The 229,589-nt window shown below is 60.1% G+C and carries 195 protein-coding genes, 3 tRNA genes, 3 rRNA genes and 2 pseudogenes (2 of these 203 cut by a window edge); 80 read left to right on the top strand and 123 right to left on the bottom strand.

What is annotated here, in order from left to right:
* From AC1Z24_RS22330 to AC1Z24_RS22320, 3 genes are all read right to left on the bottom strand, one after another.
* On the bottom strand, window positions 1-123 hold the 5' end (the start) of the coding sequence (locus AC1Z24_RS22330; RefSeq protein WP_483742742.1) for an N-acetylmuramoyl-L-alanine amidase. Its footprint begins 357 nt before the window's first position; the window shows 123 of its 480 coding nt (coding positions 1-123); the start codon lies at window positions 121-123; its stop codon lies beyond the left edge, outside the window.
* A gap of 305 nt (window positions 124-428) precedes the next feature.
* Window positions 429-2,120, bottom strand: a complete 1,692-nt coding sequence (locus AC1Z24_RS22325) for an acid phosphatase (RefSeq protein WP_483742741.1) — start codon at window positions 2,118-2,120, stop codon at window positions 429-431.
* A gap of 102 nt (window positions 2,121-2,222) precedes the next feature.
* A complete protein-coding gene (locus AC1Z24_RS22320) occupies window positions 2,223-2,987 on the bottom strand; it encodes a substrate-binding periplasmic protein (protein WP_483742740.1) in 765 nt (254 codons plus the stop codon).
* A gap of 164 nt (window positions 2,988-3,151) precedes the next feature.
* Between AC1Z24_RS22320 and dnaX the strand changes: the two genes are divergently transcribed.
* The 6 genes from dnaX to recR all read left to right on the top strand — a co-directional run bounded on the left by dnaX (window position 3,152) and on the right by recR (window position 13,677).
* Window positions 3,152-5,248: a DNA polymerase III subunit gamma/tau gene (dnaX, locus tag AC1Z24_RS22315; RefSeq protein WP_483742739.1), complete on the top strand. Its 2,097-nt coding sequence runs from the start codon at window positions 3,152-3,154 to the stop codon at window positions 5,246-5,248.
* A 69-nt stretch (window positions 5,249-5,317) separates the two neighbouring features.
* Window positions 5,318-5,644 carry a YbaB/EbfC family nucleoid-associated protein gene (locus AC1Z24_RS22310; protein WP_259101903.1) on the top strand — a complete coding sequence of 109 codons (327 nt, stop codon included), beginning with the start codon at window positions 5,318-5,320 and terminating at the stop codon, window positions 5,642-5,644.
* Window positions 5,645-6,101: 457 nt separating this feature from the next.
* Complete coding sequence (locus tag AC1Z24_RS22305; protein ID WP_483742738.1) at window positions 6,102-8,207, top strand: putative bifunctional diguanylate cyclase/phosphodiesterase; 2,106 nt, start codon at window positions 6,102-6,104, stop codon at window positions 8,205-8,207.
* Window positions 8,208-8,212: 5 nt separating this feature from the next.
* A complete protein-coding gene (locus tag AC1Z24_RS22300; RefSeq protein WP_483742737.1) occupies window positions 8,213-11,869 on the top strand; it encodes a CHASE domain-containing protein in 3,657 nt (1,218 codons plus the stop codon).
* A gap of 108 nt (window positions 11,870-11,977) precedes the next feature.
* Window positions 11,978-13,012, top strand: a complete 1,035-nt coding sequence (locus AC1Z24_RS22295; protein ID WP_483742736.1) for an NADP-dependent oxidoreductase — start codon at window positions 11,978-11,980, stop codon at window positions 13,010-13,012.
* A gap of 62 nt (window positions 13,013-13,074) precedes the next feature.
* Window positions 13,075-13,677, top strand: a complete 603-nt coding sequence (gene recR, locus AC1Z24_RS22290) for a recombination mediator RecR (protein WP_483742735.1) — start codon at window positions 13,075-13,077, stop codon at window positions 13,675-13,677.
* A 179-nt stretch (window positions 13,678-13,856) separates the two neighbouring features.
* Here recR and AC1Z24_RS22285 read toward each other — a convergent pair whose 3' ends face one another.
* Window positions 13,857-14,405, bottom strand: coding sequence for an adenine phosphoribosyltransferase (locus AC1Z24_RS22285; protein ID WP_259101890.1), 549 nt, complete (start codon window positions 14,403-14,405; stop codon window positions 13,857-13,859).
* 75 nt (window positions 14,406-14,480) lie between these two features.
* Complete coding sequence (gene fnr, locus AC1Z24_RS22280; RefSeq protein ID WP_483742734.1) at window positions 14,481-15,215, bottom strand: fumarate/nitrate reduction transcriptional regulator Fnr; 735 nt, start codon at window positions 15,213-15,215, stop codon at window positions 14,481-14,483.
* Window positions 15,216-15,371: 156 nt separating this feature from the next.
* On the opposite strand from fnr, the gene AC1Z24_RS22275 reads away from it, so the two are divergent.
* Entirely contained in the window at window positions 15,372-15,848 is a 477-nt protein-coding gene (locus AC1Z24_RS22275) for a chemotaxis protein (protein ID WP_483742733.1), read from the top strand.
* Window positions 15,849-15,941: 93 nt separating this feature from the next.
* On the opposite strand, the gene hemN is transcribed toward AC1Z24_RS22275, so the two are convergent.
* From hemN to ccoN (AC1Z24_RS22205), 14 genes are all read right to left on the bottom strand, one after another.
* Window positions 15,942-17,324: an oxygen-independent coproporphyrinogen III oxidase gene (hemN, locus tag AC1Z24_RS22270; RefSeq protein WP_483742732.1), complete on the bottom strand. Its 1,383-nt coding sequence runs from the start codon at window positions 17,322-17,324 to the stop codon at window positions 15,942-15,944.
* Between the two features lie 112 nt (window positions 17,325-17,436).
* Window positions 17,437-18,120, bottom strand: a complete 684-nt coding sequence (locus AC1Z24_RS22265) for a sulfite exporter TauE/SafE family protein (RefSeq protein ID WP_483742731.1) — start codon at window positions 18,118-18,120, stop codon at window positions 17,437-17,439.
* On the bottom strand, window positions 18,113-18,331 hold the full coding sequence (gene ccoS / locus AC1Z24_RS22260) for a cbb3-type cytochrome oxidase assembly protein CcoS (protein ID WP_259101878.1): 219 nt from the start codon (window positions 18,329-18,331) through the stop codon (window positions 18,113-18,115). Before ccoS ends, AC1Z24_RS22265 begins: the two co-directional genes overlap by 8 nt.
* Before the next feature lie 25 nt (window positions 18,332-18,356).
* Window positions 18,357-20,810, bottom strand: coding sequence for a heavy metal translocating P-type ATPase (locus AC1Z24_RS22255; RefSeq protein ID WP_483742730.1), 2,454 nt, complete (start codon window positions 20,808-20,810; stop codon window positions 18,357-18,359).
* 120 nt (window positions 20,811-20,930) lie between these two features.
* Entirely contained in the window at window positions 20,931-21,479 is a 549-nt protein-coding gene (locus AC1Z24_RS22250) for a FixH family protein (protein WP_483742729.1), read from the bottom strand.
* A 12-nt stretch (window positions 21,480-21,491) separates the two neighbouring features.
* Entirely contained in the window at window positions 21,492-22,907 is a 1,416-nt protein-coding gene (gene ccoG, locus AC1Z24_RS22245) for a cytochrome c oxidase accessory protein CcoG (protein WP_483742728.1), read from the bottom strand.
* Between the two features lie 394 nt (window positions 22,908-23,301).
* Complete coding sequence (gene ccoP / locus AC1Z24_RS22240) at window positions 23,302-24,279, bottom strand: cytochrome-c oxidase, cbb3-type subunit III (protein ID WP_483742727.1); 978 nt, start codon at window positions 24,277-24,279, stop codon at window positions 23,302-23,304.
* Window positions 24,276-24,467 (bottom strand): cbb3-type cytochrome oxidase subunit 3, encoded by a 192-nt coding sequence (locus AC1Z24_RS22235; protein WP_259102688.1) that lies wholly within the window; start codon window positions 24,465-24,467, stop codon window positions 24,276-24,278. The genes ccoP (AC1Z24_RS22240) and AC1Z24_RS22235 overlap by 4 nt, the downstream gene beginning before the upstream one ends.
* Window positions 24,468-24,472: 5 nt before the next feature.
* Window positions 24,473-25,081 carry a cytochrome-c oxidase, cbb3-type subunit II gene (ccoO, locus tag AC1Z24_RS22230; RefSeq protein ID WP_259101866.1) on the bottom strand — a complete coding sequence of 203 codons (609 nt, stop codon included), beginning with the start codon at window positions 25,079-25,081 and terminating at the stop codon, window positions 24,473-24,475.
* Entirely contained in the window at window positions 25,081-26,523 is a 1,443-nt protein-coding gene (gene ccoN, locus AC1Z24_RS22225; RefSeq protein WP_259101863.1) for a cytochrome-c oxidase, cbb3-type subunit I, read from the bottom strand. The genes ccoO (AC1Z24_RS22230) and ccoN (AC1Z24_RS22225) overlap by 1 nt, the downstream gene beginning before the upstream one ends.
* 466 nt (window positions 26,524-26,989) lie before the next feature.
* Window positions 26,990-27,943, bottom strand: a complete 954-nt coding sequence (ccoP, locus tag AC1Z24_RS22220; RefSeq protein ID WP_483742726.1) for a cytochrome-c oxidase, cbb3-type subunit III — start codon at window positions 27,941-27,943, stop codon at window positions 26,990-26,992.
* Window positions 27,940-28,143, bottom strand: a complete 204-nt coding sequence (locus AC1Z24_RS22215) for a cbb3-type cytochrome oxidase subunit 3 (protein WP_259101859.1) — start codon at window positions 28,141-28,143, stop codon at window positions 27,940-27,942. Before AC1Z24_RS22215 ends, ccoP (AC1Z24_RS22220) begins: the two co-directional genes overlap by 4 nt.
* Before the next feature lie 3 nt (window positions 28,144-28,146).
* Window positions 28,147-28,755 carry a cytochrome-c oxidase, cbb3-type subunit II gene (ccoO, locus tag AC1Z24_RS22210; protein WP_259101856.1) on the bottom strand — a complete coding sequence of 203 codons (609 nt, stop codon included), beginning with the start codon at window positions 28,753-28,755 and terminating at the stop codon, window positions 28,147-28,149.
* A gap of 10 nt (window positions 28,756-28,765) precedes the next feature.
* Window positions 28,766-30,190, bottom strand: a complete 1,425-nt coding sequence (ccoN, locus tag AC1Z24_RS22205) for a cytochrome-c oxidase, cbb3-type subunit I (RefSeq protein ID WP_259101854.1) — start codon at window positions 30,188-30,190, stop codon at window positions 28,766-28,768.
* 90 nt (window positions 30,191-30,280) lie between these two features.
* Between ccoN (AC1Z24_RS22205) and AC1Z24_RS22200 the strand changes: the two genes are divergently transcribed.
* Window positions 30,281-30,976 carry an alpha/beta family hydrolase gene (locus AC1Z24_RS22200; RefSeq protein WP_483742725.1) on the top strand — a complete coding sequence of 232 codons (696 nt, stop codon included), beginning with the start codon at window positions 30,281-30,283 and terminating at the stop codon, window positions 30,974-30,976.
* Here the strand turns inward: AC1Z24_RS22200 and AC1Z24_RS22195 are convergent.
* The 4 genes from AC1Z24_RS22195 to AC1Z24_RS22180 all read right to left on the bottom strand — a co-directional run bounded on the left by AC1Z24_RS22195 (window position 30,962) and on the right by AC1Z24_RS22180 (window position 35,971).
* On the bottom strand, window positions 30,962-31,408 hold the full coding sequence (locus AC1Z24_RS22195; RefSeq protein WP_483742724.1) for a hypothetical protein: 447 nt from the start codon (window positions 31,406-31,408) through the stop codon (window positions 30,962-30,964). The genes AC1Z24_RS22200 and AC1Z24_RS22195 overlap by 15 nt on opposite strands.
* Window positions 31,409-31,516: 108 nt before the next feature.
* A complete protein-coding gene (locus AC1Z24_RS22190) occupies window positions 31,517-33,127 on the bottom strand; it encodes an Ig-like domain-containing protein (protein ID WP_483742723.1) in 1,611 nt (536 codons plus the stop codon).
* A gap of 72 nt (window positions 33,128-33,199) precedes the next feature.
* Entirely contained in the window at window positions 33,200-35,077 is a 1,878-nt protein-coding gene (locus tag AC1Z24_RS22185) for a hypothetical protein (protein WP_483742722.1), read from the bottom strand.
* A gap of 30 nt (window positions 35,078-35,107) precedes the next feature.
* The gene (locus tag AC1Z24_RS22180; RefSeq protein ID WP_483742721.1) at window positions 35,108-35,971 is read right to left on the bottom strand and encodes a hypothetical protein; all 864 of its coding nucleotides are present in this window, start codon (window positions 35,969-35,971) and stop codon (window positions 35,108-35,110) included.
* Window positions 35,972-37,020: 1,049 nt separating this feature from the next.
* On the opposite strand from AC1Z24_RS22180, the gene AC1Z24_RS22175 reads away from it, so the two are divergent.
* The gene (locus AC1Z24_RS22175) at window positions 37,021-38,709 is read left to right on the top strand and encodes an autotransporter outer membrane beta-barrel domain-containing protein (RefSeq protein WP_483742720.1); all 1,689 of its coding nucleotides are present in this window, start codon (window positions 37,021-37,023) and stop codon (window positions 38,707-38,709) included.
* 86 nt (window positions 38,710-38,795) lie between these two features.
* Here the strand turns inward: AC1Z24_RS22175 and AC1Z24_RS22170 are convergent, their stop codons facing one another.
* The 5 genes from AC1Z24_RS22170 to acnA form a co-directional block, all read right to left on the bottom strand.
* Window positions 38,796-39,296 carry a hypothetical protein gene (locus AC1Z24_RS22170; protein ID WP_483742719.1) on the bottom strand — a complete coding sequence of 167 codons (501 nt, stop codon included), beginning with the start codon at window positions 39,294-39,296 and terminating at the stop codon, window positions 38,796-38,798.
* 32 nt (window positions 39,297-39,328) lie between these two features.
* On the bottom strand, window positions 39,329-39,832 hold the full coding sequence (locus AC1Z24_RS22165; protein ID WP_483742718.1) for a hypothetical protein: 504 nt from the start codon (window positions 39,830-39,832) through the stop codon (window positions 39,329-39,331).
* A gap of 608 nt (window positions 39,833-40,440) precedes the next feature.
* The gene (locus tag AC1Z24_RS22160) at window positions 40,441-42,006 is read right to left on the bottom strand and encodes a methyl-accepting chemotaxis protein (protein WP_483742717.1); all 1,566 of its coding nucleotides are present in this window, start codon (window positions 42,004-42,006) and stop codon (window positions 40,441-40,443) included.
* A gap of 110 nt (window positions 42,007-42,116) precedes the next feature.
* Complete coding sequence (locus AC1Z24_RS22155; protein WP_483742716.1) at window positions 42,117-42,905, bottom strand: lysostaphin resistance A-like protein; 789 nt, start codon at window positions 42,903-42,905, stop codon at window positions 42,117-42,119.
* Between the two features lie 193 nt (window positions 42,906-43,098).
* Window positions 43,099-45,852 carry an aconitate hydratase AcnA gene (acnA, locus tag AC1Z24_RS22150; protein WP_483742715.1) on the bottom strand — a complete coding sequence of 918 codons (2,754 nt, stop codon included), beginning with the start codon at window positions 45,850-45,852 and terminating at the stop codon, window positions 43,099-43,101.
* A gap of 184 nt (window positions 45,853-46,036) precedes the next feature.
* Here acnA and rlmM point away from each other — a divergent pair, with 184 nt between their 5' ends.
* The 3 genes from rlmM to pdxB all read left to right on the top strand — a co-directional run bounded on the left by rlmM (window position 46,037) and on the right by pdxB (window position 48,735).
* Window positions 46,037-47,101: a 23S rRNA (cytidine(2498)-2'-O)-methyltransferase RlmM gene (gene rlmM, locus AC1Z24_RS22145; protein ID WP_483742714.1), complete on the top strand. Its 1,065-nt coding sequence runs from the start codon at window positions 46,037-46,039 to the stop codon at window positions 47,099-47,101.
* Window positions 47,102-47,290: 189 nt separating this feature from the next.
* On the top strand, window positions 47,291-47,545 hold the full coding sequence (tusA, locus tag AC1Z24_RS22140; RefSeq protein WP_259101816.1) for a sulfurtransferase TusA: 255 nt from the start codon (window positions 47,291-47,293) through the stop codon (window positions 47,543-47,545).
* 50 nt (window positions 47,546-47,595) lie between these two features.
* Complete coding sequence (gene pdxB / locus AC1Z24_RS22135; RefSeq protein WP_483742713.1) at window positions 47,596-48,735, top strand: 4-phosphoerythronate dehydrogenase PdxB; 1,140 nt, start codon at window positions 47,596-47,598, stop codon at window positions 48,733-48,735.
* A 178-nt stretch (window positions 48,736-48,913) separates the two neighbouring features.
* Here pdxB and AC1Z24_RS22130 read toward each other — a convergent pair whose 3' ends face one another.
* Window positions 48,914-49,090, bottom strand: coding sequence for a PA1571 family protein (locus tag AC1Z24_RS22130; RefSeq protein ID WP_483742712.1), 177 nt, complete (start codon window positions 49,088-49,090; stop codon window positions 48,914-48,916).
* A gap of 274 nt (window positions 49,091-49,364) precedes the next feature.
* Here AC1Z24_RS22130 and AC1Z24_RS22125 point away from each other — a divergent pair, with 274 nt between their 5' ends.
* Window positions 49,365-51,140, top strand: coding sequence for an ABC transporter transmembrane domain-containing protein (locus AC1Z24_RS22125; RefSeq protein ID WP_483742711.1), 1,776 nt, complete (start codon window positions 49,365-49,367; stop codon window positions 51,138-51,140).
* 137 nt (window positions 51,141-51,277) lie between these two features.
* Here AC1Z24_RS22125 and ppnP read toward each other — a convergent pair whose 3' ends face one another.
* A complete protein-coding gene (gene ppnP, locus AC1Z24_RS22120; RefSeq protein ID WP_483742710.1) occupies window positions 51,278-51,559 on the bottom strand; it encodes a pyrimidine/purine nucleoside phosphorylase in 282 nt (93 codons plus the stop codon).
* A gap of 87 nt (window positions 51,560-51,646) precedes the next feature.
* Window positions 51,647-52,189 carry a 3'-5' exonuclease gene (locus AC1Z24_RS22115; protein ID WP_483742709.1) on the bottom strand — a complete coding sequence of 181 codons (543 nt, stop codon included), beginning with the start codon at window positions 52,187-52,189 and terminating at the stop codon, window positions 51,647-51,649.
* Between the two features lie 377 nt (window positions 52,190-52,566).
* Between AC1Z24_RS22115 and AC1Z24_RS22110 the strand changes: the two genes are divergently transcribed.
* A complete protein-coding gene (locus tag AC1Z24_RS22110) occupies window positions 52,567-53,394 on the top strand; it encodes a substrate-binding periplasmic protein (RefSeq protein ID WP_483746685.1) in 828 nt (275 codons plus the stop codon).
* Between the two features lie 118 nt (window positions 53,395-53,512).
* Here the strand turns inward: AC1Z24_RS22110 and AC1Z24_RS22105 are convergent, their stop codons facing one another.
* Together AC1Z24_RS22105 and eat are read right to left on the bottom strand one after the other, a co-directional pair.
* Entirely contained in the window at window positions 53,513-53,680 is a 168-nt protein-coding gene (locus AC1Z24_RS22105) for a DUF2897 family protein (RefSeq protein ID WP_259101801.1), read from the bottom strand.
* A gap of 88 nt (window positions 53,681-53,768) precedes the next feature.
* Window positions 53,769-55,133, bottom strand: coding sequence for an ethanolamine permease (gene eat / locus AC1Z24_RS22100; RefSeq protein ID WP_259101799.1), 1,365 nt, complete (start codon window positions 55,131-55,133; stop codon window positions 53,769-53,771).
* A gap of 407 nt (window positions 55,134-55,540) precedes the next feature.
* On the opposite strand from eat, the gene pyrF reads away from it, so the two are divergent.
* Window positions 55,541-56,242, top strand: a complete 702-nt coding sequence (gene pyrF / locus AC1Z24_RS22095) for an orotidine-5'-phosphate decarboxylase (protein ID WP_483742708.1) — start codon at window positions 55,541-55,543, stop codon at window positions 56,240-56,242.
* A gap of 136 nt (window positions 56,243-56,378) precedes the next feature.
* Here the strand turns inward: pyrF and AC1Z24_RS22090 are convergent, their stop codons facing one another.
* From AC1Z24_RS22090 to AC1Z24_RS22060, 7 genes are all read right to left on the bottom strand, one after another.
* The gene (locus AC1Z24_RS22090; protein WP_483742707.1) at window positions 56,379-56,756 is read right to left on the bottom strand and encodes a Na+/H+ antiporter subunit G; all 378 of its coding nucleotides are present in this window, start codon (window positions 56,754-56,756) and stop codon (window positions 56,379-56,381) included.
* Window positions 56,753-57,031, bottom strand: a complete 279-nt coding sequence (locus AC1Z24_RS22085; protein ID WP_483742706.1) for a K+/H+ antiporter subunit F — start codon at window positions 57,029-57,031, stop codon at window positions 56,753-56,755. Before AC1Z24_RS22085 ends, AC1Z24_RS22090 begins: the two co-directional genes overlap by 4 nt.
* The gene (locus AC1Z24_RS22080; protein ID WP_483742705.1) at window positions 57,028-57,516 is read right to left on the bottom strand and encodes a Na+/H+ antiporter subunit E; all 489 of its coding nucleotides are present in this window, start codon (window positions 57,514-57,516) and stop codon (window positions 57,028-57,030) included. Before AC1Z24_RS22080 ends, AC1Z24_RS22085 begins: the two co-directional genes overlap by 4 nt.
* Complete coding sequence (locus tag AC1Z24_RS22075; RefSeq protein WP_483742704.1) at window positions 57,513-59,189, bottom strand: monovalent cation/H+ antiporter subunit D; 1,677 nt, start codon at window positions 59,187-59,189, stop codon at window positions 57,513-57,515. The genes AC1Z24_RS22080 and AC1Z24_RS22075 overlap by 4 nt, the downstream gene beginning before the upstream one ends.
* Window positions 59,186-59,530, bottom strand: coding sequence for a Na+/H+ antiporter subunit C (locus AC1Z24_RS22070; protein WP_259101785.1), 345 nt, complete (start codon window positions 59,528-59,530; stop codon window positions 59,186-59,188). The genes AC1Z24_RS22075 and AC1Z24_RS22070 overlap by 4 nt, the downstream gene beginning before the upstream one ends.
* 90 nt (window positions 59,531-59,620) lie before the next feature.
* Window positions 59,621-62,584 carry a monovalent cation/H+ antiporter subunit A gene (locus tag AC1Z24_RS22065; RefSeq protein ID WP_483742703.1) on the bottom strand — a complete coding sequence of 988 codons (2,964 nt, stop codon included), beginning with the start codon at window positions 62,582-62,584 and terminating at the stop codon, window positions 59,621-59,623.
* Between the two features lie 141 nt (window positions 62,585-62,725).
* On the bottom strand, window positions 62,726-63,658 hold the full coding sequence (locus tag AC1Z24_RS22060) for a DMT family transporter (protein ID WP_483742702.1): 933 nt from the start codon (window positions 63,656-63,658) through the stop codon (window positions 62,726-62,728).
* Between the two features lie 97 nt (window positions 63,659-63,755).
* Between AC1Z24_RS22060 and AC1Z24_RS22055 the strand changes: the two genes are divergently transcribed.
* Complete coding sequence (locus AC1Z24_RS22055) at window positions 63,756-64,319, top strand: helix-turn-helix domain-containing protein (protein WP_483746684.1); 564 nt, start codon at window positions 63,756-63,758, stop codon at window positions 64,317-64,319.
* Between the two features lie 106 nt (window positions 64,320-64,425).
* Window positions 64,426-65,856, top strand: coding sequence for an FAD/NAD(P)-binding protein (locus AC1Z24_RS22050; RefSeq protein ID WP_483742701.1), 1,431 nt, complete (start codon window positions 64,426-64,428; stop codon window positions 65,854-65,856).
* Between the two features lie 65 nt (window positions 65,857-65,921).
* On the opposite strand, the gene AC1Z24_RS22045 is transcribed toward AC1Z24_RS22050, so the two are convergent.
* On the bottom strand, window positions 65,922-67,022 hold the full coding sequence (locus tag AC1Z24_RS22045; protein WP_483742700.1) for a sigma-54 interaction domain-containing protein: 1,101 nt from the start codon (window positions 67,020-67,022) through the stop codon (window positions 65,922-65,924).
* A gap of 21 nt (window positions 67,023-67,043) precedes the next feature.
* A complete protein-coding gene (ssuD, locus tag AC1Z24_RS22040) occupies window positions 67,044-68,180 on the bottom strand; it encodes an FMNH2-dependent alkanesulfonate monooxygenase (protein WP_483742699.1) in 1,137 nt (378 codons plus the stop codon).
* A 205-nt stretch (window positions 68,181-68,385) separates the two neighbouring features.
* On the opposite strand from ssuD, the gene ttdR reads away from it, so the two are divergent.
* Entirely contained in the window at window positions 68,386-69,300 is a 915-nt protein-coding gene (gene ttdR, locus AC1Z24_RS22035) for an L-tartrate utilization transcriptional activator TtdR (protein WP_483742698.1), read from the top strand.
* Between the two features lie 93 nt (window positions 69,301-69,393).
* Here ttdR and leuD read toward each other — a convergent pair whose 3' ends face one another.
* Entirely contained in the window at window positions 69,394-70,008 is a 615-nt protein-coding gene (gene leuD, locus AC1Z24_RS22030; protein WP_483742697.1) for a 3-isopropylmalate dehydratase small subunit, read from the bottom strand.
* The gene (gene leuC, locus AC1Z24_RS22025; protein ID WP_483742696.1) at window positions 70,005-71,432 is read right to left on the bottom strand and encodes a 3-isopropylmalate dehydratase large subunit; all 1,428 of its coding nucleotides are present in this window, start codon (window positions 71,430-71,432) and stop codon (window positions 70,005-70,007) included. Before leuC ends, leuD begins: the two co-directional genes overlap by 4 nt.
* A 701-nt stretch (window positions 71,433-72,133) precedes the next feature.
* On the opposite strand from leuC, the gene AC1Z24_RS22020 reads away from it, so the two are divergent.
* Complete coding sequence (locus tag AC1Z24_RS22020; RefSeq protein ID WP_483742695.1) at window positions 72,134-72,748, top strand: hypothetical protein; 615 nt, start codon at window positions 72,134-72,136, stop codon at window positions 72,746-72,748.
* 733 nt (window positions 72,749-73,481) lie between these two features.
* A complete protein-coding gene (locus AC1Z24_RS22015; RefSeq protein WP_483742694.1) occupies window positions 73,482-74,099 on the top strand; it encodes a hypothetical protein in 618 nt (205 codons plus the stop codon).
* A 325-nt stretch (window positions 74,100-74,424) separates the two neighbouring features.
* Here the strand turns inward: AC1Z24_RS22015 and AC1Z24_RS22010 are convergent, their stop codons facing one another.
* Window positions 74,425-75,375, bottom strand: a complete 951-nt coding sequence (locus AC1Z24_RS22010) for a DMT family transporter (protein WP_483742693.1) — start codon at window positions 75,373-75,375, stop codon at window positions 74,425-74,427.
* Window positions 75,376-75,518: 143 nt separating this feature from the next.
* Between AC1Z24_RS22010 and bkdR the strand changes: the two genes are divergently transcribed.
* On the top strand, window positions 75,519-76,007 hold the full coding sequence (gene bkdR, locus AC1Z24_RS22005) for a Bkd operon transcriptional regulator BkdR (protein ID WP_259101757.1): 489 nt from the start codon (window positions 75,519-75,521) through the stop codon (window positions 76,005-76,007).
* Between the two features lie 3 nt (window positions 76,008-76,010).
* On the opposite strand, the gene AC1Z24_RS22000 is transcribed toward bkdR, so the two are convergent.
* Entirely contained in the window at window positions 76,011-76,901 is an 891-nt protein-coding gene (locus tag AC1Z24_RS22000; protein WP_483742692.1) for a LysR family transcriptional regulator, read from the bottom strand.
* A gap of 103 nt (window positions 76,902-77,004) precedes the next feature.
* Here AC1Z24_RS22000 and AC1Z24_RS21995 point away from each other — a divergent pair, with 103 nt between their 5' ends.
* The 9 genes from AC1Z24_RS21995 to AC1Z24_RS21955 all read left to right on the top strand — a co-directional run bounded on the left by AC1Z24_RS21995 (window position 77,005) and on the right by AC1Z24_RS21955 (window position 88,590).
* A complete protein-coding gene (locus AC1Z24_RS21995; RefSeq protein ID WP_483742691.1) occupies window positions 77,005-77,397 on the top strand; it encodes a tautomerase family protein in 393 nt (130 codons plus the stop codon).
* Window positions 77,398-77,694: 297 nt separating this feature from the next.
* Entirely contained in the window at window positions 77,695-78,192 is a 498-nt protein-coding gene (locus tag AC1Z24_RS21990) for a sigma-70 family RNA polymerase sigma factor (protein ID WP_483742690.1), read from the top strand.
* Between the two features lie 31 nt (window positions 78,193-78,223).
* Entirely contained in the window at window positions 78,224-79,201 is a 978-nt protein-coding gene (locus AC1Z24_RS21985) for a FecR family protein (protein ID WP_483742689.1), read from the top strand.
* Window positions 79,202-79,308: 107 nt separating this feature from the next.
* Window positions 79,309-81,765 carry a TonB-dependent siderophore receptor gene (locus tag AC1Z24_RS21980; protein WP_483742688.1) on the top strand — a complete coding sequence of 819 codons (2,457 nt, stop codon included), beginning with the start codon at window positions 79,309-79,311 and terminating at the stop codon, window positions 81,763-81,765.
* 425 nt (window positions 81,766-82,190) lie between these two features.
* Window positions 82,191-83,840, top strand: coding sequence for a sensor domain-containing diguanylate cyclase (locus tag AC1Z24_RS21975; RefSeq protein ID WP_483742687.1), 1,650 nt, complete (start codon window positions 82,191-82,193; stop codon window positions 83,838-83,840).
* 44 nt (window positions 83,841-83,884) lie between these two features.
* Window positions 83,885-84,796, top strand: coding sequence for a LysR family transcriptional regulator (locus AC1Z24_RS21970; RefSeq protein ID WP_483742686.1), 912 nt, complete (start codon window positions 83,885-83,887; stop codon window positions 84,794-84,796).
* Between the two features lie 173 nt (window positions 84,797-84,969).
* Window positions 84,970-86,163, top strand: a complete 1,194-nt coding sequence (locus tag AC1Z24_RS21965; RefSeq protein WP_483742685.1) for a CaiB/BaiF CoA transferase family protein — start codon at window positions 84,970-84,972, stop codon at window positions 86,161-86,163.
* Window positions 86,160-87,104: a hydroxymethylglutaryl-CoA lyase gene (locus tag AC1Z24_RS21960; RefSeq protein ID WP_483742684.1), complete on the top strand. Its 945-nt coding sequence runs from the start codon at window positions 86,160-86,162 to the stop codon at window positions 87,102-87,104. The genes AC1Z24_RS21965 and AC1Z24_RS21960 overlap by 4 nt, the downstream gene beginning before the upstream one ends.
* 151 nt (window positions 87,105-87,255) lie before the next feature.
* On the top strand, window positions 87,256-88,590 hold the full coding sequence (locus AC1Z24_RS21955) for an MFS transporter (RefSeq protein ID WP_483742683.1): 1,335 nt from the start codon (window positions 87,256-87,258) through the stop codon (window positions 88,588-88,590).
* A gap of 149 nt (window positions 88,591-88,739) precedes the next feature.
* On the opposite strand, the gene AC1Z24_RS21950 is transcribed toward AC1Z24_RS21955, so the two are convergent.
* On the bottom strand, window positions 88,740-89,705 hold the full coding sequence (locus AC1Z24_RS21950) for an aliphatic sulfonate ABC transporter substrate-binding protein (protein WP_483742682.1): 966 nt from the start codon (window positions 89,703-89,705) through the stop codon (window positions 88,740-88,742).
* 168 nt (window positions 89,706-89,873) lie between these two features.
* Here AC1Z24_RS21950 and ku point away from each other — a divergent pair, with 168 nt between their 5' ends.
* Entirely contained in the window at window positions 89,874-90,761 is an 888-nt protein-coding gene (gene ku, locus AC1Z24_RS21945; RefSeq protein WP_483742681.1) for a non-homologous end joining protein Ku, read from the top strand.
* Window positions 90,762-90,779: 18 nt separating this feature from the next.
* On the top strand, window positions 90,780-93,335 hold the full coding sequence (gene ligD / locus AC1Z24_RS21940; RefSeq protein WP_483742680.1) for a DNA ligase D: 2,556 nt from the start codon (window positions 90,780-90,782) through the stop codon (window positions 93,333-93,335).
* A 106-nt stretch (window positions 93,336-93,441) separates the two neighbouring features.
* Here ligD and AC1Z24_RS21935 read toward each other — a convergent pair whose 3' ends face one another.
* A complete protein-coding gene (locus AC1Z24_RS21935; protein WP_483742679.1) occupies window positions 93,442-94,524 on the bottom strand; it encodes a GlxA family transcriptional regulator in 1,083 nt (360 codons plus the stop codon).
* 98 nt (window positions 94,525-94,622) lie between these two features.
* Between AC1Z24_RS21935 and AC1Z24_RS21930 the strand changes: the two genes are divergently transcribed.
* The 8 genes from AC1Z24_RS21930 (at window position 94,623) to AC1Z24_RS21895 (ending at window position 101,338) form a co-directional block, all read left to right on the top strand.
* Window positions 94,623-95,492: a substrate-binding periplasmic protein gene (locus AC1Z24_RS21930; protein WP_483742678.1), complete on the top strand. Its 870-nt coding sequence runs from the start codon at window positions 94,623-94,625 to the stop codon at window positions 95,490-95,492.
* 156 nt (window positions 95,493-95,648) lie between these two features.
* The gene (locus AC1Z24_RS21925; RefSeq protein ID WP_483742677.1) at window positions 95,649-96,437 is read left to right on the top strand and encodes an amino acid ABC transporter ATP-binding protein; all 789 of its coding nucleotides are present in this window, start codon (window positions 95,649-95,651) and stop codon (window positions 96,435-96,437) included.
* Complete coding sequence (locus AC1Z24_RS21920; protein ID WP_259111129.1) at window positions 96,437-97,093, top strand: amino acid ABC transporter permease; 657 nt, start codon at window positions 96,437-96,439, stop codon at window positions 97,091-97,093. Before AC1Z24_RS21925 ends, AC1Z24_RS21920 begins: the two co-directional genes overlap by 1 nt.
* Window positions 97,090-97,779: an amino acid ABC transporter permease gene (locus tag AC1Z24_RS21915; protein WP_483742676.1), complete on the top strand. Its 690-nt coding sequence runs from the start codon at window positions 97,090-97,092 to the stop codon at window positions 97,777-97,779. Before AC1Z24_RS21920 ends, AC1Z24_RS21915 begins: the two co-directional genes overlap by 4 nt.
* Complete coding sequence (locus AC1Z24_RS21910; RefSeq protein WP_483742675.1) at window positions 97,776-99,203, top strand: amidase; 1,428 nt, start codon at window positions 97,776-97,778, stop codon at window positions 99,201-99,203. Before AC1Z24_RS21915 ends, AC1Z24_RS21910 begins: the two co-directional genes overlap by 4 nt.
* Window positions 99,203-100,435: a D-amino acid dehydrogenase gene (locus AC1Z24_RS21905; protein WP_483742674.1), complete on the top strand. Its 1,233-nt coding sequence runs from the start codon at window positions 99,203-99,205 to the stop codon at window positions 100,433-100,435. The genes AC1Z24_RS21910 and AC1Z24_RS21905 overlap by 1 nt, the downstream gene beginning before the upstream one ends.
* A gap of 5 nt (window positions 100,436-100,440) precedes the next feature.
* The gene (locus AC1Z24_RS21900; protein ID WP_483742673.1) at window positions 100,441-100,797 is read left to right on the top strand and encodes a RidA family protein; all 357 of its coding nucleotides are present in this window, start codon (window positions 100,441-100,443) and stop codon (window positions 100,795-100,797) included.
* Window positions 100,798-100,996: 199 nt separating this feature from the next.
* Entirely contained in the window at window positions 100,997-101,338 is a 342-nt protein-coding gene (locus AC1Z24_RS21895; protein ID WP_483742672.1) for a carboxymuconolactone decarboxylase family protein, read from the top strand.
* A 15-nt stretch (window positions 101,339-101,353) separates the two neighbouring features.
* On the opposite strand, the gene AC1Z24_RS21890 is transcribed toward AC1Z24_RS21895, so the two are convergent.
* The 3 genes from AC1Z24_RS21890 to AC1Z24_RS21880 all read right to left on the bottom strand — a co-directional run bounded on the left by AC1Z24_RS21890 (window position 101,354) and on the right by AC1Z24_RS21880 (window position 103,544).
* Window positions 101,354-102,019, bottom strand: a complete 666-nt coding sequence (locus AC1Z24_RS21890) for an NAD(P)H-binding protein (RefSeq protein WP_483742671.1) — start codon at window positions 102,017-102,019, stop codon at window positions 101,354-101,356.
* Window positions 102,020-102,029: 10 nt separating this feature from the next.
* Window positions 102,030-102,893 carry an oxidoreductase gene (locus AC1Z24_RS21885; protein WP_483742670.1) on the bottom strand — a complete coding sequence of 288 codons (864 nt, stop codon included), beginning with the start codon at window positions 102,891-102,893 and terminating at the stop codon, window positions 102,030-102,032.
* A 78-nt stretch (window positions 102,894-102,971) separates the two neighbouring features.
* Complete coding sequence (locus AC1Z24_RS21880) at window positions 102,972-103,544, bottom strand: TetR/AcrR family transcriptional regulator (protein WP_483742669.1); 573 nt, start codon at window positions 103,542-103,544, stop codon at window positions 102,972-102,974.
* Window positions 103,545-103,751: 207 nt separating this feature from the next.
* Between AC1Z24_RS21880 and AC1Z24_RS21875 the strand changes: the two genes are divergently transcribed.
* On the top strand, window positions 103,752-105,146 hold the full coding sequence (locus AC1Z24_RS21875) for an MFS transporter (RefSeq protein ID WP_483742668.1): 1,395 nt from the start codon (window positions 103,752-103,754) through the stop codon (window positions 105,144-105,146).
* Here AC1Z24_RS21875 and AC1Z24_RS21870 read toward each other — a convergent pair.
* Complete coding sequence (locus AC1Z24_RS21870) at window positions 105,140-105,673, bottom strand: phospholipase D family nuclease (protein ID WP_483742667.1); 534 nt, start codon at window positions 105,671-105,673, stop codon at window positions 105,140-105,142. The genes AC1Z24_RS21875 and AC1Z24_RS21870 overlap by 7 nt on opposite strands.
* 249 nt (window positions 105,674-105,922) lie before the next feature.
* Between AC1Z24_RS21870 and AC1Z24_RS21865 the strand changes: the two genes are divergently transcribed.
* Window positions 105,923-110,005, top strand: coding sequence for a deaminase domain-containing protein (locus tag AC1Z24_RS21865; RefSeq protein ID WP_483742666.1), 4,083 nt, complete (start codon window positions 105,923-105,925; stop codon window positions 110,003-110,005).
* 39 nt (window positions 110,006-110,044) lie between these two features.
* On the opposite strand, the gene AC1Z24_RS21860 is transcribed toward AC1Z24_RS21865, so the two are convergent.
* From AC1Z24_RS21860 to AC1Z24_RS21840, 5 genes are all read right to left on the bottom strand, one after another.
* Window positions 110,045-111,124, bottom strand: coding sequence for a nucleoside hydrolase (locus AC1Z24_RS21860; protein ID WP_483742665.1), 1,080 nt, complete (start codon window positions 111,122-111,124; stop codon window positions 110,045-110,047).
* 156 nt (window positions 111,125-111,280) lie between these two features.
* Window positions 111,281-112,591 carry an MFS transporter gene (locus tag AC1Z24_RS21855; protein ID WP_483742664.1) on the bottom strand — a complete coding sequence of 437 codons (1,311 nt, stop codon included), beginning with the start codon at window positions 112,589-112,591 and terminating at the stop codon, window positions 111,281-111,283.
* A 293-nt stretch (window positions 112,592-112,884) separates the two neighbouring features.
* Window positions 112,885-113,520: an N-carbamoylsarcosine amidohydrolase gene (locus tag AC1Z24_RS21850; protein ID WP_483742663.1), complete on the bottom strand. Its 636-nt coding sequence runs from the start codon at window positions 113,518-113,520 to the stop codon at window positions 112,885-112,887.
* 52 nt (window positions 113,521-113,572) lie between these two features.
* A complete protein-coding gene (locus AC1Z24_RS21845; protein ID WP_483742662.1) occupies window positions 113,573-114,391 on the bottom strand; it encodes an alpha/beta fold hydrolase in 819 nt (272 codons plus the stop codon).
* Window positions 114,388-115,536: an FAD-dependent monooxygenase gene (locus AC1Z24_RS21840; protein WP_483742661.1), complete on the bottom strand. Its 1,149-nt coding sequence runs from the start codon at window positions 115,534-115,536 to the stop codon at window positions 114,388-114,390. Before AC1Z24_RS21840 ends, AC1Z24_RS21845 begins: the two co-directional genes overlap by 4 nt.
* Before the next feature lie 349 nt (window positions 115,537-115,885).
* Here AC1Z24_RS21840 and AC1Z24_RS21835 point away from each other — a divergent pair, with 349 nt between their 5' ends.
* The 4 genes from AC1Z24_RS21835 (at window position 115,886) to AC1Z24_RS21820 (ending at window position 121,802) form a co-directional block, all read left to right on the top strand.
* The gene (locus tag AC1Z24_RS21835) at window positions 115,886-116,929 is read left to right on the top strand and encodes a 2,5-dihydroxypyridine 5,6-dioxygenase (protein WP_483742660.1); all 1,044 of its coding nucleotides are present in this window, start codon (window positions 115,886-115,888) and stop codon (window positions 116,927-116,929) included.
* A gap of 149 nt (window positions 116,930-117,078) precedes the next feature.
* The gene (locus AC1Z24_RS21830; protein ID WP_483742659.1) at window positions 117,079-117,537 is read left to right on the top strand and encodes a MarR family winged helix-turn-helix transcriptional regulator; all 459 of its coding nucleotides are present in this window, start codon (window positions 117,079-117,081) and stop codon (window positions 117,535-117,537) included.
* Window positions 117,538-117,741: 204 nt separating this feature from the next.
* Window positions 117,742-118,248, top strand: a complete 507-nt coding sequence (locus AC1Z24_RS21825) for a (2Fe-2S)-binding protein (protein ID WP_259111168.1) — start codon at window positions 117,742-117,744, stop codon at window positions 118,246-118,248.
* Window positions 118,245-121,802, top strand: coding sequence for a molybdopterin cofactor-binding domain-containing protein (locus AC1Z24_RS21820; RefSeq protein ID WP_483742658.1), 3,558 nt, complete (start codon window positions 118,245-118,247; stop codon window positions 121,800-121,802). The genes AC1Z24_RS21825 and AC1Z24_RS21820 overlap by 4 nt, the downstream gene beginning before the upstream one ends.
* 209 nt (window positions 121,803-122,011) lie before the next feature.
* Here the strand turns inward: AC1Z24_RS21820 and AC1Z24_RS21815 are convergent, their stop codons facing one another.
* The 3 genes from AC1Z24_RS21815 to AC1Z24_RS21805 all read right to left on the bottom strand — a co-directional run bounded on the left by AC1Z24_RS21815 (window position 122,012) and on the right by AC1Z24_RS21805 (window position 125,394).
* Window positions 122,012-122,653 carry a TetR/AcrR family transcriptional regulator gene (locus AC1Z24_RS21815; RefSeq protein ID WP_483742657.1) on the bottom strand — a complete coding sequence of 214 codons (642 nt, stop codon included), beginning with the start codon at window positions 122,651-122,653 and terminating at the stop codon, window positions 122,012-122,014.
* Window positions 122,653-123,996, bottom strand: coding sequence for a CDP-diacylglycerol--serine O-phosphatidyltransferase (gene pssA, locus AC1Z24_RS21810; RefSeq protein WP_483742656.1), 1,344 nt, complete (start codon window positions 123,994-123,996; stop codon window positions 122,653-122,655). The genes AC1Z24_RS21815 and pssA overlap by 1 nt, the downstream gene beginning before the upstream one ends.
* A gap of 240 nt (window positions 123,997-124,236) precedes the next feature.
* Window positions 124,237-125,394, bottom strand: a complete 1,158-nt coding sequence (locus tag AC1Z24_RS21805; RefSeq protein WP_483742655.1) for a glycerophosphodiester phosphodiesterase — start codon at window positions 125,392-125,394, stop codon at window positions 124,237-124,239.
* Window positions 125,395-125,635: 241 nt separating this feature from the next.
* Between AC1Z24_RS21805 and AC1Z24_RS21800 the strand changes: the two genes are divergently transcribed.
* The 4 genes from AC1Z24_RS21800 to AC1Z24_RS21785 all read left to right on the top strand — a co-directional run bounded on the left by AC1Z24_RS21800 (window position 125,636) and on the right by AC1Z24_RS21785 (window position 129,968).
* The gene (locus AC1Z24_RS21800) at window positions 125,636-126,979 is read left to right on the top strand and encodes a sensor domain-containing protein (protein WP_483742654.1); all 1,344 of its coding nucleotides are present in this window, start codon (window positions 125,636-125,638) and stop codon (window positions 126,977-126,979) included.
* Between the two features lie 65 nt (window positions 126,980-127,044).
* Window positions 127,045-127,980, top strand: coding sequence for a 2-hydroxyacid dehydrogenase (locus AC1Z24_RS21795; protein ID WP_483742653.1), 936 nt, complete (start codon window positions 127,045-127,047; stop codon window positions 127,978-127,980).
* Between the two features lie 205 nt (window positions 127,981-128,185).
* On the top strand, window positions 128,186-128,881 hold the full coding sequence (locus AC1Z24_RS21790; RefSeq protein ID WP_483742652.1) for a fumarylacetoacetate hydrolase family protein: 696 nt from the start codon (window positions 128,186-128,188) through the stop codon (window positions 128,879-128,881).
* 172 nt (window positions 128,882-129,053) lie between these two features.
* Window positions 129,054-129,968, top strand: coding sequence for a helix-turn-helix transcriptional regulator (locus AC1Z24_RS21785; RefSeq protein WP_483742651.1), 915 nt, complete (start codon window positions 129,054-129,056; stop codon window positions 129,966-129,968).
* On the opposite strand, the gene AC1Z24_RS21780 is transcribed toward AC1Z24_RS21785, so the two are convergent.
* A complete protein-coding gene (locus tag AC1Z24_RS21780) occupies window positions 129,946-130,815 on the bottom strand; it encodes a LysR substrate-binding domain-containing protein (protein ID WP_483742650.1) in 870 nt (289 codons plus the stop codon). The two genes, AC1Z24_RS21785 and AC1Z24_RS21780, sit on opposite strands and share 23 nt — an antisense overlap.
* A gap of 98 nt (window positions 130,816-130,913) precedes the next feature.
* Between AC1Z24_RS21780 and AC1Z24_RS21775 the strand changes: the two genes are divergently transcribed.
* On the top strand, window positions 130,914-131,633 hold the full coding sequence (locus tag AC1Z24_RS21775) for a CTP synthase C-terminal region-related (seleno)protein (RefSeq protein ID WP_483742649.1): 720 nt from the start codon (window positions 130,914-130,916) through the stop codon (window positions 131,631-131,633).
* On the top strand, window positions 131,627-131,953 hold the full coding sequence (locus AC1Z24_RS21770; RefSeq protein ID WP_483742648.1) for an antibiotic biosynthesis monooxygenase family protein: 327 nt from the start codon (window positions 131,627-131,629) through the stop codon (window positions 131,951-131,953). The genes AC1Z24_RS21775 and AC1Z24_RS21770 overlap by 7 nt, the downstream gene beginning before the upstream one ends.
* Window positions 131,954-132,072: 119 nt before the next feature.
* On the opposite strand, the gene AC1Z24_RS21765 is transcribed toward AC1Z24_RS21770, so the two are convergent.
* The 3 genes from AC1Z24_RS21765 to AC1Z24_RS21755 form a co-directional block, all read right to left on the bottom strand.
* Window positions 132,073-133,491, bottom strand: a complete 1,419-nt coding sequence (locus tag AC1Z24_RS21765) for a short-chain fatty acid transporter (RefSeq protein ID WP_259111188.1) — start codon at window positions 133,489-133,491, stop codon at window positions 132,073-132,075.
* Between the two features lie 147 nt (window positions 133,492-133,638).
* A complete protein-coding gene (locus tag AC1Z24_RS21760) occupies window positions 133,639-134,295 on the bottom strand; it encodes a CoA transferase subunit B (protein WP_483742647.1) in 657 nt (218 codons plus the stop codon).
* A 33-nt stretch (window positions 134,296-134,328) separates the two neighbouring features.
* Window positions 134,329-135,030 carry a CoA transferase subunit A gene (locus tag AC1Z24_RS21755; RefSeq protein ID WP_259111192.1) on the bottom strand — a complete coding sequence of 234 codons (702 nt, stop codon included), beginning with the start codon at window positions 135,028-135,030 and terminating at the stop codon, window positions 134,329-134,331.
* Between the two features lie 127 nt (window positions 135,031-135,157).
* Between AC1Z24_RS21755 and AC1Z24_RS21750 the strand changes: the two genes are divergently transcribed.
* Window positions 135,158-136,057: a LysR family transcriptional regulator gene (locus AC1Z24_RS21750; RefSeq protein ID WP_483742646.1), complete on the top strand. Its 900-nt coding sequence runs from the start codon at window positions 135,158-135,160 to the stop codon at window positions 136,055-136,057.
* A 64-nt stretch (window positions 136,058-136,121) separates the two neighbouring features.
* A pseudogene (locus tag AC1Z24_RS21745) lies at window positions 136,122-137,421 on the top strand (GntT/GntP/DsdX family permease).
* Window positions 137,422-137,788: 367 nt separating this feature from the next.
* Here the strand turns inward: AC1Z24_RS21745 and AC1Z24_RS21740 are convergent.
* A complete protein-coding gene (locus tag AC1Z24_RS21740; protein WP_483742645.1) occupies window positions 137,789-138,997 on the bottom strand; it encodes a hypothetical protein in 1,209 nt (402 codons plus the stop codon).
* Between the two features lie 359 nt (window positions 138,998-139,356).
* Between AC1Z24_RS21740 and AC1Z24_RS21735 the strand changes: the two genes are divergently transcribed.
* Entirely contained in the window at window positions 139,357-139,632 is a 276-nt protein-coding gene (locus AC1Z24_RS21735) for a hypothetical protein (protein WP_483742644.1), read from the top strand.
* A gap of 127 nt (window positions 139,633-139,759) precedes the next feature.
* A complete protein-coding gene (locus tag AC1Z24_RS21730; protein WP_483742643.1) occupies window positions 139,760-140,368 on the top strand; it encodes a LysE family translocator in 609 nt (202 codons plus the stop codon).
* Between the two features lie 6 nt (window positions 140,369-140,374).
* On the opposite strand, the gene ssuE is transcribed toward AC1Z24_RS21730, so the two are convergent.
* The 17 genes from ssuE to AC1Z24_RS21645 all read right to left on the bottom strand — a co-directional run bounded on the left by ssuE (window position 140,375) and on the right by AC1Z24_RS21645 (window position 160,583).
* Window positions 140,375-140,956, bottom strand: a complete 582-nt coding sequence (gene ssuE, locus AC1Z24_RS21725) for an NADPH-dependent FMN reductase (RefSeq protein ID WP_259111200.1) — start codon at window positions 140,954-140,956, stop codon at window positions 140,375-140,377.
* A gap of 252 nt (window positions 140,957-141,208) precedes the next feature.
* Window positions 141,209-142,294, bottom strand: coding sequence for a polysaccharide biosynthesis/export family protein (locus AC1Z24_RS21720; protein ID WP_483742642.1), 1,086 nt, complete (start codon window positions 142,292-142,294; stop codon window positions 141,209-141,211).
* Window positions 142,295-142,439: 145 nt separating this feature from the next.
* The gene (locus AC1Z24_RS21715; RefSeq protein ID WP_483742641.1) at window positions 142,440-143,852 is read right to left on the bottom strand and encodes an undecaprenyl-phosphate glucose phosphotransferase; all 1,413 of its coding nucleotides are present in this window, start codon (window positions 143,850-143,852) and stop codon (window positions 142,440-142,442) included.
* A 13-nt stretch (window positions 143,853-143,865) separates the two neighbouring features.
* Complete coding sequence (locus tag AC1Z24_RS21710; protein WP_483742640.1) at window positions 143,866-145,083, bottom strand: glycosyltransferase family 4 protein; 1,218 nt, start codon at window positions 145,081-145,083, stop codon at window positions 143,866-143,868.
* Between the two features lie 30 nt (window positions 145,084-145,113).
* On the bottom strand, window positions 145,114-146,145 hold the full coding sequence (locus tag AC1Z24_RS21705) for an acyltransferase family protein (RefSeq protein WP_483742639.1): 1,032 nt from the start codon (window positions 146,143-146,145) through the stop codon (window positions 145,114-145,116).
* Complete coding sequence (locus tag AC1Z24_RS21700) at window positions 146,142-147,245, bottom strand: glycosyltransferase family 4 protein (protein ID WP_483742638.1); 1,104 nt, start codon at window positions 147,243-147,245, stop codon at window positions 146,142-146,144. The genes AC1Z24_RS21705 and AC1Z24_RS21700 overlap by 4 nt, the downstream gene beginning before the upstream one ends.
* A gap of 129 nt (window positions 147,246-147,374) precedes the next feature.
* Window positions 147,375-148,664, bottom strand: coding sequence for a glycoside hydrolase 5 family protein (locus AC1Z24_RS21695; RefSeq protein ID WP_483742637.1), 1,290 nt, complete (start codon window positions 148,662-148,664; stop codon window positions 147,375-147,377).
* An 8-nt stretch (window positions 148,665-148,672) separates the two neighbouring features.
* Window positions 148,673-149,899, bottom strand: coding sequence for a glycosyltransferase family 4 protein (locus AC1Z24_RS21690; protein WP_483742636.1), 1,227 nt, complete (start codon window positions 149,897-149,899; stop codon window positions 148,673-148,675).
* On the bottom strand, window positions 149,896-150,897 hold the full coding sequence (locus tag AC1Z24_RS21685; RefSeq protein ID WP_259111214.1) for a glycosyltransferase: 1,002 nt from the start codon (window positions 150,895-150,897) through the stop codon (window positions 149,896-149,898). Before AC1Z24_RS21685 ends, AC1Z24_RS21690 begins: the two co-directional genes overlap by 4 nt.
* A 144-nt stretch (window positions 150,898-151,041) precedes the next feature.
* Window positions 151,042-151,548, bottom strand: coding sequence for a transcription/translation regulatory transformer protein RfaH (gene rfaH, locus AC1Z24_RS21680; protein ID WP_483742635.1), 507 nt, complete (start codon window positions 151,546-151,548; stop codon window positions 151,042-151,044).
* Window positions 151,545-152,342, bottom strand: a complete 798-nt coding sequence (locus AC1Z24_RS21675) for a WbqC family protein (protein WP_483742634.1) — start codon at window positions 152,340-152,342, stop codon at window positions 151,545-151,547. Before AC1Z24_RS21675 ends, rfaH begins: the two co-directional genes overlap by 4 nt.
* A 44-nt stretch (window positions 152,343-152,386) precedes the next feature.
* The gene (locus AC1Z24_RS21670; protein WP_483742633.1) at window positions 152,387-154,600 is read right to left on the bottom strand and encodes a polysaccharide biosynthesis tyrosine autokinase; all 2,214 of its coding nucleotides are present in this window, start codon (window positions 154,598-154,600) and stop codon (window positions 152,387-152,389) included.
* On the bottom strand, window positions 154,601-155,053 hold the full coding sequence (locus AC1Z24_RS21665; protein ID WP_483742632.1) for a low molecular weight protein-tyrosine-phosphatase: 453 nt from the start codon (window positions 155,051-155,053) through the stop codon (window positions 154,601-154,603).
* Entirely contained in the window at window positions 155,043-155,978 is a 936-nt protein-coding gene (locus AC1Z24_RS21660; RefSeq protein ID WP_483742631.1) for a glycosyltransferase family 2 protein, read from the bottom strand. Before AC1Z24_RS21660 ends, AC1Z24_RS21665 begins: the two co-directional genes overlap by 11 nt.
* A 3-nt stretch (window positions 155,979-155,981) precedes the next feature.
* Window positions 155,982-157,502, bottom strand: a complete 1,521-nt coding sequence (locus tag AC1Z24_RS21655; protein ID WP_483742630.1) for a lipopolysaccharide biosynthesis protein — start codon at window positions 157,500-157,502, stop codon at window positions 155,982-155,984.
* Window positions 157,502-158,623: a DegT/DnrJ/EryC1/StrS family aminotransferase gene (locus tag AC1Z24_RS21650; RefSeq protein ID WP_483742629.1), complete on the bottom strand. Its 1,122-nt coding sequence runs from the start codon at window positions 158,621-158,623 to the stop codon at window positions 157,502-157,504. The genes AC1Z24_RS21655 and AC1Z24_RS21650 overlap by 1 nt, the downstream gene beginning before the upstream one ends.
* Before the next feature lie 862 nt (window positions 158,624-159,485).
* Complete coding sequence (locus AC1Z24_RS21645; protein ID WP_483742628.1) at window positions 159,486-160,583, bottom strand: type VI secretion system Vgr family protein; 1,098 nt, start codon at window positions 160,581-160,583, stop codon at window positions 159,486-159,488.
* 286 nt (window positions 160,584-160,869) lie between these two features.
* On the opposite strand from AC1Z24_RS21645, the gene AC1Z24_RS21640 reads away from it, so the two are divergent.
* Window positions 160,870-162,048: an aminotransferase class V-fold PLP-dependent enzyme gene (locus tag AC1Z24_RS21640; protein WP_483742627.1), complete on the top strand. Its 1,179-nt coding sequence runs from the start codon at window positions 160,870-160,872 to the stop codon at window positions 162,046-162,048.
* Between the two features lie 52 nt (window positions 162,049-162,100).
* Window positions 162,101-163,909, top strand: coding sequence for an aminopeptidase P family protein (locus AC1Z24_RS21635; protein ID WP_483742626.1), 1,809 nt, complete (start codon window positions 162,101-162,103; stop codon window positions 163,907-163,909).
* Between the two features lie 45 nt (window positions 163,910-163,954).
* Here AC1Z24_RS21635 and AC1Z24_RS21630 read toward each other — a convergent pair whose 3' ends face one another.
* Window positions 163,955-164,260 (bottom strand): hypothetical protein, encoded by a 306-nt coding sequence (locus AC1Z24_RS21630; RefSeq protein WP_259111229.1) that lies wholly within the window; start codon window positions 164,258-164,260, stop codon window positions 163,955-163,957.
* 175 nt (window positions 164,261-164,435) lie between these two features.
* Entirely contained in the window at window positions 164,436-165,323 is an 888-nt protein-coding gene (rhtA, locus tag AC1Z24_RS21625; RefSeq protein WP_483742625.1) for a threonine/homoserine exporter RhtA, read from the bottom strand.
* 686 nt (window positions 165,324-166,009) lie between these two features.
* Here rhtA and AC1Z24_RS21620 point away from each other — a divergent pair.
* The 5 genes from AC1Z24_RS21620 to rrf all read left to right on the top strand — a co-directional run bounded on the left by AC1Z24_RS21620 (window position 166,010) and on the right by rrf (window position 171,315).
* Window positions 166,010-167,546: ribosomal RNA gene (locus AC1Z24_RS21620) — 16S ribosomal RNA — on the top strand.
* A gap of 96 nt (window positions 167,547-167,642) precedes the next feature.
* A tRNA-Ile gene (locus AC1Z24_RS21615) sits at window positions 167,643-167,719 on the top strand.
* A 122-nt stretch (window positions 167,720-167,841) separates the two neighbouring features.
* Window positions 167,842-167,917, top strand: a tRNA-Ala gene (locus AC1Z24_RS21610).
* A gap of 245 nt (window positions 167,918-168,162) precedes the next feature.
* Window positions 168,163-171,056, top strand: a 23S ribosomal RNA gene (locus tag AC1Z24_RS21605).
* A 143-nt stretch (window positions 171,057-171,199) separates the two neighbouring features.
* Window positions 171,200-171,315: ribosomal RNA gene (gene rrf / locus AC1Z24_RS21600) — 5S ribosomal RNA — on the top strand.
* Together the 16S, 23S and 5S rRNA genes with 2 tRNA genes alongside form the textbook arrangement of a ribosomal RNA operon.
* Before the next feature lie 106 nt (window positions 171,316-171,421).
* Here the strand turns inward: rrf and AC1Z24_RS21595 are convergent.
* Window positions 171,422-172,279, bottom strand: coding sequence for a LysR family transcriptional regulator (locus AC1Z24_RS21595; protein WP_483742624.1), 858 nt, complete (start codon window positions 172,277-172,279; stop codon window positions 171,422-171,424).
* A 112-nt stretch (window positions 172,280-172,391) separates the two neighbouring features.
* On the opposite strand from AC1Z24_RS21595, the gene AC1Z24_RS21590 reads away from it, so the two are divergent.
* The gene (locus tag AC1Z24_RS21590; RefSeq protein WP_259106019.1) at window positions 172,392-173,000 is read left to right on the top strand and encodes a LysE family translocator; all 609 of its coding nucleotides are present in this window, start codon (window positions 172,392-172,394) and stop codon (window positions 172,998-173,000) included.
* Between the two features lie 56 nt (window positions 173,001-173,056).
* On the opposite strand, the gene queD is transcribed toward AC1Z24_RS21590, so the two are convergent.
* Both queD and AC1Z24_RS21580 read right to left on the bottom strand, forming a co-directional pair.
* Complete coding sequence (gene queD, locus AC1Z24_RS21585; RefSeq protein ID WP_483742623.1) at window positions 173,057-173,413, bottom strand: 6-carboxytetrahydropterin synthase QueD; 357 nt, start codon at window positions 173,411-173,413, stop codon at window positions 173,057-173,059.
* A 95-nt stretch (window positions 173,414-173,508) separates the two neighbouring features.
* The gene (locus AC1Z24_RS21580) at window positions 173,509-174,591 is read right to left on the bottom strand and encodes a patatin-like phospholipase family protein (protein WP_483742622.1); all 1,083 of its coding nucleotides are present in this window, start codon (window positions 174,589-174,591) and stop codon (window positions 173,509-173,511) included.
* A gap of 167 nt (window positions 174,592-174,758) precedes the next feature.
* Between AC1Z24_RS21580 and AC1Z24_RS21575 the strand changes: the two genes are divergently transcribed.
* From AC1Z24_RS21575 to AC1Z24_RS21545, 7 genes and pseudogenes are all read left to right on the top strand, one after another.
* On the top strand, window positions 174,759-175,067 hold the full coding sequence (locus AC1Z24_RS21575) for a PepSY domain-containing protein (protein ID WP_483742621.1): 309 nt from the start codon (window positions 174,759-174,761) through the stop codon (window positions 175,065-175,067).
* Entirely contained in the window at window positions 175,067-175,381 is a 315-nt protein-coding gene (locus AC1Z24_RS21570) for a PepSY domain-containing protein (protein ID WP_483742620.1), read from the top strand. The genes AC1Z24_RS21575 and AC1Z24_RS21570 overlap by 1 nt, the downstream gene beginning before the upstream one ends.
* Window positions 175,381-176,049, top strand: coding sequence for a response regulator transcription factor (locus AC1Z24_RS21565; protein WP_483742619.1), 669 nt, complete (start codon window positions 175,381-175,383; stop codon window positions 176,047-176,049). The genes AC1Z24_RS21570 and AC1Z24_RS21565 overlap by 1 nt, the downstream gene beginning before the upstream one ends.
* The gene (locus tag AC1Z24_RS21560; RefSeq protein WP_483742618.1) at window positions 176,046-177,371 is read left to right on the top strand and encodes a sensor histidine kinase; all 1,326 of its coding nucleotides are present in this window, start codon (window positions 176,046-176,048) and stop codon (window positions 177,369-177,371) included. The genes AC1Z24_RS21565 and AC1Z24_RS21560 overlap by 4 nt, the downstream gene beginning before the upstream one ends.
* 101 nt (window positions 177,372-177,472) lie before the next feature.
* Window positions 177,473-178,246 (top strand): annotated as a pseudogene (locus AC1Z24_RS21555) (cache domain-containing protein); the annotation flags it as partial.
* An 84-nt stretch (window positions 178,247-178,330) separates the two neighbouring features.
* Window positions 178,331-179,152: a methyl-accepting chemotaxis protein gene (locus tag AC1Z24_RS21550; RefSeq protein ID WP_413310619.1), complete on the top strand. Its 822-nt coding sequence runs from the start codon at window positions 178,331-178,333 to the stop codon at window positions 179,150-179,152.
* 224 nt (window positions 179,153-179,376) lie between these two features.
* Window positions 179,377-180,441, top strand: coding sequence for an AI-2E family transporter (locus tag AC1Z24_RS21545; RefSeq protein ID WP_483742617.1), 1,065 nt, complete (start codon window positions 179,377-179,379; stop codon window positions 180,439-180,441).
* Between the two features lie 59 nt (window positions 180,442-180,500).
* Here the strand turns inward: AC1Z24_RS21545 and nuoN are convergent, their stop codons facing one another.
* The 23 genes from nuoN to cspD all read right to left on the bottom strand — a co-directional run bounded on the left by nuoN (window position 180,501) and on the right by cspD (window position 207,256).
* The gene (gene nuoN / locus AC1Z24_RS21540; RefSeq protein WP_483742616.1) at window positions 180,501-181,958 is read right to left on the bottom strand and encodes an NADH-quinone oxidoreductase subunit NuoN; all 1,458 of its coding nucleotides are present in this window, start codon (window positions 181,956-181,958) and stop codon (window positions 180,501-180,503) included.
* 7 nt (window positions 181,959-181,965) lie between these two features.
* A complete protein-coding gene (gene nuoM / locus AC1Z24_RS21535) occupies window positions 181,966-183,498 on the bottom strand; it encodes an NADH-quinone oxidoreductase subunit M (RefSeq protein WP_259106029.1) in 1,533 nt (510 codons plus the stop codon).
* A gap of 39 nt (window positions 183,499-183,537) precedes the next feature.
* Entirely contained in the window at window positions 183,538-185,391 is a 1,854-nt protein-coding gene (nuoL, locus tag AC1Z24_RS21530; RefSeq protein ID WP_483742615.1) for an NADH-quinone oxidoreductase subunit L, read from the bottom strand.
* A complete protein-coding gene (gene nuoK, locus AC1Z24_RS21525; protein WP_259106031.1) occupies window positions 185,388-185,696 on the bottom strand; it encodes an NADH-quinone oxidoreductase subunit NuoK in 309 nt (102 codons plus the stop codon). Before nuoK ends, nuoL begins: the two co-directional genes overlap by 4 nt.
* A gap of 3 nt (window positions 185,697-185,699) precedes the next feature.
* A complete protein-coding gene (nuoJ, locus tag AC1Z24_RS21520; protein WP_259106032.1) occupies window positions 185,700-186,200 on the bottom strand; it encodes an NADH-quinone oxidoreductase subunit J in 501 nt (166 codons plus the stop codon).
* A 9-nt stretch (window positions 186,201-186,209) separates the two neighbouring features.
* Window positions 186,210-186,758, bottom strand: coding sequence for an NADH-quinone oxidoreductase subunit NuoI (gene nuoI / locus AC1Z24_RS21515; protein ID WP_483742614.1), 549 nt, complete (start codon window positions 186,756-186,758; stop codon window positions 186,210-186,212).
* A gap of 10 nt (window positions 186,759-186,768) precedes the next feature.
* Complete coding sequence (gene nuoH, locus AC1Z24_RS21510; RefSeq protein WP_259106034.1) at window positions 186,769-187,776, bottom strand: NADH-quinone oxidoreductase subunit NuoH; 1,008 nt, start codon at window positions 187,774-187,776, stop codon at window positions 186,769-186,771.
* Complete coding sequence (nuoG, locus tag AC1Z24_RS21505) at window positions 187,773-190,487, bottom strand: NADH-quinone oxidoreductase subunit NuoG (RefSeq protein WP_483742613.1); 2,715 nt, start codon at window positions 190,485-190,487, stop codon at window positions 187,773-187,775. Before nuoG ends, nuoH begins: the two co-directional genes overlap by 4 nt.
* Window positions 190,488-190,622: 135 nt before the next feature.
* Entirely contained in the window at window positions 190,623-191,981 is a 1,359-nt protein-coding gene (gene nuoF / locus AC1Z24_RS21500; RefSeq protein ID WP_483742612.1) for an NADH-quinone oxidoreductase subunit NuoF, read from the bottom strand.
* Window positions 191,978-192,475, bottom strand: a complete 498-nt coding sequence (gene nuoE / locus AC1Z24_RS21495) for an NADH-quinone oxidoreductase subunit NuoE (protein ID WP_259106037.1) — start codon at window positions 192,473-192,475, stop codon at window positions 191,978-191,980. The genes nuoF and nuoE overlap by 4 nt, the downstream gene beginning before the upstream one ends.
* A gap of 2 nt (window positions 192,476-192,477) precedes the next feature.
* Window positions 192,478-194,259 carry an NADH-quinone oxidoreductase subunit C/D gene (gene nuoC, locus AC1Z24_RS21490; protein WP_483742611.1) on the bottom strand — a complete coding sequence of 594 codons (1,782 nt, stop codon included), beginning with the start codon at window positions 194,257-194,259 and terminating at the stop codon, window positions 192,478-192,480.
* 75 nt (window positions 194,260-194,334) lie between these two features.
* Window positions 194,335-195,009, bottom strand: coding sequence for a NuoB/complex I 20 kDa subunit family protein (locus AC1Z24_RS21485; protein WP_259106039.1), 675 nt, complete (start codon window positions 195,007-195,009; stop codon window positions 194,335-194,337).
* 10 nt (window positions 195,010-195,019) lie between these two features.
* Window positions 195,020-195,433, bottom strand: a complete 414-nt coding sequence (locus AC1Z24_RS21480; protein ID WP_259106040.1) for an NADH-quinone oxidoreductase subunit A — start codon at window positions 195,431-195,433, stop codon at window positions 195,020-195,022.
* 448 nt (window positions 195,434-195,881) lie between these two features.
* Window positions 195,882-197,207 carry an isocitrate lyase gene (gene aceA / locus AC1Z24_RS21475; RefSeq protein WP_259106041.1) on the bottom strand — a complete coding sequence of 442 codons (1,326 nt, stop codon included), beginning with the start codon at window positions 197,205-197,207 and terminating at the stop codon, window positions 195,882-195,884.
* 533 nt (window positions 197,208-197,740) lie between these two features.
* Window positions 197,741-198,481: a secretin N-terminal domain-containing protein gene (locus AC1Z24_RS21470; protein ID WP_483742610.1), complete on the bottom strand. Its 741-nt coding sequence runs from the start codon at window positions 198,479-198,481 to the stop codon at window positions 197,741-197,743.
* Between the two features lie 175 nt (window positions 198,482-198,656).
* The gene (locus tag AC1Z24_RS21465) at window positions 198,657-199,082 is read right to left on the bottom strand and encodes a GNAT family N-acetyltransferase (protein ID WP_483742609.1); all 426 of its coding nucleotides are present in this window, start codon (window positions 199,080-199,082) and stop codon (window positions 198,657-198,659) included.
* Entirely contained in the window at window positions 199,075-200,244 is a 1,170-nt protein-coding gene (locus AC1Z24_RS21460) for a ribosomal protein uL16 3-hydroxylase (protein WP_483742608.1), read from the bottom strand. The genes AC1Z24_RS21465 and AC1Z24_RS21460 overlap by 8 nt, the downstream gene beginning before the upstream one ends.
* A gap of 84 nt (window positions 200,245-200,328) precedes the next feature.
* Window positions 200,329-201,699, bottom strand: coding sequence for an adenylosuccinate lyase (gene purB / locus AC1Z24_RS21455; RefSeq protein ID WP_483742607.1), 1,371 nt, complete (start codon window positions 201,697-201,699; stop codon window positions 200,329-200,331).
* 130 nt (window positions 201,700-201,829) lie between these two features.
* The gene (gene hflD / locus AC1Z24_RS21450; protein WP_483742606.1) at window positions 201,830-202,450 is read right to left on the bottom strand and encodes a high frequency lysogenization protein HflD; all 621 of its coding nucleotides are present in this window, start codon (window positions 202,448-202,450) and stop codon (window positions 201,830-201,832) included.
* Entirely contained in the window at window positions 202,450-203,583 is a 1,134-nt protein-coding gene (mnmA, locus tag AC1Z24_RS21445; RefSeq protein WP_259106047.1) for a tRNA 2-thiouridine(34) synthase MnmA, read from the bottom strand. Before mnmA ends, hflD begins: the two co-directional genes overlap by 1 nt.
* Before the next feature lie 60 nt (window positions 203,584-203,643).
* Window positions 203,644-204,090 (bottom strand): NUDIX hydrolase, encoded by a 447-nt coding sequence (locus tag AC1Z24_RS21440; protein ID WP_483742605.1) that lies wholly within the window; start codon window positions 204,088-204,090, stop codon window positions 203,644-203,646.
* Window positions 204,091-204,306: 216 nt separating this feature from the next.
* Complete coding sequence (locus AC1Z24_RS21435) at window positions 204,307-206,535, bottom strand: NADP-dependent isocitrate dehydrogenase (RefSeq protein ID WP_483742604.1); 2,229 nt, start codon at window positions 206,533-206,535, stop codon at window positions 204,307-204,309.
* Between the two features lie 466 nt (window positions 206,536-207,001).
* Window positions 207,002-207,256 carry a cold shock domain-containing protein CspD gene (gene cspD / locus AC1Z24_RS21430; protein WP_483746683.1) on the bottom strand — a complete coding sequence of 85 codons (255 nt, stop codon included), beginning with the start codon at window positions 207,254-207,256 and terminating at the stop codon, window positions 207,002-207,004.
* A 222-nt stretch (window positions 207,257-207,478) separates the two neighbouring features.
* Between cspD and clpS the strand changes: the two genes are divergently transcribed.
* Together clpS and clpA are read left to right on the top strand one after the other, a co-directional pair.
* Window positions 207,479-207,841, top strand: coding sequence for an ATP-dependent Clp protease adapter ClpS (clpS, locus tag AC1Z24_RS21425; RefSeq protein WP_483742603.1), 363 nt, complete (start codon window positions 207,479-207,481; stop codon window positions 207,839-207,841).
* Window positions 207,842-207,871: 30 nt separating this feature from the next.
* On the top strand, window positions 207,872-210,142 hold the full coding sequence (gene clpA / locus AC1Z24_RS21420) for an ATP-dependent Clp protease ATP-binding subunit ClpA (RefSeq protein WP_259106051.1): 2,271 nt from the start codon (window positions 207,872-207,874) through the stop codon (window positions 210,140-210,142).
* Window positions 210,143-210,283: 141 nt separating this feature from the next.
* Here clpA and infA read toward each other — a convergent pair whose 3' ends face one another.
* From infA to aat, 3 genes are all read right to left on the bottom strand, one after another.
* Window positions 210,284-210,502 carry a translation initiation factor IF-1 gene (gene infA, locus AC1Z24_RS21415; RefSeq protein WP_002553999.1) on the bottom strand — a complete coding sequence of 73 codons (219 nt, stop codon included), beginning with the start codon at window positions 210,500-210,502 and terminating at the stop codon, window positions 210,284-210,286.
* A 100-nt stretch (window positions 210,503-210,602) separates the two neighbouring features.
* Complete coding sequence (locus AC1Z24_RS21410; RefSeq protein WP_483742602.1) at window positions 210,603-211,310, bottom strand: arginyltransferase; 708 nt, start codon at window positions 211,308-211,310, stop codon at window positions 210,603-210,605.
* A 44-nt stretch (window positions 211,311-211,354) separates the two neighbouring features.
* Window positions 211,355-212,047: a leucyl/phenylalanyl-tRNA--protein transferase gene (gene aat / locus AC1Z24_RS21405; protein ID WP_483742601.1), complete on the bottom strand. Its 693-nt coding sequence runs from the start codon at window positions 212,045-212,047 to the stop codon at window positions 211,355-211,357.
* A gap of 301 nt (window positions 212,048-212,348) precedes the next feature.
* Between aat and ftsK the strand changes: the two genes are divergently transcribed.
* From ftsK to cysG, 6 genes are all read left to right on the top strand, one after another.
* Complete coding sequence (gene ftsK / locus AC1Z24_RS21400; RefSeq protein ID WP_483742600.1) at window positions 212,349-214,751, top strand: DNA translocase FtsK; 2,403 nt, start codon at window positions 212,349-212,351, stop codon at window positions 214,749-214,751.
* Window positions 214,752-214,826: 75 nt separating this feature from the next.
* Window positions 214,827-215,450 (top strand): outer membrane lipoprotein periplasmic chaperone LolA, encoded by a 624-nt coding sequence (gene lolA / locus AC1Z24_RS21395; protein WP_483742599.1) that lies wholly within the window; start codon window positions 214,827-214,829, stop codon window positions 215,448-215,450.
* Between the two features lie 19 nt (window positions 215,451-215,469).
* Complete coding sequence (locus AC1Z24_RS21390) at window positions 215,470-216,792, top strand: replication-associated recombination protein A (protein WP_483742598.1); 1,323 nt, start codon at window positions 215,470-215,472, stop codon at window positions 216,790-216,792.
* On the top strand, window positions 216,793-217,167 hold the full coding sequence (gene crcB, locus AC1Z24_RS21385; protein ID WP_259106057.1) for a fluoride efflux transporter CrcB: 375 nt from the start codon (window positions 216,793-216,795) through the stop codon (window positions 217,165-217,167).
* A 16-nt stretch (window positions 217,168-217,183) separates the two neighbouring features.
* The gene (serS, locus tag AC1Z24_RS21380; RefSeq protein ID WP_483742597.1) at window positions 217,184-218,464 is read left to right on the top strand and encodes a serine--tRNA ligase; all 1,281 of its coding nucleotides are present in this window, start codon (window positions 217,184-217,186) and stop codon (window positions 218,462-218,464) included.
* Window positions 218,465-219,859 (top strand): siroheme synthase CysG, encoded by a 1,395-nt coding sequence (cysG, locus tag AC1Z24_RS21375; RefSeq protein WP_483742596.1) that lies wholly within the window; start codon window positions 218,465-218,467, stop codon window positions 219,857-219,859.
* Between the two features lie 116 nt (window positions 219,860-219,975).
* On the opposite strand, the gene AC1Z24_RS21370 is transcribed toward cysG, so the two are convergent.
* From AC1Z24_RS21370 to AC1Z24_RS21340, 7 genes are all read right to left on the bottom strand, one after another.
* Window positions 219,976-220,971 carry a glutathione S-transferase family protein gene (locus AC1Z24_RS21370; protein ID WP_483742595.1) on the bottom strand — a complete coding sequence of 332 codons (996 nt, stop codon included), beginning with the start codon at window positions 220,969-220,971 and terminating at the stop codon, window positions 219,976-219,978.
* A gap of 94 nt (window positions 220,972-221,065) precedes the next feature.
* Complete coding sequence (locus AC1Z24_RS21365; protein ID WP_483742594.1) at window positions 221,066-222,067, bottom strand: glycosyl transferase family protein; 1,002 nt, start codon at window positions 222,065-222,067, stop codon at window positions 221,066-221,068.
* Complete coding sequence (locus AC1Z24_RS21360) at window positions 222,064-222,399, bottom strand: TusE/DsrC/DsvC family sulfur relay protein (RefSeq protein ID WP_483742593.1); 336 nt, start codon at window positions 222,397-222,399, stop codon at window positions 222,064-222,066. The genes AC1Z24_RS21365 and AC1Z24_RS21360 overlap by 4 nt, the downstream gene beginning before the upstream one ends.
* Complete coding sequence (gene tusB, locus AC1Z24_RS21355; protein ID WP_483742592.1) at window positions 222,396-222,695, bottom strand: sulfurtransferase complex subunit TusB; 300 nt, start codon at window positions 222,693-222,695, stop codon at window positions 222,396-222,398. Before tusB ends, AC1Z24_RS21360 begins: the two co-directional genes overlap by 4 nt.
* On the bottom strand, window positions 222,695-223,057 hold the full coding sequence (gene tusC, locus AC1Z24_RS21350) for a sulfurtransferase complex subunit TusC (RefSeq protein ID WP_483742591.1): 363 nt from the start codon (window positions 223,055-223,057) through the stop codon (window positions 222,695-222,697). The genes tusB and tusC overlap by 1 nt, the downstream gene beginning before the upstream one ends.
* Before the next feature lie 3 nt (window positions 223,058-223,060).
* Window positions 223,061-223,453: a sulfurtransferase complex subunit TusD gene (tusD, locus tag AC1Z24_RS21345; RefSeq protein ID WP_483742590.1), complete on the bottom strand. Its 393-nt coding sequence runs from the start codon at window positions 223,451-223,453 to the stop codon at window positions 223,061-223,063.
* Between the two features lie 102 nt (window positions 223,454-223,555).
* The gene (locus AC1Z24_RS21340) at window positions 223,556-224,227 is read right to left on the bottom strand and encodes a Bax inhibitor-1/YccA family protein (RefSeq protein WP_483742589.1); all 672 of its coding nucleotides are present in this window, start codon (window positions 224,225-224,227) and stop codon (window positions 223,556-223,558) included.
* 122 nt (window positions 224,228-224,349) lie between these two features.
* Between AC1Z24_RS21340 and AC1Z24_RS21335 the strand changes: the two genes are divergently transcribed.
* Window positions 224,350-224,437 (top strand) — tRNA-Ser (locus AC1Z24_RS21335).
* 237 nt (window positions 224,438-224,674) lie between these two features.
* On the opposite strand, the gene AC1Z24_RS21330 is transcribed toward AC1Z24_RS21335, so the two are convergent.
* From AC1Z24_RS21330 to AC1Z24_RS21320, 3 genes are all read right to left on the bottom strand, one after another.
* On the bottom strand, window positions 224,675-227,143 hold the full coding sequence (locus AC1Z24_RS21330; protein ID WP_483742588.1) for a hypothetical protein: 2,469 nt from the start codon (window positions 227,141-227,143) through the stop codon (window positions 224,675-224,677).
* Window positions 227,130-228,338, bottom strand: coding sequence for a DUF3142 domain-containing protein (locus tag AC1Z24_RS21325; protein WP_483742587.1), 1,209 nt, complete (start codon window positions 228,336-228,338; stop codon window positions 227,130-227,132). The genes AC1Z24_RS21330 and AC1Z24_RS21325 overlap by 14 nt, the downstream gene beginning before the upstream one ends.
* Before the next feature lie 94 nt (window positions 228,339-228,432).
* Window positions 228,433-229,589, bottom strand: the 3' portion of a protein-coding gene (locus tag AC1Z24_RS21320) for a DUF4132 domain-containing protein (protein WP_483742586.1). Its footprint extends 1,780 nt past the window's final position; only the last 1,157 of its 2,937 coding nucleotides appear in the window; the start codon falls outside the window, past its right edge; its stop codon occupies window positions 228,433-228,435.

Below are 229,589 nucleotides of genomic sequence, written 5' to 3'. Positions count from 1 at the left end.
CGTGAAGCCGCGCTGGACATGCCAGCGGGTAATGTCGCGTACGCCGACGTCGACGTGGGGACCTGAGGCGGAGCAGTGTACGACCAGCAGGTCGGTGCCTGGACGGGTTTTAAGGGAGGTCATGATTCGGAGTTTCCTTACAGGGTTAATCAGGCCCTGTAAGAAATACTCATGGGGTTTTCAGGACAAGTCGGCCTTGCCGTTATGGCTTGTACGATTTGTCGCTGGTTTATGCAGGAAGTGAAGCTTCTTGCTCCCGCGCAGCAAACAGACAACGTCTGTGGGACCGGCTTTAGCCGGGAAAGCATAGGCAGGATTAATACATTTTATCGCCTGCAATACCGTCTTCCCGGCTAAAGCCGGTCCCACAAAACCACATTAATTCAGCGGGTCAGGCTGTGTTTGATAAGCGCGAGCACGCCAATGATTCAGCCCGGGAAGTGCAGGGCGTTGGTCAGGTCGCCCATGGGCTGCTGCCCGCGGGCTTTCATGGCGTCGTCGCGTTGCTTGAGTCCGTCCAGGGTTTCCAGGCCATGGATCCGGGTGATCAGGCGCAGGATCGAGGCGGTGTCGTAGACGGTGTGGTCCACCGTGCCTTTGCGGGCGAACGGCGAGACAATAAGCGCCGGAACACGGGTGCCGGGGCCGAAACGGTCGCCCTTGGGCGGTGCGACGTGGTCCCACCAGCCGCCGTTTTCGTCGACGGTGATGACGATGACCATGTTGTTCCATTGCGGGCTATTGCGCAGGACCTTGATCACTCGGTCGATATGGCGGTCGCCCGAGGCGACGTCGGCATAACCGGCGTGCATGTTCAGGTTGCCCTGGGGTTTGTAGAAGGTCACTGCTGGCAGCTTGCCTGCTTGCGCGTCAGCGAGGAATTTGTTGCTGCTCGCCTCGTCGCCCAGGCCACCATCACGCAGGCGCTTGGCACGCTCAGCCGGGTTTTCCGGCCCTTGCTGCTTGAAGTAGTTGAAGGGCTGGTGGTGGTACTGGAAGTTGGGGATCTTGGGGATGCCGGTGGAATCCTTGTATTGATCCAGGGTGACTTGCCAGGCACCGGCGTACCAGGCCCAGTCGATGTTCTTCTTCGACAGTTTGTCGCCGATATGCTCGTGGTTCTGGGGCACCAGCACGTTGGCCAGGTCAGGCTTGGAGTAGTCGGGCTTTTCCGGATCGCGCAGCCAGGTCGGCCAGTACGGCGGGGCCATGGTGTTGACGGCAAAACCGTCTGGCGTCAGCAGGCTCGGGCCGAACTGCGGGGCACCGGTCATGGCGCTGGGTGGGGATTTTTCCAGCGGCTTGAGGCGGAAGTCGAGCGGGTCATCGCTTTCTACCGTGGCGATCTGCGCCTTGGCGACCGACGAAGCGGCATCCGGATAAAACGGCGCGCGGGCCGAGATCAGGTACTGGTGATTAAGGAACGAGCCACCGAAAGCGCCCTGGAAGAAGTTGTCACACAGCACGAATTCCTTGGCTACGTCCCACAGGCGCAGGGAGTACTGGCTTTGCGGGTAGTAGCCCATGGTCAGGCCACCGGAGTCGGCCCAGGCGACGAATTTGTCGTTCTTGCCGCCGTTGATTTGCATCTGGTTCTGGTAGAACACATGCCACAGGTCACGGGTGACCAGGCTCATGGGCAGGTCTTCGGCGTTCGGGCCTTTGAGTGCGAAGGGCGCGTTGGGCAGGTTTTCCTGGAATTGGGTGTTGACCGGATAGGTCACGCCATCGACGGTCTGCGGGCCGACCTGCAACACACCACCCCAGGCCGGGGGCAGGGTGTTGAGCAGGCTGCCATCACGGTCGCGTTGCTGATATTGCGCAGGCTTGACGGCGGAGAGTGGACTTTCAACGCCAGGGAAGTCGCCGAACAGGTTGTTGAAGCTGCGGTTCTCGGCGTAGATGACCACCACCGTCTTGACGTGTTCGTGCAGGGCTTTGTCCAGCGCCGGGCCGGCCAGGTGTTTCTCGGCCTTGGCGCCGCTTGGCTCGTGGGCCGAAGCGTGGCTGCTGAGGGCCGCGCCGGCACCCAGAACGGCGACGCCGCCGAGGAAGCGGCGGCGACTGGTGTCAGTGGGGGTGCCGGTTGTTTTGGAAGTGTCGTCCGGTTTGTCGCTCATGCGCTTCGCCCTGCCCGTTGGTCTGGTTGTTACCAAATATTTCAGCAAGGGTAGTGGCGCATTGTGACGATATTGCTACAGGTTGGCGGCAGGTTGAGCGGGTCAAGGCGCCATGATTGCGGGCGGAGCACTGGAGGTGCGATAGCGCTCGATGATGCGGTCGATTTCCCCGGACATTTTCATGCGCAGCAGGGCGCGCATGATGCCTTGCACCGGCAAGTCCAGATCGTTGCGGGCAATGCAGCCCACAGGCTCTTCATTAATGATGGCCACTGCCTGCATCGGGTCGCCTGCGCCGTCGTTCTGGTTGAACCAGTCCAGCGCCCACTGGCTGCTGACGGCATAGAAATAGCGGCGAGCCTTGAGCTTGAGCAGGACCTGGTCCTGGCCGCGGGCGTCTTCGCGAATCAGTTGCTGGCTGTCGAACAGCGGTTGCAGCTTGGGATAGAAGTAGCCCAGTACCGTGCCGATGGGTTGTCGATGCAATTGTGCAGCGGTGATGGGGAAAGCGTTGCGCGCGGTGGTCACCAGCAGGTCGCGCTGGATCAGCAGCGGCAGGCTCCAGGTGTAATCGCCGGACAGGCCGCCCAGCCAGTCAGGGGAGACGTAACAGCGTACGTCGATCTCGCCGCGCTCCATGGCGCCCTGAATGCGGTTACGCGGCAGCACATGGTAAATGGCGGTGCGGCCCATGTGCTCGCTCAGGCTTTGCATGATGTCGAACAGGATCCCCGCGTTGGGTTGACCATCGCGGACATTGACCAGCGGCATGGACCAGCTGTCGGCCAGGGAAAAGCGCAACGAAGGCTGATCGGCCAGGCTGGGGGTGGACGCCCACAATAGAATGCTGAAAATCAGTAGGCGCATAGACTCTCTAATGTCGGTGCAACGGCACGCTGACAGGTGCCGGGCCGAGTGGTGGGGCCTGCTATTTACAAGCTTAGTCATATTCCAACAGCACATCAGATGCAATTTTGCCCCTGCTCCGCTAGCATTGGCGGTCTTCCGCTTTTCAGTCGCGACGGTTTTCGATGAGTTATCAGGTTCTTGCACGTAAATGGCGTCCGCGCTCGTTTCGCGAAATGGTTGGCCAGACCCATGTGCTCAAGGCTCTGATCAACGCGCTCGACAGTCAGCGTCTGCACCATGCCTATCTGTTCACCGGCACCCGGGGCGTAGGCAAGACGACTATCGCGCGCATTATCGCCAAGTGCCTTAACTGCGAAACCGGCATCACTTCCACGCCATGCGGCACCTGCTCGGTCTGCCGGGAAATCGACGAAGGTCGCTTTGTCGACCTGATCGAGATCGACGCCGCGAGTCGCACCAAGGTCGAGGACACCCGCGAGCTGCTGGACAACGTGCAGTACGCGCCCAGCCGTGGACGCTTCAAGGTCTACCTGATCGACGAAGTGCACATGCTGTCCAGCCATTCGTTCAACGCCTTGCTCAAGACCCTTGAGGAACCGCCACCCTACGTCAAGTTCATCCTGGCGACGACCGATCCGCAGAAACTTCCGGCAACCATTCTGTCACGTTGCCTGCAATTTTCCCTGAAGAACATGACCCCAGAGCGTGTGGTTGAGCATTTGACCCACGTACTGGGGGTCGAGAACGTGCCGTTTGAGGACGATGCCCTGTGGTTGCTGGGGCGCGCGGCCGACGGTTCGATGCGCGATGCCATGAGCCTGACCGACCAGGCGATAGCCTTCGGCGAAGGCAAGGTGATGGCGGCGGACGTGCGGGCGATGCTCGGCACCCTTGATCATGGTCAGGTCTATGACGTGCTGCATGCGTTGCTTGACGGCGATGCCCGGGCGCTGCTGGAAGCCGTGCGCCATCTGGCCGAACAGGGGCCGGACTGGAATGGCGTGCTTTCGGAAATTCTCAACGTGTTGCACCGGGTGGCGATTGCCCAGGCATTGCCTGAGGGCGTCGATAACGGCCATGGCGACCGTGATCGGGTGCTGGCCCTGGCCCAGGCGCTGCCGGCTGAGGACGTGCAGTTCTACTACCAGATGGGCCTGATTGGTCGTCGCGACCTGCCGCTGGCGCCTGAGCCGCGGGGCGGGTTCGAAATGGTGCTGTTGCGGATGCTGGCCTTCCGCCCCGCTGACAGCGATGATGCACCCCGCCAGCCGCTAAAGACGGTGGGGCTCAACCCGGCCACGGTTGATTCCCCAAAAGCAGTGGCTAGCACGGCCCCTGCACCTGCTTCTGTATCTGTGGCAGCCCCGGTTGCGCCTCCTGCCGCTTTAGCAGCGCCTGAGCCTGTTGCACCTGCTCCGGTAGCGGTTGTACCTGTTGCGCCTGTCGAGCCGCCGGTGGTCGAGCCTGGCGTTGACCTGCCGTGGGACCCGCAGCCTGAACCGGTCGCCGAGGTCGTCCCTGAACCGGTCCTGGAGACCGTGGCCGAACAGCCTGCACTGACGCCGATGCCGACACCCGCTCCCGACACCCCGGTGCCCGAAGCGCCGCAGGTCGAGGAGCGTCAACCCGAGCCAGTGGCGACCGTTGCCATGCTTGAGCCGGTCGCCTCGGCAGCGGCCTATGTGCCTGCGCCCATGGAGCGCGACGACGAGCCGCCGCTGGACGATGATTATGTCGAGCCGGACATTGATATCGATCCGGCGTCCTACAGTTATCTGGACGACCTGGCCCACGACAGCGTGGGCGAAGCCGAGCCGGTCGAAGCTGAACCGGCCCCGGCGTTGATGCCTGCCACCGGCCTGGCCGCGGAATGGCTCGAGCTGTTCCTCAAACTGCCGATTTCCGGCATGACTGGCAGCATCGCCGCCAACTGCACGTTGATCGCCCGTGATGGCGACAATTGGCTGCTGCACCTGGACCCGGCCCACAGTGCGCTGTTCAACGCGACCCAGCAGCGGCGCCTCAATGATGCGCTGAACCAACAGCAGGGCCGTACGATCAACCTGAGTATCGAGCTGCTCAAGCCCGAGCAGGAAACCCCGGCCCAGGCCGCTTCCCGCCTGCGTGCCGAGCGCCAGCGCCAGGCTGAGGCGTCGATTCATGCCGATCCGTTCATCCAGCAGATGCTGCAACAGTTTGGCGCAGTGATCAGGGAGGATACGATCAAGCCTGTGGATGCTGCCCCGTTGGCGGGCTGACAAATTAACAGGTGAGGCGCCTTGCGTGGCACCGCACCCCGTAACCATCGATTTTCGAGGAGATACCCCATGATGAAAGGTGGCATGGCTGGCCTGATGAAGCAGGCCCAGCAAATGCAGGAAAAAATGGCCAAGATGCAGGAAGAGCTGGCCAACGCCGAAGTGACCGGCCAATCCGGTGCCGGCCTGGTCAGCGTCGTCATGACCGGTCGTCACGACGTCAAGCGCATCAGCCTGGACGACAGCCTGATGCAAGAGGACAAGGAAATCCTTGAAGACTTGATCGCCGCAGCTGTCAACGATGCCGTGCGCAAGATCGAGCAGAACAGCCAGGAAAAAATGTCCGGCGTAACTGCTGGCATGCAGCTGCCGCCGGGCATGAAACTGCCGTTCTGATTGGTTGTTGTCGCTGTATCCGATGCCAGGCCTTGTGCCTGGCATTTTTTTTGGCTGTATCCATCGAATAAACGCAAATATCCGGGTTGGAGCCGGGATTGCCCGCGAAGAGGCCAGCAAACGGCGCACATTTTTCGTCTGGAGTATCCTGTTCGCGGGCAAGCCACGCTCCAACAGAATCACGCCAGCCCTTGGGCCCGGGTTTGTCATGGCACTGCCCACCAGCCAGGACTTGCTTGAGTTTGTTGTTCTACAACACTTCGCTCCAGCCCGACTAAGCTCTGTAGGATGCATGTGCTTGTTACGTTGTGTTTCCGGCTTTCGTTGATATGCTCAAGTTAATGGCTAACTAATGGCGAGAGCGGTTTATTGGGTGAAGGGGCGGAGTGATATGCCCGTTTAACGACGGATTGGTCTCTGGATCAGGGGGCCGGATTAATCTGCACAGGGACGAAGCATGTTTGCTCAGACTGGTGTGGCGGATGCGGTCATTCTTATCGTGGATGATCAGGCGCACAACGTTCGGATTCTCAGGGAAGCGGTGCATGACCTGGGTGAAGTGTTCTTCGCGACCAGTGGTCAGGATGCCATTGCCATGGCTCATCAGTGTCGTCCGGATGTCGTGCTGCTGGATATCGAGCTTGGCGTCATGGATGGCTATGAAGTCTGCGCGCTGTTCAAGCGCGATCCTTTGCTGCGCGACGCCGCAATCATTTTTGTCACCTCTCATACCCAGCCCGAATTCGAGTTGCAGGCGCTTGAGCATGGCGCCCTGGATTTTCTGCAAAAACCCCTGAACGTTCCGGTTGCTCGTGCGCGCATCAAGACCCATGTGGCGCTGCGCAGTGAGAGCAAGAAATTGCTCGCTGCCCAGCGTGATCTTGAGGAACTGCTTGAGCATTTACCGGTGCTCGTTGCCAGTTGGAGTCAGGACCTGCGTTGCCTGTTCTGCAACGACGCCAACGGCAGCTGGTTTGCAAGGCCCGCGCGGGAGATGCCTGGCCTTGAACTGAGCGATATTCTCGATCCGGCTTATTTGCAGGCCTTGCAACCCTGTATCAAAAGCGTGCTTGAAGGCCAGGCGGTGGATTGCGAGATTGAGGTACAGCGGCTGAGCGACGACTGCCGTTACAGCCATGTCGTGTTGATTCCGCGACAGATCAATCAGGTACACAGTGGCTTTCTGATGCTGTTGACCGACATCACCGATCGCAAGATGGCCGAGGTCAAGCGCCTGGAGTTCATGACCTCTCATGATTCGCTGACCCATTTACCCAATCGCAGGATGCTGCAACAGCGTATTGCCCTGGCGTTGCGCGCCGTGCAACTGCGTGACCAGCAGGTCGGGATGCTGGTGGTGGACATCGATCAGTTCAAATCCGTCAACGATGCCACCGGGCATGCGGTGGGCGACAACCTGCTGCAAGTGCTCGCCAGGCGCATGCAACAGGTGTGCAGCGAAGGGCAGACAGTCAGTCGGCAAAGCGGTGATGAATACGTGCTGTTGGTGCCGGGGCTGGTCAACGTCCGCGACCTGGCCGACTTTGCCGAGCGCATTCAGGGGGCGATTCACGAGCCGATCTGGATCGAGGGCGTCAGCTATGAGCTGACGGCCAGTATTGGTATCAGCGTATACCCCGATGATGGCGATGATGGTGATTCGCTTTATAGCCATGCTGAGGCGGCGATGTATCAGGCCAAGCAGGACGGGCGCAATCGCTACCGTTTTTTCAGCTCCGATCTGGAAAGCAGCACGCGCTCGCGGTTATTGCTCATCCGGCAGATGCGCGAAGCCTTGGCCACGGGGGCTTTCGAGGTCCATTACCAGGCCAAGGTCGATGTGCTGCATGAGTGGATTGTCGGCGTTGAGGCGTTGGTGCGCTGGCCGGACGCGCCCGGCGGGCCGCTGTCGCCTGCGGTGTTTATCCCTCTGGCTGAAGAAACCCGGCTGATCATTCCCCTGGGCCACTTTGTCCTGCGCCAGGCTTGCCTGCAGGGCCGGGTCTGGCAGGATCGCGGGCATGGGGTGGTGGTAAGCGTCAACGTCTCGGCGGTGCAATTCCAGGACGGCAGTTTTCAGCAACAGGTGCGTGACATCCTCGCCGAAAGCGGCTTGCGCCCTGCAGCGCTGGAGCTGGAAATCACCGAAGGCGTACTGATCCAGGACGTGGGCAGCGGCCTGGCCACGCTCAACGCGCTCAAGGCCTTGGGCGTGCGAATTTCCATCGATGATTTCGGCACGGGGTATTCGAGCATGAGCTATCTCAAGCGCTTGCCCATCGATGTCTTGAAGATTGACCAGAGCTTTGTTCGCGACATGCTGTCCACTGCGGCGGACGCGGCCATCGTCGAAGCCATCATCAGTATCGGCAAGGCGCTGAATCTGGAGATGATCGCCGAAGGCGTGGAAACCCCGGAACAGGCCAGGGCGCTGCTGGTCAGGGGCTGTCCGATCATGCAGGGTTATCTCTACAGTCGACCGGTCCCGGCCATGCATATGAGTGCATTGCTGGAGCAGGGCGCCGAGACCCTGCTGACCTCCACGCTGGGGGCCCGGCCTTGAGCTCCATGGCCAAGGTGGCTTTTCTGATCGGCGTGCTGCTCAGTGGGCTCGCAGCCTGGCAGGTACAGCGCAATAACGACGAGCAGGTACGCCAGGCCTTGCAGGTGGAATTGCAGGAGACGACCCAGGCTGTGTTCGCCCGGATCAGTCTCTACAGTTACGGCCTTTACGGGCTGCGCGGCGCCTTACAGACGGTCGGCATCAATGCGTTCAACGAAACCATGTTTCAGCGCTATAGCCAGACGCGCAGCTTGCAGCGCGAGTTTCCCGGCGCCCGCGCCTACGGGGTGATTCGTCGCGTGACCGAGCAACAGGCGCCTGCTCTGGTCCAGCAGATGCGTGAAGCCGGTCGGCCGGGCTTCATGATCAGCCAGTTCACGCCCCGGGCCGGTGACCGCTTCGTTATCCAGTACATGGACCCGCTGCAGCCCAACGTGCGGGCGCTGGGCGTGGATATTGCCTCTGAGCCGTCACGGCGCAGGGCGGCGGAAGAAGCCATGCGCAGCGGCGAGCCGATGCTGACGGCACCCATTGCGCTGGTTCAGGACGGTGGTGAACAGCAGTCATTCCTCATGCTGCTGCCCGTTTATGACAGTGTGACCCTGCCTGCGACCGCCGCCGAGCGCGAGCGGCGCCTGCAGGGCTGGACCTTTGCACCGCTGAACATGGGCGAGGTGTTGGAGAACCTGGGCATTCATACCGCTGGTTTGGGCCTGCGCATCTATGATCACCAGGCCAATGGTGAAGACATACCTTTTTTTCGCGACCGCCGGGCGTCGGTATCGGCGGGCGAACTGCGGGTCATGGAGCAAGAGAGCCTTGATATCTTTGGACGGCAATGGCGCATCGAGGTGGATGGCTATCAGCTGTTTATCGACAACCTGAATCTGTTTTCTCCGTATATCGCCCTGCTGATCGGCGTGTTGCTGACAACGCTGCTCTGTGCCCTGATCTCGATGCTGCAGATCACCAATCGGCGGCGACAGGAGATCGCTTCCGAACAGGCCAAACTGGCGGCGATTGTCGAAAGCTCGTCGGACGGCATCATCGGCAAGGACCTGACCGGGGTCGTGACCAGTTGGAACAGGGGCGCCGAGCATATCTTCGGGCATACCGCCGAACAGGCGGTGGGGCATCGTCTGGCCACGCTGATCGTGCCCTCGACCATGCAGGATCAGGAGTTCGATATTCTGCGTCGGGTCGGGCGCGGCGAGCGGGTTGCGCATTTCGAGACCCAGCGCCTGCACCGCGACGGGCATATTGTCGATGTCTCGGTAGCGGTTTCGCCGATCCATGATGCCGATGGCCGGGTCATCGGCGCTTCGAAGACCGTGCGCGATATTTCCGCACAACGAGCTGCCCAGGCCAGCATTCAGGCGCTGTATGCCGATCTGGAGCGGCAAGTGGAGCAACGTACTGCCGAGCTGACCCAGGCCAAACAGCTGGCAGACACCGCCAATGCCGCCAAATCATCGTTCCTGGCCAATATGAGCCATGAAATTCGCACGCCGCTGAACGCGATCCTCGGCATGTTGCAGTTGATCCGCCAGACCCCGCTGAATTTCCGTCAGAACGACTACGCCAGCAAGGCGCAGTCGGCTGCCCGTTCGTTGCTGGCGCTGCTCAACGATATTCTCGATTTCTCCAAGATCGAGGCTGGCAAGCTGGTGCTGGAGCAGCATCCCTTCGAGCTGGAAAAGCTCATGCGCGAACTGGGCGATGTGTTGACCGGCAATCAGGGTGACAAGGTGATCGAGGTGATTTTCGACCTCGATCCTAACCTGCCCAGCGTGCTGTTCGGCGACAGCCTGCGCCTGCAACAGGTGCTGATCAATCTGGCTGGCAACGCGCTGAAGTTCACGTTGCAGGGGCATGTCATTGTCAGCGTCAAGGCCCTTGGCCGCGCAGAGAGTACGGTAACCCTGCGTATCAGCGTGACGGACACCGGCATCGGTATCAACGATGACCAGCTGGAGCGGATTTTTGAAGGCTTTGCCCAGGCCGAAGCCTCCACCACCCGGCGTTTCGGCGGCACAGGGCTGGGGCTGGTGATTTGCAAGCGCCTGGTGCAGTTGATGGGCAGCCAGTTGCAGGTGGCCAGCGAGGTCGGCAGCGGCAGTCGCTTCTGGTTCGATATCGAGCTCGGCGTACGTCGGCATTCGCCCCTCAAGGCTTCCTGTCCGGCGGTGGGGCGGGATCTGCGTGTGCTGGTTGCCGACGACAATGCGGTCGCCGGTGAACTGTTGGGCAGTACCATCGTGTCATTGGGCTGGCGGGTTGATTGGGTCAGCAATGGCCGTCAGGCGGTGGACCGGGTCTTTCAGTCGAGCAGGGACGGGCAGCCCTATGACGTGGTGCTGATGGACTGGCGCATGCCGGAGCTGGATGGCCTAGCGGCGGCCGGAGTGATTCACGAGTCGGTAGAGTTGGCCAATCAACCGGTGATCATCATGGTCACGGCGTTTGGCCGGGAAATGCTCGATGACGACAAGTCCCGTCGTGACCCGCGGCAGGTGAATTTTCTGACCAAGCCGCTGACTCCACAGCAGTTGGCCAACGCGGTGCAACGGGCGCTGGAGGGCAAGTCCGATATCGCCGTAGTGCCTTCCATCCATGCCCCGGCCCGGCGCCGTCTGGCGGGCCTGCATCTATTGGTCGTGGAGGACAACGAGCTGAACCGCCAGGTCGCTGCCGAGCTATTGGGCCTTGAAGGTGCCAGCGTGGTTCTGGCCGAAGGCGGTTTGCAGGGGGTTGAACAGACCCTGAGCGCGTCGCCGCCCTTCGATGTGGTGATCATGGATGTGCAAATGCCGGACATCGATGGGCTGGAGGCGACCCGCAGGATTCGCGCCCATGCCGGTTTTTCCAGTCTGCCAATCCTGGCCATGACCGCCAATGCCTCGCCGAGCGATCGTGCGCTGTGCCTGGAAGCGGGGATGAATGAACATGTGGGCAAGCCCATCGATATCAATCAAGTGGTGGACATGCTGCTCAGGCTGACCGCGCACTATCGCCTGGAACACCCTGCCGCTGGCGAGGATGAGGTGATTGCCCAGGAGCTGAGTGCGGTTGAGGCGCCGGATTCTATCCGCAACCGCTTCGGCGGCAACCTGCATCTGTTTCAACGCCTGCTGAAAACCTTCCGGGTCGATGCGCTGCGGCATCTGAGCGAACTGGAACGGCTGCTGGAACACCCCGATGCGGCGGCGACTCTGGTGGTATTGCATACCCTCAAGGGCAGTGCCGGCAGCATGGGCGCCAGGGCGCTTTACCTGAGGGTGCGGGAGCTGGAAGCGCAGGTGCGCGATCCGGATCACCCGCAGATGTTCGAGGCGGCTCAGCTGGACGAACTCAAGGCGCTGACTGATCAGTGCAGCGATCAGCTCAGTGCGTGGGTCGAAGACTGTCTTGACGAGAAACCGCCTCCCGGCCTTGCTGCCTGGGCCATGACGCCCCGGCAATGGCACGATGAGCTGGAGCGCATCCTGCCATTGCTGGAAAGCCGCAATATGCGCGCAGTGGAATGGTCGGACGAATTGCTGGGCGATGTCGGCTCATGCTGGGACCGGCGCTTCCTGTCCCTGGTCGAGCAGATTCAAACCCTGGAGTTCGAGAAGGCGGCGGATACGGTGCGGCAGTTGCTCGCCGAAGCGGATCAGTAACAGAGCATCATGCTATCGTTGAGCTTTTAGAACGACACTTTTTAGAACGCGCGTGTGACGCTGCGGTCTGCACTCTATCGCTTAGAAGGTCTTCTCAGGAGCTGCCCGATGCCGCAAGAACTTATCCTCAACCAACGTATTGTCCTGGCCTCCCGTCCCCACGGTGCACCGACTCCGGAAAACTTCCGCATGGAGCGCGAGGCGTTGCCGGATCTGGAAGAGGGCCAAGTGCAGTTGCGCACCCTGTACCTGTCCCTGGACCCCTATATGCGCGGGCGGATGAGTGATGCGCCGTCCTACGCCGACCCGGTGGCCATCGATGCGGTGATGGAAGGTGGCGCCGTCAGTGTCGTCGAGCAATCGCGCAACCCGGCGTTCAAGGTCGGTGATCATGTAGTCGGTCAGACCGGCTGGCAGAGCCACAGCCTGTCCGACGGCAAGAACCTGATGCGCCTGCCCGAAGGCATCCCCAGCCCTTCCATGGCGGTAGGCGTGCTCGGCATGCCAGGGATCACCGGTTATATGGGACTGATGGATATCGGCCAGCCCAAGGCCGGTGAGACCCTGGTGGTGGCGGCTGCGACCGGCGCGGTGGGTACCGTGGTCGGCCAGGTCGCCAAGCTCAAGGGCCTGCGCGTCGTAGGTGTGGCCGGTGGTGCTGACAAATGCCGATATGCGGTGGAGGAGCTGGGCTTCGATGCCTGTATCGACCACAAGGCCGCAGATTTCGCTGAGCAATTGGCCAACGCCTGTCCGGCGGGCATCGACATCTACTTCGAGCTGGTCGGCGGCAAGGTCCTCGAAGCCGTGGTGCCGTTGCTCAATACCCATGCGCGGATTCCGCTGTGCGGGATCATCGCCCAGTACAACGCCACCAGCCTGCCCGAGGGGCCGGACAAACTGCCGTTGCTGATGCGTACCCTGCTGACCAAGCGCGCGCGGATCCAGGGGTTTATCGTCTACGAGCAGTATTACCATCGCCTCGACGAGTTCATGCAGGCCATGGTGCCGCTGGTGCGCGAGGGCAAGGTGCGTCTGCGTGAAGATGTGGTCGAAGGCCTGGAACATGCGCCCGATGCCTTTATCGGCCTGCTGCAGGGGCATAACTTCGGCAAACTGGTGGTCAAGGTCTCCGAGGCCTGAATTGACGCTTACCCAAGGCGCGGGTATAAACCGCGTCTCGTGTTTTTGTCGGACTTTTCGCCATGAGCTTCAGCCCCCTGATTCGCCAACTGATCGATGCCCTGCGCATCCTGCCAGGCGTGGGGCAGAAAACCGCCCAGCGCATGGCTCTGCAACTGTTGGAACGTGATCGCAGCGGCGGTTCGCGCCTGGCCCTGGCCCTGAGCCAGGCCATGGAAGGGGTCGGCCACTGCCGCCTGTGCCGGACTCTGACCGAAGACGATCTGTGCCCGCAGTGCTCCGATACGCGCCGCGACGACACGCTGTTGTGTGTGGTCGAGGGGCCGATGGATGTCTACGCGGTGGAGCAGACTGGCTATCGCGGTCGTTATTTCGTGCTCAAGGGGCACCTGTCCCCCCTCGATGGCCTCGGCCCTGAGGCCATCGGTATCCCCCAGTTAATGGCGCGTATCGAGGAGCAGGGCAGCTTCACCGAAGTGATCCTGGCCACCAACCCGACAGTGGAGGGCGAGGCCACGGCCCACTACATCGCGCAACTGCTTGCCAACAAGGGCTTGATTGCCTCGCGCATCGCCCATGGGGTGCCGCTGGGTGGCGAGTTGGAACTGGTCGACGGCGGCACCCTGGCCCATTCGTTTGCCGGGCGTAAGCCGATAGCCCTGTAAATGCGCGTGCCTTATCTCTGACACCCCCGCTCATGCGCAATGAATGCACTTTGTGGGAGCGTGGTTTGCCCGCGAATACGGATTTTCAGGCGCAGAGATTGGCAGGATGTGCCGACCTCTTCGCGGGCAAGCCACGCTCCCACAAAACCCCACTCCAATTTAGCGGGGGTGTGCGGCCGTTACTGCTCGGACAGACCAAACTGCGTCAGGCAGAACGTCGGCACCAGCATGGCTTGCAGGCGCTTGGAACCGCCCAGTTCCGGCAAGTCGATGATCGCCGCGGCTTCATGGATGTGTGCGCCCATGCGCCGGACCAGATTGGCTGCGGCGATCAGGGTGCCGCCAGTGGCGATGAGGTCATCGAACATCACCACCGAGTCGCCATCGCAAAGACTGTCAGCATGCACTTCCAGCAGGGCTTCGCCGTATTCGGTCTGATAGGCCTCGGACAGCACGTCGGCCGGCAGTTTGCCTTGCTTGCGGAACAGGATCAGCGGTTTGTTCAGCTCGTAGGCCACCACCGAACCGATCAGGAAACCACGGGCGTCCATCGCCCCGACATGGCTGAAGTCGGCGTCGATATAGCGCTGCACGAAACTGTCCATCACCTGGCGCATGGCCTTGGGTGACTGGAACAGAGGGGTAATGTCGCGAAAGATCACGCCCGGCTTGGGGAAATCCACAACCGGGCGGATCAGGGACTTGAAATGCGGTTCGTCAAAAATCATCGAAGAGTGATCCAGAGCAATGAGGGCTGGCAGTGGTTCGCTAGTCTAATCCCCTCAGGCTCTAAATCACACGTTTCAGCTCTCTATGGCGCCACCGGCCAGCGCACAGAGTTGAATCGGATCGAGAATATGGATTTCCTTGCCCTCGGCGGCGATCAGTTCGTTCTGCTGGAAGCGCGTGAAGACCCGGGACACGGTTTCCACCGCCAGGCCCAGGTGATTGCCGATTTCATTGCGCGACATGCTCAGGCGGAACTGGTTGGCCGAGAAGCCACGGGCGCGGAAGCGTGCCGAGAGGTTGACCAGGAAGGTGGCGATGCGTTCGTCGGCGGTTTTCTTCGACAGCAGCAGCATCATTTGCTGGTCGTCGCGAATCTCGCGGCTCATGACCCGCATCAACTGCCGGCGCAGCTGCGGCAGCTGGACGGAAAGCTCGTCGAGGCGTTCGAAAGGGATTTCGCAGACTGAAGTGGTTTCCAGAGCCTGTGCCGATACCGGATAGGCCTCCGAGTCCATGCCCGACATGCCGACCAGTTCGCTCGGCAAGTGGAAGCCGGTCAATTGCTCTTCGCCGCCATCGCTGATGCTGAACGTTTTCAGCGCGCCGGAGCGTACCGCGTAGACCGAAACAAAGGTGTCGCCCTGGCGAAACAGAAACTCGCCTTTCTTCAGGGGGCGACCGCGTTTGACGATCTCGTCCAGCGCATCCATGTCTTCCAGATTCAGGGACAGGGGCAGACACAACGGGGCCAGACTGCAATCCTTGCAATGAGCCTGGTTATGGGTACGCACTTTGACGGGCTCGGACATCACTTCATTCCTTGTAGGAAATCACTCATAAGTTGTAAGGGTAACTCACTGGGAGCGGTTCCGGCCAGTGCCCGAAAGTTCACCAACGGTACTCAAACTTATGGTTCGGGCGCCGATAGCAAGAGAGTCATGTGCTTTTCAAGCCGGAGCGTTCTCATGCAATCCATAGGTCCAAGCATTCTCGCCACCCTGGGAATTCGCCCGGCCAGCAAAGATGGCAAGTCGACCACGACCCCGTCGGCGACGGCTGATCAGCCGGCCAAAGCGGGTATCCAGGTGGACCTCTCGGCACTGGGCAAAGCCCAGGCGGCAAAGGCCCTGGCGGGGCATTCCGAGTATGCCGACATCGCCCAGAGCGGGTTGCCGGAGTCGGTGCAGAAGACCCTGCGGGCGGTGCGTGATACCCAGACCAGGATCGAGCAATTCAACCAGCAGTTGCAGACTGCGCTCAAGGATCAGAGCCTGACGCCGGACATGCGTCAGGCCCGCACCGCAGGTCTGCAAACCATGCTCGGCGCATTGCAGCGACAGGTGGCCAACTCCACCAGCGACCTTTCGTCGCAGATGAGCAGCCTGCAATTGAGCCAGAGCGACAAGGTCAAGGCAGGCATGCTAGTGCTGGCGAAGATGTGAGGGTGTCACTGCGGGAGCGAATTCGCTCCCACAATATGTGCTCCCACACCCTGCCAAGAGTTTGCCGCGCGCCAGTGCGTTGCCGGTTAGGCCTCAAATCACCCGGGAAAACCGCTGCCGGTTCTGTTGGGTCAGGTAGGCGTCGAACACCATGCACACCGAACGCACCAACAGCCGACCGGCGGGCTGCACTTCGATGCCGACATCGTCGATGGTTATCAGACCATCGGTAGTCATTTCTTCCAGTAGCGGCCATACCTCGCTGAAGTAGTCACGGAAGTTGATGGCGAATTCATTCTCGATAGTGGCGAATTCCAGGGTGAAATGGCAGATCAACTGCTGGATCACTGCCCGGCGGATCCGGTCGTCGGCATTGCATTGCAACCCGCGCTTGGTTGCCAGTTGATCGCTGGCCAGCAGAGCCTGGTAGTCGCTCAGGTCGCTGCTGTTCTGCGTATACAGATCGCCGATCTGGCTGATGGCCGACACGCCCAGGCCTATCAGGTCGCAGTGGCCATGGGTGGTGTAGCCCTGGAAGTTGCGTCGCAGGGTCAGTTCTTCCTGGGCCACGGCCAACTCGTCGTCGGGCAGGGCGAAGTGGTCCATGCCGATATAGCGATAACCGGCCTTGGTCAACTGATCGATGGTGCGCTCGAGCATCAACAGCTTTTGCTCAGGCGACGGCAGGTCATTGCTGTCGATACGCCGCTGGGGCATGAAGCGCTCCGGCAGGTGCGCATAGTTGAATACCGATAGCCGGTCCGGTTGCAGGGTGATGACTTCTTCCACCGTGCGGGCGAAGGCCTCCGGCGTCTGCCTGGGCAGGCCGTAGATCAGGTCGATGTTCACCGAGCGAAATTGCAGGGTGTGCGCGGCGTCGACGATGGCGCGGGTTTCCTCCAGGCTTTGCAGGCGATTGACTGCCCGCTGCACGTCCGGATCAAGGTCCTGCACACCGAGGCTGACCCGGTTGAAGCCCAGCTCACGCAACAGACCCATGGTCGACCAGTCGGCCTCCCGCGGGTCGATCTCGATACCGTAGTCGCCGGAATCGTCGTCCAGCAGATTGAAGTGCTTGCGCAGGTGGGCCATCAGTTGACGCAATTCGTCGTGGCTGAGAAAGGTCGGGGTGCCGCCACCGAAGTGCAATTGCTCGACTACCTGGCCGGGATCGAGGTGGCAGGCCAGCATCTGGATTTCCTGTTCCAGCCTTTGCAGATAGGGTTGGGCGCGGCCGCGGTCCTTGGTGATGACTTTGTTGCAGGCGCAGTAGTAACAGATGTTGGCGCAGAACGGGATGTGCACATACAGCGACAGCGGGCGCACGGCCTTGCGGCTGTCGCGCAGCGCGTGGAGCAGGTCAAATGCGCCTACTTGTGTGTGAAATTGCACTGCGGTCGGGTAGGACGTGTAGCGCGGTCCCGCGGAGTCGTAGCGGCGGATCAAATCAGAGTCCCAACGAATGGCGTCGAGCATGCGGGTATTCCCCCGGATAGGCTTGCAGTACGTGTCAGTCTAGGGAATGTGCTTTCGGGGAGTCTTGATTTGGGTCAAGGCGCTTTTTAGCGTCATCTTTGTATGACGATTGTTAATGTCCCATCAGCCAGTGTTGATGAGGCCCCGGCATTGTCCACAGGCCGAACAGAATCACCAGCAGGCCGCTGGCCATGCGTACGCCGCGCTTGCGTAGCAGGGCGGTGGTGCCTTCGGCGGCCAGGCCTGTGGCCAGGAGGATCGGCCAGGTGCCGATGCCAAAGGCCAGCATCAGCAGGGCGCTATCGACAGCATTGCCCTGGCTGGCCGCCCATAGCAAGGTGCTGTAGACCAGCCCGCACGGCAGCCAGCCCCACAGCGCGCCCAGCAGCATGGCGCGGGGCAGGCTCGACACCGGCAGCAACCGACGGGCAACTGGCTGGATATATCGCCACAGGCCGCGACCGAGGCCTTCGAGGCGGGTCAGGCCGCTCCACCAACCGGCCAGATACAGGCCCATGGCAATCAACAGCAGCGCGGCGATGACTCGCATCAGGGTGGCGGCCGGGCTATTGGCCACTGCCCAACCGGCGAGGCCGGTCAGCAGCCCGGCAGCGGCATAGCTCAGCACTCGCCCCAGGTTATAGGCGAGCAGCAGGCGAAAACGCCGGTTGCGTTGCTCTTTGGGGATCGCCAGGGTCAGTGCGCCCATCAGGCCACCGCACATGCCCAGGCAATGACCACCGCCCAACAGACCCAGAATCAATGCCGACAGCAGCAGCGGAACCAGCTCAAGCATGGGGTCGCGGCTCGTCTTTGCTCGGCTTGCCGGTGCTGGCAGGGTGGCTGATTGCGGCCTGATGGTTGGGGTCCAGATCATCGAACAGGATGCTGTGGGCCGGGCTTTCCAGGTCGTCGTACTGGCCGCTGTCCACGGCCCAGAAGAAAATGCGCACGGCGATGGCGACGATCAGCAGTGCCGCAGGAATCATGATGTAGAGCGCAGGCATGGAGCCTCCCAGCAGGTCCGGCGAGTCAAGTCGCCAGTACCGGATTGACAGAATTGACAGCGATGCTGCTGCGGGCCTGGGGCAGGCGGGTCAGGCGCAAGGCATTGAGGACCACGGTCAGGGAGCTGATGGACATGCCGATGGCGGCCCACACCGGGGTGATCCAGCCCAGTGCGGCAAAGGGCAGCATAAGGCCATTGTAGAGCCCGGCCCATAGCAGGTTTTCGATAATCACCCGGCGCGTACGTCTGGCCAGACGGAAGGCTTCGACCAGAGCCTGCAGGCGATTGCCCAGCAGCACGGCATCGGCACTGGTTTTCGCCAGATCCGTGGCCGAGCCCATGGCCACACTGATATCGGCGGCAGCCAGCACCGGTACGTCGTTGACCCCGTCGCCGAGCATCAGCACCTTGCGCCCCTGTTGGTGCAGTTGATGCAGCACGGCGAGTTTGTCGTCCGGGCGCAGGCCGCCGCGGGCTTCGTCGATGCCCAGTTCATGGGCGACGCTGGCGACCATCGGTGAACTGTCGCCGGACAGCAGCAGGGTTTTCCAGCCTCGGGCCTGACAGGCTTGCAGCAGTTCGAGGGCGTCGTCGCGCAGGCGGTCATCGAGGATGAACCAGGCCAGCGGCCCCTGGCTGTCGCCCAGCAACAGGCATTGGCCACTGACCTCCGGCATCGCGGGCAGGTCGCTGGCGCTCAGGGCGCAGACAAACCCCGGCTGGCCGATGCGCAGGCGCCGTTCACCCACCGTACCTTCCAGGCCTTCACCCGGTCGGCTGTGAACATGCTCGGCGGCTACCGGCGCGCGGCCAAAGGCGCGGGCGATCAGATGTTCCGAGCGGTTTTCCAGGGCGGAGGCGAGATCCAGGCAGGTATTGGCGTCCAGCTCTGTCAGGGGCTTGATGCTGCGCAGGGTCAGGCGGCCCTCGGTGAGGGTTCCGGTCTTGTCGAAGATGACCGTGTCGATCTGATTCAGGCCTTCAAGCACATGGCCACGGGTCAGCAGCAGGCCGAGTTTGTGCAGGGTGCCGGTGGCGGCGGTCAGCGCGGTCGGGGTGGCCAGGGACAGTGCGCAGGGGCAGGTGGCGACCAGCATCGACAGGACGATCCAGAACGCCCGGCCCGGGTCCAGATACCACCAGAGCAGGCCGATGAACACCACGGCCAGCAACGAAAACAACAGAAACCATTGCGATGCACGGTCGGCGATCTCGGCCAGGCGCGGCTTCTCGCCCTGGGCGCGATCGAGCAGGCGGACGATGGCCGACAGCCGGGTATCTTTGCCCAAAGCGAGCACTTCCACGGTCAGGGCGCCTTCGACATTCAGCGTCCCGGCGGTGACCGCATCGCCAGCATGGCGTGGCTGCGGCAGGTATTCGCCAGTCAACAGCGATTCATCGACACTGGATTGCCCCTGCAAAATCCGCCCGTCAGCAGGAATGACCGCGCCGGGGTGGATCAGCACCTGATCACTGATGCGCAATTCGCTGAGCAGGATGCGCTCGCTCTGGCCATCGGCGCTCAGGCGCAGGCAGGAGGCGGGCAGCAGGTTTACCAGTTGCGCCGTCGCCGCCGCCGTGCGCTCCCGGGCACGGCGCTCCAGATAGCGACCGGTGAGCAGGAACAGGGCAAACATGCCCACGGCATCGAAATACAGCTCGCCGCTGCCGGTGATCGCCGTCCATATCCCCGCCAGATAGGTGCTGCCAATGGCCAGGGACACCGACACATCCATGGTCAGGTGGCGGGTGCGCAGATCGCGCAGGGCGCCATGGAAAAACGGTGCGCAGCTGTAGAACACGATGGGGGTGGTCAGGAACAGCGCGACCCAGCGCAGAATGGTATGCATCTCCGGGCTGAGGTCGATGTTGAATTCCGGCCAGGTCGCCATAGTGGCCATCATCGCCTGGAACCACAGCAGACCCGCCACCCCCAGTTGGCGCAAGGCCCGACGGTTTTCCTCGGCCAGTTGCTCGGCGGCACGGTCGGCCTGCCACGGATGGGCGGCGTAGCCGATGCTGCGCAATTCGGTAAGGAGTTGGCTGAGGGGCAACTGGCTGTCGACCCAGCGCACATGCAAACGATGGTTGGACAGGTTCAGCCGCGCTTCGGCCACGGCCGGCAGGCGTGACAGATGACGCTCGATCAGCCAGCCACAGGCGGCGCAACTGATGCCTTCCATCATCAGGGTGGTTTCGCTCAGCTCGCCTTCGTGATGGACAAAAGGTGCCTGAACGTCGGCGCGGTCGTACAACGCAAGCTCGTCCACAAGCTGCACCGGCAGCGCCTCAGGGTTGGACGACGCCTCGCTGCGATGGCTGTAATAGCTTTCCAGGCCACTGGCCACAATGGCCTCGGCCACAGCCTGGCAACCGGGGCAGCACATCTCCCGGTTAGCCCCGAGGATCACCGTGATAAAGCGGCTGCCGGGGGGGGCGGGCAGGGCGCAGTGATAGCAGGGCGTGGGTTGGGTCATGAGTTCTTATGTCTGTTGGAGCGAGGCTTGCCCGCGAAGAACGATAACGCGGTAGGTCTGATTCACCGCGGCGATTGATTCGCGGGCAAGCCTCGCTGCCACAAAGGGCTGTCGTCCCTGTTAATTATCGATATCTTCCGCCCCCTGGATCGGTTCGTCGCCCAGGGTCAGGTCCTTGAGGTGGCTGACCTGTTCTTCTTCGAACAGGCGCCAGGTCTGGCCGTTTTCAACGCCCATCAGCTCGACGAAGCGGCGGCCCTCGATCTTGTCTGGCAACTGGCCAATATAGCGACCGGCTTCACTCGGGCTGCGGTTGAGGACGATCTTGCGATCCTTCTCCGGTTGGGTCGGTGACATCAGGTTCAGTTGCAGGCTGTCAGGCTGGCTGTTGCCGCTCAGGCGCAGTTCCAGCTCGCCGGTCACTTCGTCCAGGTGCACGCTGGCGCGCAGCTTGAGCGACTGGGCCAGGCGCTCGCGGTCCAGGGAACGATTGATGCCCTTGCCCGCTTCGTAATAGTTGTCGTTGACCAGGTTGTCGGGGTTCTTCACGGCAATCACCACCATGGACAGGGTCAGGGTGACCGAGCAGGTAAGGATGCCGATCAGGATCCAGGGCCAGAGTTGCTTGTACCAGGGGCTGGGTGCAGGTGCTGAAGTCGGTGCGTACATGACAATGTTCTCTTAACGAATCTGTGGGCCGATAAACCGGCTCTTGGCTTCAACGTGGCTGCTGCTGTCGTCCGCGTCCTTGAGGCTGAAAATCACTTCATTGGTACTTGATGGCAGTTGTTCCGGGGCACTGGACAGCTCTACCGGCATGCTGAAGATTTCGCCGGCCGGGACGCGGAATTCACGCCGTCCTTGCAGCTTCAGGTCTGGCAGGCCGGAGGCATCGAGCACATAGGTGTGATCGACCTGATCCTTGTTCATGATTTTCAGGGTATAGACGTTTTCGATCCGCCCTTCGGCGTTTTCCCGGTACAGCACGCGGTCCTTACTGATATCGAAACCCACCAGCGAGCGCATGTAGAAGGCCCCGGCCAGCAGGCCGATCATCACCAGCAGCACCACGGCGTAACCGATCAGGCGCGGGCGCAACTTGTGAGTGACCTGACCTGACAGGTTGTGTTCGGTGGTGTAGCTGATCAGGCCGCGCGGGTAGTGCATCTTGTCCATGATGGTGTCGCAGGCGTCGATGCAGGCGGCGCAGCCGATGCACTCGATCTGCAGACCGTCGCGAATGTCGATGCCGGTGGGGCAGACCTGGACACACATGGTGCAGTCGATACAGTCGCCTAGACCCTGGGCCTTGTAGTCCACGTCCTTTTTACGGGTGCCGCGTTTCTCACCACGGCGTGGGTCGTAGGAGACGATCAGGGTGTCCTTGTCGAACATCACGCTCTGGAACCGCGCATACGGGCACATGTAGATGCACACCTGCTCACGCAGCCAGCCAGCGTTGCCGTAGGTAGCGAGTGTGAAGAAACCGACCCAGAAGTAGGACCAGCCATCGGCCTGGCCGGTGAAGAAGTCGATGACCAGCTCACGAATCGGCGCGAAGTAGCCGACGAACGTCAGCCCGGTAACGAAACCAATGATCAGCCACAGGCTGTGCTTGCCCAGCTTGCGCACGAACTTGTTGGCGCTCATGGGCGCCTTGTCGAGCTTGATGCGCTGGTTGCGGTCGCCTTCGGTGACTTTCTCGCACCACATGAAGATCCAGGTCCAGACGCTTTGCGGGCAGGTATAGCCGCACCAGACACGCCCGGCGAACACGGTGATGAAGAACAGGCCAAAGGCGGCGACGATCAAGAGGCCCGACAGCAGGATGAAGTCCTGGGGCCAGATGGTAGCGCCGAAGATGTAGAACTTGCGCTCCGGCAGGTTCCACCAGACCGCCTGATGGCCGCCCCAGTCGAGCCAGACGGTGCCGAAATAAAGGAGAAACAACAGGGCGCCACCGGCCATGCGCAAGTTGCGGAAAATACCGGTAAAGGCACGGGTGTAGATCTTCTCGCGTGACGCATAAAGATCGACAGTGGTCGTGTCTTTTTTGGGTGGTGGAGTGATGTTTTGGACCGGAATCTGGTTACTCATCGGAGCGTCCCACGGCAGTGGAAAAATGCCTCAGCCAGTACGTGCCGACTGTGGTCAGAAGGTGCTGCTTTTGTGCCGTCAATGATACGCCTGTCACTCTACCGCAAGGCTGCGGCCTGTGGTCGCGTTGGGCTCCAGCGAGTGATGGTGTAAGTGATCCAGGTCAATTGACGTGTTAATTATGGTTGGTTTTTCGAGGATTAAAGAGCAATGCGATGAATTAGCCGTCGCCTCAGTACCCTGTTCGACACTGCGCATCGCAGGACGAATGTGGGACCGGCTTTAGCCGGGAAGACGTCGGCAGGACCACTATATTTCTATCGGTTGTTACATCGTCTTCCCGGCTAAAGCCGGTCCCACAAACCTCATTTCAATTCAGAGGGGTGCGTTGCTTCTACTTGGCCTCGGTCGGTTTCTCCCCATGGGACAGGCTATACACATACGCCGCCAGCAAATGAACCTTGTCATTACCCTGCAGCAACTCCTGGGCCGGCATCTGGCCCTGGCGGCCGTAGCGGATGGTCTGTTGCAACTGGGCGAAGCTTGAACCGTAAATGAATGCTGCCGGATGGGTCAGGTCGGGGGCGCCCATGGCGGCGGTGCCCTTGCCTTCGGGGCCGTGGCAGGCGGCGCAGTTGGCAGCGAACAGCTTCTGCCCGGCGGCCGGATCGGCCTTGGCGTCGTCGGGCAGTTTGCGCCCGTCCAGTTGGCTGACGACAAACGCGGCGACATCGCGCACGCCTTGCTCGCCGATGACTTCACCCCAGGCCGGCATCACCGCCTGACGGCCACCCATAATGGTGGTCTTGATGGTCTGGGCATCGCCGCCCCAGCGCCAGTCGGCGTCGGTCAGGTTGGGGAAACCGTAGGCACCCTTGGCGTCGGAGCCGTGACATACCGAGCAGTTGGAGGCGAACAACCGCGCGCCCATTTTCAGCGCTTGCGGGTCCTTGGCCACTTCCTCGATGGGCATGGCGGCGAAACGGGCGAAGATCGGCCCGAAGCGGGCTTCCGAGCGGGCCATTTCCTTCTCCCACTCATGCACGCCGGTCCAGCCCTGCTGGCCATTGGAGAAGGTCACCTGCTTGTCGTTATCGACGTAGTTGTAACCAGGCAGCAGGCCTTTCCAGTTACCCAGGCCGGGGTACAGCACCAGGTAGCCGAGGGCGAAGATGATGGTGCCGACGAACAGCATGAACCACCAGCGCGGCAGCGGGTTGTCGTATTCCTCGATGCCGTCGAAGGAGTGGCCGACGGTCTGGTCGGTTTCCCCGCTGCGCTGGCCCTTGCGGGTTGCCAGCAGCAGCCAGCTCAGGCCGAAGATGGTGCCCAGGGTCAAAACCGTGACATACAGACTCCAGAACGTACTCATGCCTTGTCTCTCCCGGCGGCCTTGGCTTGCTCGACCTTGCGGATGGCCTCGGGGTCATCGGCAAACGGCAGCAGGGTTGCATCTTCGAATTCAGATTTGCGCTTGGGGCTGAACACCCACAGCGCCAGACCAATGAAAGCCACCATCACGACGAGGGTGCCCAGGCCACGAATCATGCCGATATCCATCATGCTCACCGTTTGCTCTTGATAAGGGTGCCCAGGCCTTGCAGGTAGGCCACCAGTGCATCCATTTCGGTCTTGCCCTTGACTGCATCCCGGGCACCGGCGATGTCGGCATCGGTGTAGGGCACGCCAAGGGCACGCAGCACTTCGAGTTTCTTCGCGGTGTCCTTGCCATCCAGCTTGTGTTCGACGAGGAACGGATAGGCCGGCATGATCGATTCCGGCACCACGTTGCGCGGGTTGTACAGGTGCGCCCGATGCCAGTCATCGGAGTAGCGCCCGCCGACCCGGGCCAGGTCCGGGCCGGTGCGTTTGGAACCCCACAGGAACGGGTGGTCCCAGACGCTTTCCCCGGCCACCGAGTAGTGGCCGTAGCGTTCGGTTTCGGCGCGGAACGGGCGGATCATCTGCGAGTGGCAGCCGACGCAACCGTTGGCGATGAACACGTCGCGGCCTTCCACTTCCAGCGCCGGGCGCGGCTTCATGCCTTCGATGGGCTTGTTGGTGACGTCCTGGAAAAACAGCGGGACGATCTGGGTCAGGCCGCCGATGCTGACGGCGATGACCATGAAAAAGGCCAGCAGGCCAATGTTCTTTTCAACGACTTCGTGTTTCATCAGTGCGCCCCCACGACAGCGATTTGCGCAGCGGCTTCGGCTTCTTCAGGAGTCGACGCACGTACGGTGCGCCAGACGTTGTAGGCCATCAGCAACATGCCACTGGCAAAGAAGGCGCCGCCCAGCGCGCGGACGATATAGCCCGGATGGCTGGCTTGCAGGGCTTCGACGAAGGAGTAGGTGAGGGTGCCATCATCGTTGATGGCCCGCCACATCAGGCCCTGGGTGATGCCGTTGACCCACATCGAGGCGATATAGAGCACGGTGCCGATGGTAGCCAGCCAGAAGTGTGCGTTGATCAGGCCGATGCTGTGCATCTGCGGGCGGCCGAAGATTTTCGGGATCATGTGGTAGATCGCGCCGATGGAAATCATCGCCACCCAGCCCAGGGCCCCGGCGTGGACGTGGCCGATGGTCCAGTCGGTGTAGTGGGAGAGGGCGTTGACGGTCTTGATCGCCATCATCGGCCCCTCGAACGTCGACATGCCGTAGAAAGCCAGGGACACCACCAGGAAACGCAGGATCGGGTCGACGCGCAATTTATGCCAGGCGCCGGAGAGGGTCATCATGCCGTTGATCATGCCGCCCCAGCTCGGGGCCAGAAGGATGATCGACATCACCATACCCAACGACTGCGCCCAGTCCGGCAGGGCGGTGTAGTGCAGATGGTGGGGGCCGGCCCAGATATACAGGGTGATCAGCGCCCAGAAATGCACGATGGACAGGCGATAGGAATAGATCGGCCGTTCGGCCTGTTTGGGCACGAAGTAATACATCATCCCGAGGAAACCCGTGGTCAGGAAAAAACCCACGGCGTTGTGCCCGTACCACCACTGGATCATCGCGTCGGTGGCCCCGGCGTAGGCCGAGTAGGACTTGAAGAAACTCACCGGCAAGGAGATATGGTTGACGATATGCAGCATCGCCGTGACCAGGATAAAGGCGCCGTAGAACCAGTTGCCGACGTAGATGTGCCTGGTCTTGCGCTTGACGATGGTGCCGAAGAACACCGCTGCATAAGTGATCCAGACCACCGCGAGCAAAATGGCCAGGGGCCATTCCAGTTCGGCGTATTCCTTGGTGGTGGTGTAGCCCATGGGCAGGGTAATCAGGGCGCCGACGATCACCGCCTGCCAGCCCCAGAAGTGAAACGCCGCCATGCTGTCGGAAATCAGCCGCACCTGACAGGTACGTTGCACCACGTAATAAGAGGTAGAGAACAGCGCGCAGCCGCCAAAGGCGAAGATCACCAGGTTAGTGTGCAGCGGTCGCAGGCGGCCGAAAGTGGTCCATTCCAGACCGAAGTTCAGGTCCGGCCAGACCAGTTGCGAGGCGATGAACACGCCCAGGCCCATGCCAAGAATCCCCCAGACCACCGTCATGATGGCGAACTGGCGGACGACCTTGTAGTTATAAGCCGTCGGACTTATTGCTGTGCTCATTCTAAGGTTCCACGGTTTGGCTATTTATTAGAGTGCAAACCGGGCGCAGTCGAATCGCAAGCGAATGCTTGATGCCCGGTCTGACGGGTCCCTGCAGGCGCACGCAAGCGGGACACGTATTAGCAGACCGAGGAAGACGGGGCAGGTCGAGTGGCGTGTGAGTCCTGAGTCAGGAACTTCCCTTCACTTGGCCTGTGGCCAGCAAATGCCGGTCCACTATGGGGGCAAGCTTAGTCGTGATCGGCAGGAACGGGAAGTCGATGGCAAGGCAACTGCGACACTTAGCCGCGCCATGCATACAAATGAAAACTGCCGCGCTCCATTGCGGAGGGCGGCAGTTGGGGATTCAAAACCTGTGGGAGCGAGGCTTGCCCGCGAAGTCGATCTTTCAGCTTGAAAGACTGTGGCGGATGTATCGGCCTCTTCGCGGGCAAGCCGCGCTCCCACAGAACAGCTTTCATCGATCTTACGGTTGCTTCTGCGCCGCCTTGCCCGCCGGTTGATCAGGACCATTGGACAGGCTGTACACATAAGCGGCCAGCAATTGCACTTTGTCGTTACCCAACAATTCAGACTGGGCGGGCATATGACCCTGGCGACCCAGACGAATGGTCTGCTGCAACTGTGCCAGGCTGCTGCCGTAGATGAAACCGCCCGGTTGCGTGAGGTTTGGGGCGCCCATGGCTTCGGTACCTTGGCCGTTAGCACCGTGACAAGCTACACAGGTGGTGCTGAACACTTGCTGTCCGGCAGCCAGGTTGGCGCTGTCGTCGGCGGCCAGAGGCAGGCCCGCCAGGGATTTACGCACATAGGCCGCTACGTTCTTCACGCCTTCCTCACCGATGACCGGGCCCCAGGCCGGCATCATCGCCATGCGCCCGCCCATGATGGTGGTCTTGATGGTGTCCGGGTTGCCGCCCCAGCGCCAGAGAGTGTCGCTCAGGTTCGGGAAACCGTAGGCACCCTTGGCGTCGGAACCGTGGCACACGGAACAGTTGGAGGCGAACAGCCGACCGCCCATTTTCAGTGCCTGCGGGTCCTTGGCCACTTCGGCCACCGGCATGGCGGCGAACTTGGCGAAAATCGGGCCGAACCTGGCGTCAGCCTTGTCCATTTCCTTTTCCCACTCGTGAACGCCAGTCCAGCCGTTGTCGTAGCCTGGCAGAACGCCTTTCCAGTTGCCCAGGCCCGGATAGAGGATCAGGTAGCCGACGGCGAATACCAGGGTGCCGGCGAACAGCATGAACCACCATTGCGGCAGTGGGTTGTCGTACTCCTCAATGCCATCGAAGCTGTGCCCCATGGTCTGGTCGACACTGCCCTTGGTCTCGCTCTTGCGTGTGCCGATCAACAGCCAGGTCAGGCCGATCAGGCTGCCAAGGGTCAGCACGCAGATGTATGTGCTCCAAAAGGTGGTCATGGCTGCTTGCTCCGCACGACGGGTTGTTCTGCTTCGTTTGTTGAATCCGCGGATGGCGGCAGGGGCTCATCCGCGAAGGGTGCCATGCGCGCCTCGGCGAAAGCCGGATTGCGTTTGCCACTGAACACCCAGAGGGCCAGGCCGATAAATGCGATCGCGACTACCAGTGTGCCGAGGCCGCGCAAGTCTCCGATATCCATGGCTTACCTCTTGCTCTTGATCGAAGTGCCGAGCACTTGCAGGTAGGAAACCAGGGCATCCAGTTCGGTCTTGCCCTTCACCGAAGCAGCTGCGCCAGCGATGTCATCGTCGGTGTACGGCACGCCCAGGGAGCGCATGGCCTTGACCTTGGCTTCGGTATGGCTGTTGTCGAGCGGGGATGCACCCAACCATGGGTAGGCCGGCATTTTCGACTCAGGCACGACGTTGCGCGGGTTGTACAAGTGCGCGCGGTGCCAGTCGTCGGAGTAGCGGGCGCCGACCCGGGCCAGGTCCGGACCGGTACGCTTGGAACCCCACAGGAACGGGTGGTCCCAGACGCTTTCTCCGGCAACCGAGTAGTGGCCATAGCGTTCGGTTTCGGCGCGGAACGGACGGATCATCTGCGAGTGGCAGCCGACGCAGCCTTCGCGGATATAGATGTCGCGCCCTTCCAGTTGCAGCGCGGTGTAGGGCTTCATGCCCTCAACCGGCTTGTTGGTGACGTCCTGAAAGAACAGCGGGACGATCTGGGTCAGGCCGCCGATGCTGACGGCCAGGACCATCAGGATCATCAGCAGGCCGACGTTTTTCTCGATGACTTCATGTTTCATGACTAGCTCCTCAGGCCATCTGCGCGGCGGCGGCTGCTTCGGCAGGATTGGATTCCCGCACGGTGCGCCAGGTGTTGTAGGCCATCAGCAGCATGCCGCTGAGGAAGATCACGCCGCCGACCAGGCGCACGATGTAGCCCGGATGGCTGGCCACCAGTGTTTCGACGAAGGAGTAGGTCAGGGTGCCGTCCTCGTTCACTGCACGCCACATCAGGCCTTGAGTGATGCCGTTGACCCACATCGACGCGATGTAGAGCACGGTGCCGATGGTGGCGAGCCAGAAGTGCGCGTTGATCAGGCCGACGCTGTGCATCTGCTGACGACCGAAGACTTTCGGGATCATGTGATAAAGGGCACCGATGGAGATCATCGCCACCCAGCCCAGAGCGCCGGCGTGTACGTGGCCGATGGTCCAGTCGGTGTAGTGGGACAGGGCGTTGACGGTCTTGATCGCCATCATCGGACCTTCGAAGGTCGACATGCCGTAGAACGCCAGGGACACCACGAGGAAGCGCAGAATCGGGTCGCTGCGCAACTTATGCCAGGCGCCCGACAGGGTCATCATGCCGTTGATCATGCCGCCCCAGCTCGGGGCCAGCAGCACCAGCGACATCACCATGCCCAGAGACTGTGCCCAGTCCGGCAGCGCGGTGTAGTGCAGGTGGTGCGGACCGGCCCAGATGTACAGGGTGATCAGTGCCCAGAAGTGCACGATGGACAAGCGATAGGAATACACCGGACGCTCGGACTGCTTGGGCACGAAGTAGTACATCATCCCCAGGAAGCCTGCGGTCAGGAAGAAGCCCACGGCGTTGTGACCGTACCACCATTGCACCATGGCATCGGTCGCACCGGCATACACCGAGTAGGACTTGGTCAGGCTGACCGGCAGTTCCAGGTTGTTGACGATATGCAGAATGGCCACGGTGATAATGAACGCACCGAAGAACCAGTTACCGACATAAATGTGCTTGGTGGTGCGCTTGGCCAGGGTGCCGAAGAACACGATGGCGTAGGCGACCCAGACGATGGTGATCAGGATATCGATCGGCCATTCCAGCTCTGCGTATTCCTTGGAACTGGTGTAGCCCAGTGGCAGCGAAATGGCCGCCAGCAGGATCACCAGTTGCCAGCCCCAGAACGTGAACGCGGCCAGGGCCGGCGAGAACAGCCGGGTCTGGCAGGTACGTTGTACGGAGTAGTAGCTGCTGGCAAACAGCGCACAGCCACCGAACGCGAAAATCACCGCGTTGGTGTGCAGGGGGCGTAATCGGCCGAAGCTTGTCCAGGGTAAGTCGAAGTTGAGTTCGGGCCATACCAGTTGGGCGGCGATAAAGACGCCGAGTCCCATCCCGACAATCCCCCAGACCACCGTCATAATGGCGAACTGGCGGACCACCTGATAGTTATAGGCGGTACTGTTAGTTGTGTTCATTTAGGTGTTTTTCCCATCCAGCTTGGTCGGGGCCATTACGCACGGTTATAGCTCCGGGTTATTGGCAGACTCATCAAAAGCGAGGCAAGCATGAGCACTGAGTCAAATACCGGTATTGACGGGGATCAATGCGCGCAACTGGCGCAGGACAACGGCTGGCTGTGGCATGCAGCCAGACAGGACGGAGCGGGCAGCGCGACGGCGACGCTGATCCTCGCCCATGGCGCGGGCGCGCCAATGGACAGCGATTTCATGAACGACATTGCTGCACGCCTTGCCCTGCAAGGGGTGAGCGTGATGCGCTTTGAGTTTCCTTACATGGCCCAACGGCGCACGGGAGGTGGCAAACGGCCACCTAACCCTCAGGGGCAGTTGCTCGACTATTGGCGCGAGGTTTATGGCCAAGTGCGACCCCATGTCACTGGGCCTCTGGCCATTGGCGGCAAGTCCATGGGCGGGCGCATGGCCAGCCTGCTCGCGGATGAGCTGAAGGTCGATGGGCTGGTGTGCCTGGGCTATCCGTTCTATGCCGTGGGCAAGCCGGAAAAACCACGGGTGGCGCATCTTGCGCAGCTGCGTGTGCCGACCCTGATCGTCCAGGGCGAGCGCGATGCCCTGGGCAGTCGCGAGGCGGTGGCCGGTTACGCGTTGTCCCCGGCCATTGAAGTGCTCTGGATACCGACTGCCAACCATGACCTCAAGCCCTTGAAGGCATCGGGCCTGAACCAGGCGCAATGCCTGGACACTACGGCTGCTGCGGTAGCGCAGTTTTTAGGTCGAGGCTGAGAGGCTGCAATAAAGGTCAAACGCACCTTCGGTGACTTCGAAATCCACCGCCGAAACGCTGAAGCTGAATTGCCCGGCCAGCTTGTGCCGGTCCAGATCGGCTTCGGTGAGAATCAGGCTGCCGGTCTGGAAGTGCGCCGAGTGATAAATGACATTGCTAGACGAATGGGGCGACTGGTTGTAGACGATCCTGATGCGCGGGTCATTGGCGATATCGTACTCACCGGGCGCGATATCGTGGTCGAGAAACAGCCCGAAACTGGCACGCCGGTTGGCAACCTTGCCATCGGCAATCACCTTCCAGATCCAGTGCCTGGGCACGCAGCCCAACTCGGGGCGCGGAGTCAGGCTGCCCAATAGCGAGGTGAGTCGCAGAGGGTGGTTGTTGACCATGGCCTGAAAGCAACCGGGATTCGATGCGGGGCGAGTCATGGATTTTACGGACCGTGCAGTAGCGCTCATGCGTGTGCTCTTGGAAAGGTGTTCGGGAGTACGAGGGCGCTACGCCAAGGTAACGCCCCCGTAAACGTCAATGACGTATCAGCGAATGCCGACGCCAAGGGCGGAGCTTAAATCCCAGATGCCGTAGGGTGGCACCGCACCTGTGACCAGATCTTTCACCTGCATCATTCTTTTCAGCAGCGCGTAATGACTGACGGTCGAGGTCCAGTAGTAGCCATGGCCCATCGGCCAGCGATTGCCATAGGCACTGTGGATTTTTCCCATTTCCTCGAGGGATGGCACACGGGCCTGCTGTCGCGCGGCCATTGCCTCGATCTCGGTATATTTGCCGCCACCCAGGCCCACGCAATGAATGACCCCGGTCACCGTCAGCGGATAACTCAAGCTCGCGCCCTGGCTATCGGTCACCGAAATGGTCGCCGTGCCCTTGCCGCGCACCGACGTCAAACCAGTGCCATCGACCACCGCCACCCGCTCATCGCTGGAGCGATAGGTATAAGGCGGCCGACCACCACTGGCCACGCGGTGCAACGTGGTGCCCGCCGGGAAGGTGGGCAGAACCTCGGGATTGCCCGGTAACAGATAGACCTTGCCGTCCAGGCTGGCAGGCGAGGTGTCGAACTCCAGGCCGACGCTGCCCACTACGCGCAATGACAGGCTGGCGGACTGCTGCACCACACCATTGGCGCGATGGACCACATAGGCAATCGCCACCGTCGTACCCTGATTGGCGCCGACCACGGCACTGGAAAACAGCACCGGCAACTCCAGGCCAGCCTCGGCGGCGGTAATGACCTTTTCCTTGCTGTCGCTGGCATTGACCCCCTGCCAGTTGACCACTACGCGATCGCCAACCCGCAAATTGGCACTGGCATCGACCAGCACCGTCGCGCCATTAGTCGCGTTGGCCGGATCCAGCACATCACCGACTGCCTCCCTGACCCGCGGCACCGGCAGCGGCGCAACCACCGCCAGTTGCAACTTCACCCGTACCGGCGCCGCACTCATCGACAGATTGCCCGCCAGATCGGTCACGGTGTAATGCACCGGCGCCTCGATATCGCCGATGGACTCCAGAAACGCCCGGGTGAAATCAACCATCACCCGCCTGAGCCCCATATCGTCCTCACCCACAACCGCCTCCGGCCCAGGCTGACCGTTCCAGAACGTGCGAATACGGTCGAGCTTGGCCATGCCGTTATAGCCAGCGATGGTGCCTTGCAGGACATTGCCCATGGCTTGCAGCTCATCGCTGGTCAGGCCGTCGAGGGCGGCGGCGGGGAAGATGATGGGGGCCAGCAAGGGGTTGCCGGGGGCGGTGCGGTCGACCTGGATGGGGGTTGAGGGGGATTCGGCAGTGGTGTTGTTTTCTGCCTCGATGAGCAGGTACGCAACCTGATGTTGGCCTTCGAGAAGCACAGTCACTGGTATTTCCAGGGTCAGAATATCGCCGGGCCTGTCCGTGGCTGTAATTAGTTTGATCGGCCCGACAGGTCGGGAATCCCAGAGCAACTGGTAACCGTCTCTTACCCTGGCGTCAGCCCAGACCGGGAAAGTGACTTGTACTGGCGTGCCCAATGCATTTACTGGAAGCAGGCCGTCTTCGTTTAGAACGCCCGTAACGGTCGGGGCCAGCAGGTTTTTGTCGGCCGTACGGGAGACGGCTGAGCTTTGATTATGTGCGAGCATGGTTAAATCCTTATAGATATATAAAGTCGGGACTCGTTATCGCCGAGGCGGCGATAACGAGTATTTTCAAGATCAGTCAGTTGATGCCGATTTCCAGTCACAGTTGTAGCCAGGTCGTCTCATGACGACGCGCACGCGTGTGGTTCTGGAAGTGGCCGCGCTGTGATTGCCGCCTGCTGCAGGAACTACCTTGAAGTAGGCCTCGGCAAAGCCGATGCAAATACGTTTCATGGTCGCCAAGGGGATGGTGAACACATAACCATTGATGACGTCATTGCTATCCAGAGTCCGGGTGCCGGAGAAGTCCGCTTCCGGAATTGGATTGTTGGTGTCGTCAAAGGCCTTAAAGGTGAATTCAAGAGTTTGCCCTTCACGAATGTTCAAGTACGGCGTAATGGTTACCGGTGCGCCGTTTTCGTTGCCGACAGGGCTGACAATACCGTTAGCATCAGTAACGAACGTCGGGCCGTCCAGCCCATCGATACCTCCCGGCATTTCGTCTCGGGATCGCACGACGACGTCTTGTGAAGGGGATGAGTTCGCGTTGGGATTGCCCAATCGGGTCAAGGAATAGAGCACAGGGATTTGCGCTCCGGTTCCTTGGGTTTTCATCGTTTCATTGGGAATCGGAAGGATCAAATCTCGCTGCGCACTGATATCGCTGGACTTGATCTGATACCACTGCGAGATGGTTTCATTACCCCACTGAAGATTCAGTTCGTCGCTGAGTGCAAAGCCGGTTTTCCATTTGATAATGGCCCGGCTATTGAGCTCATAGTCGTCCTCGTCAATAAAGTTATCTTCAATATTCGGGTTCGAAACGCTACTGCCCTGAATAACAGGAACATCCAATTGGCTAGGGCCAGGCAAGGAGACAAATACATCAATGCTGGCTTGCAGAGATGTGCCGAATAGTTGCCCGGCTTTCTTGACCTCATAGGTGACACGGGCCAGACCTTCGGGTTTTACCGCGATGGTCTGGTAAGGCACCGTAAACGAAAGGACTGTAGGTTGGGTTTCGTTGCCGTCGGGAACAAGTTGTGGTGCGGACGGAATGCCCTCCCAGTGCAGGCTAATCTGGTCAAACGCTGCGGCACCCGGATAGTTCGGGATGTCGACACTGATACCGGAGCGCGCTTCGGTGTAGTCAATGAGGGTTCCCACAGCCGGATCAATAATCGGCGCTGGAAAGTCGTTAGGGGCCTCATTCAGTAATAGCTGAACATGAGCGCCGATTGAGGGCGTAGACAGATTTCCGGCACGATCTGTTACGGTGTAAGTAACGAATCCGTCAAAATCTCCCAAATTTTCCAGAAAAGTTCGCGGGTAAGTAACCAGCACACGATCCAGGCCCATATCGGTTCTGGTGACTACCGCACCAGGCCCCTCGATATTACCCCAATAGGTTTTAATCGCGTCATGTTGGTACATGTCGGTATAGCTGCCGATTTCTGCAATCAGTACATCCCCCATCGCAGTCAGCTCATCTGAGGTCAGACCATCTTCGATGACTTCAGGGAACTTGATTGGCCCCAATTGTGGCCGCCCGGGGGGCGTCAAGTCGATTTGCACGCGGGCTGGCTCAGATGTCCCAGGAGTGCCGTTTTCCGCTTCAACAATGTGATAAGAGACCGTATGCACACCCTCCACTCGAAGATATGACGTTGCAACTTCGAGAAATAAGGGGTCTCCCGCTTCCTCTGAGGCGATAGTCTTGATTGATCCAATAAGAGCATCATTCCAACGGAGCTGATAAGTATCCCCGGCGCGCAAGTCAATCCATGCGGCGAATTCAATTCGCAAAGGCCGCGATAAAAAGTTGAGCGGTACCAAGCCTTGGTGATCTTCATCATAGATGGCACCTATAACTTGAGGTGCCGCCAGCGCACGAGGTTGTCCATTGTAGGTTCGAGTAATGTCGAGTGTAGGTGTTTGATTTGCGGTATTCATACAGTTTTCCATTCCATTGATTGGCTTGTATTACTTTGAACAAATGTCTTGTGAGCTTTGCAGGCGCAAAGTGATATCCACTACATTGTTCATGTGGTGAGTTGAATTAATGCTATTTGCAACGTCGAGGCTTTGTGTGCATTCAGGCTGATCATTCAGCAGTAGTTGAATATGGGTGCCCATTGACGGGGCGGAAATATTACCAGCACGATCTTGCACGGTATAAGTAACAGGGCCGTTGAAACTCCCCAGACTTAGTAAAAACTCCTTGGTATAGGTAACCATGATGCGATCAATACCGGACGCTGTCTTGCGGACCACGGTGCCTGGCCCTTCAATATCTCCCCAGAATGTCCTGATTTCATCCAGTTGGTAGACATTGGCATAACTACCGATTTCAGCGATCAACTGATCTCCCAGGTCGTCCAGTTCTAACGACGTTAAACCGCACTCGACAAACTCTGGGAATTTCATGGGCGCCAACTGTGGCAGGCCTGGCGGTGTTTGGACAATTTCCAGGCGGACTGCTGTTGAGTCCGCAGATACACCGTTATAAGTGTTGGTTGCGCGATAAGCGATGCGATACACACCTTCCACCAGCAAATCGGCAGGCACTTCAAGAAACAGCGGATCTCCGTGGTTTTCTGTGGTAATCGTTTTTATCTCCCCGATAAGTGTGTCATCCCACAGAAGTTGGCAGGTGTGGCCGGCTCGAATTGCTAACCATCCTGCAAACTCAACCCGAAGCGGCTTATTAAGCATAGCGATGGGTAGCAGACCCTCGTGGTCTTCGTCATAAATTGCCGCAGGAACAGTGGGTGTAACCAGACCTGGATTTTGATCTTGCTCTATATTTGTTCGTTCGGATGTTTTTGTGTTCGATAAACTATTCATGTGAAGCTCCATTTTTTTGTTGTTGCCATTCTCTACATTTGCGAGGAAACAGCAAATTCCTATTCTCGGTTTAATTTTTAGAGTGTGGTCAATAGTGTCCTATCCACAGTCTCTGTAAGACAGCATCCTGCTCCGTTGTCTCCATTTTTAACTAATCGGATTTTTTGTGGCGTGTCAATGGGGTGGTGTTGAATATTTATTTTTTATTGATTTTAAAATTCGTATAGAGATCTTCCGGCAAGGTAACGTAATCACAAAATCATCTCGGTTGGGTAGTAGTATGATAAAAAATATTTATGTAATACGGTTCTTTCTAGATGTTGGGAATATTCCTACATTTATTTCGGATTTATTAATTTAGGTTTGAGGTTTTATATCGCAATGTAGTCATTCGGATATGGCTTGATGGATAAGTAATGCAAATGATTAGGAAAGGATTTTCTGCTCCTGGTATTAAGGTGTTGTTGGTCGTGGTTGGTGCTTGGTCGGTATTTGCCGAAGCATCGGCGCAGAATGACGTGGTCAAAGACGCACCTACGATGCCTTCTCCGAAAAAAAGCTCCGAGCTGGGGCATCCGAATGGAAGAGTTCCGATTGTGATGGAAAATGGAGTAGTGATTCAGGCTACACCGGTGGATGGGGTTGTAATAGATATTGGCGGAGACGTAGCTCCTGATTCCTATCATGTGTTTAGAGGCGGGGTTTTAGGTATATCAGGCGGGGCCATCGTTGATACTGTCTCAGTTGCTGATTCTAAGGTGAGTATTGATGGTAGTACTGTTCGTGCCGGGTTAATTGTTCGCCATAATTCGGTTGCGGATATAAAAAATAGCGAAATTAGGAATGTCGGGACTTTTGGATTGAGTGTTGGCGGCGTGGTTGAGCCCTCAGTGGCTAATAGGGTTAATGTTAGCGGGAGTACAGTTTCCGGATTTGATGCCGCTATAATCGCTGGTTCTCTCAGCGTGGTGAATCTTAGTGCTACGGACGTCTTTGCCTTCACTAATGCTTCAGGTGTAGCCAACGGTATTCGTTTGAGCACGGGTACCATGGTGTTAGAGAATGGCAGTTATGTCGAAAGCGAAAAAATCGGTATCAGGATTCTAGACGGTGGCGCAGGTGTTCTTCTGCCAGGTGTCATTGGGCAAAACCGCCTCACCGTTGATAACTCAAAAATCAATGCCCTCAACGGCGCGGCCATTCTGGTCGATACCGGTACCGTCGACACCAATATCACCATCCAAAACAACTCAACCCTCCAATCCAGCACCAACACCCTCCTGGATGTCATCGGCACCGCGCCGGTCTCCTTCCGGGTCGATAACAGCACTCTTAACGGCAATCTTCAGGCCGACGAGGACAGCAACCTCAATATCACCCTGCAAAACCACGCGCAGCTCACCGGCCATATCGTCAATAGCAAAACCCTGGCGATCAATTCGGGGGCGCATTGGCAGATGGTCGGTGATGGCGCGGTGAATGCGCTAGCCATGGACGGCGGGCAGGTGAGTTTTGCCGAGCAGGGGTTTCATCAGTTGTCGCTCAAGGGTTTGTCCGGCAGCGGTGTGTTTGATATGCGGGTCAATCTCGATGAAGGGCAGGGCGACCTGATCAATGTCGAGGGGCGGGCCACGGGGGAGTTTGACCTGCGCGTGCAGAACACCGGGGTCGAGGGCGTATCGCCGGATATGCAGCCGGTGCGGGTGGTGCATACCGAAGGCGGTGATGCCCGCTTCAATCTGTTGGGTGGTCGGGTGGATCTGGGGGCTTATTCCTATCTGCTGGAGCAGCAGGGCCATGACTGGTTCATTGTCGGTGATGGCAAGACGGTCAGCCCGTCGGCGCGCTCGGCCCTGGCGTTGTTCAATGCGGCGCCGACCATCTGGATGAGCGAGCTGTCGACCTTGCGCAGTCGCATGGGCGAGGTGCGCGGTACTGAGCTGGGTGGCGGCTGGATTCGGGCCTATGGCAATCGCTTCAATGCCACCACCAGTGATGGCATCGATTACCGGCAGCAGCAGAGCGGTCTGTCGTTCGGTGCCGATGCGCCGGTGCCCGTTGCCAGTGGTCAATTGCTGTTGGGCCTGATGGGGGGGTACAGCAAGTCGGATCTGGACCTGAGTCGCGGCACTGCCGGCACGGTCAATAGCTACTACGTGGGCGCCTATGGCACCTGGCTGTCGGAGGACGGCTATTACCTGGATGGTGTGCTCAAGCTCAATCGGTTCCGTAATGAATCCGATGTGGCCATGAGCGATGCCAGCAAGAGCAAGGGGGATTACGACAACTCGGCTGTCGGTGGCTCGGTGGAATTCGGTCGGCATATCAAGCTGGGCGACGACTATTTCCTCGAGCCTTTTGCCCAGTTGGCGACGGTGGTGGTGCAGGGCGACAGCTATCGCATGGATAACGGCCTGCAGGCGAAGAACAACCGTACGCAGTCAACCCTCGGCAAGGTCGGCAGCACCCTCGGCAAGAGCGTGCAGCTCAAGGATGGCGGTTTGTTGCAGCCGTATGTGCGGGTGGCCCTGGCCCAGGAGTTCTCGCGGCGCAATGAGGTCAAAATCAATGGCACAAGCTTCGACAACAACCTGTTCGGCTCCCGTGCCGAAGTGGGGGCGGGTGTGGCGGTGTCGTTGTCCGAGCGCCTGCAGTTGCATGCCGACTTTGACTATATGAAAGGCAAGGATGTCGAGCAGCCATGGGGCGCGAACCTCGGGTTGCGCCTGGCGTTCTGATCTAGGCTGGCTAACCTCGCCCGATCTGCGGATCGGGTGATTTTCAGGGCTCCTGCGTTTTTGCGCAGGGGCCCTTTTTTCGTTGGTCAGGTCGCCATTGAGGAGCACTGGCTGTAGTAACGCATATCTATCAATGCGTCACAGGTCGCGGAGCGGCGCTCGTTTTTTTTACGGATGACCCGATAGTGGGCTTCGGCGCGGCCATAGCCGACGGCGTGCAAGTGCTCCCTGGGAATAAAAAAGTGCAGGCCCAGTTGCATGTGCTGGCGCATGACCAGTTGTGTCTGGGTGAAGTCGGCGCGGCTGATCGGCAGGCCACCGATTGCCCGGTCGAAGAACGTCACGCAGGCCATGACGGTATCGCCGACTTTCATCGCCGGATATGGCCGGACCTCGAGACAGGTGCCCATGGGGCTGAAGATCGGGCAGATCGAGTTGCTGCTGTTGGCCTGGGGAAAGAGCGGTGGGCAAAGCGGCTCTGTCGGCCGTTTGTGTTCGGGTTCTGGCGAAGGTGGTGTATCGGTTTCAGGTTCTGGCGCCGGCCATTCATCCTGATGGTCGGGGCTCGGGGATTTCAGTGTTTGCATATGCAGGTCCTCCTCTGCAACGAGTGTTGGGTTCAGCTCTCGGTGTCGCGCTGTTTTGCCGGGTCGCGCTGGACGATGACCCGTGTTGCCGGCGATGTGCCGATCTTCTTGCCGCGGCGATAGACCTCGAAATACACATCGACCAGGCCGTACTGGACATGGCTGACAAAGCTGTAGGCGATGCACAGCACGCGGACCGTGGCGGTCATGCCGACGGCGTGCATGATGCGGGTCGAAGAGCGGTTCAGGCCCCAGTGGAAGACGATGGTGTCGCCCTCGGCCATCCGCGGCGAACCGGGGATATGGATGCAGATACCGGCCCAGGCCTGGGCATGGCTGATGTTTTGCGGGTCGAGGTTGGGCAGGCGCGGGGCTTGCAGGGTGTTGGAGATGTCCTGTACCCAGGGTCGATGGGGTGTGGGTACGCTGTGGTCCTTTGCAGGGAGGATGGCCGGGTTTCCGGGGGTATCGTCGCGGGATATGTCGTGTTGTTCAACTGAGTGGCCTGAGGGGCTGTCTTGATCGTGTACGTTCATCATCGGCTCCTGTATTAACCATTGGGCAATAAATAGTTAACTACTAATGTTCACCGTTTTATTTGGCGACAAACATTACAGGTCGTAATTGGCAGGTGCGTCAAGTTTGAGGGGCTGTACCGGGATAGTGTTCAAAAAGGCAACAGTGGTTGTTGCAAGTTATTGCCTGGTAGATGCAGCTTTACGTTGTAAATGGTCTGTATCGCCCGTGTGGCAAGGGATTTGGCGATCAGCGGTGTGAGGGGATGTTGTCAGGAGGGGCCTCTTTTCTGTAGGAAGCCTGTAGGAGATTAGTCATAAATAAGTCGTTATTGGAGACATGAAGGCGTCCTAGGAAACTGCCTACTCAGATATCAGAAAATACACTCAGCATTAATATATAAGTCTGTCATTCAAATGTGTGGGGCTGATGGGAAGTCTTGACCATATGAATATAAGCAATGGCTTGGGCCGCTGTTTTTAGAATGAGCTCTGTCGGAGCCGGCTGGCTGCGATAGCGGTGGCGCAGCGAGCGTTTCGCACTCGTTCTCCACCAAGGCGGCTCCCACGACCGCCCGTTCAGCCAGTGAGATTGAAGCAGGCCCCTGCGCCTGTCAGGGGCCTCCAACTTATCGGTTAAAACGCTCCACCAGCGAGTACTGGGTGTTGGCCGTATCGGTAAGCTCACCGCTGAGTTTGGCCGAGCGTTGTGCTTCGTCTGCGGTCTGATCGGCCAGTTGCGAGATGGTGGCGATATTGCGGCTGATCTCGTCGGCCACGGCGCTTTGCTCCTCGGTGGCGGCAGCGATCTGGGTGGTCATGTCGGTGATGTTGGCCACCGCCTCGCTGATGCCGATCAGCGCCTGGTCAGCCTCCAGTACCCGGGCAACGCCTTCTTCGGCCTGACGATGGCCGGAGTTCATGGTTTGTACGGCGTTGTTGGCCGTGTGTTGCAGCTTGGCGATCAGGCCATGGATCTGCCCGGTGGATTCGGTGGTGCGCTGCGCCAGTTGGCGGACCTCATCGGCAACCACGGCAAAGCCACGGCCCATTTCCCCGGCCCGTGCCGCTTCGATGGCGGCGTTGAGGGCCAGCAGGTTGGTCTGGTCGGCAATGCCCTTGATCACATCGACCACGCCACCGATTTCGTCACTGTCCTTGGCCAGTTGGGTCACGGTCAGGCCGGTTTCGCCCACGGATGTCGACAGGCGTTGAATGGCTTCGCGGGTCTCGCTGGCAATGTCACGGCCGCGACGGGTCAGCTCATTGGCCTGTTGCGTGGCGTCAGCGGTGCGCTGGACGTGATTGGCGACTTCCTGAGTGGTCGCTGCCATCTGATTGATGGCCGTGGCGACCTGTTCGGTCTCAACGCGCTGACGCTCCAGGCCGCTGGAGCTGGCATTGGCCAGGGAGTTGGAGGTGCGGGCCTGGCCGTTGAGTTGCTCGGCAGTGTCCTGCAAGCGGGTCAGGCAGGTTTTCAGGCGGGCTTGCTGACTGAGGATAGACATTTCCAGGCGCGCCTGAGGGCCACGGCTGTCGGTGTACATCTGTGCAATCAGCGGGTCGGACGTGGTTTGTTCGGCCAGGCGCAGCAGACGCTTGATCCCGCGCTGTTGCCAGCTCAGCCCGAGCAGCCCGAGCGGCACGGAAACCGCTGCAGCCAACACAAAGCCCCAATGCGAGTTGAGCCACACGCCAATCAGGAAGCTGATCTGGCTGACCATGATGAAGGGCAGCCAGTCCTGCAGCACCGGCAGCCACTTGTCCCGGCCCGGGATAGCCGACTTGCCCTTGTTGATGCGCTCATACAGCGCTTCGGCACGCTTGATCTGTTCGGCGGTAGGCTTGACCCGCACCGACTCGAAACCGACGACCTGGCTGTTCTCGTACATCGGTGTGACGTAGGCGTTGACCCAGTAATGGTCGCCGTTTTTGCAACGGTTCTTGACGATGCCCATCCAGGGTTGCCCCTGTTTGAGGGTGGTCCACATGTGTTCGAACACAGCCGGCGGCACGTCGGGATGGCGCACGATGTTATGGGGCGCGTTGAGCAGCTCTTCACGGGTAAAACCGCTGATTTCGACGAATGCTTCGTTGCAGTAAGTGACCACCCCTTTGGCATTGGTGGTGGAGATCAAGCGCTGTTGCGCCGCAAAGGTGCGTTCGCGTTGAGTGACAGGCTGGTTATTGCGCATGAGCTGATTAGATCCGCATAGGCTTTCGAGAGTTATCGGCAGCGATGTCGATAAATTGAGACGAAGGGTGGGTGACGATCACTGCACACTCGTTTGAGTGCAAGGGCCGTTCACTCCAGCATCGGGTAGCTGAACAGGCCGAAATGCGCCAGATTCAAGCCGAAATGAGTGAGGACTGCCGCCGGGAGGCCGCCCCATCGATAAGCCACGCCGTAGCCGACACCGGCCAATGTCGCGAGGAACATCCATTGCCATCCACCTCCAATGTGGGCCAGCCCGAACAGTGCCGCAGCGCACCCCAGGGCCAGGGTGTCGCCCTGTGCGATCCCTTTGAATAAACGTTGCAAGCCGCCTTGAATATAGCCACGAAACAGCAGCTCTTCCGTCAGGCTTACCAAAAGCAGGTTATTTGCCAGCCATAGTGCCGCTGTATCCGGCCATTTTGGCGACCAGATAACGACCCCCAGAAACATCGCCAGCGTCATGCAGATCACCGTGGTGAGTAGCAGCATGAGCAATGTGATCTGCAGCGCGCGCCCAGCAGACTCGCCGGTTGCCACCCATGGGCAGGCCAGCAGCAGCCAGAAGCCGATCAACGGTTTGTCGAGGTTGAGGTTCATTGTGAAAGGCGCGGCCTCAGGGCTCAGACGCACCGCCGTTATCACTCTGGCGTTGGCAAAACCGGGCAGCCAGTGAGCCGCCAGGGCAATGGCCAGCACCACAAACAGGCCGTGACCGAGCCGGCGGACATGATTGGGTTGCGTGGGGCGGATGCAGATAACCGCCACGGCGAGCAAGGCAAAAGCGAGAACTGCCCAGGGTTGCAATTGACCGTAAGCCAGGGCAAGGCCGTAGCCCAGGGCGAGTAAAACAAAAGCGGTCCAGCGGATAACAGGCAAGACAAACTCCAGAGCGCCGTTCAGGGCGGAGCGCAGTTTAGCCCTGAATGGTGACTGGAGGGGTGCTACTTTGGGTGTAGGTGTTACGCCGAACCGTTGGAGCGAGGCTTACCCGCGAAGGAACCTCGCAGAGTATCAGGCAAGTGGCGCCATACCTTTCGCGGGCAAGCCTCGCTCCAACGGGATCCGCCATTCAGGCCGCAGCGTTACCAATCAACTGCCGCAACACATAATGCAGAATCCCTCCCGCCTTGAAGTACTCAACTTCATTGAGCGTGTCGATCCGGCACAGCACATCAAGGCTTTCCCGGCTGCCGTCCTCACGCACGATTTCCAAGGCCAGGCTCATCCCCGGTTGCAGGTCGGCGTTGCTCAGGCCGCTGATATTCAGGGTTTCCTTGCCGCTGAGCTTGAGGGTCTTGCGGCTCTGACCATTTTTGAATTGCAACGGCAGTACGCCCATGCCCACCAGATTGGAGCGGTGGATGCGTTCGAAGCTTTCGGCCAGTACCGCCTTGACCCCCAGCAGGTTGGTGCCCTTGGCGGCCCAGTCGCGGCTGGAGCCGGTGCCGTATTCTTGCCCTGCGATCACCACCAATGGCGTGCCTTCGCTCTGATAGCGCATGGCAGCATCGTAGATCGGCAGCTTTTCGTCGGTCGGCACATGCAGAGTAAAACCGCCTTCCTCCCCACCGAGCATCTCGTTGCGGATGCGGATATTGGCAAAGGTGCCGCGCATCATCACTTGATGATTGCCCCGGCGCGAGCCATAGGAGTTGAAGTCCCGGGGCTCCACGCCTTGCTGGCGCAGGTAGCGGCCTGCCGGGCTGTCGGCTTTGATATTGCCGGCCGGGGAAATATGGTCGGTGGTCACCGAGTCGCCGAGCAGGGCGAGAACCCGTGCGCCGCCGATGTCTGCGATGACCGGCGGCGGCCCGCCGATATCTTCGAAGAACGGCGGATGCTGGATATAAGTGGAGTCATCCTGCCAGACATAGGTCGCGGCCTGAGGCACTTCAATGGCTTGCCACTGGGCGTCGCCGGCGAACACTTCGGCGTATTCCTTGTGGAACATGCCGGTATTGACCTGCTCCACGGCGGCGGCGATTTCTTTCTGGGTCGGCCAGATATCGCGCAGATACACCGGCTGGCCGTCGGATCCGGTGCCCAGAGGTTCACTGCTCAAATCGATGCGCACACTGCCTGCCAGGGCGTAGGCCACGACCAGGGGTGGGGAGGCCAGCCAGTTGGTCTTGACCAGCGGGTGCACACGGCCTTCGAAGTTGCGGTTACCGGACAGCACCGAGGCCACGGTCAGGTCAGAGGTCTGAATGGCTTTCTCGATGGGCTCCGGCAGCGGCCCGGAGTTGCCAATGCAAGTGGTGCAGCCGTAGCCGACCAGATCGAAGCCCAGGGCGTCGAGGTATTGGGTCAGCCCGGCGGCGTTGTAGTAGTCGGTGACGACCTTGGAGCCTGGGGCCAGGGAGCTTTTCACCCAGGGCTTGCGTTGCAGACCTTTCTCCACGGCCTTCTTCGCCACCAGACCCGCCGCCATCATCACGCTGGGGTTGGACGTGTTGGTGCAGGAGGTGATCGCGGCGATGACCACGGCGCCGTTTTTCAGGCGATAGGTATGGCCTTCATATTCATAGTCGGCTTCGCCCGTGACCTGATCGGCATTACCGACCGCAACACCGCCGCCGCCTTCGCTTTCCAGGCGGCTTTCCGCATGTTTGGGCGGCGCCAGTTGCAGGCCGAGGAAGTCAGTGAAGGCCTGCGGCACGGCGGGCAGGGCGACGCGGTCCTGCGGGCGTTTCGGCCCGGCGAGACTGGCGACGACTTGGTCCATGTCCAGTTCCAGGCTGTCGCTGAACGCCGGTTCCGCCCCCGGCAGGCGCCACAGCCCCTGAGCCTTGCAGTAGGCTTCGACCAGCTTGACGGTTTCAGTCGGACGTCCGGACAGGCGCAGGTAGTCCAGGGTTACATCATCGACCGGGAAGAACCCGCAGGTCGCACCGTATTCCGGGGCCATATTGGCCAGGGTCGCGCGGTCGGCCAGGGGCAGATCAGCCAGGCCATCGCCATAAAATTCGACGAATTTGCCCACTACGCCTTTTTTGCGCAGCATTTGCGTGACGGTCAGCACCAGGTCGGTCGCGGTGATGCCCTCTTTGAGCTTGCCGGTCAGTTTGAAGCCGATCACTTCGGGGATCAGCATCGACACCGGCTGGCCGAGCATCGCCGCTTCCGCCTCGATGCCGCCCACGCCCCAGCCGAGTACGCCGAGGCCGTTGATCATGGTGGTGTGGGAGTCGGTGCCGACCAGGGTGTCGGGGAAGGCATAGGTGCGGCCGTCTTCGTCCTTGGTCCAGACCGTGCGACCGAGGTATTCCAGATTGACCTGATGGCAGATGCCGGTGCCCGGCGGCACCACGCTGAAGTTGTCGAAGGCGCTCTGGCCCCAGCGCAGGAAGGCGTAGCGCTCGCCGTTACGCTGCATTTCGATATCAACGTTCTCGCCAAAGGCCTCGGCATTGCCGAACTTGTCGACCATGACCGAGTGGTCGATGACCAGGTCCACTGGCGACAGCGGATTGATCCGCTGTGGGTCGCCGCCAGCCTTGGCCACGGCGGCGCGCATGGCGGCCAGGTCGACCACCGCCGGCACACCGGTAAAGTCCTGCATCAATACCCGCGCCGGACGGTATTGAATCTCCCGGTCCGAGCTGCGCGTGCCGAGCCAGGCGGCCAGGGCCTTGAGGTCGTCGCCGGTGACGGTCTTGCCGTCCTCCCAGCGCAGCAGATTTTCCAGCAGCACTTTCAGGGACATGGGCAGCTTGTCCAGATCGCCCAGGCTGCGGGCGGCGTCAGGCAAGCTGAAGTAGTGGTAGGTCTTGTTATCGACTTGCAGGGTCTTGAGGCTTTTCAGGCTATCGAGCGAAGACATGAAAATAACTCCCGAACGGTCCGCACGGTTACGGACTGGATGAGGGGCGCCAAATGACGGCGTTATCAGGCTGGTTCTATGCACTGGACCGCTTCGCAGCGCCAGTGGTTCCTGATTCGGCTATCATGCGCGCCTTTGAAGTCTGTGGGGTGACGCCCCGGCCACCTGGTTTTTGGAGTTGCCCATGAACACCCTGTTGATGCATTGCCGGCCCGGTTTCGAGGGGGAGGTCTGCTCGGAAATCGCTGAACACGCCGCCCGCCTGAATGTCGCCGGTTATGCCAAGGCCAAACCGAACAGCGCCTGTGCCGAATTCATCTGCACCGAGCCGGACGGTGCCGAGCGCCTGATGCAGGGCCAGCGTTTTGCCGAGCTGATCTTCCCCCGGCAATGGGCGCGCGGGGTGTTCGTCGACCTGCCGGAAACCGACCGCATCAGCGTGATTCTGGCGCAGATGGCCGATTTTCCGGTGTGCGGCAGCCTGTGGCTGGAAGTGGTGGACACCAACGATGGCAAGGAACTGTCGACCTTCTGCAAGAAGTTTGAGGCGCCGTTGCGCAAGGCCCTGACCCAGGCTGGCAAATTGCAGGACGACCCGCGCAAGCCGCGCCTGCTGTTGACCTTCAAGAGCGGTCGCGAGGTTTTCCTCGGTATGGCCGATGCCGGTAACTCAGCCATGTGGCCCATGGGCATCCCGCGCCTGAAGTTCCCTCGCGAGGCACCGAGCCGCTCGACCCTGAAGCTGGAAGAGGCCTGGCACCACTTCATTCCCCGTGACCAGTGGGACGAGCGCCTGTCCAGCGATATGACCGGCGTCGACCTCGGTGCCGCGCCGGGCGGTTGGACTTATCAACTGGTACGCCGGGGCATGTTGGTCACCGCGATCGACAATGGGCCGATGGCCGAAAGCCTGATGGACACCGGTATGGTCCAGCACCTGATGGCGGACGGCTTTACCTACAAGCCACGCCAACCGGTGGACTGGATGGTCTGCGATATCGTCGAGAAACCCGCGCGCAACGCCGCCTTGCTGGAAACCTGGCTGGGCGAAGGGCTGTGCCGCGAGGCGGTGGTCAACCTCAAACTGCCGATGAAACAGCGCTACGCCGAAGTGCGTCGCCTGCTCGAACGCATCGAAGACGGCTTTCGCGAGCGCGGGGTCAAGGTTTCCATTGGTTGCAAGCAGCTGTATCACGACCGCGAGGAAGTCACCTGTCATTTGCGGCGCCTGGATATCAAGCGCAAATAGAATTAACCAGGCTCGTTGGAGCGAGGCTTGCCCGCGAAGATGCCTGTAAATTCAATACATTTTCATCGTCTGAGATATTGCTTTCGCGGGCAAGCCTCGCTCCAACGGGAGTGGCGGGTCAGAACCGGCTGCCCGGTGGCTGCCTGGCCGTAATTGAGCGACAATGCCCGCCAGTTTTTGGAGTCCCTCATGCCTGAATCCATCGAAAGCCTTGCCGTGGACGCTGTCCTCGATGCCAGCGGCCTCAACTGCCCTGAGCCGGTGATGATGCTGCACCAGAAAGTCCGCGATCTGCCTGCGGGCGGCCTGCTCAAGGTCATTGCCACCGACCCCTCGACCCGCCGTGATATTCCCAAGTTCTGCGTATTCCTCGGCCATGAGCTGGTCGAGCAGCAGGCCCAGGAAGGCACGTTCCTGTACTGGATCCGCAAGAAGCAGGATTGATCCTGTTATCCGCCCTGCGCTATGCACCTGTCTCTGCCTGGAGTTCCACCATGCGAATCGTTGCTGACGAAAATATCCCGCTGCTCGATGCGTTCTTCGGTCATCTGGGCGATATCCATCGTCTGCCGGGCCGTTCCATCGACCGTGCGGCGGTGGCCGAGGCCGATATCCTGCTGGTGCGTTCGGTCACCCCGGTGACCCGGCAACTGCTCGAAGGCTGCCCGGTGCGTTTTGTCGGCACCTGCACCATCGGCACCGATCATCTGGATCTGGATTATTTCGCCGAGGCGGGCATCCAGTGGTCCAGCGCTCCGGGCTGCAACGCCCGTGGCGTGGTGGACTATGTGCTGGGCAGCCTGCTGACCCTGGCGGAGATCGAAGGCGCCGACCTGGCTACGCGCACCTATGGCGTGGTCGGAGCCGGTCAGGTCGGCGGGCGTCTGGTCAAGGTCCTGCAGGGTCTGGGTTGGAAGGTATTGGTGTGCGACCCGGTGCGTCAGACAGCCGAAGGTGGCGATTTCGTCAGCCTTGAGCAGATCATCGAGCAATGCGACGCCATCAGCCTGCACACGCCCCTGGACAAGGGCGGCGAACACCCGACCTGGCACTTGTTCGATGCGGCTCGCCTGCGCCAATTGCGCCAGGGTTGCTGGCTGATCAACGCCAGTCGCGGGCCGGTGGTGGACAACGCTGCGCTGCACGAAGTGCTGCTTGATCGCGAAGACCTGCAAGCGGTACTGGATGTCTGGGAGGGCGAGCCGGAGGTCAATACCAGGCTGGCCGACCTGTGTGTGATCGGCACTCCGCACATTGCCGGTTACAGCCTGGACGGCCGCCAGCGCGGCACTGCGCAGATCTATCAGGCGCTGTGTGCATTCCTTGGCCAGCCTGCAGCAATCAATCTTGCCGACCTGTTGCCGCAGCCGTGGCTCACCGAAGTCACCCTGGACAGTCGCACCGACCCGACCTGGGCCTTGAATATGCTGTGTCGCGGTGTCTACGACCCGCGCCGCGACGATGCGGATTTCCGCCGCAGCCTGGTCGGTGAAGTCAGCCAGCCACTGGCCTTTGACGCCCTGCGCAAGCATTACCCGCCGCGTCGCGAGATCGATGGGTTGACGGTGCGGATCAACGGGGAGGCTGCGCAGTTGGTGCAGTTGGTCACGGCCCTGGGTGCAACTCTGGTGTAACGACGGGCACCGTTGGAGCGAGGCTTGCCCGCGAAGGGCGTAACGCGGTGTGCCTGATACGCCGCATCGTCAGGTTCGCGGGCGAGCCTCGCTCCAACGAATCTGTGTTTATCATTCGGTCTTCGAGAAAAGAAAAACCCGACAACTGGGTCGGGTTTCAAGTGTTTTTCTTGTCGCATCAATCTTGTTTTTCCGGTTTGACCCAGTGCTTGTCGCATTCCTGGCAGGCGGCCTGAACCATCTCTTCGGTAATCAGGATTTCCCGCCCGTCCTTGTCGAGTACCGCCCCGCCTACATGGAGGTTAGGGTTGGCTCGAACGACCTGGACTTGATTACTGCAGTCTTGCAAGCTCATGGTCTTTCTCCTCATCGGCTCATCAGGTAGTGCTCAAGCTACTGTCGCTTGATGACCACGCCATGACATCGGCGTATGCCTCAAGTACATCTCCAGTCCACCAGAAACGGTAACTGGCTGCCAGTGTCGGCTTAGATCAATCCAATCTAAAACCCTGACTATTAACCTGACTCGTCTCGTCCCGCAGAGTTCATCCTTGCGGTTGCCGACGTGACCGGGGATTAGGTGTAGGCTCTGGCGCTCACGTGTTCAGCCACAGGCTGATGGAGGCTTCATGGTCGCAGTGTTTTCCGGGCGTCAGCGTCAGGCAATCCGTCTCGCGGCGCAGTTTCTCGCGCCTTATCGCTGGCGGGCATTCGGGGCTCTGGTGGCATTGATCGTCACTGCCGGCATCACCCTGTACATGGGCCAGGGCATCCGACTGATGGTCGATCACGGCTTCATGACCCGCTCGCCGCAAATGCTCAACGAATCCATCGGCCTGTTCATGTTGCTGGTCGTGGCCTTGGCCATCGGCACCTTCTCGCGGTTCTATCTGGTGTCGTGGATTGGCGAACGGGTAGTGGCGGACCTGCGCAAGAAGGTCTTCGACCATCTGATCGACCTGCATCCGGGCTTCTATGAGAACAACCGCAGCTCCGAGATCCAGTCGCGCCTGACTGCCGACACCACGCTCTTGCAGTCGGTAATCGGCTCGTCGCTGTCGATGTTCCTGCGCAACGTGCTGATGGTCATCGGCGGGATCATCCTGCTGTTCATCACCAATCCCAAGTTGACCAGTATTGTGGTGGTGGCGCTGCCCCTGGTAGTGGCGCCGATCCTGATTTTCGGTCGTCGCGTGCGCTCGCTGTCGCGCCAGAGCCAGGACCGTGTCGCTGATGTCGGCAGTTATGTCGCCGAGGCCCTGGGCCAGATCAAGACGGTGCAGGCCTACAACCACCAGCAGCAGGACAAGCAACGCTTCGCCGTGACTGCCGAGGAGGCCTTCGAGACCGCGCGCAAACGCATTTTGCAGCGTTCCTGGCTGATTACCCTGGTGATCGTATTGGTGCTGGGGGCGGTGGCGGTAATGCTCTGGGTCGGCGGCATGGACGTGATCGAGGGCACCATCTCCAGTGGCGAGCTGGCGGCATTCGTGTTCTACAGCCTGATCGTCGGCAGCTCCTTCGGCACCCTCAGTGAGGTCCTCGGCGAGCTGCAACGGGCAGCCGGTGCGGCTGAGCGCATTGGTGAGCTGTTGCAGGCGCGCAGTGAAATTCATGCGCCGGTCAGCGATCTGCTGAGCCTGCCGCAGCGGGTCAGTGGCAATCTGGAGTTGCAGGGCGTCAGCTTTGCCTACCCGTCACGGCCCGAGCGCAACGCCGTCGATGCCCTGAGCCTGATTATCAATGCCGGCGAGACCCTGGCCCTGGTCGGGCCTTCAGGCGCCGGCAAGTCGACCCTGTTTGATCTGTTGCTGCGTTTCTATGATCCGCAGCAGGGCCAGGTGCTTATCGAGGGCATGCCGATTCAGCGTCTTGATCCTCTCGACCTGCGTCGCTGTTTTGCCCTGGTCTCCCAGAGCCCGGCGCTGTTCTTCGGCAGCGTCGAGGACAACATCCGTTACGGCAACCCGGCGGCGACCTTCGAACAGGTCGAAGCGGCGGCGCGCATTGCCCATGCCCATGAGTTCATCATGGAACTGGCGGATGGCTACAAGACCCATCTGGGCGACGGCGGCCTGGGTCTGTCCGGCGGGCAGCGTCAACGGCTGGCGATTGCAAGGGCGCTGGTAGTGGATGCGCCGATCCTGCTGCTGGACGAAGCCACCAGCGCGCTGGATGCACAGAGTGAGTATCTGATTCAGGAGGCCTTGCCGAGCCTGATGCAGGGCCGCACGACCCTGGTCATCGCCCACCGCCTGGCCACCGTGCAGAATGCCGACCGCATTGCGGTGATCGATCAGGGGCGTCTGGTGGCGGTAGGCACGCATCAGCAACTGATCGCCAGTAACCCGCTGTATGCGCGGCTGGCGGCATTGCAATTCAATGCGCGGGATGGCGCATCCTAGGAGGGCGTGGCAGCTGTGGGACCGGCTTTAGCCGGGAAGACAATAGGGCAGGCGATAGAAATGTATCGGTCATACCTGCGCCTTCCCGGCTAAAGCCGGTCCCACATTGATCCTGTGTTATCCAGCCTGGTGCAGTCTTAGCGATATTCACACAGGTAAGCAGTATCCACAGCCACTTTAAGCTGGAACTTGCTGTTGGCCGGCACATTGAACTGGCTGCCGGACTTGAAGGTTTCCCAGTCGCTGCTGTCTGGAAGCTTGACGGTCAGTTCGCCCGAGATCACATGCATGATTTCGCGCTTGGCTGTGCCGAACTCGTATTCGCCGGCAGCCATCACACCAATGGTCGCTTCGCCTTCAGCCTGGGCGAAAGCGATGGATTTCACGGTGCCATCGAAGTATTCGTTGACTTTGAACATGGGTATTCCTCGGACAAGGGGCAAAAAGAGGCGGCCAGTATGCCCAAGGTACCCGTTACCGTCACCCCTCAAGCAAGTGAGTCTTATTCAGCGCGGCAGGATCAACGGCAGTAACCGCCCGGTGTTGCGTGCGTCGGCCAGGGCGCGGTGCTGCTGCCCGCTGAACTGCATTCCGGCCAGCTGCAACGCGGCATTCAGGCCTGGCGCGCGTTGCAGTTGGCGGGCCTGGGCGAAGCGCTGCTTGAGGTTGACGTAGGGCATGCCGGTCAGCACGCTGGTCAGCTCGTGCTGGCGCCATTGCTCTTCCAGTTGGTGCTTGTCGTATTCCCCCCAACTGGCCCAGCCCATCACTCTGGGTTGATGATGAGCCAGCCAGCGCTCGAACTGCGGCCATACCGTATCCAGTGGCGCAGCAGTGTCGATATTGTCCTGGGTAATGTGGGTCAGTTCGCGACAGAAGTGAGTCAGCAGAGGGCGCCGCTGCGGGCGGACAAAGCGTTCGAAGTGGTCCAGCTCGCGTCCGTCCTGATTGACCAGTGTGGCGCCGATCTCAATGATTTCCATTTCAGCCACGGGCCAGCCACCTTCTTCGGTGGTCGCCTCCAGATCAATAACCAGCCAGTGCGGCATATCAAGCTCCTCTTTCGCGTTTCAGTGCAGCGTAGACACTTAAAGTCCGCTCTGCCCGGTGCGCTGATGCAGTGCCGGGATTGTGCGCAATGCCATCTGGACAAGCATCAGGCCATCAAGTGCCCGTCTCGTCGTGTCTGTATGGACTGTGCACATATGTGCTTTTTTGGGATTATTTTTCAGAGGCGATTCGCCTGCGAGGTTTATAGCGCAGGCCTTCTCATCCCGGCCCTGCTGGGCGAAAAAGGCGTTATGCCAGCATCGAGGTCAAGAGGTGCTTCACAAAAGCCTCGCAGCGGGCTGATTTGCCAGTTGTTTAATCGTCAGAAACCTCCTAGCTTAGCCAGTATCCCTAATCCACGGAGGTTGCAGTCTTGATGTTTTCGCCGGTACGGACTGCCTTCAAGGGCGTGTTTTTGGCTGCCGTGGCAATGCTGGCGCTACCGGTCAGCGCCGAGCAGATTGTGCGGATCGGGGCCGCGCATTTTCCGCCTTATACGATTCGCCCGGAAAAGGGTGCCGACACCGGTCTGTTGCCGGAGCTGGTCGAGTCCCTGAATGCCGCTCAGAGCGATTACAAGTTTGTCCTGGTGCCAACCTCGATTCCTCGACGTTTCCGCGATTTCGAGCAGGGCCGCACCGACATGGCCATCTTCGAAAATCCCGAGTGGGGCTGGCAGGACATTCCCCACGTTGCTGTGGATATGGGCCTTGAAGACGCCGAGATCTTTGTTGCCAGCAAGGCACCGGGCCGCGACCAGAGCTACTTCAATGATCTGAAGGGCAAGCGCCTGGCGCTGTTTGCCGGGTATCACTACGCCTTTGCCCAGTTCAATCCGGACCCCAAGTACCTGGCCGATCACTTCAATGTCAGCCTGACGTATTCCCACGACAGCAATCTGCTGATGATTCTGCGCGGGCGGGCGGATATTGCTTTGGTGACGCGCTCCTACCTCAGTGATTTCATGGCGCGCAATCGTGACGAGGCCCGCCAGCTGATGCCATCTGAGCGCGTTGATCAGGTGTATCGCCATTACGCGCTGCTGAGTCCGAAAGCTGCCATTACCGGGCCGCAGTTTGCTGACTTGCTCAAGAAACTGCGCGACAACGGCCAGATGCTGAAGATATTCCAGCCGTTTCGCATAGCGGTGACGCCGTTGGCGTCCAATGGGGTGGTGGCGGGGGTGGGGGTCAGTAAGCTCTGATCGGCACTTCCTGTGGGACCGGCTTTAGCCGGGAAGGCAATGGCACAGACGAAGAAGATATATCGACGGTAGCGCGTTTTTCCCGGCTAAAGCCGGTCCCACAGAGTTTGTGTATGTGTTAACGATTACGCGCGTCCTGCGCGTCGGCTTCGGCGTTGCGCTCATGCACGCGCCTCAGCTGTTCTTCGGTGAGGGGCAGCTTCTTCGCCGAGTCCCTGAGCATCATCAGGCCACCGACGATCGAGCCGATCGCAACCAACAGTATTAACCAGGCATACCAGGGCATAGGGTTCTCCTTCTTGTGATACCCGTTTGAGCCTTTGCAGCGCCCAATGGTTCAAGTCTAGATCCGTATGCCCCTTCTTGTACGATCCTTACAGGCCAGTGAGCATCGCGTCGCTCGGCGCGGCAGCACGGGAGTGTGCGGTCAGGCTGAAGTAGATGAAGCCCGCCACCATGAATCCGAGGAAGATCAGGCCGATCAGCACGTTGAACCAGGCCATGGCGATCAGGCAGACCACCGCCAGGACCAGGGCAATGCCGGGCACGATCGGGTAGCCGGGGGCACGGAAGGTACGCTCCAGGTTGGGTTCGGTCTTGCGCAGCTTGAACAGGCTAAGCATGCTCATGATGTACATGACGATGGCGCCGAACACCGCCATGGTGATCATGGCCGCGGTCAGGGTCAGGCCGCCGAGGTTGATCAGGCCGTCGCTGTAGACCGCCGCGATGCCGATGATGCCGCCGGCGATAATGGCGCGGTGCGGGGTCTGGAAGCGTGAAAGTTTGGCCAGTGACGCCGGCAGGTAACCGGCGCGGGCGAGGGCGAAAAACTGTCGCGAGTAGCCGAGGATGATGCCGTGGAAGCTGGCGACCAGGCCGAACAGACCGATCCACACCAGCATGTGCAGCCAGCCGGAGCTTTCGCCTACGACGGTTTTCATGGCCTGGGGCAGCGGGTCGTTGATGTTCGACAGCGTACGCCAATCACCTACGCCACCGGCGAAGACCATCACACCCAGGGCCAGCAGGACCAAGGTGATGATGCCGCTGATATAGGCCTTGGGAATGGTGCGCTTGGGGTCCTTGGCTTCTTCGGCCGCCATGGCCGCGCCTTCGATGGCGAGGAAGAACCAGATGGCAAAGGGGATGGCCGCAAACATCCCGGCAATGGCCGGGGCGCTGAAGGTATCGGAACCGGCCCAGCCATTGAGGGCGAAGTTGCTGAAGCTGAACGCCGGGGCGACCACGCCCATGAATACCAGTAGCTCCAGTACTGCAAGGATGCACACCACCAGTTCAAAGGTGGCCGCCAGCTGCACGCCAAGGATATTCAGGGCCATGAACACGATATAGGCACCGACTGCCGCATGCCGTGGGTCCAGGGCCGGGAATTGCACGTTGAGATAGGCGCCGATGGCCAGGGCGATCGCTGGTGGCGCGAAAACGAACTCGATCAGCGTCGCCAGCCCGGCGATCAGCCCGCCTTTTTCGCCGAAGGCGCGACGGCTGTAGGCAAACGGACCGCCCGCATGGGGAATGGCGGTGGTCAGTTCGGTAAAGCTGAAGATGAAACAGGTGTACATCGCCGCGACCATCAGGGACGTCAGCAGAAAGCCGAGGGTCCCGGCCACGCCCCAGCCATAACTCCAGCCAAAGTATTCGCCGGAGATCACCAGTCCAACGGCAATCCCCCACAAATGCAGGGTGCCCAACGTGGGTTTCAGTTGTGTACTCATGATCTTGCTCCCTAGAGTTTGAGACATCAGGGGGCCGATTGCATCGGTCATGCCAGCGGCAAGTGGATGTGTCGCAATGTTTCAAAAGTCGTCGCAAGCAGAACGGTTCTCGTTAACGAGACGTCAGGGCGGCCGTCATTGGTGCGGGCCATGCCCGGCGCAGGTGCGTTTTTGTGGGTTAAAAGGAGCCACTGGGATCAGGTGGGACCGGCTTTAGCCGGGAAAACAATGGTACAAACCCCGAAGATAGGGTGAATGTACCTGCGCCTCCCGGCTAAAGCCGGTCCCACGGTTCAGTCCATAGGTTGGATGGATGCGAGAGCAGACCTGCCGTCCCGAACGCATACCGATCATCGCCAGCTTCAGCTACAATGCGCGCCGATTTCGACTTGCCTGAGACCCCGCCCATGTCCGTCTGCCAGACTCCTATCATCGTCGCCCTGGATTTCCCTACCCGTGACGCCGCGCTGCAGCTGGCCGATCAACTTGATCCGAAGCTGTGCCGGGTCAAAGTCGGCAAGGAGCTGTTTACCAGCAGTGCGTCGGGCATTGTCGAGACCCTGTGCGACAAGGGCTTCGAGGTGTTCCTGGACCTGAAATTCCACGATATCCCCAACACCACGGCAATGGCGGTGAAGGCCGCGGCGGAAATGGGCGTGTGGATGGTCAACGTGCATTGCTCCGGTGGCCTGCGCATGATGGCGGCCTGCCGTGATGTGCTGGATCAGCGCAGCGGTGCCAAGCCTCTGCTGATCGGCGTGACTGTGCTGACCAGCATGGAGCGTGAAGACCTGGCAGGTATTGGTCTGGATATCGAGCCCCAGGAGCAGGTCCTGCGCCTTGCCGCCCTGGCGGAAAAAGCCGGTATGGACGGACTGGTCTGCTCGGCCCTGGAAGCCCAGGCGCTCAAGGCGGCACACCCGTCGCTGCAACTGGTTACCCCCGGCATTCGCCCGGCGGGCAGTGCCCAGGACGACCAGCGCCGCATCCTGACCCCGCGTCAGGCGCTGGACGCCGGTTCCGATTATCTGGTAATCGGTCGTCCGATCAGCCAGGCGGCCGATCCGGCCAAGGCCCTGGCTGCTGTGGTTGCCGAGCTGGCGAGTTAATCAAGTTTTTGTGGGACCGGCTTTAGCCGGGAAAGGGACGGTACTGCCGATAGATTTTCTTCGCCTTTGCCACCGCCTTCCCGGCTAAAGCCGGTCCCACAAATTGGTCCTACGCCGGGTGTTTGCGCATCCCGAATCAACCCCCCGCAGAATCCCCGTTCCCCCCATGACTGCTGACCTCCGGCGGCACATCGTCCCCGGACATGCGCTTGCGGAACAGTGCCGTGCGCGCGAGCAGCAGGGTGGTTACTGGCAGAGTGATGGCCAGCAGGATCGGGATCAGCCAGGCATGCAGCACCGGCGCCGACTTGAGCTCCGAGAAGAACACAATCGAGGCCAGTGCCACGCACCAGGCGCCTATCGTCGACGCCAGGGCTGGTGGGTGCATGCGCTGGAAGAAGTCCGGCAGACGCAGCAGGCCTACCGCTCCGGTCAGGGCAAACACACTACTGGCCAATACCAGCGCCGCGGTGACGATCTGCACCCACAGCGGCAGGGTTTCCAGGGCCGTCATTCGATCACCTCGCCGCGCAGCAGGAATTTGGCCAGGGCGAACGAGCCGACAAAGCCGAACAGGGCGATCAGCAGCGCCGCCTCGAAATAGGTGTCACTGGCATAACGGATGCCCAGCACCAGCATCATCAGCATGGCGATGATATACAGGTAATCCAGGGCCAGGACCCGATCCTGTGCCGATGGCCCCTTGAACAGGCGGATCAGGGTCAGGACCATCGCCAAGGCAAAGATGAACAGGCTCAGCAGGATGGCGTTTTCGAGCAGGGCGGTCATTGAAAGATCTCCAGCAACGGTCGCTCATAGGTGGTCTTGAAGTGCGCGATGAAAGCCGCTTCGTCGTCCAGATCGAATACGTGCATCAGCAGCACGCTGCGATCCAGGGCCAGCTCCGCCCAGACCGTACCGGGCACCACGGTGCAGATCATCGACAAGGCGGCCAGGCCATTGGCGTCACGCAAGTCCAAAGGCACCTGTACGAACGCCGAGCGCGGCGGCTTGCGTCCGGCGGCCCACACCTGGCGGAACACCTTCAGGTTGGAGACCACGACGTCGCGCCCCACCTGCAGGAACAAACGCACAATGGTCATGGGTTTGCCAATGCGTACCGGCAACGGCCGCAAGGGCGCCATCAGCAACGGCGCGAGGACGCCGAACAGGATCGCCAGCAGCCAGTTGCCCAGGCTCATGGACAGGTTGAGCAGCAACCACAGCAAGATCAGCGCCACACTCAGCCACGGCGCGGGGAACAGACGCTTCATGGCTGTGGCTCCTGTGCCGTCGATGGATTGGGTACCGGGCGTGCAGCCATCACCGAGAAAATGTACTGCTGCGGGTCATGCAGTGCATTGGCGGTGTCACGGGTGTAGTGCAACAACGGTTCGGCCTTGAAGGTCAGGGCAATGCACAGGCCCAGCAGGATCACCACGGGCAGGCATTCGTAGGTGCGCAGGATCGGCGAGGGTCGTTCGCTCGGAGTCCAGAAACGCTGGATGCCGATGCGCGAGAAGGCCAGCAGCGACGCGAGGCCGGAGAAGATCAGCAGGCCGATCAACGCCCAACTGCTGCCGCGTACCGGCTCATCCTGAGCCACGTCCAGGCCCAGGGGATTGAGCAGGGCGCTGAGCAGGCTCAGCTTGCCGATGAATCCCGACAGCGGCGGCATGCCGATGATCAGCAGCGCACAGGCAATAAAGCTCAGGCCGAGGAACGCCATGGTGCGCGGGATGACCTTGCCGACCACGACTTTCTGCTCGTCATCGAGGTTGCTGCCCACCGGTGGATGCAGGGAGCCCAGGTTGCGCGGCAGCAGGTCGGCGTCGTCGTCGAGTGCAATCTCGTTGGCCGAGCGTGAGCGTTCGATCAGCTCGGCCAGGAGGAACATGGCACTCAAGGCCAGGGTCGAGCTGACCAGATAGAACAATGCCCCGGCGGTCAGGCTCGGCTGGGCGAAACCGATAGCCGCCACGAGGATCCCGGCCGAGACCAGAATACTCAGGCTGGCCATGCGTTCCAGGCGTTGTGCGGCGATGATCGACACGGCGGCAATAAACAGCGTGACCAGGCCCGCGTAGGTCAGCCAGTCACCGCCAAACAGCGCCGAGGCCCCGGCCTGGGCCGAGAACAGCAGGGTCCACAGGCGCAGCACGGTGTAGATGCCGACCTTGGTCATGATCGCGAACAGCGCTGCCACCGGCGCACTGGCCGCCGAATAGGCCGGGACCAGCCAGAAGTTCAGTGGCCAGATGCCGGCCTTGGCCAGAAACGCCACGGCGAGAATCGCCGCGCCGGCATGCAACAGGCCCAGGTCGGCTTCGGGCACATGGGGGATCTTCAGCGCCAGGTCGGCCAGGTTGAGGGTGCCGGTCACACCGTAGATCAGCGCGGCGCCGATCAGGAACAGCGACGAGGCCAGCAGGTTAATGGCGATGTAATGCAGGCCTGCCGATACGCGCGCGCGGCCGGAACCATGCAACATCAGGCCATAAGACGCCGCCAGCAGCACCTCGAAGAACACGAACAGGTTGAACAGGTCGGCGGTGAGGAAGGCGCCATACAGGCCCATCAGCTGAATCTGGAACAGCGCATGGAAGCTCGCCCCGGCACCGTGCCAGCGGGCCAGGGCAAACAGCAGGGCGCAGAAGGCGATGATCCCGGTCAGCACCAGCATCAGCGCCGACAGATGATCCACCACCAACACGATGCCGTAGGGCGCCTGCCAGTTGCCCGGCAGATAGATACCGAAGGAGCCGCTGCTGCCGGTCTGCTGCACCCAACTGAACAGCACCACGGCAATCACCAGACCGAGCAGGGTCGAAGCCAGATTCAACCAGCCCTTGAGGGTGCGGTGTTTCTCGCCGAGCCAGAGCATGATCGCCGCAGTCAGGGGCGGCAGCAGGATCGGCGCGATGATCAGTGAGTCGATACCCGTCATTGGCGCGGCTCCTTGCCGTCGACATGGTCGGTGCCGGTCAGCCCCCGTGACGCCAGCAGCAGGACCAGGAACAGCGCGGTCATGGCGAAGCTGATGACAATGGCGGTGAGCACCAGTGCCTGGGGCAGCGGGTCGGTGTAGTGCAACAGGTTCTGCGGCACGCCGTCCTTGATGATCGGCTCACGGCCGATAAACAGGCTGCCCATGCTGAAAATGAACAGGTTGACGCTGTAGGACAGCAGGCACAGGCCCATTACCACCTGAAAAGTCCGCGGGCGCAGGATCAGCCAGACCCCGGACGCGGCCAGGGCACCGATGGCTATTGCGATGACTTCTTCCATTAGAGATCCCTCACTTTCTGGCTGGGCCTGTGGGAGCGAGGCTTGCCCGCGAAATTGACGACGCGATCTTTCTGTTGCTCCGGGTAAGTTTCATTCGCGGGCAAACCTCGCTCCAACGGGAGATCCGGGCGTTCCGGGTTCATCCGGCTTGGCCGCAATGGGCTTGGGCAGCGCCGTCGGCCGATGGCTACGCACCGACTGGTGAGCGAGAGCGGTGAGGATCAACAGGGTCGAGCCCACCACTACGGCATACACACCGATATCGAAGAACAGCGCGCTCGCTACGTGAATCTCGCCCAGCAGCGGCAGGGTCAGGTGGGCGGTGTGGGTGGTCAGGAACGGGTAGCCCATCAGCATCGCGCCAAGGCCGGTAAACAGGGCGAACAGCAGCCCGGTGCCCATCCAGCGCAGCGGGCGCAGGCTCATTTTGGCTTCGACCCACTGGGTTCCGGCGACCATGTATTGCAGGATGAACGCCACCGACATTACCAGGCCAGCGACGAAACCACCGCCGGGCTGGTTATGGCCGCGCATGAACAGGTACATCGACACCACCAACGCAATCGGCAACAGCAGGCGGACCAATACGGCGGGTACCATCATGAAGCCCAGGGCGGTATCGCTGGCGCTGCGCGGGTTGACCAGGTCGGTGACCACGTCCTTGGCCAGCAGGCGTTGCTGGGCAGGCAGGGCGATGCTCTCCCGGGGCGGACGGAAGCGGCGCAGCAGGGCGAATACGGTCAGGGCCACGGCTGCCAGTACGGTGACTTCGCCGAAGGTATCGAAACCGCGGAAGTCCACCAGCATCACGTTGACCACGTTGCTGCCGCCGCCTTCGGGCAGGGCGCGGCTCAGGTAGAACGAAGAAATGATATTGGGCGTGGCCCGGGTCAGCATGGCGTAGGACAACAGGGCCATGCCGCCGCCGACCAGAGCCGACAGCGCCAGGTCGCGGACGCGGCGCGTGCGGGCATTGAGGCGGCTGCTGATCGTTGGCGCCACCTCTTCGTTGCGTCGCGGCAGCCAACGCAGGCCGAGCAGAATCAGCACCGTGGTAACCACTTCCACTACCAGTTGGGTCAGGGCCAGATCCGGCGCAGAGAACCAGACGAAAGTCACGCAGGTCATCAGGCCGCACACGCCGACCATGATCAGGGCAGCCAGGCGGTGATACTTACCTTGCCAGGCCGCACCCAGAGCGCAGGCAATCGCGATCAGCCACAGGCAGACGAACACCCCGGAGCCGGGGATCTTCGGCCGCTCGCCCCAGGTCAGGCCGCTGAAATACATGGGAATGAAACCGGCGACGAGCGCGGCAAATACCATCATGAACAGCTGCGGTTGCAGGCGGCGCGTAGTGACCTGACGTTCGAAGCCCCGGGCCACGCGCGTCATGATCACCAGACTGCGCTCGAACAGGCGCTTGCCATTAAGACGCGAAACCAGTGGCGGCCCGGCAAAGCGTTCTCGCTTCATGGGTCTGCGCAGCAGCAGGAATAGCAGGATGCCGCCGCCCATGGCGATCAGGCTCATGATCATCGGCGCGTTCCAGCCATGCCAGATGGCCAGGCTGTACTCGGGCAGGGTGCCGCCGACTACCGGTTGCGCAGCGGTGGCCAGCAGCGGGCCGACTGCCTGCGCCGGAAAGATGCCGACGATCAGGCAGACCAACACCAGCAGCTCGACCGGCGCTCGCATCCAGCGCGGTGGCTCATGGGGCGTGTGGGGCAGGTTGCTCGGCTTGAGGCCGAAGAACACGTCCACAGTAAAGCGCAGGGAGTAGGCGACGCTGAAGGTCCCGGCCACTGTCGCGATGATTGGCAGGGCTATTTCGACCCAGGCGGTGGCCGAGATGAACACGGTTTCGGCGAAGAACATCTCCTTGGACAGGAAGCCGTTGAGCAGTGGCACCCCGGCCATGGAGGCGCTGGCGACCATGGCCAGGGTCGCGGTGTAGGGCATCAGCCGGATCAGGCCGCTGAGACGGCGGATATCCCGGGTGCCGCTTTCATGGTCGATGATCCCGGCGGCCATGAACAGCGACGCCTTGAAGGTCGCATGGTTGAGGATATGAAACACCGCAGCGACGGCCGCCAGGGGGCTGTTGAGGCCCAGCAGCAGGGTGATCAGGCCCAGGTGGCTGATGGTGGAGTAGGCGAGCAGACCCTTGAGGTCGTTCTGGAAAATGGCCGAGTAGGCCCCGAGCAACAAGGTACAGGCCCCGGCGCCACCGACGATCCAGAACCATTGTTCACTGCCGGACAGCACCGGCCAGAAGCGCGCCAGCAGGAATACTCCGGCCTTGACCATGGTCGCCGAGTGCAAATAGGCCGAGACCGGTGTCGGCGCGGCCATGGCGTGGGGCAGCCAGAACTGGAAGGGGAATTGCGCGCTTTTGCTCAGCGCGCCGATCAGGATCAGGGTCAGCAGCAGGGGATACAGGGCGTGACTGCGAATCGCCTCGCCAGAGGCCAGCACCCGATCCAGATCATAGCTGCCGACCACATGGCCCAGCAGCATCACCCCGACCAGCAGCGCCAGGCCGCCTGCGCCGGTGACCATCAACGCCATGTAGGCGCCGCGGCGGGCATCGGAGCGGTGATGCCAATAACCGATCAGCAGGAAGGAGAAAACGCTGGTCAATTCCCAGAAAAATACGATCTGGATCAGGTTGCCGGACAGTACAAGGCCGAGCATGGCGCCCATGAAGGCGAGGAAAAAGGCAAAGAAGCGCGGCACCGGATCGTCCGGCGACATGTAGTAACGGGCGTACAGCGAGACCAGGGTGCCGATACCCAGCACCAGCATCGAGAACAGCCAGGCAAAGCCATCCAGGCGCAGGACGAAATTCAGGCCCAGGCTCGGCAGCCAGAAGAACTCTTCACGGAGCACGCCGCCATGGGCGACTTGCGGATACCACAAGGCCATCTGAATGGTGCCGACCAGGGCAATCACCCCGGCCAGGATGGATTCGGCATTACGCGCATTGTGTGGCAAAAAGGCTGCCAGACAGCTGCCAATGAATGGCAAAAGCAGTAGAACTATCAGGGACATAGGCTTCTAGTCTGCGGGGAAATGGCAAGAATCATACGTGCCATGGCGTAGATAGCCCAACGCCATGGCTCGGATATTTCCTACAAAAAGTGTCAGGGGCAGACTAGTACTCTACACAACAATGCCGAAGCGGCCGGTGTTTCAGTCCGCTTCACCGGTGGCTTTGAGCGGATCTTCCTCGGCTTCGACGACCTTGTTGCGTCCTTTCATCTCACTGACGATCACGCCTGCGACAATCAGTGCCGCGCCCAGCAGGGCGATGCCTGGCAGACGTTCACCGGCCAGGCGCCCGACAATCCCGGCCCAGACCGGTTCGCCCGCATAGATCACGGTGGCGCGGGTCGGCGAAACGGTTTTCTGCGCCCAGTTCATCGCCACCTGGATCACCGCGCTCATGGCGCCCAGGCCGATGGCGATAAACAGCAATTGCCCGGAAAAATCCGGCAATCGCTCGCCGGTCGGGCCGACCATGAGGAAGGCCAGCACCGACGCGGTGGCCAGTTGCACCACGGTGACCCGCCGCACATCGACCTTGCCCGCGTATGCACCGATCAGGATGATTTCCGCAGCGATGGCAACGGCGCTGACCACCGTGGCGATTTCCCCGGAACTGAACTGCAGGGACGCACCGTTGGGCCCGGACAACAGCATCAGCCCGGTAAACGCCAGGGCGATGCCGATACTGGGCATCAAGCCCGGACGCCGGCCCAGCACCAGCCATTGCAGCAGCGGCACAAAGGGTACATACAGGGCCGTGATAAACGCCGATTGGCTACTGGGGATGGTTTGCAGGCCCACGGTCTGCAAGCCATAGCCCAGCATGATGGCGGCGCCGATGGCGACTCCTGCCTTGAACTCGGCGAGCGTCAGGTCGCCCAGGGTCTTCATGGAAAACAGCCCGACAAAAATCGCCGCCGCCGCAAAGCGCAGGCCGACGAAGAACATCGGACCGCTGATGGTCATGGCATGCTGCACTATCAAAAAGGTGCCGCCCCAGAGCACTGTGATAAAGATCAGCACGGCTTCCGCTTTGCTGATCCGGGGCAAAAAGGCGTTGGTTTTCACGGTGTTCATCGGCTTGGGCCTTGCATGGGCAGTACGCGCGACGCAGAATGCGCCAAAAAGTGGGCAGTATACTGCGCAACCCATATTGATGAGCAATACAGTGATAGTGCACAAAGAAAATTCACAACGCGCTCCGGTCCTGCAGCATGTCAGCCTCAATGTGCGCCGCCTGCGCAATGCCGCTGACCTGAGCCAGACAGCCCTGGCGGAAAAGTCCGGGGTCAGCCGACGCATGCTGGTAGCCATTGAGGCCGGGGAAACCAACGTCAGCCTGGCGACCCTCGACCGCGTGGCCGAGGCGCTGGAAGTGGCTTTCAGTGATTTGATCCAGGCCCCGGAAGCCAGCGATCACAGCCGCATCAATGAAGTAGCCTGGGCAGGTGTGTCGCCGGGGAGCAAGGCGGTATTGCTGTCCAAGGCGGTGGCGCGTCGGGAAGTGGAGATGTGGGAGTTTTCCCTGGAACCGGGGGAGGCCTATAGCTCCGAAGCCGACCCCGAGGGCTGGAGCGAGCAGATTTACGTATTTACCGGTTGCCTGCATATCGAGCTGGCCGAGCAGATCCGCGAGGTCGGCGCGGGCGAGTTCTTCATGTTCCCCAGCAACCAGCCCCATGCCTTTCGCAACAACGGCCAGATCGTCGTGCGCTTTGTGCGCAATATCGTGCTGTAAGCCTCATGCCAAAAAGATAGGGGCTTAGTACTTTCAGAGAGTTGTTGAACTACATTAATCCCCTCAGCATTGCTGCCCTGTTCATCGCCTGGGAAAGGCCCTGTTAATGACTTTGAATGACGCTTCGTCCGCGCTTGTTGATGTCCTGATCGTTGGCGGAGGCCTGAGCGGCACTCTGCTGGCGGTGCAACTGCTGCGTCTGCCCGGTCGGCGGCGCATCGTCATTGTCGAATCGCGCAGCGAGCTGGGCCGGGGCGAGGCCTACAGCGCCACGGAACTGGGTCATACCCTCAATGGCAATGCCGCGCGCATGAGCGTCGATCCCGATAACGCCGATGACCTCACCCAATGGCTGGGCGAATTTATCGCCGCCGGTGGCTGGCCCGAGTCGGACGAGCAGCACCTGCCGGTGGCTGAGCTATTTCCGCCGCGGGGCATCTTTGGCCTGTATGTGCAACAGCGCCTGGCCGAAGCCCGGGCGGTCGGTGCGCAGCACGGTTCCACTGTCGAGCATGTGCGCGGTGAAGTGGTGGATCTTGAAACCCATACCGGTCATGTCGATCTGCGCCTGGCTGATGGCGCGGCGTTGCAAGGCCAGGTCGCGGTACTGGCCACCGGTATGTACGCCGCCGCGCGCACGCCGCAGCGTCAGTCCAGTGGGCTGAATGCCGCTTCTGTCGACCCCTGGGATGTCGCTGCCATGCGCCGTCTCGACCCCCAGGGGCGGGTGCTGATCATTGGCTCCGGGCTGACCATGGTCGATGCCGTGGTGTCCCTGCAACAGGCCGGGCATCGCGGGCCGATCAATGTCTATTCCCGTCATGGCCTGCTGCCCCATGTGCGTCGGCAGCCGCCGGCCTGGAGCGATTTCCTCGGCCAGGACCTGAGCATCCGCAGCACCCGACAACTGCTGCGCAAGGTTCGCGAACAGTGCGAGCTGGCTATCGAAAGCGGTATCGACTGGCAGGCACCCCTGGACACCGTGCGTGCCCATATCGGCCGCCTGTGGAGCCAGGCCACGGATGTGCAGCGCCGTCAGTTCGTGCGCCATGTGCGCCCCTGGTGGGAAAGCCATCATCACCGTTCGCCGCCGACCAGCGCGGTGGTCCTGGCCCGGCAGGTCGAGCAGGGCCGCCTGACCATCGAAGCGGCCTCATTGCAGGGCGTGGAAGCCCTGCCATCCGGGCAGTTGCAGATTCGCCTGCGTTATCGCGGCGAAACGCAGCCGAGCACGGTGATCGGTGATGCCTTGATCAATTCCAGCGGTATCGAATACGACTGGCGCCGGGTTGACCGGCCCTTGCCTCGGCAACTCTTGGCCCGGGGCTTGATTCAGCCCGGTCCGCTGGCGCTGGGGATTGCCGCTGATGCGGGTGGCGCGGTGCTCGATGCCCAGGGCCAGGCCGCAACCCGATTGTTTGCCATGGGCCCGCCTTTGCGCGGCATGTGGTGGGAGAGCACGGCGGTGACTGACGTTGCCAGCCAGGCCAAGGCCCTGGCGGCGCGGTTGGCCGGGGCGATGTGGGACCGGCTTTAGCCGGGAATACGCCTTCCCGGCTAAAGCCGGTCCCACAGAAGCAGCTTGAATTCAGTCGATGACGCTCAAACCGACAACTGCAATGCCCGATCACCCTGCAGATTTTCGCCCGGACGGCGCTTGTTCACCCTCAGTTCGCCGATCCTGATCAGGTGGCTGCGGATGATATTGCGGCTCAGGCCCAGCAGGTTGGCGGTATGCACCTGATTACCATGGCTGAAGCGGTAGGCGGCGCGCAGCAGGCTGTCCTCGACCTTTTCGTGGAGGGCGCCGGCCTGTTCTTCGAACAGTTGCTCAAAGGCTCGGGTCAACAGGGTTTCGGCGCTCTCATCGACGGCAGGCAAGGGGTCGCTGCGCTCGATGCGAAGTTGCGATAAATGCAGGTCGTCGGGGCGAATCAGTTTGTCCCGGCACACCAGCAGCGTGTGATGGATCACATTCTCCAGTTCGCGAATATTGCCCGGCCAGCCGTAGTCCTTGAGCCGTGCTTCGGCGTCGACGCTCAACGCGACGGCGCCGTAACCCAGGCGCTGGCTGTAGCGTTCGATGAAATGCCGGGCCAGGGGCAGGATATCGCCGGGCCGTTCGCGCAGCGGGGCCAGGGGCAGGTTGACCACGCTCAGGCGATAATACAGGTCCTCGCGAAAGTGCCCGGCATTGATCGCCTGTTCCAGCTGCACATTGGTCGCCGCCAGCACACGCACGTCGATGGCGATGCTCTTGCGCGAGCCCAGCCGCACCACTTCACGCTCCTGCAACACGCGCAGCAGCTTGACCTGGGTGGCCATGGGCAGGTCGCCGATCTCATCGAGAAACAGCGTGCCGCCATTAGCTGCCTCGAACCAGCCAGCCTTGGCCTGGGTGGCGCCGGTAAAGGCGCCTTTTTCGTGACCGAACAATTCGGCCTCGACCAGGGACTGGGCAAAGGCGCCGCAATTCACCGCCACGAACGGCTGGTCACGGCGCTCACTCAGGGCATGGATATGCCGGGCCATCAGTTCCTTGCCGGTGCCGGTCTCGCCGATGATCAACACACTGGCGTCGCTCGGCGCCACGCGCTGGACGTGGGCGAGCAAGGCCTGTGAGTGCGGGTCTTCGAAGACCTGGGCCGTGGCCCTGATCGACGTCGCCAGCGCAGGCGAGGGGGCGAGGGTCAATAGCGACATAAGCGTTTCCCTTTCAGCGGATCACTTCTGCGGCGGCAGATCGTTGGCGATCATTTCGCCGAACGGTCCGGTCAGGTTGGTGATGCCGCGCCCGGCCAGGCTAGCGTAGGGCTCAGGCAGCAAGGGGAAGACCAGTTCGGCGAAGCGGTAGGCCTCTTCCAGATGCGGGTAGCCGGAGAAGATAAAGCTCTCGATGCCCAGGTCCGCGTATTCCTTGATTCGCGCGGCGACTTCTTCAGGATTGCCCACCAGTGCCGTGCCCGCGCCACCGCGCACCAGCCCGACGCCGGCCCACAGGTTCGGGGCGATTTCCAGGTTGTCGCGGCGACCGTCGTGCAGTGCAGCCATGCGTCGCTGGCCTTCGGAATCGAAACGCGAAAAAGACTTCTGCGCCGCAGCAATGGTTTCGTCGCTGATTTGCTCGATCAGGGTGTTGGCGGCTTTCCAGGCTTCTTCGCTGGTTTCGCGCACGATCACATGCAGGCGGATGCCGAACTTCACCGTGCGGCCTTTGCGGGCAGCCCGTTCGCGCACATCGGCGAGCTTCTGCGCCACGGCGGCCGGAGGCTCGCCCCAGGTCAGGTAAACGTCTACCTGATCGGCGGCCAGGTCGTGAGCGGCCTCGGACGAACCACCGAAATACAGCGGCGGGTAGGGCTTCTGGATCGGCGGATAGAGCGCCTTGGCATTCTGCACTTGCAGGTGTTTACCTTCGAAATCGACGGCTTCGCCTTGCAGCACCCGACGCCAGATCTGCAGGAATTCATCGGTGACTTCGTAGCGCTGGCTATGGTCGAGGAAGATGCCGTCGCCGCGGTTCTCGTCGGGATCGCCGCCGGTCACCACGTTGATCAGCAGACGCCCGCCGGACAGGCGGTCCAGGGTCGCGGCCATGCGCGCCGAAACGGTCGGGGAAATAATGCCGGGACGGATCGCCACCAGATATTTCAGGCGTTCGGTCAGGGGCACCAGGGCCGAAGCGATGACCCAGGAGTCTTCGCAGGAACGACCGGTGGGAATCAGCACGCCGTAGTAGCCAAGGTCGTCAGCGGCCTGGGCCACTTGCTTGAGATAGTTCAGGGTAACCGGGCGCGCGCCTTTGCTGGTGCCGAGAAAGTGGCCGTCGCCGTGGGTGGGGAGAAACCAGAAAACGTTCATCGCAGATCCTTTGGGCTGTCCAAGTCGTGTTGCTGGAGCAACAGTTTTAAATCCTGGGACCCGTTATAAAGGCTTCGATTTATTCCGTAAAAGAACCTTAATCCATATTTTTAGATCGATAGCGAATATGCGCCAGGTAAAACCCGACTTGGCCAAATGCTATCCTGCGTCACCGGTTTAGCCCTCCCTACAAGAAAGACACTGCATGACCTCCAAGAAAGAAGCTGCGCCCTTGCCCGAGGATTTGCGGGTATTCCTGACCGTGATCCGCAAGGCGGGTTTCGCTGCGGCAGCGGACGAATTGGGCCTTTCGCCAGCCTACGTCAGCAAACGCATCCAGATTCTGGAAAGCACCTTGAGTACGCGGCTTTTGCACCGTACCAGTCGACGTGTGGCCCTCACCGAAGACGGCGAGCGGGTGCAGCGCTGGGCGGTGCGGATTCTTGAGGACTTCCAGTTGCTGCACGACGAACTTTCCGAAGCCCACGCCGCGCCCCGTGGCCGGCTGCACCTGTGCAGCTCGTTCGGTTTCGGCCGCAATCACGTCGCCCCTGCGGTGTCGAAACTGGCCGAGCTGTATCCGGATCTGGAAATACGTCTCGACCTGTTCGATCGTGTGGTGGATATCGTCAACGAGGGCTTCGACCTGGAAATTCGTGTCGGCGATGACATTCCCGGTCAGCACATAGGCCGCCAGTTGGTGAGCAATCGCCGGATTCTTTGTGCGGCCCCGGACTACCTGCAACGGCGCGGCACGCCTCAGGCCCTGAGGGAACTCGAGCAGCACGATTGCCTGGTGCTCAAGGAGCGCGACAACGCCTTCGGCATCTGGCAGATGGAGTGCGGTGATCAGCACGACAGCGTGCGGGTGCGTGGGCCGCTGTCATCCAACAGTGGCGAGATTGTCCTGCAATGGGCGCTGGACGGCCGCGGCGTGCTGCTGCGTTCGATGTGGGACGTCAAACCGCTGTTGGAACAAGGCCGACTGGTGCAGATCCTGCCGGACTACACCCAGAGCGCCAACGTCTGGGCGGTGTACCCGACGCGTCTGGCCAACTCCGGGAAGCTGCGGGTGTGTGTGGAGTTTTTGCAGGAGCATTTTCGGCGATTGTCGCTTTGAACGCGCAAATCATGTGGGACCGGCTTTAGCCGGGAAGACGCCTTCCCGGCTAAAGCCGGTCCCACAGTAGCTCATGGATCCGGAGGGCGACTCTCAGCTCAACCAGGGATTAGCCTGCAAGTGCCGCTGCTCGAACTCGCGAATCTGCGCACTGCGCTGCAAGGTGCTGCCAATGGCATCCAGGCCTTGCAACAGCGCGTCTTTGCGTAACGCATCGATCTGGAAAGGCACGGCACGGCCATCGTGCAGGCGAATTTCCTGGGCAGGCAGGTCGATTTCGATCTGTGCGCCTTCGGCCTCGCTTACGGTGCGCCCCAGTTCCTGTACCTGCTGCGCGTCCAGGGTGATCAGCAATACGCCGTTACGCTGGCAGTTATCGTAGAAAATCCCGGCGAAGCTGCTGCCGATCAGCGCGCGGATGCCCATCTGCTTGAGGCCCCACACCGCGTGCTCGCGGCTCGAGCCGCAGCCGAAGTTGGGCCCGACCACCATGAAACTCGCGCCCTGCCAGCCGGGCTGGTTAAGGATGAATTGCGGGTTGGGCTCGCCTGAGGGCAGGAAACGCAGGTCGAAAAACAGGCCCCGGTCCAGGCCGGCGCGGTCGATGCCCTTGAGGAACTGCTTGGGCATGATCACGTCAGTGTCGATATTGGCCGCCAGCATCGGCGCGGCCTTGCCGCTGACTTGGGTAAAAGGTTGCAGGCTCATGGCTGGATGCTCTCCTGGAAGTGACGGACATCGGTCAAGTGCCCTGTTATCGCGGCGGCGGCGACCATCGCCGGGCTCATCAGGTGCGTGCGCGCCCCGGCGCCCTGGCGGCCTTCGAAGTTGCGGTTGGTGCTGGAGGCGCAGCGGTCGCCGGGGGCGAGTACGTCGTCGTTCATCGCCAGGCACATGGAGCAGCCGGACTGGCGCCATTCAAAGCCGGCGTCGCGAAAGATCGTCGCCAGGCCCTCGGCCTCAGCCTGATCCCGCACCGCCGTGGAGCCGGGCACGATCATCGCCCGTACGCCATCTGCCACTTGCTTGCCGCTGACCACCCGTGCGGCATCGCGCAAATCTTCGATCCGGGCATTGGTGCAGGAGCCGATAAAGGCATGGCTGATACGGATTTCGCTCAGCGGCAGACCGGCCTGCAAGCCCATGTAGTCGAGGGCGCGGCGCATGTCCTGGCGCAGGATCGGGTCGTCGATGGTGGCCGGGTCCGGCACACGCTCGCCGATGGCTGAGGCCTGGTCCGGGCTGGTGCCCCAGGTGACCATCGGTTGCAGATCGCGGGTATCCAGATGCACTTCCTGATCGAACCGGGCGCCGGGGTCGCTGCGCAGCTCGCGCCAGACCGCCACGGCCTGCTCCCAGAGCTCGCCCTTTGGCGCGCGAGGCTTGTCCTTGAGGTAGGCGAAGACTTTGTCATCCGGGGCCATAAAGGCGCCACGGGCACCGGCTTCCACGGCCATGTTGCAGATGGTCATGCGCGCCTCGACGCTCAGGGCATCGATGGTCGAACCGGTGAATTCGATGGCATAACCCGTGGCTCCTGACGCGCCGATGCGACCGATCAGGGCCATGATCACGTCCTTGGACGTCAGGCCGTGGGCCAGGCTGCCTTCGACGGTCACGCGCATGCTTTTCAGGCGCTTGTAGACCAGGGTCTGGGAGGCCAAGAGATGTTCGATTTCCGAGGTGCCGATACCAAAGCCAAAGGCGCCCAAAGCGCCATAAGTGGTGGTGTGGCTATCGCCTGCAGCAATCACCATGCCCGGCAGGATAAAGCCCTGCTCAGGGGCGATTACGTGTTCGATACCTTGGCGCTTGTCGAGTACATCGAACAGCTCGATGCCGAATTTCTCGCAGTTCTGCCCCAGGTACGACACCTGCAACGCGCCCCCGGCATCGGCCATGGCCGCGACCCGTTGCGGCGTCGTCGGGTTGACATGATCGACCACCGCCAGCGCCGTCTCCGGCCGCCACACCTCGCGCCCGGCCTCGCGCAGTCCGCTGAAGGCCTGGGGGCTGGTGTATTCGTTGATGACCTGGCGGTCGATATACAGCAGCGCATGGCCCTGATCATCGAGCTGCGCCACGGTGTGCGAGTCGATGTGCTTGTCGTAGAGGGTTCTTGTTTTGGTCATGGCAACGCTCGCAGATAAATTCACAGGCTTGGTGAAGCATCTTAGGCGCGAGGCGCAAGCCATCAATGGCGGGACAGTGATGGCATGGGTCATGGATCGTGTTTTGATGGGGACAACGCCTGAATAAAAACGGGCATCAGGCGAAATCAATAGTGAGCTGGTTTGCTGACGATGATCGCATTAGGGCGTTGCCTGCCTAACCGTTCGGGTGTGTTTCTTATCGATTTGTATTTACAGGCGTAGTAATTATCTGAATGTCGGGTGCTTTTTTTAGCTTGGGTGTAGTGAGTTGTAGTGCTCGGTGTCAATATAATGTTTTGTGATAAAAAGAAACATATTGCTATATTCACATTTTCTAGCAAGTTCTCTAGCATGTCGATCCTCTTAAGGGAACGATAAAATGCCTGCTTGTTTACGCTGAAAAGCAATTTATTGAAAGACTTTGCTATATCCGTTGATGCGATCAGAGCGGTTTCTTATAAGATGAATGGTGTTGAGGTTGAGTCATTCTGTTCTATGGTATTAGAAGTGGGCTGTGTTTCGCCGAACGTACTTTGAAGCGACGAATAGCTTACTGCAGTGAGACCTGTTTGCTTACGCTGTTTCCAATTTTTACTTGTGCCCCAAGCGATAGTTAAATCTTTGGTTTTCGATTTGGCCTGGATGCACAGTCGTTAGAGAAATACTCGAGAGATATAAATATGAATAGTAAGCCTGGTTTTCATTTAGTCAAAGGTAAGGCAGCTGGACCTGATATCGCCGAGTCAGTTACGGAGGACTTTTCGTCCTTCGCGGTTGAAACCAGATTTGAGCCGGATGTCTACACCCCCACTCCGCACAACATGTACATTCGCGTCCATCATGGCGCGGGGCCGAATTATCTTCCAGATGCACATATCACCTCTATCGGAAGGCAGCATGCTATAGCTATGCAACTTGGAGCCCTTGTTGCCTCCGAGGGACCTGATTCTTCGCTGCAAACAAACTATATCGTGTTTGATTTCCCGTCTGGAGTGACGCGTCAAATCGATTACTTATGGATCACGCTTAACATTGCCTTTGAAGATGTGCTCTTAATCATGCAGTCGACATATTTTGATCCCGATAAACCGCTGCCGGAAATTCCTGGCGAAAGGCAAGATGCGTTTGAGACAAAGAAAGGAGATATGATCTATGGCCTCGCGCTGCAGGGGCTGCAAACATTGGTATCTCTAAAGATATCGGTGTATACCCGCCTTGAAGCTGAAGGGTACCCTACTGAGTTGCCAATCATAATTAAAGAGGTTTCTTGGCGCTTTGCTGATGGAAATAAGTGATACCAGCTGCGTTGATGGTTTGAGTGAGTATTTTACAATTACCCGTCGTTTATTCACAGGCTTGGTGAAGCATCTTAGGCGCGAGGCGCGGGCCATCAATGGCGGGACAGTGATGGCATGGGGCATGGATTGTGTTTGATGGGGCAATGCCTGAATAAAAACGGGCATCAGGCGAAATCAATAGGGAGCTGGTTTGCTGGCGATGATCGCATTGGGGCGTTGCCTGCCTAACCGTTCGGGTGTGTTTCTTATAGATTTGTATTTACAGGCGTAGTAATTATCTGAATGTCGGGTGCTCTTTTTCAGTTTCGTTATAGTGCGCTGTAGTGTTGGGTGTCAATATTATGTTTTGTGATAAAAAGAAACATATTGCTATATTCACATTGTCTAGTAAGGTCTCTAGCATGGCGATCCTCTTAAGTGGGCGATAAAATGCCTGCTTGTTTACGCTGGAAAGCAATTTATTGAAAGACTTTGCTATATCCGTTGATGCGGTCAGAGCGGTTTCTTATAAGATGAATGGTGTTGAGGTTGAGTCATTCTGTTCTATGGTATTAGAAGTGGGCTGTGTTTCGCTGAACGTACTTTAAAGCGGCGAATAGCTTACTGCAGTGAGACCTTTTGCTTACGCTGTTTCCAAATTTGACTTGTACCCCCAAGCGATAGTTAAAACTTTGGTTTTCGATTTGGCCTGGATGCACAGTCGTTAGAAAAATACTCGAGAGATATAGATATGAATAGTAATCCTGGTTTTCATTTAATCAAAGGTAAGGCAGCTGGACCTGATATCGCCGAGTTAATTACGGAGGACTTTTCGTCCTTCGCGGTTGAAACCAGATTTGAGCCAGATGTCTATACCCCCACTCCGCACAACATGTACATTCGCGTCCATAATGGCGCGGGGCCGGATTATCTTCCAGACGCACATATCACCTCTATCGGAGGGCAGCATCATGCTATAGCCATGCTACTTGGCGCCCTTATTATACCAGAGGGGGATGATTTATCGCTGAACACAAACTATATAGTGTTTGATTTCCCGTCTGGAGTGACGCGTCAAATCGATTACTCCAGGATTACTCTTAATGCTGGCTTTAAGGGTGCATGGTTATATATACAGTCGACTTTTTTTGATCCCGATAAACCACTGCCGGATATCCCTGGGATAAGGTATGATAGTGTTAAGACAGTGAAAGGGGACTCGACGTACGGTATCGAATTGCAAGGGCGCCAAACATTGGTGTCGCTAAGGATATTTCTGACTACCCGTAATGAAACTAACGGGTACCCTAACGAATTGCCAATCACCATTAAAGAAGTTGCGTGGCGTTTTGCTGATGGGGGAAAGTGATATTAGCCGCGTTGACGGCTTGAGTGCGTGTTTTACAAATACTCATCGCTGAAAATTTGAGCGCCCCCAAAAAACTCGGTGGGCGCTTTTGCTAGTGGAATTGCCAATATATGAAAATACTATCACCCCAGTCTTGTCGTCCCATATCAACTATGATCACCACAGAACGCTTCTGTTCGCACAAACTCAACACACCCCTGTTCGTCACCACAGGCATTTATTGGCCCGTCTGTACAACCTGAAACCCATCACCTGCACAGGTTCTAACGGTATCCCGAAAAGCCCCGGTTCGTATGAAACGCTTGAATCTAAGCTATATGGCTCATCAAGCTTCTGAGGCACGCCCCTTGATCGTCACAATCAAAATCCCCCCGACAATCGCCAGCACCCCCACCAGCAATGGCCTGGTCAAGGTCTCGCCAAGAAACATCACCGACATCACCAACCCGACTACCGGCACGCCGAGCATGGCCGAGGACATGCTGGTGGTGGACAGCCACATGCTGGCGGCATTCACCGCACAGAAGCAGAAAGCCGTGGCCACGGGGCCGACGAACAGGGCGACTTCCCAGAGGGTGCGGGAGTTATCGCCAGTGAAGGGGCCTTCGATGATCCACGCCATGATCGTCAGGGGCACGCTGGCCACAAGCATCTGCCACGGCGCCAACTGGTAGGCGCTGGAGCTGCCCTTGTAGTAACGCAGATGCAGGATGCACAAGGCCCAGCAGAATGAGGCGGCGAGGAGCATGAGGTTGGCTTTGATCAGGGTCCGGTTGTCCCAGTCCAGGGTCAGCGGGTTGAGTAACACGCCCACGCCGATCACTCCGAGCAAGGTGCCGATCAACAGGCGGGCGGACAGGCGCTCGCCAAAGAACAGCAAGGCCGCCGGGGTCACCCATAAGGGCGTGGTGTAGGCCAGTACGGCCGAGCGGCCGGCCGGGATCTGGGTCATGGCGATGGCGCCGAGCACGGTAAATGCCAGCATTTGCAACAGGCCGACACTGGCAATCAATGGCCAGTCGCGACGGGACGGTAACCTTAAGGTGCCGGTCACTCCTTGCAGGACGAACAGGCATACCGCGCCAAGGACGAAGCGGGTGGCGGAAAACCAGATCGGCGTGATGTGGGCCAGGCCGGTTTTCATCACCGGCCAGTTGGCGCCCCAGATGACGATGGCCGCCAGCAACAGCGCGATACCCTTGGCCTGGGGCGACAGCAGGCCGCCGCGTCGGGTCGGTGTATCGAGGGTGCTGCAATCGGGGCCGTAATCCGCCATGGCGATTCTCCGGGTACAAAGGCTTCAAGGTGGAAAAATGTTAACCCTGCGTCCGGAGATTTATTTTCTCTTGTTACTTGTTGTTGCGCTCGTTTGGAGATATTTATTCTCTTTAAAATAAATATATAAGAGTATTTATCTTTATGCGAAAGCTTGACCGAATCGATATCGGCATTCTCAATCGCTTGCAGGAGAATGCCCGCATTACCAACGCCGAGCTGGCCAAGAGCGTCAACCTGTCGCCTACGCCCTGTTTCAACCGGGTCAAGGCCATGGAAGAACTCGGCCTGATCCGCCAGCAAGTCACCCTGCTGGCGCCTGCGGTGTTGGGCCTGCACGTCAATGTGTTTATCCATGTCAGCCTGGAGAAGCAGGTCGAAGATGCGCTGCATCGCTTCGAGGAGGCGATCAGCGAGCGCCCGGAAGTCATGGAGTGCTACCTGATGACCGGCGATGCCGATTACCTGCTGCGGGTACTGGTGCCGAATATTCAGGCGCTGGAAGGATTCATCCTCAACCACCTGACGAAAATTCCCGGCGTAGCCAATATCCGTTCCAGCTTTGCCCTCAAACAGGTGCGCTACAAGACCGCGCTGCCGTTGCCGGCCAATGGCTTGACGATCGGGCTTTGAAGCTTATGGAAAGCCGTCTGACACCTGCTGGATCAACAGCTCATTGGCCTGGCGCAGATTGCCCGGCCTGAGGGAGTGAGCCACCCAGATATCGACTTGCAGGGCAAAATCCCTCACCTCGACAATGGCCAGTTGGTCCTGCAGCGGGCTTTCCTGTAACAGCTTCTTCGGCAACAAACCCAGGCCCAGCCCGGCGGCGATCATGCGCATCTGTATGGCCGCGCCGTGGGTGTCGATGCCCAGGCGCAGCTTCTGGCCGCGACCGCCCATGGCCGCTTCCAGTGCCGCGCGGTAACCGCAGCCCCTGGGGTTGAGAATCCATTCCCGGCACGACAGGCTGTTGATATCGCTCGCTGAGTCGACGATGGGATGTTGCCTGCTCTGCACCACGACAATCTCCAGTGTGGTGATCAGTTTTCCCGCCAACCCCTCGGGAAGCTGGCTCGGCGCAGGCAGCAGCAGGGTTGCGGCGTCGAGTTCGCCGCGGCTGATCATCAGCTCAAGCTCCGAGCTCCAGTGAGTCACCAGTTGCATTTCCAACTCAGCAAAGGCCTGACGAATCCGCGTGACGGCATCGAACACCACCACATCGGCCACCACTTGGGTAAACCCCACACGAAAGCGCCCGCTGGGCGTCGCTGACTCCTGAGGAATACTCAGCAGATGATTGGCGTCGCGCAGCAGGGTCACGGCGTGTTCGTAGATCCGATAGCCCATGGCCGTCGGCACGGGAGGGCGGCTGCTACGATCGAACAGGCTGGCATTCAGCGATTCCTCCAGATGCTGCAGGCGTCGGGACACGGCCGACTGGGTCAGGCACAGCTTCTCGGCCGCCTTGGTCAGGGACGCGCAATCGATGACTGCGACAAATGCCTTCAGGTCTTCAAATAGCATGCTAAATACTCATTTAGTTTCTGAAAATTATGCGTTTGATGAATTCTACGCCTAGGCCTAGGGTAGACCCAGCACCCAACCCATTATCAAAGAGGATCAGCACATGCCCTTAGCCCGAGTCGACGTCGCCGCTGGCACCAGCCCGCAAACCGTCGCCGCGATCAGCGAAGTGATCTACGACGCCATGGTCAACACCGCCAACGTTCCGGCTCACGACAAATTCCAGGTCATCAACCGCCATGCTGCGGACGAACTGGTCTATCCGGCCGAAGGCTATCTGGGCATCAACTACACGCCTGGCATCGTCTTCATTCAGATCACCTGGAATGCGGGGCGCACGGTCGAGGTGAAGAAGGCGTTCTATAAGGCTGTCGCCGAGGGGATCCATGCCCGCACCGGGCTGCGCAAGGAAGATGTCTGGATCAGCCTGATCGATGTGAAGCGTGAGGATTGGTCGTTTGGCAATGGCGAGATGCAGTACGCGCCGGTGGAGTGAGTTGTGCCTGATGTAAGGCAATAAAGGCGGTTTGTAGGAGCTGCCGAAGGCTGCGAAGACGGTGGGTCCGATCGATCCATTCGCAGCCTTGACTCGTAGGAGCGAGGCTTGCCCGCGAAGGCGGTGTATCCGGTTCAGGTAATGCCGCAGATGTCCCGGCCTCATCGCGGGCAAGCCCGGCGCCCACACAATCTTGTTCCAATTCGCTAAGGCGGATTGTGAGAACAATGAATAGTTTGCACGAGCTAATGGGAAGCATTACTATTCGCGCCCTTCGCCCCCGTCCAGCACACCGCCATGACTCTCAAGCTGCCAGGCAGTAAAGGCTTTCTTGATCATTATGAGGAGCTCATTGGCACATGGACCCGTCGTCTGAAGAATCGTCATCAGGCTGAAGACCTGACCCACGATGCCTTTGTCCGCGTGCTGGAGTCCGACTGCGAGGCCGAGCAGCCTCGCGCCTATCTGCATCAGACGGCGCGCAATATCGCGGTGGATACCTGGCGGCGTGAAGACCGGAGGGCCTTGCTGGAGCTGGAGGCCGATGAGTATTGCGTCCCGCAGGCGGGGGATCCGGAGGCGTTCATGCATGCCATCCAGCTGGCCGATTCCATCGAGCGCGCCCTGGCCGAGTTGCCCCTCAATTGCCGCAAGGTATTCATCTGGCAGAAGCTCGAAGGTCTGACCCAGCAGGAAATCGCCGAGCGCATGGGTCTGAGCAAGAACATGGTGGAAAAGTATATGATCCGCACCCTTCGACATTTGCGTGATCGACTGGACGTCGCCAAGCCATGACCGCCCACATCCTTTCAAGCCGGATTCAGCCATGACCACGGATCGTGATTGCGCCGACACCGTGCGCGATGAGGCGGCCGCCTGGTTTGCCCTGACCAGTGATCGGCCCCTTGATGCCGGGGAGCAGGCGCGCTTTGACGAATGGCTGGCCCGGAGTCCGCGGCACGTCGAGGAATACCGTGCGTTGCAACAGATCTGGGGCGCGGCTGATCAGCTGTCGAAAGAGCGCCTGCAGGCCCTGCTGCGCGAGGATGCTCCAACCTCCTTGCCGCGTAAAAGCGCCGTATTGCGCTACGCCGTGGCGGCCAGTGTGGCCGCGGTGGCTATCAGCGCGGCATTGTGGTTTGGCCTCAATACCGCCAACGACTACAGCGGCCAGTTCGCCACGGCCTTCGACGAGCGCAAGCAGGTGACGTTGCCGGACGGCTCAGTGGTGGAGCTCAACTCCCGCACGCGCATGGATGTGCATTTCGTCCGTGGGCAGCGCCAGGTCCTGCTCAGCGAAGGCGAAGCCATGTTCAGTGTGCAGCACGACCCGTCCCGGCCGTTCGTGGTCGAGGCGGGCAAGGGCAGGGTGACAGTGACGGGCACCCGTTTCGACGTGCGCCGCGACCCGGCCCAGACCCTGATCGCGGTGGAGTCGGGCACAGTCAAGGTCAATGGTACGGACAGCCAGGGCGAGAGCGTCGTACTCACCGCTGGCCTGGGGGCCCGTGTCGATGGCAGCGGTCGGGTGTCGCCTGCCAGTGCTGTGAATACGGCTGCGATCATTGCCTGGCGTACCGGCAAGCTGGTGTTCAACGATGCGCCTTTGAGCGAAGTGGTTGAGGAAGTCTCACGCTATCGCCAGCGACCGTTGTTGGTGGCCAGTGGCAAGACTGCCAGTCTGCGCCTGACCAGTGTCTTCAAGGCAGATGACACGGATGCTCTATTACGGGCCTTGCCGAGCATTCTGCCGGTGACGGTGCGGACCCTCGGGGATGGCAGCCAGGAAATAATTTCACGTTAGATTCAGGTTTTTTTTCAGTTCTTCGTCTTCTTGTCCAACTGCGACTGGTTTGCATTACAGCGCGCAGACAAAGCTCCGACTCTGGACCTCTCAGGACACTATCCGACGTGAATAACAACCAACCTGCCGCCCCTCATTCATTACCCACCGCGCCTTCGCGCTGGTTGCCGCTGTTACTGGCGATTGCCGTGGCCAGCGCTGCGGGCGTGGCCCAGGCTGCTGATGCGCCGATGGTCATTCATATTCAGTCTCAGCCTCTGGGCGCCGCCTTGAGCCAACTGGCGCAGCAGGCTTCACTGCAATTGTTCTTCAGCCCCGAGCTGGTGGCAGGCAAGCAGGCGCCCGCTGTGGACGGCAATCTGTCGGCGGAGCAGGCCCTGCGCGCGTTGCTCAAGGGCAGTGGCCTGGAGTACGAAATTTCCGCCGATACCGTGATCCTGCAACCCACAGGCAGCAGCGCCAGCACCACGCCGGGCAGCCTGGAAATCGCCGCCACTGACGTCAAGGTCGTGGGTGACTGGCTTGGCGATGCCGATCAGGCCGTGGTGCAGAATCATCCGGGTGCGCGCACCGTGGTGCGCCGGGAGAATATGGTCGAGCATGCGGCCACCACCGTTGGTGATGTGCTGCGTCGGGTCCCCGGCGTGCAGGTGCAGGAGAACAACGGCACCGGTGGCAGCGATATTTCACTCAACGTCGGCGTGCGCGGCCTGACCTCGCGCCTGTCGCCGCGCTCCACGGTGTTGATCGACGGCGTGCCGGCGGCCTTTGCGCCCTATGGCCAGCCGCAGCTGTCCATGGCGCCGATTGCCGTGGGTAACCTCGACAGCATCGACGTCGTCCGCGGCGCCGGTTCCGTGCGCTATGGGCCACAGAACGTCGGCGGGGTGATCAACTTCGTCACCCGGGCTATTCCCAAGGACCTGAGCGGCGAAGTCAGCACCACCCTGGAGTCAAGCCGCTACGGCGGCGTGAAAAATATGGAGACCGGCTTTATCGGCGGCACCCTGGACAACGGTCTGGGCGCGGCCTTGCTCTACTCGAAAGTGGGCGGCGACGGTTATCGCGAAAGCAACAATCACAACGACATCAACGACGTGCTGTTCAAGACCCATTGGGCGCTGACGGACGATGACGATCTGTCGGTCAATTTCCACTACTACGACGCCACTGCTGACATGCCCGGCGGCCTGACCCAGAAGCAGTTCGACGCCAATCCGTATCAGTCGGTGCGCGATTACGACAACTTCACCGGGCGGCGCAAGGATGTGTCGATCAAGTACAAACGGCAGATCGACGAGTCGACCCAGTTCGAAGTGCTGACCTACTACTCCGACAGTTTTCGCGGCAGCAACATTGCTGCGCGCAACCTGTTGACCGAGGGCTCGTTCCCGCGCAGCTATCACACCTTCGGCATCGAGCCGCGGGTGTCCCATGTATTCGACCTTGGCCCGACCACCCAGGAAGCCAGCCTCGGTGTGCGCTATCTCAAGGAAGCCATGCATGAGCAGGCCAGGCAGTTGGCTCTGGTCAATAACGTGCTGACCCCGACCAAGGCTTCCGATGGCCATGTCTACCAGGACCGTACCGGCGGCACCGAGGCCACGGCGGTATATCTGGACGACAAGATCGATATCGGCAAATGGACCATCACCCCGGGCATCCGCTTTGAAAGCATCGATACCCACTGGCACGAGCGCGCCGTCATGGGCCTGAACAACGTGCCGGTCACGGCCAAGGACCGCAGCGTCAATGAAAACGAGCCGCTGCCGGCCTTGAGCGTGATGTATCACCTGTCCGATAACTGGAAGCTGTTCGCCAACTACGAAACCTCCTTCGGCAGCCTGCAATACTTCCAGGTCGCCCAGGGCGGCAGCGGCAACAACACCGCCAACGGCCTGCAGCCGGAGAAGGCCAAGACCTACGAGATCGGCACCCGTTTCGACAATGGCATCTGGGGCGGCGAGCTGACGGCGTTCTACATCGACTTCGCCGACGAGCTGCAATACGTCAGTAACGACGTGGGCTGGACCAACCTCGGCGCAACCCGTCACGAAGGCATCGAGTCGTCGGTGCACTACGACCTCGGCAACCTCGACTCACGCTTGCATGGGCTGACCGCCAACGCCGGTTTCACCTACACCAGCGCCACCTCCCAGGGTGACATTCCCGGCTTCAAGGGGCGCGACCTGCCGTTCTACTCGCGCCAGGTGGGCACCGTGGGGCTGCGTTATGAAGTCAATCGCTGGACCTGGAACCTCGACGGCTACGCCCAGTCACAACAACGCGCACCCGGCACCGGCAGCAACGCCGATGGCAGCTTCAACGGCAACTACATCACCACTCCGACCGCCGACGGCCAGTACGGCAACATTCCCGGCTACATGACCTGGAACGTGCGCGGCGGCTATGACTTCGGCAAGCAGCTGTCCAACCTGAAACTGGGCGCCGGGGTGAAAAACCTCTTCGACCACCAGTACTTCACCCGCTCCAGCGACAACAACGCCGGCATCTACCTGGGCCAGCCACGCACGTACTTTGTGCAGGCCAGCGTTGGGTTCTGATGGTGTAACTGACTGAACTTGTGGGACCGGCTTTAGCCGGGAAGGGGCCAGTACATCCGCTACATTTGCTTGTTCAGCAATGACGCCTTCCCGGCTAAAGCCGGTCCCACATTGTTTCTCTGTGATCACGGATTCTGCAAAAACACCACATCTGACGCTGGACGCCCATGGCAAGGCGCTGGGGGCGGCGTTGCTGGATATGGACATCTGATGTTTGTGACCTGTGGGACCGGCTTTAGCCGGGAAGACGGCGGCATTGACGCATTTTAATAGCGGCTGTTACGGCCCTTTCCCGGCTAAAGCCGGTCCCATGTTGCGCCATCGTTTATTGGCGTCAGCGCAACACCGGGGCACGCCGGATCTATAGCTAAACCGCCATCATTAGGCCTACCATAAGGCCACTATAAGCACTCAGATATCGCGCCATGATCAGAGCCAGCCTGCGTAGTCGCCTGACCCTTTGGTTTGCCGGCCTGTCATTGTTCACGCTGCTCAGCGTGGGCTTCTATGTGGGCCATATCGCCACTGAACAGATGAAGTTGGCCAGCGGTAATGCGCTGTTGAACACCGCCCGCTCGGCGGCGGTGCTGTTGGCTTCACAGTTTGCCGAGCGGCAGCTGGAAGTGTCGCAGCTCACCCGTTCGCCGCTGTTTCGCCGCGGCAATCTCGACGATCCCGATATTCTCACCACCATGGACCTGCGCACCCAATCCCGTGCCGAATACGCCTGGATGGGCGTGGCCGACGTCAATGGTCAGGTCAGGCAGGCTGCGAAAGGATTGTTGGTCAATCAGTCGGTGAAGGCGCGGCCGTGGTTTCAGGCCGGGTTGCAGGGCAATTACTCCGGCGACCCCCACGAAGCGGTGCTGCTCGCCAAGTTGCTGCCGGGGGCGAGCAATGGCGAGCCGCTGCGTTTTATCGATTTTGCCGCGCCGATTCGTACTGCCGATGGCCAGGTCGTGGGTGTGCTCGGGGCCCATGCCCACTGGAGTTGGGTGACCCAGATCGTCGAATCGGCGGTGATGGAGAAAGGCCTGGCGCCGGGTGTTGAAGCGCTGATCGTCGATGAGGGCGGCAAAGTGCTGTATCCGGAACAGCTTGCCGGGCAGACCGTGGCTAACCTCACGGCGGCACAGGCCCGGCCGGGCTGGTCGTTGGGCGAGGATGACTACCTGACCAGCGCCGTGGCGGTACCGACTCCGTCTAATACCGGGCTGGCCTGGTACATCGTGGTCCGCCAGCCTCTGGACATCGCCCTGGAACCTGCACGCATCCTGTTCTACAAACTGCTGGTGCTCGGCGTTATCGCTGCCGTTGGTTTCGGCCTCGTGGCCTACTACCTGGCGCTGAGCCTGAGCCGTCCTATCGAGCAACTGGCTCGCTCGGCCAAGCTGGTTCAGGACCAGCAACCCGGCGCGCAGTTTCCCCAGGAACACGCAGTGCTGGAGATCGCCCAGCTCGGCCGATCCATCAGTGGCATGACCGAATCCCTGTTGGGCAAGGAGCGTGAGCTGCAGGAGGCCAACGCCTCCCTGGAAGCTACCGTCGCGCTGCGTACAGCCGCATTGACTCAGGCCAATGCCGAACTGTTGCAACTGGCGACCCACGATGCCCTGACCGGTGTCTACAACCGTCGTCGTCTCGATGAAAAACTCGCCGAGTGCAGCCAGCTGTTCCAGCGTACGGGGCGGCCGTTCGGCATGTTGCTGATCGATGCCGATCACTTCAAGCGAGTCAACGACAGCTATGGCCACGCCGTTGGTGATGAGGTGTTGCAGCGCCTGGCCGGGCTGATTCAGGGCAATATCCGCAGTACCGATTTCCTCGCCCGCTACGGTGGCGAGGAGTTTGCCGTGCTGTTGCCCGAGGTCGAAGCGGTGCAGAGTCCTGCAGTCATTGCCGAGAAGATCCGCGCTGCGGTGGCCGGTGCGATTTTCGCCACGGTGGGTCAGGTCACCGTCAGCATTGGTGTCGGCGTCACCGAGCCGGGGGACGGTGACAGCATGGCGCTGATCCGTCGCGCCGATCAGCAGCTGTATCAGGCCAAATCCCTGGGGCGCAACAAGGTCGCCTGATTTAGCGATATCCTGCGCCTCATTCCCACCCAAGGCGCTCTGCCATGCTGCATAAAAACCTCACCCGTCGCCTGGACCTGATCACCTTGCAACTGTTCGTGGCGGTGCATGAAGAAGGCACCCTGACCAAGGCGGCCGCGCGGGAGGCGATAGCGGTGTCGGCGGCGAGCAAGCGCCTGATGGAACTGGAGGATGCCCTGGGTATCGGCCTGTTCGTACGCAACGCCAAGGGCATGGCCCTGACGGCGGCGGGGGAGACCTTGCTGCACCATGCCCGGCGCATGCTGTTCGATGTGGAGAAAATCGGCCTTGAACTGGGCGAACACAGCCAGGGCGTACGGGGTTATGTGCGGATGCTGGCCAACCTCTCGGCGATCATCCAGTTTCTGCCGGAAGACCTGCACGACTTCGTCGAGGACCATGCCCAGGTCAAGGTCGATCTCGAGGAGCGGCCCAGTACCGGGGTGGTGCAGGGCGTGATCGATGGCGTGGCGGATATAGGCATCTGTTCGATGGACACCGACACCGTCGACCTGATCAGCGTGCCCTATCGGCATGACCAACTGGTTGTGGTGATGCGCCCCGATCATCCGTTGGCCGGACGCGAGCGGGTGGACTTTGCCGACACCCTGGACAGCGACCATATCGGCCTGCACTCGGCCAGCTCCATCAATATGCGCGCCCATGCGGCGGCCCGGGCCAGTGGCAAGGTCCTGCGCCTGCGCATTCATGTGCCGGGCTTCGATGCGGTGTGCCGGATGGTTCAGGCCAATATGGGCATCGGCATCCTGCCGCAGAAGGCCTTCGACCTGTTCGGCCAGTCCCTGGGATTGACGGCGGTGACCCTGAATGACGAGTGGTCGCGCAGGACCTTGGTGCTGGTGATTCGTGATGAAGCGGCGTTGTCGCCGGTGAGCCGGTTGTTGTACGAGCATCTGCGCCGCGAAATCTCGTAGAGCACCTGTGGGACCGGCTTTAGCCGGGAAGGCGTATTCCCGGCTAAAGCCGCTCCTACGGCAGCAGGTGGCGTTCTCGTTTGGCGAACGACCCTTGCCAACTGACGGTTGGCTTTGCCCGATGCTGTTCCTCTAGTCTTGGTCCAAATTCCAAGAAACATGAGGTACAGAAGATGACGGCGCCCCTGAGTGGCATCCGCGTGATCGAGATCGGCACCCTGATTGCGGCGCCTTTCGCCGCCCGCCTGCTGGGTGAGTTCGGTGCCGAGGTGATCAAGATCGAATCGATAGGGCAGGGCGATCCTCTTCGCAAATGGCGAAAACTCCATGAGGGCACGTCCCTCTGGTGGTATTTGCAGTCGCGCAATAAAAAATCCCTGGCCCTGAACCTCAAGTCACCCGAAGGCATTGCCATCGTCAAGCAACTGGCCGAAAGCGCCGATGTACTGATCGAGAACCTGCGCCCCGGCGCCCTGGAAAAGCTCGGCCTGGGCTGGGATGTGCTGCATGCCATCAACCCCAAGCTGACCCTGGTACGTATTTCCGGCTATGGCCAGACCGGTCCTTACCGTGATCGCCCCGGTTTTGGTGCCATTGGCGAGGCCATGGGTGGCATTCGCTACACCACCGGCACCCCCGGTTCGCCGCCGGCCCGGGTGGGCGTCAGTCTTGGCGATTCCCTGGCATCGATGCATGCGGTGATGGGCGCGCTGATGTCCCTGCTGCGGGTCAAGACCGGCCAGGGCGACGGGCAGATTGTCGATGTGTCCCTGGCCGAAAGCGTATTCAACCTGATGGAAAGCCTGATCCCCGAATACGACATGCTCGGCCATGTGCGTGAGCGCAGCGGCGGCGCCTTGCCGGGTATCGCACCTTCAAATACCTATCCGACCGCTGATGGCGCCTATGTGGTGATTGCCGGGAACAGCGACCCGATCTTCAAACGCCTGATGCAGGTCATCGGCCGTGACGATCTGGGCGATAACCCGGAGTTCGCCCATAACGACGGCCGCGCCCGGCAGAGCGATCTGCTCGACCAGGCCATTGCCGACTGGACTTCCGGCCAGCCCATCGACCTGGTCTTGCAGGCCCTGGAACAGGCCGAAGTGCCAGCCGGGCGAATCTATTCGGTGGCCGATATCGTCGCCGACCCACACTACCAGGCTCGGGACATGCTGCTTGATGCGCAACTGCCCGGCGGCGCGGCGGTGAAGATGCCGGGCATCGTGCCCAAGCTGTCCGAGACGCCGGGCCAGGTCAATTGGCAGGGGCCGAGCCTGGGCCAGCACACTGATAGCGTGCTCAATGGCCTGGGCCTGACCGAACGCGATATCGAACGTCTGAAACGTGAGGGGGTGGTGCAATGATCAATGACTTTTCCCAACGCCTGATCGTCCAGGAAGTCGCCCCACGGGACGGCTTGCAGATCGAACCCCGGTGGGTCGAGACCGCCGACAAGATCGCCTTGATCGATCAGCTGTCCCTGGCCGGATTTTCCCGTATCGAAGCCGGTTCATTCGTCTCGCCCAAGGCCATTCCGGCCCTGCGTGATGGTGACGAAGTGTTTCGCGGCATCCAGCGTCAGCCGGGGGTGATTTACGTTGCGCTGATCCCCAACCTCAAGGGCGCCGAACGGGCCATCGCTGCCGGGGCTGATGAGTTGAACCTGGTAATGTCCGCCAGCCAGACCCACAACCTGGCCAATATGCGCATGCGCTGCGAGCAGTCCCTGGCGGCGTTCGGCGATGTGGTGAGCCTGGCCCGTGGCACGACCCTGAGTCTGAACGCGTCGATTGCCACCACCTTCGGTTGCCCCTTCGAAGGCAAGATCAGCGAAGACCGGGTGATGCAGATTGTCGATGCCTATCAGGAACTGGGCGTCGACGGCATCAGCCTCGCCGATACCACCGGTATGGCCAACCCGCGTCAGGTCTTCCAGTTGGTACAGCGCGTGCTGGCCCAGGTGCCTGCTTCGCGACTGACCCTGCATTTCCACAACACCCGTGGCCTGGGCCTGAGTAATGTGCTGGCGGCTTATGAGGCCGGTGCGCGGCGTTTCGATGCGTCACTCGGCGGTCTTGGCGGCTGTCCTTTCGCGCCCGGCGCTTCGGGGAATATCTGCACCGAGGACCTGGTGAACCTGTGCGAGGAGATGGGCATTGCTACCGGAATCGATCTGCCCCATCTGCTGACCATGTCGCGTCAATTGCCCGCGCTGCTCGGCCATGAAATGCCGGGGCAGGTGGCCAAGGCGGGGCGTAATTGCGATCTGCATCCGGCACCGAACGATGTGATGAACCTCCTGTAGGCCCGATCGTAGGAGCGGCTTTAGCCGCGAGCCTGTTTCTCGTGGCTGAAGCCGCTCCTACGGCCGCGCCATTGGTTGTGTGTACCCGATCATCAACCCAGACAACAAAAACAATCGGACCCCCACGGGAAGTCCGTCTGGAGACCCAGCAATGACTATTTCTGTATTAACTGCGCACAGCACCCCCGCACAAATAATAAGTGCCGAAAAAGCCCTGATCAGCAAGGTTGCCTGGCGACTGATGCCGTTGATCATGGTCTGTTATCTGTTCGCCTTCTTCGACCGCATCAATATCAGCTTCGCCAAGTTCCAGCTGCAGGCTGACCTGAGCCTGAGCGACACCGCTTATGGCTTGGGCGCCGGGCTGTTCGTGGTCGGTTATGTACTGTTCGAAGTGCCGAGCAACATGATGCTGTACAAGGTCGGCGCGCGGCGCTGGATTGCCCGGATCATGATGTCCTGGGGCGTGGCCACGGCTTTGATGGTCTTCGTCAACAGCGAGTGGCAGTTTTACGGCCTGCGTTTCATCATCGGCGCGATGGAAGCCGGTTTTGCCCCAGGCGTGCTGTATTACCTGACCCTGTGGTTCCCGCAGCACTACCGCGGTCGCATCACCTCCATGCTGTTTCTGGCTTCGGCTTTTGCCGGGTTGGTCGGTGCGCCATTGTCTGGTCTGGTGCTGGGGCATCTGGACGGGGTGATGAACATGCGCGGCTGGCACTGGCTGTTCCTGCTCGGCGGTGTGCCTTGCGTCGGCCTGGGTCTGCTGGTGTTACTGGTCTTGAAGGACAAGGTCACCGATGCCCATTGGTTGACCAACGAAGAGAAAACCTACCTGGCCAGCCGTATCGCCCATCATGAACCGCACAAGGGTGGCTCGCTGCTGGCGGCCTTGAAACTGCCGGGCTTCCTGATGCTCGGGCTGATCTACTTCCTGATCCAGGTGGCATCCTACGGACTGAACTTCTGGGCGCCGCAGCTGATTCGCAGCGCCGGTACCGAGAGCCCGGTGATCATTGGCCTGCTAACCGCCGTGCCGTATATCTGCGGGGCGATCAGCATGGTGGTGGTTGGGCGCCTGTCCGATGCCAGCGGTGAGCGACGCAAGTTTGTCTGTGGCCTGGTGGTGATCGGTGCGATCGGTTTTTTCAGCGCCGGGATTTTCGCCCAGCACACCACCTTCCTGATCGTTGCTCTGGCCCTGATGGGTACCGGTATCGTCGCTTCCATCCCGGCCTTCTGGGCCTTGCCGCCAAAACTGCTGGCCGGTGCGGGCGCCGGTGCTGCAGGCGGGATTGCGGTGATCAATACCCTGGGTCAGTTCGGCGGGATCGTCAGCCCGGTGATGGTAGGCAGCATCAAGGACCTGACTGGCAGCACCACACCGGCGCTGTATGTGATTGGCGTTGCCAGTCTGGTGGCCGCGGCGCTGCTGCTGTGGGCGTTGCCGCAGAAGTTGCGCACGCTGGATAAAGTCGACGGTTGATCGCTTGTCCGGTGGGACCGGCTTTAGCCGGGAAGGCATTTTGCTGATCAAAGAAATGCAGCGAATGTCTGCCTTTTTCCCGGCTTAAGCCGGTCCCACAGAGCATTCCAAGCTCATATCTGTGATTTATTTTTTTAGATATTGCGTGGTTACGGCTTCCAGATCTGCACATCCTTGGCATCCACCGCCTTGGGCAGCAGCCCTGCCTCAAAGAACGCATCGGCAATCTTCTGTTGTTCGCCCAACTGGTCAGCCTTGACCGGTTCCACCTGATAACTGCGATGGGCATTGGCGGCTTCGACGGTGGCGGTATCAAGATTGCCCCACAACGGCCCCAACACCTGGGCGGCGTCCTTGGGGTTGGCCTTGATCCAGGCGCCGGCCTGATGCAGTTGTTCATACACCCGCTTCAATACCTCAGGATGGGCCTTGGCGTAGTCATTGCTGGTCAGGTAATAGCGCTTGTAGGTGGCCAGGCCGGTGCCATCAGCGAGGGTGCGGGTCGGCAACTGGCGCTGCACGCTGGTCAGGAAGGGTTCCCAGGTCACCCAGGCATCGACCTTGTTGTTTTCAAAGGCCGCACGGCCGTCAGCCGGTGACAGGTAGGCGGGCTGGATATCGGAAAACTTCAGCCCGGCCTTGTTCAAGGCGGCGATCAACAGGTAATGGGTGCCTGCCGCCTTGGTCACGGCGACTTTCTTGCCCTTCAAATCTGCAAGCTGCTGGATCGGCGAGTCCTTGGGCACGACGATGGCCTGGGCGCTGGGGGACGGCGATTCTTCGGCAAAGTAAGTCAATTTTGCCTGGGCCGCCTGGGCGAAGATCGGCACGGTGTCGGCCACATCGGCACTGATATCGACATTGCCGATATTCAGCGCTTCCAGCAGGGGCAAGCCACTGGCGAACTCATGCCAGGTGACGTCGATACCGTCCTGCCCCAGAGTCTTTTCCAGGGTGCCCTGGGCCTTGAGCAAAGTGATCAGGGTCGAGGACTTCTGATAGCCGATGCGCAGGGTTTCCCGGGCCTGGACGGGCAGGGCAATGGCGCAGGCCAGGGCGGCGAGCAGCCCGGCGCGGAACAGGCAGGTTCGTGTAGTTCGAATGACGTTAGACATGGCGGGCTCATGGACAGAGGGTCGTGTCATTGATCATAAAGTTCTAAAAAACATTCTTTAAATATCTTGTGCTTATTAGCTTATGCACTGACCACCCGTCGTCACCTGCCTCGAAACTTTGCCGCCCAGCGCCTTGTCACTCCTAGACACCTCAAAGGGAGTACGGCAATGGCGCGGGCAATCTGGAAGGGGGCAATCAGTTTCGGTCTGGTGCATATCCCCGTGGCACTGGTGTCAGCCACTTCGAGCCAGGGCGTGGATTTTGACTGGCTGGACAAGCGCAGCATGGACCCGGTGGGCTACAAGCGGGTCAACAAGGCCACCGGCAAGGAAGTGACCAAGGACAACATCGTCAAGGGCGTGGAGTACGAGAAGGGCCGTTATGTGGTCATCAGCGAAGAGGAAATTCGCAAGGCGCACCCGCGCTCGACCCAGACCATCGATATCTTCGGCTTCGTCGACAGCAAGGACATTCCCTTGCAGAACATCGACACCCCCTACTACCTGACTCCGGACAAGCGCGGCGAAAAGGTCTATGCCCTGTTGCGCGAAACCCTGCTGGATACCAAGAAGGTCGCCTTGGCCAATGTGGTGCTGCATACCCGCCAACACCTGGCGGCGGTAATGCCACTGGAATCGGCCATGGTCCTGGTAATGCTGCGCTGGCCCGCCGAAGTGCGCACCCTCGACAGCCTGGAGCTGACCGACGCGGTGACCGACGTAACCCTGAGCAAAAGCGAGCGGGACATGGCCAAGCGTCTGGTCACCGATATGAGCGCCGACTGGCAGCCCGAGGATTACATCGACACCTTCCAGGAGAAGATCAAGGAACTGGTGGAGATCAAGGCCCGTGAAGGCAAGATCGAGGACGTTGAGGGCGACGGCGGCGAGCAAGAGCGCAAAAGCGCCGATGTCATCGACCTTACCGAGCTGCTCAAACGCAGCCTGGCGGGCAAAAGCAGCGCCAAAAAGGCCCCGGCAGCGAGCAAGACCAAGGCAAAGAAGACTCCCGCCAAACCTGCTGCGACTCCACGCAAAACCCGCAAGGCATCCTAGGCACGGAGGCAATCGATCATGGCCAGTACCGACAGTGAGTACACCCGCAAACGCAACTTCACCCTCACCGCAGAACCGCCGGAAGCTCCGGCCAAGGGCGCGGGGAAGAATAAGTCCCTGAGTTTTGTGATCCAGAAACACGATGCCAGCCACCTGCACTATGACTTTCGCCTGGAACTGGACGGCACCCTGAAGAGCTGGGCGGTGCCCAAGGGCCCGAGCCTGGACCCGAGCAACAAGCGCCTGGCCGTGCATGTGGAAGATCACCCGCTGGGTTACGCCAGTTTTGAGGGCAGCATTCCCAAGGGCCAGTACGGTGGCGGCGACGTGATTGTCTGGGATCGCGGCATCTGGCAGCCCCATGGCGACCCTCGACAGACCTATAAGGCTGGCAAGCTCAAGTTCACCCTGATCGGCGAGAAGCTCAGTGGTGAATGGGCGTTGGTGCGTACTCATCTCAAGGGCAGCGGCGACAAGGAACAGTGGCTGCTGATCAAGGAAAAAGATGAGGTGGCCCGGCCTGCTGATGAGTACGACATCCTGGTCGAGCAGCCGCAAAGCGTGATCAGCGGTGCATTGGTTGGTCAGGTAAAGGGGAAAGCAAAAAAAGCCAAGGCTGCTAAACCGAAGCCCAAGGCTGTTGCGCCGAAGAAGAAAAATGCCGATGGCGTGCCGGAAACCCTCGCCCCGCAACTGGCCACGCTGATGGACGAGCCCGCAGGCGATGACTGGCTGTACGAGATCAAGTTCGATGGCTATCGCCTGCTGACCCGGATCAAGGGCAAGGAAGTACGGGTGTTCAGCCGCAACGGCAACGACTGGACCGACCGCCTGCCCATGCAGGTCAAGGCGCTGACGGCCATGGGCCTGGAAGATACCTGGCTTGATGGCGAGATGGTCCTGCTCAATGACCAGGGACTACCGGACTTTCAGGGGCTGCAAAATGCCCTGGATATCGGCCGCAGCAAGGACATCGTCTACTACCTGTTCGACCTGCCGTTTTTCAGTGGTCAGGATTTGCGCGAAACGCCATTGGAACAGCGACGTGATGCCCTCAAGAAGCTGCTCAATCACCAACGCAGCCGCTTGCTGCGCTTCTCCGACACCTTCCGCGCCGGTCATCAGGACATCGTCGAAAGCGCCAGCGCGATGGGCCTGGAAGGGGTTATCGGCAAGCGTCCCGGCAGCGTCTACCAGTCCCGCCGCAGCCCGGACTGGATCAAGCTCAAATGCCGCCTGCGTCAGGAGTTCGTGATCATCGGCTACACCCGGCCCCAAGGCAGCCGCAGTGGTTTTGGCGCACTGTTGCTGGCGGTCACTGCTGATGACGCTGAGGACGAACTGGTTTACGCCGGGCGGGTCGGCACCGGCTTCAGCGAAACCACCCTCAAGCAGCTGCTGGCACAGATGCAGCCGTTGCAGCGCGACACGTCGCCCTTGGCGAAAAAACTCACTGCAGCCCAGAGCCGGGGCGTGCACTGGATCGAGCCCAAGCTGATTTGCGAAGCGGAATTCGCCCAGTGGACCCAGGACAACATCATTCGTCACGCCGTGTTTATCGGCCTGCGCAGCGACAAGCCGATCAGCCAGGTCAGTCATGAGCGGCCGTCCCATGTCAAAACCAGGGCGGCGGCCAGCCCGGCTAAAGCCAAGGCTGTTTCGGCGACCAAGCCTGCGACCAAGGGCAAGGTCAGAGTCGCGGGAGTTGATATCAGCCACCCCGAGCGGGTCATCGACAAGCAGAGCGGCGTGCACAAGGTCGAGTTGGCGCAATTTTATGAAGCCATTGCCGACTGGATTCTGCCGTTTCTCAAACAGCGCCCGGTGGCGTTGCTGCGGTGCCCGGAAGGCGTTGGCGGCGAGCAGTTTTTCCAGAAGCACTCCGAGCGCCTGGCGATCCCCCATATCAAGCAACTGGAGCCAGGCCTCGATCCCGGTCACGCGCGGTTGATGGAGGTCGATAGCGTGCAGGCCCTGGTCGGGGCGGCGCAGATGGGTACCATCGAGCTACATACCTGGGGCGCGACCCACGACAAGATCGAAACCCCGGACCAGATGGTCCTCGACCTGGACCCCGATCCCGACCTGCCTTGGCGCAGCATGATCGAAGCCACACAGATGGTCCTCGCGGTGCTGGATGAGCTTGGCTTGCAGTCATTCCTCAAGACCAGTGGCGGCAAGGGCATGCACATCATTGTGCCCCTGGCCCGACAGGCCGACTGGGAGACGGTCAAGACGTTTGCCAAGGCCATCGCCGAATTCATGACTCGCCAGTTACCCGAACGCTTTACCGCCACCTCAGGGCCGAAAAACCGTGTCGGCAAGATCTTTATCGACTACCTGCGCAATACCCGCGGGGCCAGTACCGTGGTCGCCTATTCGGTACGCGCCCGGCCGGGGCTGCCGGTATCGGTGCCGATCAGCCGGGATGAACTGCCTGGGCTGCGTTCGGCACGGCAGTGGCATGTGGGCAATTTGCAGGAGCGCTTGCAGGGGCTCAAGGGTGATCCGTGGGCGGGGTATCAGAATCGGCAGCGATTGACCAAGAAGTTGTTGGCGAAGCTGGAGTCATGAAATCTGGAATACGCATGACACCGTAGGAGCGGCTTTAGCCGCGAGGGCGCCCTCCCGGCTGAAGCCGGTCCTACGAAATATCATTGATCCATAGATTCATGGGCTTCTATAAAAGATCCGCCAACTCATCCTTCTCCAGCGCCCGGCGCAACTTGCCCGGTGACAAGCCAAAGGCGCTCTGGAACTGGCGAATGAAATGCGGCGCATCGGCAAAGCCGCATTCGAAGGCGATCTCGCCGATCTGTCGGTCCGAGCTGACCAGCAGCCAACGGCCGAAGCGCAGGCGCACCTGGCGGTAGAACTGCGCCGGGGTGTTGCGGGTTTCCACGACGAAGATCCGTTCCAGTTGGCGCTTGCTGGTGCCGACCAGTTGCGCGATGGCTTCGATTTCCAGGGGCTCGGCCATGTGTTTTTCCATGAGCATCACTGCTTCATGCAGGCGGCGGTTGGACGAGCTGGCGTAGCCCAAGGCCTTGCGCCGGTCGACGAAGCTGCTGGAGGTGTTCTTGGCCACGGTCATCTGGTGAACCACCTTGCCCGCTCGGTCCGGCCCACAGTGCAGGCCGATCAGATGGATGGCCAGTTCCAGCACGGAGATGCCCCCGGCGCAGGTGATGCGGTCCTTGTCGATCAGGAAGTCGCTGTTGGTGACGAAACGCAGATTGGGGAAGCGCTGTTTCCAGTCATCGCCGTGATAGGCGTGCACACAGGCCGTGCGTCCCTCCATCAGGCCATTGCGCGCAAGTACGAAACTGCCGGTGCACAGGCCGATCAGCGGCACCTTGGCGGCAGCCGCCTGATGCAGAAAGGCGGTATAGCTTATTGGCACCTGGTCCAGGGTATCCATCAGGCCGCCGATCACCGCGATGTAATCGAAGCGCTCGGGATGACTCAGGTCGCTGTCCACCGGCACATCCAGGCCGCTGCTGGACAGCACGCGCTGGCCCGGCGTGCCCAACACCTTCCATTGGCAGCGGATCGGTCGGCTCTGGTCGCCGATGTCGGCGGCGTGGCGCAGGGCGTCGGTCAGGCCGGACAACGACAGCAGGGGAAAGCGCGGCCACAACAGGATGCCGATGGACAGTTCGCTGCCGCCCTTGCGCTGGCCGCTGCCGCCCGTGCGGTCCTGATCCAGTTGCGCGACGAGCTTTTCCGGTGCGCCTTGCGGATGTCGCAAATGTTCAATCATTCGTGCAAACCGTCCAACCGTTAATGTCTGTGATCCTACTACGATGGGGCCACTGCCAAACATCCTGTTGTCCATAAGAGTTGATCGAGGAGCGGTTCATGAAAAAGTCCCCTGTACTACGTTTCAGTGGTTTATGCGCCGGTTTACTGGTGTCTGTACTGGCTTCGCTCCCTGCACTGGCAGTGGAAACCGTGGAACCGGGCAGCCTGACCATCGCCTTTAGTGGCGATATGCCAGGCACCGGTTATCAAGATAGCAAGATGGTTGGCTATGATGGCGAGATCCTTCAACAAATTTCCGAGAAGCTGGGGCTCAAGGTCAAACCGGCATTGATGGAGTGGTCCGGCACCATCGCCTCGGTGCAGGCCAAGCGCGTCGATGTCATGGCCGGGACTATGGGCTGGACCGAGCAGCGCTCGAAGATCATGGCCCTGAGCGACCCGATCCACTACTTTAAGAACGGCATCACCCAGACCGACAAGACCGACTGGCACAGCCTCAAGGATCTGGAAGGCAAGAAGGTCGGGACCATCACCGGTTTCTCCTTCATCCCTGAAATGCGCAAGATCCAGGGTTTGACGGTGTCCCTTTATGACACCTCGGACGCCGCTGTACGCGACCTGCTGTCCGGGCGTATCGACGCGGTGATCGGTGATCCTCCGGTCATGCAGTACGCCATTTCCCGCAACGAGCAGTGGCACCTGCGTTTCAACGCCTTTACCGACAACAACCCGGACTTCCCGCTGCTGACCGGCCTGGGCCAGGTGGTGTTCGGCTTCAACAAGGCCAACCCGGCTCTGGTAGCGGCGGTCAACGAGCAGATCCAGGCCATGTGGAAAGCCTGCGAGATGCGCAAGATCGGCGCCCGTTATGGCCTGACCCAGGACGTCTGGTATGTGCCTGACGGCAAGGACCTGCGCCTGGGCGTTGATCGCCCTGCGGACTGGACGTTGCCGGGTTGCAAGTAAATACCATCGGGATGTCTGACTGACTTTGTGGGAGCCGGCTTGCTGGCGATGGCGGCGGATCGGTCACTGAAGCGATTGCGAGCGCTTCGCACTCGATCGCCACCAAGGCGGCTCCCACAAGTTACCGCAAATTCCAAATAAAAGAGGTGAGCCAAGATGTCGATCCCACCCGAACCTTCCTTGCTGCGCGTGCACGAACTGCACAAGAACTATGGCGACCTGGAGGTCCTCAAGGGTATCAGTCTGGACTTGAAACCCGGTGAAACCCTGTCCCTGATCGGCCCCAGCGGCTCGGGCAAATCCACCTGCCTGCGCTGCATCAACTATCTGGAAAAGCCCACTGCCGGGGAGATCTGGCTCGGTGACGAGCTGATCGGCCAGGTCAGGAACGGCCAGCGCAGCCGCCTGCTGAGCGATCGCGAGATGGCCCCGCAACGTCGGGACATCGCCATGGTCTTCCAGCTGTTCTACCTGTGGCCGCACTTGAACGTGCGCGACAACGTCGCCCTTGGCCCGATCAAGGCCCAGGGCATGCCGCGCAAGCAGGCCTACGAGCTGGCCGAGGCGATGCTGGAAAAGGTCCACCTGCGGCACAAGGCCGATGCCTTTCCCGAACAACTGTCCGGTGGTCAGCAACAGCGTGTGGCGATTGCCCGGGCGTTGGCGCAACAACCGAAAGTCATTCTGTTCGACGAGCCGACCTCGGCCCTCGATCCGGAGCTGGTCGGTGAAGTACTGGCAGTGATTCGCGAGCTGGCCGAGGAGGGCCGCAGCATGATCATGGTCACCCACGAAGTGCGCTTTGCCCGCGACGTGGCCGACCGGGTGATCTTCATGGACGGCGGTCATATCGTCGAGCAGGGCCCGTCGGCGCAGGTGATCGACCATCCCCAGCATGAACGCACCCGCAGCTTTCTCGGGCGCGTGGCCCTGGAGAGTGCTTGATGGCCAACCTGCAAATCTTTCTCGGCCTGCTGCCGCTGTTGCTCAAGGGCGCGCTGACGGCACTGGAAATCGCCTTGTGTACGCTGGTTCTGGCCAGTGTCGGTGGTTTGCTGCTGGCCATCAGCATGACCTTCAGCCGCTCGCGCATCGTCCACGGACTGATCGCCTGCTTTATCGAATGGATGCGCAACGTCCCGGCCCTGGCCCATCTGTTCCTGATCTATTTCGGCCTGTCGTACCTGGGCATCAACCTGCCGGCCTGGCTGGCGGCGATTGTCGGCCTGAGCCTGGTGGGCAGTGCGGTACTGGCTGATATCTTTCGCGCCGGGCTGCAATCGCTGCATGTCGGCCAGCATGAAGCCGGGCTGGCGGTTGGCCTTGGTCACGGCCAGATCCTGCGTTACGTGCTGCTGCCCCAGGCCCTGCGTGCGGCACTGCCGGCTTTCGCCAACTACGTCACGCAATTGATCAAGGACACCTCCATCGCCTCGGCCATTGCCGTGCCGGAGATCATGTTCCTGGCCCGTAATCTGGTGACTTCGACCTTCCAGACCTCGCTGATCTATCTGGCGGTGATGTGTATCTACGCCGCGATGATCGTGCCCATCGGCCTGGCTTTTATCCGCCTTGAACGTCACTGGGGGGCGCCGCGATGATCAGTTTCTTCATGCAGTACCCGGAGTACTGGAGCGATTGGAGCGTTCGCCTGTGGCAGGGCGCGCAAGTCAGCGCCGAGCTGTCCCTGACCGGTTTCGCCCTGGCCGCGCTGCTCGGTTCGTTGCTGGCCTGGGCCATGAAAAGCTCCAGTGCCTTGCTCAAGCGCTGCGCGGTGTTTTTCATCCAGGCCATGCGTGCGGTGCCGTTGCTGGCCTTGCTGCTGGCGCTGTATTTCGCCTTGCCGAGCCTGGGCCTGACCCTGTCCGGCTATTGGGCCGGTGCCTTGGGCCTGGGTCTGCAAGGGGCAGCCTATATCGCCGAGGTTCTGCGCGGCGGCCTCGATGCCCTGCACCGTGGTCAGCGCGAAGCGGCCATCGCCACCGGGCTGACGCCCGTTCAGGCGTTCACGGCGGTGATTCTGCCCCAGGCGATTCGCGGCATGTTGCCGCCGCTGCTCAATGCTTATGTGTCGATTCTCAAGGACAGCTCCCTGTGCGCCCTGATCGCCACCGATGAGCTGATGCTGGCGGCCAAGGCCATCGCCTCGGAAAGCTTCCTGCCCATGCACATCTTCCTGTTGGTCGGGCTGTTCTATTTCGTTATCGCGTTCCCTCTGTCCTTGTTGTCCCGCGCTTTGGAAAAGCGTTTCTCACGGGGCCGCAAAACCCTTCGAGGTCAATCATGAGCCACCTGGATCACATCACCTCCTACAGCATCGGCCAGTTGCAACAGGCCCTGGCCAGCGGCGCCCTGAGCAGTGAAGCGCTGGTGCGGGCGCAACTGGCACGTATCGAGCGCTTCGACGGCCAGCTCAATGCCTTTGTCGAAACCTATGCTACGCGTGCCCTGGACGCCGCCATCGCCGCCGATCGCCAGCGTGCCGCCGGGATCAGCCTGGGGCCGCTGCATGGGGTGCCGGTGGCAATCAAGGACCTGTTCGAAATTGACGGCCAGGCCATTACCGGTGGCTCCCTGGCCGAGGCACCGCGTATTTCCAGCCTGACCGCCACCGCGGTGCGCCGCCTGGAACAGGCCGGGGCGATTGTGCTGGGCAAGACGCACACCGTGGAATTCGCCTTTGGCGGCTGGGGCACCAATGCGGTGATGGGGACGCCGTGGAACCCTTGGGACCGTAATGTCCATCGCGCGCCTGGAGGCTCCAGCAGCGGTTCGGCGGTGGCGGTGGCCAGCGGCCTGGCCAGTGCTGCGCTGGGCACCGATACCGGCGGCTCGGTGCGGATTCCGGCGGGCATGTGCGGATTGGTCGGGCTGAAAACCACGCGGGGACTGATCAGTCGTCATGGCCTGATCGAACTCTGCCCGTCACTGGATACCGTGGGCCCGATCACCCACACCGTGGAAGACGCCGCCTGGATGCTCGATGCGTTGTCGGGGCCGGACCCGCTGGACGCAGTATCGGCAAGGGCACCGGTGGTCAGCGCCAGTGTCGGATTGAACAAGCCAGTGGCCGGACTGCGTCTCTGGGTGCTGCCCGAAGCCGAGCGCGCCCAGATCGCTCCCGGCGTACTGGCGGCCTACGACAAAGGCCTTAAGCAATTGGCGGCATTGGGCATGCAACTGGTGGAGCAGCCGTTGCCTTCGTCTCTGGATTACTGCATGGGTGTGGCGGGCGGGCTGATGAGCGCCGAGGGCTATGCCAACCTGGGCGGGCTGTTCGAGCGCGAGGGCCTGCGTTTCGACCCCCATGTGCAACGCCGGGTATTGAGCGGCAAGGCCATCGACGCCGCTGCCTATATCAAGCTGCACAACCAGCGCCGCGCCGCCCGTCAGGCGATGGAAGAGGCCATGCTCAACGTGGACGCCTGCGTGTTCCCGACCAACGCCATCGGCAGCGTGCCTTTGGAGCAGGTCGACGAGTACGGCACGCCCCTGGCTCTGCTCGGGCGTTTCGCCAATCTGTTGAACCTGTGCTCGGTGGCGTTGCCCATTGGTTTCGATGAGCAGCACATGCCGGTGTCGATGCAGATCGTCGGTCGTGCCTTTGCCGAGCCGCTGATCCTGCGTATCGGCCATGCCTATCAGCAGATCAGCGATTGGCATCGGCAACGGCCTGCGGGCTGGGACCTGGCGGATAAGGACGTGGCGTAATGAATATCTGTGTAGTGGGGGCGGGCATCGTCGGGCTGAGCAGCGCCTGGTTCCTGCACAAGGCCGGGCACCGGGTCACGGTGATCGATCAGGCGGCGGGGCCTGGCATGGGTGCCAGCGCGGGTAACGGTGCGCAACTGAGCTACAGCTACGTGCAGCCGTTGGCCGATCCGTCGTTGCTGCCGGGCATTGCGGGGCTGTTGCTGGACCGCAGCGGGCCGCTGAAATTTGCGCCGCAGTGGAGCATCGAGCAATGGCGCTGGTGCATGGAATTTCTTGCCGCCTGTCGCACCTCGACCTCGCGTGAGACGACGGTGGAGCTACTGCAACTGGCGCAGGAAAGCCGCCGGGCGGTTGATGCCTTTATGGCCGAGGAGCAGGTCGATTGCGACTTTGCCCGCACCGGCAAACTGGTGCTGTATCCCGACGCCGAAGGCTTGCGCAAGGCTGGCGAACAGGTGAAGTTCCAGGCCGCCCACGGTGCCCTGCAACATATCCTCAGCCCGGCCGAGACCCTGGCCGTGGAGCCAGCCTTGGCGGGTTATGCCAGTCAGTTTCATGGCGCGATTCATACGCCCGGCGAGTGTTCGGTGGACAGCCGCAAGCTGTGTCAGGAACTGGCGCGCTTGCTGGTGGAGCAGGGCGTGCCCCTGTATTTCGACACCCAGGTGCAGGCTATCCTCAGTGACGGCCGGCGCGTTCGAGCCTTGGCAGTGGAGCCTCTCAGCGAAGGACCGCGACAGATCGAAGCCGATGCCTTCGTGCTGGCGGCCGGTGCCCTGAGCACGCGGCTACTGGCCCAGGTCGGCACGCGTATTCCGGTTTACCCGCTCAAGGGCTACAGCATTACCCTGCCGATTGATGCCGAAGTAACGGCACCGATGGTCAGTGTCACCGATATGCGCCGCAAAACCGTGTTCGCCCGCATCGGCTCGCGACTGCGGGTGGCGGGCATGGTCGAGCTGACCGGGCTGGATGCCACGATCCCGAAGGAGCGTATCGAGCAACTGCAGGCTTCCACTCGGGCGCTGTTCGGTGCAGGCTGGCGCGTCGAAGATTGCCAACCCTGGACCGGCTGGCGCCCGGCAACCCCGACGGGTCTCCCGGTGGTGTCGGTCAGTGGTTGCGACAATCTCTACATCAACAGCGGCCAGGGCGCCCTGGGCTTGACCCTGGCCTTTGGCAGCGCACAGCGCCTGGTGCGGCTGATCGATCCTCATTTCAAGGAGTAGTACCCATGTCCAAGATTCAACGTCTGCAAAGCAATGCCCGCATGTCCGGCGCCGTGATCCATGGCGGCGTGGTGTACCTGGCGGGCCAGGTCCCGAATGACCTGAGTCTGCCGGTCAAGGAACAGACTCAACAGGTCCTGGCCAAGATCGACGGACTGCTGGCCGAAGCCGGTAGCAACAAGGGGCAGTTGCTCAGCGCACAGATCTGGCTGAAAGACATCGACCGTGACTTCGCCTCGATGAACGAAATCTGGGATGCCTGGCTCCCCGAAGGCGGCGCCCCGGCCCGCGCCACCGTCCAGGCCGACCTGGCCAAGCCGGAGGTGTTGGTGGAAATCATGGTGGTGGCGGCGCTGGGCTGATTTCCGGAAATCGCTGATGACCTCTTTGGGGCCGGTTAAAGCCGGTCCCACATTGCGTCGGCTAGACTTGGGAAGACGTCGACACTCTGCATTTGCGAGTTTCGGACAAGAAGTTGAGCGTATTGCGAAAGTTCGCCAATCGCCGTCGACGGACACTGTGTGTGTTGTCGATGCCGTCTAACTTTCTGGAGATACCCTCATGTTCAGCAACTGGTCCGATCTCGTTCTTACCGTGAAAAAATCCTTTGGCTCCCTGGCCAAGAGCAATCCGAAAATGGTCGCCGCTTATGGCGCTCTGGGCGATGCCGCTGCCGAAAACAATGTGCTGGATGCCAAGACCCGGGAACTGATTTCCCTGGCCGTGGCCATCACCACCCGTTGCGACGGTTGTATCGGTGCCCATTCCGAAGCCGCAATCAAGGCTGGCGCCACCCGCGAAGAAGTGGCAGCGGCCCTGGCCACGGCGATCTCCCTGAATGCCGGTGCTGCCTATATCTATTCCCTGCATGCTTTGGAAGCCTACGACGCGCTGAAAAAGTGACTGTCGGCAGGGATATCACTGCGCAGCAGCGTTGATATCCCTGGCATACAGCACCTGCTGCGGTGCGCCACGTCGCGCCACATTGAGCATGGCCTGGCCGATCACACCGGTGCTCAGCACGGTGTTCGGCAGCAGCCAGTGCAACAGCGAAAACAACGGTCCAAAGACACTGATGATCAAGCGATACATCAGGGTCTTGGACTTTTGTCCGTGCAGCGGTTTGATGGCGCCTGGGCGGAACAGGTACACCGCCTTGAATGGCAGGCGCAGCAGGGCGTTCTCCGCCTTGCCCTTGACCCGCGCCCACATGCTGCGGCCCTGTTCACTGCTGTCGGTGCCCGCGCCCGAAACAAACACGAAGGTCATTCGGGGATTGAGCCGGGACAGGGTTTGCGCCGCCGCCACGGTAATGTCATAGGTCACTCGGCTATAGTCGCTTTCGTTCATGCCCAGAGAACTGACTCCCAGGCAAAAGAAGCAGGCATCGATACCGCGCAGACGGTCTTCCAGGTTGCTGTAGTCGTATAGATCGGCCTGCACGATGTCTTCCAGTTTGAGGTGCGACTGGCCGACCCCGGTGCGACCGACCGTGATGACCCGCTCGACATCCCTGGCCGCCAGGCATTCGCGCAAGACACCCTGGCCCACCATGCCGGTGGCGCCGAATAAGAGGATTTTCATGGGTTGTTCCTCAAGCGAGCGGCAACTCAGGCACCGGCGCCGTGGCGCTGAGATCGGTGGAGGTGGTGACCGCTTTCCAGCGTTCAGCCGCCGCCGAGCGTGCTTCTTCCACCGGGGTCAGGAACTGCAATGCATCGCTGCCCAGCAGCAGGCGCAGGGGCGGTTGTGCGTGATCGGCGATCTTCAGGACGACTTGGGCTACGCGATCCGGATCGCTGTTTTCCTGGCCGGCGATACTGCGCAACAGTTCCTGCAACGCGCCGACGCTTGGCTGATAGTCGGCCATTACCGGCTCATCATGACCTCGGGCACGCACCGCCCAGTTGGTACGCATGCCGCCCGGCTCCAGCGTGGTGACCTGTACGCCCAGGGGCTTGAGCTCGGCCGCCAGTACATCGGAAAAACCACCCACGGCAAACTTGGCCGATTGATAGGCGCTCAAGCCCGGCATGGCGATACGTCCACCCACCGAGGAAATCTGAATGATGTGCCCGGCGCGCTGCTGGCGCATGACCGGCACAGCGGCGCGGCTGAGATTGACCACGCCGAAGAAGTTGGTTTCGAACTCCAGGCGGAAGGCCGCTTCGTCGGTCTGCTCAAAGGCCTGCATATGCCCATAACCGGCGTTGTTGACCAGCACATCTAGGCGGCCGAAGGCGTCGACGGCCGCTTGCACGGCGGCCTTGGCGGCTTGCGGGTTGGTCACATCCAGCTCGAAGGTACGGATCTGCTCACCGTAGCGCTGAACCAGATCGTCAAGACGTTGCGGATCACGTGCCGTGGCCAGCAGGCGGTCACCGGCGGCAAGTACCGCTTCGGCAATATTGCGGCCCAGGCCACTGGCACTGCCACTGATCAACCAGACTTTAGACATGAAGGTATCTCCTGTTGAATTGCAGTGTATGAGTAAGTAATCACTCATTTATTGAGTAAATAAAACCGGGTAAAACGCTCAGTCCCTGGCAATTGCATTCCAGTACGCGACGAAACCGGCTTCGCGGTAGCGCTCGGCCTGTTCCGGTACAAGGCTCATGAAGTCCATGGTGGTCTCGGCCAGGCTGCGCATGATCGCAGCGGTGAAATCCACCGGTTGATCGCGCAACACGCCGCAGTCGACGCTCATCTGCAAGGCCTCGCCCAGTTCCCGGAAACCTTCCTGCCCGGCTTCACGGCTTTGCGGCGTGAGACGGTCCGACATCATCAGCAGGGCCATGACCTTGCGCTTCTGCGGCTGGGCCACGCCCCAGTCAACGTAGATGCACCAGGTGTGATGCAGGCGTGCCTTGATGCTCTGGTCCCGCGGGAAGCCCGGCAGCATGATGTCGCGCAGCTCGACCTTGAGCTCCAGATACAACTGGTTGAGCAACTCGTCCTTGGTCTCGAAATAGTTGAACAGCGTACCCTCGGCGACACCCGCGCCCTTGGCGATCTTCGCCGTCGGCGCACCCAGGCCCAGCTCGGCAAAGATATGCAGGGCTGAGTCGAGGATGGCGTTGCGCTTGTATTCGCTTTTCGGACGGGCCATGGACGGGCAGGGCTTTTAATAAGTGAGTAGGCGCTCATTTATACGCCCGTCGATAAATAACTGCAAACTTAATTCGTTGGAGCGAGGCTTGCCCGCGAAGAGCTCAGTACACTCAATACATCTGCTGAGCCTGGCAGATCGCTTTCACGGGCAAGCCTCGCTCCAACAGAATAGAATCTCGGGATGCCCGTCCCGGAGCCCTCTGCAATGCCCATTTCCCGCTCGACCGCCATCGCCTCTCTGGTCGCGGTGACCTTCTTCATGGAAAACCTCGACGCCACGGTGATCGCCACCGCGTTGCCGGAAATGGCCCGCACCTTTGGCGTTGGTGCGGTAGACCTGAATATCGGCATGAGCGCCTATATGCTCGCTATCGCCATCTTTATCCCGATCAGTGGCTGGCTCGCTGACCGCTTTGGTTCGCGGCTGATCTTCGGATCGGCCATCGTGCTGTTCACCCTGTCGTCGCTGTTGTGCGGCTTGAGCACGGGGTTGGAAAGCTTTGTGGGCGCACGGATATTGCAGGGCATCAGCGGGGCGATGATGGTGCCGGTGGGGCGGCTGGCGGTGCTGCGTGGCACCGAGAAGAAGGACCTGGTGAGGGCTATTTCGGTGATCACCTGGCCCGGTCTGGTGGCGCCGATCCTCGGTCCGCCCCTGGGGGGCTTTATCGTCACCCACAGCAGTTGGCCGTGGATTTTCTACCTTAATCTGCCATTGGGCCTGCTGGCCCTGATCGCGACAGTGGTCCTGATTCCCAAACATAACGAGACCACAAGGCGCAGTTTCGACCTGTCGGGTTTCGTGCTGACCAGCAGCGCTGGCGCGGCTTTTCTCTATGGTGTGGAAATGCTCGGCCAGCGTCAGCACAGCCTGTGGACCGGCGTGGCGGTGACCGCCCTGGGCCTGTTGCTGGCGGCCGTTGCCTGGCGTCATATGCGACGCCGCGACGAGCCGTTGCTCAATCTCGATGTGGTAGCGGTGCAGACTTTCCGGGTCAGCCTGTTCGGCGGTTCGCTGTTTCGTATCGCCATCAGCACCTTGCCGTTCCTGCTGCCGCTGATGTTCCAGCTGGGTTTTGGCCTGTCGGCGTTCGATGCGGGGTTGTTGGTGCTGGCGGTATTTGCCGGCAACCTGGCGATGAAGCCCTTTACCACGGCGATCATGCAGCGCTGGGGCTTCCGCCCGGTATTGTTGGTCAATGGCGTGCTTGGCGTTCTGGCGATTGCCGCCTGCGCCTGGATCGACGAAGCCATGGGCTGGCCGCTGATCCTGTTCATTCTGTTTGTCGGCGGGCTGTCGCGTTCGATGCAGTTCACCGCCTACAACACCCTCGGTTTTGCCGATATCAGCAAACCACGGATGAGCGATGCCTCGACCCTGTTCAGCATGTTCTTCCAGCTCAGCATGGGCCTTGGGGTGGCTATCGGTGCCTTGCTGCTGCGCGGCGCCATGCTGGTTCATGGCAATGGCGGGGCGGTCGCCACCGCCGATTTCCAACTGGTGTTTCTCGGCGTGGCGCTGATTGCCGTGCTGGCGATGCTCGATAACCTGCGCTTGCCCGAAGACGCAGCGCAGGCGGTGCTACAGAAAAATCAGTAAGCCGGCGCGAGGGTCTCGCCTTCGCTCCACAGCTTCTCGAAGTCCTGGGTGTAGCTGGCGGCCAGATCAGGCGCGCCACGCAGCAACAGGGCGTTCTCGGCGTTCTTGGTGGCGGCGGCCTGGGTGTAGTTGAACGAGCCGGTCTCGACATCGGTGCCGTCGATGACCATGAACTTGTTGTGCATGATCGCGTACTTGCCGTTCAGGCGTACCGGTACGTTCTTGTTGGCGACAAAGGTAGTGGCGGAGTATTTGCCGCTGTTGCCACGCTTGTCGGCAACCAGGCGCACATCCACACCGCGCCCCTTGGCGTCAACCAGCGCCGTCGCAATGGGCTTGCTGGTGAAGGAGTAAGCGGCCATGACAATGCTGTGTTTGGCGTGGGAGATGGCATCGATGACCACGTCCTGGGCCGACTGTGCGCCGATTTTCGGCGAGAAACCGACCACCGCATCTGGGGCGGCGAAGGCAGCGGGGACCAGGGAGAACGACAGGGCGGCGGTGAACAGGACAGCAGAAAGGCGCATGGGGCAATCTCATGGTCGAGTGACTGAAAGGCGTGGATCGATGCGTGTGTAATATTTGCTTACATCCGCATCGACGCCGCGCAGGGTAGCACTTCCCAGCCTGATATCCAGAGCTTCGTAACGTCCTGAATCGCAGAAAGAACCTACTTGCTGCGTCGACTTTGCTGATTGAAAAAGACTCGTTGGTTCGATTCCGTTTTTCCAGTGTCAGCCACTTTTTTGCTCACTCGGACTACTGGAATCTTGAACATGGCCAATGACCCTTCTGCGGATTCACCGCACATTTTTGAACCTCTGCCAGACATTGCCTGGCTGACTGACGCCGTACCGGATATGGCGAGCTGGAGTAGCGTCGATAACGCCGAATCGCTGTTTCAGATAGTGGGCCTTGATAACGTTGCACTCGCCTTGAGCCAAGACCCCCACGACCGGTGGATTGCCCTGATTCAAACGCAGGCATTCCAACGTTTTTGCCAACCCCTGTTAAAGCGCATGGCCTGGTACAGCGGTGAGCAGGCTTCGCCACGTATCAGCCAGGCCTTGCTTGGCCGGGCGATCATCGAGCGGTTTTGTATCGGCGCGGCGAGCGATGGCTTTCTTGAGCAACTGTTCCCGACCAGGGATATCACTCAATACAACCACGTCAGGTTGCTCGAAGAGGTCGCGGACCATCTCGCTAAACGCAACGCCGGCGCGAGTGCGCCGACCCTGGCAATGCTCAAGTACCTGCTGCTGCGGGAGCTGGCCCCTGAGCTGCTGGTCCAGCAAGTTGCCGATCACTTCTGCTATGGCCGTTCGCTGCAGAGTGTGGCGCTTGTCCAATGCGCCAGGTTTGTGCAGGTGGTCGCGCCAGAGACGTTGCCGCGCCTCAAGTATGAGGAGCTACTTGAGGTGGGGCAGTCTCTGTCGCAGTCGAGCGATCCTGTCGTACAGAGGGCCTGGGCCAGGGCCGCGATTGTTCCTGCCTTGCGTTATGCCCAGGCCCATGGCGCGGTAGCGCTGGATCAGGGCATTGCCAAGGCTAATGCGGCCCAGACTTTCCAGGCGCTGGAGTACCTCAAGACACAACAGGACTTGCATGCCCAGGCGCTGAACAGCCTGTTGGCCATCAAGCCACCGGACCGGAAAAAACTTGCCCACACGGCGCTGCACGCCGCTGCCGTGCCTTCGTGGCTATGGCCGCAAGGGGTAAAGGTCGATCATTGGCCAGTGCTGCAAGCGCATGGCTTGAGTCTTGCCGGGTCATACGAATGGGATCACTGGATCACCGAACTGGCAGGCAAGCGTATGGCTTCGGTGGAAGAGCTGGTGATGATGGGCGAGGTGTACAAGGCGGGTGAGCCGACCGTCCCGCAGCGCTATGAGCAGGCGTTCGCGGCCTTCAAGGAGTCCCTGATCGCGGCCAAGGCCAAGGTCATCGAACGTCTGCTGGGCGAGATGCCGGACAGGGATCAGGCGTTGCTTGCCCACTATACCTGTGAGGTCAGCCGGGTCATTTTCGACAAGGAGCAAGCGCTTCAAGGGCTGTTCATCCGGTGTCAGCCGGGCGATCGTCGCGTCGACTTTCATGACCACTCTCATGCAGTCGAAGTCTTTTTTGAAATTATCCCCGCAGCTGGCGTCGCTCGACGCATCGCCAATCGATTCGAATATCGCGTGGAGGATAGCGAGTCAACGGGCATCCTCAGTCCCATTCAGGCCATCCATCATCATGAAGAACATGCAATGCATGTGGCCCAGGCTGAGGTGACGCCCCTGGTGGCGCTGGACAGTGATGCCTACCTGCATGGCACGGTGTCCCGTTCGGCGACGTCGCCACGTCATCCGCTTGAAGGCACACTTAAAGCTGCGCCCGACCTGGTTTTTATCGAGGACGGCAAACTTCAGGGCATGCGTCAGTACCTGGCCAGGACTGCTGCCGAACATCTACTGGCACCAACCCTTGATCAGTTGCAGGGCCAGACCCTTCACCAAACCGACTGGGAACAGCTGTGGGCCCACGAGCGGCAGGTCGCCGATCAACTTGCCCGCCTGTTCGTTCCCTTCTATGGCTGCATTGCCGACCTGCGCAAAGGCAATCACTCGGCGGGCGTGATCTTCAATTGCGCCCTGGATGCAGTGGCAACCCTGGTGCCCATGGGCCAGTTTCTGCGCTCCACGGCGATTCTTGTATTGCGGGCGGGGGAGTTGAGCGTGCTGTCCGCTGCCCGCTCGCTGGGTACGGTGCTGGGCCGGCTAGGTATTGATATTGCCCGGCAGACCACGGCTTTGGGCTTCGTCGATCTGCTCAAGCCCGGCGTGCGCCTGTCACGGTCGCTATGGGAGGGGCTGTTCGTTGCAGTACCGGCGCTGCGTCAAGCCATCAAGCACCCTGAATGGCTGCTCAATGGTGTGGCAATGAGCAAAGGTGTACGCGCCACCCTGGATGGGCTGCCCGACATCGCTGTGCGCAATATTGGCAGCGTCGAAGCGGCCGATTACCGCGCGCTGGACCCTTATACCGATCAGGTTTACGGCAAGCGTCTGGCGGTCATTGCCGAGGCGTCTGGCATCGAATTGTCCTCGGCCGAAGGCATCACCTCCGGCCATTACCCGCCTGTGATACCGGCGCGGCTGACGGAAGAGGGCGGCCATGAAATGTTGATCGACCGCGGCTACCAGACTCGGGTGATCAAACGGCGCGAGAGGGTGTTCGATATTCTGGTGGATGACAGGGTTTATCGTCTTGATAGCGGTGCTGAGCATGTGGCCTTGCGCAGGTTGGATGTGGCGCCTTGGTCTATGAGCGAATCCGGGCTTGATGAGACCGAAGTCCTCTGTCGTCCGAAGCGCGATCTTGAAGAAACGCCCTGCGCAAGCGGGATCAAACTGGTCAGTAAAGTTCCGCAATTGCTTGATACCTCGCGTGATCATCTTGGCACCAATATCAGTTGGGCGTTCGAGGGGCGCGAGCATCGTCTGTTCAGGCTGGTTGTCTGGGAGAATCCCGCACAGGCAATCGATGTAATGATCAATGACGGCAAGGTCTGCAAATGGGTACCGCCCGTTCGCCGCGTGCCGGGGACTCTGGCTGCCCTGACGGAAGAAGAGCGTGAGACGTTTCTGGTGCCTGATACGGTGGTATATCGCGACACTTTCGGGGGGCGGTTGTCTACGCAGTTGCGCCTGGGTTTTCGGCATGACTTTCAGTTTGACGAGGCGGTCGTCAATCATGATGTACCCGTGATTGAACTGTTCAGTATCGCCCATGGCATTGGTGATGCCCGTACATTGAGAGGCATCAGGCTAAACCTCGACACTCATGAGGTGATAGTCGTCGAGCCGGATACCGGAGTGTTCTATTGGGCGATGGAGCCACAGACCTCAGACGAAGCTGGATTGAGTTTTAATCGGTTGAAGTTGCAGAGCGAGACCGACCGGGGGCTGATTGATGAGTATCTGACCGTGCGCGACCAATACCGCCTGGTCCGCAAGGAGCCTCAAGCTATCCAGCACCGCGAGAATCTTGCATGCTTGCTTTTCGACATGTTGGGGCCTGAAGAAAGAGCTGTGATGCCCTTCCTGCAGTTATACCGGCTGGATACTTATGAGCAGTACGTCCTGTGGTGCAAATTCGAGCATAAAGAGAACGAACTTCTCAGCTACGCCTCTCGGATTCTCACAGGAAATATGGAGCAGAAAAAATTCGTTGCCATGACGAAAGCACTCATTGGTGATTTCAAACCGCTTATCGAGCGATCAGAAGAAGAGCAGCGAGCGATCGTTAATGTGCTCAATAATCTGTTGCCTGTGCAGAATCCTAAGAAGCCCTGGGTTGAGTTGGACCTGCACAATATTACAGCTCAAGAAACAAAGGATTTGATCAGAGGGCAGACCGGAGGCAGTAACGTGGCCTTTGTTTCTATCACCACGCAAAGCGGCGACAGGGCGGTGTATTACGCTCTGGCAGCAGGCAAAAAAGCCAAACGTCTAAAACTGCAGGTGGAATCCGACGCCCCTGAAACACTGATCGACGGTGTTGCGTATCGCGATGCCCGAGCGATCACTCGCGATAGAGGTCCTGATCCGGATTTCGTCAGCTTGCCGGTGACGCGCAGTGCCGAGTCGCTGGTGGTTGATGATTTTCCACGTCACTTGGACGCCGAGCGTCTCCTGGCAACGGTTGTTCGAGCCGATATGGAGGGTATAGCGTTGCGCAGTATCAACGTCTTTACCTTCCTGGACACCTGTCCGTCCTGCGGTGGTTTTGTCCTGCCGCGACTGAAGCTGGATTTTCCTGGCGTACCCTTTTCGGTCACCTACCTGTCCGAATACCTACCTCGCAGGGCCTGACTCAGGTGCCCCGGCTGTATTTGCCGGGGCACTTCCCCTTCAAGGCTTCTTCACCGGCGCAGGCAAGGTCACCAGCGACACATATTCATCCCAGAACTGCTTCTGATTGATGCCGAACACCACCTTGGCCTTTTGCGTACCGACCGGAGCACCTTTCTTGTAGCCCATGGAGCGGCCGTAGTCCGGGCCGAAATGGGCGTCGACATCGACCCACAGATCCTTCGATTCGGTAACCAGTTCCGGGTGGACCAGGAACAGCGCGGGCAGGCTGTCCCATGTGAAGCTGTGGTAGGTCTGTTCCTTGGCGAAGGTCGGGCCGAACACGCTTTTGTACAGGTTCGGGATCACGCCTTTGCTGGCGACGATGCGCTGATACACCGAGGCGTCGAAGATCACCTTCTCGCACACGTCGTTGGGGAAGATCACATGTTCGATGGGCTGACGCAGGACGATATGCGCGGCCTCCGGGTCGAACCACCAATTGAACTCCGCCGCAGGCGTGGTGTTGCCGGGTATCTCGATGGCACCGCCCATGTACACGATGCGCTTGATCAGCGGCACGATTTCCGGCGCGGTGCGGATGGCCAGGGCCAGGTTGGTCAGAGGGCCGACCGCCAGCAGGGTGACTTCGTGGGGGTTGCGCTTGACGCTGTCGATGATGAATTGCGCTGCGGACTCACTGCGCAGCTTGGTGTGGGTCGCCATACCGTCCGGCGGTGCGACCAACTGGCTGGCGGAGGTCGGTCGCGGGTTTTTGAAGGCCCCCGGCCAGCCCGAGCCAAACAGGGCCTTTTCCTGTTCATAGGTGGCGTAGTCATGCAGCAGCGGATAGGCGGCGCCGGAGTAGACACCGACTTCCTTTTCCAGGCCCATGCGTTCAACGGCTTTAAGGGCGTCGACCTGTTCCTGGTCGACCCAGGCATTGCCGCTGACCAGGGTCATGCCCAGCAGCTCGATGCGTTTCTGTGCGTGCAACTGGGCCAGCATGATAAAGGCCTGGCCATCGTCGTTGAGCACGTTGAAATCGGTGTCGAAGATGACTTTCTCTGTCGCTTGCGCTGCGCTGGCGGCCAGCCCGACGGCGAGGGCCAGGGCACAGCTTTTCAGAAAACCCTGCATGATTTTTCCTTTTTTATAGTGATGCGAATCGAGGTCTGAACACATAACCGTAGGAGCGGCTTCAGCCGCGAGGGATCAGGTACAGACGATTAATATGCGTCGTATACACCCGTGACCTCGCGGCTAAAGCCGCTCCTACAATAGACAGGTTTCCAGTCAGCGGTTAACCAACTTGGCCGGCAACGCCACCACCAACAGACTGCTGAGAATCAGGCATCCGGCAAAGAACCATAGCGCACCGGCACTGCTGCCGGTGACGTCGATGGCGATGCCCATCATCGAGTTGCTGACCAGCCCGGCAATGTTCGCCAGCGAGCAGGCCAGGGCGAAGCCGGTAGCCGCAGCGGTGCCTTTGAGGAAGGTCGCCGGCAGGCTGAAGAACACCGGTACTGCGCCAATGATCGCCGCCGAAGCAATGGCGAACAGGGCCACGGTCGCCGCGACGTTATGGGTGAAGAAGGTGCTGGTCGCCATCGCCACGGAGCCGATCAGGAATGGCACGATGATGTGCCAGCGGCGTTCGCGATGACGGTCGGAGCTGGCGCCAATGAACAGCATGCCCAACAGCGCGGCGATACTGGGCAGGGCGGTCAGCACGCCGATATGGAACGGGTCGATGACCCCGGCGTTGCGAATGAACGTTGGCATCCAGAAGCCCATGGCGTAGGCACTGAGCAGGATCGAGAAGTCGATACCGCCGAGCATCCATACCTTGAGGTTGAAGAAGCCGTCCTTGAAGCTGGTTTTGCTGTCCTTGCTATCGGCATCGTCCCGGCGCAGTTCGCCTTCGAGCAGGACCTTCTCTTCACTGCTCAGCCATTTGGCCTGGGCCGGGCCGTTGGGCAGCGCCCAGAACGTACCGATCCCCAGCAGCACACTGGGCACTGCTTCGACCAGGAACAGCCATTGCCAGCCGCGCAACCCGGCGGCTTGGTCGAAGTGGCCCATGATCCAGCCCGACAGCGGCCCACCGATCACGCTCGACAGCGGCAGACCGATCATGAACAGGGCGATGATCCGACCCCGGCGATGGGTCGGGAACCAGGTGGTCAGGTAGAACAGCACCCCCGGCAGGAAGCCGGCTTCAGCCGCGCCCAGCAGGAAGCGCAAGACATAGAACTGGGTCGGCGTGGTCACCAGCATGGTGCAGGCCGACAGCAGGCCCCAAGTGATCATGATCCGTGCGATCCAGATCTTCGCCCCGACCTTTTCCAACACCAGGTTGCTGGGCACTTCGAACAGGATATATCCGACGAAAAACAGCCCGGCGCCCAGGCCGAACGCGGTTTCGCTGAATTGCAGCTGGGAGAGCATTTGCAGCTTGGCGAAACCGATATTGATCCGGTCCAGATAAGCCGCCAGATAACAGAAGCACAGGAACGGAATCAGCTTCCAGGTGATCTTGTGGTACATCGCTTTGATCGGGTCCGTGACCGAGGTCACGGTTGAGCTGTTCGCAGAGGGCATTATGTGTCTCCTGGCGGTGACTTATGGTTTTTGTATAGCCGCATATCAGGTGCTTTGGCAGCACCGAAATGGCGACTTCCAAAGGCAGTGTCAGAAGACTGCCAAGCGGCTGTTCAGCGCGCTTGAGCAGTGGTGACCAGTGCTCTAAATGGCCTGGTTCGGGGTGGTGCTTTTGTTACAGGGGCGAACTCTGTGGGAGCGGCTTTAGCCGGGAATGCGTCGTCATGATCGATATATTTCTGTCGCCAGTCACAGGGTCTTCCCGGCTAAAGCCGGTCCCACAAAAAACGTGTTCAGCTTACGAGAAACTGCTCCATCGCCTCGCCCTTGCTGATGACATCGCCATATTTGCTGTCGATATCGAAAAGGTTCGCCTCATGGGGCGCCGGGTGGCGGTCGCCGACGCATTCGCGCACGACGATGGTCCGGAAGCCGTGCTGCACCGCATCCACGGCGGTCGCACGAATGCAGCCGCTGGTGGAGCAACCGGCCAGTACCACGGTGTCGATGCCCTGGGCGTGCAGCATCGACGCCAGGCTGGTGCCGAAAAACGAGCTAGCGTATTGCTTGCTGATCACCACTTCGTTGTCTTGCGGCAGCACTTCTTCACAGAACGCCGCCAGGGGATTGCCTTCAACCATGTCCTTCATGACCGGGGCTTTCTTTACCCAGATGCCGCCGTCGGCAAAGTGGCCGGGGTGATAACGGATATTGGTATGCACCACCACAATGCCTTGTTGTCGGGCACAGGCGAGCAATTCAACACTTTCCTTCACCGCACTGACTACCCCCGGCGCGTATAAAGGTGCACCGCTGGTGGTGTAGCCCTGCATGAAATCGATCATCAGCAGCGCCGGTTTCTTGCCGAAACCGATGCGCTGGCCCCACACGCCCTGGTAGTTGGCGTCCGCGCTTTGCTCTTGACTCATGGCGTGCTCCTTTACGGATAACGGTTTTACGTTGGAATACGCACACCCAGCGTTAATTCAACGGCTTTCCGAGGAAATCCCCGAAGGCGGCAAAGAAGCCCTCCAGGTTATCCCAGGGAATCATGTGCCCGGCGTCCGCCACATGAACGATCTCGATAGCCGGTTGTAGCTCAGCGATCTCTGCTTCGTCTTCGGTCAGGATTACGCCGCCGCGTTCAGCCACCATCAGCAGGGCGGGCACTGGCAGGTGGGGCAGGTCGTGGTGGAAGTCCTCCTCATGGAAATCATTGAAGGCGCGCACGATGGCCGGCTCATAGCAGGTGTGCAGCCATTCGGCGCGCAGCTGCAACTGTTCCTCGGTCCAGGTGGCACAGAAGGCGCGCATGGCTTCGGCGTCCATGCCCTGTTGTGCCTGGCGGATCGAGTCGACATACCACGGCAGCTTGCTCGGGTACTCGCGTCGGCCAGGCCCGGATACCGGTGGATCGATCAGTACCAGGCGTTGCAGGCCACGGGACTGACGAACCGCACTGCGTACGGCAAAGCGCGCCCCCATGGAATGACCGACCAGGTGGTACTGCTCGATGCCCATGGCTTGTACAAAGGCATTGATATCATCGGCGCAGGTATCGACGCTGTAGTCCAGCTCCGGCCCGGTGGACGACAGGCCGCGACCGCGAGCGTCCAGTACATACGTGTCGAAGTGCTGGCCCAGACGTTCGGCGACAAAGCCCCAGGTGATGGCCGGGCTGGTGATGCCGGGAATCAGAATCAACGCCGGGCGCCCCGTATGACGCGCGCCGCCGTAGCGCAGGTAGTGCTGACGGATGCCATTGGCCTGGACGTTGCCGCCGTGGATGAATGTGCTCACGCGGCCACCCCGGATTTCAGTTCCTGACCGTACAGGTCATAGCCGTAGACCCAGGCCGGATCTTCCTGGGTACGCAGCCAGGTATTGGCGTTTGATACGGCCTGGACCCGGGATGCACGCTCCTTGCGGTTGGCTTCGTAGAGGGCGAAGGCGGTTCGGTAGTCACCCAGACCGGTTTCCTGCAGGCAGCGGGTGAGCATGGCGGCGTCTTCGATGGCCATGCCCGCGCCTTGGGCCATGTGCGGCTTCATGGGGTGGCAGGCATCGCCCAGCAGGACCAGGCGACCACGGCTCCACAGGGGCAGCGGGTTGCGGTTGAGCAGTGGCCACTTGGTCACGCTGTCGGTGGATTCGATCAGAGCCTGGACGGTGGGATGATAACCGGCGAAGGCCTCATACATTTCCTCCTGGCTGCTGTCCACCCAGTTGCCCTGGAAGTCCCAGGCTGCGTGGGGCACGCCGGTGACGTAGTAGTACTCATCGCGCTTGCCGGTGGTGTGATAGACCATCATGTGCCGGTCTTCGCTCCACCACTTCACGCAGTTCTCGAAGTCCAGGTTGTACTTGCGCAGCACGTCGCTGGAAATCAGTGCGCGGTGGGCGACCCAGCCGCTGTACAGCGGTTTCTCGGCGCCGAGCAACTCTTCGCGAATCTTGGAGTTGATGCCGTCGGCGCCGATGACGATATCGGCCTGGGCGGTTGTGCCGTCGGCAAAGCTCAGGCGCACGCCGGTGTCGGTTTCTTCCAGGCGCTCCAGGCACTTGCTGAAATGCACGGTGCCGGGGGCGATGGTGGACATCTGCAGGGCATGCAGGTCGCCACGGTGCACGGTGATATAAGCCGCGCCGTATTCCTTGACCGCGAATTCGCCCAAGGCAATGCGTGACAGGTAGTCGCCGCTGGCGCCGTCACGGCTGAACCAGTAGTCCGGATGCGAGCCCATGCCGCTGAGCGCCTGCTCGATACCCATGCGGCGGAAGATTTTCATGATGTTGGGACCCATGTGAATCCCGGCGCCGATCCGCGAGAACTCCGGCGCCTGCTCATAGATATCGACCGTGAAACCGGCCTGCTGCAACAGCGTGGCGGCTGCGGCGCCACCCAGTCCGGCGCCGACGATTGCGATTCTTGGTGTGCAGGGCATGGGCATTTCCTTCATCTGTTCGTGTGGCAGTTCATGTTCGAAGGCGAGGTCGTCTCGCTGCATTTTTAAAGTGTATACGCTGTTTTTTTGAAATGGGAATAGCCCGATCGAAAAATAATAAATCCCATGTCAATGACCTGTGTCACGCAAAGTAACCTTGTTTTATTGGGTTTGTGTTGTGTGGTAACGAAGTGGTCCGGCTCTTGCAGACGGCGTTGATTTGATGTCTGATCGTTTATAAATGGTGTATACGCTATAAAAACGCACCGACGTGATGCGCCCATGCCTTGCTTTGGTGCGAATGTTCACCGCGCCGAGCCACTGTTCAGTCGAAGAGGGAGACAAAAAGATGCCAGTCAGCGATTGCCAACTGACCCAGATGTTCGAGCACGTTTTGACGCTGTCGAAAGTGGATGCGACCCAGAGTGTCGCGGTTCTGAAAAGCCACTATTCCGATGCCCGCACCGTACGTTCGGCCATGGAGGCGGCGCAGCGTCTGGGTGCCAAGGTCTACGCGGTGGAACTGCCATCGTTCAACCACCCCAAGGCCATGGGCAACGACATGACCGCCTACTGCGGCGACACCGCCCTGACCGGCAATATCGCTGCGCAACGGGCCCTGGAGGCAGCGGATCTGGTGATCGACACCATGATGTTGCTGCACTCCCCGGAGCAGGAACAGATCCTCAAGACCGGCACGCGCATCCTCCTGGCTGTGGAGCCCCCGGAAGTCCTGGCGCGCATGCTGCCGACCCTGGCTGACAAGGAGCGCGTGCTGGCTGCCGAGAAACGCTTGAAGCTGGCGCGCTCGATTCAGGTGAAATCAAAGGCGGGCAGTGATTTTCGTGCTGAGTTGGGGCAATACCCATCGGTGACTGAATACGGTTTTGCCGACGAGCCGGGGCGTTGGGATCACTGGCCCAGCGGCTTTCTGTTCTCCTGGCCGAACGAAGAAACCGCCGAGGGCGTGCTGGTGGTGGACGTCGGCGATATCCTCCTGCCGTTCAAGAACTACTGCCGGGAAAAGATCACCCTGGAGATCGAAAAGGGCTTTATCACCAAGATCCACGGCGGCTTCGAGGCCGAATATCTGCGTGACTACATGAAGTACTTCAACGACCCGGAGGTCTACGGCATTTCCCATATCGGCTGGGGCCTGCAACCCCGTGCGCAATGGACCGCCATGGGCCTGCACGACAAGAACGACGGCATGTGCATGGACGCCCGGGCGTTCGAGGGCAACTTCCTGTTCTCTACCGGGCCGAACACCGAGGTCGGCGGCACGCGCAAGACGCCATGCCATATGGATATTCCGCTGCGCCATTGCGACGTTTATCTGGATGACACGGCGGTGGTGTTGGGTGGCGAGGTGGTGGAGCCGATTGCCGGTTGACTCTATAGGAGCGAGGCTTGCCCGCGAAGGCGATGCCTCAGACACGAATAATGTGTCGGCTGTACGTGCCTCTTCGCGGGCAAGCCTCGCTCCCACGGTCCTACAGGGTTAAGGTATGCACCTTCTTCAACAGGCTGACTGAGCTAATCGTGTTCCCCAATAACAACGACTCCAACGCAGACGCTTACGCTTTTTCCGAACAGGTCGGCCATTTGCTGCGCAAGGTGTATCAGCGGCATATGGCGATCTTCCAGCAGAATGTCGGCGACTCTCAGTTGACTGCCGTGCAGTTCGTCACGCTGTGCGCCGTGCGTGATCGCGGTCCCAGCTCCCTGACCGAACTGGTCAAGGCCACGGCCGTGGACCAGGCCACCATTCGCGGTATCGTCGAGCGGCTCAAGGCCCGCGACCTGATCACCCTGGAGCCGGATCCCGAAGACCGGCGTAAAGTCATAGTCGGCCTCGCCGACAGCGGTCGCCGGCTGGTGGAAGAAACCGTGCCCCACGCCGCCCATATCAGCGAGCTGACCCTGCGCAATCTCAACCCCGGCGAACGCGTGGCGTTGCTCTACCTGCTGCGCAAGATGCTCGACGACAAAGACGAGTAAACCGCCGCTCACAAGGCGTCTCTTGCCACTCGATCACGTGCCATTTTGCAGATGGCACGCTTCCTGCTCCTGTTTCATGAAGTAACCACTACACAAAATAGGCGAATCACGGCGCGGCCCTGATGACGCCTGTTTTATGAAGTATTTACTTCATCAAATCATCTGCACCGCCACGGTGCGGGCGGTAACACTGGGGAGTGGGGCATGAGTGAGCATCGGCTGGCGCCGGAGAAAACCCTGGCGTTGCGGGTCAATGGCCAGGTCAGCACGGTGACGGCCATGGCCGATACGCCACTGTTGTTGGTACTGCGCAATGACTTGCAGCTCAACGGGCCGAAGTACGGCTGCGGCCTGGGGGAGTGCGGTGCCTGCACGGTGCTGATCGATGGCATCGCCGCAAGGTCTTGCGTATTTCCCTTGAGTGGCGCCGAGGGTCGCGAGATCACCACCCTGGAAGGCATCGGCAGTCGTGAGCATCCGCATCCAGTGCAACAGGCTTTTATCGATGAGCAGGCCGCGCAATGCGGCTACTGCATGAACGGCATGATCATGACTGCCAAGGCCCTGCTTGATCGCAACCCCCATCCCAGTGAAGCCGAAATCCGCAATGAGCTGTCAGCCAACCTCTGTCGCTGCGGCACCCATATCGAAATTCTCCGGGCCGTGCTGCGCGCCGCCCGCCAACCGTCTTGCCCGGATCCACGCCCATGACTGAAGCGACGCCTACCCGTGATCAATTGCTGGCGCGCGACGGCGTGCTGCTGATTGTCGATCAGATTCAGCCGCCGTCCGGCCCCGTAGCCAAAGGTGCGACCGCCCAGCTCAAACCCAGGGAGCTGGGGCTGTTCATTGCCGTCTGTGACGACGGCCGGGTCTATGGTTTCAATGGCCATGTCGATCTGGGTACGGGGATTCGCACGTCGCTGGCGCAAATCGTTGCCGAGGAACTGGATCTGCGCATGGATCAGTTGACCATGGTTCTGGGCGATACCGGCAGCGTGCCCAACCAGGGTGCAACCATTGCCAGTGCCACCCTGCAAATCTCCGCGATCCCGCTGCGCAATGCTGCCGCCGAAGCCCGGCGCTACCTGTTGCAACAGGCGGCAGAGCGTCTGGCGGTGGATATTGCCCGCCTGCGCATCGACGCCGGCGTCGTCCATTGCGCAGACGGGCGACAACTGAGTTTTGCCGAGCTGGTGGCGGGGCAGCATGTCGAGCTGACGATTTCCACGACTGCGCCACTCAAGGCCCTGGAAGATTACCGCCTGGTCGGCAAGGGCGCCGCGCGGGTGGATATTCCCGGCAAGGCCACCGGCGAGCTGACCTACATTCACGATATGCGCCTGCCGGACATGCTCCACGGCCGCGTGGTGCGCCCGCCTTATGCCGGGCTTGATAGCGGCGAGTTCGTCGGCACCAGTCTGCTGGCGGTGGATGAGTCGTCCATCAGCCATATTCCTGGCATCGTCCGGGTCGTGGTAATCGGCGACTTTATCGGTATCGTCGCCCTGCGCGAAGAGCAGGCCGCCAAGGCAGCCCAGGCTCTGCAGGTCAGCTGGAAGGACTGGAACCACAAGCTGCCGGACATGAGAGACGTGGCCCAGGCGATTCGCGATAACCCGAGAGTCGAGCGGGTGGTGCTGGACAAGGGCGATATCGGTACGGCCCTGGAAAACGCCAGTGAACGCATGACCCGCAGCTATCTATGGCCTTATCAGATCCACGGCTCCATCGGCCCGTCCTGCGCCCTGGCCGACTATCACGAGGAGGGCATTCGCGTGTGGTCCGGCTCGCAGAACCCGCACTTGCTGCGCGCTGACCTTGCCTGGCTGCTGGAGTGCCCGGAAGAACGCATCGAGATCATCCGCATGGAGGCGGCGGGTTGCTACGGGCGCAACTGCGCCGATGATGTCTGCGCCGACGCGGTGCTACTGTCCCGCGCGGTAGGCTTGCCGGTGCGGGTGCAACTGACCCGGGAACAGGAGCACCTGTGGGAGCCCAAGGGCACGGCGCAACTGATGGAAGTCGATGGCGGCATCAATGCTGATGGCGGCGTGGCCGGTTATGACTTCCAGACCAGCTACCCGTCCAACGGCGCGCCGACCTTGGCGCTGCTGCTGACCGGGCGGGTCGATCCGGTAGCGACAATGTTCGAGATGGGCGACCGCACGTCGATCCCGCCTTATGACTTCGAGCATATGCGCGTCACCATCAACGATATGTCGCCCATCGTCCGCGCGTCGTGGATGCGCGGGGTGTCGGCGTTGCCCAATACCTTCGCCCATGAGTCCTATATCGACGAACTGGCCTTCGCCGCCGGGGTCGATCCCATCGAGTACCGTCTGCGCTATCTGAACGACGAGCGTGCGGTCGAACTGGTCCGCTCCACGGCGGCCCGTGCCGACTGGGCGCCGCGCACCGCGCCGATGCAGACTGCGGCCGAGGACAATATCCTGCGCGGTCGCGGCTTTGCCTACGCGCGCTATATCCACAGCAAATTCCCCGGTTTCGGCGCGGCCTGGGCAGCCTGGGTCGCCGATGTGGCGGTGGACAAGACCAGCGGCGAGGTTTCGGTGACGCGGGTGGTGATCGGCCACGACGCCGGCATGATGGTCAACCCCGACGGCGTGCGCCATCAGATCCATGGCAATGTCATTCAGTCCACCAGCCGGGTGCTCAAGGAGCGGGTGACCTTCGAGGAATCCACCGTGGCGAGCAAGGAGTGGGGCGGCTACCCGATCCTGACCTTCCCCCAGGTGCCGCAGATCGACGTGATGATGATGCCGCGCCAGAGCGAACCGCCCCTTGGGGCGGGTGAATCGGCGGCGGTGCCCAGTGCTGCGGCGATTGCCAACGCCATTTATGACGCTACCGGGATTCGTTTTCGCGAGTTGCCGATCACCGCCGAGCGGGTGTTGGCGGCTTTGAAAGGCTCGGCGGATATGGCTAATAGCAGTGCGCCCCAATCAGCCAAGAGCAAGCGCTCGAAATGGTTGTTCGGTTCCCTGTTCGCCGCCTTTGGCGCGATCCTCGGCATGGCGGCAACCGCCTTGCCCTGGCGCGCCGAAATCGCCCCGATCAGCCGTCCGGCCAGCGATACCTGGTCGGCGGCGACCCTGGAGCGGGGGCGACTGCTGGCCGCTGTGGGGGATTGCGCGGTGTGCCATACCGCACCGGGCGGGGCGGTGAACGCCGGTGGCCTGGCCATGGAAACGCCCTTTGGCACCCTCTATAGCAGTAATATTACCCCTGACGAAAAGACCGGCATTGGCAGTTGGTCCTATCCTGCTTTCGAACGGGCGATGCGTGACGGTATTGGCCGTGATGGCCGACATCTGTATCCGGCGTTTCCCTACACGGCGTTTCGCAATATCAACGACGGCGATATGCAGGCGCTGTATGCCTACCTGATGACCCAGGAGCCGGTGAGCCAACCGGCCAAGGCCAACGACATGCGCTTCCCGTTCAATTACCGGCCATTGATGGCGGGATGGAATGCGCTGTTTTTGCGTCAGGGCGAGATTGAGGTGCAACCCGGGCGCAGCGCGCAATGGAATCGCGGCGCCTACCTGGTCAATGGCCTGGGCCACTGCGCGGCCTGCCATTCGCCGCGCAACCTGCTGGGGGCGCAGAAGGGCGGCGCGGCGTTTCTTGCCGGCGGTATGGTCGATGGTTGGGAAGCCCCGGCCCTCAACGGTTTGTCGAAGGCGCCGACACCCTGGACCGAAGATCAGTTGTTCAATTACCTGAGCAGCGGTTATTCCGCCGAACACGGTGTCGCTGCCGGGCCCATGGGGCCGGTGGTCAGTGAGCTGGCGAAGCTGCCCAGGACAGATGTGCGGGCCATGGCGGTGTACCTGGCATCCCTCAATGACTCGACCCAGGCGCAACCGCTTGCCGAAGTTGCACCTCAGGTGCAGCCGGTATCCCTGGAGAACGGCCGCCGGGTCTTCGAAGGTTCCTGTCAGGGCTGTCATGCCGATGGCGTGGGGCCAAAGCTGTTTGGCGTCAGCCCGGCCCTGGGCAGCAACAGCAATGTGCACAGTGCGCTGCCGGACAACCTGATCAAGGTCATCCTGCAAGGCATCAGCACCCCGGCGACCCCCGACCTGGGCTATATGCCGGGGTTCAAGGACAGCCTGTCCGACACCCAGATTGCCGAGTTGACGGCCTATCTGCGCAGCCGCTTCGCCCCGGCGCAACCAGCGTGGGAAGGCTTGCAGGGCAAGGTTGCCCATCTGCGGGCGAATCCGGGGACGCATTGATAGTGCAAAGGGTGTGACATGGACGTTGTTTGTGGGACCGGCTTTAGCCGGGAAGGGGGCGTTACATCCACTGGATATCCAGGCTCTGAAGTGACGCCTTCCCGGCTGAAGCCGGTCCCACAAGGTTGTGCAGTTGTGGTCCTACAAGAAGCGCGTTTCAATTCAGATATTGCGTCATTTTTGAGAAGCGTGTTCCTGCTGCTGAGGCCTCAGCCGATCTTCATCACCCCACGCACCACCAGGTCGCTGATAAACGTCAGCCAGTCTTGTTGCGGTTCGCGGGCGTTGAGGTTTTCGTCGAGAAACGAGCTGAGGGTATGGACGTTGGAGTTATAGAAGTAGCAGAGCGAGGCGATCATCAGGTAGACGTGCTTGAGATCGATATCCTCGCGAAACAGCCCCTGCGCCTGACCCGCCTCGATGATCGGCCGCAGCACGCCTACAGCTTCCCCGGACAACCGCCGCAATTCCCCGGATTGGCGCGCATGCTTGCCCTTGTGCAGATTCTCGATGCTGAGGATGGCGACGAATTCCGGGTGGTCGACGTAGTAACGCCAGATAAAGGCCACCAGGGTTTGCAGTGCCTGCACCGGTGCCGAAAGTTCCAGGCGCAGTTGGCTTTCAGCCTTGTTGAATTCTTCGTAGGTGTGTTCCAGCACCTTGATGAACAGTTTCTCTTTACTGGCGAAGTAGTAATAGATCATCCGGTCGTTGGACTGGGCTTCGCTGGAAATCTGCTCGATACGCCCCCCCGAGTAGCCATCGCGGGTGAAGACCTTGATGGCTGCCTTGAGGATGCGGGCGCGGGTTTCTTGCGCCTGTTGTGCGCGGATGCCGGTTTTTTTGGCCACTACAAAATCCGGTAGAGCAGGCGTTCTATGCGTACGCGGCTGACCCGGCGCAGGAAGGTACTGACCGCCGTCGGGTATTCCTTGAGGGTATCGAGTTCGTCGTATTTTTCGACGCGCCGGGTGTTTTGCATCAGACGCTCCAGCTCTGCCGCTCGCGGATCGGCCCATTCAGCTTTGGGATCATCGATCAACAGGGCGTTTTCCAGATCCAGGTTGAAGGCCCGCGGGTTGAGGTTATTGCCGGTCAGCAGGGTATAGCGCTGGTCGCACCACATGCCCTTGAGGTGGAAGGTGTTGTCGCCGTCCTTCCACAGGTGCAGGTTGAGCTGGTTGCGCTTGATCGCCTTCTGATGCTTCTGGGCGAAATGGCGCAGGCTGATTTCGTACAGGTAAGGCAGGGCCGAGATCACCTTGAACGGTTGGTCCGGCGCAATGAAGAAGTCGTTGGCAGTCTTGTCGCCAATGATGATGTCGACCTTGACCCCGCGCTTGAGCGCCCGGTTGATCTCGCGCTTCACCGCCAGGGGCATGTTGAAGTAGGGGGTGCAGATGGTCAGTTGCGTCTCGCTGGCCGCGATCAGGTCGCAGATGGCCCGGTTCAGCGGGTTGCGCGGGCCGACGCCGAGCAGCGGGATAACGCGCATTTCGCCGTTTTCCAGCTCGCCGTGGCGGGTGTCGTAACTGCTGCGCTTGAGGTGGCCGCGAAAGGTCTTGATCTCGCCACGCAGGCTGCGTGAGGTCGGTGGCGATGGCAGGTCCAGGCGGTGTACGGCCCTGGATGGCAGGATATCGCGCTGCACCATCTGCTCGAAGGCATCGGCCAGGGCCGGGCTTTGCAGCAACTGGTAGCGATCCAGGCGGTACTTGTCGAGTTTATGCAGGTAGACGTTGTTGATGCTGGCGCCGGTGTAGATCACGCAGTCATCGATCACGCTGCCCTTGAGGTGCAGGACGCCGAACAGCTCGCGGGTCTGCACCGGCACACCATAGATCGGCACTTCCTGATCGTATTCCAGGTTCTGCGCCTGATACCAGGTCGAGTTACCGGGCTGGCGGCCGGCGCCGATCAGGCCGCGCTGGGCGCGAAACCAGTCGACCAGCACCACCACGTCAAGCTCCGGTTTCGCGGTCTTGGCGGCATACAGGGCATCAAGGATTTCCTGGCCGGCTTCGTCCTGTTGCAGGTACAGGGCGATGATGTAGATGCGCCGGGTAGCGCTGGCGATCTTCTCCAGCAGGCAGCGGCGGTAGTCGGCTGCGGTAGGCAGGATCGAGATTGCATCGTGGCTCAGGGCGAAGCCGCGCAGCGCTGCAAGGGTAGAGCGTCGGAAGTTGGACCGCATAAGCCTCTCGAAGGGGTCAATCAGCAGCGCACGAGCTTACACCAGACTCCGGCGCTGTAGGAGTGAACTTGGTGGGAGCGAGCTTGCTCGCGAAGCTTTTTCTGCCGCTAATTAAGAATGTGCTGCCTGTTCTGCGCTGGAAGCTATGGCCTGTGGGACCGGCTTCAGCCGGGAAGGCGTATTCCCGGCTGAAGCCGGTCCCACATTAGTCCGATGCGTGCTGCTCGACTCAATCAGCCCTTAATAGCCATTACGCTTGAGGATGGTATCGATACTGTCCTTGCTCGGCCGGCCGTAGAACTTCAGCAGCACCGAGGCGCGGTTGGTGAAGAAACCATCGGCGCCCTGAGCCTTGAGGGCCTTGAAGTCGACCGGGTCGTCCACGGTGTAAGGGTGGATCACCAAACCTTTGTCGTGGGCCATTTTGGTCATCCACGGCTTCATCATGTCCATGTAGCTCTGGTCGCCGCCATGGGTAAGTTTCGACGCCGGGCCGATACCGTTGGCGCCGTGGGCCTTGGCCCAGTCCAGCCAGGCTTCAAATTCGGCCGGAGATTTGACTTCCTGAGCCGCGTAGAAACTGGCGTAGTCCTTGTAGCCGGAATCCTTGTAGGCCACGTTGGACTTGGCTTCCATGTAGCCATCACCGATCCACAGCAAGAGGATCTTCGGCACATTGGGCATTTCTTTCTGCAGCAGTTCCAGGCTCGGCTTCTCGAAGGTCTGCAGGATCACCCGGCCCGGCGTGCTGGCGACGCTGACATGGCCCTTGGCCGCTGCCGGACGCTGGCTCAGCCAGCCGCCTTTCTCCAGAACCTTGTGTACATCGGCTTCGATGCCGGGAAACTGCGCCGGAACCTTGGTTTCCACATACAGCCCCGGTTTGTTGGCACCGCCGTCGGCGATGGCCATCACTTCTTCCAGGGTCAGGATCTTCAGGCCGACAAAGCCCGGGCGGGCGCGATCCGGGTAGGCCTTGTTGAACCACGACCCAGCGTCCAGTTGCTTGAGTTCGGCCAGGGTGAAAGTGCTCACCGGGTCCTTGGCGCGCTCCGGGAACACCTCGGCGATGTTGGTGGTGCGGCCGAGCTTGTCATCGTGCAGAGCGATCAACACACCGTCCTTGGTGCGCTGGATGTCCATTTCCAGGTAGTCGGCGCCCAGATCGCGTGCCAGGGTGTAGGAGGCGATGGTTTCTTCCGGGGCATCAAACGATGCGCCGCGATGGCCGATCACCGCAGGCCAGGGCAGGCCCAGCTTGCTGCTGATGATCTTACCAGGGGCTTCGGCGGCCATGGCCGGGGTCGCGCAAAGCAGCGCGCCAGCCAGGGCCAGGCTGGCGAAGGCTTTGGCCAAAGGCGTCTTGTGCAAGGCGGTGAAGGTCGTTCCGTTCAACATGAGGGCAATAGTCCTTGATTGGCGTTCAAAAGCGCTGCGGCGACCAGCATTAGCAGCATCGATACGGGCCAGCAAGCCGCCTGTCGCTCAGTGATCAGTTGTGTCGCGGACGAAGGTATTGTTCAGCAAGGATGATGGCTGAAAGCCACGCAAACGGGCACTATGCCGGTTAATTCCCGGTAGTTTGCTCAACCAATGCGACGGGCGCGTGAACGCTTCAATTTTCCAGGCAGTCCCGATTATGCAAACAGACACAAGCGCGGCCCTGTTGGGCTTCGTCGACATGCTGATGGACGCCATCTGCGTGGTCGACACTGAAGGGCGCTATGTCTATGTCAGCGCGGCGGCCGAACGTATTTTCGGCTACACCCCTGACGAACTGATCGGTCGGCAAATGCTCGACCTCGTTCACCCCGATGACCGTGAGCGCACCCTGGCCGCTGCGGCGGACATCATGTCCGGCAACCCCAAGCTGCATTTCGAGAACCGTTACCTGCGCAAGGACGGCAGCATCGTCCATATCATGTGGTCGGCGCGCTGGTCGGCGGTGGATCGCCTGCGCATTGCCGTGGCTCGGGATATCACTGAGCGCAAGCGCGCTGAGCTGATGCAGGTGGCGCTGTTCGGTATTTCCGAGGCGGCCAATAGTGCCGAGGACCTGCTGGGCCTGTATCGGCATTTGCACGAGATCATCGCCCAACTGTTGCCCGCCCGCAGTTTTTCCGTGGCGCTCTACGACACCCTGCACGAACAGTTGCTGTTCCCCTATCACGTCGACGAGCAGGACCCGGGCCGCAAGGACCCGACCGCCGAAGCCCTGGCCAGCGAAATCACCGCGACCGGCCAGGCAATGCTGCTGTGCCCGTGGCATCGCGAGGGCCTGCCGCAGCACCTGAACAGCCTGGTCAACGCCGATTCCCTGTGCTGGCTGGGCGTGCCGCTCAACACCCAGCACGGCACCATCGGTGCGCTGATGATCAAGAGCCATTCCGGCGGCGCGCCTTATACCGACAAGGATAAGGAGTTGTTGCAGTTTGTCTCCACTCAGGCGGCCGCAGCCATCGAACGCAAGCAGATGCATGAGCGCTTGCAGCACATGGCGCAATACGATCAATTGACCCGCTTGCCCAACCGTATGCTGCTGCATGAGCACCTGCTCAGTGCCCTGAGCCGGGCCCAGGCCAGTCAAGGCTTGCTGGCGATGCTGTATCTGGACCTGGACAAGTTCAAGCTGGTCAACGACACCTTCGGTCACGCCGCCGGGGATCTGCTCCTACAGGAAGTCGCCTCGCGTCTGAGCCAGTGCGTACGCGAATCCGACACTGTGGCGCGAATCGGTGGCGACGAGTTCGTGGTGCTGCTGGAGCGCATCAGCAAGGTTGAGGACGCCGCCCTGGTGGCGGAGAAAATCCTTGAAAAAATGAATGTGCCCATGCTGTTCGGCGACAGCGAGTGGCCGATCCGGCCCAGCATCGGTATCGCCCATTTTCCAGGCAATGCCGCTGACCTGACCCAGCTGTTCAAATACGCCGATGAGGCCATGTATCAGGCCAAGAAAGCCGGGGGTAATCGCTTTCAGGATTGAGCAACAGCTCTAAGTCGCGCTACTGTCACATTTTGTGACCTCTTTAGCCCTGCCTGGAGCAATGCATGACAACCTCGGTGCTGGTGTTGGTGGAAAACCTCAATGCGTATTTGCCAATCCTCGAACACAGCGGTTTCCAGCTGATTCTGGCCCAGACCCCGGCCGCCCGCGCCGAAGCCCTGGCGACCCGACGCGAAGATATTGCCGCCGTGGTCACGCGCGGGCCATTGGGTTTTTATGCCGCAGAAATGGACGCCTTGCCCAACCTGCGGATCATCTGCGTCAGTGGCGCCGGATACGAGAACGTCGAGCTGCCCGCTGCCGAAGCCCGAGGCATTACCGTGACCAATGGTGCCGGGGTCAACGCCTCCACCGTGGCCGATCACACCCTGTCGCTGTTGTTGGCTCTGGTGCGGGACATCGCCCAGGCCGATGCCTCGGTGCGTCGTGGCGAATGGCGCAAGCTGATCCGCCCATCCTTCGAAGGCAAGCGCATCGGTATTCTTGGCCTTGGCGCGGTAGGCATGGCGATTGCCCGACGGGCACTGGGTTTTGGCATGTCGGTCAACTACCACAGCCGTTCGCCGCGTCAAGACGTCGACTTTCACTATTGCCCGTCGCCTTTGGCCCTGGCACTGGAGTCGGACTTTCTGATTCTCGCGACTCCGGGCGGCGCCGGTACGCGACATATGGTCAATGACCAGGTGCTTGAAGCCCTCGGCCCGGAAGGCTTTCTGGTCAATATCGCCAGGGGCAGCGTGATCGATACCGCCGCCCTGATCGCCGCCCTGCAACAGCGGCGTATTGCCGGGGCAGCCCTGGACGTGTTCGATGACGAGCCTCGGGTCGATGATGCCTTCAAGACGCTGGACAACGTGCTGCTGTCGCCCCACGTAGGAGGTTTCTCGCCGGAAGCGTCGGAAGACAGCGTGCGCTTGGTGGGCAAGAACCTCGCGGCTTACTTTGCCGGTGAACCGGTGCTGACGCCGATCCATAGCTGAGTTGTTTCGTCCAAAAGTGTGGTGGTTACGTACAAGCCCGTGCAACGCGGGCCGTTCACAATGGCACTCATGACGTTGTGGGACCGGCTTTAGCCGGGAACAGGCCGATATAGGCGCTGGATTTCTATCGTCTGCGCCGCCGCCTTCCCGGCTAAAGCCGGTCCCACAAAAAGCATCTTGAGTTCATTATCGAAGAGAGCGGACCATGACTGAATTTGTAATTGCCCCCGTTGCCACCCCATCCCTGGCGGTAGACGGCACTGCCGAGCGTTTCCCCATTCGCCGGGTGTTCTGTGTCGGCCGTAACTACTCCGAACACGCCCGTGAAATGGGCCACGATCCGGATCGCGAGCCGCCTTTCTTCTTCATGAAACCTGCTGATGCCGTGGTCCCGGCTGAAGGTCGTATTGCCTATCCGCCGCTGACCCAGGACCTGCACCACGAAGTCGAGTTGATCGTGGCCATTGGCAAGGACGGCGTCGATATCGACCCTGAAAATGCCCTTGAGCATGTCTGGGGTTACGGCGTCGGTCTGGACCTGACCCGTCGGGACTTGCAGGCCCAGGCAAAAAAAATGGGCCGGCCATGGGAGTTCGCCAAGGCGTTTGACCAGTCCGGCCCGGCGACGCCGCTGTTGCCGGCCAGCCGTATCGGTCACCCGGACAAAGGCCTGGTCTGGCTCGACGTCAATGGCGAGCGGCGCCAGCGCGGCGACCTGGCGGATCAGATCTGGTCGGTCAAGGATGTGATCGCTTACCTGTCGCAATCGGTGGGCCTCAAGGCCGGCGACCTGATTTACACCGGTACGCCGGCGGGCGTGGGCGCCTTGCAGCAGGGTGATGTAGTGACGGGCGGGGTTGAGGGCGTCAGCCAGTTTTCCCTGACTATTGGTACTCGCTAAACGATGTAGGACCGGCTTTAGCCGGGAAGGCAATATCACCGTCGGCAGAAATGTATCGATCATGTCTACGCCCTCCCGGCTAAAGCCGGTCCTACACTGGTCTTTCGCTGTCCTACACAGACTGCGGCTCATGCCCTACCATGCATCGGTCAGGGCCCAGTGAGCTTCAGAGATGGTTGATTTATCCCGTGTCCCCACCTACGACATGCAGCAACGCAGCGATCGTCCGGATTTCTATATCCGTGACAAGTCAGCGCGCCCGGCCCTGACGTCGCCCCATCGGCATGAGTACTTCCAGATCCAGATCAATCTGGGCGGCGACACCGTGCAGCATATCGGCGGCGCAGTGCGGCCGTTTCCGCGCAATACCCTGGCCTTTATCCTGCCCCATCGCCTGCATGTGATCCCGCATCCGGAAGACGGCAATTTCGTCCTGATCAACTTCTCTCAGGAATTTTTCCTGCAGCAGATGCAGTGCGATCCGCTGGATCTTGAAGACGTTTCCATCAACGATGCGCCGGAGCTGGCGCCATTCCGTTTTCAGGAACACCTGGACTTCATCCTCGACGACCAGGCTTTCGCGGCGATCTTGCAGTTGCTGGAAGCCATGCGCGAGATCGACCGTGAACGCCACCTGGGTTCGGGGCTGATTCTGCGCGGTTTGTTGCTGCAACTGATCGGCCAGGTCTGCAACCTGTTTCATGAGCCGCTATGGGCCCTGTCGGCGAGCAAGGCGCACAAGCGCGGGCGGCGGGATGCTCTGGGGCGGGTGATGGACTATATCCGCGAGCATATTGCCGACCCCGGTATGACCCTCAAGGACGCTGCGGCGGCTGCGTTTCTCTCGCCCAACTACCTGACCCACCTGCTGCGCAAGGAAACCGGCCACACCTTTTCCGAACTGGTGCTGGAGCGGCGCATGCGTCTGGCCCGCACCCACCTGATGAACAGCACCCAGCCCATCAGCCATATCGCCCAGGCCTGCGGTTTTGCCGACGAAGCTTACTTCTCCCGGCGCTTTCGCCAGGCCAACGGCATGCCGCCGGGGCAGTTCCGGCGCAGTCTCAGTGCGGCGCCGACAACCTGATATTACGGGTCAGCTCGCTGAACAGCGTCGCCACCGAGCGCAGGGCGCGGCAATCGGGGCGGGTCAGCAGCCAGAGCGCCGTGTCGTAGCCTTGCAGCGGTTCGCTCAGGCACTCCAGGTCACTGAGCAGAAAGTCCGGCAGGGCCGCCACGCCCATTCCGGCGCGGACCATTTCCGTCACCGTGATCATCGAGTTGCAGCGATAGCTCGGCACCACACCCGGTAGCGCCTGCCGACGCCAGGCCACGGTCTCGTGATCGGGCAGGAAATCGTCGGGGGCGATCCAGTCCATGGCAGCCAGGTCGCGATGCCCGCAGCGTTGCAGATAGGCGGCGCTGGCGCAGACCACAAAACTCACGCTGCCAAGACGATTACCTACCAGATGCTCCGGTGGCGTGCTGGTCAGGCGCATGGCGATGTCGGCGTCGCGGCGGCTGAGGTTGGCGAAAGCGCTGGACGTGGTCAGCTCCAGACGCAGGGCCGGGTAGCGCGGCATGAAGCGGCTCAAGGCGGGCAGCAAAAGGCTTTGCAGCATGGTCCCGGCGCAGGTCAGACGTACCGTGCCGCTGACGGTTTCCCGGCCGTGCTCAAGGCTGATCTGCGCCAGCTCCAAGGCTTGCTCGGCACTTTCCGCCTGTTGCGCCAGAGCCAGCGCGGCCTGGGTCGGTTGATAACCGCTGCGATTCTTTTCGAACAGCGAGGTGCCCAGCGCCGCTTCCAGCTTGCGCGCCGAGCGAAAGACCGTGGAAACGTCGACCTTGAGCAGTTCAGCCGCACGGGCCAAGGTTTTACCCCGCACCAGGGCGAGGATCAGGCAAAGGTCGGAGTGATTGATTCGATAGTGCATGGCTGCATAGATCGCTTGTCTGAATGCCAATTTTTAATGCGCAGGCGCAATCATATAGTTCCCCCCGAAAGACAGCCAATACAACATCGGGGTAGGACATGAGCGGCATAGGGCGGGAAGTGCGGGTGGCATTGGTTGGCGAGCAGAACCGCGGCGTGGCAGCGCATCGGGCGATTCCCGTGGCGCTGGAAGGGGCGGCCAGACTCGCCGGGATCAAGTTGTCGGCGCAGTGGCTGGGCACCGAGAGCATTGGCGATGCGCGGGTTCTTGAAGGTTTCGACGGTATCTGGTGCGTGCCCGCCAGCCCCTATCGGAACATGGGCGGTGCGCTGACGGCGATTCGTTATGCCCGTGAGCGGCAGGTAGCGTTTCTCGGTACTTGCGGAGGATTCCAGCATGCGTTGATCGAATACGCCCGTAACGTGCTGGGTTGGGTCGATGCCGAGCACGCCGAGACCAGCCCGGAAGCCGGGCAGGCAATCATCACACCCCTGGCCTGTGCCCTGGTCGAGGCCTCGGCGGCGATTCGTTGCACGCCTGACTCCCGCCTGGGCAGGGCCTATGGCGCGAAAGAGATCGTCGAGCGCTACCGTTGCAGTTATGGCCTCAAGCCAGGGATCGAAGCCGCGCTGATCGAGTCCGGCATGCTGATCAGCGGGCGCGACCCGGTGGGCAGCGTGCGGGCAGTAGAGTTGCCGGGTCCGGGGTTCTTCGTCGCTACCCTGTTTCAGCCGGAACAGGCCGCGCTTCAAGGCCAGGTACCGCCGCTGGTTTCGGCGTTTGTCGCGGCGTGCGCAGGGGAGGGCTCGTCATGCTGACGGCGACCTTTGCCACGCCTTACTACGCGGTGATCTTTACCTCGCTGCGGGTAGATGACGACGGCCAGGCTTACGAGGAGGCGGCGCAGCGCATGGTCGGGCTGGCTCGCGAGCAACCGGGCTTTCTCGGGGTGGACTCGGCCCGGGGCAGCGATGGCCTGGGCATTACCGTGTCGTACTGGAGCAGCGAAGCGGGTATTGCCGCATGGAAAAACCACGCGGAGCACAGCGAGGTTCGGCAGCAGGGGCGGGCGAGTTGGTATCGCGCGTTCACGACCAGAGTCTGCAAGGTGGGGCGTAACTATGCTCAAAATCCCTGACCTGGAATGAAATCCCGTATTGCAAATGCACAAATAAAAACGCCGAGGGTCGTGGCCTCGGCGTTTCCATTTCAGCGATTCACCGCTTGCAGCTTGCCGCTAAAAGCTCGCAGCTGAATCTAAGGCATTACCGGCGGTATATAGGCCAGGGTAGTACCGAGGAACCACAGCAGGAACAACACCAGCGGTGTATGCACCAGCAATTGCACGAAGGAGAAACCGATCAGGTCGCGTGCCTTGAGGCCCAATACGCCCAGCAGCGGCAGCATATAGAACGGGTTGATCAGGTTCGGCAGCGCTTCGGCAGCGTTGTAGATCTGCACCGCCCAGCCCAGGTGGAACTTCAGGTCGTTGGCCACTTGCATCACATACGGCGCTTCGATGATCCACTTGCCGCCACCGGACGGAATGAAGAAACCGAGGATCGCCGAGTACACGCCCATCAGCAGCGCATAGGTGTCATGGGAGGCGATGCTGGTGAAGAAGGTGGAGATATGGTGCGCCAGGGTCTGGGCGTCGCCGCCTTTGACCGTGGTCATCAGCGCGGCGATGGAGCCGTACAACGGGAACTGGATCAGTACGCCGGTAGTGGTCGGTACGGCGCGGGCCACGGCATCGAGGAAGCTGCGCGGGCGCCAGTGCAGCAGGGCACCGGCCATGATGAACAGGAAGTTGTAGGTGTTCAGGCCGGAAATTGCGGTGATCGCCGATTTGGTCGAGAACTCGTTGAACAACCAGCCAGCGGCCAGCAGCACCATCAGAATGATCAGCAGCGGACTGTATTCCAGCCATTCGCCCGGACGCGAGCGTGGCGCCAGTGGTGGCAGGTTGAAGCTTGGGTCGACGCCGCAGGCCTTGGCATCACGGGCGCTGTTCGGGCCGGGTGCGGTGGCGTAGGCGACGATGATCGAGATCACCACCAGCGCGGCCAGCATGACGCCGGACTGCCAGAGGAAGATGGTTTGGGTGAATGGAATCACCCCGGTGATCGCCAGAATCGATGGCGGCAGGCTGGCCGGGTTGGCCTGCAACTGCGCAGCCGACGACGACAGGCCCAATGCCCACACGGCGCCAAGGCCCAGATAGGCAGCGGCACCGGCGGCGCGGTAGTCCATCTTCAGGTCGGTGCGGCGGGCGAGGGCGCGAACCAGCAGACCGCCGAAGACCAGAGACAGGCCCCAGTTCAGCAGTGACGCGACCATGGAAATCAGTGCGACCCAGGCCACGGCCGAGCGGCCGTTTTTCGGGATTCGCGCCAGGCGGTCGATCAGCTTGACTGCCGGTGGCGAGCTGGCGACTACATAGCCGCCGATGACCACGAAGGCCATTTGCATGGTGAAGGGAATCAGGCTCCAGAAACCGTCGCCAAAGGCTTTGGCGGCATCAGCGGGCTTGGCGCCCATGGCCAGGGTGCCAACGGTGACGATGACGACAGCCAGGGCGGCAAACACCCACGAGTCAGGGAACCAGCGTTCGGCCCACTTGGCGCAGCGCAGGGCAAATCGGGCATAGCGGCTTTCTTCAATATCAGCGGCCACGTGTATTACCTCTTTTGGAATTATTCTTGAAGGGTTTCTAGTTATTGGCAGTGCGACGCAAAAACGGTTGTAGCTAAAACGCAGGCTGCCCCTTCGTATCCGAAGAGGCAGCCAGACGCAGCATGAATACCCAGCGTTACAGCGGTATCAGAAGCTCATTTCCACGACATCGTCCGGCACGATCAGCTTGCCGGCGGTCTTGGCGATGATCTCTTCGACGCTGACCCCTGGCGCTCGCTCGCGCAGGATGAAAGCACCGTTTTCGATTTCCAGGTAGGCCAGGTCGGTCAGTACCTTGCGGATGCAACCGGCACCGGTCAGGGGCAGGCTGCAGCGCGACAGCAGCTTGGATTCGCCGTCCTTGGAGGCGTGGGTCATGGTGACGATGATGTTGTCGGCACCGGCCACCAGGTCCATCGCGCCGCCCATGCCCTTGATCAGCTTGCCAGGGATCATCCACGAGGCGATGTTGCCCTCGACGTCCACTTCGAAGGCACCGAGAACGGTCAGGTCGACATGGCCGCCACGGATCATCGCGAAGGATTCGGCGGAGGAGAAGATCGACGCGCCTTTGCGGGCGGTCACGGTTTGTTTGCCGGCGTTGATCATGTCGGCATCGACGGTTTCTTCTGTGGGAAATTCGCCCATGCCGAGCAGGCCGTTTTCCGATTGCAGCATCACGTCGATGTCATCGGGTACATAGTTGGCCACCAGGGTCGGGATGCCGATACCGAGGTTGACGTAGTAGCCGTCCTTCAGTTCGCGGGCGACGCGCTGGGCCATTTGTTCGCGGGAAAGTGCCATGGTCTGAAATCTCTTTGTTGTTATGGACAGTGATCAGGCTTTCTTCAGGGTGCGCTGTTCGATGCGCTTCTCGAAGGTGCCCAGGATCACGCGATCGACATAGATGCCAGGGGTATGGATTTCAGTCGGCAGGAGCACGCCCGGTTCGACGATTTCTTCCACTTCGACCACGGTAATACGGCCTGCGGTGGCCACGACCGGGTTGAAGTTCTGCGCGGTGTGGCGGTAGACAACGTTACCGAAATGGTCGGCTTTCCAGCCCTTGACGATGGCGAAGTCACCGGTGATGGCTTCTTCCAGGATCACGTTGCGGCCGTTGAACTGGCGGGTTTCCTTGCCGTCGGCAACGGGGGTGCCGTAACCGGTGGCGGTATAGAAAGCGGGGATGCCGGCACCACCTGCGCGCAGTTTTTCTGCCAGGGTGCCTTGGGGAGTGAGTTCGACTTCCAACTCGCCGTCGAGCAGTTGGCGCTCGAACAGGGCGTTTTCGCCGACGTAGGAGGAGATCATCTTGCGGATCTGCCGGTCTTCCAGAAGGATGCCGAGGCCGAAACCGTCGACGCCGCAGTTGTTGGAGACAACGGTCAGACCCTTTACGCCCATGCGTTTGATCTGGGCAATCAGGTTTTCCGGGATGCCGCACAGGCCAAAGCCACCTGCCAGTACGGTCATGTTATCGGTCAGCCCGGCGAGGGCCTCTTCGTAGGTTGCAACTCGTTTGTCGAGTCCGGCCATGATGATCTGCCTTTTTTATTGATTAGTGACCGACAAGTCTGTCGGTGGGGCGTTGGTTGCATCTTCTCTCGCAGGCAATGATTTGTTAATTTTGTTTTTGTGATCAATTGATAAGAAAACTAAATATATGAACGTCAAGCAACTGCGTGCATTTCTGGCCGTGGCCCAGAGCCTGAGCTTTGCCCAGGCCGGAGAGCGCCTGCATCTGTCGCAACCGGCCCTGAGCCTGACGATCAAGGCTCTGGAAGAAGACCTGGGCGGCCAGTTGCTCAGCCGCACCACCCGCAGCGTCAGCCTGACCCCGGAAGGTGAAACCCTGCTGCCACTGGCCCGGCAACTGCTGGCTGACTGGGACAATACCGAGGAATTGCTGCGTCAGCGTTTCACTTTGCAACTGGGGCGGGTCTCGGTGTCGGCCATGCCGTCGTTTGCCGGGACTTTGCTGCCTGCGGCGCTCAAGGTCTTTCGCGGGCGTTTCCCGCGGGTCAATGTGGCGGTGCACGATGTGATCAACGAGCAGGTGCTGGAAATGGTCCGCCATCGCCGGGTCGAACTGGGCATCGGTTTCGAACCGGAGTCTAGCAACGAGCTGCTGTTCACGCCGTTCTACATGGACCGCTTCGTTGCCGTGGTGCCCAAAGAGTCGCCATTGGCCTTGCGCAAGGACCTGACCTGGAGTGATCTGCTCAAGGAGGACTTCATCGCCTTGCAGCGTCCCTCTGCCGTGCGTCTGCTGCTTGAGGAACATGTTCAGGCGCAGCACGGCAAGCTCTCTGTGGCCTTTGAGAGTCATCAACTGTCGACAGTGGGCCGTATGGTCGCCAATGGCCTGGGGGTCAGTGCGGTGCCCTCACTGTGTATCCAGCAGATGCAGGAGTTGGGCGCCTGTTGCGTGGCCCTGTCCGAGCCGCGTATCGAACGACGCATCGGTTTGATGATGCTGGCCGATCATCAGCTCTCGGCCGCCGCCCAGGCCCTGCGCGAGGTCTTGATCGAATGTGCCCATAATCCGGGAGAGACCCTTTAGTTAGAGGGGTGAAGCCAACTTTTATGTAAAGAATTTCCTGTAATCGTTAGGTGACAAGGTATCGATCATCTACTGTCTGGTGGCCATTGCCACCATCATCGTGTTGATCAGCCTGACCAAGCTTGCCCCCCTTTCTCTCGATCCTCATTGGTACTTTCATCGCCGATATTGGCGCTGGTCTGCCCGCTGAATCGGTGGCCAAGGCGTCCAGCAAAGGCGCGGGTGGCATTCTTGGCGAGGCCGGGATCATCATTGTCCTGGGCGCCATGCTCGGTGCGCTGATGGCCGAGTCCGGTGCTGCCGACCGCATTGCCAGTACCCTGCTGGGGCTGGGCAAGGGGCGCATGCTGCCCTGGGTCATGGCGCTGGTGGCCATGCTTATCGGCTTGCCGCTGTTCTTCGAAGTCGGCCTGGTGATGATGGTGCCGATCATCTTCGTCATGGCCCGTCGCTCCGACCAGCCGCTGCTGAAAATCGCCATCCCGGCCCTGGCGGGGATGACCACCTTGCATGCCTTGATGCCACCACATCCGGGGCCATTGATTGCGGTGAGCGCGCTGCATGCCGACCTGGGCCTGACCATGCTTCTGGGTTTCTGCATCGCGATTCCGGCGGTCATTCTGGCCGGTCCGCTGTATGGCAACTGGTTGTCCAAGCGTCTGCATATCGAAGCGCCTGCCGAGTTGGGCGAACTGTTTTCGGCCAAGCCTGAAGCCAAGCGCCAGCCGAGCTTTGGCGTGTCGCTGCTGATCATCCTGCTGCCGGTCATCCTGATGCTCGGCAGTACCCTGGCCAAAGTGGCCATGGAGCCGGAAAGCAACGTTGCCTTGACCCTGAAATTCCTCGGCGAGCCCTTGGTTGCCCTGGGCCTGGCGGTGATTGCCGCGGTGATCTGCCTGGGTTGGGCCAATGGCATCTCCCGGGAACAGGTGGGCGGTACGCTGCGTAAGAGTCTGGCGCCGATTGCCGTGCTGTTGCTGACCATTGGTGCCGGTGGCGGCCTCAAGCAGACCCTGCTCGATGCCGGTGTCAGCCATACCATCAGCAAGGTCGCCGAAGGCGCCCATATGCCGTACCTGCTGCTGGCCTGGCTGATCGCCGTGGCGCTGCGTCAGGCGACTGGCTCGGCGACGGTCGCAACCACCACCACGGCGGGTATCCTTGCGCCGATGATGGCAGGCCTGGCGGCGACGCAGAGCTCTCTGGTGGCCCTGGCCATCGGTGCCGGTTCGGTATTCTTCTGCCACGTCAACGACGCCGGCTTCTGGATGGTCCGTGAATACTTCGGCCTGCAACTGAAACAGACCATCGTATCGGCGGTGGGGCTGGTCGGGATGTTGCTGTTGTGGCATTGGTTGACGTGATTTAAGAACGATGTGTCCTGACGCGCGCGGCAGGAACAACGGATTGCGAGGTGGGAGCCAACGTGTTGGCGAGACGGTTTGACGCGGTGTATAGGTCTGACGCCTCGCGAACAAGTTGCTCCTGCTGGCGATGTCTTCAATTCCAGAGTATCAATCATGGCACTTTCTATAGTGGTGCATTTTCACCCTTGCTCGCGAAGGCATGGTTAATGTCCTAACACTATATCGGATGTGCCAAGGGTTCTTATGAGCAAGTCGGAATGCTCAACGTTCCAACAACGCGTCCTGGACTTTTCGCACTAACGCGGGTTGTCCATTGCAGCATTTTTGTCGTGGGTGGAGTGCCTTTGGTGATCGGCAGAGACCGCTACGGCAAATAACGTGCAAGTCTGAGTCCGGCGCTAGAGCCTACCGCATCCCCCGATACCAGGATCCGTCCGTCTTGTTGAAGTTGAATATGACGTAGCCCATCAAACGAATTCGGATTGAGATTGGGTGTTTGCACCATACCGTCTACACCAAAGTCCTTATCTCGTATGCCGTTGCTCAGGAAACGCATCAACGTGGTACCGGATTGCGCACTGCTGCCAAAGGATCCGCCCAGAGATACAATTTTGCCATCAACTTGTATAGCGACTGCGCTATCGGCATTTCCTGATGCGCCAATTTTCGTCACGAGTGGCTGTCCACCATTGAACGACGTGTCCATGTCACCACTCGCCTCTAGTCGCGCAATCCACGCCTGTTGTGAGCCGACTCTCCCCGTTGAACCTACTACGATGATTTTTCCGTTATTTTGTAAGGCCGAACGGGTCACTTCAGCAAAATCTTCTAACCCTGCTTGATCAAAGTAGACGTGCCCAGCGTTCCCAAAGCTGGCGTCCGGCCTGCCGTTGTCACCGTAACGAGACAGCATTGCCTTACCCTGACGAGAGCCGGAAGTCAGAAACTTCCCATCGGGCTGCATAGTCAGGCGGAATGCACTGGAGAAGGATGGGAATTCATATGAGAAACCGCCTGAACCAAACGTTGAGTCCAGCGTGCCGTCGGGTTCGAGACGTAACAGCAACGTGTCTATGTTGTTGAAGTCATATATCGCCCTTGCCAAAGCAACAATTTTGCCGTCCTGCTGGATGGTCAGGTCTCTCACTTCATCCGCGAAGCTGAGATTCAGATTGATCAGCATAATACCGTTATTACTTCCGAAGCTAGTGTCCGGCAGTCCGTTCTGAGTGAGTCGTGCAAACAGGAGGACAGTGGAGTCGAGCGACGATTCAAGGTTGCCCGCCAAAACGATTTTGCCGTCGTGTTGCAAGACAAAAGAGACAAACACGCACTTTTGGCCAATGCCTAGCGTCGTGGTGACAACACCAGCATTACCAAAGCCAGGGTCCAGGGTGCCATCTGTCATACGCTGGGTGATGATTATATTGTCGGGGGCAGACAAGCCTATTGACAGGAGTTTTCCGTCAGGAAGCAATAAAGACTTACCGCTGTAAGGGCCTTGAAGAAATACTTGGCCACCGCTTCCGAAGCTGGGATCGAGGTCGCCTGAGTTATTGGGTTGATTGGTCATGTCCGTTGTGCTCGAGATGTTTTGTTAGTTCGAGTTTGATATCAGGCTCAAACACCTTTCATGAGGTCAAATTGAAATGATCAGCCCGAGCTCTGAGGATCAAATATAGATTTACTGTAGGTGATAACTACGGTTGGCAGGTGGCCGATGGTCGACGATCACCTACTAATTGGCGATAAAGTAGTTATCTATTTGTTATTAATGTATGGGCCATATAACGCGAGCCAGGTGACGCCGAGCTGGTTTGACGAACACTTGCCCTGCCAATATCGACTATCGAGCGCAGTGATTTCTGCCAGAACGGCCTCGGGCGTAGCCTAGGTTCATTCCCGAAATGAACCGAATTCAGAGGCTGCACAATGAACCGTCTTCTCACTCTCGCCATGTTGCTCAGCGTTGCCCTCGTGACTGGCTGCTCCACCCACAATCCGGTGGAACTGCGTCCTTACACCGCCGAAGAAACCCATCAGTTGGCCCTCGAAGACCTGAACCGTCGCGGTTTGTCGTTTGATGAGTATCAGGCTCAGAAAGCCCGCTTGATGGCCCGGCCGCAGATGCAAGCTGTGCACGAATTCGATAATCGTGGCGAAGTCAGCGTCGATAGCGGCGTCATCAAAGCCGATCGCCAAGGCTAAAACAGTCGTTGTGAAATTTGATTTTAATCAAAACTGTACTGGTTAAAGTTCGCTGAACTGTCCATGTGTTTTCGGGATGCGCTTCGCTACGGTGATCGGCCTGATTGATTGAACCCTGGACTTGTAGATGCCGCTCTCCCTTGATCTGCTTCTGGCATTCGCCCTGTTTGCCTTTGTCACCTCAGCCACACCCGGCCCCAACAACACCATGTTGCTGGCTTCGGGGGTGAATTTCGGATTCAGCCGTACCATTCCCCATATGCTGGGTATCAGCATCGGCTTCTTCGTCCTGGTGTTGGCAGTGGGCTTCGGCCTGGGCACGGTGTTCCAGACCTGGCCGGTGCTCTACACATTGCTGCGTTATGTCGGCGCGGCCTATCTGCTGTATCTGGCGTGGAAAATCGCCACCTGCGGCCCGGCTTCGGAATCCTCCGACAGCAGCGGCAAACCCCTGACCTTTATCGGCGCCGCGCTATTTCAGTGGGTCAATCCCAAGGCCTGGATCATGGCTATTGGCGCCATCAGCACCTACACGCCCATGCAGGGTTACTTCACCAATGTCGTGGTGATTTCGGCGGTATTCGCCCTGATCAACCTGCCCAGCGTAGGGATGTGGGCCGGCTTCGGCAGCCTGTTGCGCAATGTACTGCGCAACCCGCGGGGGCTGCGCCTGTTCAATTGGGGGATGGCGACGTTGTTGGTGCTGTCGCTGGTGCCGTTGTTGCTGGAGCACTGAAGGGCGTTACAACGCCAACCGCAAGTGCCCACCCGCCTGGATCTGCCGGGCCTGATGGCGTCGCTGCAAGCCATGCTGGAAATGTTCCAGCCCTTCATGCAAGCGCTGGGTAAGGATTTCGTCGAGGGTGCCGCCCTGTGGATTGTCGCCGTAAGTGATCTGGGTATCGATGGCGAAGATGCCGTGCAGCACTTCCTGGCACTTGAGTGCTGACAGCACCGGCTTGAGCGCGTAATCCACCGCCAGCATATGGGCCATGCTGCCGCCGGTGGCCAGTGGCAGGACTACCTTGCCCAGCAGCGAGCGTTCGGGCAGCAGGTCGAGCAGGGTTTTCAGGGCGCCGGAGAACGAGGCCTTGTACACCGGCGTGGCGATCAGCAGACCATCAGCCTGGCTCACCGCTTCGATAAAAGCTTTGACCTGAGGGCTGTCGAAACGGGCGAAGAGCAGATCTTCGGCGTTGAAGTCGCGAATGCGCAGGGTACTGACTTCGACGCCCTGGCTTTCCAGCCAGCGCGCGGCATGAGCCAGGACCACGCCGGAGCGGGATTTTTCGGTGGGGCTGCCTGAGAGTGAAACGACCAGCATGGGCTTTTGTCCTTGGGAAGAGCGTGTAATGCCGTAGCAGCATGCATGCCAGCTCTTCGAGGTTATCTAATTGATTGAAATACAAGGGATTTAATAAATTTCGGCGATGGGCTTCGTCAGCCAGAACTGTCGCCGCAATGAGCAAGTGTCGATCCACTGCTGCTGAGGCAACACTTGGGCGGCAAATGCCGGGCAAAAAAATCCCCGCAGTCGATGCGGGGAGGCGGTTGGGGCTTGAAGGGGAGACTGCCGTCAGTTTCTGAAGGCGGCGCCGGTCTGGATGACGCTGGCCGAGCCCAGCAGTTGGCTGATGAAGCGGCTCCAACGGGTGATATTGGCCGGGCCGACGAACACCACGTCTTGTGCTTGCAGCTCGAACTGCTTGGCCAGCACGTAGGCAGTGGGTTTTTCTGCGTTCAGATGAAAGACCGTCGCGCTGCCGATATTGTTTTGCGCGCCGCGAATCACATAGACCGCATCACCGTCAGCGCTTTCCGGGCTCAGGCCGCCGGAGTTGCCGAGGGCTTCGAGCAGGGTCACGCTGGTGGTGCCGAAAGTGATTACCTGGGGACGTTGCACCTCGCCGAGTACATAGATTTTGTTCTTCGAGTTGCTGTTCAGGTGCAGGTAATCGCCGTCCTTGAGGAATACTTTACTCAGTTGCGAGTTCGGTCGGTTGAGGGCGTCGACGTCGATCGGGTAGTCCTTGCCATCGCGTCTGAGAGTCAGGCCGGCGAGGTTGGCGTCGCCCAGGTCGAGCCCGGCGATGCTGATCGCCTGAACCAGACTCAGGGGAATATTGTTGATCGGTTGCGGGCCGGGGTTCTTGAAGGAGCCGGACAGCAATATCCGCTTGCTGTTGTAGCGCACTACTTTGACGTCGACCTTGACCTCGGTGTATTGCGGCAACAGGCCCATGCGCAACTGGTCGCGGATTTCCCGCACCGTCTTGCCGCCTGCCTGGATCCGGCCGACGTAGGGGAAGAACAGCGTGCCGTCGCTGAGCACTTCCCGGGTATTGGCATCGAGTTGATCATTGGAGCCTGGGGCGGTCAGTTCCGGGTGTTCGAAGACCACCACCAGCAGGGCGTCACCGGGGCCGACCACGTACTCAGGCGGTACGTAGTTGAGCAGTTCCGGCGGCAGCGGCCGGGCTACGGCGGTGGCCTGCTGCTGTTGTTGCTTGAGGGTTTGCGGGGTGATCTGGACGAGGTGTGCTTCGGGCTCGTCCGGCGTCCTGGCTTCGACGTCATCAGGGGTCATGTGCTGTCCGGGGGCAAAAGCGCAGCCTTGCAGAATAAGGCTGGAGAGCAGCACAACAGCTAGCGTTTGCTTCATAGAGGTGTTCCTTCCTAATAAGGTGCTCAAGGCACCACAGTGATTTCATTGCTTCCTTTACCAACACCGAACAGGGTTATCAGACGTGCAGGCACCTCCCTCCGGCTGGCAGGCCGGGACGGGTAGTCATTGAGGGGAAGGGGGCTTAAAACGCGTTCTTGTTGAGAAAGCCTTTGAACAGCGTCAACAGGATGATTTTCAGATCGAGCCACAGCGACCACTGCTCGATGTATTGCAGGTCGAATTCGATGCGCTTGCGCATCTTGTCCAGGGTGTCGGTTTCGCCGCGCCAGCCATTGATCTGGGCCCAGCCGGTGATCCCCGGCTTGACCTTGTGCCGCAGCATGTAGCCGCTGACCTGGCGGCGGTATTGCTCGTTGTGTGCCACAGCGTGGGGCCGCGGACCGACGATGGACATGTCGCCACGCAGCACGTTGAAGAACTGCGGCAGCTCATCCAGAGAAGTGCGCCGCAAGAACGCACCCAAGGGCGTGATCCGCGCATCGTTGCGGGTCGCCTGGCGGATCACATCGCCGTTTTCCTGCACGGTCATGCTGCGGAATTTCCAGACCATGATCGCTCGCCCGTCCAGGCCGTAGCGGCGCTGGCGAAACAGCACCGGTCCCCTGGAGGTGAGCTTGATCGCCAGGGCAATCAGCAGCATGGGCGCGGCGATCAGCAGCAGGATCAGGCTTGCCAGCAGAATGTCTTCCAGGCGCTTGACGATGCTCCAGGCGCCGTCCATGGGCGAGTCGAAAATGCTGATGCTGGTCAGGCCATTGATGCTCTCGCTGCGTGCATGCAACAGCTCGAACATGAACACATCCGGGATCAGGTACACCGAGGCCGTGGTGTCGCTCAGGCCCTCGATCAGCTCTGGCAACTGTGGATGGCCGCTAAGGCCCAGGGTGATGTAGATCTTGTCGATCTTGCCGGCGCGGGCGTCGTCGACCAGTTGCTGCAGATCGCCCAGTACCGGGATGCGTCGGCCGCTGTCGGTGAGGTCCATCTGCTGCGGCTCTGCGTCATAGAAGCCGAGCAGGTTCAGACCCATCCACGGTGCGCTGGAGATGGACAGCGCCAGGCGGGCGCCGACCTGACCGGTGCCGACAATGGCGATGCGCCGGGTGTTGAAGCCGCGCCTGCGCATGCCGTGCAGCACGCTGCGAATCAGCAGGCGGTAGCCGCAGAGCACTGCCAGCACGCTGGCAAACCAGGTCATCTGATCGTCGCTGGGCAGATCGCCACGGCGCAACAGCAGGTAATCCACCGTGAGCAGGGTGACGAAGGTCAGCCCCCAGTAATTGGAGACCTTGACCAGCTCGCGCAGGATGCGCTCGCCGCGCCATGAGCCATACAACTGATGCAGCTCACTGAGCCAGTGGAAGACCAGCACGGCCAGAAGGATCTGCATCCAGGCTTCACTGTCGCCGGCGGTCACGCCGTGACAATTGAACCAGTAACCGACCGAGACGATGACGGCCAGGTCGAGCAGGCGGTGGGCGATCGACAAGGCCGATTGATGGGCATGCAGAATGCCGCGAACAGGGGTACGCATGGACATTGCTCGCTCAGACGGGCTTGATCGGGACGACGCGCGCAGGCAGGTCACTGCCGATGACGATGGGCGTCGCCTGGGGCATGCGGTAATGGGCCGGGCTGCGGGCCAGACGTGCTGCGGCCAGGCGGCTTTCGACGAAGTTCTTCATCTGCTCCTCGAAGCGCTCGGCAGAAAAACGCTCGGCGTTACTGCGACAGGCCTGGCTGTTGATGCGGCTTTGAGCGCTCTCGAATTCGCTGACGGCAGCGATCAGTGCCGCTGCGCTCTGTTGTTCATAGAACACCCCGGTAGGCTGCGGGTGATCGAGGCCGCAGACGGTTTCCAGCACGCCCCCCTTGCCGAAAGCTATTACTGGCGTGCCGCAGGCCTGGGCTTCCACCGGGCTGATGCCGAAGTCTTCCTCGGCGGCGAAGACAAAGGCCTTGGCATTGCGCATGTGTTCGACCAGCACGGCAAAGGGTTGATAGCCCATCAACGTCACGTTGGTCGGGCACAGGGCCTGAATCCTGGGCATTTCCGGGCCGTCGCCGATCACGATCAGACGCTTGTCCGGCATCGCGGCAAAAGCTTCGACGATCATCGGCATGCGCTTGTAGGGGACCATGCGCGAGGCGGTGAAGTAGTAGTCCTGCTTGTGTTCTTGCAGGCTGAAGCCACGGGTGTCGACCGGGGGGTAGATCACCGTCGATTCGCGCCGATAGGCCTTGGCCACCCGTGCGCCGATAAAACGTGAATTGACCACGAAGTCATCGACCCCGGCCGAGGTGCGCTGATCCCACAGACGCATGTAGTGCAGGATCATCCGCGCCAGGCTGCCCTTCAGACCGCGGTTCAGGCCGGCTTCGTTGAGGTATTGGTGCTGCAGGTCCCAGGCGTAGCGGATGGGCGAATGCACGTAGCTGATATGCAGTTGGTCAGGACCGCTGAGCACACCCTTGGCCACGGCGTGGCTGCTGCTGATGATCAGGTCATAGGCGGACAGGTCCAGCTGTTCGATGGCCAGAGGCATCAGCGGCAGGTAGCGCTGGTAATGCGTCCTGGCCTTGGGCAGGCGCTGGATAAAGGTGGTTTTGGCGATCTTGCCGCCCAGGTGGGCGCGGTCCTGCTCGCTGAGGAAGTCGATGACGCTGAACAGGTCGGCTTGCGGCCAGATAGTGAGCAGGCTGGCGAGCACGCGCTCGGCGCCGGCATATGTGACCAGCCAGTCGTGGACGATGGCAATTTTCATGGGCGTTCTCTGGGTTGGCCCGGCTCTACTTCAGGCGCGTGCGGCGTGCGTCTTGGCGTGGCGTTGGTTAAGGCGTTGGCCGAGTTGGATGAACGGCGTTTCCAGATAGCGAAAGCAAAGATGCGCGGCGCCGAGGCTGAGTGTCAGAGTCGACAACGCGGCCAACGCACCCGGTCCGAACAGGTATTGGCTGAGCAACAGCAGGCTGGGATGCAGCAGGTACAGGGAGTAACTGATGCCGCCGAGCCAGACCAGCAAGGGATGATTCAGGCGCCATTTCTGGGTCAGCAGGATGAAACTGGACAGGGCCAGGACGTAGGTGAACAGGTAGCGCCCCCAACTTTCGCCGGTGCCCATGTCGGCGCTGTAGCCGAGGATCAAAGTCGGTGGCAGCAGCAGGGTGTAACCGAGCAATAGGCGACGCAGGCTGCTTGCCAGTGCTGCGCTGTGTTCGGCCAACAGCCACTGGCGCCAGATCGAGCCGCTGAACATCAGCGACAAGGCCAAAGGCAAGGCCACCGGCAGCTTGCTGTCGCTGATGGCCCGGGCTGCGGCCATGATCAGTGCCACGGCCAGTGCCGCGAGGGCACAGCGACGACGTACCTGCAGTTCGTACAGGCGACCACTGAGAAACAGCAGCAGGCACAGGGCGTAGAACACCAGTTCGATGAACAGCGTCCAGTACAGGCCGATCACATCCTCGAAGCCCAGAGCTGTCTGGACCATGCTCAGGTTGGCGACGATCTGCGACCACGGCGGCAGCGCACTGCCGGTCAGGCTCAGCATCGCCAGCCAGGCCAGCAACGACAGCCAGTACGCTGGATACAGGCGCATGAAGCGCGACACCACAAAATGCCGGGCGCCATCGGGGCCTGGGCGCAGGCTATAGGGGATGACCACGCCGCTGATCATGAAGAACCACAGCACCCCCAGTTTGCCTGGATCGAACAGCACGTCGAACAGCCAGATATGCCCCGGATACATCAACGGCAGGCTATGGGTGAACACCACCAGCAAAGCGGCGATGCCACGCAGGGCGTCGAGATAGGCAAGACGTTTCATGGCCGCGCCTCGGGGCTGGCGGAAGGCGGCTCTGCTGCCGTGTGCCCGGCGAGCAGGGTATCGATACGCAGGGAGACGCGCCGCGCCGACTCATCCCAGGAATAGCGCGAGACATTATTGAAGCCGCGCCGCCGCAGAGCCTGACGCAGCGGCAAGTCTTCAAGGATGCGTTGCATGGCCATGGCCATATGGCCGATATCCAGGGGGTCGAAATACAGGGCACTGGCTTGCAGCACCTCAGGGATCGACGCCGCATTGGCCGCCAGCACCGGGCAGCCGCAGGCCTGGGCTTCCAGTGGCGGAATGCCGAAGCCTTCATACAGCGACGGAAAGACGAATGCCGCAGCGCTCTGGTATTGCTGAATCAACTCGGCATCGTTGAGGCGTCCGAGAAAACGGATGCGCGGGTCGCGACAGGCCAGGCGCTGCAGTTCCGGGTCGGAATGGATTTCGCTGGCGGCGCCGACGATATGCAATTGCAGTTCGGGATAACCACGCAGGCTAAGAAAAGCCTGGATCATGCGATTGAAGTTTTTGTGCGCACTGGGTGACGACACGGCCAGCAGGAAGTGTTGCCGGTTACTGAGGGGCGGGCCGGGCTGAAACGCCGCACTGACGGCATTGGGCACGACAAAGATGCGCTGCTCGGGAAAGCCGTAATGCCCGGCGATTTCGCCACGGGAGAAGCTGCTGACGGTGAGCAGCGCGCGCAGGCGTGACAGGAGAATGGGCATCATCAGCCGGTAGACCGCCCGAAACCCCCGGGAGTAACTCTGCGGGTGGCGCACGTAATTGATGTCATGGTGGGTCGCCAGCTGGTTGCGGTAGAACATCGGCGCACTGCTGCCCAGGGACACCAACAAGGGGCTGGCGTGGCGTAGCAGATACAGCGGCAGGTCCAGTTGTTCCCACAGATGACCGCGGTTATGGCCGATGCACTGCACGTCCAGCAGGCGCGCACTGTCGTGCATTTTGATGTCATGGGGCGCGACGAAGACCAGATCGTCGCGCAACGCCTTGAGCGCCAGGCAGATCTGTTCGGCGAAACGCTGCACTCCCCGCAGTTCCTGAGTGAGAAAACGGGCATTGATAACGATCATCGGGTGCGTCCTGCAAGGTGATGGATTCGGTGCTTGTTGTAGGAGCTGCCGAAGGCTGCGAAAGCGGTGTGTCAGATAAAACCAATCGCAGCCTTCGGCAGCTCCTGCGGGGGACGTTGAATGGTGTTGTCACTGGGCAAACAACGGCGGTTTGTTGCCCAGGCTGATGATCTTGGGAAAATCATCCAGGCCGATCTGTGCGGTGCAGCGACCGTCGTTGCATTGCCAGGCGATGCCGCTGTCGAATTGGCCTTTGAGCGGCTGGCTGCTGTCGATCAGTTGCACGTTGCCGCGCTGCATGCTGCTGGCGTCGACCCGGACGGTGTTGCTGGCAGCGCTGGTCCAGGCCACCAGTACCTGATCGGTGCCCCTGGCAAAACGCAGCAGGTAGTTGCCGTCCAGCTCGCGGCTTTTTTCCGGGTCGTAGCGGTATTCGTGCAGCGTCGGGCTGATTGCCTTGAGGGTCAGGTAGGCCGGCTTGGGTGTCAGGTCTTCCCTGAACAGACCGAAATTCTGTTGCGGGTCACGACGGTCGCTGCCATCGAACAGGCCGGCCCACCACAGACCCTTGATATCCGGCAGGGTCTGGGCGAGAAAAAAACTGCGCGCCAGGTACGCGGCCTGGGTCTGTTCGCTCAGTCCGCACTTGCCGTTGTTGCTCGGCCAGCCCATGCGGCTCAGGTACAACGGCACCGGACGCGCCGCCAGGGTGCGCAGATCGCTGTCGATCCAGCGCAGCCAGGCCATCCAGCGCTCCGGGGTGCGACGCTCGTCGTGGCGGCAATACACAAAGGGGTGCAGGGACAGGCCATCGGCATGTTGCAGCACCCCGGACTCGATCAGGCGGTCGGCGAAACCCAGGTCCAGGCCCTGGCTGGTCACCGCACCGGCGAGGATGGTCTGCGGCTTTTTCTGCTGGCGAATGCGCCGGGCGCTGTCTTCGACCAGTTGGCTGTAGTCCAGGCTGAACTCTTCGGCGGCCGGATTCTCCTTGTCCCACTCGTTCCAGATTTCATAGAAATCGACATTGGCGCTCAGCTCGCGGCTGACGAAACTCACGTACTTGCCAAAGGCGTCCCGGACCTGTGGTTGCCGAGGCTTGGCATAGTTGTCGTAGAACGGGCTGCCGTAGCCCAGCACCAGCAAGGGTCGCAGGCGATGTTCCCGCGCCTTGCTGACATACGTCTGCCAGGCCGGGTCGATGCGCAGTGCGCCGCGCTGGGGTTCGGCGACGGGCCACCAGGCGTCGTCGCGGACCGAGTCGACGCCGGCATCTTCAAGCAATTGCAGGGCCCTGGCCGGTGATGCGGCTTTATTCATCAGGTCGGTGGCGACACCGATAATGAAAGGTTCTTCGGCCAGAGCGCAGGCGGTGTAGAACAGGCTGGCGAGCAGCAGCATCAACAGGGGCCTGGGCATGATGTTTCTCAAGCAAGCGTCATGGGCTGGGGTAATCGGTTGCGGTCCAGGGTCTGGCGGAAAATGCGCTGGTAGCTGTCGAGCATGCGTTCCAGATCCAGCAAGGCCAGGACGCTGCCACGGGCCTGGCGGGCGAGCCTGGCCAGCAGTTCCGGTTGCTGATGCAGCTTGAGCATGGCCACGCCCAGGGAGTCGCGGTCGTCGGGGCTGCACAGCAGGCCGTTGTGCTGGTCCTGGACGATTTCCGGCAGGCCGCCCATACGGCTGGCGATCACCGGTACGCCGTGGGCGCAGGCTTCCACGGCGACCATGCCGAAGGGTTCATTCCACAGCGATGGCACGATGGCGACATCAATCTGGCCATAGAACGCCTGAGGCGTCTGATAGCCGACGAACTGGATGCGTGGCGAACTGACCATGGCCTTGAAGCGCAGCTCATCTTCGCTTTGTCCGCGTCCGGCAATCTGCAGGGTGGCGTCGAACGGCAGCTGTTGGAATTGTTCTATCAGCCAGGCGAGACCTTTGGCGCCTGACAGCGTGCCCATGTAGCCAAAGCGCAGCGGCGCCTTTGACGAGGGCGGCGGCAGGGCCTTGAGCGGTGTCGGAGTGAAGGGGCTGGCGTTGTACACCACTTCACTGTGGACACCCTGGAAATAGCCCCGGGCCTGTAGGGTCTCGAGCACAAAGCGGCTGACTCCGACCACGGTCGCGACCTGGGCGGAGCGCTGCCCGTGACCCTGACGCAGTCGCCTGCAAAGCCCGCACGGGTTCTGGCAGGCCTGGCCCTTCTTGAACATCGTGCTGGAGGGGCAGAGCAGGTAGTAATCATGCAGGACCTGGACGATGGGCAAGCCGCTGGCGCGGATTTCATCCCAGGCCGAGATCGACCAGCCGGTGAGGTTATGGCACACCACAAGATCCGGTTTGACCCGTTCGATCACTTCGCGGATATGCCCGCGCATGCCCTGGTTGTCACGGTCGCGCAGGTGCCATCCCAGGCGCAGCAGGCGGCCGGGGCGTCGGTCGGTATAGTGCCAGTAGAAGTTGCGCAGCCCGGCGCGGTAGACCCGCACCCGGTTCAGCGACTCTTCACTCAGCCCTGCGTCGGGCCCGGTGACCAGCACGCTGACCCGGCAATCGCGCCTGGCCAGACCTTCCACTGTGCGTTGCAGGATGACTTCCGCGCCGCCGCCGACATGGGGCGTGTACAGACTGCTGAGGAACAGAATGTTCATAGTGGATACGCCCTGTTCAGGCCGAGGCGGCCGGACTCGCCGTCGTCTATGGCTTTTTCGATCAGACTCAGGCGCTGTTCGGCTCCGCGGCGCCGGGCGATCAGACGCAGCAGGCGGAAGAACACCCAGCGATTGAGGCGATAGAGCAGCTCGGAACGGGCCCAGATGTTCTTGTCGAACCAGGCCTGATTACGGGCACCGTAGTAAGCGCGCAGGTCGGAGCTGCCGAGCAGGTAAGTCTCATAGATGTTGGCGGTGCGGGCCTTGATGTTCCAGGAGTCTTCCAGATCGTCGAGCAGGGCTTCGAGAACCAGGAAAATTCGCCCGCCGCCGGCAGTGATGCGCCAGGTGTATTCGCTGTCGTCGGCGTACAGCATCAGCGCGTCCAGAGGCAGGCCGATCTGATGGAACAGGCTGCGGTGGGCGAGCAGGCCGCCGTAGGTGGCGAAAGGCAGCTGCACCAGCGGCGCCGGTGTGTGCCTGCCCTGGGGTTTGCCCCAGGGCAGGCGCCGCCAGATCTTGTAGGGCAACTGGGCGATATGAAAGCCGAAGTAGCTGGAGCGTCGCTGAATGGCAAAGCGCTCTGGCACACCGGCGGCGATGTCGGCCTGATGGGTCGGCCGAAATCCCAGTACGGCGGCCTTGTCCAGGCCATCGATGCGCTGGCGCTCGTGCAGATGTTGATGCAGGATCGAAATGGCGTGGATGGTCGGCGCGTTATCGTCGTCCATCAGCCAGATATGTTCGGCACCGGCGTCCAGCGCTGCCTGAATACCCACCGAATAACCCTTTGCCGAACCGCTGTTGTGTTGCAGGTAAATGATCTCGATTCGCCCGGGCCAGGCGCGGCCCAGTGACTCCAGTGGCGCGACCGAGGCATTGCTGACGATGATCACCCGCTCGATCAACGGGCTTTCCAGCGATCGGCTGATCAGCGTGTGCAGATAGTTGAAACGGTCACCATAGGTGAGCGTCACCAGGGTTGTCAGGTTGGGCATGCTGAGGTTCCGCAGAGTGAATAGACGGGACAATGGCGGCCCGTGGGAGCGAGGCTTGCCCGCGAAGGCGGTGTTCCGGATGAGGAGGATGTATCGGGTGTACTGGCCTCTTCGCGGGCATGCCACGCTCCCAAGGCTTTTTGTTTAAACCCTGGCTTCCATCCGCGACAGGCTGCTTATGGGCAGGATCACTTTCTGTTCGCGTTGCAGCAGGTTGAGCAGGATCACGGCGCGTTCATCGCCATCACGAGTCAGGAAAATGGCTTCGATGTCGCACATTTCCCCGGCCTTGATCCTTACCGCCTCGCCCTGGCGGAATTCATGGCGCGGCGCGGGCGTTGCCAGGCGTACGCGGATCTGTTCGATCAGTTCGTCCTGCACCGGCACCGGATGGCCGCCGAAAGTGACGATGCGCGAGACGCCACGGGTGGAGCGGATCGGGTACCAGTTGTCGTGCACCTGATCCATGCGAATGAACAGGTAGCCGGGGAACAGCGCCTCTTCGCTGGGCGTGCGCTTTTTTCCATCCTCGGGACGCAGTGGCCGGTAGCACTCGAACTGTTGGCGCTGCAGGTGTTCCTCTGCGCGGGCTTCCTGGCGCGGTTTGGTCTGGATCAGGTACCAACGGGCGGGGCTGTCGAACTGATTCATTGGGGGCACTCCGTGGCCATTGCGTGGGAAGGCGGTTCGTTCGGGTTGGCGTATATCGGCGAGAGCTCACCGGGGGCACCCTGGTTGTCCGTGATCTGGTAGCACTTGAGCATTTCCTGCACATGCTCGACGCAGTTGAACATCAGCACATCGATGATCGACAGGTTGGGTACAAAGCCGTGTTTGAACTGCCGATAGACAATCGCGTCCATCTGGAAAAAGCGCACCAGCAGGCCGCGGCGGGCGAAATACTCGCGGCTATACAGCTCGCTGCCGCCGATGGGGTTGAGAAAGGTGGTGGCGGCGAACGTCAGGCAGATATTAGCGACGCGATCCTGTTTGTCCTCGCAGGAGTCGAGGCGCAGGTCGGAGCCGCGCAGGATCGGCGTGACGATATGCAGGTAGGCGCATAGCTCGCGGATCGAGTGTTCGATGTACAGGGCCAGGTTGCGCTGGGGGAAGCGGATCAGACGCTCCAGCAGAGGCATGACCTGGGCGAAGTAGGGCGCCTTGCGGTAGCACTGGCTGATCAGATTGATCAGGCGCAAGGCTTCGTTCTCAAACGGGTCGACCAGCTGTCGTGCCACGATGGGCAGTTCGAAACCGGCTTTTTTCAGGGGGAACGTCAACAGCCGCGGTGCGCCGTTTTGCAGGATGCGATTGCGATTGACCCAGCCGGCACGGATGTATTGCAGGTCATCGCCGAGCACGAAAACATCGGCTGCGGCGATCAGCTGAAAATAGCCGAGGTAGGGAAACAGGTAGGGCTGCATCATTGCAATGGTCCTGGCCATGTGTAACTCCTTGGCGGATGTTGAGGGGGAGCGCCTTGGGGGGATTATTTGCGTACAGGGGTGTAGTCGTAGCCGTAGGCGGCGCAGTCGTAGTCGGCGGTCGAGGCTTTGCGCAGCACACCATTGAAGATGGCGCCCTTGATCAGCACGCCGTTCTGGCCCAGGCGACGCTTGCAGGCTTCGACTTCCTTGATCGTGCTCAGGCCGAAGCGGGTGACCAGCAGGCAGGTTCCGGCCTGACGGCCGACCAGGGTGGCGTCGGTCACGGCGAGGATCGGCGGGGTGTCGATCAGCACCAGGTCATAGAGGGGCGAGAGTTCGCTGAGCAGCTTGTTGAAGTTGTCGTGCATCAACAGCTCCGACGGATTGGGGGCGGCGAAACCACAGGAAATGAAGTCCAGGTTGCGTACTTCGGTGTGGTTGATCACCTCGGCGAATTTCAACCGCGCGGCCAGGGTGTCGGACAGCCCGTGCTTGGGTTGCAGGCCGAATACCCGTTGCAGGTAACCCTTGCGCATGTCGGCATCGATCAGCAGTACCCGCTTGCCGGTCTGGGCGACGATCACCGCCAGGTTGCTGGAGACGAATGATTTACCGACACCCGGTGAGGGGCTTGAGATCATCAGCACGTTATTGCGCGCCTCGAGCATGGCGAAATGCAGGCTGGTGCGCAGGCTGCGCAGCGACTCGATGGCCAGCTCCGTAGGGGCCGACAGGCTGAGCAGGCGCGACTCCCGGGCTGAGCGATGCTGGGTATTCTTGTCCAGGCGCTCCTGTTGCCGCGAGTACGGCAGCGAGGCGTACACCGGCATGCCGCTGTGTTCGAGCAGTTCGGGGTTCTCCACGCCGCGATAGAAGGCCTGGCGCACGAATACCAGGGCCACCGCTACCACCGTGCCGAACAGCAGGGCTACCAGGACGATGAGCTTTTTCATCGGCTTGACCGGGACTTCGACGTTGGCGTCGGCGTTGTCGATGATCCGCACGTTGCCAATGCTGCCGGCGCGCAGGATGTCCTGTTCCTGACTTTTGTTGAGCATCAGGGTGTAGGTCTGGCTGGTGACCTGCATGTCACGGGTCAGGCGCAGCAATTCCTGTTGGGTGACGGGCAGGGCTTCGATCTTCTTCAGCAGCCCTTGTTTCTGGGTTTCCAACTGGCCCATCTGGGTCATCAGGGCACGATAGGTCGGATGCTCGGGAGTATATAAACGCTCGACTTCCACGCGCTTGAGCTTGAGCTCCGAGAGCAGCGAGTCCAGGTGCACCACCTGATCGAGCACGGCCTTGGTCTCGATGTTCAGGTCCACCGACTTGGCGCTGGTCTGGAAGTTGTTCAGCGCCGTCTCGGAGTCTTCCAGCTGTTTGCGTACACCCGGCAACTGCGAGCGTAAAAACTCCAGGCGCTGGGCCGCTTCGGCGGAACTGCGCTCGACGTTCTGCCTTACATACAGGCGGCTGACTTCGTTGAGTACGCGGTTGGCCTTGTCCGGGTCGGGGTCCTGGATGGCCAGGTAGACAATCCCGGAGTCCTTGCCGACTTCGCTGATTTTCAGGCGATCCTGATAGGCCAGGGAGGCGCTCAGGGTGCGCAGTTTACTGACCAGGAACTCGGTGCCGGGCCGGGCCTTGAGGGTGGCTACCTGGATTTTCACGCCATGACCTTCGACCACCTGGTTGGTCGCGCCGCTGAGCAACGGCGTGCGCTCTTCATCATAGAGCGTGAACATCCCCGCTTTACCTGCAACCAGAGTCAGTTCCTGGCCCAACAGGCTTTCGGGAACCTCCAGTTGGAATACGTCGATTTGCTCGCCGCCCCAGGCGTAGCCGGTCAGGCCGAACAGCGGCTGGCCGAAGTCGCCTTCCTTGGCAGGCTTGAAGGTGCGGTACAGATAGCGGCCGACCACCGGCAGGAATTTCGGGCCCTGCACGATGTTGAGCTTGAGGTCGGTCACCACCTTGCCGAGTACGGCGCGGGATTTGATCAGTTCGATCTCGGTGGTGGCCGGTGATACGGAAAACGGCTTGCTGCTGATATCGGGGGTGCCGGCAATGCCGACTTTTTTCTGCTCGATCTGAATCATTGCATTGGCCTGATAGATCGGTGTTGCGAGCAGCGCGTAGGCCAGGCCGACCAGGCCAAACAGCGTGACGATGCTGATGATCATGCCCTTGTGATCAAACAGTGTGCGCAAGATAGTTGCCAGGTCGATCCGGGAGTCTTGGTGATAGTCCAGGGAAGAACGCGTCATGACGGTCATTTATCTTGTTTCTCCTGACGGTAGATAAGGCAGCCAGTCGTCGACGCATCGCGAGAGCTGCTCAAAGGTCTGTTCAAAGGCGAGTTGCGGGCGTCTGTAGGGATCGGCGATGGCCAGCGAGTGCTGCCATTTACCGAGCAGGAAGGTCTTGCCACGGACTTCCGGCGCCAGCTTGAGGATGTACTGCGCCTGATCCGGCTCCATCACCAGGATCAGCCCGGCGTCGCGCAGCATCTGGCGGTCGACCTGGCGGGCCTTGTGCGGGCCGCTTGGCACGCCGTGGCGCTTGAGCACTGCCTGGGCCAATGGCTCCAGACCCGAACCGGTCACTGCGGCTATTCCGGCTGAGGCGATCTGCACGTCACGCTCGGGCAGGCGTTGGCGCATCAGGGCCACGGCCATGGGGCTGCGGCAGATATTGCCGACACAGATCAGCAGTACGTTACTGAACATGGGGCTTGCCATTGCTGATCAACAGGCGCTTGCCCAGGTTGACGCTGAAGTTGCGCAGTACCAGTGCCAAAGCCTTGAGTTTGTGCCAGGGGCTCAGGGCCGCCAGCGCCAGGCAGACCACCTCGATCAGGAAGTATTCGTACAGGTCCTGCTTGCCCAGGCGGCGGTAGTAACAGGCCAGGCCGGAGTAAGTCTGCATGGTCATATGCAGCTTTTGCTTGCTGCTGCGCATGGAGAAGATCCCGCCGGGATGGACCCGGTAGGCCGCCGGTTTGATTTCGGCCATGAACTTGCCCTTGCCGTGGGCGCCCAGCAGCGACCACCAGCACAAGTCACCCAGGGGGGCGACGGGCATCTGCAGTTCGGCGGGAAGCGGGCTCATGATGTTGCGAAAGCACACCGTCAGCGTGGATATGGCCCGCGCCCGTTGCAATTGCAGGGCGCTGGCATCGCTGCGCAGCGCGCCGGTGAGCTGCACGCCGTATTGACCATCATCGTCGAATGCCACGGCGTCGTGATAGGTGATCACGTAGTCGGGATGGCTTTCGAGAAAGTCCACTTGCAGTTGCAGCTTGCGCGGATCGGTCCAGTAATCGTCACCTTCGCAATAGGCGATGTAGCGGCCACGGGACTTGAGGAACAGGGCGGGATTGGGGTTTATACCCTGGCGGAACTGATTCACCTCTTGATAAAAGGCGCGGATGATCGTCGGATAACGCTCGGCGTATTGAGCGATGATGGCGGCGGTATTGTCAGTGGACGCATCATCGTGGATCAGGATTTCGAAATTGAACGAGGTCTGTTGTGACAGGAAACCTTCCAACGCCTTGGCGATAAAGGCTTCGTGGTTGTAGGTCGGGCAGATGATGCTGAGCAGTGGTTCGTTCGAGACGGTCCCGGCTCGGTTTTTTATTGACTCATCCATGACTCATGTACTCGGTTTGCGAAACAGAATGTAGAGGCGCGTCATCAATGGCCGATCGCTTGCCATCACCAGTAGCAGGGTCAACAGACCACTGAGGGCCAGGCCTGCCAAAAGGCCGAGGCGGCTGTCGTCGGCAATCAGGCTGAACAGCGGCGCGCTCAAGCTGACGCCCACGGCGCTCATGGCACTGATGCGCAGCAGGTCTCGCAGCCACGGCCCCTGGATATCCGGTGCCAGGCGCTGATGCACGATGCTCGGCCAGATGGCGAAGGACAATGCGCGCAGGGCGAACCAGGCCAGCGCGGCCCCATAGGCGCCTTGATATGCAATGGCGAAAAACATCACCGGGACGGTAATCACGGCCGAAGCCAGGCTGTACCAGACGTGCAACTGGATCCGCCCGTGGGCGTATTGCAGGTAGAACTGGAAGGCGCTGATGGCCATGATCACGCTGCCCAGGGCATACCAGGGCAGAATCGAACGGCTCCACAGGGCTGCATCGAGATCGCCGCTCCAGGCGTAGATCACCGCCTGCCCGTGAGTCGCGATCAACGCGGCCAGGGGAATCAACAGCGTGCAGACGAAACGGTTGGCGGACAGGAACAGTTGTTGCATTTCTGCCTGTCGGCCTTCGGCGATCAATACCGTCAGACGTGGCAGCAGGGTCTGTACCAGGGGGTTGCTGAGCATCATGATGCCGGTACTGATCAGCGCGACCAGGGCGAAATAACCGTAATGATCAAGAGGCAGGCGCTCGGACAACAGCACCTTGTCCAGTTGCGTCAGGACAATCCACAGGATGCTGGTCAGGGACAGGCTCGCGGCAAATGGCAGAATCGGCTTGACCAGTTGCCAGGCGAACCCACTCAGGGCGTAGGGCGCGGGCATCTGCTGATAGGCACGCACGGCGAAGATCAATGCTTCCAGCAGGCCGACGGCCACCTGAAACTGGAAGAAGTCCCGCGGTTGCTGGGAGATCTGACTCACCAGCAGCAGACCACCGAAGTAACGCAGGGTGGCAATGACTACATTGGCGCCGTTGAGCCAGGCGTGCTGCTCCAGTCCTTGCAGGCCACTCTTGTACAAAGTTGCGTACAGACGCAGGGCAATGATCAGGCCCATCAGGCTGATGCAGTCGACCAGCGTCTGGGTCGGCAGGGTCCGGGCCTTGAGCCACTGCTCGGCGAGCCAAGGGCTGGCCGCAGCGATGGCGGCACAGCACAATCCGGCCAGCGGCAGGAACAGCAACTCAAACGAGCGCAGCAAATGCCCGGTGTTGCGCTGACTGAGGGGCAGTCCTTGCTGGTGGGCAACTGCCCGGACCAGGCTGGGCGACAGACCTGCGTCAAGCAATTGCAGCCAGGCCTGCATCACTGCAAAGAAACCGATCAGACCATAGGCTTCCGCCCCGAGATGGCCGAGGTAGAAGGGCATGATGAGAATGCCGACCAGCATGGCGTAAGCCTGGCCGGCATAGCTCAACGCAGTGTTGCGCACCACCGTGCGTTTCTGCGGCGTGCCCATCAGATGACCTGGGCCAGAACAGGGCTTTGATAGAATGCCTTGGACAGGCTGCACTCTTCCAGCAGGGCCTGGATCACCCGGTCCTGATCTTCCCGTGCCAGGCCCGGATAGATCGGCAGGCACAGCACACGCTCACTCAGGGTCCGGGACTCGCTTTGGGGAATCTGCGGTTGCAGATATTCCAGGGTGTCCAGGGATGGGTAGAAGTAGCGCCTTGGGTTGATGCCCCGGCTGTTGAGCACGGTGCGTACGCGCAGCAACTGCTGTTCGTTGTTCAGACCGACGGGGTAGTAGCTGCGATTGAGCAGGCTGTTGTCCTGGGTCTTTTGCAGGTCCAGGTAATTGCTCAGCCTGGCATCGTAACGGTGGGCGATTTCCGCGCGCTCTTCGAGGATATTGTCGATATCGTCGAGAATGCACAGGCCCATGGCTGCCGAGAACTCATTGAGTTTGGCGTTGATGCCGATGCCGTCGATGCGGTCGGTATCGGCAATACCGAAGTTGCACAGCAGATAGATACGCCGCGCCAGTTCGTCATCGTTGGTGATGATCGCGCCGCCTTCGATGGTGTGGAACAGTTTGGTGGCGTGAAAACTCAAGGTGCTGATATCGCCCCAGTTGAGCACCGATTGCCCGGCATGGCGCACGGCAAAGGCATGGGCACCGTCGTACACCACCTTGAGCCGGTGCTTGCGCGCGATCTGCTCAATGCGTTCCACGGCGCAGGGGTTGCCGAATACATGGGTGCCGACGATGGCGGTGGTGTCGGACTCGATCCGCCGCTCGATCTGCTGCGGATCAATATTCCAGGTGCATGGGTCGATATCGGCGAACACCGGCCGGATACCTTCCCATTGCAGCGAGCTGCTGGTGGCGACGAAGCTGAATGGCGTGGTCACCGCGCTGCCGGTCAACCCCAGGGCACGATAGGCGACTTGCAGCGCCAGGGTGCCGTTGTTGGTCAGGATGATATGTTTGACGCCCAGATAATCCTTGAGCCGCGCCTCCAGTTCACCGAGCAGTGGCCCGTGGTTGGTCAGCCAGCCGCGCGAGTAGATCCCTTCGACATAGCCTTTGAACTTGTCGATATCCCCCAAGTACGTCTTGGTCACGTTGATCATCGAAGCCTCCATGTGCGTTGCGCGCTGTCGTTGCGAGAACTGCATCGGCCGGATGGCAAGCGGAGGGGGAGCGGGCTGGCGAGTGTTCGTCCATGCCGCAGGCGATTCAGATGAGGGAACGCACGCCTGTAGGCACGCCAAACCCTGCTTCGCACTCCGATTACCAGGTGGGAACAGGCCGGCGGCCTAAAACGTCCGTTTTTTGCTGCTGTAGACGTGTCTGGGCACGCTACCGCCAAATCCCTTTAGCCAGGACTTCGAGTCAATCTTTGCCGGGGCTGCACATCGCTTCGGGCGAACTAAGATGTGTGTCGATCAGCCATTTTTCGGCAACGCTACCGCCATGCCGGATGAACTCGGCATTTTTTCAAAAAAGGGTTAATCAACAGACGGCCACAGGCGCAGAGCATGCACCTTGCAATTAACTAACATGTGGGCAGAGCAGGACAGTGTTGGCTCGACATTCTCGCGCATTGCTCTGTGGCAATGCTGCACGTGCTGAGAACGATCTGACACGCATATATATCGGTGGCGTCGCCTGTTCTGTCAAATTATTTCGTCAAGTTTCTGTTAAATTTTTGATAAGCGGTTTTAAAAAATTCTTAACCTGTTGATTTTAAAAGCAGTCAAAAAAACATCGTGTGCACTAGGGCGGTGCAGTGACATTTTTCAGACGCTTTTACAAAGTGACCTCAGGCGTTGCATAAAAGCCTGAAGGCGGCTTTCCAACGCCAGAAGTTAGTCGAAATGGGCTGTAAAAATGCTCGCTTTTTACTGTTGCAGATAAACGTCAATCCAAATGCGTGCCGTATACAGGCGCACTATCGGGCTTCACTATTAAAGAGTGTCGTCAACTAATAAGTCACGGCGTACGAATCAATGGGCGGTCCGGGTCGCCTTCTACAAAACACACATACAGCTGGGTGCCCATTGTGGGTAACGAGGCCATGTCCCAAAGGGCGCTCTTGGAGATCGCGGCCCAGCAGACGGCGTTTTCCCCACCATCCCAGTCAAGTCGGACCTTGATGCGCTCGGCCGAGGCCGGGTCGTGGTCAATCACCCGTGCCAGATGCAGGCCATGGATGCGCGGCTTGGGGTATTTGTGGCGGGAGGTCAGGGTGTTATCCCAGGCGCAGGCTCGGAAATGATTGCTGTAGTGGCTGTTGTAGAGATCAGGTGGGTTGTCCTGATGGTAGTGATGATCGACCTCGGTCAGCAGCCACAGGCTGTTGCATTCCGGTCGGACATGCCCTTGCAGCGGCATGAGATAGCCGCTGGCCAGATAAGGCTGATTGCTCTGGCCCATGGCAATGGTGACCTGGCGCCGCTCGTCATCCTCGACCTTGATCTCAAAGCGCTGCACGGCAGGACCCCCGGCCTTGCCGAAGTGCTGAGCAGGGATGCGGTGAAAGGTCTGGTTATCATTGAACATCAGGCGATGACCGCTGCGGCTGTGCTCGAAGCGGTAGTGCAGGCCTTCTTCTTCGCAGAGGCGGTGAAGGAAATGCAGATTCGATTCGTCGTACTGCACACAGTGCTCGCGCAGGGGATAGTCTGCGGATAACTGGAACAGGTAGCTTGCGGGCGCCAGGCCTTGCTCCTGCAGGATCTGGTCGATCACTTGCGGTGCCGACATCTGCGCAAAGATGCGTTTGCGCGGCGGCATCGCCAGGGTGGTCAGATGAGGGCTGAGGGTCACCAGATAATGACCGGGCTCGCCCACCGCGCTGATCATGCCAGCCTTGCTGATCTGGCCGTGAATGCCGTGCTCGGATCCGGCGAGACGCAGAAAAGCGCTTTGATAGAGCAAATCCGCAACATTAAGCGCATCCGGGGTGCAGGTCACGGCGACGTGGAAGGCAAAGGGCTCGTTGATCGCTTCCGTGCCGCTGAACGAGAGCACGCGCAGGTCTTGCTTGACGCTGTCTATGTGCAATCGAAAGGGGGCGGGGTCGCGCATGTAGAAATCATCCCTGTTGCCTAAAGGCTAAAAGCTATCCGTAGCCCGCCACATTAACGGGAAGGAACAACAATAGCTTGGGAATAGGATTACATCGAAAAAATGATCGGTGCGGTACGTTGTTTTTATATTCTATCTAGGTCTATATAAATTCAAAATTAGAATTATTTAATCTATTTGCGGGCGTGCATCATAGTCCCTACGAAATATCGGCTCTTTGGTTGTCGCCAAGGGCGCCGATTCGCTGACAACCCGCAGACCGGGTAACGCACTTCAGGTGAATCTCATGACCACTAGTCCGCTGTACCTCGATTACGCCGCCACCACACCCGTGGACGAGCGAGTCATTCAGGCCATGGTGGCGTGTCTGGGGGCGACCGGTAACTTTGGCAACCCAGCCTCCAGTTCCCACGTATTTGGTCGGCGCGCCCGCTCAACAGTGGAGCAGGCGCGTGCTCAAGTGGGCACATTGGTGGGGGCTGACGCGACGCAGATTATCTGGACGTCCGGGGCTACCGAGTCGAACAACCTGGCGCTGAAGGGTGTGGCCCAGGCGTATGCAAGGCAGGGCGGCGAGCGTGGCGGTCACATCATTACCAGCCAGATCGAACACAAGGCCATCCTTGATACTGCCGCTCAATTGCAGGGCGCCGGGTTCGAAGTGACGTTTCTGGCACCGGATGCCGATGGCCTGATCAGTGCCGAGGCAGTCGGTGCGGCCTTGCGCGAGGACACCGTGCTGGTCTCGCTGATGCTGGTCAATAACGAACTGGGTACGCTTAACGATATTGCCGGGATCGGCGCGCGGGTGCGGGCGCATGGCGCGTTGTTCCATGTTGATGCGGCGCAGGGGGCGGGCAAGGTGGCAATTGATCTGGCGACGTTGCCGGTTGATTTGATGTCTTTCTCGGCGCACAAGGTCTACGGCCCCAAAGGCATCGGAGCGCTGTATGTAGGGCCGCGCGCCGAGCGCCGGGTAGTGGCGCAGATCCATGGCGGCGGGCATGAAAGTGGCCTGCGCTCCGGAACCCTGGCCACCCATCAGATTGTGGGTATGGGCACTGCCTTTGCCCTGGCGGGCGAAGTGTTAAAGGAAGAAATCGCCCGGACCGAGCGTCTGAACCGGCGTTTGCTCGCACATCTGGCCGATATTCCGGGCATACGCCTGAACGGCAGTGTCACTCAACGCATCGCCCATACGCTGAGCCTGACCTTCAAGCACGGTGATCTCGATCTGGCGGTACTGGCCAGGGATCTGGCGTTCTCGTCCACTTCGGCCTGCAACTCAGCAAAAAATACCCCTTCCCACGTCTTGCTGGCCTTGGGCCTTGACGCTCAAGAGGCGCAGCAGACCATCCGCCTGAGCCTCGGGCGCTTCACCAGCGAGGCGGATATCGACCATGCCGCCGGCCTGATCAGGGCCTCTATTGTGCAACCTGCGTTCTGGGCGGTTGCTCAGGCCTGAGCGGTGCTCCATTATTCCTGCTGTCGCTTTTTTCGGGTCAGCAGGAGAAACAATGAGTACGCAACCGAAAACCAACGGAGTGGTCGTCGAACGCCTGGCGCAAACCCGCGCTTTGATGCGCCGTGAAAACATTGATGCTTACCTGGTGCCCTCGGCGGACCCGCATCTTTCTGAATACCTGCCGGGCTACTGGCAGGGACGGCAATGGCTGTCCGGTTTCCATGGTTCGGTCGGCACCTTGATTGTCACCCATGATTTCGCTGGCCTATGGGCCGACAGCCGTTACTGGGAACAGGCCGAAAAGGAGTTGGCGGGCAGTGGTATAGAACTGGTCAAGCTGCAGCCGGGGCAAACAGGGCCATTGGAATGGCTGGCCGACCAGGCCAAGGCCGATAGCGTCGTGGCCGTGGACGGTGCGGTGCTGGCGGTGGCTTCATCGCGGACCCTGGCGAGCAAGCTGTACGACCGTGGCGCCCGGCTGCGCACCGATCTGGACCTGCTGACCGAGCTGTGGACGGATCGTCCGGGCCTGCCAGCCAAGGCCATCTACGAACATTTGCCGCCTCAGGCAACGGTCGATCGCGCCGAGAAACTGGCCCGCCTGCGTGAAACCATGGGCGAGCGGGGCGCAGACTGGCATTTCATCGCGACGCTGGACGACATTGCCTGGCTGTTTAACCTGCGCGGCGCTGACGTTTCCTACAACCCGGTCTTTATCGCCTTCGCCCTGATCGGTCCCCACAGCATCAGCCTTTTCGTCGATTCGAACAAACTGGATGCTACAGTGCGCTCGAGCCTGGAGCGCGATGGTATCAACCTGCTGGAATACACCCAGATCGGCGCGGCGCTGCGTGCGGTGCCGCGATCCGCTCGGCTGCTGATCGATCCGGCCCGGGTCACCTGTGGCCTGTTGGATTACCTGGACAGTGAAGTCAGTCTGGTTGAAGGGCTGAATCCCACGACGCTGTTCAAGTCACAGAAAAGCGAAGCCGATACTCAGCACATTCGTCAGGCAATGGAGCAGGACGGCGCAGCGCTGTGCGAGTTCTTCGCCTGGCTGGATTCGGCCCTTGGGCGTGAGCCGGTCAGTGAGCTGACCATTGATGAAAAACTCGGCGAGGCCCGTGAGCGGCGGCCCGATTATGTTTGCCCGAGCTTTGCCACCATTGCCGGTTTCAACGCTAATGGCGCGATGCCGCACTATCGAGCGACCGAACAGGAGCATGCGCAGATCGAGGGCGATGGCCTGTTGCTGATCGACTCTGGCGGCCAGTATTTGGGCGGTACGACTGACATCACCCGAATGGTGCCCATCGGTACGCCGAGTGCAGAACAGAAGCGTGACTGCACACGGGTACTCAAGGGCGTGATTGCACTGTCGCGTGCGCAGTTTCCACGAGGCATTCTCTCGCCGTTGCTGGACGCGATCGCCCGTGCGCCGATCTGGGCTGAAGGGGTCAACTACGGCCACGGCACCGGCCATGGCGTCGGTTACTTCCTTAATGTGCATGAAGGGCCGCAGGTCATCGCCTATCAGGCACCGGCTACCCCGCAAACAGCAATGCTGCCAGGCATGATCACGTCAATCGAGCCGGGTACCTACCGGCCGGGGCGCTGGGGCGTGCGCATCGAGAACCTGGCGATCAATCGCGAAGCAGGCAGCACCGAGTTTGGTGAGTTTCTCAAGTTTGAAACCCTGACCCTGTGCCCTATCGATACACGCTGTCTTGAGGTGTCATTGCTGACGGCAGAGGAGCGCACATGGCTCAATGACTATCACAGTCAGGTCCGCCTGCGTCTGAGTCCGTTGGTGCAAGGGGCTGCGCTGGAGTGGCTGCAGCTGCGTACCGCTGCGGTCTGATGATCCGGGGTGCCGTAGCCTGTTGCTGCGGCACTTAGGGTTTGTTCAAGGCTGGAGATCTGGCTTTTCAGGCTTTTTGCACAGAATGATCATGCTGCGGCTGGTATAGCCGGCGGGATTGAGGCCGAAAGGGTAATCGCCGGGATCTTCTACGGCATCGCCGGATTTGGCGATTACCCTGTAGTTTCTGGACTCACAGGAGTTGGTCGCCATTTCGTAGCACTTGTCCCAGGAAGAAGAAAGGCCTGAGCAGTTGATGTGAATACCACGCTTGCCCTGCTTGACGGGTTTGGAGGTGGCTGCGCATCCCGTAACTGCCAGGATAGTCAGCGCGATCAAGATGTATTTCATTCCCTTCCTTAATCTGACCGCCATTGGCAGCCAGTACCTAGCTTTAATACTCTCGTTCTGCTCAATGCTGCAACGCATTTCCCGCGACGGGGAGGCTCTTGGAGATCGGCCAGGGGTTTAACATGGCTCAACCGCGAGACAAATGCTAGTGACAATTGCCTTTGTGAAACACCGGTCAGTCGGCGGGCACCAATTGCGGGCTATCGGGGCGTGAAGTCAGAGTCGCTCCTGCGGAGGCCAGAATGATTGCGGCGATGGCCAGCCATTGGGTCAGGGACAGCTCCTCATGAAGGAAGAACAGACCGCAAAGCGCACCGAACGCCGGTTCAATACTGGCCAGGATGCCGAAGGTCCGGGTCGACATGCGTGTCAGGGCAATCATCTCCAGGCTGTAGGGCAGCGCGGTGGATAATATCGCCACACCGAGCGCTGCGGGGAGCAGGCCGATGTCGAGCAAGGCAGAGCCTGCGTGGAACGCGCCGACCGGTCCGATGAACAGGGCTGCTATAAGAACACCGAGTGCTGCTGTCTGAATGCCATTGTCGGCACCCGCCTTGTGCCCATAGATGATATAGGCCCCCCAGAAGACTCCGGCACCAAGGGCATAGGCCACACCGGTCAGGTCAAGATTGGCATTGGCCTGGCCTATGGGTATCAATAGAAGGATGCCGCTGGCCGCGAGTACGATCCAGACAAAATCCAGAACCTTGCGCGATGAGTACAAGGCAACCACCAGTGGCCCGGTGAACTCCAGGGCGACGGCGATACCCAGGGGCACGCTGCGCAATGACATATAGAAGAGGAAGTTCATTCCGCCCAGGGCGATGCCATAGATGAAAACCGTGCGCAGCGAGCGGGCTGTAAAGCGTGCGCGCCATGGGCGCAGGATGGCGAGCAGGATCAGACTGGCGAAGAACAACCGCAATGTCGTTGCGCCCTGGGCACCCACAACCGGAAATAATGTCTTGGCCAATGACGCACCGGATTGAATCGATGCCATGGCAATCATAAGCAGCCCTACGGGGAATAGCGTCGAGGCAAGGCTGTTGCGGGGAGTGTTCATTTTAAAGCGGGGTATCCAGGGTCATGGGCGAGAAAGGACCCATGATGATGGGGAAAGGAGAAATGAGCAATATAGTGCGCAAAGGCAGCTGCGAGCTATGAGCTATGAGCTACGAGCTAGAAACAGATAGTGGGTGTTCCAGGCCCAGCTCGTGGCTCGAAGCTCGCAGCTCGTAACTTTTCTGAAATAACTGTTGACGCGTGTCTGGATCTGTCTATAATTCGCCCCACTTCCGGCGCAGACGAAACGGAAAACTTCTTGATAATCAAGCAGTTAACCGAAGTAAGCAGCGAGGAAGGGTTTCGGTTTTCAAGGTGAATTCGGAAGCGGTGAAGAAGGTGGTTGACAGCAGATTGTAACGCTGTAAAATTCGCCTCCCGCTAACGTGAGACGCCAAGTCAAACGAAGCGCAAGTGGTTGAAGTTGATAAGGAAACTTTGAAAGCTTCTTAAAATAACCGCTTGACAGATACAGAGGACGCTGTAGAATCCGCGCCTCGGTTGAGACGAAAGAATCAACCAACCGCTCTTTAACAACTGAATCAAGCAATTCGTGTGGGTGCTTGCGCTGTAAGACTGAAGTCAACTGATTATCAGCATCGCCAGTTACTCCACGAGAAATCATGGTTTAACCAACGATTGCTGAGCCAAGTTTATAAGGTTTTCTCAAAACCTAATTGCAGTATTGAACTGAAGAGTTTGATCATGGCTCAGATTGAACGCTGGCGGCAGGCCTAACACATGCAAGTCGAGCGGATGAAGGGAGCTTGCTCCCTGATTCAGCGGCGGACGGGTGAGTAATGCCTAGGAATCTGCCTATTAGTGGGGGACAACGTTTCGAAAGGAACGCTAATACCGCATACGTCCTACGGGAGAAAGCAGGGGACCTTCGGGCCTTGCGCTAATAGATGAGCCTAGGTCGGATTAGCTAGTTGGTGAGGTAATGGCTCACCAAGGCGACGATCCGTAACTGGTCTGAGAGGATGATCAGTCACACTGGAACTGAGACACGGTCCAGACTCCTACGGGAGGCAGCAGTGGGGAATATTGGACAATGGGCGAAAGCCTGATCCAGCCATGCCGCGTGTGTGAAGAAGGTCTTCGGATTGTAAAGCACTTTAAGTTGGGAGGAAGGGCATTAACCTAATACGTTAGTGTTTTGACGTTACCGACAGAATAAGCACCGGCTAACTCTGTGCCAGCAGCCGCGGTAATACAGAGGGTGCAAGCGTTAATCGGAATTACTGGGCGTAAAGCGCGCGTAGGTGGTTTGTTAAGTTGAATGTGAAATCCCCGGGCTCAACCTGGGAACTGCATCCAAAACTGGCAAGCTAGAGTAGGGCAGAGGGTGGTGGAATTTCCTGTGTAGCGGTGAAATGCGTAGATATAGGAAGGAACACCAGTGGCGAAGGCGACCACCTGGGCTCATACTGACACTGAGGTGCGAAAGCGTGGGGAGCAAACAGGATTAGATACCCTGGTAGTCCACGCCGTAAACGATGTCAACTAGCCGTTGGAATCCTTGAGATTTTAGTGGCGCAGCTAACGCATTAAGTTGACCGCCTGGGGAGTACGGCCGCAAGGTTAAAACTCAAATGAATTGACGGGGGCCCGCACAAGCGGTGGAGCATGTGGTTTAATTCGAAGCAACGCGAAGAACCTTACCAGGCCTTGACATCCAATGAACTTTCCAGAGATGGATTGGTGCCTTCGGGAACATTGAGACAGGTGCTGCATGGCTGTCGTCAGCTCGTGTCGTGAGATGTTGGGTTAAGTCCCGTAACGAGCGCAACCCTTGTCCTTAGTTACCAGCACGTTAAGGTGGGCACTCTAAGGAGACTGCCGGTGACAAACCGGAGGAAGGTGGGGATGACGTCAAGTCATCATGGCCCTTACGGCCTGGGCTACACACGTGCTACAATGGTCGGTACAGAGGGTTGCCAAGCCGCGAGGTGGAGCTAATCCCACAAAACCGATCGTAGTCCGGATCGCAGTCTGCAACTCGACTGCGTGAAGTCGGAATCGCTAGTAATCGCGAATCAGAATGTCGCGGTGAATACGTTCCCGGGCCTTGTACACACCGCCCGTCACACCATGGGAGTGGGTTGCACCAGAAGTAGCTAGTCTAACCTTCGGGAGGACGGTTACCACGGTGTGATTCATGACTGGGGTGAAGTCGTAACAAGGTAGCCGTAGGGGAACCTGCGGCTGGATCACCTCCTTAATCGAAGACTCAGCTTCTTCGCAAGTTCCCACACGAATTGCTTGATTCATTGAAGAAGACGATAGAAGCAGCTTAATGCTTTGCACGCCCGAATTCGGGTCTGTAGCTCAGTTGGTTAGAGCGCACCCCTGATAAGGGTGAGGTCGGCAGTTCGAATCTGCCCAGACCCACCAAATACTGGTGAGGTACTTGGCAAGAGCGCACCCCGCCTCCAAGGTAAAGAGCGGTGAGGTCAGATTTTGCAGTTCGAATCTGCCCAGACCCACCCATTTTGTGGAAAAGCCTGTAGCAATACGGGGCCATAGCTCAGCTGGGAGAGCGCCTGCCTTGCACGCAGGAGGTCAACGGTTCGATCCCGTTTGGCTCCACCATTTACTGCTTCTACATCTCGCTAAAGCTTAGAAATGAGCATTCCATCGGTTCGATGGTGAATGTTGATTTCTGGTCTTTGACCAGTTCGTTCTTTAAAAATTTGGGTATGTGATAGAAAGATAGACTGGAGAACACTTTCACTGGTGTTGTTCAGGCTAAGGTAAAATTTGTGAGTTCTCGAAAGAGAAGCAAATTTTCGGCGAATGTCGTCTTCATAGTATAACCAGATTGCTTGGGGTTATATGGTCAAGTGAAGAAGCGCATACGGTGGATGCCTTGGCAGTCAGAGGCGATGAAAGACGTGGTAGCCTGCGAAAAGCTTCGGGGAGTCGGCAAACAGACTTTGATCCGGAGATGTCTGAATGGGGGAACCCAGCCATCATAAGATGGTTACCTTACACTGAATACATAGGTGTATGGAGCGAACCAGGGGAACTGAAACATCTAAGTACCCTGAGGAAAAGAAATCAACCGAGATTCCCTTAGTAGTGGCGAGCGAACGGGGACCAGCCCTTAAGTGGCTTTGAGATTAGCGGAACGCTCTGGAAAGTGCGGCCATAGTGGGTGATAGCCCTGTACGCGAAAATCTCTTAGTCATGAAATCGAGTAGGACGGAGCACGAGAAACTTTGTCTGAATATGGGGGGACCATCCTCCAAGGCTAAATACTACTGACTGACCGATAGTGAACTAGTACCGTGAGGGAAAGGCGAAAAGAACCCCGGAGAGGGGAGTGAAATAGATCCTGAAACCGTATGCGTACAAGCAGTGGGAGCCCACTTTGTTGGGTGACTGCGTACCTTTTGTATAATGGGTCAGCGACTTATTTTCAGTGGCGAGCTTAACCGAATAGGGGAGGCGTAGCGAAAGCGAGTGTTAATAGCGCGTTTAGTCGCTGGGAATAGACCCGAAACCGGGCGATCTATCCATGGGCAGGTTGAAGGTTGGGTAACACTAACTGGAGGACCGAACCGACTACCGTTGAAAAGTTAGCGGATGACCTGTGGATCGGAGTGAAAGGCTAATCAAGCTCGGAGATAGCTGGTTCTCCTCGAAAGCTATTTAGGTAGCGCCTCATGTATCACTGTAGGGGGTAGAGCACTGTTTCGGCTAGGGGGTCATCCCGACTTACCAAACCGATGCAAACTCCGAATACCTACAAGTGCCGAGCATGGGAGACACACGGCGGGTGCTAACGTCCGTCGTGAAAAGGGAAACAACCCAGACCGTCAGCTAAGGTCCCAAAGTCATGGTTAAGTGGGAAACGATGTGGGAAGGCTTAGACAGCTAGGAGGTTGGCTTAGAAGCAGCCACCCTTTAAAGAAAGCGTAATAGCTCACTAGTCGAGTCGGCCTGCGCGGAAGATGTAACGGGGCTCAAACCATGCACCGAAGCTACGGGTATCATCTTATGATGATGCGGTAGAGGAGCGTTCTGTAAGCCTGTGAAGGTGAGTTGAGAAGCTTGCTGGAGGTATCAGAAGTGCGAATGCTGACATGAGTAACGACAATGGGTGTGAAAAACACCCACGCCGAAAGACCAAGGTTTCCTGCGCAACGTTAATCGACGCAGGGTTAGTCGGTCCCTAAGGCGAGGCTGAAAAGCGTAGTCGATGGAAAACAGGTTAATATTCCTGTACTTCTGGTTATTGCGATGGAGGGACGGAGAAGGCTAGGCCAGCTTGGCGTTGGTTGTCCAAGTTTAAGGTGGTAGGCTGGAATCTTAGGTAAATCCGGGATTCTAAGGCCGAGAGCTGATGACGAGTCATCTTTTAGATGACGAAGTGGTTGATGCCATGCTTCCAAGAAAAGCTTCTAAGCTTCAGGTAACCAGGAACCGTACCCCAAACCGACACAGGTGGTTGGGTAGAGAATACCAAGGCGCTTGAGAGAACTCGGGTGAAGGAACTAGGCAAAATGGCACCGTAACTTCGGGAGAAGGTGCGCCGGTGAGGGTGAAGGACTTGCTCCGTAAGCTCATGCCGGTCGAAGATACCAGGCCGCTGCGACTGTTTATTAAAAACACAGCACTCTGCAAACACGAAAGTGGACGTATAGGGTGTGACGCCTGCCCGGTGCCGGAAGGTTAATTGATGGGGTTAGCTAACGCGAAGCTCTTGATCGAAGCCCCGGTAAACGGCGGCCGTAACTATAACGGTCCTAAGGTAGCGAAATTCCTTGTCGGGTAAGTTCCGACCTGCACGAATGGCGTAACGATGGCGGCGCTGTCTCCACCCGAGACTCAGTGAAATTGAAATCGCTGTGAAGATGCAGTGTATCCGCGGCTAGACGGAAAGACCCCGTGAACCTTTACTATAGCTTTGCACTGGACTTTGAATTTGCTTGTGTAGGATAGGTGGGAGGCTTTGAAGCGTGGACGCCAGTTCGCGTGGAGCCAACCTTGAAATACCACCCTGGCAACTTTGAGGTTCTAACTCAGGTCCGTTATCCGGATCGAGGACAGTGTATGGTGGGTAGTTTGACTGGGGCGGTCTCCTCCTAAAGAGTAACGGAGGAGTACGAAGGTGCGCTCAGACCGGTCGGAAATCGGTCGTAGAGTATAAAGGCAAAAGCGCGCTTGACTGCGAGACAGACACGTCGAGCAGGTACGAAAGTAGGTCTTAGTGATCCGGTGGTTCTGTATGGAAGGGCCATCGCTCAACGGATAAAAGGTACTCCGGGGATAACAGGCTGATACCGCCCAAGAGTTCATATCGACGGCGGTGTTTGGCACCTCGATGTCGGCTCATCACATCCTGGGGCTGAAGCCGGTCCCAAGGGTATGGCTGTTCGCCATTTAAAGTGGTACGCGAGCTGGGTTTAGAACGTCGTGAGACAGTTCGGTCCCTATCTGCCGTGGACGTTTGAGATTTGAGAGGGGCTGCTCCTAGTACGAGAGGACCGGAGTGGACGAACCTCTGGTGTTCCGGTTGTCACGCCAGTGGCATTGCCGGGTAGCTATGTTCGGAAAAGATAACCGCTGAAAGCATCTAAGCGGGAAACTTGCCTCAAGATGAGATCTCACTGGAACCTTGAGTTCCCTGAAGGGCCGTCGAAGACTACGACGTTGATAGGTTGGGTGTGTAAGCGCTGTGAGGCGTTGAGCTAACCAATACTAATTGCCCGTGAGGCTTGACCATATAACACCCAAGCAATTTGCTTAAGAAGCGAGTTGCGGTGTATGAAGACGCTCAAACCGAAAGTTTGCGACTTACAAATACCGATATCACATACCCGATTTGCTGAAGCGAGGCCATCTGGTCACGAGTCAGTACCCGAATTTCTTGACGACCATAGAGCGTTGGAACCACCTGATCCCATCCCGAACTCAGCAGTGAAACGATGCATCGCCGATGGTAGTGTGGGGTTTCCCCATGTGAGAGTAGGTCATCGTCAAGATTAAATTCCAAAACCCCATTTGCGAAAGCAAATGGGGTTTTGTTTTTGCGCCGAGAAAAGCCGCCGGCCTCGCGATCATCGGTAGGACCGGTGTAGGACCCTCCCTTTATGCTCTCAACGCACTGATGATAAACGCATGAAGACTATTAACCGCCTTTGACCCGCGCGAAGCCCGGCTACGGAGTATGGAAACTTCCATGGGGTCAATGTTTCCCAGGCCGTGCTCGCTGCTCAAGACCTGAAACGATGGCTGTACGCTGCACTGCGTGATCGCGGCAATGGCGAGCCCACCTTCAACTGCGGCTACCTGTCCGGCCAGGCTGGAGCTGTTATAGACCACCTTGAATTGGCGTCCCTGCTCGGTCAGTGAACTCACCGCGTTATGCCGGGCTAGGCTTGCGCTTTCATAGACGGCGATAGGTATCGGGTCTCGCCGCCAGAGCTCGAACTGGGGTGAGCCAACCCAGACCATAGGTTCTTTGAAGAGCAATGTCCCGCCTTGAGGCGAGTCTCTCGACACCAGGGCAAGATCAAGATCGCCACTGCGCACACGCGGAATAAGCGTGGTCGACTGTTCACAGTTCAGTTCGATTTCAACGGCTGCATAGCGCGGCGAAAAGCGCTTCAGAACCGGTGTGAGATACCTGGCGGCGTAGTCCTCCGCGACGCCCAGGCGGATTCGTCCGCTTAGCTCTTCGCCATGGAAAGCTGCCTGGGTTTCGGCGTGAAGGGCAAGCATGCGACGGGCGTAGCTCAGCAGTGTCTGGCCATCATCGGTCAGTTGCAGGTGCCTTGGGCCACGACTCAACAGCTGCCGTCCAAGGGCCGTTTCCAGTTTTTTCATCTGCATGCTGACTGCAGACTGCGATCTGTTTACTTCCTGGGCCGCACCAGACAGCGAACCTGCATCCACCACGGCCACGAAGCATTTAAGCCAATCGATCTGCAAATCACTGGCAGGCATTGAGGTCACCTCTATTCGGTAATCGAATGGCTATGGTGTGAATTATGCGCTTTTCATGGAGATTGTTCGTGCGCAAGATACCAACACTAATCAACACCTACTGGATATGTTCATGCCATTCGATACCTGGTTGCTCTATCTGTTGACCTGCTGCGGTATCGCGGTAGTGCCAGGGCCCAATGCGCTGTTGGTGCTTACCCATGGCGCCATTCACGGCAACCGGAAAACCCTGTTCACCATTACGGGAGGCGTGCTTGGTTTTGCCATCGTGCTGGCGTTTTGCGCGTTGGGACTGGGCGCGCTTATCCAGGCCTCGGCTACCTGGTTCACGGTATTGAAGATTGTTGGCGGGCTCTATCTGATCTGGCTGGGCTTCGGGCTGTGGCGGGCTGCTCCCGTCGGCCTTGATACTGGCATTCCAACGAGGGCGGGAAGCTGGTCGCTGTTCCGCCAGGGGCTGGTATCGGCCATTTCCAACCCCAAGGCGCTGCTGCTCTTTACCGCTTTTATTCCGCCCTTTCTCGATCCGCAGCGCAGTATCGTTGCGCAGACGGCCGCTATCGCCCTGACCTACGCAGTGGTGGAGTTCATTGTTGAATATACGGTGGCCAGCGCTGCACACCGGGTCAGGCCATGGCTGGCTCGAACCGGGCGCCGATTCAATAAAGTCTGCGGTGGATTTTTCGTACTTTTCGGCCTGGCCCTGCCTATCCATACCTGACGTCAATAAAAAAGGCCGCATCTGCATGCGGCCTTCTTCGTTACAACAACAGGTATTCAGTCCCCGCGATACACACAACCACTGGTGCAGGTCTCATGGATACGGATGGCCGACAGCTCAGGAAGCAGGGGCTTGAGTTCACTCCAGATCCACTTGGCCATGTTCTCGCTGGTTGGATTCTCAAGGCCTGGGATATCGTTCAGATAGTTATGGTCAAGACGCTCATAGAGCGGCTTGAAGATCGCCTTGATCTCGGAGAAGTCGCGGATCCAGCCAGTATGGGGATCGACGTCGCCTTCCAGATAGATGGCCACACGGAACGAGTGCCCATGCAGACGGCCGCACTTGTGGCCCTCGGGGACGTGGGGCAGGCGGTGGGCAGATTCGAAGGTAAATTCTTTGAAGATTTCCAAGTGTCTTGAACTCTGTAAGTGGCGTTCGCCGGAGCGATAAAAGCAGGCAGCAAGTTTAACAGCAATGATTTGTGGCATGCGCAAAACATGGCCGCCTAGCTCAGCGGCTGTAGATGCTCTGCCAGGCGATTGCTGTCGACCAGTTCAAGAAACTCGTCGCCCATGCGCTGGCTTTCTTCCATGGCCTTGCGCCAATAGGCCTGTCGGGTCTGGTCATCACCCATGAAGCGCTTGAAGTCGTTTCTGTCTGGCAGTTTGCCGTAAGGCAGGCGTGCCAGATATTCCTTCGACGGTGCAAGCAGCAGCACGTCTTGCAGGCGGCCCGGATCACCCTTGCGCCAGGGCAGTGTCTTGTCGAACCAGCCGGGGATGATGCGATCAATGAAATGCGGGTACAGCACAATGTCATCACCGGAGTAGGGCAGGTCCAGGTGATAGTCGAGCAGGCCGCCGTCACGAAAGGTTCCCGGTCCGGCGCCCGGGATATCCAGCACGCCTTCCATAACCATCGGGATCGACCCGGAGGCGAGCAACGCCTGGCGCAGGTTCGAGGTGTTCAGGTGCAGGCTGCGTGACGGGAAGTCAGTCAGCGCATGCAGCGGCGGTGCGAGTCGCTGGTCATGCATGATCAGGCGTTCGAAGTGGCGTGACAGGCGTGATCGCCCGAGCAGGTTGTCGGCAATCACCGAAGACAGGCCAAGCCCCAGGCTGCGGCGCTGATCATGGGCCAGTCGGCCATGGCTTTTGACGATCATGATGTTGAGACGGTAATGGGGGTTATCCAGGACCTGCGCGTCCTGGCCTTGCAGCAGGCTGTCGAGCATGCGTACGCAACTCTGGCTGACTTCGGCCATGGTCACGCCCTTGGCAAAGCTCTGCTCGTTATACAGCTGTCCGAGGCGGCGGATGCTATCGGCCGGGTTGGGCAGGCAGGCACTGGCGAAGCGCCAGGAGCCAATCGAAGCGCCAATCAGGGAGCGTTCCCGTGGTGCCCGTGGCAGCCACTCGCCGAACAGCGCCAGATCCAGCCCCTGTATCCCCAACGCCTTGGGCCCGCCGGCGGCACCCGGCACGATGCCGACGTCCTGTGGTCGCAAACCCTGCTCGCGCAGCCTGGACATGGCCCGGCTGCCGGCCCTGAGGATCAGGTTGCTGGATTTGATATGGATGGCACTCATGGACGTCTCCGTTGGGCGGGTTGTTTATCATACCTGCAGAGGCATCTGTGTCGCCTGGCGAGAGCCCACTGTGCTGATGGCGATTGGCCGCAACTATTAAGTTTGAATTAAGTTCGGGTGGTTATCTTAAGCACCGTAAAGCCCGCTTATCCCAACGGAGATGACTTATGAAAACCCTGACTGCCTTGTTCGCTGCCACCGCCATTACACTCACTGCCGGTACTGCCCAGGCTCGTGATATCGGCCCCGACGAAGCCCTGCGCCTGCGTGATGCAGGTACTATCCAGTCTTTCGAGAAACTCAATGCCGTCGCCCTGGGCCAGCACCCGCAGGCGACCATTACCGATACCGAGCTTGAGCAGGAATACGGCAAGTACGTCTACCAGGTCGAACTGCGCGATGCCAAGGGTATCGAGTGGGATGTAGAAATGGACGCCGTCACCGGACAGGTTCTCAAGAATCATCAGGACAGTTGATGCAAAAGCCCAGGCGTCTCTATTTACTCTGCGGTTTGATCCTGGCGCTGGTCTGCACGACGGCCAGTGCCCGGGATCTTGATCAGGACGAGGCGCTCAAGCTGCGCCAGAGTGGGGTTATACAACCACTGGACCAATGCATCGATGTTGCGCTCAAGCTGTATCCCGCATCCAGGCTGCTGGAGGCCGAACTTGAGCTCAAGCACGGCCTCTATGTGTATGAAATTGAATTGCTCACTCGCGAAGGCGTCGTTCGTGAGTTGAAGTTCGATGCGCGTGACAGCCGTTTGATACAAGACAAGGAAGATGACTGATGCGATTGCTACTGGTTGAGGATCATGTCCCGCTGGCCGACGAGTTGCTGGCGGGGCTTGGTCGACAAGGCTATGCAGTCGACTGGCTGGCTGACGGCCGTGATGCCCTGTTGCAAGGCGCTGTAGAACCCTACGACCTGATCGTGCTGGATCTTGGCCTTCCCGGTATGCCGGGTCTGGATATCCTGGCGCGATGGCGGGCGGACGGCCTGTCGACGCCGGTACTGATTCTCACCGCGCGTGACTCCTGGGCCGAGCGCATCGAAGGCCTTAAGGCCGGGGCCGACGACTACCTGACCAAACCGTTCCACCCCGAAGAGCTGCAGCTGCGCATCCAGGCGCTGTTGCGTCGTGCCCATGGCGTGGCCAATCAACCTCGACTGGAAGCGGCCGGCCTGCATCTGGATGAGGGCCGCCAATGCGTCATGCAGGACGGCGATGATATCCAGCTGACCTCAGCCGAATTTCGTTTGCTGCGCTATTTCATGCTGCATCCGGGGCAAATCCTGTCCAAGGGCCATCTGGCCGAGCATTTGTATGACGGGGAGACCGAGCGCGATTCGAATGTCATCGAAGTGCACGTCAATCATCTGCGTCGCAAGCTGGGTCGCAGTGTGATCGAAACCCGTCGGGGCCAGGGCTACCTGTTCGGTGGAACTGGCGGATGAAGTCCATTCAAGGCCGCCTCAGTCTGGGGCTGGTCAGTATTGTGCTGATAGTTGTCGTCGTACTGGCCCAGATCAGCCTGTGGTTGTTCGAGGTCGGCTTGCAGCGCTATCTGGAGTCCGGTCTGCGCAACGAGAGCGAGAGCCTGCTGACGGCTTTGGTGCGCGGCCCTGACGGCCTGCAATTGAACGAGCAGCATGTCTCTCCCGCCTATCAGCGGCCTTATTCCGGCCACTATTTCCGTATCGATTTTGCCCAGGGCCATTGGCGTTCGCGCTCACTCTGGGACCTTGAACTGCCGGCTCAGGAAGGTCCCGGCCTGCATGCCCATTCCGAGTTGGGCAAGACCGGCCAGTCGCTGTTGGTATTGAATGCGGATTACCGCAAGTTCGGCCAGAAGATCTCCATTTCCGTGGCTCAGGACTACACGCCGGTCAGAGCCAGCTTTCAGCGCGTGCAGCAAATTGGCCTGGCCCTCGGCGGCGTGGCGTTGCTATTGATCCTGATCCTGCAGCGCATGACGGTCAGGCGTGCCTTTCGCCCGCTGGAGCGGGTGCGCAAGCAGATTTCCCAGTTGCAACAGGGGCAGCGGTCACAACTGGATGACGTCGTACCCCAGGAGCTTGAACCTCTGGTCGCGCAGATCAATCACCTGCTGGCTCATACCGAAGACAGCCTCAAGCGCTCGCGCAATGCGTTGGGCAACCTTGGTCACTCCCTGAAAACGCCCCTTGCCGTGCTGATCAGCCTGACCGCTGACAGTCGCCTTGATGCACATCCGGATATGCGCCGCATCTTTGACGAACAACTCGAACAGATCCAGCAGCGTCTGAGCCGGGAGCTCAATCGTGCGCGCCTGTCCGGAGACGCCTTGCCCGGAGTGCTGTTCGATTGCGCGACAGAGCTGCCCGGCCTGCTCTCGATCCTGCGCCTGATTCATGGCGAGCATCTGGCACTGCGCACTGAAGTCCCTGTCGATCTGGCGCTGCCCTGGGATCGCGAGGACATTCTGGAGCTGCTGGGCAATGTGCTGGATAACGCCTGCAAATGGGCGGACAGTGAGGTGTGTCTGGGCATCTACAGAGATGAGCGGGACTTCGTTTTGCTGATCGACGACGACGGTCCCGGTATCCCGGAGAATCGCCATGACGAGGTGGTCAGTCGTGGCACCCGTCTCGATGAGCAGGTTACCGGACATGGCCTGGGGCTTGGTATCGTGCGCGATATTGTCGAGGCCTGGGGCGGTCAACTGCAGCTGCTGGTAAGCCCGCTGGGCGGCCTGCGCGTACGCGTCGACTTACCCGACCCTGCCGCTCGCGGCTGAGCAAAAATGCCAAGGGCTTCTCAACTTTCAGTTGCCGTGGCCGTTAACAGTTCAAGCGTCATGACTTAACAACAATAACTACGTTTCCTTAAGGAAGTCCCATGCGTCTGAGCCTGAAAGCCAAGGTACTGTCACTGGCTATGCTGCCAGTGCTGATTTTCGCGGTGGTCATCAGTGTCGTGACCGTTGTGATATTGCATAAACAGGCGCAGCAAGAGGTCGATGAAGCGCGAGTACGCCTGCTCAATGACGCCAAGACGACACTGCAAAGCTATGTATCCATCGGTCTGAGCACGCTGAAACCGCTTTATGACGCTTCTGAGCAGGGCGATATGTCCGCCAGGGACAAGGTGATCAAGCTGCTCTCCGCCGGGAGCTATGGCAAGGAGGGTTACTTCTTCGGCTATGACTCCCAGGGCGTACGCCTGTTCAAGGGCAGCAGCCCTGACGGGGTAGGCAAAAACGTCATGGATGCCAAGGATCCCAATGGCGTCTACTACATTCGTGAGTTGATTAATTCGGCCAAGGCCGGCACCCACTATTCGCAGTACACATCGACCCTGCCGGGCAAGACTGAACTGCTGCCCAAGCTGGGGTACACCGAGTACTTGCCGAAATGGGATCTGATCGTTGGCTCCTCGGTCAACCTGGACGGTATCGAAGGTCAGGTTGCGATCGTTCGACAGGCCGTGGACGAACGCCTGCGCGACATGCTGCTGAGCATCATCGGGATTGCCGTCGTGGTGCTGATTCTTATCGCCATTGCCGGTGTCATTCTGGCCTCCACCCTGCTGCGCCCTTTGCGCCTGATGAAAAACAATCTGGATGACATTGCCGCCGGTGAGGGCGACCTGACCAAGCGTCTGGCGATCACCAGTAGCGATGAGTTGGGCGATCTGGCTGGCTCCTTCAACCGTTTCGTCGACAAGATCCATGGTCTGGTACGGCAGATTGCCGAGATGACCACGCAACTGACCACCCTGGTCGGTGAGGTCTCCAGTCAGGCGCAACGCTCCGAGCAGGCCATGGAACGCCAGCGTACCGAGACCGATCAAGTGGCGACTGCGATCAACCAGATGTCCGCCGCAGCTCAGGAAGTTGCTCACAGTGCCCAGGGCGCTTCGGTCGCCGCGCAGCAAACCGATCAGGAAGGCCTGGCGGCCAAGCGCGTCGTCGACGGCAGCATCCGCCAGATTCACGCATTGGTGGACGATATCCGCAACAGCGGTACGTCCCTGGACAGCCTGCAGCAGGACGTTTCTTCCATCGTCAGCGTGTTGGGTGTGATTCGCTCGATTGCCGAGCAAACCAACCTGCTGGCCCTCAACGCTGCCATCGAGGCGGCGAGGGCAGGGGAGGCCGGTCGCGGTTTTGCCGTGGTGGCGGATGAGGTGCGGGCATTGGCCAGTCGCACCCAGCAAAGCACCCAGGAAATCCAGGGCATGATCGACCGCCTGCAAAAGGGCACCCAGAGTGCGGTGGAGGCCATGCGCCGTTCCAGTGAAGCGGGTGACGGTACGTCCAAGAGCGCCAATGAAGCGGGTAGCTCACTGGACACCATCGGCCAGTTGATCGGCACCATCAACTCGATGAACGCGCAGATTGCCAGCGCCGCTGAAGAACAGACCGCCGTGGCCGAGGAAATCAACCGCAGCGTGCACCAGATCGCCGTGGCGGTGGAAAGCGTGGCCGAGGAGACCCGCCACAGCGCCCAGACCTCACGCAGCCTGTCAGACCTTGGGCAACGCCTTGGGGCGCTGGTGAGGCAGTTCCGGGTTTGATCTGATAGGTCATGGCTCTGGGTGTTGTGGGCGAATTCATTCGAAGACGGTATTGAAGGCGCTGAAGATGTAATGAATCTACCGGCCTCTTCGCGAATGAATTCGCTCCCACCTCATTGCTTCCCACAGGTTCACCCTTCGTTCTGATTTGTGCGGCACTCGTTCAGCCCGCTGTGGACTAAGCAATAGGTCGTGCGCCCGGCACGCCTGCTCAAGGACTGGCCATGAACGACAACCCGCTGCACTACAAAACCTTTCTGATCCTTCTGGTACTGGTCACGCTCGCCTTTATCTGGATTCTGCTGCCCTTTTACGGCGCGATGTTCTGGGCGGTGATGCTCGGTATCGTCTTCATTCCCCTGCAACGCCGCCTGCTGCTGCGCTTTAGCGGGCGACGCAATCTGGCGGCGCTGTGCACGCTGATGATCTGTCTGGTGGTGGCGATCCTGCCGGTCATTGTGATCAGCGCGTTGCTGGTCCAGGAAGGCGCCACGCTGTACAAGAACGTCGAGAGCGGCCAACTGGATATCGGTGCCTACCTGGCCGAGTTCAAACGCCTGCTGCCGCCCTATACGCAGCACTGGCTGGATCGCCTGGGCATGGGCGATCTCAACGGCCTGCGTGACAAGATCGCCAAGTGGGCCATGCAGGCCAGCCAGGTGCTGGCAACCCAGGCGTTCAGCGTCGGTCAGGTCACCTTCGACTTCGTGGTGAGCTTCTTCATCATGCTGTACTTGCTATTCTTCTGTCTGCGCGACGGTCAGGAACTGGTGCGCAAGATTCGTCTGGCCATCCCCCTGGCCGAGCCGCAGAAGCGCCGCCTGCAACTCAAGTTCAACCGTGTGGTGCGCGCCACCATCAAGGGCAATGTCGTAGTGGCCATGACTCAGGGGGCCTTGGGCGGCTTTATCTTTTGGGCCCTGAATATCCCCAGCGCCTTGCTCTGGGCGGTGGTCATGGGCTTTCTGTCGCTGTTGCCGGCGGTGGGGGCGGGGATCGTCTGGGCGCCGGTGGCCTTGTACTTCCTGCTCAGCGGGATGATCTGGCAAGGCGTGGTGCTGTCGCTGTTCGGGATCTTTGTGATTGGCCTGGTGGATAACGTGCTGCGGCCAATTCTGGTGGGCAAAGACACGCAGATGCCGGATTACCTGATCCTTATCTCTACCCTTGGCGGCATGGCTGTGTTCGGCCTCAATGGCTTTGTCATCGGGCCCATGGTGGCGGCGCTGTTCATGTCCACCTGGGGCTTGTTCAGCAGCGCGAAGAAGACGGTGCGCTTGCCGGGCTGACTTCCCTGCAGACGAAAAAAAGCCCTGCTTGTGCAGGGCTTTTTTTTGCCAGCCGACTCTTACAGGCCGGCGTGCATGACCAGATTCAGCAACGGTTGTGGGTACACACCGATGACGAAGGTTAGGATCGCAATCGCCAGCAGCATCACGCCACCGGTGCGCTGTGCCCAGTTGAAAGCGGCATCGTGGCGCGGCATTTTGTTGTCCACCAGGTACATGGTGACCATCACGCGCAGGTAGTAGAACACGCCGATGGCACTACCGATGATCAGCGAACCGATCAGCCACCACAGCTGTGACTCGACGCCCGTGGCGATCATGTAGAACTTGCCGATGAAGCCGGCCGTCAGCGGAATACCCGCCAGAGACAGCATCATCAGGGTCATGACCGCAGTCAGGTACGGACGGCGCCAGAACAGGCCGCGGTACTCGAACATGGCGTCAGCATCGCGACCGCTGTACGGCGACGACATCATGGTCACTACGCCGAAGCTGCCCAGAGTGGTCAGTACGTAGGTCACCAGGTACACGCCAATCGCTTCCACGGCCATGCCATTGCTGGCAACCAGAGCGATCATCAGGTAGCCGAAGTGGGCGATGGACGAGTAACCCAGCAGACGCTTGAGGTTGGTCTGCACCAAAGCCAGCAGGTTACCGACCAGAATCGAAGCAACCGCAATCACCGCCAGCACGTTGTGCAACACGCCGCTGTTGGCCACCGGGGAGATCTGGAACAGTCGCACCAGCACGGCGAACACCGCCACCTTGCTCGCCGTTGCCAGGAACGCAGCAACCGGAGCCGGAGCGCCTTCGTAGACATCCGGGGTCCACAGGTGGAAGGGTACCAGCGACAGTTTGAATGCCAGACCAACCACCATCATGGCCAGGCCGACCTGGGAGATCGGGCCGGGCAGGCCGGTGGCCGCCAGAGCCTTGCCGATACCTTCGAAGCTCAGGCTGCCGGCTTCGGCGTAGAGCAGGGCCATACCGAACAACAGGAACGCCGAGCCTGCGGCCGACAGCACCATGTACTTGATGCCGCCTTCCAGTGAGCGCTTGTTGAAGAAGGCGTAGGCCACCAGGCCGTAGACCGGCACCGACAACAGCTCCAGACCAATGAACAGGCCCGCCAGGTGTTGCGCGCTGACCAGTACCATGGCGCCCGCTGCTGCCAGCAGTATCAACAGGTACAGTTCTTCGCGGTTGCCAGGGTAGCCGACCTTGCCGTCGCCGAGGTAGGCGTGGGCCATGGTCACACAGGCCAGGGTCGAAGCCAGGATCAACGCCATGTACAGGCAGGCGAAGTTATCGATGTGCAGCAGCGGCGTAACCACCAGTGGCGCGACTTTCAATGCCGGGTAGACCGACAGCAAGGCCAGGTTGAGCCCGGCCACGGTCAGCAGGAACGTTTGCGAGTGATTGCGGCGCCAGGCGATTGCCAGCATCACCACGACAATCGTGGCGCTGACAATCAGCAGTGGCGCAAGCGCAATAAAGTGTTGAGTCGTCAGGTCCATAGCGCTCTTACCGGGCCGAAGCGAGTTGAGTGAAGGCAGTGCCGAGCCATTGCTGCACGCCATGCATGGTAGCCGCCGAGGTATCGAGGACTGGCTGCGGGTAAACCCCGAGCAGGACCAGCAACACGGCAAGGCCGAGCACCATGATCAATTCACGACCATCCATGCCCTTGAGGACCGCGTCCGACTTGGACGGGCCGAAGTAGGCGCGGTGGATCATGATCAACGAGTAGACGGAGCCGAACACCAGACCGGAAGTCGCAATGGAGGTGATCCATGGCGAGCTGACGAAGGTGCCGAGCAGGATCAGGAACTCACCGACGAAGTTGCCGGTGCCCGGCAGACCCAGAGAGGCGGCTGCAAAGAACAGGCTGATCGCCGGCAGGTAGGCGATGCGCGACCACAGGCCACCCATCTCACGCATGTCACGGGTATGCAGACGCTCGTACAACTGGCCGCTGAGGATAAACAGCGCCGCAGCCGACAGACCGTGGGCAATCATCTGCCCGACCACACCCTGCAGCGCTTGCTGGCTGCCGGAGTAGATGCCGATCAGCACGAAACCCATGTGCGAGACGCTGGAGAACGCGATCAGGCGCTTGATGTCAGTCTGGGCGAACGCCAGGAAGGCACCGTAGAAGATCCCGATCAGGCCGAGCACCATGGCAATCGGCGCGAACTCGGCCGATGCGTTGGGGAACATCGGCAGGGCGAAGCGCAACAGACCATAGGCAGCGGTTTTCAGCAGGATACCGGCCAGGTCGACCGACCCCGCTGTGGGTGCCTGGGCGTGAGCGTCCGGCAGCCAGGAGTGAAACGGCACTACCGGCAGCTTGACCGCGAAGGCAATGAAGAAGCCCAGCATCAGGATGTATTCGGTGCCGTGGGACAGCTTGGTCTTTAGCAGGTGGGCATAATCGAAGGAGATTGTGCCGGTCTGGTTGAAGTTGACCAGCACCAGGCCAAGGATCGCCACCAACATGATCAGGCCGCTGGCCTGGGTGAAGATGAAGAACTTGGTTGCTGCGTAGATCCGGGTCTTCTTGCCGTCTGCCGAGCTGTGACCCCAGAGCGCGATGAGGAAATACATCGGCACCAGCATCATTTCCCAGAAGAAGAAGAACATGAACAGGTCGATGGCCAGGAATACCCCGACCACGCCGCCCAGGATCCACATCAGGTTGAGGTGGAAGAAACCAACGTTACGCTGGATCTCCTTCCACGAACACAGCACCGACAGCACGCCGAGCAGGCCGGTCAGCAGGATCATCAGCAGCGACAGGCCGTCCAGCGCCAGGTGCACGCTGATACCGAAACGCTGAATCCACTGATGCTGGAATTCAACGACCCAGGTCGGATCCGCGCCAGGGGTCGGCGCGTAGCTGAAGTTGCCGGTACCCCACAGCCACAGGCCCAGGGCCAGTTCGAGGGACATGGTCAGCAGCGCAATCCAGCGCGGCAGGGTGTGGCCGAAGCGCTCACCCTGCCAGCACAGCAGGCCACCGATAAAAGGGATCAGGATTAGCCAAGGCAGAATCATGACGGGCTCAATTCCTTTCGCAAATTCGCAAGGTTCATGTCAGACCGCAACCAGAACGACGGCACCCAGTACCAGAACGGCACCGGCGGCGATCGAGGCGGCATACCAACGCAGCTGGCCAGTCTCGCTACGGGCCATCAGGGAGTTGCCACCCTTGACCAGACGCGGGATCAAACCAATGGTGCGGTCGAGCGGGTCACTGCGCAGTACGTGGCTGATGGCCAGATAAGGCTTCACGAACAACTTGTCGTAAATCCAATCGAAGCCCCAGGCCGCGAACCACCAGGCCGAGAGGAAACGGCCCGGACCGCTGTTGGCAATGGCGCTGACGAAGCGGCGCTTGCCCAGGAACAACACGGCTGCCAGCAGGATACCGGCCAGGGCGATGGCGCCCGAGGCGATTTCCAGACTGTGCTTGGCTTCGCCACCGGCATGACCGGCGCTTTCCGGCAGGACACCGGCCAGTGGCGGGTGAATCATGGCGCCAATGAAGGTCGACAGCACGATCAGCACGCTGAGCGGCAGCCAATGGGAAATCCCGTGGCCGGCGTGGGCTTCGGTCTTTGCTTCACCGTGAAAGGTGATGAAGATCAGGCGGAAGGTGTACAGCGAGGTCATGAACGCACCGACCAGACCGGCATACAGCAGACCGTTGTGACCGCTGGCGAAGGCTTCCCAGAGGATCTCGTCCTTGGAATAGAAGCCGGCCGTAACCAGGGGCAGGGCGGCCAGTGCAGCGCCACCGACGATGAAGCTGGCGTAGGCCAGTGGCAGTTTCTTCCACAGGCCGCCCATCTTGAAGATGTTCTGCTCGTGGTGGCAGGCAACGATCACCGCACCGGAAGCAAGGAACAGCAGGGCCTTGAAGAAGGCGTGGGTCATCAGGTGGAAGATCGCGCCTTCCCATGCACCCACGCCCAGGGCCAGGAACATGTAGCCGATCTGGCTCATGGTCGAGTAGGCGAGGATACGCTTGATGTCGGTCTGCACCAGCGCGGCGAAACCGGCCAGGACCAGGGTCACGCCACCGACGATACCGACCAGGTGCAGGATGTCCGGGGCCAGGGTGAACAGGCCGTGTGTTCGGGCGATCAGGTAGACACCGGCAGTTACCATGGTTGCGGCGTGGATCAGTGCCGAAACCGGGGTAGGACCGGCCATCGCATCCGCCAGCCAGGTTTGCAGCGGCAGTTGCGCGGACTTGCCGACAGCGCCACCCAGCAGCATCAGAGTCGCCAGCACGATCCATGGGTCACCGACCTGGAAGTGCTGCGGCGCACGTACCAGCAGTTCCTGGACGTTCAGCGTGCCCAGTTGCTGGAACAGAATGAACAGGCCGATGGCCATGAACACGTCGCCGATGCGGGTAACGATGAAGGCCTTGAGTGCGGCGTTGCCGTTGGCGCGGTTGCTGAAGTAGAAACCGATCAACAGGTACGAGCACAGGCCCACGCCTTCCCAGCCGAAGTACAGGAATAACAGGTTATCGCCCAGGACCAGGAACAGCATGCTGGCGATAAACAGGTTGGTGTAGGCAAAGAAACGCGAGTAGCCGTCTTCACCGCGCATGTACCAGGACGCGAACAGGTGGATCAGGAAGCCGACGCCAACGACCACGCCCAACATGGTGATGGACAGGCCATCCAGATACAGGGCGAAGTTCGGTTCAAAGCCATCGACCGAAATCCACCGCCACAGCACCAGAGTGTAGTGACCACCCTCGGGCGGTGCGACGTTGAACTGCCAGATGACCCAGGCCGCAACAATGGCCGACAGGCCGATGGAGCCGACGCCGATCAGCGCCGCGAGGTTTTCGGAGATTTTCCCGCGCGAGAACGACAGCAGCAGGAAACCGATCAGAGGAAATACGAAAGTCAGAAAGATAAGGTTCATCCGCGCATCTCGCTGGCAGCATCGATATCGAGAGTGTGGAAGCGGCGATACAACTGCAGCAGGATCGCCAGGCCGATACTGGCCTCGGCGGCTGCCAGGCTGATCACCAGGATGAACATGATCTGTCCATCCGGCTGCGCCCAACGGCTGCCCGCCACGATGAACGCCAGTGCGGCGGAGTTCATCATGATTTCCAGGCTCATCAATACGAAGAGGATGTTACGGCGCGCAAGCAGGCCCGCCAGGCCGAGGCAGAACAGGATCCCGGCAACCGCCAGGCCATGTTCGAGAGGGATAGCATTCATGAGTTACTCCTTCGCCTCGTTGCGGCCGAGGTGGAAAGCGGTCACGACGGCTGCCAGCAGCAGCATCGAGGCCAGTTCCACCACCAGCAGGTAAGGACCGAACAGACTGATACCGACAGCCTTGGCGTCAACCGTGGTGTGGCCGATGGCGGCACCGTTCGAATAGGTGAACAGCACGTAGATCAGCTCGGCCAGCAGCAGGCCGCACAGCAGGATCGGGCCAAGCCAGATCCCCGGCTTGAGCCAGGTGCGTTCCTGTTCGACCGAAGCCGGACCCAGGTTGAGCATCATCACCACGAACACGAACAGCACCATGATGGCGCCAGCGTAGGCGATCACTTCCAGAACACCGGCGAACGGTGCGCCGAGGCTGAAAAAGGTCATGGCCACGGCAATCAGCGAGATGATCAGGTAGAGCAGGGCGTGCACCGGGTTCTTGTTGGTGATCACCCGCAGGGTGGACACAACAGCGATACCGGATGCGAAATAGAAAGCGAATTCCATCTTTCTTCCTTAAGGCAGCAAGCTCTTGACGTTGATCGGTTCGGCTTCATTCTGCGCGGAGCCTTTAGGCTTACCGGCGATGGCCATACCGGCGACGCGATAGAAGTTGTAGTCGGGGTTCTTGCCGGGGCCGGAGATCAACAGATCTTCCTTCTCGTAGACCAGATCCTGACGCTTGAACTCGGCCATTTCGAAATCCGGTGTCAGCTGGATCGCGGTGGTCGGGCAGGCTTCTTCGCAGAGGCCGCAGAAGATGCAGCGCGAGAAGTTGATGCGGAAGAACTCTGGATACCAGCGACCGTCGTCGGTCTCGGCTTTCTGCAGCGAGATACAGCCGACCGGGCAGGCCACGGCGCACAGGTTGCAGGCAACGCAACGCTCTTCGCCGTCAGGATCGCGGGTCAGGACGATACGACCACGGTAGCGCGGCGGCAGATACACCTGCTCTTCCGGATACTGCAGGGTGTCGCGCTTGCGGAATGAATGCGAGAACACCATCACCAGGCTGCGAAACTGGGTGTAGGTGCCATGCACGATATTGAATATGTACTTGAGCATGGTTATGTCCTCACTGAGCCACGCCGGCGGGCGTGTTCAACAACACGATCGCGGCGGTCACCAGCAGATTGATCAGGGTCAGCGGCAGGCAGAATTTCCAGCTGAAATCCATCACCTGGTCATACCGTGGGCGCGGAATGGAAGCGCGCAGCAGGATGAACAGCATGATGAAGAACGCGGTCTTCAGGGCGAACCAGACGAAGGCCAGCTGCGGCAGGATATTGAACGGGCCATGCCAGCCGCCGAAGAACAGGGTCACCAGCAGGGCCGAGATCAACACGATGCCGATGTATTCACCGACGAAGAACATGCCCCATTTCATACCTGCGTATTCGATGTGGTAGCCGTCAGCCAGTTCCTGTTCCGCTTCCGGTTGGTCGAAGGGGTGACGGTGAGTCACGGCGACGCCAGCGATGAAGAAGGTCAGGAAGCCGAAGATCTGCGGAATGATGAACCACAGGTGTTCAGCCTGGTACTTGACGATATCGCTCATGTTGAACGAACCGACCTGAACCACTACGCCCATCAGCGACAGGCCCATGAACACTTCGTACGACACGGTCTGGGCCGAAGCCCGCAGGCTGCCGAGCAGGGCGAACTTGTTGTTACTCGACCAGCCGGCGAACAGCACCGCGTAGACCGACAGACCGGCCATGGCGAAGAAGAACAGCAAGCCGATGTTCAGGTCCGCCACCAGCCAGGTCTCGGTGACCGGGATGATACTGAAGGCGATCAGCAGGGCGCTCATGGCGACCACCGGGGCCAGGGTGAAAATCACCTTGTCGGCGAACGGTGGGGTCCAGTCTTCCTTGAAGAACATCTTCAGCATGTCGGCGGCGATCTGGAACGCACCGAACGGGCCGACCCGGTTGGGGCCGTAACGGTCTTGCCAGAGGGCGAGCAGACGACGCTCGACCCAGCTGAGCAGCGCGCCGCAGATCACCACGGCGAGCAGGATGACGATGGCCTTGAGTACTGCAATGATCGAATCGATTACGACAGGAGTAAACCAGGTCATTGCGCTGCCTCCTGCAAGCCATCGACGGTTTTACCGAATACGGCAGGCGGGATACCGGCCAGGCCGGCTGGCAGAGCCACAAGGCCCGCACCCAGCTCTTCGTTGATGCGCAGCGGCAGACGCAGAGTCTGGCCGGCAACGTTCAGGCTGAGCAGGGCGCCATCGTTGACACCCAGGCGATCGGCTTCGGACTTGGCCAGGGCCACGTAGGCTTCTGGAATGCGTTCCTGCACCGGTGCGGCCTTGGACGAGGTCTCGTCGCTGCCGAACAGGTGATAGAACGGCACGACCTGCCAGGTGCCACGGGCCGGAGCGAAAGCGCCCGGTACGCTGGCGAACCAGGACAGATTGTCACCCTTGGTTTCGATCAGGCGAGTACCCGGATCACCGGCACGCAGGTGACCACCGACTTCGTCCTGGAACTTGTTCCACGCTTGCGGCGAGTTCCAGCCCGGCGACCAGGCGAATGGCACTTGCTGACGCGGTTCGGCGGAGCCCGAGTAACCTTCCATGGAGAAGGCGAACGCGGTGTCCTGGTCTTGCGAAGTGCGCGGCTCATGCACGCTGATATTGGCGCGCATGGCGGTACGGCCGCTGTAACGCAGCGGTTCGCGAGCCAGTTTCATACCCTTGATGCGGAACGCAGCGGACGGCGCGGCATCGATGATCCCGGCCAGTTGCGCGGTGCTGCTGGCGCAGGCGGCGGTGACGTGGTCGAGTTGGGTCCAGTCAACCGGCTTGTTCAGCAGGGTAGCGCGCAGGGCATGCAGCCAGCGCCAGCCTTCGTGAACCAGGATGCTGGCGTCCAGATAGGTTGGGTCAAACACCTGGAAGAAGCGCTGGGCGCGGCCTTCCTGGCTGACCAGGGTACCGTCGCCTTCGGCGAAGCTGGCCGCTGGCAGCACCAGGTGAGCCTTGTCGCTGGTCGCCGTCTTCTGATGGTCGGCCACGATCACTACTTTCGCCGCAGCGAAGGCAGCGTCGACAGTGGCGGCGTCAACACGACGATACAGATCGTTTTCCAGCACGACGATGGCGTCGGCTTTGCCCGAGATCACGGCTTGCAGGGCGGCGTCTACCGACTCGCCACCGAACATCGCCAGACCCATGCTGTTGGCTTCCGGCACGATCAGGCTCAGGGAACCTTGCTTGTCGCGCAGTTTCAGCGCCTTGGCAATGTTGGCCGCGGCTTCGATCAATGCGTTCGAACCCAGGGAGCTGCCGGAGATGATCAACGGACGCTTGGCCGCGAGCAGGGCAGCGGCAATGCGCTGGGCCAGTTCGAGGGCTTCGCTGTCCAGGCCTTCTACGGCCGGTGCGCTGGCGTCGATGGCGTGAGCCACGGCGAAACCGATGCGCGCCAGGTCGTCGGGAGCCGCGTGTACGCACTCTTCGGCGATGTCGTCGAGACGAGTTTCAGCCAGGCTGGCGATGAACAATGGGTTCAGCTCATGCTGACCGATGTTCTTCACTGCAGCGTCGAGCCACGGTTGGACTTTCATCGCAGCGGCCATGTCTTCGGCTTTGTTCTTCACCAGCTGACGCAGGCCCAGGGCCATGCGCGCGGCAGTCTGGGTCAGGTCTTCGCCGAGGACGAAAACGGCGTCGTGGTCTTCGATGTCGCGCAGGGTCGGAACCGGCAGCGGGCTGTCGTTCAACACCTTGAGGATCAGACGCAGACGCTCCAGCTCACCGGCTTCGATACCCGAGTAGAAGTGCTCGGCACCGACCAGTTCGCGCAGGGCGTAGTTGCTTTCCAGGCTGGCGCGGGGCGAGCCTATACCGACGATGTTGCGACCGCGCAGCAGATCGGCAGCCTTGTCCAGTGCACCGTCAAGGCTGAGCTTCTCGCCATTGGCCAGCAGTGGCTGGCGCGGGCGGTCTTCTCGGTTGACGTAGCCATAGCCGAAACGGCCACGGTCGCACAGGAAGTACTGGTTGACCGAGCCATTGAAACGGTTCTCGATGCGACGGATTTCACCGTAGCGCTCACCGGGGCTGATGTTGCAGCCGCTGGAGCAGCCGTGGCAGATGCTCGGCGAGAACTGCATGTCCCATTTACGGTTGTAGCGCTCGGAGTGAGTCTTGTCGGTGAACACACCGGTCGGGCAGACCTCGGTGAGGTTGCCGGAGAACTCGCTTTCCAGGGTGCCGCTTTCGACGCGACCGAAGTACACGTTGTCGTGAGCGCCGAACACGCCCAGGTCAGTGCCACCGGCGTAGTCTTTATAGAAGCGTACGCAGCGATAGCAGGCGATGCAGCGGTTCATCTCGTGAGCGATGAACGGGCCGAGTTCCTGATTCTGGTGAGTACGCTTGGTGAAGCGATAACGGCGCTCGTTGTGGCCGGTCATCACGGTCATGTCTTGCAGGTGGCAGTGGCCGCCTTCCTCGCACACCGGGCAGTCGTGCGGGTGGTTGGTCATCAGCCATTCGACAACACTGGCGCGGAAGGCCTTGGATTCATCATCATCGATGGAGATCCAGGTGTTGTCGGTGGCCGGGGTCATGCAGGACATGACGATACGACCACGGGTGTCGTTCTCGTCGTTGTACTGCTTGACCGCGCACTGGCGACAGGCGCCGACGCTACCAAGAGCGGGGTGCCAGCAGAAATAAGGGATGTCGAGTCCGAGGGACAGACAGGCCTGTAACAGGTTGTCTGCACCATCGACTTCGAGCGCTTTGCCGTCTACGTGGATAGTAGCCATGGTTCAAAGTTCTTCGTTGGCCCGGTGTCAGCGGGCGTGGCTAATGGAATCTCGGTGCTACCCGTATCAAACAGCCGTGAGGCGTCATCGGGTACGAGATCGGCAGCCTGCTGGCTGCCGATCCTTTCTGTCTTGTTATGCGCCAACCACAATCGGACGTTGGAAGGCCGCCGGGCTGGTATCGCTCACGGGGGCGATACCGGCTTCGAACTCCGACCTGAAGTACTTGATCGCGGCGCCCAGCGGCTCCACTGCGCCCGGTGCGTGGGCACAGAAGGTGCGGCCCGGGCCGAGGAAACCGACCAACCCTTGCAGGGTCTCGATGTCGCCCGGCTGGCCCTGGCCTTTTTCCAGAGCGCGCAGGATCTTCACGCTCCATGGCAGGCCGTCGCGGCAAGGTGTGCAGAAACCGCACGACTCCTGGGCGAAGAACTCTTCCATGTTGCGCAGCAGGGAAACCATGTTGACGCTGTCGTCGACGGCCATCGCCAGGCCCGTACCCATCCGGGTGCCGACCTTGGCCACGCCACCGGCGTAGAACTGGCAATCCAGATGCTCAGGCAGCAGGAAGCCAGTGCCGGCGCCGCCTGGCTGCCAGCACTTGAGCTTGAAGCCGTCACGCATGCCGCCGGCATAGTCCTCGAACAGCTCGCGGGCCGGCAGACCGAAAGGCAACTCCCACAGGCCTGGGTTCTTGACCTTGCCGGAGAAGCCCATGAGCTTGGTACCCATGTCTTCGCTGCCCGGACGGGCCAGGGACTTGTACCAGTCGTTGCCGTTAGCGACGATGGCGGGCACGTTGCACAGGGTCTCGACGTTGTTCACGCAAGTCGGCTTGCCCCACACGCCAACGGCGGCAGGGAAGGGCGGCTTGGAGCGCGGGTTGGCGCGACGGCCTTCCAGGGAGTTGATCAGTGCGGTTTCTTCACCGCAGATGTAACGCCCGGCACCGGTGTGGACGAACAGTTCGAAATCGAAGCCGCTGCCCAGGATGTTCTTGCCCAGCAGACCGGCCGCTTCGGCTTCTTTCACCGCACGACGCAGGTTCTTCGCTGCGGTGGTGTATTCGCCACGCAGGAAGATATAGCCGCGGTAGGCTTTCAGAGCGCGGGCACTGATCAGCATGCCCTCGATCAGCAGATGGGGCTGTTGCTCCATCAGCATGCGGTCTTTCCAGGTGTTGGGCTCCATCTCATCCGCGTTGCACAGCAGGTAGCGGATGTTCATGGATTCGTCTTTGGGCATCAGGCCCCATTTGACGCCGGTGGGGAAGCCCGCACCGCCACGACCCTTGAGGCCGGAATCCTTGACGGCCTGGACGATGTCGTCGGCCGACATGTCGGCGAAGGCCTTGCGCGCAGCGGCATAGCCGTTCTTCTGCTGGTATTCGTCGAACCAGAGCGGTTCGCCGTCATCACGCAGGCGCCAGGTCAGCGGATGGGTCTCCGCAGCACGGGCGATGGTGTTGGCCGGACCGAAAGAAGTGATGGTCATGGGTAAGCCTCCAACATCTTGGCGACGCCACCTGGCTGTACATCGCCGAAGGTGTCGTCATCGACCATCACGGCCGGGGCCTTGTCGCAGTTGCCCAGGCAGCACACCGGCAGCAAGGTGAAGCGGTTGTCGGCAGTCGTCTGGCCCAGGCCGATACCCAGCGAGCGCTGGATTTCAGTGACCACGTTCTCGTGGCCGGCGATGTAGCAGACCATGCTGTTGCAGACGCGAATGATGTGACGACCCACCGGCTGACGGAAGATCTGGCTGTAGAACGTCGCCACCCCTTCCACGTCGCTGGCAGGGATGCCGAGGACTTCGCTGATGGCGTAGATGGCGCCGTCCGGCACCCATCCGCGCTCACCCTGAACGATCTTCAGGGCTTCGATAGACGCCGCGCGCGGGTCTTCGTAGTGATGCATCTCATGCTCGATGGCCGAGCGCTCGGTTTCGCTCAGCGCGAAACGGTCTGTCTGGATAAGCGTGCTATTCATGCTTAGCGGTCCACGTCAGCCATAACGAAGTCGATACTACCCAGGTACGCAATCAAGTCCGCGACCATGCTGCCTTTGATCACCGAAGGGATCTGTTGCAGGTGCGGGTAACTTGGGGTGCGGATCCGGGTACGGTAGCTCATGGTGCCGCCGTCGCTCGTCAGGTAGTAACTGTTGATGCCCTTGGTCGCTTCAATCATCTGGAAGGATTCGTTGGCTGGCATGACCGGGCCCCACGAAACCTGCAGGAAGTGCGTGATCAGGGTCTCGATGTGTTGCAGGGTGCGCTCTTTGGGCGGCGGCGTAGTCAGCGGGTGATCCGCCTTGTACGCACCGGCCGGCATGTTGCGCATGCACTGCTCGATGATCTTGAGACTCTGGCGCATCTCTTCCACGCGGACGATGCAGCGGTCATAGGCGTCGCCATTGGCAGCCAGCGGTACTTCGAATTCGAAATTCTCGTAACCCGAGTAAGGACGGGCCTTGCGCAGGTCGAAGTCGCAGCCGGTGGAGCGCAGACCGGCGCCGGTGACGCCCCATTCCAGCGCTTCCTTGGTGTTATAGGCGGCGACACCGATGGTCCGGCCCTTGAGGATGCTGTTGTCCAAAGCGGCTTTCTGGTATTCGTCCAGACGCTTGGGCATCCACTCGATGAAGTCCTTGACCAGTTTTTCCCAGCCGCGCGGCAGGTCGTGGGCGACGCCGCCGATGCGATACCAGGCCGGGTGCAGACGGAAACCGGTAATGGCTTCGATCACGGTGTAGGCGCGCTGACGGTCGGTAAAGGTGAAGAACACCGGGGTCATGGCGCCGACGTCCTGGATATAGGTACCCAGGAACAGCAGGTGGCTGGTGATACGGAAGAACTCGGCCATCATGATGCGGATGGTGTCGACCTTCTCCGGTACCTTGATGCCGGCCAGCTTCTCGACCGAAAGCACGTACGGCAGGTTGTTCATCACCCCGCCGAGGTAATCGATACGGTCGGTGTAGGGGATGAAACTGTGCCAGGACTGACGCTCGGCCATTTTCTCGGCACCACGGTGGTGGTAACCGATGTCCGGGACGCAGTCGACGATTTCTTCACCGTCCAGTTGCAGGATGATGCGGAACGCACCGTGAGCCGAAGGGTGGTTCGGGCCCAGGTTGAGGAACATGTAGTCTTCGTTGGTGCCGGAACGCTTCATGCCCCAGTCTTCCGGACGGAAGCGCGCGGCCTCTTCTTCAAGCTGCTGCTTGGCCAGGGTCAGGCTGTACGGGTCGAACTCGGTGGCGCGGGCCGGGAAGTCCTTGCGCAGCGGGTGACCTTCCCAGGTCGGCGGCATCATGATGCGGGTCAGGTGCGGGTGGCCCGGGAAATCGATCCCGAACATGTCCCACACTTCGCGCTCGTACCAGTTGGCGTTGGGCCAGATGCTGGTCACGGTAGGCACGCTGAGGTCGCCTTCGGACAAGGCCACCTTGATCATTACGTCACTATTACGCTCTACCGACAGCAGGTGGTAGAAAACCGTGAAATCGGCGCCCGGCAGGCCGCGACGATTGGTGCGCAGGCGCTCGTCGACACCATGCAGGTCGTAGAGCATGGAGTAGGGCTTGGGCAGCTGGCGCAGGAACGACAGCACTTCGAACAGTCGGGCACGCTCGACCCACAGCACCGGCATGCCGGTACGGGTGGCCTGGGCGGTGAACGCCTCGGCGCCAAAGCGATTGTTCAGTTCAACGACGACGTCTTGGTCGTCAGCCTTGTAAGGCGGGATATACAGAGCGGTGCCTGTAGTCATAGGTCTCGATCACTATCGGTCAACGTACAGAATGAACCCGGTTTCTTGTCTTTTTTATAAAAAGAGAGAGCTGGATCAGACTTCGTCGGGGCTGCGCAGGTTGGTGACCTGAATACGCTGTTCGCGGCGCTGTTCCTTTTGCGACGGCATCTCGGCGCGATAAACGCCTTGTTCACCGACGACCCAGGACAGAGGGCGACGCTCTTGGCCGATGGATTCCTGCAGCAGCATCAAGCCTTGCAGAAACGCTTCGGGGCGGGGCGGGCAGCCAGGCACGTAGACATCCACGGGGAGGAACTTGTCCACTCCCTGGACTACGGAATAGATGTCGTACATGCCACCGGAGTTGGCACACGAACCCATGGAAATGACCCATTTAGGTTCGAGCATTTGCTCGTAGAGACGCTGGATGATCGGCGCCATCTTGATGAAGCAGGTACCTGCAATGACCATGAAGTCGGCCTGACGCGGTGATGCCCGGATGACTTCGGCGCCGAAGCGGGCGATGTCGTGGGGCGCCGTGAAGGCCGTGGTCATTTCCACATAGCAGCACGAAAGGCCGAAGTTGTACGGCCAAAGGGAGTTCTTGCGACCCCAGTTGACAGCACCGCTCAGCACGTCTTCGAGCTTGCCCATGTAGATGTTTTTGTGGACTTGATCTTCTAACGGATCGGAAACGGTTTCCCGTTGGCCGATCGGGTACTGATCGTTAGGAGCATCCGGGTCGATCCTGGTGAGATTGTATTGCATCGCCAAAGCCTCATTGTTTTAGCTTCGCCTGCCGAGTACGACGACCTTCGGGAGCCCAGTCAAGGGCCCCGACGCGCCATAGGTAGACAAGACCTGCCAACAGAATTGCTATGAAAACGAGTGCTTCGACGAATCCGGTCCAGCCGCTTTCGCGGACGGACACAGACCAGGCAAAGAGAAAGAGGGCTTCGATGTCGAAGATCACGAAGAGCATCGCGACCAGATAGAATTTTGCCGAAAGGCGCAGACGCGCACTGCCGGTTGGCAGCATGCCGGACTCGAACGGTTCGTTTTTGCTGCGACCCCAGGCTTTGCTGCCCAGGATGCTGGAGAGACCGAGCATGAAGGCGCAAAGGCCGACAACACCCAAGAGGAAAATGGCGAAGCCCCAGTTGTGGGCAATCAATCCTGTTGAATCTTGCATACTGGCAGTCCTTAACAGAGAGCAAAGGTCTCTGGGCTTGGTGAAGAGAATAGCTGAGTGACGATATGTCGCAGGTAATCAATCCATTGATTTTATGGCTAAACAGTTGGCAAGTAAATTTACTACATCAAAATTATTGAATGAATTAATCGTCAGGGTTGGGCGGTCCGGGCTGCAGGCCAGGCGGGGCGGGCATTACGTGGCATTTTGTTAATTATGTTTCTTGCCGGGTGCAACGAAATTTAACCGCTACTTTAAATGATAATTAATATCATTTAGAGGCTCTTCCCATAGTGTAGTCGCGATATTGTCCGACTACCGCGCTTTATTAGCCGTCGCACAGTTTTAACAATGAATTGAGAAGGCCGCCGCAAAACGCGATTCTTTCTGTCGCGCAAACAAACAGACCGCCTCGAGGGCGGCCTGTTTGCGTACGGCGAGGGAGGGATCAGTGGAACTGCTCTTCCTCGGTCGAGCCGGTCAGAGCGGTCACCGAAGACGCGCCACCCTGGATCACGGTGGTCATGTCGTCGAAGTAGCCGGTGCCCACTTCCTGCTGGTGCGCCACGAAGGTGTAACCCTTGTTGGCGTCAGCGAATTCCTGCTCCTGCAGCTTCACGTAGGCAGTCATGTCGTTGCGGGCGTAGTCGTGCGCCAGGTTGAACATGCTGTGCCACATGTTGTGAATGCCTGCCAGGGTGATGAACTGATGCTTGTAGCCCATGGCCGACAGCTCGCGCTGGAACTTGGCGATGGTCGCGTCGTCCAGGTTCTTTTTCCAGTTGAAGGAAGGCGAGCAGTTGTAGGACAGCAACTGGTCCGGGTATTCCTTCTTGATCGCTTCGGCGAAGCGACGGGCTTCGTCCAGGTCTGGCTTGGCGGTTTCGCACCAGATCAGATCGGCGTACGGCGCGTAGGCCAGGCCGCGGGAGATGGCCTGGTCCAGACCGGCGCGCACTTTGTAGAAGCCTTCCGGGGTGCGGGTGCCGGTTACAAACGGTTGGTCGTACGGGTCGCAGTCGGAGGTCAACAGGTCGGCGGCGTTGGCGTCGGTACGGGCCAGAATGATGGTCGGTACACCGGCAACGTCAGCCGCCAGGCGCGCAGCCACCAGCTTCTGTACGGCTTCCTGTGTCGGCACCAGAACCTTGCCGCCCATGTGGCCGCATTTCTTCACCGAGGCCAGTTGGTCTTCGAAGTGCACGCCGGCGGCGCCCGCTTCGATCATGTTCTTCATCAGCTCGTAGGCGTTGAGTACGCCGCCGAAACCGGCTTCGGCGTCAGCCACGATCGGTGCGAAGTAGTCGATATAGCCTTCATCGCCCGGGTTCTTGCCGGCTTTCCACTGGATCTGGTCGGCGCGACGGAACGAGTTGTTGATGCGCTTGACCACGGTTGGAACCGAATCCACCGGGTACAGCGACTGGTCCGGGTACATCGACTCGGCCGAGTTGTTGTCGGCGGCAACCTGCCAGCCGGACAGATAGATGGCCTGGATACCGGCCTTGACCTGTTGTACCGCCTGGCCACCGGTCAGGGCGCCCATGCAGTTGACGAAGTCCTTGTCGGGACGGAACGAAGGCTTGGCACCTTGAGTGACCAGGTTCCAGAGCTTTTCGGCGCCCAGCTTGGCAAACGTGTGTTCAGGTTGAACCGAGCCACGCAGGCGGACGACGTCAGCAGCGGAATAAGTACGGGTCACGTTTTTCCAGCGCGGATTTTCGGCCCAGTCTTTTTCGATAGCCGCTATTTGTTGTTCGCGTGTCAGTGCCATGGAGATAAACCTCGTCGCATATCTTGGTTGAAAGTCCCTGCTCCGCCAGACCGCACCTTCAAGGCGCAGGAATGGATGCTCGCTGACCAGACGCTGGCTGCAAAGCCGTTGTTCGGGCGAGGAAGGCGACGGTTACGAATGTTGACACTGAGGGGTAGAAGGCCGGGCGACATGGGGTGGCCGTAGTGGGCAAGTTGGCTCGTGGATGCCGTGTTGCGATCACTGCGGTTTTGCCGGGCTGCGTACTGCGCTTCCGTCCCTCGGGACAACTTCGTTCCAGTCGCAACCTCGTCAAACTGCCTTGTGGGCGTACTAACACGAATCGACTCGGTGGGGTGCTTCGAGTGGCGATCCGGAGGCTTTGCAGAGCCTCTGATTAGCGGGAGCGGGGCCATCATGCAACGGCATTTTTCACCCGTCAAACATTTTGTAGTGTTTTTTTAGAGGCACTACATCTTTGGTCTAATGCGACTAATCAGTCAGTTCAGGGCTGATAAGTATCGATTTTCCGGGGCGCTCCGGCGGGCATTGGCTCAATCCAGAGTTTCCACCTTCACGCGCAGGGTCATGTCGTCGCGACCCTGGGTGGCGTAGCGTTTGGCGACGCCCTGCTGATCGGCAGTGGATTGATTGCTGACCCCCGCCAGCGTGATCCATTCGCCCAGGCGGCCGCTGACTTGGCTGTCAGTGCTTTGCACCTTGATCGCGTCAGCCTGTTCCTGGCTCATGCGGTCGCGGTTGGTGCTGATGTTCAGGTGCACGATGTCGCCGGTGATGCTGGCAGTGACGTAGAAGCCCTGAGTGACGTTGCGATACTGAGTATCGGTGCGCGAGTAGCCGTAGCTATCGGTCTGGCTGGTGGTCAGGGGCACGCTCTGGCCGACCTGGATCAGTGCAGGCGTACCCTCGCTGGCCTGGACCTGCTGGCTGCCGCCTTCGCGGCTGGCGGTGCCGTAGCTGATGACCCGGCCCTGATTGTTGCCGGAGACGTTCTGGTTGGCGGTATCACTGGTGTCGACAGTGATCAGCAGGCGCTTGGGTGCGGTGTCCAATTGCTTGAGCAGGCCGCGCAGCTCGTCGATCTTGCCGGGCTCGGCATTGACGATCAGTTGGTTGCCGTAAGCGCTGACGGTGCCGTCCTTGCCGATGAAGGATTTGGCCACCGGCAGCAGGTCATCGCTGGTGCGATAGCTCAGTGGCAACACTTCGGTAGCGGCCATGGCGCAGACGCTACATGTGAGCAGCAGGGTGGTGAACAGGGTGCGTAAAGACATGTGCTTTTTCTCCGCAAACGGCGCGTTAGAGCCTGATTGTTGCCAGTTTGCCAGTTTGTTGGCCTGCAGGGAGGCAAATTGAATCGGGCATGGCAAAACGCCCCGGCATCTGTACTTCAGCATAGTCAGGCTGAAGTGAGATGACAGGGCGTTCAGATTGCGTCACGCAGGTGTATCAGTTGCCGCTGCGCACCATATCGACATGGGGCAAGCCGGCTTCGAGGAACTCGTCGCTGACCACAGTAAAACCAAAACGCTGGTAGAAACCGGTGGCCTGAACCTGGGCGCTGAGCTTCTGCTGTTGCAGGCCGCGGCGTTCGGCTTCGCTAATGACCGCTTGCAGCAGCGCTTCGCCGACTTTCAGGCCGCGCCAGTCCTTGAGCACCGACAGCCTACCGATTTCGCCGTCCGGCAGCAGGCGGGCGGTGCCGATCGGGTAGTCACCCTCGAAGGCGAGGAAGTGAATGGCGTCGGCGTCTTCGGCATCCCATTCCAGTTCTGGCGGTACCGACTGCTCGGCGACGAACACCGCTTCGCGGATACGGCGGATCGGCGCGTTGTCCTTGTGCCAGTCAGCAACACTTACGTGAAGTCTATTCATCGGCAAATCCCAGGCTTCCTTGTTTGACCAGCTCGCAGAGCAGGTTGCGTCCTTCTTCATCGCTCAACCACTGCTCGAGGTTTTCACTGTGCAGCGCATCGGCGGCGCAGATGAGTTTGAGCAGTTCACGCAAGTGACCCGGCAGCAGACGGCTCTGGCCGCTGGCGAATAGTAGCAAATCGTCATCCACTTCAGACCAGGCCAAGCGCGCGCTTGGGTTGCGAATGAGGATTGCGCCTTGTTCCAGGCTGCCGAGCAGGTCTTCTTCCTGAAGATCCTCTGCACCTGCGACCAGTTCCGGGTAGCGCGGCTCGGTCATGAACTGGCCGAACCAGGTCAGCAGCAGACGTTCGTCGCTCATGTGCTCGGCCAGCAGGCCCTTGAGGCGGTCCAGGGCATCGTGCTGAATCTGGTGCGGATCGCTGACCGGCTGTGCGTCGGCATCGCTGTAGCGGTCTTCGTCTGGCAGGAACTGGCTGAGGAAGTCGGTGAAGTGGGTCAGCACTTCTGCGGCGCTTGGTGCGCGGAAGCCCACCGAATAGGTCACGCATTCGTCCACGGCAACGCCCCAGTGCGCCAGGCGCGGCGGCAGGTAGAGCATGTCGCCGGGCTCCAGGGTCCACTCTTCGCTGTCCTGGAATTCGGCGAGGATGCGCAGGTCCGCGTGTTCGATCAGTTGGCTCTGGGAGTCGCACATCTGGCCGATCTTCCAGTGACGCTTGCCGTGGCCTTGCAGCAGGAACACATCGTAGTTGTCGAAGTGCGGACCGACGCTGCCACCCGGCGCGGCGTAGCTGATCATGATGTCATCAATGCGCCAGCTCGGCAGAAAGCGGAAGTTTTCCAGCAGCTCGGCGACTTCCGGGACGAACTGGTCGACGGATTGCACCAGCAGGGTCCAGTCACGCTCCGGCAGCTCGCTGAAGGCGTCTTCGGCGAACGGGCCGCGACGCATTTCCCATGGGCGTTCGCCGTGCTCGAGCACCAGACGCGATTCGACTTCTTCTTCCAGCGCCAGGCCGGCCAACTCGTCCGGGTCGATCGGGCTCTGAAAGTCCGGGATCGCCTGACGGATCAGCAAGGGCTTTTTCTGCCAGTAGTCACGCAGGAAGACGCGCGCCGAGATGCCGCCAAGCAGCTGAAGAGGAATATCAGGATTCATGTGTAACCTATTGAAAAAGCGAATTTTTACGACTGGAATAAAAACGCCCGGCTCAGCCGGGCGCTTAGAGCGTTTTGTTGCCGGTCAGATACGCGTGGCCTGGGCCACGGCATTGCCGATGTAGTTGGCTGGCGTGAGCTTTTTCAGCTCGGCGCGGGCCTCGGCAGGCATGTCCAGACCGTCGATGAAAGTCTGCAGCGCTTCGGGGCTGATGCCCTTGCCACGGGTCAGTTCCTTGAGCTTCTCGTACGGGTTCTCGATGTTGTAGCGGCGCATCACCGTCTGGATCGGCTCGGCCAGGACTTCCCAGCAGGCGTCCAGGTCAGCGGCGATTTTTTGTTCGTTGAGCTCCAGCTTGCCGATGCCCTTGAGGCTGGCTTCATAGGCAATGACGCTATGGGCAAAGCCCACGCCCAGGTTGCGCAGTACGGTGGAGTCGGTCAGGTCGCGCTGCCAGCGGGAGATCGGCAGTTTGCTCGCCAGGTGCTGGAACAGCGCGTTGGCGATACCCAGGTTGCCTTCGGAGTTTTCGAAGTCGATCGGGTTGACCTTGTGCGGCATAGTCGAGGAACCGATTTCGCCAGCGATGGTGCGCTGCTTGAAGTAGCCCAGGGAGATATAGCCCCAGATATCGCGATCGAAGTCGATCAGGATGGTGTTGAAGCGGGCGATGGCATCGAACAGCTCGGCGATGTAGTCATGCGGCTCGATCTGGGTGGTGTAGGGGTTGAAGCCCAGGCCCAGCTCGTCTTCGATGAAGGCACGGGCGTTCTCTTCCCAGTCAACGTCCGGGTAGGCCGACAGGTGAGCGTTGTAGTTGCCCACGGCGCCGTTGATTTTGCCCAGCAGTGGCACGGCAGCGAATTGAGCGATCTGGCGCTCAAGACGATAGACCACGTTGGCCAGTTCCTTGCCCAGGGTAGTCGGCGATGCCGGCTGACCGTGGGTGCGCGACAGCATCGGCACATTGGCGAAACGGATGGCCAGTTCGCGGATGGAACCGGCGATTTCGCGCATCAGCGGCAACAGCACGTTGTCACGGCCTTCGCGCAGCATCAGGGCGTGGGACAGGTTGTTGATATCCTCGCTGGTGCAGGCGAAGTGGATGAACTCACTGACCTTGTTCAGTTCAGGCAGCTTGGCAGCCTGTTCCTTGAGCAGGTACTCCACGGCTTTTACGTCGTGGTTGGTGGTGCGTTCGATCTCTTTGACGCGCTCGGCGTGGACCAGGGAAAAGTCCTCGGCCAAGGTGTCGAGAATGGCATTGGCTTCGGCGGAGAACGTCGGCACTTCGGTGATTGCCGGGTGTGCGGCCAGGCGCTGGAGCCAGCGCACTTCAACCATGACGCGGAAACGGATCAGACCGTATTCGCTGAAAATAGGGCGCAGGGCCTGGGTTTTGCCGGCGTAGCGGCCGTCAACAGGGGAAACCGCAGTGAGCGAAGAGAGCTGCATGGGGTGTTCTCGGACAGTCGGTCAACGAAATTGGGCGCGTATCATACATGAAATCTCGGGTCTTACCGGTTCCGGCTGACCAACGTAGATCGCCCAGCGAGTGGAGCAAGCGTGTCGATGGCAGGCGGAGTCAGCCGTGCATCAACGGGTACAGTTCTTTCAGCAACTTGCGTCGGCTGACCACCAGTTGCCAGCGGTGACCGCCAACTTGTCGCCAGAGGCGGGCGCAGCGGATACCGGCCAGGAGCAGGGCGCGGATCTTCGAGGCGTTGTTGGGTTGTTGCAGGTTGCGCATGTCGCCATGCACCTGGATGCGCTGGCGCAGGGTACTCAGGGTGTCCTGGTACAGCGCGCCGGTCGCGGCAATCACATTTTCGTGGGTCGGGCCGAAATGCTCGACCTGGGATTTGATCTGCGGCAGGCGCTTGCCGATGGTGTCCAGCATGTCATCGCGCTTGGCCAGCTGACGTTCAAGACCCAGCATCGACAGGGCATAGCGCAGTGGCTCGCGTTGCAGGGTCTGTGGATCCCGTTCCAGGGCGCTGGCCAGGGCGCGATAGCCCTCGCGCAGATTCAGGTCATCACCGCCGAAGACTTCCAGGGTGTCCTTGGGGTCCATGACCAGCAGGGTGCCGAGCATGCAGTTGAGCGCAGCTTCGTTGACCTGGCCGGTCTTGGCGATGCGATCAACCAGCACGGCGGCCTGAAACACGGCCCCCAGGGCGGTGAGTTGCTCCTGAATCGGGGTCATCAACGTTTGTCCTTGCTGTACCAGGGCTCTGCAATTTCGATGACACCGCCGCCCAGGCAGATCTCACCGTCATAAAACACCACGGACTGCCCGGGGGTCACGGCGCGCTGTGGCTCATCGAACACGGCGCGATAGCCGCCGTCGGCGGTCTGTTCGAGCGTGCAGGCCTGATCGCCCTGGCGATAGCGGACCTTGGCGGTCAGGCGGCGCGGGCTGCTCAGGTCTACCGGGTTGACCCAGTAGATCTGCGAGGCGATCAGGGCCTGGGAGAACAGCCACGGATGGTCATTGCCCTGGCCGACGATCAGCTCGTTGTGTTCCAGGTCCTTCACCAGTACATACCACGGTTCGTCACCGGCGTCCTTGAGACCGCCGATACCCAGGCCCTGGCGTTGGCCGATGGTGTGGTACATGAGGCCTGCGTGACGGCCGATGACTTCGCCTTCGGTGGTCTTGATCTCGCCCGGCTGGGCCGGCAGGTACTGGCGCAGGAAGTCGGTGAAGCGGCGTTCACCGATAAAGCAGATGCCGGTGGAATCCTTCTTCTTCGCGGTGGCCAGGCCGTGTTTCTCGGCGATGGCGCGTACTTCCGGCTTTTCCAGCTCACCAACCGGGAACAGGGTCTTGGCGATCTGTTCGCCGCCCACGGCATGCAGGAAGTAGCTCTGATCCTTGTTCGGGTCCAGGCCCTTGAGCAGTTCGGTGCGGCCGTCAATGTCACGGCGGCGCACGTAGTGGCCGGTGGCGATCAGGTCGGCGCCCAGGCTCATGGCGTAGTCGAGGAACGCCTTGAACTTGATTTCGCGGTTACACAGGATGTCCGGGTTGGGCGTGCGCCCGGCCTTGTACTCTTCGAGGAAATGCTCAAAGACGTTGTCCCAGTATTCCGCAGCGAAGTTGGCGGTGTGCAGCTTGATGCCAATGCGGTCGCAGACTGCCTGGGCGTCGGCGAGGTCTTCGCGGGCGGTGCAGTATTCCGTTCCATCGTCTTCTTCCCAGTTCTTCATGAACAGGCCTTCCACCTGATAACCCTGCTCCATGAGCAGGACGGCGGATACGGAAGAGTCTACGCCGCCGGACATGCCGACGATGACGCGCGTCTTTTCTGGGGAGGAAAGGGCTGGATCAGACATAGGAGTTCAACGGGCAGCTTCAAAAAAGACGCGATTCTAGCAGGCTCGCGTCCCTGAGTCTCATGCCGTGTCGCGCAACAGGGCAAGGCTGAAGCGTTCGCCGCCCAGGTAGTCCTCGACACAGCGCATCACCAGCTCGCTGCGCCAGCGCTGTTGTTCTCCGACCAGTTCGTCACGGCTCAGCCATAGCGGGCCGATGATGCCTTCGTCCAGCGCCAGCTCGGGATGATGGCGCAATGGCTTGGCAGCGAAGCAGATGCGTTGGTAAGTCACGCCATTACTGGGGGCGGTATAGAGGTAGATGCCGACCAGGCTGGTCAGCTCGACGTCCCAGCCGGTTTCTTCCAGGGTTTCGCGGATAGCGGCCTGTTGCAGGGTTTCGTTGGCTTCCAGGTGCCCGGCGGGCTGGTTGAGTACGGCGCGGCCGCCCTTGAGCTCTTCGACGAAGAGGAAACGGCCCTGATCTTCAACGATGGTGGCGACGGTGACGTGGGCGAGCCATTGCATATAGAGGATGCTCCGTGGTTGTAAGGGTTTTGTACGTGTGGAACCGGCTTTAGCCGGGAAGGTGTCGCGGATGGCTGAAAAGATGCCGTTAATGTGCTGGCCTCTTCCCGGCTAAAGCCGGTCCCACAGATGTTATTTCAACTCGGATAATTGTGATTGATGGCCAGAAACAACAACCCCGGCACATGGCCGGGGCTGTTGAAATGCAGGGCTAGCTTAGTTCAGCGCGGCGATTGCAGCGTTGAGGGTAGGGCTAGGACGCATGGCTTTGCTGGTCTGCTCGGCATTGGGGTGGTAGTAGCCACCGATATCCACTGGTTTGCCTTGAACGGCGTTGAGCTCGGCAACGATTTTTGCTTCGTTGTCGGTCAGGGTCTTGGCCAGAGGTGCGAATTGCGCTTGCAGGGCAGCATCGTCAGTCTGTGCGGCCAGCGCCTGTGCCCAGTACAGGGCCAGGTAGAAGTGGCTGCCGCGGTTGTCGATGTTGCCGACTTTACGCGAAGGCGACTTGTTGCGGTCCAGGAACTCGCCAGTGGCCTGGTCGAGGGTCTTGGACAGAACCAGCGCTTTCGGGTTGTTGTAAGTGTTGCCCAGGTGCTCCAGGGAGGCTGCCAATGCGAGGAACTCGCCCAGGGAGTCCCAGCGCAGGAAGTTCTCTTCGACGAACTGCTGCACGTGTTTCGGAGCCGAACCGCCGGCGCCGGTTTCGAACAGGCCACCGCCGTTCATCAGTGGCACGATGGACAGCATCTTGGCGCTGGTGCCCAGTTCCATGATCGGGAACAGGTCGGTCAGGTAGTCACGCAGAACGTTACCGGTCACCGAGATGGTGTCCTTGCCGGCACGGGTGCGGTCCAGGGTGAACTTCATGGCATCGACCGGGGACATGATCTGGATGTCCAGGCCCGACGTGTCATGGTCGGCCAGGTACTTCTGCACTTTGGCGATCATGGCGCTGTCGTGGGCGCGTGCCGGGTCCAGCCAGAAAACGGCCGGGGTGTTGCTGGCGCGGGCGCGGTTGACGGCGAGCTTGACCCAGTCCTGGATCGGCGCGTCCTTGACCTGGCACATGCGCCAGATATCACCGGCTTCGACGTTCTGTTCCATCAGGACCTTGCCCTGGCCGTCGGTCACGCGGACCACGCCTGGCGTCTTGATCTGGAAGGTCTTGTCGTGGGAGCCGTATTCTTCGGCTTTCTGGGCCATCAGGCCGACGTTTGGCACGCTGCCCATGGTCACAGGGTCGAAGGCGCCGTGTTTCTTGCAGTCTTCGATGACGGCCTGGTAGATGGTGGCGTAGCAGCGATCCGGGATCACGGCCTTGGCATCGTGCAGTTGACCGTCGGTGCCCCACATTTTGCCGGAGTCACGGATCATCGCAGGCATCGAGGCGTCGACGATGACGTCGCTCGGTACATGCAGGTTGGTGATGCCCTTGTCGGAGTTGACCATGGCCAGGGACGGACGCACGGCGTAGACCGCTTCGATGTCCGCCTTGATTTCGGCTTGCTTGTCCGCTGGCAGTGCGCCAATGCGGTCATACAGGTCGCCGATACCGTTGTTCAGGTTGAAGCCGATTTCTTTCAGGATGTCGGCGTGCTTGGTCAGTGCGTCGTTATAGAACTCGGCGACGATCAGGCCGAACATGATCGGATCGGAGATCTTCATCATGGTGGCTTTCAGGTGTACCGAGAACAGTACGCCCTTGGCCTTGGCGTCGGCGATCTCGGCAGCCACAAAACTGCGCAGTGCCTTGGCGCTCATTACCGAGCTGTCGATGATTTCGCCAGCCTTGACGGCGGTTTTTTCTTTCAGGACGGAAGTGCTGCCGTCCTGGGCGATCAGTTCGATCTTGACGCTGTCAGCGGCTGGAATCAGAGCGGCTTTTTCGCTGCCGTAGAAATCGCCGTTGCTCATGAAGGCAACGTGGGACTTCGAATCGGCTGCCCAGGCGCCCATCTTGTGCGGGTGCTTGCGTGCGTAGTTCTTGACCGACAACGGAGCGCGACGATCGGAGTTGCCTTCACGCAGAACCGGGTTCACGGCGCTGCCTTTGACCTTGTCGTAGCGGGCGCGAGTGTCTTTCTCGGCGTCGGTGGTCGGGGCTTCCGGGTAATCCGGGATCTTGAAGCCCTTGTCTTGCAGTTCTTTGATGGTGGCAACCAGCTGCGGGACGGAGGCGCTGATGTTCGGCAGCTTGATGATGTTGGCTTCAGGCGTGTTGGCCAGTTCGCCGAGCTCGGCCAGATGGTCAGCCACTTGTTGATCGGCACCAAGCGACTCTGGGAAGCTTGCGAGAACACGGCCTGCCAGGGAGATATCGCGAGTTTCGACGGCGATATCGGAAGAAGCGGTGTAGGCCTCGATGATAGGCAGCAACGAATAGGTGGCGAGGGCAGGGGCTTCGTCGGTGAAGGTATAGATGATCTTCGAGCGGTTAGACATTTGGTATGAACTCTCTGTTTTGCTGAGCATGCACAAAATCTCGATCTGCGCAGGGTATGCGCGCGTGCTCACAAGTCCCTTTTGAGCCGAAAGTCGAGCTTTATTCGCGGTGATGGTGGGTGCATCAGTCGAGCGAGCGCGTGCGCCGGGTCTGGCGCTACGTACCTTAAAGGCTGAAAGTCTCGTTCCAGACTGTTAAGCCCCTATGACTCATAAGTCACGGCGCGGAGTATATCAAACGATTGCGCTCTGGCATTAATGCTATGCGTACTATCGAATGAGAGATATTCGCCGTTGGTCGAGGTCGGCAAGACGAACGGGCGCGAAAACGCAAGCAAGGCGATGCCCGGGGGCAAGGTCGAGGTGGAAGGGGGAGTGGGAGAAACGAGGGCGCGACTGCGCAACCGGCCTGTTCCAACTGCATGACGGACCGGTTTCTGAGCAGATCCTGCTAAGGACTATTGTCCTAATCGGCTGTAGCGTGCTCGGGGCTGTGAGCGGTGGCTGGGAGCGCAGCGGCCTTGCCCGATATATTCACTGCGTGCAAGCCCTTGGGCCCCTGAATGATCTCGAATTCGACCGGCTGGCCTGCCTTGAGGGTTTTGTAGCCTTCCATCTTGATTGCCGAGTAATGGGCGAACAGATCTTCGCTTTTGCCGTCCTCTACGATGAAGCCATAACCTTTAGCATTATTGAACCACTTGACCTTACCACTGAGCATAGTCATATCCCTCTGCAAAGGACTCCGTCTGGAGTATCATCCACCTCACTCCGCCTGACCGAAAAAAATTTTGGTTGACTACGCGGACCCTTTTTACCCAATGTGGGTTCTATTGTTTGTAACACCGTTTAGCCGATAGTCAAGGTCATGCGGCGGTCCATTTGAAAACCGGTCAGACTGCGACTAATTATTCAATTCGCCCCCCTACGAACCTTTCTTTCCATGCATGCAATCAGCAAGATTCGACTAACATTCAATCAGGATGGTCAGCAGCCCCACGAGGATGACGCGGCCGGGATCGCGGTACAGGACGCCAAGCCGGTATTGCAGGCGCCACCGATGTACAAGGTGGTTTTATTTAACGATGATTACACCCCGATGGATTTCGTCGTCGAAGTGCTCGAGGTGTTTTTTAACCTGAATCGTGAGCTGGCGACCAAGGTCATGCTGGCCGTCCATACAGAGGGACGGGCAGTCTGCGGATTGTTTACCCGCGACATCGCCGAGACCAAGGCAACGCAGGTCAACCAATACGCCAGGGAAAGCCAGCATCCGCTACTCTGTGAGATCGAGAAGGACGGTTAAACGCCGACCACTTGGGTATGAGGTGAAGCTATGTTAAACCGTGAGCTCGAAGTCACCCTCAATCTGGCCTTCAAGGAGGCACGTTCGAAGCGTCATGAGTTCATGACCGTCGAGCATCTCCTGCTGGCTTTATTGGATAATGAGGCTGCCGCCACTGTTCTGCGTGCCTGCGGCGCAAACCTCGATAAACTCAAACATGATCTGCAAGAGTTCATCGACTCCACCACCCCCCTGATCCCCGTCCACGACGAGGATCGCGAAACCCAACCTACCCTAGGCTTCCAGCGCGTATTGCAGCGCGCGGTTTTCCATGTTCAGAGCTCCGGCAAGCGTGAAGTTACCGGTGCCAACGTGCTGGTCGCGATTTTCAGCGAGCAGGAAAGCCAGGCAGTGTTCCTGCTCAAGCAGCAGAGCGTTGCCCGCATCGATGTCGTCAACTATATCGCCCATGGCATCTCCAAGGTTCCAGGGCACGGCGATCATTCTGAAGGTGAGCAAGATATGCAGGACGACGAGGGCGGTGAGTCTTCTTCCTCAGGCAATCCTCTGGATGCCTATGCCAGCAACCTGAACGAATTGGCGCGCCAGGGTCGTATCGATCCGTTGGTCGGCCGTGAGGTTGAAGTCGAGCGTGTCGCCCAGATCCTGGCGCGTCGGCGCAAGAACAACCCGTTGCTGGTGGGTGAGGCTGGCGTCGGTAAAACCGCCATCGCCGAAGGCCTGGCCAAGCGCATCGTCGACAACCAGGTGCCTGATCTGCTCGCCAGCAGCGTCGTCTACTCGCTGGATCTGGGTGCCTTGCTGGCCGGGACCAAATACCGCGGTGATTTCGAGAAGCGCTTCAAGGCGCTGCTCAATGAGCTGAAAAAACGTCCCCATGCCATTCTGTTCATCGACGAAATCCACACCATCATTGGTGCCGGTGCAGCGTCCGGCGGCGTCATGGATGCTTCCAACTTGCTCAAGCCATTGCTGTCGTCCGGGGATATCCGTTGCATCGGCTCGACCACCTTCCAGGAATTCCGCGGGATTTTCGAGAAGGACCGGGCTCTGGCGCGGCGTTTTCAGAAGGTCGATGTGTCGGAGCCTTCGGTGGATGACACCATTGGCATCCTGCGCGGCCTGAAAGGACGCTTCGAGCAGCATCACGGTATCGAATACAGTGATGAGGCCCTGCGTGCCGCTGCCGAACTGGCTTCGCGCTACATCAACGACCGCCATATGCCCGACAAGGCCATCGATGTCATCGACGAGGCAGGTGCCTATCAGCGCCTGCAACCGGCCGACAAGCGTGTCAAACGCATTGAAGTGCCGCAGGTCGAGGATATCGTCGCCAAAATCGCGCGGATTCCGCCAAAACACGTCAACAGTTCGGACAAGGAGCTGCTGCGTAACCTGGAGCGCGATCTCAAGCTCACGGTGTTCGGCCAGGATGCGGCCATCGACTCGCTGTCGACGGCCATCAAGCTGTCCCGCGCCGGGCTGAAATCGCCTGACAAGCCGGTCGGTTCCTTCCTGTTCGCCGGTCCTACCGGTGTCGGCAAGACCGAAGCTGCCCGCCAGTTGGCCAAGGCATTGGGGATCGAGCTGGTGCGCTTTGACATGTCCGAGTACATGGAACGGCATACCGTCTCGCGCCTGATCGGTGCTCCGCCGGGTTACGTTGGTTTCGACCAGGGCGGTCTGTTGACCGAGGCGATCACCAAGCAGCCGCATTGCGTGTTGCTGCTCGATGAAATCGAGAAGGCCCACCCGGAAGTCTTCAACCTGCTGTTGCAGGTTATGGACCACGGTACCCTGACCGATAACAACGGGCGCAAGGCGGACTTCCGCAATGTGATCGTGATCATGACCACCAACGCCGGTGCCGAAACCGCTGCGCGGGCTTCGATTGGCTTCACGCATCAGGACCACTCGTCCGATGCCATGGAAGTCATCAAGAAAAGTTTCACGCCGGAATTCCGTAACCGCCTGGACACCATCATTCAATTCGGTCGCCTCAGCCATGAGGTTATCAAGAGCGTGGTGGACAAGTTCCTTACCGAGCTGCAGGCGCAACTGGAAGACAAGCGCGTCCTGCTGGAAGTCTCCGACGCGGCCAGAAGCTGGTTGGCGCAGGGTGGCTACGATGCTGCGATGGGTGCACGGCCGATGGCTCGCCTGATCCAGGACAAGATCAAGCGTCCGCTGGCCGAGGAAATTCTCTTTGGCGAGTTGTCCGAGCATGGCGGCGTGGTTCACGTCGACATCAAAGATGGCGAAATCACCTTCGAGTTCGAAACCACTGCTGAAATGGCCTGAGTCTCAAGCCGAAAAAAAGCCCCGCATCTCGCAAGAGATGCGGGGCTTTTTGTTGGGCTGTGGCTCCCGCAGGGGCTCATTCCAACAATCGGGCACACAAAAACGCCCGGCAGGTGCCAGGCGTTTTCATTCGAGCTTGAGTTAGCGTGCGCGGTAAGTGATGCGCCCTTTGCTCAAGTCGTAGGGCGTCAGTTCAACACGCACCTTGTCACCGGTCAAAATACGGATGTAGTTCTTGCGCATCTTGCCGGAGATGTGCGCGGTTACGACGTGCCCGTTTTCCAACTCCACACGAAACATGGTGTTGGGCAGGGTGTCGACGACAGTGCCTTCCATTTCGAAGCTGTCTTCTTTCGACATGCAGTAAAGCCCTCGGAATCTGATGAGTGGCCCGGTGCAAGTGGCGCCAGGCAAAAGCGGCGTGCATTGTGCCCGAAAAATGCGCTTTTAGCCAAGGGCTTCAATAAAGAGTCACCCACCTCTGATTCGTCAGCAGCTCAATTGGTCGATATTGGGTCTTGTAGTTCATCTTCTTGCAGTTCTTTATCCAGTAGCCCAGGTACACCGCATGCAGCTGCAGGCGGGTCGCTTCGGCGATCTGCCAGAGGATCGCAAAGCGGCCCAGGCTGCGCTTTTCTTCATCCGGCTCGTAGAAGGTATAAACCGCCGAAAGGCCATTGGGCAGCAGGTCGGTCACGGCTACAGCGAGCAGGCGCTCGCCGGCGCGGAACTCGTAGAAGCGGGAAAACGGCAGGTCGCGCACCAAAAAGGTGGAAAACTGATCGCGGCTGGGCGGGAACATGTCGCCGTCGGCGTGGCGCTGTTCAATGTAGCGTTGGTAGAGGTCGAAATATTCTTCGGTGAAGCGCGGCTTGTTGCTGTGCACCTGGAGATCGGCATTGCGCTTGACGATGCGCTTTTGCTGGCGGTCCGGGACGAAGATGTCCACCGGGATGCGCGCGGGTACGCAAGCGCTGCAATTCTGGCAATGGGGGCGGTACAGATGATCGCCGCTGCGCCGGAAGCCCATGTCGGAAAGGTCGGCATACACCTGCACGTCCATCGGCTGACTGGGGTCGAGGAACAGCGTGGTCGCCTGTTCTTCCGGCAGGTAGCTGCAGGAATGGGGTTGAGTGGCATAAAACTTCAGCCGCGCCAGCTCTGTCATATCAGCCCCCTGAGAAAAAACCCTGATTAAGAGTGTAAGCCAGCCTACCCGACTCGCCTAGGCAGCCAGTCGGCGTTATTTGCCTGATCCAGGTGCTTGTGCAAAAAGTCGGCAAAGTCTCTGCGTGGAATCGCGCGGGCGCCGAAGCTGTGCAGGTGCTCGGTGGGCATCTGGCAGTCGATCAGCACGAAGCCCCAGGCACGCAGGCGTTCTACCAAGGTGGCGAAACCGACTTTGGAGGCGTTGTCGGTGCGGCTGAACATGGACTCGCCGAAAAACAACTGGCCCATTGCCAGGCCGTAGAGTCCGCCGACCAATTGACCCTGTTCCCAGACCTCGACGCTGTGGGCGTGACCGCGTCGATGGAGCTCAAGGTAGGCCGTTTGCATGGCTCCGGTGATCCAGGTGCCATCGACGTAATCCCTGGGGCCTGCGCAGCCCTGGATTACAGCCGCGAAATCCCGATCGAATGTGACGTCGAAGCGGCCCTGGCGCATGACCTTGGCCAGGCTGCGGGAAATGTGTATTTCCTCAGGAAACAGCACCGTGCGCGGATCCGGCGACCACCAGAGGATCGGCTGGCCCTCCATGAACCACGGAAAACAGCCATGGCGGTAGGCGCTGACCAAGCGGTCTGGCGATAAGTCGCCGCCGGCGGCGAGCAGGCCATCGGGATCGCGCAAGGCCTTGGCCAGGGGCGGGAAGTCGAACGTGTTGCGTTGTAACCAGGTCAGCATAGATTCAGGGCTTGGCAGGGGAGGGGAGGGCGGCACCCAGGGTGCAACTCCAGGGCCCAAGTGTGGTCACAGTTCGTCGCCATTTTGAAGTCTCCGTTTACACTTTTGTACTGCGGGCGGTTCCTGGCTCGGGTCGATGGTCAGGAATACGACATAACCCTTTGTCACGCAAGGCAATGCGTGGTCCAATTGAGCGTTATGGCTGGGCCTTGAAGATATACGCGGCGCACGCCAGACTAGCTATTTGCAAAATCAATGTTCAACTACAGATGTTCGCGCCCGGCGCAGGAAAACAAGCGTTTTGAAGAAGTCCACCTTAGCACCCAGCCCTGTTCCACTCTGGCGGCAACAGTTGCACTACCGACTCAAGGAAGGTGCACTGATTGCCTTCGGGGCGCTGTGTCTCTATCTGATGATGGCTTTGTTGAGCTACGACCCCAATGATCCGGGCTGGAGTCACACCAGCAGTGCCGTGCAAGTGCAGAACGCCGCTGGCCGCGCGGGGGCCTTCAGCGCCGATATTCTGTTCATGGTGCTGGGCTATTTCGCCTACATTTTTCCGCTGTTGCTGGCTGTCAAGGCCTGGCAGGTGTTTCGCCAGCGTCATGAACCCTGGCAGTGGAGCGGCTGGCTGTTCTCCTGGCGCCTGATCGGCCTGGTGTTCCTGATCCTGGCAGGTGCCGCCCTGGCCCATATCCATTTTCACTATTCGGCCGGCTTCCCTGGCTCGGCGGGCGGTGTACTGGGCGAGGTGCTTGGCGACCTGGCGCAGAAAGCGCTGAATATCCAGGGCAGCACCTTGCTGTTCATCGCCCTGTTCCTGTTCGGCCTCACCGTATTCACTGACTTGTCCTGGTTTAAAGTCATGGACCTGACCGGCAAGATCACCCTCGATCTGCTTGAGCTGTTCCAGGGCGCCGCCAATCGCTGGTGGATGGCTCGCACCGAACGCAAACAGATGGTGGCGCAACTGCGTGAAGTCGATGTGCGGGTCAAGGACGTGGTGGCGCCGGTTGCGTCGGATCGTCGTGAGCAGGTCAAGGCCAAAGAACGCCTGATCGAGCGTGAACAGTCCCTCAGCACCCATATGTCTGAGCGCGAGAAACACGTCCCGCCTGTTATCGCCCCGGCACCGGTCCGTCCGCCGGAGCCGAGCAAGCGTGTGCAGAAGGAAAAGCAGGTATCGCTGTTCATCGACAGCGCCGTGGAAGGCACGCTGCCGCCGATCTCGATCCTCGATCCGGCCGAGAAGAAAAAACTCAATTATTCCCCCGAGTCCCTGGCTGCCGTAGGGCATCTGCTGGAAATCAAGCTCAAGGAATTCGGCGTCGAAGTGACCGTGGACTCGATTCACCCGGGCCCGGTCATTACCCGTTACGAAATCCAGCCGGCGGCGGGCGTGAAAGTCAGCCGTATAGCCAACCTCGCCAAGGACCTGGCACGTTCCTTGGCCGTGACCAGCGTGCGGGTGGTCGAGGTGATCCCGGGCAAGACCACCGTGGGTATCGAGATCCCCAACGAAGATCGGCAGATCGTGCGTTTCTCCGAAGTGCTGTCGTCGCCGGAATACGATGACGCCAAGTCACCGGTCACCATGGCCCTGGGCCATGATATTGGCGGCAAGCCGATCATCGTCGACCTGGCGAAAATGCCTCACCTGCTGGTAGCCGGTACGACCGGTTCCGGTAAGTCAGTGGGGGTCAACGCCATGATCCTGTCGATCCTGTTCAAGTCGGGCCCGGAAGATGCCCGCCTGATCATGATCGACCCGAAAATGCTCGAATTGTCGATCTACGAAGGCATTCCGCATCTGCTCTGCCCGGTTGTGACCGACATGAAGGACGCAGCCAACGCCCTGCGCTGGAGCGTCGCCGAGATGGAACGCCGCTACAAGCTGATGGCGGCCATGGGTGTGCGGAACCTCGCGGGCTTCAACCGCAAGGTCAAGGACGCCGAGGAAGAGGGCACGCCCATCTCCGACCCGACCTATCGCCGCGAAAGCATTCACGACGAAGCGCCGCTGCTCAAGACCCTGCCGACCATTGTGGTAGTGGTCGACGAATTCGCCGACATGATGATGATCGTCGGCAAGAAGGTCGAAGAGCTCATCGCCCGTATCGCCCAGAAGGCGCGTGCCGCCGGTATCCACCTGATTCTGGCGACCCAGCGTCCGTCCGTGGACGTGATCACCGGTTTGATCAAGGCCAACATCCCCACGCGCATGGCGTTCCAGGTATCGAGCAAGATCGACTCGCGAACCATCATCGACCAGGGCGGCGCCGAACAACTGTTGGGTCACGGTGACATGCTGTACATGCCGCCGGGCACCAGCCTGCCGATCCGTGTGCATGGCGCCTTCGTTTCCGACGATGAGGTCCATCGCGTGGTGGAGGCCTGGAAGCTGCGGGGTGTGCCGGACTACAACGAAGACATTCTCGCTGGCGTCGAGGAGCCGGGTAGCGGTTTCGACGGTGGCAGCGGTGAAGGCGCCGAGGACAGCGAGAGTGATGCGCTGTATGACGAGGCCGTCAAATTCGTCCTGGAAAGCCGCCGTGCTTCGATCTCTGCCGTGCAGCGCAAGCTCAAGATCGGTTACAACCGTGCGGCGCGGATGATCGAAGCGATGGAAATGGCGGGCGTCGTGACGTCCATGAACACCAACGGCTCGCGCGAAGTGATTGCGCCGGGCCCGATGCGCGACTGACCCGTCAGCTGCGCCATTTGCCCGGCACGCGTACCGACGCGCTGCCGCAAGCCTACTGCATTCAAGAGGACTCCCATGCGTCTGATCCGCCTGTTACTGGCTACTGCTCTGACCTTTTCCGTTGTCCCGGCCCATGCCGACAGCAAGGACGTGGCACGTCTGACTCAGTTGCTGGAAAATTCCAAGACCCTGAGCGCCCGTTTCTCGCAACTGAGCCTGGACGGTTCCGGCACGCAGTTGCAGGAAACCGCAGGTGACATGATCCTGCAGCGCCCTGGCCAGTTCTACTGGCACACCGATGCGCCGCAGGAGCAACTGATGGTCTCCGATGGCAAGAAGGTTTCCCTGTGGGACCCGGACTTGCAACAGGTCACCATCAAGAACCTCGATCAGCGTTTGACCCAGACTCCGGCGCTGCTGCTGTCCGGTGATGTGTCGAAGATCGGTCAGAGTTTTGATATCACCGCCAAGGAAGCCGGCGGCGTGATCGATTTTGTGCTCAAGCCCAAGACCAAGGACACGCTGTTCGACAGCCTGCGCCTGTCCTTCCGCAACGGCATGATCAACGACATGCAATTGATCGACAGTGTCGGCCAGCGCACCAATATCCTGTTCACCGGGGTCAAGGCCAACGAGGCCGTACCGGCAGGCAAATTCCAGTTCCAGGTCCCGAAGGGCGCTGACGTCATTCAGGAATAAGAGGTTTCAAGCGCAGCCCATGGATTTGTTTCGTAGCGACCCGATAGCTCAGCCACTGGCGGCGCGCCTGCGTGCCACCAATCTGGACGAGTACGTCGGTCAGGAGCACTTGCTCGCCCATGGCAAGCCGTTGCGTGAGGCCCTGGAGCAGGGTGCGCTGCACTCGATGATCTTCTGGGGCCCGCCGGGCGTGGGCAAGACCACGTTGGCGCGGCTGCTGGCCAAGGTCTCCGATGCGCATTTCGAAACGGTCTCGGCGGTACTGGCCGGGGTCAAGGAAATCCGTCAGGCCGTCGAGGTTGCCAAGCAACAGGCCGGGCAGTACGGGCGCCGGACCATCCTGTTTGTCGATGAGGTGCACCGTTTCAACAAGTCGCAGCAGGACGCGTTCCTGCCCTATGTCGAAGACGGCACGCTCATCTTCATCGGCGCGACCACAGAAAACCCTTCTTTCGAATTGAACAACGCGCTGCTCTCCCGGGCACGAGTCTATGTGCTCAAGAGCCTCGACGAGACGGCGCTGCGCAAGTTGGTGCAGCGCGCATTGACCGAAGAGCGCGGGCTGGGCAAGCAGAACCTCAGTCTCGACGACGAAGGCTTTGCCATGTTGATGTCCGCCGCTGATGGCGATGGCCGTCGTATGCTCAACCTGCTGGAAAACGCCGCAGACCTTGCCGAAGACGGCAGCGTGATTGGCGCCGAGATGCTCCAGGGCCTGCTCGGTGATGGTCGGCGCCGCTTCGATAAAGGCGGGGAGGCGTTTTACGACCAGATCTCGGCGCTGCACAAATCCATTCGTGGCTCCAATCCCGATGCGGCGCTGTACTGGTTCGCCCGGATGATCGATGGCGGCTGCGATCCGCTGTATCTGGCGCGCCGCGTGGTGCGCATGGCCAGTGAAGATATCGGCAATGCCGACCCGCGGGCACTGCCACTGTGCATGTCGGCCTGGGACGTGCAGGAACGCCTGGGCAGCCCGGAAGGCGAGCTGGCAGTGGCTCAGGCCATCGTCTACCTTGCCTGCGCGCCGAAGAGCAATGCCGTTTACATGGGCTTCAAGGCCGCCATGCGCGAAGCCACGGAGCATGGCTCGCTGGAAGTGCCGCTGCACCTGCGCAATGCCCCGACCAAGCTGATGAAACAATTGGGCTATGGCGAAGAGTACCGTTATGCCCACGACGAGCCCGATGCCTATGCAGCGGGCGAGGACTACTTCCCCGAAGAGTTGGAGCCGCGCCAGTACTACCAGCCGGTGCCCCGTGGCCTTGAACTGAAAATAGGCGAAAAACTCAAGCATTTGGCTGCCCTGGACCGGGCCAGCCCTCGTCAGCGGAGAAAGTAGGTGTTTCAGACCATTCTTGCGGTGTCCCTGGCCGGTATCGCTGGTACATTATTGCGCTTTGCTGCTGGCACTTGGGTGACGGCGAATTGGCCGAAGCATTTTTACGGGGCGACGTTGGCGGTCAACCTGGTCGGTTGCCTGATCATCGGCGTGCTGTACGGCTTGTTCCTGCTGCGCCCGGAAGTGCCCATTGAGATTCGGGCCGGCCTGATTGTCGGCTTTGTAGGCGGTCTGACGACCTTTTCATCCTTTTCACTGGATACATTGCGTCTGCTCGAAAGTGGGCAAGTGCCACTGGCCCTGGGCTATGCGGGCATCAGTGTATTCGGCGGGCTGCTTGCCACCTGGCTCGGCCTGACCTTGACCAGACTTTGATAGACGAGAGAACACCATGCTCGATTCCAAACTGTTACGTACTCAACTTCAGGACGTAGCGGATCGCCTGACTTCCCGTGGTTTCACCCTGGATGTGGCCCGCATTGAAGCGCTGGAAAACCAGCGCAAAACCGTTCAGACCCGCACCGAGCAGTTGCAGGCCGAGCGCAATGCCCGTTCCAAATCCATCGGCCAGGCCAAGCAGCGCGGCGAAGACATTGCCCCGCTGATGGCGGATGTCGAGCGCATGGGCAGCGAATTGAGCAGTGGCAAGGTCGAACTGGACGCTATCCAGGCCGAGCTGGACGCCATGCTGTTGAGCATGCCGAACCTGCCCCACGAATCGGTGCCGGTCGGTGCCGATGAAGACGATAACGTCGAAGTGCGCCGCTGGGGCACTCCGACCGCTTTCGATTTCGCGGTACAGGACCACGTTGCCCTGGGCGAGAAGTTCGGCTGGCTGGACTTCGAAACCGCTGCCAAGCTGTCCGGCGCGCGTTTCGCCCTGCTGCGCGGCCCGATTGCCCGTATGCATCGCGCCCTGGCGCAGTTCATGATCAACCTGCACGTCACCGAGCACGGCTATGAAGAGGCCTACACGCCTTATCTGGTCCAGGCCCCGGCCCTGCAGGGCACCGGTCAGTTGCCGAAATTCGAAGAAGATCTGTTCAAGATCTCCCGCGAAGGCGAGGCGGACCTGTACCTGATCCCGACCGCCGAAGTGTCGCTGACCAATATCGTCGCTGGTGAAATCGTCGACGCCAAGCAGATGCCATTGAAGTTCGTTGCCCACACGCCGTGCTTTCGCAGCGAAGCCGGCGCATCGGGTCGCGATACCCGCGGCATGATTCGCCAGCACCAGTTCGACAAGGTCGAGATGGTCCAGATCGTCGAGCCGGAAAAGTCCATGGAAGCCCTCGAAGGCCTGACCGCCAACGCCGAGCGCGTCCTGCAACTGCTGGAGCTGCCTTATCGCGTATTGGCCCTGTGCACCGGCGACATGGGTTTCAGCGCCGTAAAAACCTACGACCTGGAAGTGTGGATCCCGAGCCAGGACAAATACCGCGAGATTTCGTCGTGCTCCAACTGCGGCGACTTCCAGGCCCGCCGCATGCAGGCCCGCTGGCGCAACCCGGAAACCGGCAAGCCAGAGCTGGTGCACACCTTGAACGGCTCCGGTCTGGCCGTTGGTCGAACGCTGGTCGCGGTACTGGAAAACTATCAGCAGGCTGACGGCTCGATCCGCGTCCCTGAAGTGCTCAAGCCGTACATGGGTGGCCTTGAGGTCATCGGCTAAATGGAATTTCTGCCGCTGTTCCACAATCTGCGCGGCAGCTGGGTGTTGGTGGTCGGCGGCGGCGAGATTGCCTTGCGCAAATCTCGCCTGTTGGCCGATGCCGGCGCGTTGTTGCGGGTGGTTGCACCCCAGGTTGAAACACAACTGGCTGAACTGGTCACGACCGGTGGCGGCCAGGTGCTGGCGCGTGGCTATCTGGAAAGTGATCTGGATGGTTGCGTGCTGGTTATCGCCGCCACTGACGACGAACCGCTCAACGCTCAGGTATCCAAGGATGCCCGTCAGCGTTGCTTGCCGGTCAATGTGGTCGATGCCCCGGCTCTTTGCAGCGTGATTTTCCCTGCCATTGTCGACCGCTCGCCGTTGGTGATTGCCGTCTCCAGTGGCGGTGATGCACCGGTGCTGGCTCGGTTGATCCGGGCCAAGCTGGAAACCTGGATTCCTTCGACTTACGGCCAACTGGCCGGTCTGGCTGCGCGCTTTCGTAATCAGGTCAAGGGGCTGTTTCCCGATGTGCAGCAACGTCGCGCATTCTGGGAAGACGTGTTCCAGGGCCCGATCGCCGATCGGCAACTGGCCGGGCAGGGCGCCGAAGCTGAGCGTTTATTGTTGGCAAAAATTGCTGGGCAAGCGCCTTCAGGCAACGGCGAAGTCTATTTGGTGGGTGCAGGGCCCGGTGATCCGGATCTGCTGACTTTCCGCGCCCTGCGCTTGATGCAGCAGGCCGACGTGGTGCTGTATGACCGTCTGGTGGCTCCCGCCATCCTTGAACTGTGTCGCCGTGACGCCGAACGCATCTATGTCGGCAAGCGCCGTGCAGATCATGCGTTGCCTCAGGAGCAGATCAATCAGCAACTGGTGGCACTGGCCCAGCAAGGCAAGCGGGTGGTGCGGCTCAAGGGCGGCGATCCGTTTATCTTTGGCCGTGGTGGTGAGGAAATCGAAGAGCTGGCGGCCCATGGCATCCCGTTCCAGGTGGTGCCGGGTATCACTGCAGCCAGCGGTTGCGCGGCCTATGCCGGGATTCCCCTGACCCATCGCGACTATGCCCAGTCGGTACGCTTTGTCACCGGCCATCTCAAGGACGGCAGCACTGACTTGCCTTGGGCAGACCTGGTGGCGCCGGCCCAGACCCTGGTGTTCTACATGGGCCTGGTCGGCCTGCCGCTGATCTGCGAAGGCCTGATCAAGCATGGTCGAGCAGCCGATACGCCGGCGGCGTTGATCCAGCAGGGCACTACGCAGAATCAGCGGGTGTTTACCGGGACCTTGGCCAATCTGCCGCAACTGGTGGCCGAGCATGAGGTGCATGCACCGACCTTGGTCATTGTCGGTGAAGTGGTTCAGCTTCGTGAGAAGCTGGCCTGGTTCGAAGGTGCGCAAGGCAGCATGTAACTCGGCAAATGTAAGACCGGCTTTAGCCGGGAGGGCTGTATGGCAGGCGATATATAGGTATCGATCCTGCCGCCGTCTTCCCGGCTAAAGCCAGTCTCACAAAAGCCACATCATCTTTAGGCCCAGACACCACTGCCGTTCAGGCGCGCACGATCATGATCCGCATCGAAACTCAGGGCCGGGCCCTTGGGCACGATACCGGTCGGGTTAATGGTGCGATGGCTGGCGTAGTAATGGCCCTTGATATGTTCCAGGTCCACGGTCTGCGCAACGCCCGGCCACTGGTACAGCTCGCGCAGCCAGTTTTGCAGGTTCGGGTAGTCGCTGATCCGGCGCAGGTTGCACTTGAAGTGGCCGTAATACACCGCATCGAAGCGCACGATGGTGGTGAACAGGCGGATATCAGCTTCAGTCAGGTGTTCGCCCGTCAGATAGCGTTTCTTGCTCAAGCGTTCTTCCAGCACATCCAGTTCGGCAAACAAGCCATCGTAGGCCTGCTCATAAGCGCCCTGTGCGGTAGCAAAGCCTGCGCGATACACGCCGTTATTCACCGCCGGGTAGATGCGATCGTTCAGCTCGTCGATCTCTGCCCGCAAGGCAGCAGGGTAGAAGTCCAGGTGATTGCCGGTCAGTGCGTTGAAGGCCGAGTTGAACATGCGGATGATTTCCGATGACTCATTGCTGACGATGCGCTTGAGCTTCTTGTCCCACAGCACGGGCACGGTCACGCGGCCGGTGTAGTGGACGTCATCGGCGGTGTAGCGCTGGTGGAGAAATTCCAGGCCGTCGAGTTTGTCACCGGTCGAGCCTTTGTCCTGATCGAAGGTCCAGCCGTTCTCCAGCATCAGCCAACTGACCACCGAAACATCGATCAGGCTTTCCAGACCCTTGAGCTTGCGCATGATCAAGGTGCGATGGGCCCATGGGCACGCCAGCGACACATACAAATGGTAGCGTCCGGCTTCGGCAACAAAGCCACCTTCGCCGCTTGGGCCGGGTTTGCCGTCAGCAGTCACCCAGTTGCGACGCTGGGCGTTTTCCCGCTGGAATGCGCCATCTTTGCTGCTTTCGTACCACTGGTCATGCCAGCGTCCTTCGACGAGAAGGCCCATGTCTGACTCCAATCTATAAGGGATAAAGGATTGGAGAGCAGTTTAATTAGAATGGTTCGAACGAATAGCGCAAATTGTCCGGCGTTAAGATCGATTAAATAGATAGGTCGCGTTTATCCCAGTAAATCTGCGCCTGTGTGAAGGCCTGATCACGGGGCATACCGAGGCCACGCAAGGCCAGCGCGATGGTCGAAATCAGTGCCAGTTGCGGGTAGCTGTCTTCGATGTCGCCGCGCCAAAGGGCAGTCAGTTGCTGCGGATCCAGGGTGGCGGGTTTGACGTGGCGACGCTCCGACAGTGCAGGCCACTCCTCATCCCAAGGCTGTCCTGCGCTGGTCCCATAGAGGTGGCTGATGGTGTCAGGGTTGACCTCGATTTCGCCACCATCACCCTTGATCACGATGGCGTTATCACCCAGCAGGCTGCTGGCATCGCGGTGCACGCCTTGATAGCCGGGGTGAAAGATGCTCTGCAGGCCGCAGCGAGCGCCCAGCGGATTGATGATGCGCGCCAGAGAGTGAATCGGCGAACGCAGACCCAGAGTGTTGCGCAGGTCGATCATCCGTTGCAGTTGCGGCGCCCAGTCGCCCAAGGGCATGAACGCCAGATTGTGCTGCGCCAGTGCCGACTCGACGGATTGCCAGTTGCGGCACAAAGGAATGCCGAGCAAACCGAGCAGTTGCTCGCTGTAAAGGCGCCCGGCGGTATGGGCGCCACCGCCGTGCATGAAAATCTTCACACCGTTCTGGGCCAGGCATTTTGCCGCCAGCAAGTACCAGGGCAAATGGCGCTTTTTGCCTGCATAGGTCGGCCAGTCGATATCAACTGCAAGGGCCGGGGTTTGCAGGCGCGCGCGGATCGCTTCGGTAAAGCCCGCCAGTTCTTCCGCGCTCTCTTCCTTGTGTCGCAGCAGCATCAGGAAGGCACCGAGTTGGGTGTCCTCGACCTTTTCTTCGATCAACATGCCCATGGCCTCACGCGCTTCCTCGCGGGTGAGATTACGGGCGCCTTGCTTGCCCTTGCCGAGGATACGTACGAACTGCGCAAAAGGATGTTCGGCGGGCGTTTGGGTAACGAGCGGGGCGTATTCGGTCATATGCAATTGGTCGGTTTGGGCAGGCCCGCCAGCTTGGCGGCGAGTTTGGCGGGAGTGCCGTTGAACAGGCGATTGAGGTGCATGCTGTTGCCTTTCTCGACGCCCAGTTTCAAGGCGGCGTACTTGATCAGCGGGCGGGTCGCCGGCGATAGCTGGAACTCGGCGTAAAACCCGCGCAACAGTTCCAGTATTTCGATATGTGCCGGGCTCAGGTCGATACCTTCCCTGACGGCCAGGGCCTGGGCCACATCCATGGACCATTCGTTCAGGTCCTGCAGGAAGCCATCCTTGTCCAGGGCAATGTGCCGGGTATCAAGCGTCAGGACATTCATAGCCAACTGTTGACCTTGTCAAAGCGGATGGTCAAATCGACGAAGCCGGCGTAATCAACCTGGCTGGCCCAGGCGGGCGCCTGAATATTGCGTACCTGCATATCTTCCTCGAGGGCAAACAGCTTCAGGCCTTCGAGCCGATCTTCCAGGGCTTGCAGGGGGGCGCTGTCAGGTGTCAGAGAATAAGTCGCATCGCCGCACAGCAGAATGGCGTCGTGTTCCCCGAGCAGGCGCAGGCAACTGTTCAGGCGGCTGTCGCTAAAAGGGGAGTGGGAGAGAACATGTAAGGTCGACATCAGATTGTGATCACCTGGTCGTAACGGTCAATGAGCGCAGCTATCTCCCCGGACGACAGCCGCTGAAGGCCTTCCCCGTCCAGGTTCGTCGTCGCGATTGCGCGCTCTGTCAGGCTCTGCTCGCAGGCGTAGAGCTCTTCGACCCCGAACATCGTCAGGGCCTGCAGATTGGCGGTCAGATCCTTCTGCTGAACGGCGGCGGATTTTTGCTCCGCCAACAGCTGAAAAACGCCGTCATCCAGAAACAGCAAGCCAATCGGCAAATCGAAGGCGCCGCCAGCCAGAACGATATCCAGCGCCTCGCGGGCGCTTGTGCCGGACCAAGGCGACTGGCGGCTGACAATCAACAAGGACTTGGCCATTGCTCAAGGCCCTCCGAAGCAGATCAATCGGTCAGCGCTTTGCACGGCATCATGCAATTGGCCCAGGCCCGATAACTCCCAGGGCGCCGACAGATTGGCAGCGGGGCGCTGATAGCGCTGGGCCTCTTCGTCATTCAACACACCCCGGCGCAACGCTGCTGCGATACAGACTACGCCGTCCAGGTTATGGGTCGCGACGAATTCACGCCACTGCAGGGACAGATCTTGTTCGTCCTGCGGGGTTACAACATTGGCCGAAGCGCTATGGACGCCGTCCTGATAAAAGAACAGGCGGACAATCTCGTGGCCCTGCGCCAGCGCCGCCTGGGCGAATAGCAGGGCGCGGCGGGAAGAGGGTGCATGGGCCGCAGAGAAAAGGGCGATGGCGAACTTCATGGGCAGCTCTATGTGTGAAACGTGCCTCATGATAAAGAATTCACGCCCTCGAGACAGCAAAAAGCCCGCAATGCGGGCTTTTTGTTGACGCCAGGCCGTGGCTTAGTCGTCGCGGCTCATGATGCCGAAGATCTGCAACAGGCTGATGAACAGGTTGTAGATCGACACATACAGGCTGATGGTCGCCATGATGTAGTTGCGCTCGCCGCCATGGATGATGGCGCTGGTCTGGAACAGGATCGCAGCCGACGAGAACAATACGAAACCGGCGCTGATCGCCAGCTGCAGGCCGCTGATGTTAAAGAACATGCTGGCCAGGGTGGCGCCCAGCAGGACAAAGACGCCGACAGTGATGAAACCGCTGAGGAAGCTCATGTCCTTGCGGCTGATCAGCACATAAGCCGACAGACCGCCGAATACCAGCGCCGTCATGGCGAAGGCCGAGCTGACCACCTCTGCACCGCCCTGCATACCCAGGTAACGATTGAGGATAGGGCCCAGCAGGTAACCCATGAAGCCGGTCAGAGCAAAGGCCGACACCAGGCCCCAGCCCGAGTCGCGCAATTTGTTGGTGAGGAAGAACAGACCGTAGAAGCCGATCAGCACCACGAAAATGTTCGGGTAGCCCACATGCATCTGCTGGGCAACATAGGCCATGACGCCGCTGAACGCCAAGGTCAGCGCCAGCAGGCTGTACGTGTTGCGCAGGACGCGGCTAACCTCTAGCTGATCGGCCTGCACGCCGTTATTAACTGCGTAATCCTGTTCGCGCATGGCGAAACTCCTGGTGGTTGAAATGTTGAGTTGCAAAGATCATAACAGAGGTGCCGCCAGTCGCCAGCGGCAGAGTTTGACAGCTTGTTTCATTCGGGTATTATGGCGCCCGCAGCAAAAGTGGAGATATGGCCGAGTGGTTTAAGGCAGCAGTCTTGAAAACTGCCGACTGTAACAGGTCCTAGAGTTCGAATCTCTATGTCTCCGCCATCTTCTACAGCGCAAAGCCCTGATTTCTCGGGGCTTTGTCGTTTCTGGGATTCAGGAATCAGCCCCCGAAAAATCAGGATCGTTTCCGCATCTTATGTATCGTTTGCGCAACTATGCGTGAAAAATGTTTCATCGGATCGGTTTCACAATCTCTCCCACGCGCCGCTAAACCGCCTGCATTATCTGCTGTCCGCTGTACCCCAATAGCCCGGCCAATCTCCCGTAGCCTTGCGTAATTCAAGATCTAACCCGACGACGACTTACCCGCGCTGCGACGATCAGCCCACCCGCCATCAGCAGGGCAATCACCGGCACGTATAGATGCTGGTGTAGCCAATAGCGGCTGGTGCGCCAGGCCTGTATGACAGGGAATCGTCTGGCGGCGGCAAAATCCGGTTCCGCGCACTGGCGGCCGAAGTCTTCGGCGAAAGGTACTGCCGCGCCCTCTTTGACGTAGCGCTGGTAAAGCTGACTGGCACGCGGTTGATCGTTTTGCACGAAGCCGGTCGCCCGGCACAGCACCGCCGCGAAGGCCTGGGAGCGCGGGGGCAGTTCGTCGGCGGCCTTTTCGGCATGGGCGACGGCCACGTAGCGGTAATGGAAGGTTTGCCCAGGGCTGGCTTCGCTGGTTGCGTAACGGCGGCGTTCGTCTGCGGTCACCAGTGGCCCGGGCAGATCGGCTGCTGCGCGTTGCTCCGGCGTATCGCGGGGCTGGGCAGGGCTGTCTTCCCGAGTGTAGCGCCACGGCCCTCGCCCGGTCCCGTAGGTATACATGCCGCCGATCTCGGCGAAGTCCGGGCCTTGCTGGTATCCCATGATCTCCATGCCATGCTGGCGCGCCAGCCTGGCAGCGGTGAACCAGGCTTCGGCACGGTTGGTCGCGAACCAGGCGGTCGCGGCATCGTGTCGCGCATCGCCATAACGTTTGGCCCAGGCCCGTGGTGTGCTAGCGGTCAACGTCTGTTGGTCTGAGTAGACATAGTCGACATCGGTGTTGCGTGGATCCTGATCGTCCGGGAAATACGCCAGCGCCTGTTCGAACTGGCTCTGACGCACCATGCGTCGTGCCAGCAGCGAACGCAGACGATCAGCCTCGGTGAAGCTCGACTCCGTTTGTTGCGAGCGCCACGCCAGGAGTTGCTGGGCATTGAAGCTGGCGAAATCGACGGGCCGGGGCGGCATCGCGGAGCCTGGGACGTGCTCATCAACGAAGGCCTTGAGCTCTTCTACCGTCAGGACTCGTTCGGCCACGTAATACATGTCCTCGGCATACCCGGACACGTAGAACTGCTGCAAGGCCTGCGCGTATTCACCGCGAGACAGTGACAGTACGGCCTGCTCAGCCTTCAAGCGTTGCACGCCATCGTGTTCGACGCTGCCATCGAGCGTTGGAAACCCTTGTGCCGCTTCGGCATAGGCCTGGGCAGCGGCGTTGCTGTCGCCGCGTCGCAGCGCCAGTTTCGCCCGTACCCAACTGGCCAGCGCGCTGGATTGTCCGTCGGCCAGGGTTTGCGCCAGTGGGTAATTGCCTAGCCGGTACGCCAATGCGGCCAGGCGATCGGTGCCGGCTATCGGTTGCACGCCACGCTGGCTGATCGCCTCGACCAGCCGTTGCAGCACTGGATTGGCGCTCACGCCCATGTAGTTCTGCGCGGCGTCGGCATAGCCAAGACGCCCGGTATTTTCGGAGTTGGCGAAAACATCGTTGGCGCTGGAGGGGTCGTCGTTGACGATATCGCCCATCAAGGCAAGGCTGTAAGCCACCAGCAACCGTTGGCTGAGTGGGTCATCGATAACGCTGGCGGCTTGATCGGCATCACTCAGCAGCCATTGCGCAATGATCCGCAGCGATTGCACCGCGCTGTCGGAACCTCGCGCTGCCTGCTCGGCATAGAGCGCCAGCGCCTGCTTGAGATCGGCCGGTGCGATGGCGCTGGCGCAAGCGGTGGCGTTCATGAAATCGGAATAGTCGCAGGCTTGTCCGGGCGTTGTCAGGTACAGGCGGGCTTGCTCGCCATAGCTGCCCACCGCCATTGCCCATGGATCGGGTGCTCCGGCCAGCGCCAGGCTGCGCGCCTGCTTAAAAGCCGTAACAGCGCTGGCCCGTGCCGCCTGGGCCTGGGTATCGGCATCGGCTGACGCACTGCGCTCGGTATACAGACGGCCCAACGCATAGGCAGCCCACACCGCGCGGGGTGCGCCTTGATCGGCAGGTAGCGCCAACACCGCCTGAAAACGCTCGATGGCCAGCGCCTGCAGCACCTCGGCGCTGCGCTCACAGGTCTGATCGACAGCCGCACAGGCTTGTGCGGCCTTGAGGTCTACGGCACCGGTGGTATAGAGCCGCAACGCTGGCGGCAGTCCGGCGCCCAAGGCATAGGCCTGTTCATCGTCTGGCGCCTGACGCATGGCTTGCAACGCCAGCCATTGCGCAGCGGGCAGCGAGGCCTTGTCGGGCTCATCGGGGTTGACTGCCGGTGCCTCATCGTAGCCATTGCTCCGGCGCTCGACGGCCTTGAGCGTATCGCTCGTGGCCAGCAGATGCATGGCTTCGTAGGCAAAAGAGTTGCTCGGCGTCGCCGCCAGGGTCGCTGCGCGATCATCCAGCAGTTGCAAGGGAAAGAACGGCCCGCAGGCCATGACCGCGACCGCTCCGGTCGACAATGTCGCAGCCAGTACCCGCGCAACCTTTTTACGATTCCACATGCAGCGATTCCTTTCCTTGTTCACAACGAAGCCAGCCAATAGTGCGTTGCCGACCGGATTTGAGAAGCCCGGGCTGGCGGATCTGGAACGACAAACCCGCGGCGTCGCGCTGCATGAAATAGCCATTGATGCCGTCTGCCACCGCGCAGTTGCCGATGATCCGGACGACACTCGGCGGGGAGCCATCGCCAACCCCGGTATTGCTCAATACCAGATCGAACAGCTGCGGGTCCGCCGTGTTGCGCAGTTGCGCGCTGATCTGCACGCTGAGGGGCGCCTGGGTCAAGACCGCACGCCAGGTCTCGGGGCTCCACGCGCGGGCGTCCTGTGCGGTCGGCAAGCGAAACCAGACGATGCCGGCCAGCCCGGCAGGCGGATTGCGGCTCAAGCGCCGGGCAAAATCCTCGAGGACCTGCGGATCAGCCATGAGCTCGTGGGAATCGATGCCGTTCACTAGGGTCGCCCGCTCACTTTCAATACTCACCACTTGCCCGTCCCGGCCCCAGGCCACGCGGCTGCCGTAAGCCGGCAACGCCACTTGCCAGGGCTTGTGCATGCGTTTGGAGAATTGCTCCAGCCATGACTGCGCCAGCAGCGGATCGAACAAGCCGACACGAGGATCCTGCACGGCATGGACTTGCAATATGGCTTCATCGACCTGCTCCATGACCGCTTCCACTGCGCCGCTTTGCAGCCAGGTTGGCAACGCCGTGATCGACAGGCGCTCGTGGTTTTTCAGCAAACCTCGCACACGCTTCAGCCAGAGGGCATAGGCCGGGAGTCTGGCGGTGGCGCAATCGTGGTCTATTTCGATACCGGCCAGAGCAACACCGCTTTGGCGCCACGCCTCAAGGGTCGCGCTGATTTTGGCAAACAACGCCGACTCGTCCATATCGGCCATCTGCCCGTCAATGCGCAACACCGCGATCACCGGGCGAGCGCTGGTTGCGAGTGTGGACCAATCAGGTGCCGTGCTCAGCCACTGGCCATGGGCATCGGCCTGCGCCGCCAGCACCCGCCATTGATTGACGATATCGGCGTTGGACTGCACCGCAGACACCAGTGCGGGCGTCCACTGGCGCTGCCAGATATAGGCATCGTTGGGCAATGGTGCCGCTGGCGGCGAGCAGCCTGACAATGTGGCGCAAAACAGGGCGATCAACAGCGCCAGGCCGGGCAGCATTCTGTGCATCATGACGAGCGTGCCGCCTTCCTCATTGCAGAGCGCGAAGTGTACCTGAGGGCAGGGCGGGTTGAGTGGCCAACCGTTTCGATGTTAGCCGTCTGCATCAACGCCCCGACTGTATCTGCTCCAGTATCTGGCTGTCGGTGATGTTCATGTCGTCCTGCAGCAGAAACATCTTGCTCAGCACTTCGGCCATTTTCCTGTCGGTGTCGGCGAATGGCAGGTAGAACTCTGTCGGGCTGGCGCCTGCGGGCACGATGCACAGGTAGTTGCCGGGCTCGATATGGATGGCGGCGCTGCCCAGGTGAATGCGGTAGTTCGCACGCTGGCCGGTGATGTACAGGAAATGCCCTTCACATTTAACGTTCTGCAGTCCCAACCCTTGAATCAACTCGCCGACCAGTTCGGCGCGTCGTTGCAGGGTCTCGTTGCTGGTGCTGTAGCCATCAGCTGCGTGGGCCACGGAGACCAGCAGGTCGGCATCACGCATGACTTCTGAAAACAGCAGCGGTGGCACTTGCTCAAGGGGGATGGCTTTGCGGTCGCGGTAGAAGGCAATCGTGTCGAAGGTAAAGTGTTCGGTTTCTGACAGGTAATGGCCGGTATCCAGGAAGTTGAACATGGCGTAGATGCCGTGCTCTTTACTCTCGTAATAGATGTCTTCGACGCTTGAGGTGGACCAGTTGCGCACCTGCAGTAACCGCGCGGCAACTTTGCCTTTCAGGCGGTGACCGGCAAACCGATTGGACCACAGGCCGGTATCCCGCTCCGCAGGGGTCAGCAAATACAGCTCGCGAAAGGCCTGCTTGAACGGCTGCACACGTTGATGGCTGACAATTTCCCGCTGCCAGGCCGACAGTTGTCCGGCTGCGAACAGGTGAAAGGGGTGGGCGATGCGCAGGTACTTTTCGGCAACGTGTCGGCGACCTTCATGATCGGTTACCGTCAACGTTGCGGTATCGAGCCAGCCCAGCGCAATGTCGTCAGCCTGCATGATCAGTTGATCGAGCAACAGGCGCACCGCAGGCATATTCAACAATGGCCTCAGTTCGTCCAGGGCCAAGGTTTCACCGCTGCTCATCATCGCTTCCAGGGTGCGGCAGAAGCGTGCGATCTGCTCCTTGAGCTGAGTCTGCCGGGTTTTCAGCGCGACGAATTCAGCACTCTTGCGAATCGCGGGTGGCGCAGTCTTGAGCGTCTTCCCGGCTTTGTGGATGTGTAACACCGGCGACAGACCGTCGACCACCAGAGTCACGTCAT

The sequence above is a fragment of the Pseudomonas sp. JL23 genome, from assembly GCF_056933585.1.
This window is presented reverse-complemented; position numbering and strand designations above follow the sequence as displayed.

Excerpts from the sequence above, each read along its gene's own strand:
- AC1Z24_RS21780 (WP_483742650.1), bottom strand. The coding sequence starts at position 130,815 with ATGCACTATCGAATCAATCACTCCGACCTTTGCCTGATCCTCGCCCTG.
- lolA (WP_483742599.1), top strand. The coding sequence starts at position 214,827 with ATGCGTCTGATCCGCCTGTTACTGGCTACTGCTCTGACCTTTTCCGTT.
- AC1Z24_RS22110 (WP_483746685.1), top strand. The coding sequence starts at position 52,567 with ATGTTTTCGCCGGTACGGACTGCCTTCAAGGGCGTGTTTTTGGCTGCC.
- AC1Z24_RS21325 (WP_483742587.1), bottom strand. The coding sequence starts at position 228,338 with ATGATGCACAGAATGCTGCCCGGCCTGGCGCTGTTGATCGCCCTGTTT.
- AC1Z24_RS22130 (WP_483742712.1), bottom strand. The coding sequence starts at position 49,090 with ATGAGCTTGCAAGACTGCAGTAATCAAGTCCAGGTCGTTCGAGCCAAC.
- AC1Z24_RS22305 (WP_483742738.1), top strand. The coding sequence starts at position 6,102 with ATGTTTGCTCAGACTGGTGTGGCGGATGCGGTCATTCTTATCGTGGAT.
- AC1Z24_RS21835 (WP_483742660.1), top strand. The coding sequence starts at position 115,886 with ATGCCAGTCAGCGATTGCCAACTGACCCAGATGTTCGAGCACGTTTTG.
- ccoP (WP_483742726.1), bottom strand. The coding sequence starts at position 27,943 with ATGACCACCTTTTGGAGCACATACATCTGCGTGCTGACCCTTGGCAGC.
- AC1Z24_RS21435 (WP_483742604.1), bottom strand. The coding sequence starts at position 206,535 with ATGTCTAACCGCTCGAAGATCATCTATACCTTCACCGACGAAGCCCCT.
- hflD (WP_483742606.1), bottom strand. The coding sequence starts at position 202,450 with ATGACCCCGATTCAGGAGCAACTCACCGCCCTGGGGGCCGTGTTTCAG.
- AC1Z24_RS21885 (WP_483742670.1), bottom strand. The coding sequence starts at position 102,893 with ATGTCTAAAGTCTGGTTGATCAGTGGCAGTGCCAGTGGCCTGGGCCGC.
- tusA (WP_259101816.1), top strand. The coding sequence starts at position 47,291 with ATGCCTGAATCCATCGAAAGCCTTGCCGTGGACGCTGTCCTCGATGCC.
- AC1Z24_RS21930 (WP_483742678.1), top strand. The coding sequence starts at position 94,623 with ATGAAAAAGTCCCCTGTACTACGTTTCAGTGGTTTATGCGCCGGTTTA.
- ccoN (WP_259101863.1), bottom strand. The coding sequence starts at position 26,523 with ATGAGCACAGCAATAAGTCCGACGGCTTATAACTACAAGGTCGTCCGC.
- AC1Z24_RS21390 (WP_483742598.1), top strand. The coding sequence starts at position 215,470 with ATGGATTTGTTTCGTAGCGACCCGATAGCTCAGCCACTGGCGGCGCGC.
- AC1Z24_RS22255 (WP_483742730.1), bottom strand. The coding sequence starts at position 20,810 with ATGACCCAACCCACGCCCTGCTATCACTGCGCCCTGCCCGCCCCCCCC.
- AC1Z24_RS21690 (WP_483742636.1), bottom strand. The coding sequence starts at position 149,899 with ATGAACATTCTGTTCCTCAGCAGTCTGTACACGCCCCATGTCGGCGGC.
- ttdR (WP_483742698.1), top strand. The coding sequence starts at position 68,386 with ATGACCTCCAAGAAAGAAGCTGCGCCCTTGCCCGAGGATTTGCGGGTA.
- AC1Z24_RS22165 (WP_483742718.1), bottom strand. The coding sequence starts at position 39,832 with ATGAACGTACACGATCAAGACAGCCCCTCAGGCCACTCAGTTGAACAA.
- AC1Z24_RS21720 (WP_483742642.1), bottom strand. The coding sequence starts at position 142,294 with ATGAAGCAAACGCTAGCTGTTGTGCTGCTCTCCAGCCTTATTCTGCAA.
- ppnP (WP_483742710.1), bottom strand. The coding sequence starts at position 51,559 with ATGTTCAAAGTCAACGAATACTTCGATGGCACCGTGAAATCCATCGCT.
- AC1Z24_RS21635 (WP_483742626.1), top strand. The coding sequence starts at position 162,101 with ATGAGTACGCAACCGAAAACCAACGGAGTGGTCGTCGAACGCCTGGCG.
- nuoN (WP_483742616.1), bottom strand. The coding sequence starts at position 181,958 with ATGGACCTGACGACTCAACACTTTATTGCGCTTGCGCCACTGCTGATT.
- AC1Z24_RS22235 (WP_259102688.1), bottom strand. The coding sequence starts at position 24,467 with ATGGATATCGGCATGATTCGTGGCCTGGGCACCCTCGTCGTGATGGTG.
- AC1Z24_RS21655 (WP_483742630.1), bottom strand. The coding sequence starts at position 157,502 with ATGGGCACGCCGCAGAAACGCACGGTGGTGCGCAACACTGCGTTGAGC.
- AC1Z24_RS21770 (WP_483742648.1), top strand. The coding sequence starts at position 131,627 with ATGCTGACGGCGACCTTTGCCACGCCTTACTACGCGGTGATCTTTACC.
- infA (WP_002553999.1), bottom strand. The coding sequence starts at position 210,502 with ATGTCGAAAGAAGACAGCTTCGAAATGGAAGGCACTGTCGTCGACACC.
- AC1Z24_RS21630 (WP_259111229.1), bottom strand. The coding sequence starts at position 164,260 with ATGAAATACATCTTGATCGCGCTGACTATCCTGGCAGTTACGGGATGC.
- AC1Z24_RS21925 (WP_483742677.1), top strand. The coding sequence starts at position 95,649 with ATGTCGATCCCACCCGAACCTTCCTTGCTGCGCGTGCACGAACTGCAC.
- ccoS (WP_259101878.1), bottom strand. The coding sequence starts at position 18,331 with ATGCCTGCGCTCTACATCATGATTCCTGCGGCACTGCTGATCGTCGCC.
- pdxB (WP_483742713.1), top strand. The coding sequence starts at position 47,596 with ATGCGAATCGTTGCTGACGAAAATATCCCGCTGCTCGATGCGTTCTTC.
- ccoN (WP_259101854.1), bottom strand. The coding sequence starts at position 30,190 with ATGAACACAACTAACAGTACCGCCTATAACTATCAGGTGGTCCGCCAG.
- AC1Z24_RS21875 (WP_483742668.1), top strand. The coding sequence starts at position 103,752 with ATGCCCATTTCCCGCTCGACCGCCATCGCCTCTCTGGTCGCGGTGACC.
- AC1Z24_RS21935 (WP_483742679.1), bottom strand. The coding sequence starts at position 94,524 with ATGATTGAACATTTGCGACATCCGCAAGGCGCACCGGAAAAGCTCGTC.
- AC1Z24_RS22300 (WP_483742737.1), top strand. The coding sequence starts at position 8,213 with ATGGCCAAGGTGGCTTTTCTGATCGGCGTGCTGCTCAGTGGGCTCGCA.
- AC1Z24_RS21955 (WP_483742683.1), top strand. The coding sequence starts at position 87,256 with ATGACTATTTCTGTATTAACTGCGCACAGCACCCCCGCACAAATAATA.
- nuoL (WP_483742615.1), bottom strand. The coding sequence starts at position 185,391 with ATGAACCTTATCTTTCTGACTTTCGTATTTCCTCTGATCGGTTTCCTG.
- AC1Z24_RS22090 (WP_483742707.1), bottom strand. The coding sequence starts at position 56,756 with ATGACGGCCCTGGAAACCCTGCCGCTGTGGGTGCAGATCGTCACCGCG.
- nuoK (WP_259106031.1), bottom strand. The coding sequence starts at position 185,696 with ATGAATGCTATCCCTCTCGAACATGGCCTGGCGGTTGCCGGGATCCTG.
- AC1Z24_RS21660 (WP_483742631.1), bottom strand. The coding sequence starts at position 155,978 with ATGGATGAGTCAATAAAAAACCGAGCCGGGACCGTCTCGAACGAACCA.
- mnmA (WP_259106047.1), bottom strand. The coding sequence starts at position 203,583 with ATGTCTGATCCAGCCCTTTCCTCCCCAGAAAAGACGCGCGTCATCGTC.
- AC1Z24_RS21840 (WP_483742661.1), bottom strand. The coding sequence starts at position 115,536 with ATGCCCTGCACACCAAGAATCGCAATCGTCGGCGCCGGACTGGGTGGC.
- AC1Z24_RS21330 (WP_483742588.1), bottom strand. The coding sequence starts at position 227,143 with ATGTGGAATCGTAAAAAGGTTGCGCGGGTACTGGCTGCGACATTGTCG.
- AC1Z24_RS22185 (WP_483742722.1), bottom strand. The coding sequence starts at position 35,077 with ATGAATACCGCAAATCAAACACCTACACTCGACATTACTCGAACCTAC.
- AC1Z24_RS22250 (WP_483742729.1), bottom strand. The coding sequence starts at position 21,479 with ATGTACGCACCGACTTCAGCACCTGCACCCAGCCCCTGGTACAAGCAA.
- nuoI (WP_483742614.1), bottom strand. The coding sequence starts at position 186,758 with ATGCTCAAGTACATATTCAATATCGTGCATGGCACCTACACCCAGTTT.
- AC1Z24_RS21650 (WP_483742629.1), bottom strand. The coding sequence starts at position 158,623 with ATGATCAACGTGACCAAGACGTACTTGGGGGATATCGACAAGTTCAAA.
- nuoE (WP_259106037.1), bottom strand. The coding sequence starts at position 192,475 with ATGAATAGCACGCTTATCCAGACAGACCGTTTCGCGCTGAGCGAAACC.
- AC1Z24_RS22105 (WP_259101801.1), bottom strand. The coding sequence starts at position 53,680 with ATGCCCTGGTATGCCTGGTTAATACTGTTGGTTGCGATCGGCTCGATC.
- AC1Z24_RS22060 (WP_483742702.1), bottom strand. The coding sequence starts at position 63,658 with ATGAACACCGTGAAAACCAACGCCTTTTTGCCCCGGATCAGCAAAGCG.
- pyrF (WP_483742708.1), top strand. The coding sequence starts at position 55,541 with ATGTCCGTCTGCCAGACTCCTATCATCGTCGCCCTGGATTTCCCTACC.
- AC1Z24_RS21920 (WP_259111129.1), top strand. The coding sequence starts at position 96,437 with ATGGCCAACCTGCAAATCTTTCTCGGCCTGCTGCCGCTGTTGCTCAAG.
- AC1Z24_RS21565 (WP_483742619.1), top strand. The coding sequence starts at position 175,381 with ATGCGATTGCTACTGGTTGAGGATCATGTCCCGCTGGCCGACGAGTTG.
- AC1Z24_RS21890 (WP_483742671.1), bottom strand. The coding sequence starts at position 102,019 with ATGAAAATCCTCTTATTCGGCGCCACCGGCATGGTGGGCCAGGGTGTC.
- AC1Z24_RS21995 (WP_483742691.1), top strand. The coding sequence starts at position 77,005 with ATGCCCTTAGCCCGAGTCGACGTCGCCGCTGGCACCAGCCCGCAAACC.
- AC1Z24_RS22275 (WP_483742733.1), top strand. The coding sequence starts at position 15,372 with ATGCAATCCATAGGTCCAAGCATTCTCGCCACCCTGGGAATTCGCCCG.
- AC1Z24_RS21860 (WP_483742665.1), bottom strand. The coding sequence starts at position 111,124 with ATGCAGGGTTTTCTGAAAAGCTGTGCCCTGGCCCTCGCCGTCGGGCTG.
- AC1Z24_RS21640 (WP_483742627.1), top strand. The coding sequence starts at position 160,870 with ATGACCACTAGTCCGCTGTACCTCGATTACGCCGCCACCACACCCGTG.
- AC1Z24_RS21805 (WP_483742655.1), bottom strand. The coding sequence starts at position 125,394 with ATGTTGAACGGAACGACCTTCACCGCCTTGCACAAGACGCCTTTGGCC.
- ccoG (WP_483742728.1), bottom strand. The coding sequence starts at position 22,907 with ATGAGTAACCAGATTCCGGTCCAAAACATCACTCCACCACCCAAAAAA.
- AC1Z24_RS21410 (WP_483742602.1), bottom strand. The coding sequence starts at position 211,310 with ATGACAGAGCTGGCGCGGCTGAAGTTTTATGCCACTCAACCCCATTCC.
- AC1Z24_RS21545 (WP_483742617.1), top strand. The coding sequence starts at position 179,377 with ATGAACGACAACCCGCTGCACTACAAAACCTTTCTGATCCTTCTGGTA.
- tusB (WP_483742592.1), bottom strand. The coding sequence starts at position 222,695 with ATGTCGACCTTACATGTTCTCTCCCACTCCCCTTTTAGCGACAGCCGC.
- ccoP (WP_483742727.1), bottom strand. The coding sequence starts at position 24,279 with ATGAGTACGTTCTGGAGTCTGTATGTCACGGTTTTGACCCTGGGCACC.
- AC1Z24_RS21895 (WP_483742672.1), top strand. The coding sequence starts at position 100,997 with ATGTTCAGCAACTGGTCCGATCTCGTTCTTACCGTGAAAAAATCCTTT.
- AC1Z24_RS22175 (WP_483742720.1), top strand. The coding sequence starts at position 37,021 with ATGGTGTTAGAGAATGGCAGTTATGTCGAAAGCGAAAAAATCGGTATC.
- rhtA (WP_483742625.1), bottom strand. The coding sequence starts at position 165,323 with ATGAACACTCCCCGCAACAGCCTTGCCTCGACGCTATTCCCCGTAGGG.
- AC1Z24_RS22020 (WP_483742695.1), top strand. The coding sequence starts at position 72,134 with ATGAATAGTAAGCCTGGTTTTCATTTAGTCAAAGGTAAGGCAGCTGGA.
- ssuD (WP_483742699.1), bottom strand. The coding sequence starts at position 68,180 with ATGAACGTTTTCTGGTTTCTCCCCACCCACGGCGACGGCCACTTTCTC.
- AC1Z24_RS22070 (WP_259101785.1), bottom strand. The coding sequence starts at position 59,530 with ATGGAAGAAGTCATCGCAATAGCCATCGGTGCCCTGGCCGCGTCCGGG.
- AC1Z24_RS22320 (WP_483742740.1), bottom strand. The coding sequence starts at position 2,987 with ATGCGCCTACTGATTTTCAGCATTCTATTGTGGGCGTCCACCCCCAGC.
- bkdR (WP_259101757.1), top strand. The coding sequence starts at position 75,519 with ATGCGAAAGCTTGACCGAATCGATATCGGCATTCTCAATCGCTTGCAG.
- AC1Z24_RS21850 (WP_483742663.1), bottom strand. The coding sequence starts at position 113,520 with ATGAGTCAAGAGCAAAGCGCGGACGCCAACTACCAGGGCGTGTGGGGC.
- AC1Z24_RS21795 (WP_483742653.1), top strand. The coding sequence starts at position 127,045 with ATGACAACCTCGGTGCTGGTGTTGGTGGAAAACCTCAATGCGTATTTG.
- AC1Z24_RS22075 (WP_483742704.1), bottom strand. The coding sequence starts at position 59,189 with ATGACGGGTATCGACTCACTGATCATCGCGCCGATCCTGCTGCCGCCC.
- AC1Z24_RS21975 (WP_483742687.1), top strand. The coding sequence starts at position 82,191 with ATGATCAGAGCCAGCCTGCGTAGTCGCCTGACCCTTTGGTTTGCCGGC.
- AC1Z24_RS21865 (WP_483742666.1), top strand. The coding sequence starts at position 105,923 with ATGGCCAATGACCCTTCTGCGGATTCACCGCACATTTTTGAACCTCTG.
- AC1Z24_RS22065 (WP_483742703.1), bottom strand. The coding sequence starts at position 62,584 with ATGTCCCTGATAGTTCTACTGCTTTTGCCATTCATTGGCAGCTGTCTG.
- aat (WP_483742601.1), bottom strand. The coding sequence starts at position 212,047 with ATGCTGACCTGGTTACAACGCAACACGTTCGACTTCCCGCCCCTGGCC.
- AC1Z24_RS21760 (WP_483742647.1), bottom strand. The coding sequence starts at position 134,295 with ATGGCACTTTCCCGCGAACAAATGGCCCAGCGCGTCGCCCGCGAACTG.
- AC1Z24_RS22045 (WP_483742700.1), bottom strand. The coding sequence starts at position 67,022 with ATGTCGCTATTGACCCTCGCCCCCTCGCCTGCGCTGGCGACGTCGATC.
- AC1Z24_RS21580 (WP_483742622.1), bottom strand. The coding sequence starts at position 174,591 with ATGAGTGCCATCCATATCAAATCCAGCAACCTGATCCTCAGGGCCGGC.
- AC1Z24_RS22285 (WP_259101890.1), bottom strand. The coding sequence starts at position 14,405 with ATGATTTTTGACGAACCGCATTTCAAGTCCCTGATCCGCCCGGTTGTG.
- AC1Z24_RS21905 (WP_483742674.1), top strand. The coding sequence starts at position 99,203 with ATGAATATCTGTGTAGTGGGGGCGGGCATCGTCGGGCTGAGCAGCGCC.
- nuoM (WP_259106029.1), bottom strand. The coding sequence starts at position 183,498 with ATGATTCTGCCTTGGCTAATCCTGATCCCTTTTATCGGTGGCCTGCTG.
- AC1Z24_RS21775 (WP_483742649.1), top strand. The coding sequence starts at position 130,914 with ATGAGCGGCATAGGGCGGGAAGTGCGGGTGGCATTGGTTGGCGAGCAG.
- aceA (WP_259106041.1), bottom strand. The coding sequence starts at position 197,207 with ATGGCACTGACACGCGAACAACAAATAGCGGCTATCGAAAAAGACTGG.
- cspD (WP_483746683.1), bottom strand. The coding sequence starts at position 207,256 with ATGCTCAGTGGTAAGGTCAAGTGGTTCAATAATGCTAAAGGTTATGGC.
- dnaX (WP_483742739.1), top strand. The coding sequence starts at position 3,152 with ATGAGTTATCAGGTTCTTGCACGTAAATGGCGTCCGCGCTCGTTTCGC.
- leuD (WP_483742697.1), bottom strand. The coding sequence starts at position 70,008 with ATGAGCCTGCAACCTTTTACCCAAGTCAGCGGCAAGGCCGCGCCGATG.
- AC1Z24_RS21440 (WP_483742605.1), bottom strand. The coding sequence starts at position 204,090 with ATGCAATGGCTCGCCCACGTCACCGTCGCCACCATCGTTGAAGATCAG.
- AC1Z24_RS22310 (WP_259101903.1), top strand. The coding sequence starts at position 5,318 with ATGATGAAAGGTGGCATGGCTGGCCTGATGAAGCAGGCCCAGCAAATG.
- AC1Z24_RS21570 (WP_483742620.1), top strand. The coding sequence starts at position 175,067 with ATGCAAAAGCCCAGGCGTCTCTATTTACTCTGCGGTTTGATCCTGGCG.
- AC1Z24_RS22215 (WP_259101859.1), bottom strand. The coding sequence starts at position 28,143 with ATGGATATCGGAGACTTGCGCGGCCTCGGCACACTGGTAGTCGCGATC.
- AC1Z24_RS21715 (WP_483742641.1), bottom strand. The coding sequence starts at position 143,852 with ATGCGTACCCCTGTTCGCGGCATTCTGCATGCCCATCAATCGGCCTTG.
- leuC (WP_483742696.1), bottom strand. The coding sequence starts at position 71,432 with ATGACCAAAACAAGAACCCTCTACGACAAGCACATCGACTCGCACACC.
- rlmM (WP_483742714.1), top strand. The coding sequence starts at position 46,037 with ATGAACACCCTGTTGATGCATTGCCGGCCCGGTTTCGAGGGGGAGGTC.
- AC1Z24_RS22160 (WP_483742717.1), bottom strand. The coding sequence starts at position 42,006 with ATGCGCAATAACCAGCCTGTCACTCAACGCGAACGCACCTTTGCGGCG.
- nuoF (WP_483742612.1), bottom strand. The coding sequence starts at position 191,981 with ATGACCATCACTTCTTTCGGTCCGGCCAACACCATCGCCCGTGCTGCG.
- AC1Z24_RS21900 (WP_483742673.1), top strand. The coding sequence starts at position 100,441 with ATGTCCAAGATTCAACGTCTGCAAAGCAATGCCCGCATGTCCGGCGCC.
- AC1Z24_RS21880 (WP_483742669.1), bottom strand. The coding sequence starts at position 103,544 with ATGGCCCGTCCGAAAAGCGAATACAAGCGCAACGCCATCCTCGACTCA.
- AC1Z24_RS21695 (WP_483742637.1), bottom strand. The coding sequence starts at position 148,664 with ATGCCCAGGCCCCTGTTGATGCTGCTGCTCGCCAGCCTGTTCTACACC.
- AC1Z24_RS21480 (WP_259106040.1), bottom strand. The coding sequence starts at position 195,433 with ATGCAAGATTCAACAGGATTGATTGCCCACAACTGGGGCTTCGCCATT.
- ssuE (WP_259111200.1), bottom strand. The coding sequence starts at position 140,956 with ATGCTGGTCGTTTCACTCTCAGGCAGCCCCACCGAAAAATCCCGCTCC.
- AC1Z24_RS21785 (WP_483742651.1), top strand. The coding sequence starts at position 129,054 with ATGGTTGATTTATCCCGTGTCCCCACCTACGACATGCAGCAACGCAGC.
- AC1Z24_RS21470 (WP_483742610.1), bottom strand. The coding sequence starts at position 198,481 with ATGTCTTTACGCACCCTGTTCACCACCCTGCTGCTCACATGTAGCGTC.
- tusC (WP_483742591.1), bottom strand. The coding sequence starts at position 223,057 with ATGGCCAAGTCCTTGTTGATTGTCAGCCGCCAGTCGCCTTGGTCCGGC.
- AC1Z24_RS22325 (WP_483742741.1), bottom strand. The coding sequence starts at position 2,120 with ATGAGCGACAAACCGGACGACACTTCCAAAACAACCGGCACCCCCACT.
- AC1Z24_RS22080 (WP_483742705.1), bottom strand. The coding sequence starts at position 57,516 with ATGAAGCGTCTGTTCCCCGCGCCGTGGCTGAGTGTGGCGCTGATCTTG.
- AC1Z24_RS21735 (WP_483742644.1), top strand. The coding sequence starts at position 139,357 with ATGAACCGTCTTCTCACTCTCGCCATGTTGCTCAGCGTTGCCCTCGTG.
- serS (WP_483742597.1), top strand. The coding sequence starts at position 217,184 with ATGCTCGATTCCAAACTGTTACGTACTCAACTTCAGGACGTAGCGGAT.
- AC1Z24_RS22180 (WP_483742721.1), bottom strand. The coding sequence starts at position 35,971 with ATGAATAGTTTATCGAACACAAAAACATCCGAACGAACAAATATAGAG.
- AC1Z24_RS21970 (WP_483742686.1), top strand. The coding sequence starts at position 83,885 with ATGCTGCATAAAAACCTCACCCGTCGCCTGGACCTGATCACCTTGCAA.
- AC1Z24_RS21645 (WP_483742628.1), bottom strand. The coding sequence starts at position 160,583 with ATGCGCGACCCCGCCCCCTTTCGATTGCACATAGACAGCGTCAAGCAA.
- AC1Z24_RS21990 (WP_483742690.1), top strand. The coding sequence starts at position 77,695 with ATGACTCTCAAGCTGCCAGGCAGTAAAGGCTTTCTTGATCATTATGAG.
- eat (WP_259101799.1), bottom strand. The coding sequence starts at position 55,133 with ATGAGTACACAACTGAAACCCACGTTGGGCACCCTGCATTTGTGGGGG.
- purB (WP_483742607.1), bottom strand. The coding sequence starts at position 201,699 with ATGCAGCTCTCTTCGCTCACTGCGGTTTCCCCTGTTGACGGCCGCTAC.
- AC1Z24_RS21910 (WP_483742675.1), top strand. The coding sequence starts at position 97,776 with ATGAGCCACCTGGATCACATCACCTCCTACAGCATCGGCCAGTTGCAA.
- clpA (WP_259106051.1), top strand. The coding sequence starts at position 207,872 with ATGTTAAACCGTGAGCTCGAAGTCACCCTCAATCTGGCCTTCAAGGAG.
- AC1Z24_RS21595 (WP_483742624.1), bottom strand. The coding sequence starts at position 172,279 with ATGCCTGCCAGTGATTTGCAGATCGATTGGCTTAAATGCTTCGTGGCC.
- AC1Z24_RS21855 (WP_483742664.1), bottom strand. The coding sequence starts at position 112,591 with ATGCCCTCTGCGAACAGCTCAACCGTGACCTCGGTCACGGACCCGATC.
- AC1Z24_RS21960 (WP_483742684.1), top strand. The coding sequence starts at position 86,160 with ATGATCAATGACTTTTCCCAACGCCTGATCGTCCAGGAAGTCGCCCCA.
- AC1Z24_RS21340 (WP_483742589.1), bottom strand. The coding sequence starts at position 224,227 with ATGCGCGAACAGGATTACGCAGTTAATAACGGCGTGCAGGCCGATCAG.
- AC1Z24_RS21460 (WP_483742608.1), bottom strand. The coding sequence starts at position 200,244 with ATGAATCCTGATATTCCTCTTCAGCTGCTTGGCGGCATCTCGGCGCGC.
- recR (WP_483742735.1), top strand. The coding sequence starts at position 13,075 with ATGAGCTTCAGCCCCCTGATTCGCCAACTGATCGATGCCCTGCGCATC.
- AC1Z24_RS21740 (WP_483742645.1), bottom strand. The coding sequence starts at position 138,997 with ATGACCAATCAACCCAATAACTCAGGCGACCTCGATCCCAGCTTCGGA.
- ku (WP_483742681.1), top strand. The coding sequence starts at position 89,874 with ATGGCGCGGGCAATCTGGAAGGGGGCAATCAGTTTCGGTCTGGTGCAT.
- AC1Z24_RS21485 (WP_259106039.1), bottom strand. The coding sequence starts at position 195,009 with ATGCAATACAATCTCACCAGGATCGACCCGGATGCTCCTAACGATCAG.
- AC1Z24_RS22265 (WP_483742731.1), bottom strand. The coding sequence starts at position 18,120 with ATGCTTGAGCTGGTTCCGCTGCTGCTGTCGGCATTGATTCTGGGTCTG.
- nuoH (WP_259106034.1), bottom strand. The coding sequence starts at position 187,776 with ATGACCTGGTTTACTCCTGTCGTAATCGATTCGATCATTGCAGTACTC.
- AC1Z24_RS21985 (WP_483742689.1), top strand. The coding sequence starts at position 78,224 with ATGACCACGGATCGTGATTGCGCCGACACCGTGCGCGATGAGGCGGCC.
- ccoO (WP_259101866.1), bottom strand. The coding sequence starts at position 25,081 with ATGAAACACGAAGTCGTTGAAAAGAACATTGGCCTGCTGGCCTTTTTC.
- AC1Z24_RS22195 (WP_483742724.1), bottom strand. The coding sequence starts at position 31,408 with ATGACTCGCCCCGCATCGAATCCCGGTTGCTTTCAGGCCATGGTCAAC.
- AC1Z24_RS21360 (WP_483742593.1), bottom strand. The coding sequence starts at position 222,399 with ATGAATGTCCTGACGCTTGATACCCGGCACATTGCCCTGGACAAGGAT.
- AC1Z24_RS22295 (WP_483742736.1), top strand. The coding sequence starts at position 11,978 with ATGCCGCAAGAACTTATCCTCAACCAACGTATTGTCCTGGCCTCCCGT.
- AC1Z24_RS21950 (WP_483742682.1), bottom strand. The coding sequence starts at position 89,705 with ATGTCTAACGTCATTCGAACTACACGAACCTGCCTGTTCCGCGCCGGG.
- AC1Z24_RS21965 (WP_483742685.1), top strand. The coding sequence starts at position 84,970 with ATGACGGCGCCCCTGAGTGGCATCCGCGTGATCGAGATCGGCACCCTG.
- AC1Z24_RS22015 (WP_483742694.1), top strand. The coding sequence starts at position 73,482 with ATGAATAGTAATCCTGGTTTTCATTTAATCAAAGGTAAGGCAGCTGGA.
- AC1Z24_RS21550 (WP_413310619.1), top strand. The coding sequence starts at position 178,331 with ATGACCACGCAACTGACCACCCTGGTCGGTGAGGTCTCCAGTCAGGCG.
- AC1Z24_RS22000 (WP_483742692.1), bottom strand. The coding sequence starts at position 76,901 with ATGCTATTTGAAGACCTGAAGGCATTTGTCGCAGTCATCGATTGCGCG.
- AC1Z24_RS22010 (WP_483742693.1), bottom strand. The coding sequence starts at position 75,375 with ATGGCGGATTACGGCCCCGATTGCAGCACCCTCGATACACCGACCCGA.
- clpS (WP_483742603.1), top strand. The coding sequence starts at position 207,479 with ATGCATGCAATCAGCAAGATTCGACTAACATTCAATCAGGATGGTCAG.
- AC1Z24_RS21590 (WP_259106019.1), top strand. The coding sequence starts at position 172,392 with ATGCCATTCGATACCTGGTTGCTCTATCTGTTGACCTGCTGCGGTATC.
- AC1Z24_RS21730 (WP_483742643.1), top strand. The coding sequence starts at position 139,760 with ATGCCGCTCTCCCTTGATCTGCTTCTGGCATTCGCCCTGTTTGCCTTT.
- ligD (WP_483742680.1), top strand. The coding sequence starts at position 90,780 with ATGGCCAGTACCGACAGTGAGTACACCCGCAAACGCAACTTCACCCTC.
- AC1Z24_RS21465 (WP_483742609.1), bottom strand. The coding sequence starts at position 199,082 with ATGAATAGACTTCACGTAAGTGTTGCTGACTGGCACAAGGACAACGCG.
- AC1Z24_RS22170 (WP_483742719.1), bottom strand. The coding sequence starts at position 39,296 with ATGCAAACACTGAAATCCCCGAGCCCCGACCATCAGGATGAATGGCCG.
- AC1Z24_RS21800 (WP_483742654.1), top strand. The coding sequence starts at position 125,636 with ATGCAAACAGACACAAGCGCGGCCCTGTTGGGCTTCGTCGACATGCTG.
- AC1Z24_RS22190 (WP_483742723.1), bottom strand. The coding sequence starts at position 33,127 with ATGCTCGCACATAATCAAAGCTCAGCCGTCTCCCGTACGGCCGACAAA.
- hemN (WP_483742732.1), bottom strand. The coding sequence starts at position 17,324 with ATGCTCGACGCCATTCGTTGGGACTCTGATTTGATCCGCCGCTACGAC.
- AC1Z24_RS22050 (WP_483742701.1), top strand. The coding sequence starts at position 64,426 with ATGACTTTGAATGACGCTTCGTCCGCGCTTGTTGATGTCCTGATCGTT.
- cysG (WP_483742596.1), top strand. The coding sequence starts at position 218,465 with ATGGAATTTCTGCCGCTGTTCCACAATCTGCGCGGCAGCTGGGTGTTG.
- AC1Z24_RS21705 (WP_483742639.1), bottom strand. The coding sequence starts at position 146,145 with ATGAAACGTCTTGCCTATCTCGACGCCCTGCGTGGCATCGCCGCTTTG.
- AC1Z24_RS22125 (WP_483742711.1), top strand. The coding sequence starts at position 49,365 with ATGGTCGCAGTGTTTTCCGGGCGTCAGCGTCAGGCAATCCGTCTCGCG.
- rfaH (WP_483742635.1), bottom strand. The coding sequence starts at position 151,548 with ATGAATCAGTTCGACAGCCCCGCCCGTTGGTACCTGATCCAGACCAAA.
- fnr (WP_483742734.1), bottom strand. The coding sequence starts at position 15,215 with ATGTCCGAGCCCGTCAAAGTGCGTACCCATAACCAGGCTCATTGCAAG.
- AC1Z24_RS21665 (WP_483742632.1), bottom strand. The coding sequence starts at position 155,053 with ATGTTCAGTAACGTACTGCTGATCTGTGTCGGCAATATCTGCCGCAGC.
- AC1Z24_RS21790 (WP_483742652.1), top strand. The coding sequence starts at position 128,186 with ATGACTGAATTTGTAATTGCCCCCGTTGCCACCCCATCCCTGGCGGTA.
- AC1Z24_RS21370 (WP_483742595.1), bottom strand. The coding sequence starts at position 220,971 with ATGGGCCTTCTCGTCGAAGGACGCTGGCATGACCAGTGGTACGAAAGC.
- AC1Z24_RS21670 (WP_483742633.1), bottom strand. The coding sequence starts at position 154,600 with ATGACCGTCATGACGCGTTCTTCCCTGGACTATCACCAAGACTCCCGG.
- AC1Z24_RS21825 (WP_259111168.1), top strand. The coding sequence starts at position 117,742 with ATGAGTGAGCATCGGCTGGCGCCGGAGAAAACCCTGGCGTTGCGGGTC.
- pssA (WP_483742656.1), bottom strand. The coding sequence starts at position 123,996 with ATGCGGTCCAACTTCCGACGCTCTACCCTTGCAGCGCTGCGCGGCTTC.
- AC1Z24_RS21750 (WP_483742646.1), top strand. The coding sequence starts at position 135,158 with ATGAACGTCAAGCAACTGCGTGCATTTCTGGCCGTGGCCCAGAGCCTG.
- AC1Z24_RS21700 (WP_483742638.1), bottom strand. The coding sequence starts at position 147,245 with ATGATCGTTATCAATGCCCGTTTTCTCACTCAGGAACTGCGGGGAGTG.
- AC1Z24_RS21560 (WP_483742618.1), top strand. The coding sequence starts at position 176,046 with ATGAAGTCCATTCAAGGCCGCCTCAGTCTGGGGCTGGTCAGTATTGTG.
- AC1Z24_RS21915 (WP_483742676.1), top strand. The coding sequence starts at position 97,090 with ATGATCAGTTTCTTCATGCAGTACCCGGAGTACTGGAGCGATTGGAGC.
- ccoO (WP_259101856.1), bottom strand. The coding sequence starts at position 28,755 with ATGAAACATGAAGTCATCGAGAAAAACGTCGGCCTGCTGATGATCCTG.
- nuoJ (WP_259106032.1), bottom strand. The coding sequence starts at position 186,200 with ATGGAATTCGCTTTCTATTTCGCATCCGGTATCGCTGTTGTGTCCACC.
- AC1Z24_RS21710 (WP_483742640.1), bottom strand. The coding sequence starts at position 145,083 with ATGAAAATTGCCATCGTCCACGACTGGCTGGTCACATATGCCGGCGCC.
- AC1Z24_RS22200 (WP_483742725.1), top strand. The coding sequence starts at position 30,281 with ATGAGCACTGAGTCAAATACCGGTATTGACGGGGATCAATGCGCGCAA.
- AC1Z24_RS21675 (WP_483742634.1), bottom strand. The coding sequence starts at position 152,342 with ATGGCCAGGACCATTGCAATGATGCAGCCCTACCTGTTTCCCTACCTC.
- AC1Z24_RS21820 (WP_483742658.1), top strand. The coding sequence starts at position 118,245 with ATGACTGAAGCGACGCCTACCCGTGATCAATTGCTGGCGCGCGACGGC.
- nuoG (WP_483742613.1), bottom strand. The coding sequence starts at position 190,487 with ATGGCTACTATCCACGTAGACGGCAAAGCGCTCGAAGTCGATGGTGCA.
- AC1Z24_RS22115 (WP_483742709.1), bottom strand. The coding sequence starts at position 52,189 with ATGCCGCACTGGCTGGTTATTGATCTGGAGGCGACCACCGAAGAAGGT.
- AC1Z24_RS21575 (WP_483742621.1), top strand. The coding sequence starts at position 174,759 with ATGAAAACCCTGACTGCCTTGTTCGCTGCCACCGCCATTACACTCACT.
- acnA (WP_483742715.1), bottom strand. The coding sequence starts at position 45,852 with ATGTCTTCGCTCGATAGCCTGAAAAGCCTCAAGACCCTGCAAGTCGAT.
- AC1Z24_RS21365 (WP_483742594.1), bottom strand. The coding sequence starts at position 222,067 with ATGACCGAATACGCCCCGCTCGTTACCCAAACGCCCGCCGAACATCCT.
- AC1Z24_RS21755 (WP_259111192.1), bottom strand. The coding sequence starts at position 135,030 with ATGGCCGGACTCGACAAACGAGTTGCAACCTACGAAGAGGCCCTCGCC.
- nuoC (WP_483742611.1), bottom strand. The coding sequence starts at position 194,259 with ATGACTACAGGCACCGCTCTGTATATCCCGCCTTACAAGGCTGACGAC.
- AC1Z24_RS22085 (WP_483742706.1), bottom strand. The coding sequence starts at position 57,031 with ATGACCGCCCTGCTCGAAAACGCCATCCTGCTGAGCCTGTTCATCTTT.
- AC1Z24_RS21685 (WP_259111214.1), bottom strand. The coding sequence starts at position 150,897 with ATGCCCAACCTGACAACCCTGGTGACGCTCACCTATGGTGACCGTTTC.
- AC1Z24_RS21870 (WP_483742667.1), bottom strand. The coding sequence starts at position 105,673 with ATGCGCCTTTCTGCTGTCCTGTTCACCGCCGCCCTGTCGTTCTCCCTG.
- tusD (WP_483742590.1), bottom strand. The coding sequence starts at position 223,453 with ATGAAGTTCGCCATCGCCCTTTTCTCTGCGGCCCATGCACCCTCTTCC.